The sequence below is a fragment of the Pararhizobium sp. P1_E7 genome (assembly GCF_056405855.1).
In genome coordinates, this window is the sequence record NZ_JBFUBH010000004.1 from 55,308 (window position 1) to 277,790 (window position 222,483).

The 222,483-nt window shown below is 60.7% G+C and carries 198 protein-coding genes, 1 tRNA gene and 2 pseudogenes (1 of these 201 cut by a window edge); 99 read left to right on the forward strand and 102 right to left on the reverse strand.

What is annotated here, in order from left to right; translation table 11 throughout:
• The 4 genes from AC1D17_RS06280 to typA form a co-directional block, all read left to right on the forward strand.
• Window positions 1–1,146 carry the 3' portion of a M3 family metallopeptidase gene (locus tag AC1D17_RS06280; protein ID WP_477564559.1) on the forward strand. The gene continues 915 nt to the left of window position 1, outside the view, so only the last 1,146 of its 2,061 coding nucleotides appear in the window; the start codon falls outside the window, past its left edge; it ends in the stop codon at window positions 1,144–1,146.
• 131 nt (window positions 1,147–1,277) lie between these two features.
• Window positions 1,278–2,858, forward strand: a complete 1,581-nt coding sequence (locus AC1D17_RS06285; RefSeq protein WP_477564560.1) for an alkaline phosphatase D family protein — start codon at window positions 1,278–1,280, stop codon at window positions 2,856–2,858.
• Between the two features lie 130 nt (window positions 2,859–2,988).
• Window positions 2,989–4,614 carry an alkaline phosphatase D family protein gene (locus AC1D17_RS06290; protein WP_477564561.1) on the forward strand — a complete coding sequence of 542 codons (1,626 nt, stop codon included), beginning with the start codon at window positions 2,989–2,991 and terminating at the stop codon, window positions 4,612–4,614.
• A 137-nt stretch (window positions 4,615–4,751) separates the two neighbouring features.
• Window positions 4,752–6,581 carry a translational GTPase TypA gene (gene typA, locus AC1D17_RS06295; RefSeq protein WP_477564562.1) on the forward strand — a complete coding sequence of 610 codons (1,830 nt, stop codon included), beginning with the start codon at window positions 4,752–4,754 and terminating at the stop codon, window positions 6,579–6,581.
• Between the two features lie 90 nt (window positions 6,582–6,671).
• On the opposite strand, the gene gfa is transcribed toward typA, so the two are convergent.
• The 7 genes from gfa to AC1D17_RS06330 form a co-directional block, all read right to left on the reverse strand.
• The gene (gfa, locus tag AC1D17_RS06300) at window positions 6,672–7,247 is read right to left on the reverse strand and encodes an S-(hydroxymethyl)glutathione synthase (RefSeq protein WP_477564563.1); all 576 of its coding nucleotides are present in this window, start codon (window positions 7,245–7,247) and stop codon (window positions 6,672–6,674) included.
• Between the two features lie 228 nt (window positions 7,248–7,475).
• Entirely contained in the window at window positions 7,476–8,045 is a 570-nt protein-coding gene (locus AC1D17_RS06305) for a CarD family transcriptional regulator (protein WP_264219797.1), read from the reverse strand.
• A gap of 413 nt (window positions 8,046–8,458) precedes the next feature.
• Window positions 8,459–8,797, reverse strand: coding sequence for a ferredoxin FdxA (fdxA, locus tag AC1D17_RS06310; protein WP_477564564.1), 339 nt, complete (start codon window positions 8,795–8,797; stop codon window positions 8,459–8,461).
• Window positions 8,798–9,013: 216 nt separating this feature from the next.
• Window positions 9,014–9,427, reverse strand: a complete 414-nt coding sequence (locus tag AC1D17_RS06315) for an RNA-binding S4 domain-containing protein (RefSeq protein ID WP_477564565.1) — start codon at window positions 9,425–9,427, stop codon at window positions 9,014–9,016.
• A 17-nt stretch (window positions 9,428–9,444) separates the two neighbouring features.
• On the reverse strand, window positions 9,445–12,537 hold the full coding sequence (locus AC1D17_RS06320; protein ID WP_477564737.1) for a helicase-related protein: 3,093 nt from the start codon (window positions 12,535–12,537) through the stop codon (window positions 9,445–9,447).
• 885 nt (window positions 12,538–13,422) lie between these two features.
• Entirely contained in the window at window positions 13,423–14,148 is a 726-nt protein-coding gene (gene phbB, locus AC1D17_RS06325; protein ID WP_477564566.1) for an acetoacetyl-CoA reductase, read from the reverse strand.
• A gap of 132 nt (window positions 14,149–14,280) precedes the next feature.
• Entirely contained in the window at window positions 14,281–15,462 is a 1,182-nt protein-coding gene (locus AC1D17_RS06330) for an acetyl-CoA C-acetyltransferase (RefSeq protein WP_477564567.1), read from the reverse strand.
• 222 nt (window positions 15,463–15,684) lie between these two features.
• Here AC1D17_RS06330 and phaR point away from each other — a divergent pair, with 222 nt between their 5' ends.
• Window positions 15,685–16,266 (forward strand): polyhydroxyalkanoate synthesis repressor PhaR, encoded by a 582-nt coding sequence (phaR, locus tag AC1D17_RS06335; protein ID WP_477564568.1) that lies wholly within the window; start codon window positions 15,685–15,687, stop codon window positions 16,264–16,266.
• A 53-nt stretch (window positions 16,267–16,319) separates the two neighbouring features.
• Here phaR and AC1D17_RS06340 read toward each other — a convergent pair whose 3' ends face one another.
• The 4 genes from AC1D17_RS06340 to mtgA form a co-directional block, all read right to left on the reverse strand.
• Entirely contained in the window at window positions 16,320–16,727 is a 408-nt protein-coding gene (locus AC1D17_RS06340) for a hypothetical protein (protein ID WP_477564569.1), read from the reverse strand.
• Window positions 16,728–16,921: 194 nt separating this feature from the next.
• Window positions 16,922–17,107 (reverse strand): 50S ribosomal protein L32, encoded by a 186-nt coding sequence (gene rpmF / locus AC1D17_RS06345; RefSeq protein WP_026203804.1) that lies wholly within the window; start codon window positions 17,105–17,107, stop codon window positions 16,922–16,924.
• A gap of 159 nt (window positions 17,108–17,266) precedes the next feature.
• The gene (locus tag AC1D17_RS06350) at window positions 17,267–17,914 is read right to left on the reverse strand and encodes a glutathione S-transferase family protein (RefSeq protein WP_477564570.1); all 648 of its coding nucleotides are present in this window, start codon (window positions 17,912–17,914) and stop codon (window positions 17,267–17,269) included.
• 78 nt (window positions 17,915–17,992) lie between these two features.
• On the reverse strand, window positions 17,993–18,742 hold the full coding sequence (mtgA, locus tag AC1D17_RS06355) for a monofunctional biosynthetic peptidoglycan transglycosylase (protein WP_477564738.1): 750 nt from the start codon (window positions 18,740–18,742) through the stop codon (window positions 17,993–17,995).
• A gap of 159 nt (window positions 18,743–18,901) precedes the next feature.
• Here mtgA and AC1D17_RS06360 point away from each other — a divergent pair, with 159 nt between their 5' ends.
• The 3 genes and pseudogenes from AC1D17_RS06360 to AC1D17_RS06370 all read left to right on the forward strand — a co-directional run bounded on the left by AC1D17_RS06360 (window position 18,902) and on the right by AC1D17_RS06370 (window position 20,672).
• Window positions 18,902–19,810 carry a polyprenyl synthetase family protein gene (locus AC1D17_RS06360; protein WP_477564571.1) on the forward strand — a complete coding sequence of 303 codons (909 nt, stop codon included), beginning with the start codon at window positions 18,902–18,904 and terminating at the stop codon, window positions 19,808–19,810.
• 4 nt (window positions 19,811–19,814) lie between these two features.
• Window positions 19,815–19,931 (forward strand): annotated as a pseudogene (locus AC1D17_RS06365) (histidinol-phosphate transaminase); the annotation flags it as partial.
• 102 nt (window positions 19,932–20,033) lie between these two features.
• Window positions 20,034–20,672: a LysE family translocator gene (locus AC1D17_RS06370; RefSeq protein WP_477564572.1), complete on the forward strand. Its 639-nt coding sequence runs from the start codon at window positions 20,034–20,036 to the stop codon at window positions 20,670–20,672.
• Window position 20,673: 1 nt separating this feature from the next.
• On the opposite strand, the gene ispG is transcribed toward AC1D17_RS06370, so the two are convergent.
• The 4 genes from ispG to AC1D17_RS06390 all read right to left on the reverse strand — a co-directional run bounded on the left by ispG (window position 20,674) and on the right by AC1D17_RS06390 (window position 24,433).
• Window positions 20,674–21,927 (reverse strand): flavodoxin-dependent (E)-4-hydroxy-3-methylbut-2-enyl-diphosphate synthase, encoded by a 1,254-nt coding sequence (gene ispG, locus AC1D17_RS06375; protein WP_477564573.1) that lies wholly within the window; start codon window positions 21,925–21,927, stop codon window positions 20,674–20,676.
• A 120-nt stretch (window positions 21,928–22,047) separates the two neighbouring features.
• The gene (locus AC1D17_RS06380) at window positions 22,048–23,241 is read right to left on the reverse strand and encodes an MFS transporter (RefSeq protein ID WP_477564574.1); all 1,194 of its coding nucleotides are present in this window, start codon (window positions 23,239–23,241) and stop codon (window positions 22,048–22,050) included.
• Window positions 23,242–23,270: 29 nt separating this feature from the next.
• Window positions 23,271–23,654 carry a VOC family protein gene (locus AC1D17_RS06385; RefSeq protein ID WP_477564575.1) on the reverse strand — a complete coding sequence of 128 codons (384 nt, stop codon included), beginning with the start codon at window positions 23,652–23,654 and terminating at the stop codon, window positions 23,271–23,273.
• Window positions 23,651–24,433 (reverse strand): DeoR/GlpR family DNA-binding transcription regulator, encoded by a 783-nt coding sequence (locus AC1D17_RS06390; RefSeq protein WP_477564576.1) that lies wholly within the window; start codon window positions 24,431–24,433, stop codon window positions 23,651–23,653. Before AC1D17_RS06390 ends, AC1D17_RS06385 begins: the two co-directional genes overlap by 4 nt.
• Window positions 24,434–24,739: 306 nt before the next feature.
• Between AC1D17_RS06390 and AC1D17_RS06395 the strand changes: the two genes are divergently transcribed.
• From AC1D17_RS06395 to AC1D17_RS06410, 4 genes are all read left to right on the forward strand, one after another.
• Window positions 24,740–25,516, forward strand: coding sequence for an amino acid ABC transporter substrate-binding protein (locus tag AC1D17_RS06395; protein WP_477564577.1), 777 nt, complete (start codon window positions 24,740–24,742; stop codon window positions 25,514–25,516).
• Window positions 25,517–25,624: 108 nt separating this feature from the next.
• Window positions 25,625–26,305 carry an amino acid ABC transporter permease gene (locus AC1D17_RS06400; RefSeq protein WP_477564578.1) on the forward strand — a complete coding sequence of 227 codons (681 nt, stop codon included), beginning with the start codon at window positions 25,625–25,627 and terminating at the stop codon, window positions 26,303–26,305.
• Window positions 26,302–27,063 carry an amino acid ABC transporter ATP-binding protein gene (locus AC1D17_RS06405; protein WP_477564579.1) on the forward strand — a complete coding sequence of 254 codons (762 nt, stop codon included), beginning with the start codon at window positions 26,302–26,304 and terminating at the stop codon, window positions 27,061–27,063. Before AC1D17_RS06400 ends, AC1D17_RS06405 begins: the two co-directional genes overlap by 4 nt.
• 575 nt (window positions 27,064–27,638) lie before the next feature.
• A complete protein-coding gene (locus AC1D17_RS06410; protein ID WP_477564580.1) occupies window positions 27,639–30,683 on the forward strand; it encodes a calcium-binding protein in 3,045 nt (1,014 codons plus the stop codon).
• 72 nt (window positions 30,684–30,755) lie between these two features.
• Here the strand turns inward: AC1D17_RS06410 and AC1D17_RS06415 are convergent, their stop codons facing one another.
• The 10 genes from AC1D17_RS06415 to obgE all read right to left on the reverse strand — a co-directional run bounded on the left by AC1D17_RS06415 (window position 30,756) and on the right by obgE (window position 40,964).
• A complete protein-coding gene (locus AC1D17_RS06415; protein WP_477564581.1) occupies window positions 30,756–31,301 on the reverse strand; it encodes an RNA pyrophosphohydrolase in 546 nt (181 codons plus the stop codon).
• A 66-nt stretch (window positions 31,302–31,367) separates the two neighbouring features.
• Window positions 31,368–32,567 (reverse strand): divergent polysaccharide deacetylase family protein, encoded by a 1,200-nt coding sequence (locus AC1D17_RS06420; RefSeq protein ID WP_477564582.1) that lies wholly within the window; start codon window positions 32,565–32,567, stop codon window positions 31,368–31,370.
• A 163-nt stretch (window positions 32,568–32,730) separates the two neighbouring features.
• On the reverse strand, window positions 32,731–34,053 hold the full coding sequence (locus AC1D17_RS06425; RefSeq protein WP_477564583.1) for a S41 family peptidase: 1,323 nt from the start codon (window positions 34,051–34,053) through the stop codon (window positions 32,731–32,733).
• A complete protein-coding gene (locus AC1D17_RS06430) occupies window positions 34,043–35,482 on the reverse strand; it encodes a murein hydrolase activator EnvC family protein (RefSeq protein ID WP_477564584.1) in 1,440 nt (479 codons plus the stop codon). The genes AC1D17_RS06425 and AC1D17_RS06430 overlap by 11 nt, the downstream gene beginning before the upstream one ends.
• A gap of 169 nt (window positions 35,483–35,651) precedes the next feature.
• Complete coding sequence (rlmH, locus tag AC1D17_RS06435) at window positions 35,652–36,134, reverse strand: 23S rRNA (pseudouridine(1915)-N(3))-methyltransferase RlmH (RefSeq protein ID WP_264219820.1); 483 nt, start codon at window positions 36,132–36,134, stop codon at window positions 35,652–35,654.
• Window positions 36,135–36,337: 203 nt separating this feature from the next.
• A complete protein-coding gene (gene rsfS, locus AC1D17_RS06440; protein WP_477564585.1) occupies window positions 36,338–36,784 on the reverse strand; it encodes a ribosome silencing factor in 447 nt (148 codons plus the stop codon).
• 106 nt (window positions 36,785–36,890) lie between these two features.
• The gene (locus AC1D17_RS06445; RefSeq protein ID WP_477564739.1) at window positions 36,891–37,472 is read right to left on the reverse strand and encodes a nicotinate-nucleotide adenylyltransferase; all 582 of its coding nucleotides are present in this window, start codon (window positions 37,470–37,472) and stop codon (window positions 36,891–36,893) included.
• Window positions 37,473–37,509: 37 nt separating this feature from the next.
• The gene (locus AC1D17_RS06450) at window positions 37,510–38,790 is read right to left on the reverse strand and encodes a glutamate-5-semialdehyde dehydrogenase (RefSeq protein WP_477564586.1); all 1,281 of its coding nucleotides are present in this window, start codon (window positions 38,788–38,790) and stop codon (window positions 37,510–37,512) included.
• On the reverse strand, window positions 38,783–39,952 hold the full coding sequence (gene proB, locus AC1D17_RS06455; protein ID WP_477564587.1) for a glutamate 5-kinase: 1,170 nt from the start codon (window positions 39,950–39,952) through the stop codon (window positions 38,783–38,785). The genes AC1D17_RS06450 and proB overlap by 8 nt, the downstream gene beginning before the upstream one ends.
• Window position 39,953: 1 nt before the next feature.
• Window positions 39,954–40,964 (reverse strand): GTPase ObgE, encoded by a 1,011-nt coding sequence (obgE, locus tag AC1D17_RS06460; protein ID WP_477564588.1) that lies wholly within the window; start codon window positions 40,962–40,964, stop codon window positions 39,954–39,956.
• An 82-nt stretch (window positions 40,965–41,046) separates the two neighbouring features.
• On the opposite strand from obgE, the gene AC1D17_RS06465 reads away from it, so the two are divergent.
• Window positions 41,047–41,907, forward strand: coding sequence for an endonuclease/exonuclease/phosphatase family protein (locus AC1D17_RS06465; protein WP_477564589.1), 861 nt, complete (start codon window positions 41,047–41,049; stop codon window positions 41,905–41,907).
• Window positions 41,908–41,955: 48 nt separating this feature from the next.
• On the opposite strand, the gene AC1D17_RS06470 is transcribed toward AC1D17_RS06465, so the two are convergent.
• The 4 genes and pseudogenes from AC1D17_RS06470 to rplU all read right to left on the reverse strand — a co-directional run.
• Entirely contained in the window at window positions 41,956–42,537 is a 582-nt protein-coding gene (locus AC1D17_RS06470; RefSeq protein WP_477564590.1) for a GNAT family N-acetyltransferase, read from the reverse strand.
• Window positions 42,534–43,190, reverse strand: coding sequence for a GNAT family N-acetyltransferase (locus tag AC1D17_RS06475; RefSeq protein ID WP_477564591.1), 657 nt, complete (start codon window positions 43,188–43,190; stop codon window positions 42,534–42,536). Before AC1D17_RS06475 ends, AC1D17_RS06470 begins: the two co-directional genes overlap by 4 nt.
• A 126-nt stretch (window positions 43,191–43,316) precedes the next feature.
• Window positions 43,317–43,586: a 50S ribosomal protein L27 gene (gene rpmA / locus AC1D17_RS06480; RefSeq protein WP_264219827.1), complete on the reverse strand. Its 270-nt coding sequence runs from the start codon at window positions 43,584–43,586 to the stop codon at window positions 43,317–43,319.
• Window positions 43,587–43,688: 102 nt separating this feature from the next.
• Window positions 43,689–43,997, reverse strand: a pseudogene (gene rplU / locus AC1D17_RS06485) (50S ribosomal protein L21); the annotation flags it as partial.
• Between the two features lie 289 nt (window positions 43,998–44,286).
• On the opposite strand from rplU, the gene AC1D17_RS06490 reads away from it, so the two are divergent.
• A tRNA-Ser gene (locus AC1D17_RS06490) sits at window positions 44,287–44,376 on the forward strand.
• A 213-nt stretch (window positions 44,377–44,589) separates the two neighbouring features.
• Here AC1D17_RS06490 and AC1D17_RS06495 read toward each other — a convergent pair.
• The 7 genes from AC1D17_RS06495 to melA (AC1D17_RS06525) form a co-directional block, all read right to left on the reverse strand.
• Window positions 44,590–44,982, reverse strand: coding sequence for a hypothetical protein (locus AC1D17_RS06495; protein ID WP_477564592.1), 393 nt, complete (start codon window positions 44,980–44,982; stop codon window positions 44,590–44,592).
• A gap of 341 nt (window positions 44,983–45,323) precedes the next feature.
• The gene (gene melA / locus AC1D17_RS06500) at window positions 45,324–46,694 is read right to left on the reverse strand and encodes an alpha-galactosidase (protein WP_477564593.1); all 1,371 of its coding nucleotides are present in this window, start codon (window positions 46,692–46,694) and stop codon (window positions 45,324–45,326) included.
• Between the two features lie 16 nt (window positions 46,695–46,710).
• Window positions 46,711–48,381: an ABC transporter ATP-binding protein gene (locus AC1D17_RS06505; RefSeq protein ID WP_477564594.1), complete on the reverse strand. Its 1,671-nt coding sequence runs from the start codon at window positions 48,379–48,381 to the stop codon at window positions 46,711–46,713.
• Window positions 48,382–48,392: 11 nt separating this feature from the next.
• The gene (locus AC1D17_RS06510; protein WP_477564595.1) at window positions 48,393–49,514 is read right to left on the reverse strand and encodes an ABC transporter permease; all 1,122 of its coding nucleotides are present in this window, start codon (window positions 49,512–49,514) and stop codon (window positions 48,393–48,395) included.
• The gene (locus AC1D17_RS06515) at window positions 49,511–50,524 is read right to left on the reverse strand and encodes an ABC transporter permease (protein ID WP_477564596.1); all 1,014 of its coding nucleotides are present in this window, start codon (window positions 50,522–50,524) and stop codon (window positions 49,511–49,513) included. Before AC1D17_RS06515 ends, AC1D17_RS06510 begins: the two co-directional genes overlap by 4 nt.
• 78 nt (window positions 50,525–50,602) lie before the next feature.
• A complete protein-coding gene (locus AC1D17_RS06520; RefSeq protein ID WP_477564597.1) occupies window positions 50,603–52,690 on the reverse strand; it encodes an ABC transporter substrate-binding protein in 2,088 nt (695 codons plus the stop codon).
• 176 nt (window positions 52,691–52,866) lie between these two features.
• On the reverse strand, window positions 52,867–54,339 hold the full coding sequence (gene melA / locus AC1D17_RS06525; RefSeq protein WP_477564598.1) for an alpha-galactosidase: 1,473 nt from the start codon (window positions 54,337–54,339) through the stop codon (window positions 52,867–52,869).
• Window positions 54,340–54,531: 192 nt separating this feature from the next.
• On the opposite strand from melA (AC1D17_RS06525), the gene AC1D17_RS06530 reads away from it, so the two are divergent.
• Window positions 54,532–55,455 (forward strand): AraC family transcriptional regulator, encoded by a 924-nt coding sequence (locus AC1D17_RS06530; RefSeq protein WP_477564599.1) that lies wholly within the window; start codon window positions 54,532–54,534, stop codon window positions 55,453–55,455.
• A gap of 12 nt (window positions 55,456–55,467) precedes the next feature.
• Here AC1D17_RS06530 and AC1D17_RS06535 read toward each other — a convergent pair whose 3' ends face one another.
• Window positions 55,468–55,644 (reverse strand): hypothetical protein, encoded by a 177-nt coding sequence (locus tag AC1D17_RS06535; RefSeq protein WP_477564600.1) that lies wholly within the window; start codon window positions 55,642–55,644, stop codon window positions 55,468–55,470.
• Between the two features lie 300 nt (window positions 55,645–55,944).
• Between AC1D17_RS06535 and AC1D17_RS06540 the strand changes: the two genes are divergently transcribed.
• Window positions 55,945–56,475: a flavin reductase family protein gene (locus tag AC1D17_RS06540; protein ID WP_477564601.1), complete on the forward strand. Its 531-nt coding sequence runs from the start codon at window positions 55,945–55,947 to the stop codon at window positions 56,473–56,475.
• Here the strand turns inward: AC1D17_RS06540 and AC1D17_RS06545 are convergent.
• The 3 genes from AC1D17_RS06545 to AC1D17_RS06555 all read right to left on the reverse strand — a co-directional run bounded on the left by AC1D17_RS06545 (window position 56,472) and on the right by AC1D17_RS06555 (window position 59,918).
• Complete coding sequence (locus AC1D17_RS06545) at window positions 56,472–57,599, reverse strand: NAD(P)/FAD-dependent oxidoreductase (RefSeq protein WP_477564602.1); 1,128 nt, start codon at window positions 57,597–57,599, stop codon at window positions 56,472–56,474. The two genes, AC1D17_RS06540 and AC1D17_RS06545, sit on opposite strands and share 4 nt — an antisense overlap.
• Before the next feature lie 102 nt (window positions 57,600–57,701).
• Window positions 57,702–58,658 (reverse strand): LysR family transcriptional regulator, encoded by a 957-nt coding sequence (locus AC1D17_RS06550; protein ID WP_477564603.1) that lies wholly within the window; start codon window positions 58,656–58,658, stop codon window positions 57,702–57,704.
• 12 nt (window positions 58,659–58,670) lie between these two features.
• Complete coding sequence (locus AC1D17_RS06555; RefSeq protein WP_477564604.1) at window positions 58,671–59,918, reverse strand: M24 family metallopeptidase; 1,248 nt, start codon at window positions 59,916–59,918, stop codon at window positions 58,671–58,673.
• A 139-nt stretch (window positions 59,919–60,057) separates the two neighbouring features.
• Here AC1D17_RS06555 and AC1D17_RS06560 point away from each other — a divergent pair, with 139 nt between their 5' ends.
• From AC1D17_RS06560 to AC1D17_RS06575, 4 genes are read left to right on the forward strand one after another with little or no spacing between them, the layout of a single operon-like run.
• The gene (locus AC1D17_RS06560) at window positions 60,058–61,245 is read left to right on the forward strand and encodes an acyl-CoA dehydrogenase (RefSeq protein ID WP_477564605.1); all 1,188 of its coding nucleotides are present in this window, start codon (window positions 60,058–60,060) and stop codon (window positions 61,243–61,245) included.
• An 8-nt stretch (window positions 61,246–61,253) separates the two neighbouring features.
• Window positions 61,254–62,438, forward strand: coding sequence for a CaiB/BaiF CoA transferase family protein (locus tag AC1D17_RS06565; RefSeq protein WP_477564606.1), 1,185 nt, complete (start codon window positions 61,254–61,256; stop codon window positions 62,436–62,438).
• Window positions 62,439–62,483: 45 nt separating this feature from the next.
• A complete protein-coding gene (locus AC1D17_RS06570) occupies window positions 62,484–62,678 on the forward strand; it encodes a type II toxin-antitoxin system VapB family antitoxin (RefSeq protein ID WP_264219844.1) in 195 nt (64 codons plus the stop codon).
• A gap of 6 nt (window positions 62,679–62,684) precedes the next feature.
• Entirely contained in the window at window positions 62,685–63,059 is a 375-nt protein-coding gene (locus AC1D17_RS06575; protein ID WP_477564607.1) for a type II toxin-antitoxin system VapC family toxin, read from the forward strand.
• Between the two features lie 16 nt (window positions 63,060–63,075).
• On the opposite strand, the gene AC1D17_RS06580 is transcribed toward AC1D17_RS06575, so the two are convergent.
• Both AC1D17_RS06580 and AC1D17_RS06585 read right to left on the reverse strand, forming a co-directional pair.
• Window positions 63,076–64,533: an NAD-dependent succinate-semialdehyde dehydrogenase gene (locus AC1D17_RS06580; RefSeq protein ID WP_477564608.1), complete on the reverse strand. Its 1,458-nt coding sequence runs from the start codon at window positions 64,531–64,533 to the stop codon at window positions 63,076–63,078.
• Window positions 64,534–64,680: 147 nt separating this feature from the next.
• Window positions 64,681–65,949, reverse strand: coding sequence for a 4-aminobutyrate--2-oxoglutarate transaminase (locus AC1D17_RS06585; RefSeq protein ID WP_477564609.1), 1,269 nt, complete (start codon window positions 65,947–65,949; stop codon window positions 64,681–64,683).
• A gap of 500 nt (window positions 65,950–66,449) precedes the next feature.
• Here AC1D17_RS06585 and AC1D17_RS06590 point away from each other — a divergent pair, with 500 nt between their 5' ends.
• Window positions 66,450–67,277: a MerR family transcriptional regulator gene (locus AC1D17_RS06590; RefSeq protein WP_477564610.1), complete on the forward strand. Its 828-nt coding sequence runs from the start codon at window positions 66,450–66,452 to the stop codon at window positions 67,275–67,277.
• A gap of 155 nt (window positions 67,278–67,432) precedes the next feature.
• Complete coding sequence (locus tag AC1D17_RS06595; RefSeq protein WP_477564740.1) at window positions 67,433–68,200, forward strand: ABC transporter substrate-binding protein; 768 nt, start codon at window positions 67,433–67,435, stop codon at window positions 68,198–68,200.
• 68 nt (window positions 68,201–68,268) lie between these two features.
• On the opposite strand, the gene AC1D17_RS06600 is transcribed toward AC1D17_RS06595, so the two are convergent.
• Together AC1D17_RS06600 and AC1D17_RS06605 are read right to left on the reverse strand one after the other, a co-directional pair.
• Complete coding sequence (locus AC1D17_RS06600) at window positions 68,269–68,703, reverse strand: DUF1801 domain-containing protein (protein WP_477564611.1); 435 nt, start codon at window positions 68,701–68,703, stop codon at window positions 68,269–68,271.
• 214 nt (window positions 68,704–68,917) lie between these two features.
• Complete coding sequence (locus AC1D17_RS06605) at window positions 68,918–70,210, reverse strand: calcium-binding protein (RefSeq protein ID WP_477564612.1); 1,293 nt, start codon at window positions 70,208–70,210, stop codon at window positions 68,918–68,920.
• Window positions 70,211–70,465: 255 nt separating this feature from the next.
• On the opposite strand from AC1D17_RS06605, the gene AC1D17_RS06610 reads away from it, so the two are divergent.
• Window positions 70,466–70,588: a hypothetical protein gene (locus AC1D17_RS06610; protein ID WP_264219851.1), complete on the forward strand. Its 123-nt coding sequence runs from the start codon at window positions 70,466–70,468 to the stop codon at window positions 70,586–70,588.
• A 34-nt stretch (window positions 70,589–70,622) separates the two neighbouring features.
• Here AC1D17_RS06610 and AC1D17_RS06615 read toward each other — a convergent pair whose 3' ends face one another.
• Entirely contained in the window at window positions 70,623–72,005 is a 1,383-nt protein-coding gene (locus tag AC1D17_RS06615; RefSeq protein ID WP_477564613.1) for a sensor histidine kinase, read from the reverse strand.
• Window positions 72,005–72,679: a response regulator gene (locus AC1D17_RS06620; RefSeq protein ID WP_477564614.1), complete on the reverse strand. Its 675-nt coding sequence runs from the start codon at window positions 72,677–72,679 to the stop codon at window positions 72,005–72,007. Before AC1D17_RS06620 ends, AC1D17_RS06615 begins: the two co-directional genes overlap by 1 nt.
• Window positions 72,680–72,757: 78 nt before the next feature.
• Here AC1D17_RS06620 and AC1D17_RS06625 point away from each other — a divergent pair, with 78 nt between their 5' ends.
• The 5 genes from AC1D17_RS06625 (at window position 72,758) to AC1D17_RS06645 (ending at window position 77,384) form a co-directional block, all read left to right on the forward strand.
• On the forward strand, window positions 72,758–73,825 hold the full coding sequence (locus AC1D17_RS06625) for an ABC transporter substrate-binding protein (RefSeq protein WP_477564615.1): 1,068 nt from the start codon (window positions 72,758–72,760) through the stop codon (window positions 73,823–73,825).
• A 262-nt stretch (window positions 73,826–74,087) separates the two neighbouring features.
• A complete protein-coding gene (locus AC1D17_RS06630; RefSeq protein ID WP_477564741.1) occupies window positions 74,088–75,032 on the forward strand; it encodes a Bug family tripartite tricarboxylate transporter substrate binding protein in 945 nt (314 codons plus the stop codon).
• Complete coding sequence (locus tag AC1D17_RS06635; RefSeq protein WP_477564616.1) at window positions 75,029–75,520, forward strand: tripartite tricarboxylate transporter TctB family protein; 492 nt, start codon at window positions 75,029–75,031, stop codon at window positions 75,518–75,520. The genes AC1D17_RS06630 and AC1D17_RS06635 overlap by 4 nt, the downstream gene beginning before the upstream one ends.
• A gap of 9 nt (window positions 75,521–75,529) precedes the next feature.
• Window positions 75,530–77,047 carry a tripartite tricarboxylate transporter permease gene (locus tag AC1D17_RS06640; RefSeq protein ID WP_477564617.1) on the forward strand — a complete coding sequence of 506 codons (1,518 nt, stop codon included), beginning with the start codon at window positions 75,530–75,532 and terminating at the stop codon, window positions 77,045–77,047.
• A gap of 169 nt (window positions 77,048–77,216) precedes the next feature.
• The gene (locus AC1D17_RS06645) at window positions 77,217–77,384 is read left to right on the forward strand and encodes a hypothetical protein (protein WP_477564618.1); all 168 of its coding nucleotides are present in this window, start codon (window positions 77,217–77,219) and stop codon (window positions 77,382–77,384) included.
• A gap of 111 nt (window positions 77,385–77,495) precedes the next feature.
• On the opposite strand, the gene AC1D17_RS06650 is transcribed toward AC1D17_RS06645, so the two are convergent.
• From AC1D17_RS06650 to AC1D17_RS06660, 3 genes are all read right to left on the reverse strand, one after another.
• On the reverse strand, window positions 77,496–78,569 hold the full coding sequence (locus AC1D17_RS06650; protein ID WP_477564619.1) for a DUF475 domain-containing protein: 1,074 nt from the start codon (window positions 78,567–78,569) through the stop codon (window positions 77,496–77,498).
• A gap of 265 nt (window positions 78,570–78,834) precedes the next feature.
• Entirely contained in the window at window positions 78,835–79,134 is a 300-nt protein-coding gene (locus tag AC1D17_RS06655) for a hypothetical protein (protein WP_477564620.1), read from the reverse strand.
• On the reverse strand, window positions 79,134–81,437 hold the full coding sequence (locus tag AC1D17_RS06660; RefSeq protein WP_477564621.1) for an FdhF/YdeP family oxidoreductase: 2,304 nt from the start codon (window positions 81,435–81,437) through the stop codon (window positions 79,134–79,136). Before AC1D17_RS06660 ends, AC1D17_RS06655 begins: the two co-directional genes overlap by 1 nt.
• 266 nt (window positions 81,438–81,703) lie before the next feature.
• Between AC1D17_RS06660 and AC1D17_RS06665 the strand changes: the two genes are divergently transcribed.
• Entirely contained in the window at window positions 81,704–82,618 is a 915-nt protein-coding gene (locus tag AC1D17_RS06665) for a DMT family transporter (RefSeq protein ID WP_477564622.1), read from the forward strand.
• Window positions 82,619–82,621: 3 nt separating this feature from the next.
• Here the strand turns inward: AC1D17_RS06665 and AC1D17_RS06670 are convergent, their stop codons facing one another.
• The 5 genes from AC1D17_RS06670 to AC1D17_RS06690 all read right to left on the reverse strand — a co-directional run bounded on the left by AC1D17_RS06670 (window position 82,622) and on the right by AC1D17_RS06690 (window position 88,983).
• The gene (locus AC1D17_RS06670; RefSeq protein ID WP_477564623.1) at window positions 82,622–83,533 is read right to left on the reverse strand and encodes an SMP-30/gluconolactonase/LRE family protein; all 912 of its coding nucleotides are present in this window, start codon (window positions 83,531–83,533) and stop codon (window positions 82,622–82,624) included.
• A gap of 149 nt (window positions 83,534–83,682) precedes the next feature.
• Window positions 83,683–85,284: an ABC transporter ATP-binding protein gene (locus AC1D17_RS06675; protein WP_477564624.1), complete on the reverse strand. Its 1,602-nt coding sequence runs from the start codon at window positions 85,282–85,284 to the stop codon at window positions 83,683–83,685.
• A 1-nt stretch (window position 85,285) separates the two neighbouring features.
• Window positions 85,286–86,413, reverse strand: coding sequence for an ABC transporter permease (locus tag AC1D17_RS06680; protein WP_477564625.1), 1,128 nt, complete (start codon window positions 86,411–86,413; stop codon window positions 85,286–85,288).
• Window positions 86,406–87,329 (reverse strand): oligopeptide ABC transporter permease OppB, encoded by a 924-nt coding sequence (gene oppB / locus AC1D17_RS06685; RefSeq protein WP_477564626.1) that lies wholly within the window; start codon window positions 87,327–87,329, stop codon window positions 86,406–86,408. Before oppB ends, AC1D17_RS06680 begins: the two co-directional genes overlap by 8 nt.
• A gap of 55 nt (window positions 87,330–87,384) precedes the next feature.
• Window positions 87,385–88,983 carry a peptide ABC transporter substrate-binding protein gene (locus AC1D17_RS06690; RefSeq protein ID WP_477564627.1) on the reverse strand — a complete coding sequence of 533 codons (1,599 nt, stop codon included), beginning with the start codon at window positions 88,981–88,983 and terminating at the stop codon, window positions 87,385–87,387.
• Between the two features lie 651 nt (window positions 88,984–89,634).
• On the opposite strand from AC1D17_RS06690, the gene fba reads away from it, so the two are divergent.
• The 4 genes from fba to AC1D17_RS06710 all read left to right on the forward strand — a co-directional run bounded on the left by fba (window position 89,635) and on the right by AC1D17_RS06710 (window position 92,959).
• Window positions 89,635–90,681 (forward strand): class II fructose-bisphosphate aldolase, encoded by a 1,047-nt coding sequence (gene fba, locus AC1D17_RS06695; protein WP_477564628.1) that lies wholly within the window; start codon window positions 89,635–89,637, stop codon window positions 90,679–90,681.
• A 54-nt stretch (window positions 90,682–90,735) separates the two neighbouring features.
• The gene (locus AC1D17_RS06700) at window positions 90,736–91,503 is read left to right on the forward strand and encodes an SDR family oxidoreductase (RefSeq protein WP_477564629.1); all 768 of its coding nucleotides are present in this window, start codon (window positions 90,736–90,738) and stop codon (window positions 91,501–91,503) included.
• Complete coding sequence (locus AC1D17_RS06705; RefSeq protein ID WP_477564630.1) at window positions 91,472–92,023, forward strand: gluconokinase; 552 nt, start codon at window positions 91,472–91,474, stop codon at window positions 92,021–92,023. The genes AC1D17_RS06700 and AC1D17_RS06705 overlap by 32 nt, the downstream gene beginning before the upstream one ends.
• Window positions 92,024–92,119: 96 nt before the next feature.
• Entirely contained in the window at window positions 92,120–92,959 is an 840-nt protein-coding gene (locus AC1D17_RS06710; RefSeq protein ID WP_477564631.1) for a fumarylacetoacetate hydrolase family protein, read from the forward strand.
• 57 nt (window positions 92,960–93,016) lie between these two features.
• Here the strand turns inward: AC1D17_RS06710 and phnF are convergent, their stop codons facing one another.
• Window positions 93,017–93,754: a phosphonate metabolism transcriptional regulator PhnF gene (phnF, locus tag AC1D17_RS06715; RefSeq protein ID WP_477564632.1), complete on the reverse strand. Its 738-nt coding sequence runs from the start codon at window positions 93,752–93,754 to the stop codon at window positions 93,017–93,019.
• An 85-nt stretch (window positions 93,755–93,839) separates the two neighbouring features.
• Between phnF and phnG the strand changes: the two genes are divergently transcribed.
• The 15 genes from phnG to phnN all read left to right on the forward strand — a co-directional run bounded on the left by phnG (window position 93,840) and on the right by phnN (window position 106,593).
• Entirely contained in the window at window positions 93,840–94,307 is a 468-nt protein-coding gene (gene phnG / locus AC1D17_RS06720) for a phosphonate C-P lyase system protein PhnG (RefSeq protein WP_477564633.1), read from the forward strand.
• The gene (phnH, locus tag AC1D17_RS06725; protein ID WP_477564634.1) at window positions 94,307–94,927 is read left to right on the forward strand and encodes a phosphonate C-P lyase system protein PhnH; all 621 of its coding nucleotides are present in this window, start codon (window positions 94,307–94,309) and stop codon (window positions 94,925–94,927) included. Before phnG ends, phnH begins: the two co-directional genes overlap by 1 nt.
• A gap of 3 nt (window positions 94,928–94,930) precedes the next feature.
• Entirely contained in the window at window positions 94,931–96,040 is a 1,110-nt protein-coding gene (locus AC1D17_RS06730) for a carbon-phosphorus lyase complex subunit (RefSeq protein WP_477564635.1), read from the forward strand.
• Window positions 96,037–96,456, forward strand: coding sequence for a FosX/FosE/FosI family fosfomycin resistance hydrolase (fosX, locus tag AC1D17_RS06735; RefSeq protein WP_477564636.1), 420 nt, complete (start codon window positions 96,037–96,039; stop codon window positions 96,454–96,456). The genes AC1D17_RS06730 and fosX overlap by 4 nt, the downstream gene beginning before the upstream one ends.
• The gene (locus AC1D17_RS06740; RefSeq protein ID WP_477564637.1) at window positions 96,453–97,331 is read left to right on the forward strand and encodes an alpha-D-ribose 1-methylphosphonate 5-phosphate C-P-lyase PhnJ; all 879 of its coding nucleotides are present in this window, start codon (window positions 96,453–96,455) and stop codon (window positions 97,329–97,331) included. Before fosX ends, AC1D17_RS06740 begins: the two co-directional genes overlap by 4 nt.
• Entirely contained in the window at window positions 97,328–98,104 is a 777-nt protein-coding gene (gene phnK / locus AC1D17_RS06745; protein WP_477564638.1) for a phosphonate C-P lyase system protein PhnK, read from the forward strand. Before AC1D17_RS06740 ends, phnK begins: the two co-directional genes overlap by 4 nt.
• A 64-nt stretch (window positions 98,105–98,168) precedes the next feature.
• Entirely contained in the window at window positions 98,169–98,876 is a 708-nt protein-coding gene (phnL, locus tag AC1D17_RS06750) for a phosphonate C-P lyase system protein PhnL (RefSeq protein WP_477564639.1), read from the forward strand.
• Window positions 98,873–99,490 carry a DapH/DapD/GlmU-related protein gene (locus tag AC1D17_RS06755; RefSeq protein WP_477564640.1) on the forward strand — a complete coding sequence of 206 codons (618 nt, stop codon included), beginning with the start codon at window positions 98,873–98,875 and terminating at the stop codon, window positions 99,488–99,490. The genes phnL and AC1D17_RS06755 overlap by 4 nt, the downstream gene beginning before the upstream one ends.
• Before the next feature lie 142 nt (window positions 99,491–99,632).
• Complete coding sequence (gene phnC, locus AC1D17_RS06760; protein WP_477564641.1) at window positions 99,633–100,469, forward strand: phosphonate ABC transporter ATP-binding protein; 837 nt, start codon at window positions 99,633–99,635, stop codon at window positions 100,467–100,469.
• Between the two features lie 90 nt (window positions 100,470–100,559).
• Window positions 100,560–101,465 carry a phosphonate ABC transporter substrate-binding protein gene (gene phnD, locus AC1D17_RS06765; protein WP_477564642.1) on the forward strand — a complete coding sequence of 302 codons (906 nt, stop codon included), beginning with the start codon at window positions 100,560–100,562 and terminating at the stop codon, window positions 101,463–101,465.
• 107 nt (window positions 101,466–101,572) lie between these two features.
• Entirely contained in the window at window positions 101,573–102,535 is a 963-nt protein-coding gene (phnE, locus tag AC1D17_RS06770) for a phosphonate ABC transporter, permease protein PhnE (protein ID WP_477564643.1), read from the forward strand.
• Window positions 102,536–102,544: 9 nt separating this feature from the next.
• The gene (phnE, locus tag AC1D17_RS06775; RefSeq protein ID WP_477564644.1) at window positions 102,545–104,053 is read left to right on the forward strand and encodes a phosphonate ABC transporter, permease protein PhnE; all 1,509 of its coding nucleotides are present in this window, start codon (window positions 102,545–102,547) and stop codon (window positions 104,051–104,053) included.
• A gap of 116 nt (window positions 104,054–104,169) precedes the next feature.
• The gene (locus AC1D17_RS06780) at window positions 104,170–104,877 is read left to right on the forward strand and encodes a DUF1045 domain-containing protein (RefSeq protein WP_477564645.1); all 708 of its coding nucleotides are present in this window, start codon (window positions 104,170–104,172) and stop codon (window positions 104,875–104,877) included.
• A 1-nt stretch (window position 104,878) separates the two neighbouring features.
• A complete protein-coding gene (locus AC1D17_RS06785; protein WP_477564646.1) occupies window positions 104,879–106,018 on the forward strand; it encodes an alpha-D-ribose 1-methylphosphonate 5-triphosphate diphosphatase in 1,140 nt (379 codons plus the stop codon).
• Complete coding sequence (gene phnN / locus AC1D17_RS06790) at window positions 106,018–106,593, forward strand: phosphonate metabolism protein/1,5-bisphosphokinase (PRPP-forming) PhnN (protein ID WP_477564647.1); 576 nt, start codon at window positions 106,018–106,020, stop codon at window positions 106,591–106,593. Before AC1D17_RS06785 ends, phnN begins: the two co-directional genes overlap by 1 nt.
• 2 nt (window positions 106,594–106,595) lie before the next feature.
• On the opposite strand, the gene AC1D17_RS06795 is transcribed toward phnN, so the two are convergent.
• The 6 genes from AC1D17_RS06795 to hglS form a co-directional block, all read right to left on the reverse strand.
• The gene (locus AC1D17_RS06795) at window positions 106,596–107,585 is read right to left on the reverse strand and encodes a lysophospholipid acyltransferase family protein (RefSeq protein WP_477564648.1); all 990 of its coding nucleotides are present in this window, start codon (window positions 107,583–107,585) and stop codon (window positions 106,596–106,598) included.
• Between the two features lie 6 nt (window positions 107,586–107,591).
• Complete coding sequence (locus AC1D17_RS06800; RefSeq protein ID WP_477564649.1) at window positions 107,592–109,010, reverse strand: cytochrome P450; 1,419 nt, start codon at window positions 109,008–109,010, stop codon at window positions 107,592–107,594.
• A 172-nt stretch (window positions 109,011–109,182) separates the two neighbouring features.
• The gene (locus AC1D17_RS06805; RefSeq protein WP_477564650.1) at window positions 109,183–110,415 is read right to left on the reverse strand and encodes a pyridoxal phosphate-dependent aminotransferase; all 1,233 of its coding nucleotides are present in this window, start codon (window positions 110,413–110,415) and stop codon (window positions 109,183–109,185) included.
• Between the two features lie 14 nt (window positions 110,416–110,429).
• Window positions 110,430–111,962, reverse strand: a complete 1,533-nt coding sequence (gene amaB, locus AC1D17_RS06810; RefSeq protein ID WP_477564651.1) for an L-piperidine-6-carboxylate dehydrogenase — start codon at window positions 111,960–111,962, stop codon at window positions 110,430–110,432.
• A gap of 33 nt (window positions 111,963–111,995) precedes the next feature.
• Window positions 111,996–113,417: an FAD-binding oxidoreductase gene (locus AC1D17_RS06815; protein ID WP_477564652.1), complete on the reverse strand. Its 1,422-nt coding sequence runs from the start codon at window positions 113,415–113,417 to the stop codon at window positions 111,996–111,998.
• Window positions 113,418–113,427: 10 nt separating this feature from the next.
• Entirely contained in the window at window positions 113,428–114,828 is a 1,401-nt protein-coding gene (gene hglS, locus AC1D17_RS06820; RefSeq protein WP_477564653.1) for a 2-oxoadipate dioxygenase/decarboxylase HglS, read from the reverse strand.
• Window positions 114,829–114,943: 115 nt separating this feature from the next.
• Here hglS and AC1D17_RS06825 point away from each other — a divergent pair, with 115 nt between their 5' ends.
• The 3 genes from AC1D17_RS06825 to AC1D17_RS06835 all read left to right on the forward strand — a co-directional run bounded on the left by AC1D17_RS06825 (window position 114,944) and on the right by AC1D17_RS06835 (window position 126,097).
• On the forward strand, window positions 114,944–115,837 hold the full coding sequence (locus tag AC1D17_RS06825) for a LysR family transcriptional regulator (RefSeq protein WP_477564654.1): 894 nt from the start codon (window positions 114,944–114,946) through the stop codon (window positions 115,835–115,837).
• 463 nt (window positions 115,838–116,300) lie between these two features.
• A complete protein-coding gene (locus AC1D17_RS06830; protein WP_477564655.1) occupies window positions 116,301–124,802 on the forward strand; it encodes a glycoside hydrolase family 94 protein in 8,502 nt (2,833 codons plus the stop codon).
• 131 nt (window positions 124,803–124,933) lie between these two features.
• Window positions 124,934–126,097, forward strand: a complete 1,164-nt coding sequence (locus AC1D17_RS06835) for an OpgC family protein (RefSeq protein ID WP_477564656.1) — start codon at window positions 124,934–124,936, stop codon at window positions 126,095–126,097.
• A 49-nt stretch (window positions 126,098–126,146) separates the two neighbouring features.
• Here AC1D17_RS06835 and AC1D17_RS06840 read toward each other — a convergent pair whose 3' ends face one another.
• The gene (locus tag AC1D17_RS06840) at window positions 126,147–127,904 is read right to left on the reverse strand and encodes a glucan ABC transporter ATP-binding protein/ permease (protein ID WP_477564657.1); all 1,758 of its coding nucleotides are present in this window, start codon (window positions 127,902–127,904) and stop codon (window positions 126,147–126,149) included.
• A gap of 72 nt (window positions 127,905–127,976) precedes the next feature.
• Here AC1D17_RS06840 and AC1D17_RS06845 point away from each other — a divergent pair, with 72 nt between their 5' ends.
• The 3 genes from AC1D17_RS06845 (at window position 127,977) to pyc (ending at window position 132,657) form a co-directional block, all read left to right on the forward strand.
• Window positions 127,977–128,144 (forward strand): hypothetical protein, encoded by a 168-nt coding sequence (locus AC1D17_RS06845; protein ID WP_477564658.1) that lies wholly within the window; start codon window positions 127,977–127,979, stop codon window positions 128,142–128,144.
• A 199-nt stretch (window positions 128,145–128,343) separates the two neighbouring features.
• Window positions 128,344–129,084 (forward strand): LuxR family transcriptional regulator, encoded by a 741-nt coding sequence (locus AC1D17_RS06850; RefSeq protein WP_477564659.1) that lies wholly within the window; start codon window positions 128,344–128,346, stop codon window positions 129,082–129,084.
• Window positions 129,085–129,198: 114 nt separating this feature from the next.
• Complete coding sequence (pyc, locus tag AC1D17_RS06855) at window positions 129,199–132,657, forward strand: pyruvate carboxylase (protein WP_477564660.1); 3,459 nt, start codon at window positions 129,199–129,201, stop codon at window positions 132,655–132,657.
• Window positions 132,658–132,722: 65 nt separating this feature from the next.
• On the opposite strand, the gene bfr is transcribed toward pyc, so the two are convergent.
• From bfr to AC1D17_RS06880, 5 genes are all read right to left on the reverse strand, one after another.
• Window positions 132,723–133,208 (reverse strand): bacterioferritin, encoded by a 486-nt coding sequence (gene bfr / locus AC1D17_RS06860; RefSeq protein WP_477564661.1) that lies wholly within the window; start codon window positions 133,206–133,208, stop codon window positions 132,723–132,725.
• A complete protein-coding gene (locus tag AC1D17_RS06865) occupies window positions 133,174–133,485 on the reverse strand; it encodes a (2Fe-2S)-binding protein (protein WP_477564742.1) in 312 nt (103 codons plus the stop codon). The genes bfr and AC1D17_RS06865 overlap by 35 nt, the downstream gene beginning before the upstream one ends.
• Before the next feature lie 320 nt (window positions 133,486–133,805).
• Window positions 133,806–137,255 (reverse strand): error-prone DNA polymerase, encoded by a 3,450-nt coding sequence (locus AC1D17_RS06870; protein ID WP_477564662.1) that lies wholly within the window; start codon window positions 137,253–137,255, stop codon window positions 133,806–133,808.
• Window positions 137,252–138,670 (reverse strand): Y-family DNA polymerase, encoded by a 1,419-nt coding sequence (locus AC1D17_RS06875; RefSeq protein WP_477564743.1) that lies wholly within the window; start codon window positions 138,668–138,670, stop codon window positions 137,252–137,254. Before AC1D17_RS06875 ends, AC1D17_RS06870 begins: the two co-directional genes overlap by 4 nt.
• A 40-nt stretch (window positions 138,671–138,710) precedes the next feature.
• A complete protein-coding gene (locus AC1D17_RS06880; protein ID WP_477564663.1) occupies window positions 138,711–139,640 on the reverse strand; it encodes an ImuA family protein in 930 nt (309 codons plus the stop codon).
• Window positions 139,641–139,810: 170 nt separating this feature from the next.
• Between AC1D17_RS06880 and AC1D17_RS06885 the strand changes: the two genes are divergently transcribed.
• On the forward strand, window positions 139,811–140,245 hold the full coding sequence (locus tag AC1D17_RS06885) for a metallopeptidase family protein (RefSeq protein WP_477564664.1): 435 nt from the start codon (window positions 139,811–139,813) through the stop codon (window positions 140,243–140,245).
• Between the two features lie 34 nt (window positions 140,246–140,279).
• Here the strand turns inward: AC1D17_RS06885 and AC1D17_RS06890 are convergent, their stop codons facing one another.
• Entirely contained in the window at window positions 140,280–140,486 is a 207-nt protein-coding gene (locus AC1D17_RS06890) for a DUF1737 domain-containing protein (protein ID WP_037163221.1), read from the reverse strand.
• On the reverse strand, window positions 140,483–141,391 hold the full coding sequence (locus AC1D17_RS06895) for an HpcH/HpaI aldolase/citrate lyase family protein (protein ID WP_477564665.1): 909 nt from the start codon (window positions 141,389–141,391) through the stop codon (window positions 140,483–140,485). The genes AC1D17_RS06890 and AC1D17_RS06895 overlap by 4 nt, the downstream gene beginning before the upstream one ends.
• Before the next feature lie 114 nt (window positions 141,392–141,505).
• Here AC1D17_RS06895 and AC1D17_RS06900 point away from each other — a divergent pair, with 114 nt between their 5' ends.
• The 3 genes from AC1D17_RS06900 (at window position 141,506) to AC1D17_RS06910 (ending at window position 142,872) form a co-directional block, all read left to right on the forward strand.
• Window positions 141,506–141,751, forward strand: coding sequence for a hypothetical protein (locus AC1D17_RS06900; protein WP_477564666.1), 246 nt, complete (start codon window positions 141,506–141,508; stop codon window positions 141,749–141,751).
• 118 nt (window positions 141,752–141,869) lie between these two features.
• The gene (leuD, locus tag AC1D17_RS06905; RefSeq protein WP_477564667.1) at window positions 141,870–142,478 is read left to right on the forward strand and encodes a 3-isopropylmalate dehydratase small subunit; all 609 of its coding nucleotides are present in this window, start codon (window positions 141,870–141,872) and stop codon (window positions 142,476–142,478) included.
• Window positions 142,479–142,485: 7 nt separating this feature from the next.
• Window positions 142,486–142,872, forward strand: a complete 387-nt coding sequence (locus tag AC1D17_RS06910; protein ID WP_477564668.1) for a RidA family protein — start codon at window positions 142,486–142,488, stop codon at window positions 142,870–142,872.
• Between the two features lie 5 nt (window positions 142,873–142,877).
• Here AC1D17_RS06910 and AC1D17_RS06915 read toward each other — a convergent pair whose 3' ends face one another.
• Window positions 142,878–143,093: a hypothetical protein gene (locus tag AC1D17_RS06915; protein ID WP_477564669.1), complete on the reverse strand. Its 216-nt coding sequence runs from the start codon at window positions 143,091–143,093 to the stop codon at window positions 142,878–142,880.
• A gap of 757 nt (window positions 143,094–143,850) precedes the next feature.
• Between AC1D17_RS06915 and AC1D17_RS06920 the strand changes: the two genes are divergently transcribed.
• Window positions 143,851–144,303: a DoxX family protein gene (locus AC1D17_RS06920; protein ID WP_477564670.1), complete on the forward strand. Its 453-nt coding sequence runs from the start codon at window positions 143,851–143,853 to the stop codon at window positions 144,301–144,303.
• Between the two features lie 121 nt (window positions 144,304–144,424).
• Window positions 144,425–145,255 (forward strand): alpha/beta fold hydrolase, encoded by an 831-nt coding sequence (locus AC1D17_RS06925; RefSeq protein ID WP_477564671.1) that lies wholly within the window; start codon window positions 144,425–144,427, stop codon window positions 145,253–145,255.
• 70 nt (window positions 145,256–145,325) lie between these two features.
• Here AC1D17_RS06925 and AC1D17_RS06930 read toward each other — a convergent pair whose 3' ends face one another.
• Entirely contained in the window at window positions 145,326–145,502 is a 177-nt protein-coding gene (locus AC1D17_RS06930) for a hypothetical protein (protein ID WP_477564672.1), read from the reverse strand.
• 134 nt (window positions 145,503–145,636) lie between these two features.
• On the opposite strand from AC1D17_RS06930, the gene AC1D17_RS06935 reads away from it, so the two are divergent.
• The 4 genes from AC1D17_RS06935 to AC1D17_RS06950 all read left to right on the forward strand — a co-directional run bounded on the left by AC1D17_RS06935 (window position 145,637) and on the right by AC1D17_RS06950 (window position 148,799).
• The gene (locus tag AC1D17_RS06935) at window positions 145,637–145,819 is read left to right on the forward strand and encodes a hypothetical protein (RefSeq protein ID WP_477564673.1); all 183 of its coding nucleotides are present in this window, start codon (window positions 145,637–145,639) and stop codon (window positions 145,817–145,819) included.
• Between the two features lie 65 nt (window positions 145,820–145,884).
• Window positions 145,885–146,997 carry a 3-isopropylmalate dehydrogenase gene (gene leuB, locus AC1D17_RS06940; RefSeq protein WP_477564674.1) on the forward strand — a complete coding sequence of 371 codons (1,113 nt, stop codon included), beginning with the start codon at window positions 145,885–145,887 and terminating at the stop codon, window positions 146,995–146,997.
• Between the two features lie 220 nt (window positions 146,998–147,217).
• Window positions 147,218–147,892: a phosphatase PAP2 family protein gene (locus AC1D17_RS06945; RefSeq protein WP_477564675.1), complete on the forward strand. Its 675-nt coding sequence runs from the start codon at window positions 147,218–147,220 to the stop codon at window positions 147,890–147,892.
• Between the two features lie 124 nt (window positions 147,893–148,016).
• On the forward strand, window positions 148,017–148,799 hold the full coding sequence (locus AC1D17_RS06950) for a phosphatase PAP2 family protein (RefSeq protein ID WP_477564676.1): 783 nt from the start codon (window positions 148,017–148,019) through the stop codon (window positions 148,797–148,799).
• 54 nt (window positions 148,800–148,853) lie between these two features.
• Here the strand turns inward: AC1D17_RS06950 and AC1D17_RS06955 are convergent, their stop codons facing one another.
• From AC1D17_RS06955 to AC1D17_RS06975, 5 genes are all read right to left on the reverse strand, one after another.
• On the reverse strand, window positions 148,854–150,740 hold the full coding sequence (locus AC1D17_RS06955; protein ID WP_477564677.1) for an MFS transporter: 1,887 nt from the start codon (window positions 150,738–150,740) through the stop codon (window positions 148,854–148,856).
• Window positions 150,741–150,901: 161 nt separating this feature from the next.
• Complete coding sequence (locus tag AC1D17_RS06960; RefSeq protein WP_477564678.1) at window positions 150,902–152,176, reverse strand: FtsX-like permease family protein; 1,275 nt, start codon at window positions 152,174–152,176, stop codon at window positions 150,902–150,904.
• Window positions 152,173–152,865: an ABC transporter ATP-binding protein gene (locus AC1D17_RS06965; RefSeq protein WP_477564679.1), complete on the reverse strand. Its 693-nt coding sequence runs from the start codon at window positions 152,863–152,865 to the stop codon at window positions 152,173–152,175. Before AC1D17_RS06965 ends, AC1D17_RS06960 begins: the two co-directional genes overlap by 4 nt.
• Window positions 152,866–152,867: 2 nt before the next feature.
• Complete coding sequence (locus AC1D17_RS06970; protein WP_477564680.1) at window positions 152,868–153,332, reverse strand: hypothetical protein; 465 nt, start codon at window positions 153,330–153,332, stop codon at window positions 152,868–152,870.
• Window positions 153,333–153,436: 104 nt separating this feature from the next.
• Window positions 153,437–155,194: an alkaline phosphatase gene (locus tag AC1D17_RS06975; RefSeq protein WP_477564681.1), complete on the reverse strand. Its 1,758-nt coding sequence runs from the start codon at window positions 155,192–155,194 to the stop codon at window positions 153,437–153,439.
• Window positions 155,195–155,352: 158 nt separating this feature from the next.
• On the opposite strand from AC1D17_RS06975, the gene AC1D17_RS06980 reads away from it, so the two are divergent.
• The 3 genes from AC1D17_RS06980 to AC1D17_RS06990 all read left to right on the forward strand — a co-directional run bounded on the left by AC1D17_RS06980 (window position 155,353) and on the right by AC1D17_RS06990 (window position 157,678).
• Window positions 155,353–155,499, forward strand: coding sequence for a hypothetical protein (locus tag AC1D17_RS06980; protein ID WP_477564682.1), 147 nt, complete (start codon window positions 155,353–155,355; stop codon window positions 155,497–155,499).
• Window positions 155,500–155,611: 112 nt separating this feature from the next.
• Window positions 155,612–156,646 (forward strand): aspartate-semialdehyde dehydrogenase, encoded by a 1,035-nt coding sequence (locus tag AC1D17_RS06985; RefSeq protein ID WP_264219918.1) that lies wholly within the window; start codon window positions 155,612–155,614, stop codon window positions 156,644–156,646.
• A gap of 210 nt (window positions 156,647–156,856) precedes the next feature.
• Window positions 156,857–157,678 (forward strand): lytic murein transglycosylase, encoded by an 822-nt coding sequence (locus AC1D17_RS06990; protein ID WP_477564683.1) that lies wholly within the window; start codon window positions 156,857–156,859, stop codon window positions 157,676–157,678.
• Between the two features lie 100 nt (window positions 157,679–157,778).
• Here AC1D17_RS06990 and AC1D17_RS06995 read toward each other — a convergent pair whose 3' ends face one another.
• Window positions 157,779–158,828: a saccharopine dehydrogenase family protein gene (locus AC1D17_RS06995; protein WP_477564684.1), complete on the reverse strand. Its 1,050-nt coding sequence runs from the start codon at window positions 158,826–158,828 to the stop codon at window positions 157,779–157,781.
• Window positions 158,829–158,946: 118 nt separating this feature from the next.
• Here AC1D17_RS06995 and AC1D17_RS07000 point away from each other — a divergent pair, with 118 nt between their 5' ends.
• Window positions 158,947–159,693, forward strand: coding sequence for a TetR/AcrR family transcriptional regulator (locus AC1D17_RS07000; RefSeq protein ID WP_477564685.1), 747 nt, complete (start codon window positions 158,947–158,949; stop codon window positions 159,691–159,693).
• A 36-nt stretch (window positions 159,694–159,729) separates the two neighbouring features.
• On the opposite strand, the gene AC1D17_RS07005 is transcribed toward AC1D17_RS07000, so the two are convergent.
• Window positions 159,730–160,371, reverse strand: coding sequence for a carbonic anhydrase (locus AC1D17_RS07005; protein WP_477564686.1), 642 nt, complete (start codon window positions 160,369–160,371; stop codon window positions 159,730–159,732).
• A 217-nt stretch (window positions 160,372–160,588) separates the two neighbouring features.
• On the reverse strand, window positions 160,589–161,464 hold the full coding sequence (gene pdxY / locus AC1D17_RS07010; RefSeq protein WP_477564687.1) for a pyridoxal kinase PdxY: 876 nt from the start codon (window positions 161,462–161,464) through the stop codon (window positions 160,589–160,591).
• Between the two features lie 284 nt (window positions 161,465–161,748).
• Here pdxY and AC1D17_RS07015 point away from each other — a divergent pair, with 284 nt between their 5' ends.
• Window positions 161,749–166,536, forward strand: a complete 4,788-nt coding sequence (locus tag AC1D17_RS07015) for an NAD-glutamate dehydrogenase (protein ID WP_477564688.1) — start codon at window positions 161,749–161,751, stop codon at window positions 166,534–166,536.
• A gap of 42 nt (window positions 166,537–166,578) precedes the next feature.
• Window positions 166,579–167,970: an MFS transporter gene (locus AC1D17_RS07020; protein ID WP_477564689.1), complete on the forward strand. Its 1,392-nt coding sequence runs from the start codon at window positions 166,579–166,581 to the stop codon at window positions 167,968–167,970.
• 89 nt (window positions 167,971–168,059) lie between these two features.
• Here the strand turns inward: AC1D17_RS07020 and purH are convergent, their stop codons facing one another.
• From purH to htpX, 4 genes are all read right to left on the reverse strand, one after another.
• A complete protein-coding gene (gene purH, locus AC1D17_RS07025) occupies window positions 168,060–169,673 on the reverse strand; it encodes a bifunctional phosphoribosylaminoimidazolecarboxamide formyltransferase/IMP cyclohydrolase (RefSeq protein WP_477564690.1) in 1,614 nt (537 codons plus the stop codon).
• Window positions 169,674–169,799: 126 nt separating this feature from the next.
• Window positions 169,800–171,485 (reverse strand): heparinase II/III family protein, encoded by a 1,686-nt coding sequence (locus tag AC1D17_RS07030; protein WP_477564691.1) that lies wholly within the window; start codon window positions 171,483–171,485, stop codon window positions 169,800–169,802.
• Between the two features lie 206 nt (window positions 171,486–171,691).
• The gene (locus AC1D17_RS07035; protein ID WP_477564692.1) at window positions 171,692–173,110 is read right to left on the reverse strand and encodes an RsmB/NOP family class I SAM-dependent RNA methyltransferase; all 1,419 of its coding nucleotides are present in this window, start codon (window positions 173,108–173,110) and stop codon (window positions 171,692–171,694) included.
• Complete coding sequence (htpX, locus tag AC1D17_RS07040; RefSeq protein ID WP_477564693.1) at window positions 173,107–174,066, reverse strand: zinc metalloprotease HtpX; 960 nt, start codon at window positions 174,064–174,066, stop codon at window positions 173,107–173,109. Before htpX ends, AC1D17_RS07035 begins: the two co-directional genes overlap by 4 nt.
• A gap of 69 nt (window positions 174,067–174,135) precedes the next feature.
• Here htpX and AC1D17_RS07045 point away from each other — a divergent pair, with 69 nt between their 5' ends.
• Both AC1D17_RS07045 and AC1D17_RS07050 read left to right on the forward strand, forming a co-directional pair.
• Window positions 174,136–174,384 carry a DUF1674 domain-containing protein gene (locus AC1D17_RS07045; protein ID WP_477564694.1) on the forward strand — a complete coding sequence of 83 codons (249 nt, stop codon included), beginning with the start codon at window positions 174,136–174,138 and terminating at the stop codon, window positions 174,382–174,384.
• Window positions 174,385–174,501: 117 nt separating this feature from the next.
• Complete coding sequence (locus AC1D17_RS07050; RefSeq protein WP_477564695.1) at window positions 174,502–174,678, forward strand: hypothetical protein; 177 nt, start codon at window positions 174,502–174,504, stop codon at window positions 174,676–174,678.
• Window positions 174,679–174,720: 42 nt separating this feature from the next.
• Here the strand turns inward: AC1D17_RS07050 and acs are convergent, their stop codons facing one another.
• Window positions 174,721–176,670 carry an acetate--CoA ligase gene (gene acs / locus AC1D17_RS07055; RefSeq protein ID WP_477564696.1) on the reverse strand — a complete coding sequence of 650 codons (1,950 nt, stop codon included), beginning with the start codon at window positions 176,668–176,670 and terminating at the stop codon, window positions 174,721–174,723.
• 236 nt (window positions 176,671–176,906) lie between these two features.
• On the opposite strand from acs, the gene AC1D17_RS07060 reads away from it, so the two are divergent.
• On the forward strand, window positions 176,907–177,608 hold the full coding sequence (locus tag AC1D17_RS07060) for a DUF1013 domain-containing protein (protein ID WP_264219931.1): 702 nt from the start codon (window positions 176,907–176,909) through the stop codon (window positions 177,606–177,608).
• 126 nt (window positions 177,609–177,734) lie between these two features.
• Here the strand turns inward: AC1D17_RS07060 and AC1D17_RS07065 are convergent, their stop codons facing one another.
• A complete protein-coding gene (locus tag AC1D17_RS07065) occupies window positions 177,735–179,642 on the reverse strand; it encodes a propionyl-CoA synthetase (protein WP_477564697.1) in 1,908 nt (635 codons plus the stop codon).
• Window positions 179,643–179,758: 116 nt separating this feature from the next.
• Window positions 179,759–180,418: a YggS family pyridoxal phosphate-dependent enzyme gene (locus AC1D17_RS07070; RefSeq protein WP_477564698.1), complete on the reverse strand. Its 660-nt coding sequence runs from the start codon at window positions 180,416–180,418 to the stop codon at window positions 179,759–179,761.
• Between the two features lie 213 nt (window positions 180,419–180,631).
• On the opposite strand from AC1D17_RS07070, the gene leuS reads away from it, so the two are divergent.
• From leuS to holA, 3 genes are read left to right on the forward strand one after another with little or no spacing between them, the layout of a single operon-like run.
• Complete coding sequence (leuS, locus tag AC1D17_RS07075) at window positions 180,632–183,262, forward strand: leucine--tRNA ligase (RefSeq protein ID WP_477564699.1); 2,631 nt, start codon at window positions 180,632–180,634, stop codon at window positions 183,260–183,262.
• The gene (gene lptE, locus AC1D17_RS07080) at window positions 183,249–183,782 is read left to right on the forward strand and encodes an LPS assembly lipoprotein LptE (protein WP_477564700.1); all 534 of its coding nucleotides are present in this window, start codon (window positions 183,249–183,251) and stop codon (window positions 183,780–183,782) included. Before leuS ends, lptE begins: the two co-directional genes overlap by 14 nt.
• A 24-nt stretch (window positions 183,783–183,806) precedes the next feature.
• On the forward strand, window positions 183,807–184,841 hold the full coding sequence (gene holA, locus AC1D17_RS07085) for a DNA polymerase III subunit delta (RefSeq protein WP_477564701.1): 1,035 nt from the start codon (window positions 183,807–183,809) through the stop codon (window positions 184,839–184,841).
• 57 nt (window positions 184,842–184,898) lie between these two features.
• On the opposite strand, the gene AC1D17_RS07090 is transcribed toward holA, so the two are convergent.
• From AC1D17_RS07090 to hemE, 8 genes are all read right to left on the reverse strand, one after another.
• Entirely contained in the window at window positions 184,899–185,786 is an 888-nt protein-coding gene (locus AC1D17_RS07090) for a ParB/RepB/Spo0J family partition protein (RefSeq protein ID WP_477564702.1), read from the reverse strand.
• 46 nt (window positions 185,787–185,832) lie between these two features.
• The gene (locus tag AC1D17_RS07095) at window positions 185,833–186,627 is read right to left on the reverse strand and encodes a ParA family protein (RefSeq protein ID WP_477564703.1); all 795 of its coding nucleotides are present in this window, start codon (window positions 186,625–186,627) and stop codon (window positions 185,833–185,835) included.
• Between the two features lie 18 nt (window positions 186,628–186,645).
• Window positions 186,646–187,281: a 16S rRNA (guanine(527)-N(7))-methyltransferase RsmG gene (gene rsmG, locus AC1D17_RS07100; RefSeq protein WP_477564704.1), complete on the reverse strand. Its 636-nt coding sequence runs from the start codon at window positions 187,279–187,281 to the stop codon at window positions 186,646–186,648.
• Window positions 187,278–189,161 carry a tRNA uridine-5-carboxymethylaminomethyl(34) synthesis enzyme MnmG gene (gene mnmG / locus AC1D17_RS07105; protein ID WP_477564705.1) on the reverse strand — a complete coding sequence of 628 codons (1,884 nt, stop codon included), beginning with the start codon at window positions 189,159–189,161 and terminating at the stop codon, window positions 187,278–187,280. Before mnmG ends, rsmG begins: the two co-directional genes overlap by 4 nt.
• 92 nt (window positions 189,162–189,253) lie before the next feature.
• Window positions 189,254–190,573 (reverse strand): tRNA uridine-5-carboxymethylaminomethyl(34) synthesis GTPase MnmE, encoded by a 1,320-nt coding sequence (gene mnmE / locus AC1D17_RS07110; protein ID WP_477564744.1) that lies wholly within the window; start codon window positions 190,571–190,573, stop codon window positions 189,254–189,256.
• A gap of 175 nt (window positions 190,574–190,748) precedes the next feature.
• Window positions 190,749–192,014: a transcription termination factor Rho gene (rho, locus tag AC1D17_RS07115; RefSeq protein ID WP_112408863.1), complete on the reverse strand. Its 1,266-nt coding sequence runs from the start codon at window positions 192,012–192,014 to the stop codon at window positions 190,749–190,751.
• A 194-nt stretch (window positions 192,015–192,208) separates the two neighbouring features.
• Window positions 192,209–192,748 carry a protoporphyrinogen oxidase HemJ gene (gene hemJ / locus AC1D17_RS07120; RefSeq protein ID WP_477564706.1) on the reverse strand — a complete coding sequence of 180 codons (540 nt, stop codon included), beginning with the start codon at window positions 192,746–192,748 and terminating at the stop codon, window positions 192,209–192,211.
• The gene (gene hemE / locus AC1D17_RS07125; protein WP_477564707.1) at window positions 192,745–193,779 is read right to left on the reverse strand and encodes a uroporphyrinogen decarboxylase; all 1,035 of its coding nucleotides are present in this window, start codon (window positions 193,777–193,779) and stop codon (window positions 192,745–192,747) included. Before hemE ends, hemJ begins: the two co-directional genes overlap by 4 nt.
• A 404-nt stretch (window positions 193,780–194,183) precedes the next feature.
• On the opposite strand from hemE, the gene AC1D17_RS07130 reads away from it, so the two are divergent.
• The 5 genes from AC1D17_RS07130 to dnaQ are packed head-to-tail and all read left to right on the forward strand — an operon-like array spanning window position 194,184 to window position 197,786.
• Window positions 194,184–195,008: a pyruvate, water dikinase regulatory protein gene (locus AC1D17_RS07130; protein WP_477564708.1), complete on the forward strand. Its 825-nt coding sequence runs from the start codon at window positions 194,184–194,186 to the stop codon at window positions 195,006–195,008.
• A 31-nt stretch (window positions 195,009–195,039) separates the two neighbouring features.
• Window positions 195,040–195,639 carry a Maf-like protein gene (locus tag AC1D17_RS07135; RefSeq protein WP_477564709.1) on the forward strand — a complete coding sequence of 200 codons (600 nt, stop codon included), beginning with the start codon at window positions 195,040–195,042 and terminating at the stop codon, window positions 195,637–195,639.
• Window positions 195,632–196,492, forward strand: a complete 861-nt coding sequence (locus tag AC1D17_RS07140; RefSeq protein ID WP_477564710.1) for a shikimate dehydrogenase — start codon at window positions 195,632–195,634, stop codon at window positions 196,490–196,492. Before AC1D17_RS07135 ends, AC1D17_RS07140 begins: the two co-directional genes overlap by 8 nt.
• The gene (coaE, locus tag AC1D17_RS07145) at window positions 196,489–197,082 is read left to right on the forward strand and encodes a dephospho-CoA kinase (protein WP_477564711.1); all 594 of its coding nucleotides are present in this window, start codon (window positions 196,489–196,491) and stop codon (window positions 197,080–197,082) included. The genes AC1D17_RS07140 and coaE overlap by 4 nt, the downstream gene beginning before the upstream one ends.
• The gene (gene dnaQ / locus AC1D17_RS07150) at window positions 197,082–197,786 is read left to right on the forward strand and encodes a DNA polymerase III subunit epsilon (protein WP_477564745.1); all 705 of its coding nucleotides are present in this window, start codon (window positions 197,082–197,084) and stop codon (window positions 197,784–197,786) included. Before coaE ends, dnaQ begins: the two co-directional genes overlap by 1 nt.
• 54 nt (window positions 197,787–197,840) lie before the next feature.
• Here the strand turns inward: dnaQ and secB are convergent, their stop codons facing one another.
• A complete protein-coding gene (gene secB, locus AC1D17_RS07155) occupies window positions 197,841–198,332 on the reverse strand; it encodes a protein-export chaperone SecB (RefSeq protein WP_477564712.1) in 492 nt (163 codons plus the stop codon).
• 78 nt (window positions 198,333–198,410) lie between these two features.
• Complete coding sequence (locus AC1D17_RS07160; RefSeq protein WP_477564713.1) at window positions 198,411–198,938, reverse strand: FxsA family protein; 528 nt, start codon at window positions 198,936–198,938, stop codon at window positions 198,411–198,413.
• Between the two features lie 139 nt (window positions 198,939–199,077).
• On the opposite strand from AC1D17_RS07160, the gene AC1D17_RS07165 reads away from it, so the two are divergent.
• The 5 genes from AC1D17_RS07165 (at window position 199,078) to gyrB (ending at window position 204,419) form a co-directional block, all read left to right on the forward strand.
• On the forward strand, window positions 199,078–199,776 hold the full coding sequence (locus tag AC1D17_RS07165) for a Tim44/TimA family putative adaptor protein (RefSeq protein ID WP_477564714.1): 699 nt from the start codon (window positions 199,078–199,080) through the stop codon (window positions 199,774–199,776).
• Between the two features lie 15 nt (window positions 199,777–199,791).
• Window positions 199,792–200,901: a murein transglycosylase A gene (gene mltA, locus AC1D17_RS07170; RefSeq protein WP_477564715.1), complete on the forward strand. Its 1,110-nt coding sequence runs from the start codon at window positions 199,792–199,794 to the stop codon at window positions 200,899–200,901.
• Window positions 200,894–201,463 (forward strand): Smr/MutS family protein, encoded by a 570-nt coding sequence (locus AC1D17_RS07175; protein WP_477564716.1) that lies wholly within the window; start codon window positions 200,894–200,896, stop codon window positions 201,461–201,463. The genes mltA and AC1D17_RS07175 overlap by 8 nt, the downstream gene beginning before the upstream one ends.
• On the forward strand, window positions 201,460–201,834 hold the full coding sequence (locus AC1D17_RS07180; protein ID WP_477564717.1) for a helix-turn-helix domain-containing protein: 375 nt from the start codon (window positions 201,460–201,462) through the stop codon (window positions 201,832–201,834). The genes AC1D17_RS07175 and AC1D17_RS07180 overlap by 4 nt, the downstream gene beginning before the upstream one ends.
• A gap of 149 nt (window positions 201,835–201,983) precedes the next feature.
• Window positions 201,984–204,419 (forward strand): DNA topoisomerase (ATP-hydrolyzing) subunit B, encoded by a 2,436-nt coding sequence (gene gyrB, locus AC1D17_RS07185; protein ID WP_477564718.1) that lies wholly within the window; start codon window positions 201,984–201,986, stop codon window positions 204,417–204,419.
• Between the two features lie 74 nt (window positions 204,420–204,493).
• Here gyrB and AC1D17_RS07190 read toward each other — a convergent pair whose 3' ends face one another.
• On the reverse strand, window positions 204,494–205,096 hold the full coding sequence (locus AC1D17_RS07190) for a nitroreductase family protein (protein WP_477564719.1): 603 nt from the start codon (window positions 205,094–205,096) through the stop codon (window positions 204,494–204,496).
• A gap of 260 nt (window positions 205,097–205,356) precedes the next feature.
• Here AC1D17_RS07190 and gabD point away from each other — a divergent pair, with 260 nt between their 5' ends.
• Together gabD and AC1D17_RS07200 are read left to right on the forward strand one after the other, a co-directional pair.
• Window positions 205,357–206,811, forward strand: a complete 1,455-nt coding sequence (gene gabD / locus AC1D17_RS07195) for an NADP-dependent succinate-semialdehyde dehydrogenase (protein WP_477564746.1) — start codon at window positions 205,357–205,359, stop codon at window positions 206,809–206,811.
• 113 nt (window positions 206,812–206,924) lie between these two features.
• Complete coding sequence (locus tag AC1D17_RS07200; protein WP_477564720.1) at window positions 206,925–207,728, forward strand: aldolase/citrate lyase family protein; 804 nt, start codon at window positions 206,925–206,927, stop codon at window positions 207,726–207,728.
• On the opposite strand, the gene AC1D17_RS07205 is transcribed toward AC1D17_RS07200, so the two are convergent.
• On the reverse strand, window positions 207,729–208,820 hold the full coding sequence (locus AC1D17_RS07205; RefSeq protein ID WP_477564721.1) for a mannitol dehydrogenase family protein: 1,092 nt from the start codon (window positions 208,818–208,820) through the stop codon (window positions 207,729–207,731).
• Between the two features lie 17 nt (window positions 208,821–208,837).
• A complete protein-coding gene (locus AC1D17_RS07210; protein ID WP_477564722.1) occupies window positions 208,838–209,716 on the reverse strand; it encodes a GntR family transcriptional regulator in 879 nt (292 codons plus the stop codon).
• A 271-nt stretch (window positions 209,717–209,987) separates the two neighbouring features.
• Between AC1D17_RS07210 and AC1D17_RS07215 the strand changes: the two genes are divergently transcribed.
• From AC1D17_RS07215 to AC1D17_RS07260, 10 genes are all read left to right on the forward strand, one after another.
• Window positions 209,988–211,493, forward strand: a complete 1,506-nt coding sequence (locus tag AC1D17_RS07215; protein ID WP_477564723.1) for a UxaA family hydrolase — start codon at window positions 209,988–209,990, stop codon at window positions 211,491–211,493.
• 31 nt (window positions 211,494–211,524) lie between these two features.
• A complete protein-coding gene (locus AC1D17_RS07220) occupies window positions 211,525–212,544 on the forward strand; it encodes an aldo/keto reductase (protein ID WP_477564724.1) in 1,020 nt (339 codons plus the stop codon).
• A 28-nt stretch (window positions 212,545–212,572) separates the two neighbouring features.
• Window positions 212,573–213,043 carry an RbsD/FucU family protein gene (locus AC1D17_RS07225; protein WP_477564725.1) on the forward strand — a complete coding sequence of 157 codons (471 nt, stop codon included), beginning with the start codon at window positions 212,573–212,575 and terminating at the stop codon, window positions 213,041–213,043.
• Between the two features lie 336 nt (window positions 213,044–213,379).
• A complete protein-coding gene (locus tag AC1D17_RS07230; RefSeq protein WP_477564726.1) occupies window positions 213,380–214,369 on the forward strand; it encodes a substrate-binding domain-containing protein in 990 nt (329 codons plus the stop codon).
• Between the two features lie 124 nt (window positions 214,370–214,493).
• The gene (locus AC1D17_RS07235; protein ID WP_477564727.1) at window positions 214,494–216,047 is read left to right on the forward strand and encodes a sugar ABC transporter ATP-binding protein; all 1,554 of its coding nucleotides are present in this window, start codon (window positions 214,494–214,496) and stop codon (window positions 216,045–216,047) included.
• Window positions 216,048–216,089: 42 nt separating this feature from the next.
• Complete coding sequence (locus AC1D17_RS07240) at window positions 216,090–217,064, forward strand: ABC transporter permease (protein ID WP_264219964.1); 975 nt, start codon at window positions 216,090–216,092, stop codon at window positions 217,062–217,064.
• A 95-nt stretch (window positions 217,065–217,159) separates the two neighbouring features.
• The gene (locus AC1D17_RS07245) at window positions 217,160–218,179 is read left to right on the forward strand and encodes a zinc-binding alcohol dehydrogenase family protein (protein ID WP_477564728.1); all 1,020 of its coding nucleotides are present in this window, start codon (window positions 217,160–217,162) and stop codon (window positions 218,177–218,179) included.
• 268 nt (window positions 218,180–218,447) lie between these two features.
• Complete coding sequence (phaZ, locus tag AC1D17_RS07250) at window positions 218,448–219,722, forward strand: polyhydroxyalkanoate depolymerase (protein ID WP_477564729.1); 1,275 nt, start codon at window positions 218,448–218,450, stop codon at window positions 219,720–219,722.
• A gap of 145 nt (window positions 219,723–219,867) precedes the next feature.
• A complete protein-coding gene (locus AC1D17_RS07255) occupies window positions 219,868–220,296 on the forward strand; it encodes a DUF2852 domain-containing protein (RefSeq protein ID WP_477564730.1) in 429 nt (142 codons plus the stop codon).
• A 120-nt stretch (window positions 220,297–220,416) separates the two neighbouring features.
• Entirely contained in the window at window positions 220,417–221,175 is a 759-nt protein-coding gene (locus AC1D17_RS07260; RefSeq protein ID WP_264219968.1) for a M48 family metallopeptidase, read from the forward strand.
• A gap of 11 nt (window positions 221,176–221,186) precedes the next feature.
• Here AC1D17_RS07260 and AC1D17_RS07265 read toward each other — a convergent pair whose 3' ends face one another.
• From AC1D17_RS07265 to AC1D17_RS07275, 3 genes are read right to left on the reverse strand one after another with little or no spacing between them, the layout of a single operon-like run.
• On the reverse strand, window positions 221,187–221,387 hold the full coding sequence (locus AC1D17_RS07265; RefSeq protein ID WP_264219969.1) for a YqaE/Pmp3 family membrane protein: 201 nt from the start codon (window positions 221,385–221,387) through the stop codon (window positions 221,187–221,189).
• 56 nt (window positions 221,388–221,443) lie between these two features.
• Window positions 221,444–221,809, reverse strand: coding sequence for a PIN domain-containing protein (locus AC1D17_RS07270; protein WP_477564731.1), 366 nt, complete (start codon window positions 221,807–221,809; stop codon window positions 221,444–221,446).
• A complete protein-coding gene (locus tag AC1D17_RS07275; RefSeq protein ID WP_477564732.1) occupies window positions 221,803–222,018 on the reverse strand; it encodes a CopG family transcriptional regulator in 216 nt (71 codons plus the stop codon). Before AC1D17_RS07275 ends, AC1D17_RS07270 begins: the two co-directional genes overlap by 7 nt.
• Before the next feature lie 127 nt (window positions 222,019–222,145).
• Between AC1D17_RS07275 and AC1D17_RS07280 the strand changes: the two genes are divergently transcribed.
• A partial coding sequence (locus AC1D17_RS07280; protein WP_477564733.1) for a phosphoribosylanthranilate isomerase occupies window positions 222,146–222,483 on the forward strand: 338 nt, incomplete at its 3' end.

Below are 222,483 nucleotides of genomic sequence, written 5' to 3' on the forward strand. Positions count from 1 at the left end.
GCAGTCTGGGAAAAAGCCGTGAAGCGCGCCCGCGAGGAAGAAGCCGATATCGCCGGGCTGATTGCTGAAGACGGCAAGAACCATGATGTGATGCCCTGGGACTGGCGCTTCTACTCCGAGCGCATCCGCGCCCGGAAGTTCAATTTCTCCGAAGCGGAACTGAAGCCCTACCTGCAGCTGGAAAAAATCATCGAGGCCTGCTTCGATGTCGCCAACCGGCTGTTCGGCATTCGCGCGGTCGAGAAGAAGGGCATCGTTGCCTATCATCCGGACGTGCGCGTCTTCGAGATCCGCGACGCTGAGAACAAGCTCGTCGCGCTTTTCCTCGGCGACTATTTCGCCCGCAGTTCGAAGCGGTCCGGCGCCTGGATGAGCGCATTCCAGTCCCAGCACAAGCTGCCGCTGAAAAACGGCAAAACAGGCGAAATGCCGATCATCTACAATGTCTGCAACTTCGCAAAGCCTGCAGACGGAAAACCGGCGCTGCTTTCGCTCGACGACGCCCGCACGCTGTTCCACGAATTCGGCCACGCGCTGCACGGCATGCTGTCGGACGTGACCTACCCCTCGGTCTCTGGCACGGCGGTTTCCCGCGATTTCGTCGAATTGCCATCACAGCTTTACGAACACTGGCTGACGGTGCCGGCGATCCTCAAGCAATATGCCGTGCATTTTGAGACCGGCGAGCCGATGCCGCAGGCCCTGCTCGACAAGGTTCTCGCTGCCCGCACCTTCAATGCCGGCTTCAATACGGTGGAATTCACCTCGTCGGCGATCGTCGACATGGAGTTCCATACCCGCGGCCCGATCGATGATCCGATGGCGGTCCAGGGCGAAATCCTTACTGAGCTCGGCATCCCGAAATCGCTGGTCATGCGTCACGCCTCGCCGCATTTCCAGCACATCTTCGCCGGCGGATATTCCGCCGGGTACTATTCCTACATGTGGTCGGAAGTGCTCGATGCCGACGCCTTCGCCGCCTTCGAGGAGACTGGGGATGCATTCGATACAGGGATGGCGAAGAAGCTGAAGGACCACATCTATTCCGTCGGCGGATCGATCGACCCGGAAGATGCCTACAAGACCTTCCGCGGCAAGCTGCCGAGCCCCGATGCGATGCTGGCCAAGAAAGGGCTGGCTGCCTGAAGCGCGGTTGAAAACCACGCGTCATAAAACGGAAATCGATCTGTCACCGCTCCTTCAGCGCGCCGACATGAATCCCTGCTTAATTCTGCGCCCGGGCGGCACGTTGCCCGGGTCTGGAACAGGAGATATGCATGTCGAATATACTGAAATCCGTCACCCGCCGGACGCTGCTTCAGGGCGTCGGCGCAACCGGTCTCGTCGCCGCTTCCGGCCTTGCGATGCCCTTCTACGCCCGCGCCGCCAATGCGCCGCAATTCACCCATGGCGTTCAATCGGGAGATGTCGATGCGTCCTCCGGCATGATCTGGACGCGCGTCGATCGTCCGTCCCGCATCCAGATGGAGATATCGACGGTCGAGAGCTTCAAGGACGCCGTCAAGCTGGCTCCGATGAACGCCCTGCCGGAAAGCGATTTCACCATGAAGCGGCTGATCGAAAACCTGCCGTCGGACCAGGATATCTTCTACCGCTTCGTTGCCGCCGACCTGCAGGATATCAATGTGGTCTCCGAGCCGATCGTCGGTCGTTTCCGCACCGGTCCGTCCTCGCGCCGCAGTGTCCGCTTCGCCTGGTCCGGCGACACGGCGGGCCAGGGTTTCGGTATCGATGAGAAGGGCATGTATACCTACGGCACGATGGCCAAGCATCAGCCCGACTTCTTCATCCATTCCGGCGACACGATCTATGCCGACGGCGCGCTCAAGGACAGTCTCGACCTGGCCGACGGCTCCAAGTGGATCAACAAGGTCGTGACCGAAGAGAAGCGCAAGGTTGCCGAAACGCTCGCCGAATATCGCGGCCAGTGGAAATACAATATGATGGACGAACACGTCCGTGCCCTGTCGGCCGTGTGTCCGACCTTCTTCCAGTGGGACGACCATGAGGTCCTCAACAACTGGTCGGATTCCAAGAACCTTATGGGCGACGACCGCTATACCGAAAAGTCCATCCACATGCTCTCGGCCCGCGCGGCCCGCGCCTTCCACGAGATGACGCCGATCCGCTACACGCCGGCCGAGCCCGGCCGTGTCTACCGCAAAATCTCCTATGGACCGATGCTGGACGTTTTCTTCATCGACCTCAGATCCTATCGCGGCCCCAATGGCGAGAGCAGGGAAACGGTGATCGACGACAACTCGCGTATTATCGGCGCCGAGCAGATCGCCTGGCTCAAGCGCGAACTCGCCAACTCGCGCGCCACCTGGAAGATCCTTGCCTGCGACATGCCGCTCGGTGTGATCGTCTGGGACAACTTCAAGGAGCTGAAGGGCGCGGAAGCCGTCGCCAACGGCGATAACGGCAAGGCCAGCGGCCGCGAACTCGAGATCGCCGACCTCCTGCGCTACATCAAGAATGCCGGCATCACCAACACCATCTGGCTGACCGCCGACGTGCACTACACGGCCGCCCATTATTACAATCCCGACAAGGCGCAATTCCAGGATTTCGCCCCGTTCTGGGAATTCGTCTCGGGTCCGCTGCATGCCGGCAGCTTTGGCCCGAACGACATGGACATGACCTTCGGCCCCGAAGTCAAGTTCGTCAGCGCGCCAACCAAGGAGCAGGGCCAGAACCTTCCGCCATCGGCCGGTCTGCAGTTCTTCGGCCTCGTCGATATTGACGGTGCAACCGAGCAGCTCACCGTTCGGCTGATGAACCGCGACGACCAGGAGCTGTGGAAGATCACCCTCGATCCTGCCCGCGCGGCCTGACGGGCACATACGCTGCGCGGTGAGACCGGATTTCCGGTCTCACCGCGCCTTTGGTGCTGCATTCGGGAGCGTGTAACAAAACTGTCGCCGAAGTTTCGGAAAACCGTCATTCCGCTTTCAAGAGGCTGACATGATCGGGCCGCTAGGCTGGCTCGGGTTTCACGTGATTCCCGAGACGGTACCGGAGGCCGATTTGGTCGATATTCAGGATACGCTGACCCGCCGCTCCTTTCTGCTTTCTGCAGGTGCTGCCGGGTTTGCCGCCACATCCGTTCTTGCCACGCCATTTTATGCCCGAAGCTACGGCAGGCCGTCTTTCACGCACGGCGTCCAGTCGGGCGATGTCGATACCAAGTCCGGCATGATCTGGACGCGGGCGGACCGGCCGTCGCGGATCGCGGTCGAATATTCGACAACCGAGAGCTTTTCCACCCCGGTGCGGCTGCCATCGATCGACGCGCTGCCCGGCAGCGACTTCACCGTGAAATGCGCTCTGAACCAGTTGCTGCCCGATCAGGACATTTTCTACCGCTTCACCGCGACCGATCTCTACGACAGCAACTCCGTTTCCGAACCGGTCACCGGCCGGTTTCGCACGGCGCCACTGCGCCGCCGCTCGGTTCGCTTCGTCTGGTCGGGCGATACCGCCGGACAGGGCTGGGGCATCGACGATACCGGCATGAAGACCTACTCGACCATGCAGCTGCACGAGCCGGATTTCTTCATCCATTCCGGCGATACGATCTATGCCGACAACCCGATCCCCGACGAAATTCCGCTGAGCGACGGCACGATCTGGAAGAACCGCATCGTCACGCCGGAAAAGCGCGAGGTTGCCCGCACGCTCGATGAATATAGGGGCCAGTGGAAATACAATCTGCTCGACGAGCACGTCCGCGCCCTGAATGCCACATGCCCGACCTTCTACCAGTGGGACGACCATGAGGTTTTGAACAACTGGTCGGCATCGACCGATCTGCGCGATGACCCGCGTTATCCGGACAAGGACGTCGCCGTCTACGCGAGCCGGGCCATGCAGGCCTTCCAGGAGATGACGCCGATCCGCGCCATTCCCGCCCAGCCAGGCCGCATCTTCCGCAAGGTCCCCTATGGCCGGCTGCTCGATGTCTTTTTCGTCGATCTGCGCTCCTATCGTGAAGCCAATCAGGGCGGCGGCAACGAGCTGTTCGGCTGGCGGCAGGCAGACTGGCTGAAACGGGAACTGGCCGCATCAAAGGCAACATGGAAGGTGATCGCCTGCGACATGCCCATCGGCCTCGTCGTCTGGGACGACTTTGCCAACAGGCGCGGCTCCGATGCAATCGCCAATGGCGACAATGGCAAGCCGGCCGGCCGCGAGACCGAATTTGCCGAAATCCTCACCTTCATCCGCGACAACGCCATCCAGAACATCGTCTGGCTGACGGCGGACGTGCACTACACCGCCGCCCATCACTACGATCCGGCCCGCGCCGCCTTCAAGGACTTCCTGCCGTTCTGGGAGTTCGTTTCCGGACCGCTGCACTCAGGCACGTATGGACCGAAGGAACTGGACATGACGTTCGGTCCCGATGTTCGTTTCATCAAGGCGGCAGGCACCGGCATCGACCAGAACCTGCCGCCGTCCGCCGGCCTGCAATTCTTCGGCCTTGTCGATATCAACGGCCAGACCGAACAGATGACGGTTCGGCTGATGGACCGGGACGACCGCGAACTCTGGCAGATCACGCTCGATCCGGCTGGAAATTCCGTATGAAACGGCGGCTGGATTCACCCTCTCTCAAGACTTTGCCGCCATCCCCCCTTTCGCAAATGCAAAAAAACCTGTATGAGCCGCGCAATTGAAGATGCGGCGTGCCTAAGATACGCCCCGAAACCTCCGAGTATTCACACATGAAAATGCGCAACATCGCGATCATCGCACACGTTGACCATGGGAAAACCACGCTTGTCGACGAACTTCTGAAGCAGTCGGGTTCGTTCCGCGACAACCAGCGCACGACAGAGCGCATGATGGATTCGAACGATCTCGAAAAAGAGCGCGGCATCACCATTCTTGCCAAGGCCACTTCGATCGAGTGGAAGGGTACCCGCATCAACATCGTCGACACCCCCGGCCACGCCGACTTCGGCGGTGAAGTCGAGCGTATCCTGTCGATGGTCGATGGCGCGATCGTTCTGGTCGACAGCTCGGAAGGTCCGATGCCGCAGACCAAGTTCGTGGTTTCCAAGGCGCTGAAGGTCGGCCTTCGCCCGATCGTCGCGATCAACAAGATCGACCGTCCGGACGGCCGCCACGAGGAAGTCATCAACGAAGTCTTCGACCTCTTTGCAAACCTTGACGCGACCGACGAGCAGCTCGACTTCCCGATCCTCTACGGTTCGGGCCGCAACGGCTGGATGAATCTCAATCCGGAAGGTCCGAAGGAAGAGGGCCTCGCGCCGCTTCTCGACCTCGTTCTCAAGCACGTTCCAGAGCCGAGCGTCGGCGACGAAGACGGCGCCTTCCGCATGATCGGCACGATCCTGGAAGCCAACCCCTTCCTCGGCCGCATCATCACCGGCCGCATCCACTCCGGTTCGATCAAGCCAAACCAGGCCGTCAAGGTTCTCGGCCAGGACGGCAAGCTGATTGAAAACGGCCGTATCTCCAAGATCCTCGCTTTCCGTGGCATCGAGCGTACACCGATCGACGAAGCGCATGCGGGCGACATCGTCGCGATCGCCGGCCTGTCCAAGGGTACGGTCGCCGACACATTCTGCGATCCCTCGGTCACCGAGGCGCTGCATGCCCAGCCGATCGACCCGCCAACGGTCACCATGTCCTTCATCGTCAACGACTCGCCGCTGGCCGGCACCGAAGGCGACAAGGTCACCTCGCGTGTCATCCGCGACCGCCTGTTCAAGGAAGCCGAAGGCAACGTCGCGCTGAAGATTGAAGAAGCCGAAGGCAAGGATTCGTTCTACGTCTCCGGCCGTGGCGAATTGCAGCTGGCCGTTCTGATCGAAACCATGCGCCGCGAAGGTTTTGAGCTTGCCGTATCGCGTCCGCGCGTCGTCATGCACAAGGACGAAGCCACCGGCCAGATGCTGGAGCCTGTCGAAGAAGTCGTCATCGACGTCGATGAGGAACATTCCGGCATCGTCGTCCAGAAGATGTCCGAGCGCAAAGCTGAAATGGCCGAGCTTCGCCCGTCCGGCGGCAACCGCGTTCGTCTGAAGTTCTTCGCACCGACCCGCGGCCTGATCGGCTACCAGTCGGAACTTTTGACCGACACGCGCGGCACCGCAATCATGAACCGCCTGTTCCACGAATATCAGCCTTACAAGGGCGATATTGGCGGCCGCGTTCAGGGCGTTCTGCTCTCCAACGACTCGGGCGAATCCGTTGCCTACGCCATGTTCAACCTGGAAGACCGCGGCCCGATGATCATCGACGCCGGCGAGAAGGTCTATGCCGGCATGATCATCGGCATCCACACGCGTGACAACGATCTGGAAGTGAACGTGTTGAAGGGCAAGAAGCTCACCAACATGCGCGCCTCCGGCAAGGACGAAGCCGTCAAGCTGACGCCGCCGATCCGCATGACGCTCGACCGCGCGCTGTCCTGGATCCAGGACGACGAGCTGGTCGAAGTGACGCCGAAGAACATCCGCCTGCGCAAGATGTACCTCGATAGCAACGACCGCAAGCGTTTCGAAAAGTCGCGCGGCGCGGCATAAGCAGACCGGTACCGGCGAAATATAAAAGGGCGCAGCGATATCGATCGCTGCGCCCTTTTTCGTTCCGGCCGGTGTATTCACCGGCTTACATCAGGATTTCAGAACACCGCTTTTCCTGGCTGTCCAGGTGGCGATGTAGTCCATCAGTGCATTGTTCAGGCAGTCGGACGGCGTCAGGCCGAGTTCGCTCAGACGGGCGCGGATGGCCGGCATATCGTCGGGATCCGTGCCGGATTCGATAATCGAGGAAACGAAGGCGGCGAAACCGGGTGGTGACCAGCCGTCTTCCTGGAAGCGTTCCGGGTGGATGAAATCCAGCCCCTGGAACGGATGCTCGCGCACCACCGGGCCGTACATATGAACGCCGCAGCCCTTACAGGCATGGCGCTGGATCAATGCCGTCTTGTCTACGACCTCAAGCTTGTCGCCGTTTTCGAGCACGGTAATCTTGTCATGCGGAACGACCGCGACGACCGAAAACGTCGCTCCGGCCGGTTTCCAGCATTTGGTGCAGCCGCAGGCGTGGTTATGGGCGACGTCGCCCTCGACTTTGACCCGCACAGGCCTGTCGGCGCACGCGCAGACCAGAACGCCGCCCGTGAAGCCGGACGCGCCCTTGAGCATACCCTTGTCGAGCAATGGATGTAGAGAAACGGTAGCAGGCATGTTCTCCTCCCGTGCCGGGTTTTGTGTATCCCGCCTCCCCCACGCCGGCAGATCGCAGCAAGGCGTCTCACGCGGCAGCATATCACGATGGCGGAAAGAGTCTTCCGGCATCCCAAGCACACCGGAAGCGGCATGTGCCTCCGGATCCCCGGTCCCCTGCGGCACGGCACAAAAAAACCCTGTCATCGCTGACAGGGTTTTTGAATGGAACCACCGTTTGACCGGTGCTTACGCTGCTTCTTCCTGCGCGTCGTCTTCTTCGATAGCCTTGCCGCGCTTCGGCCCCTTGTTCAGGTTCGTTTCGACAAGGCGAACAGCTTCCGTTTCCGACATCTTGTTCACGGCTGCGATTTCGCGCGCCATGCGATCAAGTGCGGCTTCGTAAAGCTGACGTTCGGAATAGGACTGTTCCGGCTGGTTTTCAGCCCGGTAGAGGTCGCGCACGACTTCGGCGATCGAGATCAGGTCCCCGGAATTGATCTTGGCATCATATTCCTGCGCACGGCGGGACCACATGGTCCGCTTGACGCGTGCCCTGCCCTGGACGACCTTCAATGCACGTTCGACGAAATCGGTCTCAGAGAGCTTACGCATGCCAATGGAGACGGCTTTTGCGACCGGCACCTTGAGGCGCATCTTGTCTTTTTCGAAATCGATGACAAACAGTTCGAGCGACATGCCCGCAACCACCTGGTCTTCAATTGCTACAATTTGTCCAACGCCATGTGCCGGGTAAACGATCGATTCACCGGTCTTGAAGCCATGGCGTGTTGAAGATTTTTTCTGCTGGGTCGTCATTCGTTTCAAAAACTCCCTGTTACGCTCCCGGCAACAGGCCGGGGGCCGGGTCAGTCAGGCCCGGGATGGACGGGGGCACCGTCGGGTGACTCCATGCTGATCCGTTCCAACGGTCGTCAAATCGATCTACTGTGAGGCGATCACACACAAGCAACTGCCGTTGCGTATTTGGGGTCAGCCGCGCAGTGGGATTCTTTTGCTTTCGTGATGGTTTCGGGCACACGTAAGTGCCACGGTGTGGATCAGTATTTTGACCCTATCATAAAAAACAGCGGAAATCAATAATTTGCTTTACAACGGCCATCAAGGCCAACCAGCCCGTCACGGACATAGTTAAGCCATGATTCCCCAAATTCCGCCATTTTTTGCAGCCGGGAAAACCAACCCGCGACCGGCTGCCCAAAGCCTATCGGTCAGTCGCCCTGACCGGGCTTCGACGAAAAGTATTTCTCGTACTTGCCTTCTTCGCCGTCCATTTCCTTGGCTTCCGGCATCTCATCACGCTTGACGGTGAGATTGGGCCATTGTGTGGCGAATTCGGCATTCAGCTTCAGCCACTTGTCGAGGCCCGGTTCGGTATCGGGCTTGATGGCCCCGGCCGGACATTCCGGTTCGCAGACGCCGCAATCAATGCACTCGTCAGGATGAATGACCAGAAAATTCTCACCTTCGTAGAAGCAGTCCACCGGGCACACTTCAACGCAATCGGTATATTTGCAGCGTATGCAATTGTCGGTCACGACATACGTCATGAGGTACTCCAGCGATTCTCACGTTTGACGGCAGACAGGAACCAGAAGAGAGGTCCGCTTATCCGCATCCGTTCGGGGATACCAGCCCGCCAACGTCTTTCGGGACGCAACATGGCTGCTCATTTACCCCGTGAGGTAAAGGCTTTGCAGGGGCTTTGCAAGAATAATCCATGCGCCAAACGGCCGCCCCGCGGGACAGTTTTCTAATCCTGTTTCCTATTCCTCATGCCAGCCCTGCTTGAGCCTGTCGACGTCGCGGCGTTCCTTCTTGGTCGGCCGGCCGCTGCCGCGCTCGCGGGTTGCCTGCTCAAAGGCATTCGGCTTTTCGCCGGGAACAACCGCCGGGGTCAGGTCTTCATAGAGAAGGCGGGCTTCCTCGTAAGGTCCGCGCCGGACGCCGGGAAGCAGAACGCGCACGGTGGTGTCGCGCCGGTCAAGAGAGACAACAACCACATCGCCGGCTTTCACCGCATGCGAGGGCTGGGTAATCCGGGCATCGTTCACACGGACATCGCCGGACTCGATCGCCTTCTGGGCGATCGAGCGGGACTTTTGCAGGCGCGTGAAGAACAGCCATTTGTCGAGACGCTGGCGGAGAACCGGCAGGGACTGAGGCTGTTTTCCACCCATCCTGTTACCTTGGGGCCTTATTTCTTCATCTGCTCCTTCAGGGCAGCGAGCTTGGCGAAAGGCGAATCCGGATCCATCGGCTTTTCCTTGCGCGGCGGGCGGGCCTCGAACTTGGCGGCCTGCGGCTTTCCGCCGCGGTCGTTGCGATCCGGACGATCCTGGCGGTCGCCCTTTTCATGCCGCTGGCCGCCCTGGGGCTTGCCGCCGTCACGGCCGCGATTGCGGTCAGGCCTGCCGCCGCCACCCGGCTTGCGATTGTCGTCGCCGCGCGCGTCACGGCGGCCTTCACCGTCACGGCGTGGCTCGCCGCCTTCACGGCGGGCTTCGCCCTGCGGTGCCCGGTTATTGCCGCCGCGGCGATCACCCTGAGGGCGTCCGCCCGAGCGCTGGTTGTCGTTGCGGCTACCCGGACGCCACAGAAGCACCGGCTTGGCTTCAACGGGCTCGGCCAGTTCGCCGGCCTGCCCCGCGATCACGGCCTGCTCAGCGGCTGCAGCCGCAGCGGCAACTGGAGCAGTCTCCGTTGCGGTTTCAGGCGCAGGCTCGGAAGCAGTGGCCTCTTCACCGGCTGCATCCGCATCATCATGATCGGCCGTTTCAGCCGGAGCTTCGGAATCCGCAGTATCCGCTGCCGGTGCGGCAGATCCGGACTGCGCGGCGAGGAATGCAGCGGCATCCTCCACCTTCACGGCATCGGCCCGGTAACCGAGACCCTTGAGGATCTCTTCCATATCGTCCGGCGTGGCACCGAGGATGGAAAGCATTGCCGTCGTCGCGGTAAAGCGGCGGCCGTCATAGGCACCGTCCGGACGCGCCGTCGTGCCCGGCTTCCACTGCAGGAGCGGACGGATCAGGTCAGCCAGGCGCTCGAGGATATCGATGCGGACGGCACGCTTTCCAAGGAAACGGAAACCGGCCAGCTTGTAGAAAGTGCGCTCGAAGGCCGGGTCTGTGACCACCGAGGTGCGGCCTGCGGCCAGCACCGGGATAAGATCGCCGTAGCCGGGCTTGTCGAGACCGTCGTTCTTCAACGCCCAGAGAAGGGTGATGAGTTCCGCCGGAGCCGGCTTCAGAAGCGCAGGCATGAAGATGTGATAGGCGCCGAAGCGGATGCCATGGCGGCGGATCGAGGCGCGGGCCTCCTGGTCCAGCGACTTGACGTCATCGGCGACATCGCGGCGGAACATGACGCCGAGATTTTCAACGAGCTGGAAAGCCAGCCCCTTGGCGAGACCTTCAAGATCTTCGGCGCGCGAGAGATCGTCGAGCGGCTTGAGGACCGTCGAGATATGATGATTGACGAAGCGCTCGATGCGGGCGAGCACATGCTCGCGGGCATTGCCCTGCAGCTGCTCGTCGGCGAGCAACAGCACGCGCGGACGCATCACATGGTCGCTGGCCGTCAGCCGCGCCACAGGGTCGCCGAGCCAGCGCACGAGACCATCCGACGACAAGGCCAGATCAGCATTGCCCGCGGCATGCAGCCTTGCCGCACGCGCTTCGAACTCGAGAGCCAGCGCCTTTTGCGCAGCCCCTTGCGCTGCACGCGCGTCGAGACCATCTGTCACTGTCGCCAGCGTGAAACGGAACCCGGCCAATTGTCCCACATGATGACCTTCAACGAAGACATCGCCATTTACACTGATTTCAGCTTCCAACATCGCATTCTCTCTCAGGCGCTTCATGAGCACAGATGTCCTGCGATCAACAAAGCGTTTCGTCAACCTTTCATGTAACGCGTCGGACAATCGATCCTCGATTTCCCGCGTCTTTTCTTGCCAGTGTGTCGGATCGGCAAGCCATCCCGGACGGTTGGACACATAGGTCCATGTCCTGATTTGTGCAATTCTCGCGGACAATGTGTCGATTTCACCATCCGTATGGTCCGCGCGGCGAACCTGTTCGGCCATGAAATCTTCGTTCACTGTGCCACGCCGGACGAGATCGGCATAGAGTGTCGAAATCAGATCGGCATGTTGCGCCGGCGTTATACGCCGGTAGTCGGGAAGTGCACAGGCCTCCCACAATTTTTCTACACGCTCAGGTGTCGTCGCGACACTTGTAACTTCCGGATAGCGCGAAAGATAGTCCAAAGCCTGCTGATCGACAGCCGGCAGGGCCCGCGTCAGCCCGTGCACGGCGGGTGGGGCATCCAGACTCTTTTTCAGGGCCTGGATAGACGCATAGTTGAGGGACTTCGACCGCCACTGCAGCACGCGCACCGGATCGAACTGATGCGATTCGATCCGGTGGACCAGTTCGTTGTCGAATGGCTCCACCCGCGAGGTGACACCGAATGTTCCGTCGCGCAGATGGCGGCCGGCGCGGCCGGCGATCTGCGCCAGTTCGCCTGGATTGAGATTGCGGAACTGGTAGCCGTCATATTTGCGGTCCTGGGCGAAGGCGACATGATCGACGTCAAGGTTCAAGCCCATGCCGATCGCGTCTGTCGCCACCAGATACTCGACATCGCCGGCCTGATAGAGCGCCACCTGCGCATTGCGCGTGCGGGGCGACAGGGCGCCGAGCACGACGGCGGCACCGCCGCGCTGACGGCGGATCAATTCGGCGATCGCATAGACTTCCTCGGCCGAAAACGCGACGATTGCGGTCCGTTGCGGCAGGCGCGTGATCTTCTTGGAGCCGGCATAGAGAAGCTGAGACAGCCGGGGGCGCTCGACGACGGTGATACCCGGCAGCAGATGTTCAAGGATCGGCCGCATGGTGGAAGCGCCGAGCAGCAGTGTCTCGACGCGGCCGCGCAGATGCATCAGCCGGTCGGTAAAGATATGGCCACGCTCCAGGTCGCCGGCGAGCTGCACCTCATCGATAGCGACGAAGGCAGCCTTGGTCTCGCGCGGCATCGCCTCGACGGTGCAGACCGAGAAGCGGGCCATATGCGGCGTAATTTTCTCCTCGCCGGTGATCAGCGCGACATTGTGGGCGCCGACCTTTTCGACCACACGCGTATAGACCTCGCGCGCCAGCAGGCGCAGGGGCAGGCCAATGACGCCAGACTCGTGTGCGACCATGCGCTCGATCGCATAATGCGTCTTGCCGGTATTCGTGGGGCCGAGCACCGCGATCACGCCGCGGCCGCTCAAGATCATCGGTTGGTCAGGCACTATATCGATCCTGCGCACTTTCAGTCTGCGAAGGCCATTTACGGCGTTTCAAGGCCGTTTTAACCGGCGCAGAACACATGCCCACGCAAAAGCACAAACGCAAGGGGCGCGGGGTCACGAAACGTGCAAATGGGGCATTCGGCCCATATTTCCACCCTCAATTTCCAGAATCCGGAACAGCGGTGGAACGAATCAGCGACGAAACGCAGACTCGACCGGATTCAGGTTTTGTTCACCGCTAGATGTTGACTTCCTAAGCCGGATTCGCACCAAATGCTGAATCGATGTTTTTGGCGTCAATTTGCTCAAAAAATGAACATTGCAAACCACGCGGCAAGCGTGACGATTTTGAGATTCAGAATCCAAATAGCTGAATACACAGGAAAAATTAACCATGCTTCCGCGGGAGCAAAATACCCCTCAAATATTAGTAATTTTTAAAGTATAAGCCAGAACAAAACGGGTACTCATCGTAGGAGCAACCGTTTTCGGCGCGATTTCCGCCCGTCCGGTGTTTCCACGGAGATGCACGTCCTTCGCCAGATTCAGATCGGAATTCAAACTGACAATTGTCCGCGCGGCCCCGATTGGGGCGAGGTAACGGCGGCCGCCCAAACAGCCGTCCAGGCTTATTTTCACCGCCCCGTTAACACCTCAACCAAAGCAGGAACGAATCGGCGACATATCACAGACGCAGCCTGTTTCCCGATTTGTTCACCGCAACATATGGTGTGAAATCAAATTATCAACCATATGAAACGGTGGATAAACCCAGATCCGGCTTCAAACCTGGCCCGGCGCGTTAAACTTTTCCGGCAAAGCAAAACGGCGCCCGTGAAGGCGCCGCTGGCTATAAATTGACAAGCTTGTTCAGACGAAGAACTGGCCGCCATTGGCCGAGATCGTCGATCCCGTGATAAATCCCGCATCATCCGAAGCCAGGAAGACCACGCAGCGTGCGATTTCCTCCGGCTCGCCGAGGCGGCCAACGGGTATCTGCGGGATGATGCGCTCGGTCAACACCTTCTCCGGGATGGCCCGCACCATTTCCGTGCCGATATAGCCCGGGCAAATGGCGTTGACGGTGATGCCCTTGGCAGCGCCCTCCTGCGCCAAAGCCTTGGTAAACCCGAGATCACCAGCCTTGGCCGCCGAATAATTGACCTGCCCCATCTGGCCTTTCTGGCCGTTGATCGAGGAAATATTGATCACCCGGCCGAAGTTGCGGTCACGCATGCCCGTCCAGATCGGATGGGTCATGTTGAAAAGGCCGGTGAGGTTGGTATTGATAACGGCGCCCCAGTTCTCCGGCGTCATCTTGTGGAACATGGCGTCGCGGGTGATGCCGGCATTGTTGACCAGCACCTCCACCGGGCCGAGTTCATCGACGACACGGGCTATGCCGGCGGTACAGGCCGCATAGTCGGACACATCCCATTTGTAAGTCGGAATACCGGTGGCTTCGGTAAAGGCCCGAGCCGTCTCGTCATTGCCGGCGTAATTTGCCGCGACCTTGTATCCTGCCGCCTTCAAGGCAATGGATATTGCCGCGCCGATACCGCGCGACCCGCCTGTGACCAATGCTACCCTGCTCATCCGGTTCTCTCCCCTGCTGCATCATTCTTGTTTAGACGCCGGCGCTCGACGGCGCAGAACAGTTCTTCCGGCTCTCGCCATGAAATTTTCTCCGGCCTCAAAAGGCCGGAGCAATCACCTCATCCTAGATTGTCACAGCCGCTCGACACACATGGCGACACCCATGCCGCCACCGATGCAGAGCGTCGCAAGCCCCTTGGACACGCCACGACGCTTCATCTCGAACAGAAGCGTATTGAGCACGCGCGCACCGGACGCACCGATCGGATGGCCGATGGCAATGGCGCCGCCATTGACGTTGACGATCGACGTATCCCAGCCGAGATCCTTGTTGACGGCGCAGGCCTGGGCCGCAAACGCCTCGTTGGCTTCGACAAGCTCGACATCGGCAACAGACCAGCCGGCCTTTTCCAGAGCCTTGCGGGAGGCCGGGATCGGGCCGGTTCCCATGATCTGCGGATCGACGCCGGCGGTTGCCCAGGAGACGATGCGGGCGAGCGGCTGAATGCCACGGCGTCCGGCTTCGGCCTCGGTCATCAGAAGCGTTGCAGCGGCACCGTCGTTCAGCCCCGAAGCGTTGGCGGCGGTGACTGTGCCTTCCTTGTCGAAGGCCGGACGAAGCTTCGTCATTGATTCGAGCGTCGCGCCATGGCGGATATACTCGTCCTGATCGACGGTGACGTCACCCTTGCGGCCTTTGACGATGAACGGAATGATCTCGTCGACAAAACGTCCGGCCTTCTGGGCAGCCTCGGCCTTGTTCTGTGACCCGAGCGCAAACACATCCTGGTCCTCGCGCGAAAGCTGCCATTTCTTGGCGACATTCTCAGCCGTCGTACCCATGTGATAACCGTAGAAAGCGTCGGTCAGGCCGTCCTTGATCATCGTATCGACCATCTTGAAATCACCCATCTTGACGCCACCGCGCAAGTGCGCGCAGTGCGGTGCCATCGACATGGATTCCATGCCGCCGGCAACGATGATCTTCGCATCGCCGGTTGCAATCTGCTGCATGCCGAGCGCGACTGCGCGCAAGCCCGAGCCGCAAAGCTGGTTCATGCCCCAGGCGGTCGCCTCCTGCGGAATGCCGGCTTTCATCGCCGCCTGGCGGGCCGGGTTCTGGCCTTCGCCGGCTGAGAGAACCTGACCCAGGATCACCTCGTCGACTTCGGCGGCCGCGACACCGGCGCGCTCGAGCACCCCTTTGATGACTGCGGCACCAAGTTCATGGGCGGGGGTATTGGCGAAGGAGCCGTTGAACGATCCAACCGCGGTGCGGCCCGCGCTGGCGATGACGATGGAGGGAGTGCTCATCAGATATTTCCTCGTTCTTTTTCGCAATTGCTGAAGACTGGCAAAGGTCATCGCTCAAGTCAAACGCCTTGATGCAGCGGCGRCAGTTTCGCATCGCAATCCGGGGCCGACGCGAAATTTTGCACCTGCGTCCACGCAACGCACAAAGAGATTGTCAGAACCGGTTTTTTGCGGATACTCTGAAAAACATAATAAAGACGGGAGCATGGGGAGGAGACCCAGATGGCTAAACACGACGGTCAGATCGTAATCAAGAAATACGCCAACCGGAGGCTCTACAATACCGGGACAAGCACCTATGTGACGCTCGACGATCTTGCCGTGATGGTGAAAAAGGGAGAGGAGTTCACCGTCCAGGACGCAAAATCGGGCGACGACATCACCCATTCAGTGCTCACCCAAATCATCTTCGAACAGGAATCCAAGACCGGCAACACGCTTTTGCCGATATCCTTCCTGCGCCAGCTGATCTCGTTCTACGGCGACCAGATGCAGATGGTGGTGCCGAGCTACCTCGAGCATTCGATGCAGGCCTTTACCGACCAGCAGGTGCAGATGCGCGAACAGATCAACAAGGCCTTCGGCGATACGCCGCTGGGCAAAAATCTGGCGGTGCCGCTGCAACTGGTGGAAGAACAGGTCAAGCGCAATACCGATCTTTTCCATCAGGCCATGCAGATGTTTTCGCCCTTTATGGCGGCAGCGCCAGCTGCCAAGGAACCGCGCAAGGCGGAAGCCAAGGATATTGATGAACTCAAGGAACAGCTGCGCGCCCTGCAGACGAAGCTGGAAAACCTAGGCTGACACGCCTTGTGCCGCGCCCGCTTCAAACGGCTGCGGCACACCTCAAGGCTCCATCAAAGCCCGATAGAGACGTCCCGCCCTGCCGTGCGCATCGACACGGAGAAGCCGGCAATGACATCGATAAAGCTGATCGTCATCAGGATGAAGAAGACGTGGGTCGCGGCATTGGCGACCAGCAGGAACTCGACCAGGAAGACGATGAACAGCACCATCGACAACAGATGATCCATCAGCGCCTTGGAACTGATGCGGGTTGCCTTGAGAATTTCAACGAAGAGCAGGGCAAGCGCGATAACGATCATCAGATCACCGGCACTCATCGTCCAGACGGCGCCGGACAGCATGGTCATCGAGAAAACCGTGTTTTCGAATACCGCGACACCGCCGCTTCCAAGCAGGCCCAGCATTCCCAGATTGTAGAGAATGAACGGCACGATCAGCAATGGAATGGCGGCAATCATCGGCAAAGGCTCCCAATGTCTCGTCTCAGCCTCCCGGCTAAGCGTTGAACGTTATGTGCCCCACGACGCAGCGAGCGTCAAGAAAATGGCCGCGGGAAGGCTACAGCAGCGCACGAGACTGCCGTGATGCAGGAAACAGAAAAAGGGCCGGCGAAAAGCCAGCCCTTCAAATGACAGCCTGACGGCGCCGCTGATTAAGCGGAAGCCTTCGGGGTCAGAACCTGACGGCCGCGGTACATGCCGGTCTTCAGGTCGATGTGGTGCGGACGGCGCAGTTCGCCGGAGTTCTTGTCTTCGACGTAGGTCGGAGCCTTCAGCGCGTCAGCGGAACGGCGCATACCGCGCTTGGACGGGCTTGTTTTTCTTTTAGGTACAGCCATTTCATACTCCACTTATCGGGCAAAACTCTGTTGATCGACCAGACCGTTGGCCGGGACAAACAGATGTCAATCTCGGAATTTGCCGGGCTTATACATGCCCAACAGGCGTTTGACCAGTCCCTGCAGGCATTTTTTCGCAAGGGTGGCGGCAGAAACGGATCAGGCCTCGTCCTCCGGCACGATCCAGGTTTCCTTCAGCGCCGCCTCCTGCCACTTGCGGAAGGCCGGGTGGGTCTTCACCGCGTCCATGTATTCCAGCGAGCCGGGATTGCGGGTGAGGTCGTAAATCTCAAAGCGGTTGACCACAGGCGCGAACATCGCGTCGGCCGCGGTAAAGCTGCCAAACAGGAACGGACCGCCGGATCGTGCAATCGCTTCGCGCCAGATCGTCTCGATCCGCTCGACATCGTCCATGACGCCATCCGGCAGGTCGATCGCCTTCTTCTCACGGCGGATGTTCATCGGGCAGGCATTACGAAGCGCCCGGAAGCCGGCGAGCATCTCCATCGAGTAGCTGCGGGCAACGGCGCGCTCGGCTGGATCCTTGGGCCAGAGCCCGGCGTCCGGAAAGAGCTCGGCGGCGTATTCGATGATCGCCAGCGATTCCCAGACACGGATATCGCCGTGATGCAGGACCGGGACGCGGCCGGTCGGCGAGATATCCTTGAACCGCGGATTTCCAGCCGGAAAATCGAACGGAATGACGACATCCTCGAACGGCACGCCGCAGGCTTCCAGCGCCAGCCAGGGCCGCAACGACCAGGAGGAATAGTTCTTGTTGCCGACATAGAGCGTAAGCTTGGTCACTGGTCTTCTCCGATCCTTATGAGACGAGGCCTGCTATAGATGACGCACCGGCTTCGCGGCCAATGAAAAGACCTGATCTCACTCATAAAGGCATTTGATATATTCACCGGACCGGCCGGCGCGGCGTTCGATCAGAGAGGCGAGACGCCTGAGACCCCGGCCGGGTTTACCGGCGTTACGCTCGAACGGGTTGGGCAGCGATACGGCAAGAAGTGCTGCCTGCCGCCGGGTGAGCTTTGCTGCCGAGACGCCGAAATGGTGTCTTGCCGCCGCTTCGGCACCGTAGATGCCGGGCCCCCATTCGGCGACATTGAGATAGAGCTCCATCATCCGCTGCTTGCTCCAGATGAAATCGGACACAAGCGCCAGCGGCAGCTCCATCCCCTTGCGAAGGAAGGAGCGGCCGTTCCACAAGAACAGGTTCTTGGCTGTCTGCATCGGGATCGTCGAAGCGCCACGGGTCGATTCCCCTTCCAGGGCATCATAAACGACGCCGCGCATCTGTATCCAGTCGACACCGTCGTGAATGCAGAACTGGCCGTCCTCCGACATCATCACCGATTGCACCAGATGGGGCGAGATATCCTCGAAGGACACCCACTGACGGTCATAGCCGCGGAAAAGCAGCAGATCGCGCAGCATCAGCGTCGAAATCGGATGGATAAAGCTTGGCGCGTAAAGGACGATCAGAACATAGGGCAACAGGATGATTGCGATCGCAATCAAGGCGATCTGCCGCCAGCGCCGCTGCAAGGCCTGACCCCATACTCGCGAACGGCTGGAAGACACGTCCTCTTCCTCCCCCCGAGTTTCCGGTACGATGTCCACGCCTGAAACGCCCGCCTGATAATCCATCCAATTTTCATAGAGCAAGCGCCGGTAAAATTGAACGGTTTTCTCGATAACGCACAGCAAGCCTGATGAGCGCCTGCCAATATGGTAAAATCCCGTTGCCAGCGGGCGCGCAGTCATGCCAAACACCGCCGCATGAGCGAGACATCCTTCGAAACCCGCCTGAAGACCAACGCAGCAGACATCGAGGCCTGCCTCGCCGGCATTCTCTGCGAACAATCACAGGCGGACGAAATCGCCCGCCCCGCCCCCCTGCTCGCCGCCATGCGCCACGGAGTGCTGAACGGCGGCAAGCGCCTGCGTCCATTCCTGGTGATGGAAAGCGCTGCCCTCCTGGGTGGCGACCGGCAGGCCGCCCTGCGCGTTGGCGCAGCTCTTGAATGCGTGCACAGCTACTCGCTTGTGCATGACGATCTTCCGGCCATGGACGACGATGACCTGAGGCGCGGCCAGCCGACGGTGCATATCGCCTATGGCGAGGCCAACGCGATCCTTGCCGGCGACAGCCTCTTGACGTTGGCGTTCGACATTGTCGCTGCGCCGGAAACGAACCTTACCGACCGGCAGAAGACCGAGCTGGTGCTGGCGCTGGCGCGCGCCTCCGGCATCGGCGGCATGGCCGGCGGCCAGGCGCTGGATCTGGCAGCGGAGACATCAGCACCCGGCGAAGCTGCAATCGTCACCCTGCAGGCGATGAAAACCGGCGCGCTGATCCGCTTTGCCTGCGAAGCGGGTGCGATCATCGCCGCAAGCAGCCCGGACGAACGGCGGCTGATGCGCAAATATGGCGAAACCATCGGCCTTGCCTTCCAGCTGGCCGACGATCTGCTTGACCTGACGGCGGACGCCCAGACGATGGGCAAGGCAACCGGCAAGGATGCGGCCCGGGGCAAGGGCACGCTGGTCTCGCTGCGCGGTCAGGCCTGGGCCGAGAAGGAGCTGGCGCGGCTGGCGGCAGAAGCAGAAACGCTCATGGCGCCGTTCGGCGACAAGGCTGACGTCCTTGTGCAAGCGGCCCGGTTCGTTGCCAATCGGAGCCACTAGCCCGCGAGCACGTTTTGGCCGCCACTTCGCCCGTCCGCGCATTGCCGGTTTCCTGCGGATCACCATCGGTACCCCGCAAGAGTGTAGCCGGCTCATTGAAGCAATCGATATTGTTCTCTGACGGTATATAGCGCCCGCAAATATTGTCACGGCGACAAGAATGCGGTTTCGAAAGCAGATAGAATCGGCATGCTGGCGCCCGAAAGCCGTTCGGGGACACCGCATGTCATACCTTCTACCCTATCTGCCGCACCTGATGGTCGCCTGGGGCGCATACATCATCGCCACAGCCTCGCCGGGACCTGCGGTCGTCGCCATCATCTCCACCGCAATCAGCCGCGGCCGCAACGCCGGACTGGCGCTTGCCTTCGGTGTTCTGACGGGCTCCTACACTTGGGCAATGCTGGCCGCTGCTGGGCTTTCGGCGCTGATCCGCACCTATGGAAACGCGCTCTTCATCCTGAAAATTGCCGGTGGGCTCTATCTGCTCTGGCTGGCGTTCAAGGCCCTGAAGGCGGCGATGCGGAAGGAGACCGAAGCCGCCTTGCCGCTCGACAAGCAGCCGCCATCGCTGCGCCGTCTTTACCTCAAGGGCCTCGGCATCCACCTGACCAACCCCAAGGCGATCTTCTCCTGGCTGACACTGGTTTCGCTCGGCACGCCGCAGGATGCACCGCATGTCATGCCTGTCCTCATCGGCGGCTGCATGGTGCTCGGCGTCATCATTTTCATGGGCTTTGCGCTGCTGTTTTCAATCGAGCCTGTGCACCGTGGCTACAAGAAAGCCCGCCGCTGGATCGAGGGCGCCATGGCCGGCTTTTTCGCCTTCGCCGGTCTCAAGCTGTTGACGGTGAAGCTGTAGCCTATTCGGCCGCGGCCTGCCCCTGGCCAAAGCGCTTCTCGATGTATTCGCCGACAAGCGTCTCGAAATCACCGGCGATGTTGGTGCCGCGAATGGTCAGCGCTTTCTTGCCGTCGATATAGACCGGGGCTACCGGAAGCTCGCCGGTGCCGGGCAGCGAAATGCCGATATCGGCATGCTTGCTTTCGCCGGGGCCATTGACGATGCAGCCCATGACGGCGACCTTCAGGCTTTCGACGCCCGGATACTTTTCGCGCCAGACCGGCATGTTGCGGCGGATGTCGCCTTCGATCTTCTGGGCCAGTTCCTGGAACACCGTCGAGGTAGTGCGGCCGCAGCCCGGACAGGCGGCAACGACCGGGATGAACTGGCGGAAACCCATCACCTGCAGCAGCTCCTGCGCCACCTGTACCTCGCGGGTGCGGTCGCCGCCGGGCTCCGGCGTCAGCGAAATACGGATCGTATCGCCGATACCCTGCTGCATCAGAATGCCGAGCGAGGCGGCCGACGAGACGATGCCCTTCGAGCCCATGCCGGCTTCAGTCAAGCCCAGATGCAAAGCATGGTTGGAGCGGGCCGACAGCATCGCATAGCAGGCGATCAAATCCTGCACGTTGGAAACCTTGGCCGACAGGATGATGCGATTGCGCGGCAGGCCGGTTTCTTCGGCCAGTTCCGCCGAGATCAGCGCCGACTGGACGATGGTTTCGCGCATCACTTGGCTCGCCGTCAGCGGAAAGCCCTTGGCCTGGTTGTCGTCCATCAGGCGGGTCAAAAGTTCCTGATCGAGAGAGCCCCAGTTGACGCCGATGCGCACCGGCTTGTCGAACTCGATGGCGCGTTCGATGATCTCGATGAACTGCTTGTCCTTCTTCGCCTTGAAGCCGACATTGCCGGGGTTGATGCGGTATTTCGCCAAAGCTTCAGCGCAGGCCGGATGATCCGCCAGCAGCTTGTGGCCGATATAATGGAAATCACCGATCAGCGGCACGTCAAGGCCGAGGCGATCGAGACGCTCACGGATCTTCGGCACGGCTGCGGCGCTTTCGTCGCGATCGACGGTGATGCGCACCAGTTCCGAGCCGGCCCGGTGAAGAGCGGCGATCTGCGCGACAGTGGCATCGACATCCGCGGTATCGGTGTTGGTCATCGACTGGACGACCACGGGCGCCGATCCCCCGACGATCACCCCGCCGACATCGACGGCAACGGAGGCCCTGCGGGGTTGCGGTTCGTAATCGAAGGCGGACGTCATGAAAGCCTCTTGCACGTGCTGTTGCGGCGACTTTCCCTGAGGTGGATGAGGAAAGCCGCCTTGTCAACGGCAACATTCATGGATTGACGGCGAATTGATGTCCGCGCCGTCCCGGCCGTCTCAGTCGTGGCCCTTCGGGTCGGCATGCACGGCATGATGCGACAGGGCGAGAACGACGAGGAACAGGCCCGGCACGCAGGTGAAGATGATCGAGAAACCGGTGTGCTCTGCAATGAACCCGATCAGCGAGGGTGCAAACAGCATGCCGGAATAGCCCATGAACGTGGCGACCGACAGCCCGATGCCCGGCGCCAGGCCCGGCATATTGCCGGCGGCGGAGAAAGCAATCGGCACCATGTTGGAAATGCCGACGCCGGCGAGCGCAAAGCCGAGGATGGCGAGCGGAGCATTGGGTGCCAGACCCGCGAGCACGAGGCCGACCAGCGCCGTCAGCGTGCAGACGCGCAGGGTTTTCACCCCACCGAACCGGTCGCGGACATGATCGCCGGCAAAGCGCATGATCGCCATCGTGGCCGAAAAGGCGGCAAAGCCGAAGCCGGACATCGCCACCGATGCTCCCAGCTCGTTGCGCAGGTAGAGCGCGCCCCAATCGAGCACCGTGCCTTCCGGCACCATGGAGAACAACGCTACCAGACCGATCAGCCAGGGCAGCGGCATCATCGGCAGGCGCAGCTTCTGCTTGGCGACATCCGGATGTGGCTGATCGGCAAGAATCATCGGCCAGGCAGCGGCCAGCACCGCAAGGCAGAACAGGGTCACGAGCACGGCGTGCACATAGACGCCGAAATGCGCCATGATCAGGCCGCCGCTCGCAGCGCCGATCAGGCCGCCGAGGCTCCAATAGGCATGGCAGGACGACATGATCGCCCGGCGCATCGATTTCTCGACCTCCACCGCATTGGCATTCATCGCCACGTCCATGGCGCCGACGAAGCCGCCAAGCAGGAACATGCCGATCGCGGCCGTCCAGACATTGGGAAGAAGCGTCAGGAGCAGAAGCAGCGGCGACAGGATAATTGCCGTCACCTTCACCACCTTCTGCGATCCCATCCGGGCGATGAAGCCGCCGGCAATCGGCATCAGCACCAGCGAACCGATGCCGAAGGCGAGGATCAGAAGACCGAGCACGCTTTCGCCGATGCCGAGCTTATCCTTGAACTCCGGAATCTTCGGCGCCCAGCTGCCGGTGACGAAACCGTTCATCAGGAACAGCAGGGAGACCGCGAGCCTTGTCTTGGGCATGTAACCCGACCGGGCCGCAACCCGTGGCTGGATGATGGTGTGTTGATCCATGATTTTTCCTGTGCGATCCGCTGCCGGATTCAAACCGTGATTTCGATAGGGTTGCCGTCGGGGTCCTTGAGAACCGCCTCATAGAAACCGTCGCCCGTCATGCGGGCGGGAGAAACGAGAGTGCCCGATGCTGCTGCTCGCGCCGCCATCGCATCGACGGCTTCGCGGCTGCCAAGCGACAGAGCGAGGTGCGCATAACCCTGGCGCTCGCCTTGCCCATCCTGAGGCGCAATCCACGGGCCTTGCATGATCTCGATCGATGGCCCGTCCTTCAGATACAGGAACCGCGAGGAGAAGCCGGGGCGCCTTGCGCTTTCGTAGAGATCGCCGGCGGTAGCGCCGAAGGTTTCGGCCCAGAAGTCGCAGAGGCGTTCAAGATCGGCGGTCCATAATGCAACATGGGCGATCCTCATGGCCTTGCTCCTCCGGCGTAAACGACGTCGACGCCTTGACCGCCGTAAAGGACGGCGGCGTTTCCGGCTGCGTCACGCTCGACGATCAGTGTCGCGCATTCCCGTGTGGCAATGACCGTATGCGGCGCCGATGTACCCAGCTTGTCGTTGGTCACGGCGGCGAGCACCGAGGCGCTGTTGCGGGCAACAAGCCGCTTGAACTCAGCATCCTCATATTCGAAAGCGGTCAGCCCCGCGTTCACATCGACACCACAGACCCCGAGAATGCACAGATCCGGCCGCAGCACGGAAACATCGCGCTGCGCCTTGGCGCCGACTGCGGCACCGACCTGCCGGTTGATCTTGCCGCCGATCAGGATGAGGTCGATGCCCGGCTTTTCCATCAGCACGGCCGCAATCAGCGGTGCATTGGTTACCGCCGTCAGCTCCACCCCGGCAGGAAGCGCTCGGGCGATCGCAAGATTGGTCGAACTGGCGTCGAAGAAAACCGTCATGCCGGGCTTGACGAAGGGGACGGCAGCCGCAGCAAGGGCCGCCTTGCGCTCAGGCGCTTCGCCGACACGCTGGGAGAGCGTCGTGCCGCCGGGGGCGATCGGCAGGGCACCGCCATAGACCCGCTCGCACAGACCGGCGGCCGCCAGTTCGCGCAGATCCCTGCGGATCGTGTCCTCGGAAACATTGAATTCGTGCGCGAGGTCAACCGCCAGAACCCGGCCGGACAGCCGCAACCGGTCCTGGATCAGGCTTTGTCTCTGTCGCAAAAGCAGCTCTGTCTGCATGGTAAAATCGAATCACGTACAAATGAGTGTAAATAGGCACAAACGTGCATACTCGCAGACGCCGTGAATTTCAATCGATTTATGTGATTTTCGCGAAAATGACGGAGGCTTTGCCGCAAAAATCGGCCCCCTCGCCTTGATTTTAGTCGCCAGGCGCCAAATTTGCGTTGAAACGGCATGAATTTGAGAAAAACCTTTCGCTGCTGCGGCGCACAATGAAGTTTTGTGCGCTGTCTTGCATCGGGCGGTATGCGATTGTCCCTTCACACCGGCAGACGGGCCGGATCAAAAAGATGGAAAAACAAAATGAAATGGGTTCCCACACTTCTCGCCGCTGCCGCTTTCGCCCAGCTGGTTTCGTTCGGCTCGGCTACCGCCGGTGAAAACCTCGAAGCCATCAAGTCGGCTGGCGCGCTGAAGATCGGCACGGAAGGCACCTACGCACCGTTCACCTACCATGACGAGAGCGGCAAGCTCGTCGGCTTCGACGTCGAGATCGGCGAAGCCGTCGCCAAGAAGCTGGGCGTCAAGGCCGAGTTCCTCGAAGGCAAGTGGGACGGCCTGATCGCCGGCCTCGATGCCAACCGCTACGACGCCGTGATCAACCAGGTCGGCATCACCGAAGAGCGCAAGAAGAAGTACGATTTCTCCGAGCCCTACATCGCCTCGAAGGCCGTTTTGATCGTCAAGGCCGACAATGCCGAGATCAAGGACTTTCCGGACCTGAAGGGCAAGAATGCCGCGCAGTCGCTGACCAGCAATTTCGGCAAGCTGGCACAGGCTTCCGGCGCTGAACTCGTCGGCACCGATGGCTTCGACCAGTCGATCCAGCTGGTTCTGACCGGCCGCGCCGACGCGACGATCAACGACAGCCTCTCCTTCCTCGACTTCAAGAAGAAGAAGCCCGATGCGCCGGTCAAGATCGCTGCCGAACAGGCGAATGCCGACTATTCCGGCATCATCGTGCGCAAGGGCGAGCCTGAACTTCTCGAAGCCATCAACAAGGCACTCGTCGAGATCAAGGCCGACGGCACCTACGACGCGATTTCGCAGAAATATTTCGGCGCAGACGTTTCGAAATAACCCTTGAAACGGCGCGGCCGGACAGGTTTCGCCGCGCCCTTGTCTGAACTATAAGTCATGATCCGTTCCGGCATCCGGGGCGGATCATGTCGTTTGAAAGGCCCGCTCGTGCCCCCTTGGCTACAACTGATGCTCGATTCGCTGCTGCCTTTGTTGCGGGCCGGGCTGATCTTCACAATTCCGCTGACACTGCTTTCCTTCACGCTGGGGTTGGCGCTTGGTCTCCTGACCGCCGTCGCGCGGCTGTTCGGCCCGCGGCCGCTGGTCGCGGTGGCGCGGTTCTATGTCTGGGTCATTCGCGGCACGCCGCTGCTCGTCCAGCTCTTCGTTATCTTCTACGGCCTGCCGAGCCTCGGCATCCTGCTCGATGCCTTCCCTGCGGCCCTGATCGGCTTCACGCTCAACATCGGCGCCTATACGTCCGAGATCATCCGCGCCGTCATCTCCTCGGTACCGCGCGGCCAGTGGGAGGCTGCCTATTCGATCGGCATGAGCTGGAGCCAGGCGATGCGCCGCACCATCCTGCCGCAGGCCGCGCGCGTCGCCGTGCCGCCTTTGTCCAACACCTTCATTTCGCTGGTGAAGGACACCTCGCTTGCCGCTGCCATCACCGTGCCGGAGCTGTTTCAGACCGCACAGCGCATCGTCGCCACCACTTACGAACCGCTGATCCTCTATATCGAGGCGGCCCTGCTCTATCTGGCCCTGAGCTCGGTTCTTTCCGCGCTGCAGGTGCGGCTGGAAACCCGCTTTGCCCGCTATGGCGGCTTCCTGGAGGCGCGCACATGATCGAGCTCACCCATATCGAAAAACGTTTCGGCGACACTGTCGTCCTGAAGGACATCAGCGTCACCATCGCCGAGGGCACGGTGACCGCGCTGGTCGGCCCGTCCGGCGGCGGCAAAAGCACGCTGCTGCGCTGTGTCAACCTCCTGGAAATCCCGACAGCCGGTACGATCAAGCTCGGCGACGAGCAGATCATTTTCGAACCCAACAGGAAGACCGGCTGGGACGCCATTCAGCGCCTGCGCCGCCAGACCGGCATGGTCTTCCAGAATTTCCAGCTGTTCCCGCACCAGACGGCCATCGAAAACGTCATGGAAGGACTGGTCACGGTGCTGAAATGGCCGAAGGAGAGGGCGAGAACACGGGCGCAGGAATTGCTCGAAAAAGTCGGCATGGCGCACAAGGCAGATGCCTGGCCAGCCACCCTTTCCGGCGGCCAGCAGCAGCGCGTCGCCATCGCCCGCGCGCTGGCCCCCTCGCCACGCGTGCTGCTCTGTGACGAGCCGACCTCCGCCCTGGATCCGGAACTGGCCGAAGAAGTCGTCGAAGTGCTGAACCGGCTGGCAGCCGAAGGCACGACGATGATCATGGCGACCCATGATCTGCGGCTTGCCTCCAAGGTCGCCGATCAGGTGCTTTTCCTCGACGGTGGCCTGATCGTCGAAAGCGGTGCACCGAAGAGCATCTTCCAGACGCCGGAGCGGGAGCGGACGAAGAAATTCATCTCGTCGCTGAGTGCAGGGAACAACTACGACATCTGAAGGGAGCGCCACGGCTCAAAAGCACCAGGGCCCCTGTTGCGCCAGAGCTCCGTCATCCTCGCCCTTGTTGTGGCGGGGATATTGCAGCCCTTTGGGGACACTCATCCTGCCGATGGCATCTGGGTGAGGTGACCGAAGGCGTTTTTCTGTCTGCGCCTTGCAGATGCCGCGGCCCTCGGCTCATGTGCATTCATGCAGCGCACGCGGCAAACGGTTTCCCGTCTCCTTCAAACGGACCTGCGGCTACGCTTCCAGCCCCGCTCTACCCGCTCCGCACCCTAAGCCATCCGTCTGTTTCCCCGGGAACACAATAGCTGCTGCGCCCTTGCCTATAACCGTCAGTGTCCGGCGTTGCCTAAAGCAATAGCAACGGACATTGGAGCAACGTCTGAACGTGTTGTTTATGGGATGGAGGCATCAGACAGATAAGCTATTCATAATTCAAAATATTATAATTTGTAACGTAACTATTGGCGAAAATTCACCCGACGGTTGAACAAATGGCCCAGCACCGCCCGCTACAGGGCGTGGCTTCAAATAGTTATTGACTTCAAATAGATCAATCGGAGACGAAAATGGCGACTATTATAGGAACAGCCGGCAATGACATATTGCTCGGCAACGATCTCGAAAATGATTTCATCATGGCCGATGCTGGAGCCGATAGTATCAACGGCGGCATGGGTGGCGATTTTATTATGGCCGGTGACGACAACGATACAGCAGATGGATCGTTTCAAGGGGATACTATTCAGGGCGAGGCTGGCGACGACACGCTGAACGGCAACAGTGGCAACGACTATATCGACGGCGGTACCGGCGCGGACAAGCTCAATGGTGGCAGTGGCCAGGACATGCTCGTTGCCGGAACGCTGGAAACGGCGGCAGGCGATGTTGCCGATGGCGGTTCCGGCACCGACCGGCTGATGGCCGACTATTCGTCATCGGCCGTCAAACTCGACATCGCGATCAAGGACTGGATCGCGCCGCAGACACTGACAGGCGGAATCCAGGCGACCAATGTCGAATCGTTCTGGATCACCGGCAGCGCATTCGATGACACGATCGCCGGCGGCAATTATTCCGACATGTTTGACGGGGGCGCGGGCAACGATACGCTGTCGGGCGGCCGTGGTTTTGACATTCTGCAGGGCGGGGACGGCAACGATGTCCTGCGCGGCGGCTATGGCTTTGACAACCTGTCAGGCGATGCCGGGAACGATATTCTGTACGGCGATCAAGGCTTTGACTTTCTTTCCGGCGGCACCGGAAATGACAGGCTCTATGGTGGTGACAGCTTCGATACGCTCTATGGCGGCGACGGCACGGACACTATTTTCGGTGGCACCGGCGACGATTCCATTGCGGGCGATGCCGGAGACGATACGCTCAAGGGCGACTCGGGCAATGATACGATCGACGGTGGCGCGGGCAACGACACGATCGATGGCGGCACCGGCAATGACGCGATCAGTTACGCCTATGGTGAGGGCACGGACACCATCACCGACGCCGGCGGCAGCGATCGCCTGATCCTGCGTAATTTCACCGGCAATTTCACCGCAAAGGCTGCAACCGAGGTCAATACGCTGGCCGGCGGAACGACCTTCAAGGGTATGGATCACTACACGATCTATGCAACCGGCACCGGTACCAACAAGATCACCACCGGCACCGGCAACGATACTGTCTTGTCGGGAGACGGTAATGACTGGATCAATGGCGCTGATGGAAACGACACGCTCGACGGCGGGCTCGGCAAGGATACGGTCTATGGCGGCAACGGCAACGACACCGTCAGCCTTGGCGATCTCGGCGCAGACATCGGCGATGGCGGTGCCGGGACCGACGAGGTCATCGTCGATCGCCGGTCATTGACCGCGGGCCAGACCTTCTCCGTCAGCGGAAACACGGCAACATTGACGGATGGCACCAGCCTGAAGAACTTCGAACACTACACGGTGTCGTTCGGAAAGGGCAACGACGTCGTCAAATCGGTCGGTACGGCACAGAGTGTTTCCTTCTATGGCTATGACGGCAGCGATACGCTGATCGGCACCAATGGCTCGGATAAGCTGGATGGCGGCAATGGCAATGATACGCTGACCTCCGGCGCCGGCTCGGACTGGATTTATGACAATGGCGGCACCAACGTCATCAAGTCCGGTGATGGGTCCGATACCGTCCGCGTGGGGGATGCCTATAGCGGCGGCGCCGTCGGCCACAATACCGTTGATATGGGAACCGGCGATGACAGCTTCTACCGCACCGCATCGACCGGAAAACTCTCGCTGGATGGCGGCACGGGCACGGACTTCGCCTCGATCGACTTCAGCAAATACACCGCCGGCATTACCTTCAAGCTGGCTGCCAGCGTGACGGCGACCAATGCTCCGGTAACGGTCAAGAATATCGAACGGGTGGCCCTTACCGGCGGCAGCGGCAATGATGTCTTCACCGGCGGCGGCCTGAACGACGACCTGCGCGGCGGCACCGGCAACGACGCGCTGACCGGCGGTGCAGGCAACGACACCATCGATGGCGGTCTCGGCAATGATACGCTGCAGGGCGGCATCGGCAACGACACGATCTATGGCGACGGTAAAACGCTGACCGGCGGCAAGGACACGATCTATGCCGAGGATGGCAACGACGCGGTCTATATCGGGATCAGTGACCGGGCACATGGTGGTGCAGGGACGGACCGGGTCTTCCTCAATGTCTCGGAACAGACCAAGGACATTGCCTTCACCTTCTCTACCGGCACGGTCAATGTCGACACCGCAACATCGTTCACTGCCTTCGAGGCACTCAACTACATCGGCAGCAAGGGCAAGGATACGGTAACAGGTGGCAGTCTCGACGACAGCCTCGATGGTCGCGGCGGTAACGATATCCTCAGGGGCGCAGGCGGCTCCGACACGCTGGAGGACGGCGCCGGGAACGACCAGCTCTTCGGCGATGCCGGAAACGATTGGCTCATCCGTTCGGATGCGACCAGTGCGGGTGCGGCCGGCAAGGACATCTTCGATGGCGGCACCGGCACCGACACGCTGTCGTTCCGGGAGGGCGCGACTTCGGTCGTCCTCGACCTGACGACCCAGGCCAAGAACAAGGGGCTTGCGCTCGACCTGACGGTCAAGAATATCGAGATCATCGAAGGCAGCGCCAAAGACGACGACATTCGCGGCGATGCCAATGCCAATACATTCTACGGCAACGGATCAGACGACGTGCTTGATGGTCGCGACGGCAACGATACGCTGGTTGGCGGCGCCGGCGACGACTGGCTGACGGGCGGCAAGGGCAACGACAAGTTCGTCTTCGACCTCGATGGACGCGACGGCGAGGGTGACGTCATCACCGACTTCACCCGTGGCCAGGACAAGCTGGTGATCGACAAGAGCGACTTCCAGGTCGCGGCCGGCGATACGGCGGTGACACTTGTCGTTGGCGCCGATCCGGTGGCAACCAGCACGAAGGGCAGCTTCCTGTTCGAAAGCGACAATGGGCGCCTTTGGTTCGATGCCGACGGCAAGGGCACGGAAGCCGACCTCCAACTCGTCGCCATCCTGAAGAACGTCAACACGCTATCGACGAGCGATTTCGCGTTCATTTGACAATCGAGTTGAGAGCTTGAAAAGCGCCCGCCCGAATTTTCGGGGCGGGCGCTGGTTGAACGTGGCGCGACTCTATCGCACCGGTGCTGCAACACCGGCCAAATGCCCGAACACCGAAACGACGTCCTCGTAAACTCCGCGTTTGAACGCCACGATCAGGTCCGGCAGCGTCTGCATCGGCTTCCAGGCCCATTCGTCGAATTCGGGCTCATGATCGCCGGGCGGCGGGTTGATGGCGATTTCGGATTCGTCGCCTTCAAAGCGGAAGGCAAACCAGCGCTGGGTCTGGCCGCGATATTTGCCCTTGAGGCCAATACCGATCAGGTGGGCAGGCAGGTCGTAATTGATCCAGTCCGGCGCTTCGGCGATCAGCGACACGCTCGTCATGCCGGTTTCCTCGTAAAGCTCGCGATAGGCCGCCTTCAACGGGTCCTCGCCTTTGTCGATACCGCCCTGCGGCATCTGCCAGAGCTGCGGCGAGCCGTCATACTCGGAATTGCCGATCGGAATGCGCCGTCCGGCCCAGACGAGTCCATCCCGGTTGAGCACCATGATACCGACACAGGGGCGATAAGGCAGGTCGTCGGCCTTTACCGGTTTCGATTTGTCCTTGCTCATGTGAATTGCCCTTTGCCCTTGCTTGTCTGCCTTGCGCGCCGGAACGACGAGATCCGCGCATAGACGTTATTGCTGTTGCGGATCCTTGACGAGCGCCGAAACGCCGACAAATTCGATACCGCGTGTGCTCGCCTCGTCCATCCACTGGGAAATGGCTTCGACGCTTTCATCGAAGGCAGAGGCAACGCCGATGGCGCCGCCGTTGCGTCTGGCGATGCGCTCCAATTCATCGAGTTTCTTCAGGATCGCCGTGCGGTCGATCTGGTCATCGACAATCATATCGGCAAATCCGTGCGGTACGCCGATCGTCCCGGCCAGCGTTCCGGTCAGCGTCTGCGCCGATGTCGCGTCGTCGAGGAAGAGCAGGCCGCGCCTGCCGATGTCGCGCATGACCGGCTCCAGAGCGTCCGCGTCCGAGAGAAAACGCCCACCGAGGAAATTCATGATGCCGGTATAGTTGGTAATCTGGGCCAGTGCGGTGTGCAGCTCCGCCAGGTTTTTCTTCGCATCCAGCCCGACGCGCAACGTGTGCGGGCCGGGGTTGTTATCCGGATAATCGAAGGGCTCGAACGGGACCTGCAGCAGGATTTCATGGCCGGCGCGGCGCGCCTCCTGCATCCAGCGCTGCAGGCTGTTGCCGGTCGCGGCAAAGGCCATTGTCACATCGGGGGAAAGCTGGCGCAGCGCATTTTGCGTGCCGGTTTGGCTGAGCCCGAGGCCACCGACCACCAAGGCGATGCGGATGCCGCGAGCGCCGGACCATGGCCGGGCATATTGATCCATCGGCCGCAGCCCATCCGGGCCGGTGATCGGCAGCCGTCCCTGCGGGCTATCTTCCAACAGGTCATCATTCGGGAAGGTTGCCAGGCGCGGGTCCTGACCCTTTGTCCGGCCGACTTCGATGAACGCAGGGCCTTCGCCGTCGCGCTGCTTGGGAGAGAATTTGGTGACGATCGAGCCGTTCTCGGTCAACGTCTCCTCGACATGGGCACCGGAGAGGGCACCGCTTGTCTTCTGCTGCTTGAGCTTGGTCTCGTTGGCGCCTGGTGTTGCCTTTTCGCCCGGCGGCGCAGCGTCCGCCACCGTCTGCGTTTCCGGCGGGACGATCAGGCCGGTCGGTTTCAGAACGGCCCAGGCAGAAATACCAATCAGCGCGAGGGCACCAAGTCCAAGGGACAGGCGGCCGAATGTCAGGCCCGATTTTTCAGTTTTGGAGGGGCGCGTCTTGCGGTTCTGACCAAGAGGAGCGTTGAGATCTGTTCCCAAGAGGGCCTCTGTCGATCTGAGTTGCGATGGCGAAGCCTTACTGCATAATTCCTTAAACCGGAATCGATTCAAGGAAATATTCTGCAGCTGTAAGAATCGAAACCGCCGCCCGGCCGGAGCCAGGCGGCGAACAGTGTCAGGCTATCCGCATTCTCAGCGGATGTTACTTCTTCAGCTCGGCCTTTTCCGGATTGGCCGGGAAGGCCGGATCGGTTTTCTTGCCGCGCAGAAGGTCGAGCGCATAGTTCAGCTGCAGGTCGTCCTTGGGCTCCGGCGGGACGTAGGCAACCGAGCCGGAGCCTTCGTCATTCTCGTTCTGGCCCTTGATATGGCCGCGCAGGCTGGATTCGCTCGTCGTTTCGACCTTGCCGAGCAGTTCCGGCGGCAGCGGCTGTTCGACCTTGATATCCGGTGAGATACCGGTGCCCTGGATCGACTTGCCCGATGGCGTGTAATAGAGCGCGGTGGTCAGACGCAACGCGCCGGCTTCGCCGAGCGGGATGATCGTCTGAACCGAGCCCTTGCCGAACGAGCGCGTACCGAGAACGGTGGCGCGCTTCAGGTCCTGCAGGGCGCCGGCAACGATCTCCGATGCCGAAGCCGAGCCGCCATTGACGAGCACGATCACCGGCTTGCCATCGGTCAGGTCGCCCGCCGTCGCATTGAAGCGGCGTGTCTCGTCGGGATTGCGGCCGCGGGTCGAAACCACTTCGCCACGTTCCAGGAAGGCGTCGGAGACGTTGATCGCCTGGTCGAGCAGACCGCCCGGGTTGAGGCGCAGGTCGAGCACGTAGCCCTTGAGCTTATCAGCCGGAACCTGGGCCTTGATCTTTTCGATCGCGTTTCTCAGATCGTCATAGGTCTTTTCCGTAAACGAGATGACGCGGACGTAGCCGACATCGCCTTCCGCGCGGAACTTGACGGCGCGCACGGCGATGATATCGCGAACGATCGTCAGTTCGATCGGCTTTTCAGCCCCCTTGCGCAGGATGGTCAGCTTGATCGGCTTGCCGACGGCGCCACGCATCTTGTCGACAGCTTCCTCAAGCTTGAGACCGCGCACATCGACGCCGTCGATCTTCGAAATGAAGTCGCCGGCAAGCACGCCTGCCTTGGCGGCAGGTGTGTCATCGATCGGGCTCGTCACCTTGACGAGATCGTCTTCCATGGTGACTTCGATGCCGAGACCGCCGAATTCACCCTTGGTCTGGGTGCGCATGTCTTCGGCGTCGGTGGAATTCATGTAGCTCGAATGCGGATCAAGCGAAGAGAGCATGCCGTTGATGGCATTCTCGATCAGCTTGTCGTCCTGCGGCGGCGTCACGTACTGGGCGCGAACGCGCTCGAACACATCGCCGAAGATCGACAATTCGCGATAGGTCGACGGGTTAGCCGCCACGGCCGGGACGATGGAGGAATATACAACGCCCGTGGCCGCTGCACCCATGAGTGCCCCGACCAGAACAAGTGACGTTCTACGAATCATTGCGTACCTTTCCGGTGTCTGCTGCGGTCCACCATGGTCGGGAATCAACCGGTTTTCCGTCTTTCCTGAATTCAATGTAAAGCGTCGGACGCTCGGTTTCCAGCGCCAATGCAGTGGCGCTCGCCACTCTTTTGTTACCCATCGTGCCGAGTGGCTCGCCGGCGACGACGAATTGGCCCTGCTGCACCGTAACGCCTTCCAAACCAGACAGGACGACATGATAGCCGTCGCCGGGATTGAGAATGATCATCTGGCCGTAGCTGCGAAACGTACCGGCAAAAACGATCCAGCCATCCGATGGCGCTGTCACCAAAGCCCCTGCATTGGTCTCGAGCATCATGCCCTGGAGCGAATGCCCCGTGCCGTCGGCATCGCCGAACTTGCGCAGGATCGATCCGGCAACCGGAAGCGCGAGCTTTTTCTGCAGGTCCGAAAACGCATATGCAGGCGCAATGCGGTTTTTGTCGGGCGTCGTGTTGTTTGCCAGTTCGCGGGCTTCAGCGCGCTGCGCTTCCGACATCAGCCGACGGTTTTCCTCTTCGGCCTTGACGGCCGCTGCCGCATCGCGCGCCGAGGCGATTTCGCTCTCGATCGAGCCGATCAGCCCTTCAAGGCTGGTTGCCTGGGCTGCAAGCTGTTCGGCCTTGCGCCGTTCGGAGGCGAGCTCAGTGGCGCTGCGCTGCTTCAGTTTCTGCTTTTCGACAATCAGCATGTTCATGCGCCGCTCTTCTTCGAGCCGCGCCGTCATGTCGTCGCCAAGCGCCTGTTTCTGGGCGATGATTTCCTTGCGAACACCGGCAAGCGCCTTGAGGTCGGCGGAAAGGTTTTCCGTCTCGTGACGGATGCCGGGGACAACGGCGCCGAGCAGGATGGCGCTGCGCACGGAGGCCAGCGCGTCTTCCGGCGTCACGAGCAGCGCCGGCGGGGGATTGCGCCCCATCCGCTGCAGCGCCGCCAGAACTTCGGCAAGCACCCCACGCCGCGCCCGTAGCGATGCGTGAACCGCATCCTCCTTCGTCCGCAAGGTGGCGAGCTTCTCCTCGCCATCGACGATCTCTTGCTCCAGCGCCTTGCGCTTTCCGGCCGAGTCGACCAGTGCGGCCCGCAGCGATTCGCTGGTTTTCTCCAGTTCCGCGATCCCGGCCTGCAATTGGGCGGCTCGATCGTTGGAAAGCGTGATGGTCTTCGACAGGGCTTCCAGTTCGCTGCGGGTGCTATCGCGCTTCACGGCAAGATCGGCTGTGGGATCCGGTTGCGCCGGAGCTTGTTCGGTCGCCCCTTGCGGATTTTGATCCGTCGCCTCTGCAGTCTGAGCCTGCGCGTCGGCGGCCAGAAGAAGCCCGCAAGCCAGCAGGCCCGCACGAAACCAGAGCCAACCGGTCTCTCCCGGCTGGCCTTTCCTCCTCCGCTTTGCCGCGTCTGTTGTCATTCCGTCATTCGCTGTCGGTACCCTGTCCAAGAAAACCCTACGCTGATTTGGCCATTGCCGCCAACAGCCATCCCCGGCAATTGCGGCATCGCCATGACAGTTTTAGCGGATTGTTTGGCCCACATGCCTCAAGGCTGGCGCCGGTTTCTGCGGAACGTGTCTTGGACGTTCAAACCCGATGATAGGGATGGCCTGAAAGGATGGTGACGGCGCGATACAGCTGTTCTGCGATCAGGATACGCACCAGTTGATGCGGCCACGTCATCTTGCCGAGGCAAATGACAGCATCGGCCTTGGCGTGAAGGGCGGGATCAAGCCCGTCGGCGCCGCCGATGGCAATTGTCAGGTCGCGCTTGCCGCTGTCCCGGAAGGACCCGATGAGGGACGCGAAACCCTCGGAATCCAGCGCCTTGCCGCGTTCGTCGAGCAGGATGAGAAGGCTGGCGTCGGGCAGGGATTTTTCGAGCTGGGCCGCCTCTTCGCGCTTGCGCGTGTCGGCGCTTGAACCACGGCTTTCAGGAACTTCGGCAATACGGGACAGCTCAAGGCCGATTGCGGGGCCAGCCTTGGCGAAACGGTCGAGATAACGGGCCGCAAGGTCCTTTTCCGGGCCAGCCTTGAGGCGCCCGACGGCAAAGAGGCCAACCCGCATGTCAGTTCCTTAATCCTTGTCGCGCCGATCGCAGCGTCGCCATCATATCCGCCGATGGCGGGCACATTCTTTCCAGCCCAGCGGGGCGCTGGTGCCGGACTTCATTCTGCAAATGGCCGCAATCGGATAACCCGTCCTGCACGGCCATTGCAGGATCCAAATGTGTCACTGCCGCTCAAGCACCCAACAAGGGCGCCGGATACTCAGTGCAATGTGCCGTCTTCCATGTCCGGCGCAGCCCACATCTTTTCGATGTTGTAGAACTCGCGGATTTCCGGGCGGAATACGTGGACGATGATGTCGCCGCCGTCGATCAGCACCCAATCGCCGGTCTCCAGACCTTCGACGCGGGCATTGCCCTGGCCACCATCCTTGAGGTCGGTGATCAGGTGATCGGCGATCGCCATGACATGCCTGCTCGACCGCCCCGAGACCACGACCATGTAGTCTCCCAGCGCTGATTTGCCGGCAATGTTGATGGTGACAATATCTTCTGCCTTCGAGTCCTCGAGACTGCCGAGAACCAGGTGAAGAGCACGGGTAGCGGCTTCGTCGCTACGTTCCGGGCTTTGCGGGAAAATGCGAGTGACATTTCCCTTCGCGTGTACTGTTGTCAGGGTTTTTCCTTTCCAGGTGAACAGAACAAGCATGGTGCGATTCGAATGTCGGTCGAACCGCACCCTAAATGTAGGCACCAATGCCTCAAGGTTTCAAGACGTGAGAAGTAAATGACGGTTATTCATTGCTTGCACGCCGTCATGATTTTGCCCGCAGCGCCGTGGAGCTCAGCGGTGAACGTGGTCCGTGAATGAAGGTCCAGGCGGGGGCCCTGCGCCAGGCGAGACTTGCCGCATGCGCTTCGTCGATGCGCGCATAGTCAAAGGTTTTTGCCATCTTCGAGGACAGATAGGACAGCGTGTCGCCGGGCCGGTCGATGACGGCAACGGGGAAGGTACGGGCGATTTTCTGCCAGTCCTGCCAAAGGTGGAAATTCTTCAGATTGTCGGCGCCCATGATCCAGACGAAGCGGATACTGCGGTTGCGCTCGCGGATCTTTTCCAGTGTGCGGGCCGTATAGCTTTGGCCGAGCGATTGCTCGAACGCCGTCACCTTGATACGCGGATCCTGGGTGATTTTCTCGCTGAGTGCAATCCGTTCAGCGAGCGGGGCAAGATGGTTACGGTTCTTCAGCGGATTGCCCGGTGTCACCATCCACCAGAGCTGGTCGAGGCAAAGCCGGCGCAGCGCGATATCGGCAACGAGCACATGGCCTTCATGCGGCGGATTGAAGGAGCCGCCGAACAGCCCGACGGTCATGCCGCGCGCGACATGGGGCATTTTCAGGTAGAACGGATCGACGTCGCCCGGCTGCACCTTACGGCCGGACCTGACCGGTGCCGCGCACCCTGTATTTGAAAGAGGTCAGCTGCTCGACGCCGACGGGCCCGCGTGCATGCATCTTGCCGGTGGCGATGCCGATCTCGCCGCCCATGCCGAATTCGCCGCCATCGGCAAACTGGGTCGAGGCATTGTGCAGGAGGATGGCTGAATCGACTTCGGCAAAGAAGCGCTCGACCACCGCCGGATCCTCGGCAATAACGGCTTCGGTATGGGCCGACGACCAAGAGGCAATGTGATCGATGGCCCCGCCGATCCCATCCACCAGCGTCACCGAAATGATCGCATCGAGATATTCCGTCGCCCAGTCCTCTTCGGTCGCCGCAATCAATCCCGGCACCATGGCGCGGATGTCTTCGCTTGCCCGAACCTCGCAGCCGGCATCGCGAAGGGCGGTAATCAGCGGCAGGACGAATGTGTCTTTCGCTTTGCGGTCGATCAGCAGCGTCTCGGCCGAACCGCAAATGCCGGTGCGGCGCATCTTGGCGTTGATCACGATCTTCTTCGCCATCTCCAGATCGGCAGACGCATCGACATAGACGTGGCAGAGACCTTCGAGATGGGCAAAGACCGGCACGCGCGCCTCGTTCTGGACGCGGGCGACAAGGCTCTTGCCGCCGCGCGGAACGATGACGTCGATTGTGCCGCCAAGACCGGTCAGCATGGCGCCGACAGCCGAACGGTCGGCGACGGGAACCATCTGGATCGCATGCTCTGGAAGCCCTGCATCCTTCAGACCCTGCACCATGCAGGCATGGATCGCCTGCGATGAATGCAGACTGTCCGATCCGCCGCGCAGGATGACGGTATTGCCTGCCTTGAGGCAGAGCGCGCCCGCGTCCGCCGTAACGTTCGGGCGGCTTTCATAGATGACGCCGATGACGCCGAGCGGCGTGCGCACGCGTTCGATATGCAGGCCGTTGGGACGATCCCATTCGGCGATGACATCGCCCACAGGGTCGGGCAGTTCGGCGATCGCACGGATGGCATTGGCCATGTCGAGCACGCGGTTTTCCGACAGGGTCAGGCGGTCGAGGAAGGAGGCGGCAACGCCGGTTTCGCGGGCGTTTTCCAGGTCAAGCGCATTGGCGGCGAGGATGTCGTCCTTGCGGGCGAGGATGTTGCTCGCCATGCTGATGAGGGCTGCATGCTTGCGCTCGGCAGACGCCGTGGCGAGCGGCCGGCTGGCGGCGCGGGCCTGGCGGCCGATCACCGCCATCAATTCCTGGATTTCTTTCTTTCGCGCATCGTCAAGCATGAGCGTCGCTCCTCACTGCATCCGTCTCCCGCTTGGCGGACGCGGTCATCACCATGTCGTCCCTATGCACCATGGCGGCGCGTCCGGCATAACCGAGAATAACGGCAATTTCCGCCGATTTCTTGCCGGCGATCTGACGGGCTTCGTCGGCATCATAACCGGCCAGTCCGCGGGCAATTTCGCGGCCTTCGGCGCCGATAATGGCAATTGTATCGCCGCGGCTGAACGATCCCGTAACCTGGCGGACGCCGGCCGGGAGCAGGCTCTTGCCGGACCGCAACGCGGTTTCAGCGCCGGTATCGATGCAGAGGCTGCCAGCCGGCAGCAACTGTCCGGCAATCCAGGTTTTTCGCGCGGTGACCGGCGAACCGGATGGCGCGAACCAGGAGGAGCGGGCGCCTTCACCGATCGCCGACAGCGGATGATCGACTTTTCCAGATGCGATGATCATGGCGCAGCCGGCACCGGTGGCGATCTTGCCGGCATCGATCTTGGTGCGCATGCCGCCGCGCGACAGTTCCGACGCGGCGCCCCCGGCCATCGCCTCGATCTCCGGGGTGATTTCCGCAATGGTCTCGAGGAAACGGGCATCGGGATTAAGATGCGGCGGGGCCGTGTAGAGCCCGTCGATATCGGAAAGAAGCACGAGCAGGTCGGCGCCGGTCATGGTGGCGACGCGGGCGGCGAGCCGGTCATTGTCGCCGTAGCGGATTTCGGTCGTGGCAACCGTGTCGTTCTCGTTGATGATCGGCACGGCGCCCATCTTCAGAAGCTGGCTGATGGTGGCGCGGGCGTTGAGATAACGGCGGCGCTCTTCAGTGTCGCCAAGCGTCAGCAGGATCTGGCCGGCAACGATCTCGTCCGCAGAAAGGCTTTCCGACCAGGCGCGGGCAAGCGCGATCTGACCGACGGCGGCAGCTGCCTGGCTTTCCTCCAGTTTCAGAGCGCCGGGGGCGAGATCCAGCACCGAACGCCCCAGCGCAATAGCGCCAGAGGAGACGACGAGAACATCGACGCCCTTGGCTCTGAGTGCTGCAATGTCGGCGCACATGGCGTTCAGCCATTGCTTCTTCAGGCCCGTCTTGCGATCCACAAGCAAGGCGGAGCCGATCTTGATCACAATCCGGCGGTATTTTTCCAGCGGTTTGCGTTGCGCCGTCATGTCAGTCTTCGTCCACCTGGGTCTGCGCGGCAACGATGATATCGCGCAATCCACGCAGCGTTTCGGTCATGCCCGTGCCAACGACAGCCGACAGCAGCAGCGGCGTCTGGCCGCTGGCCTTGGCCAGCGCTTTCTGCTTCTTCTTCAGTTCGGTGGGGTCGAGAACATCGATCTGCGACAGTGCAACGATTTCCGGCTTGTCGACGAGCTCACCGCCATAGGCCTCAAGCTCATGCTTGACTGTCTTGTAGGCCTTGGCGACATCTTCTTCCTGGGCGGAGACGAGATGCAGCAGCACGCGGGTGCGCTCGACATGGCCCAGGAACCGGTCGCCGAGGCCAACGCCGTCATGCGCGCCTTCGATCAGGCCGGGAATATCGGCAAGAATGAACTCGCGGCCATCGATCGTCGCCACGCCCAGGTTCGGGTGCAGCGTCGTGAAGGGATAGTTGGCGATCTTCGGACGCGCGCGCGTCGTCGTTGCAAGGAAGGTCGACTTGCCGGCATTCGGCAATCCGACCAGACCGGCATCGGCGATCAGCTTCAGCCGCAGCCAGATGGTCTTTTCCTCGCCTTCAAGGCCGGGATTGGCCCAGTTCGGCGCCTGATTGGTGGCGGATTTGAAATGCGTGTTGCCGAAGCCGCCATTGCCGCCTGCGGCCAGGCGGAAGCGCTGGCCCTCGGCGATCATGTCGACGATCATCGTCTCGGCATCTTCCTCGAAAATCTGCGTGCCGACCGGAACCTTCAGGGTGACATCGGCGCCACCGGCGCCCGTGCGGTTGCGGCCCATGCCATGAATGCCGGTGCCGCCCTTGAAGTGCTGCTGGAAGCGGAAGTCAATCAGGGTGTTGAGGCCGTTGACGGCCTCCACCCAGACATCACCGCCACGGCCGCCGTCGCCGCCGTCCGGCCCGCCGAACTCGATGAATTTCTCGCGCCGGAACGACACAGCGCCAGCTCCGCCGTCGCCGGACCGGATATAGACTTTTGTTTCGTCAAGAAATTTCATCGCACTGCCATCTGTTTGGTGTATTTGCCGCCACAATTGCCGCCATCGATATAGGCGCATGCCCCGGAGGTCAAAGAATATCGTGAAGTTTTTGAGCTATAACGTCCAGTACGGCGTCGGTCTCGACGGCCGTTTCGATCCTAAGCGCATCGCGAGAAGTCTTGAAGGCGCCGATGTGATCGCGCTGCAGGAAGTGACGCGGAATTTTCATCGAAACGGCCATGCCGACCTTGTCGCCATTTTCCGTGATCTGATGCCGCAATACTTTTCTGCCTTCTGGCCTGCCTGCGAGATCGATGCGGGATCGGCGATCGAGAACGGCCGCGCCGTCGAACGCCGCTTCCAGTTCGGCAACATGATCCTGTCGCGCTTTCCGATCGCTGCGACGCGCCTCATCCCGTTGCCGCGCACCCGGACGATTTCGCCGATGAACCTGCAGCGCGGCGCCACCGAAGCGCTGATCATCACCCCGTCCGGTCCGATACGGGTCTATTCGGTGCATCTCGACCATGTCTATCCGTCCGAGCGCCTCGCTCAGATCGGCTATCTGAAGGAAAAGGCGCTTTCCTACGGCCGTGAAGGCGGCGCAATGACCGGCGGTGCTGATTTCGGTTTTGCCGAGCTGCCGCATCCCGACGATTTCGTGCTGATGGGCGATTTCAACATGGAGCCGGAAGGGCCGGAATATTGCGCGATGACCGGCACGCGCGATGCCTATTACGGCCGCTCGCTGCGGCTCGAAAACCCGGTGGACGCACTTGCGCATCTCGGCCGGCTGACGCCTGAAAGCTACAGCTGGATCAATCCCGCCAATCATCAAAAGCGCATGCATCTCGACTATTGTTTCCTGAGTGCTGGCCTCGTGCCGCGACTGAGACAGGCCTGGATCGATACGGAGGCCGCAGGCTCGGACCACCTGCCCATAGGCTTCGAGCTGGAATAGCGCAAAGAAGAAAGGCCCGCGGGAATCCTTCCGCGGACCTTCATTCGTTTACGGCTTGCGCAGAACGCCTGCCGTGATCATCGTTTCGACATGACTGACCATGCCGTTGCGCGCCAGTGCATAGACCTGGGAGCAGCCGGTGATCTCGAAGCCGAGCTTCTTTTGCAGCTTCAGCGATCCCGCATTGTCGGCAAAGACGCCGGAATGCAGGACGGTGCCGGGCATGCGCCGGAAGAACCGCTCCATCGCCGCATAGGCCGCTTCACTGGCGTAGCCGCGGTTCCAGTAATAGCGGTTCAGCCAGTAGCCGAGGTTCCATTGACCGTGGCGAAGCTCGATGCCGACGCAGCCGATATGGACGTCGTCGCCGGTGGTGATCGCCAGTGTCCAGCCGGCGATCAGCCCCGAACCCTGCCGGATCAGCCAGTCGAGCGCATCCTGCCGGTGATAGGGCACGGACACCCGCGCCAGCATGCGCGAGACCTGGTAATCGCCAAGCGACTGAGCCACCGCATCCGCATCGGACAGCCGGTGCGGGCGCAAGGTCAGCCGCGCGGTTTCGATGACCGGGCAGGGGCCAGGATCGGGACGGGCCGCAACCCTCGGCCGTTCAACGAGATGGGCGGTCATCTCAGACCTCCCCAGCTGCGCAACGACATCCAGGTCTTGCGGTCGAGCCGGTACCATTCGACCGACATCATGCCGCCGAGCGCCAGGCTGCCGACCATGCCCGAACCCTGGAACTGGAACCCGCACTTCTGGATGACCCGCCGCGAGGCGACGTTCATGACCCGGCAGCGCGCATCGATCTGGTCGATGTCGCGGGTGCGGAAGGCCATGTCGGTCAGGGCCTGTGCTGCCTCGGTGGCATAACCCTTGTTCCAGTGCGGTTCGCCCAGCCAGTAGCCAAGCTCCGCCGTCTTGCCATCGGGATGCGGCTCGATACCGCAGCAACCCAAGAATGCGCCATTATCCGCTTTGGTAATCGCATAGACGCACTTGCCAATCGCGCCCGTCTTCGTACGGCGTACGAAATCCGCGGCATCGGCCACCGTGTACGGGTGCGGCATGCGCGAAACCATGGTGGCGATATTGGCGTTGTTGGCAAGATGGGCAAGGGCGTCGATATCGTCTTCATGGGGGGCGCGCAAAACGAGCCTGGGCGATAACAATATCGGGCAATCGGTCCTTGACCGCAAAGGCCTCGGCCTTTCCTGAGAAGATTCCAGGGAATCTTCCCGGGGAGACCGGGATTGGCTCTCCCTCAACAATTCGCTTTGCATGTTCAGTCCTCCAAGACGTGAAAAAGGGGAGATCGGGCATTGCCCCATCTCCCCTTTTGATCTTGGCCTGAACGGTAAGCGTCAGCCGGGTCGATGAGACGCCGGCTGTTTTAGAGCGCTACCGGCTTATTCCGCTGCTTCGGCTTTCGGCATTACAGACACGTATACGCGGCCATTGGCCTTTGTACGGTAGTCCACGTTGCCCGCCGTAAGTGCAAAAATGGTGTGGTCCTTGCCGAGGCCGACATTGGCGCCCGGATGCCACTGGGTTCCGCGCTGACGCAGAATGATGTTGCCCGCAACGACGACTTCGCCGCCGAACTTCTTCACGCCGAGGCGCTTGGACTGCGAATCGCGACCGTTGCGCGAGGAACCGCCAGCTTTTTTATGTGCCATGGGTGTTCTCCTTTAAACCTTGGATCCGTTGTCTCAGTTTGCAGCTTCAGCGGCAGCGTCTTCAGACTTCTTGGAAGCCTTCTTCGCCTTCGCGCCGGCAACAGCCGCGATGTCCAGAATACGGACGGTCGTGTTGTGCTGGCGGTGACCGCGGGTACGCTTCGAGTTCTGGCGGCGGCGCTTCTTGAAGGCGATGACCTTCTTGGCGCGGCCGTGTTCCACAACTTCGGCGCTGACAACGGCACCTTCGACAAACGGAGCACCGATGGTTGCATCGGCGCCGACGCCGACCATCAGGATCTCGGTGAATTCAATCTTGTCGCCTGCGGCGCCTTCCAATTTTTCAATCGTCAGAACGTCGTTGGCTGCCACGCGGTACTGCTTACCGCCGGTCTTGATGACTGCGAACATTTTTTATCCTTTCATGTTCGTTCCGGCTCTTCGCCCAAAGGCAAGGCCGTCTTTTTCTTCAGTCGGACGATGACAAAGCCTTCCAGCCTTGCCGGTGAACGGGCACAATAGAAACCCGGCGCGGTGAGGGCATGCCACACCACTTCGAGTTCGCGAATTACGTGAAGCCGGCAAAACTGTCAAGGCGAAAGACGCCGATGAGCTTGATTTTCCTTGATCCACCCTCTTGTCATCTGCAAAAACTGCCGCTATGAACCGCCTCGCGCTAACGGCGCCGACCAGCATATCCGGAGAGGTGGCAGAGTGGTCGAACGCACCGCACTCGAAATGCGGCATACCTGCAAGGGTATCGTGGGTTCAAATCCCACCCTCTCCGCCATTCTTTCCTATGAAATCGGTGTTCCGAGCTCCGGCTTGGAAAGGTTGATGCCCGTCCAGATACGAAGGAGCGCGCAATCGATCAGAGGGCCACGACCGGGGCCCTCCCACAGCGATCCTCAAGCTCACGACCGAGCGCATTGCGGGCCGCTGCGAAGCCTCGTATTGGGCCGAAGTCGCATTACTTGGGCTTCAATCGGCTGCCCGACGCAGTTCAGCCGAAGTTTTTGACCGCATTCTCTATCCCGGGGCGGGCCTTCTCCAGGTCATCACGGTTCATCACGGCTTTGATCTCAACAGCGGCATCAAAGGCGAGGAACCATGGCTCGGCAATGGCCGGTATCTCCGAGGTATCCTTCATGTCGAAGAAAATCAGGCCTGTTCTTTTCCCGTCGAATTCGGTGAAGTAGGCCGCTTCGGGTTTGAGTTCGGCCAGTATCGATTGAATCTTGGGGACGAGGCTGCCATCCTTGATTGCTGCGTTTGCCTTGTCAACGGGAAGCGAAACCTTGAGCATCATTCGCATTTCTATCCTCCTTTTCCTGCATAAGGGGGTTTGGCGGATGAAATCTAACGGCGCTGTCATGGCGACGAGCAGCGCGTCCATGGCTCGACGCCAACCCGCGGTATCGTTCGCTCGATCGTGATGCTGGCGGTCGTTTGAAACTCGACCATTCCCAAAAACAGTCGCATGACTCTGAACCTGAATTCGACAACAAACAAGTCCGATTGCTTCAAGGACGTTTGACAGCGTTATCGCTTGTGCCGGGATAAGGCTTGGCTCATCTCCTGAGGCATTCTACGCGCGATCATCAACGTTGATTGGAGATACGCATGGCCGCGATTCGGAAATCCGGAGGGCGCTGGCAAGCTCAGGTTCGCCGGCACAAAAGGAAAACCCCGGAATGTGTTGTTCCGGGGCTTCCTGTCACGCAACGGGGAGGGGCGTTACGCGGCTTGGACCTTCTTGGAGACGCGGGCCCATTCGGGAATCCAGGTTCCGTGGGCGGCAAGCAGGTCGTCGGTGAGCGACCAGATCTGGTCGAGATCGAGTTCGGCTGCCGTGTGCGGGTCCATCATCGCGGCGTGGTAGAGATGCTCGCGGTTCTGGGTCATCATCGCGGCAACCGTCAGTTCCTGCACGTTGATGTTGGTGCGGATCAGCGCCGTCAGCTGCGGCGGCAGGTCGCCGACGAAGGTCGGCTGGATACCGTTTTCATCGACCAGGCAGGGCACTTCGGCGGCGCAATTGTCCGGCAGCGAGGTGATGCAGCCATTGTTGCGCAGGTTGCCGTAGATGACCGAGGGTTCGCCGGTCCAGACCGAGTTCATGATCGAGGAGGCATATTCCTTCGACTGCGCGACCTCGATCTTGTCGGCCGAACGGAAAGCGGCGGCCTGGCCCTTCCACTTTTCGACCTGCTCGATGCAGCGCTTGGGATATTCGTCGAGCGGAATGCCGAACTTCTCGATCAGGTCCTCGCGGCCTTCCTTGATGAAATAGGGCGTGTATTCGGCAAAATGCTCCGAGCTTTCGGTGACGAAATAGCCAAGCCTCGTCAGCATTTCGTAGCGCACCTTGTTGGGGCAGCGCGGGTTCCAGGTCGGCTTCGGCGCCCGGCCTTCGCGGTAGCCGCGCACGAGATCCGGATAGAGATCGCGGTAAGAGCCATCCGGCTGGCGGTGCTCGAACTTCAGGAAGAAGGCCATATGGTTGATGCCGGCCGAGCGGTAGCGGATTTCCTCGTAGGGAATGTCGAGATCGTGGGCGAGCTCCATCGCCGTTCCCTGCACCGAGTGGCAAAGCCCGACCTGCTTGATTTTCGGATATTTTTCGGCGATCGCCCAGGTGTTGATCGCCATCGGGTTGACGTATTGAAGCAGGATCGCCTCGGGGCAGACCTGCATCATGTCCTCGCAGATCGACCAGAGATGCGGCACGGTGCGAAGCCCCCGCATGATGCCGCCGACACCGAGCGTATCGGCGATCGTCTGGCGCAATCCGTATTTCTTCGGCACTTCGAAATCGGTGACCGTGCAGGGCTCATAGCCGCCAATCTGGAAAGCGACGACGACGAAATTGGCGCCTTCGAGCGCCTTTTTCTGATTGGAATGCAGCTCGATGGTGGCCTTGGCGCCGAGCGTCGAGATCAGCTTGCTGACCACGACTTCGCTTTCTTCCAGGCGCTGCGGGTTGATGTCCATCAGCGCGATCTTCGCGCCGGACAAGGCCGGGCGCTGCAGCACATCGCCGATGATATTTTTCATAAACACGGTCGAGCCGGCGCCGATGAAGGTGATCTTGGGTTGTCTCGTCATGGATAGGCCTCTTTGCTTATGCGGCTACTTCGAAGGCGGCGCGGACGAGCCGTTCGGTGTAGGCGGTCTTGGGATGGGTGAGAACGTCTTCGACCGGGCCTTCTTCAACGATCTTGCCGTGCTGCATCACCACCACCCGGTGGCAGAGCGCGCGCACGACTTTGAGATCGTGGGAGATGAAGAGATAGCTCAGTCCTTTCTCGTCCTGCAGCTTGCGCAGCAGTTCGATGATCTGGGCCTGCACCGAGAGGTCGAGCGCCGAAGTGGGCTCGTCGAGCAGGATGAATTCCGGTTCCAGCGCAATGGCGCGGGCGATGGCGATGCGCTGGCGCTGGCCGCCGGAAAACTCGTGCGGGAAGCGCGACAGGATGTTGTTGGGCAGGCCGGCGCTGTTCAGCGCTTCCTTCACCCGCTCCAGCCGCTCGTTGCGGGTCGCGCCGAGCCTGTTGACGATCAGGCCTTCCTCGATGATCTGGCCGACCGACATGCGCGGGTTGAGCGAGGAGAAAGGATCCTGAAAGACGATCTGCATGCGTGAGCGCAAGGGGCGCATCTGGTCGCGGGTGTTCTTTTCGATCGACTGGCCATCAAACAGGATCTCGCCGCTTTCGGCCGCCAGCAGCTTGACCAGCGCCTGGCCGAAGGTGGTCTTTCCAGAGCCGGATTCACCGACGAGACCGAGCGTCTCATGACGGTGGAGCTTGATCGAGAGGCTGTCGACGGCGACCAGTTCCTTCAGCTGCGGCTTGAAGAAACCGCCAGCTTTCAGCATGAAAGACACCCGGACATTGCGGCCTTCGAGGATGGCGGCGGAATCCACCGGCATCGGATTGGCCATGCCCTTCGGCTCGGAATTGAGCAGGTGGCGGGTATAGGGATGCTGCGGGTTCTCAAATAGCGCCGGCGTGGTGTTGTGTTCCTTCACCTCGCCGTTCTGCATCACATAGACATAGTCGGAGAACTGGCGCACCACGGTGAGGTCGTGGGTGATCAGGATCACCGCCATGCCGAGCGTCTTCTGCAGATCGCGGATGAGGTTGAGGATCTGCGCCTGCACGGTGACGTCGAGCGCTGTCGTCGGCTCGTCGGCGATCAGAACGTCCGGGTTGTTGGCAAGCGCCATGGCGATCATGATGCGTTGGCGCTGGCCGCCGGAAAGCTGGTGCGGATACTGGTTGAGGCGGGCTTCCGGATCGGGGATCTGCACCTGGCGCAAAAGCTCCAATGTCCGCTCCATCGCTTGGCTGCGGCTCATCTTCTGGTGAACGCGGATCGCTTCGATGATCTGGGCGCCGATCGTATAGACCGGGTTAAGCGAACTCATCGGCTCCTGAAAGATCATCGAGATGCGATTGCCGCGCAGCGCCCGGCGCTGGCGGTCGGAGAATTTCAGGACGTTCTTGCCGTCATACGCGATGCTCGACCGTTCAGAGACGGTGGCGCGCTTGGTGAGCAGGCCCATGACGGTGCGGGCGGTGACCGATTTCCCCGAGCCGGATTCGCCGACGACTGCGATGGTTTCGCCGCGATAGAGCTGGAAGGAGACGTTCTTCACCGCATCGACCGATCCGCCCTCGACCTTGAAGGTCACGGCGACGTGCCGGGCGTCGATGATCGGCGCACCGACGGACGCGGCATGGTCGTGCCGTTGTTCGGGGGCAAGTGTGCTGATGTCCACGAGTGCCATGGGTCGTCTCCTCAGTATGGGTCGACAGCGTCGCGCAGGCCATCGCCCAGCGCATTGAACGCAAAGACGGTGATCAGCACGAAGGCCACGGGGGAAAGGATCCAGGGGTAGGATCCGATGACGGAATAGGTGGCGGTATCCTGCAGCATCAGCCCCCAGGACATCAGCGGCGGCTTGACCGCGAAGCCTAAGAAACCGAGGAAGGATTCGAGCAGAACGACACTCGGGATCGCCAGGGTCACCGAGACGATCACGTGGCTCATCACATTGGGGAAAATGTGCTGGAAGATGATGCGCCGGTCGGTGGCGCCGATCGCCATGGCTGCACGGACATAGTCGATCCGGGCGAGCGCCAGTGTCTTGCCGCGCACCTCGCGCGACATCTGCGCCCAGCCGAGCGCCGACATGACGAAGATGACGAATGCCAGGAAGACGTTGGTCGGTGCCGTCACCGGGATCAGCGAGGTCAGCGCCAGATAGAGCGGCAATTGCGGGAAGGCGAGAACCAGTTCGACGAAGCGCTGCATCCACGTATCGAAGCGGCCGCCGAAATAACCGGACACCATGCCGACCGTGGTGCCGACGACCGTCACGATGAACACGACCGTCAATGCGATCATCAGCGAGACACGGGAGCCGTAGAAGATGCGTGACAGCACGTCGCGCCCGAACTTGTCGGTGCCGAGGAAATTGACCGGCGTGCCGTCGGTGGCGCCGAAGAAATGCCGGTCGGTCGGGATCAGGCCGAGGAGCCGGTAGCCAAAACCCTTGACGAAGAAGCCGAGATTTTTCGGGTTGGCGTAGTCCGGTCCGACGATCGGCTGGAAGGTGATCGGGTCGAGTTCGGTGCCTTCGCCGACCTGATAGGTGCGTGGCCAGACGAGACTGCCCTCCTGATCGGTGATGCTGATTGCCTGCGGCGGTGCAAAGGCGACGCCGGTGAGCTTCGGATCGACGGGAGAAAAGAACTCGGCAAAGATCGTCATCAGCATCAGCAGGCAGACGAGGATGAGGCCTGCCATGCCGGTCCAGGAGCGCTTCAGGCGGCGCCAGACGAGCGCAAGGTAAGTCTCGCCGCCGTGATGAGGTGCCGGAACCGGCACGGTGACAGTTGTTTGAACATCGGCTTTCATGCGTGTGCTCCTCCGCCCAGACGGACACGTGGATCGAGCAGCGCCAAAAGCATGTCGGCGATGATGTTGCCGACGATCAGCGTTGCGGACAGGACCAGCATGAAGGTCGCGGTGACATAGACATCGCCAACCCACATCGAGCCGACAATGGCCGGGCCGACGGTTGGGAGCGCGAAGATGATCGCCGTTTCGATCTCGCCGGTCAGCATGTAGGGCAGGACGACGCCCTGATACATGACTAGCGGATGCAGCGCGTTCGGCACCGCATGGCGCATGATGACGGCCCGCTCGGAGAGACCCTTGGCGCGCGCGGTCTCGACATACTGGGCGTTCAGCGTATCGAGCAGATTGCCGCGCATGACCCGCATATTGTAGGCGAGGCCGCCGAAGGTGGCGATGGCGATGACCGGCCAGACATGTTTCAAAAGATCGACGAACTTGTCCCACGACCAGGGCGCGCCGCCATATTTGGCGGAGTGGAAGCTGTTGATCTCGGTGACGTTGAAATGGAACACCAGGATGTAGACGATGATCAGCGCCATCAGGAAGCGCGGCACGGTCATGCCGAGGAACGAGATACCGGATAGCAGGCTATCGACCCAGGTATATTGCCGGGTAGCGGCGAGAATGCCGAAGGTGATGCCGATCACCGATGCGAGAATATGGCAGACCAGCGCCAAAGCCAGCGTGCGCGGCAGCCGCTCGCCGACGACTTCGGAAACGGGCTTGTTGTAGAACAGGCTATGGCCGAAATCACCTCGGGTGACGATGCCGGTGATCCAGTTGACGTACTGGACGGCCATCGGCTTATCCAGCCCGTTGGCGACCCTGTAGGCCTGCGCCTGGGCGTCGGCTTCCTCGAAGGATGCGCCGCCCTGGTTGATCATCTGCGACCGGATGTAGTCGCTGTAGTCGCCCGGCGGTGCCTGGATGATCGCGAAGGTCACGACGCTGAGCACGAAAAGGACCGGTATGGCTGACGCGACGCGCACAAGCAGAAATCGGAACATGGCTGTTAGGTTCTCTTGTGTGTTTTGGGGTTCTCCCAGGCCGGGCTGCTGGCACGGCCTGGGAAACGAGGTTTCGGATCAGTTGATCGGGCCGTTTTCACCCGGCTTGCCCGGCAGTTGCTGCGGGAAGAGTTCGTAATCTCCCTGCTTGTCAGCCGCCACGTACATGCGTTCGCGGATCACTGTATCTTCCGCCCAGTTGAACATGAAGATCGGTGCGCCGACCGGAACGTTCGAGAAGCGCTTGTTGATGATCAGCGCGCCCGGATATTCGGTGAGGCCAACCGTATCGACATTCTCCGTTGCGACCTTCTGGTACTGCTTCATCAGTTCGGTGCGTTCGTCATTATCGTCCGAGGCGATGAACTTGCTGACGATATCAACGAGTTCCTTCTCATAGGGGAGAAGGTCGAGCGTGCCGTCCGTGCCGGCGCGATGATGCCAGCTTGTGCGGGGGCCCATCGGAGCGAGCTGGGTGGTGCTCTGCACCACGGATGTCAGTTCCGGATCGTTGCGGCGGATCGTCCAGTCGAACTGACCGGCATAGTGCGTGTTGTCCTTCTTGATGCCATCGAGCGCGTTAAGCGTCACCTTCAAACCGAGATTCTCCATCTGGCCGATCACGCCTTCCGCAAGGTTGCGGTCGGTGCCGTAGTCGCCATTGCTCAAGAGCACGATCTGAACGTCCTGACCGCCCGCCGTCCCGGCTGGGAAGTTCACGAAACCGTTGCCGTCCGTATCCTTCAGGCCGGCCTTTTCGAGAAGCGCCTTTGCGCCTTCGAGATCGAAGGGATAGTAGACCGTCGATTGGCGGTCGTAGAAACTCGTGCCCGACGACAGGCCGCCGGGATAGATCGCCGTGAACGGGCCCTTGACGAGCGATTCGCCGATCTTCTTGCGGTCGAGCGCCATGGTGACCGCTTTGCGGAAGTCCACGTTGCGATTGAGATCGCGCACGGCTTTGCCGCGGGCATCAGGGTCACCCCAGCCGTTTGCCGAGAGATTCATGCGCAGATTGTAGCCGATCAGGCGGGCGCCGAAGGCAAGGCGTGCCGGGGCTGTTTCGGACGCAGCGCGCTTGAGCGATTCAACGAAGTTTTCCGGTTGTTCGAGATTGGAGAAGTCGCCGGAACCGGCAATCGCCTGCACGTCGCGGTCGGCCCAGGTCGACAGCTTGTAGTGCAGTTCGTTGAGATAGGGCAGCTGGTTGCCGGCTTCGTCCACCTTCCAGTAGTAGGGATTGCGGCGCATCACGACGATGTCGTCCGGCCGGTACTCGACCGGAACCCAGGCGCCCATAATCGGTATGTTCATGAATTCCGGCGGGAAACCGTTCTTGTACTGGTCGTAGGTGAAGCCCTTGGCGTATTTCGGATGCTTGGTCTTGAGAATATGCGCAGGACCCGGGCAGAACGTGCCGTAGGCCATGGAATAGAGATACTGGCGCGGGAAGGCTTCCTTGAAGGTCCATTCGACGGTGTTGGCATCGATGGCCTTCAGTGTCGTGCCTTCGCCGAAGGTTTCGGGCGTTGCGCCATTGAGCGGCGAGACATTCGGATCGACGACATTGTCGTCCCAATAGAACATCACGTCTTCGGAGGAGAAGGGAACGCCATCCGACCATTTGGCGCCTTCGATCAGATGCATGGTCAGCTTGTGGCCATCCTTGGACCATTCCCAGCTCTTGGCCAGGTTCGGAAGCGGTTCAACGTCTTTCGCTTCGACCTGATAGAGCGGTGCCGTGCGCGTCAGGCATTCGGACATCTCGATATCGATGCCGCCCCAGCCTTGCGTCTGCCCGGCGGAATAGTTCCAGCCTTCTGGGCGGCCGCCGATGACATGGCGCATCGTATCGCCGTAAACACCAACGCCATCCGGCATGTTGCCGGTCTTGAAGACCAGCGGTTCCTTTGGCAGGCGCTCGGCAACCGGCGGCAGTTTGCCGGTCTTGACGAATTTCTCGGTGACCCAATCGGGCTCGTGATACTCCGGCAGTGCCTTGTATTCGAGGATGGAATCGCGCGGCACATAGGTGATCTTGCCCTGCGCCGGGAACGCCGGCTGCTCGGGCACGACGGCCGGCTCGGACGCCATGGCTGTCATGGCAAATGCCGACACGCCCAATAGCAGCGCGCTGGTCATTTTCAGATGGCGAAAGCTGTTCATTGTCGTTGTTTCTCCCTGATGCTTCAGACCGGCCCGGTATGGGCGGCTCTCCTCCTAAAAGCACCCGGCATGACGGCTCCTGCCATCTGCCGGAAGAGAGCGGACGACGGATCGCCCACTCCCAGACCTGCCTCCTCCTCAGGAAAACGGGTCGCGCATATCTGCAAACCAGGCGTTTAGCTGGCTGCCTTCAGCTTCTTTTCTTCCTTTTCGGCGCGCAGCTCGTCGATCGTGCGAACCTCGCGGCGGGCAACGCCCTTCCAGTCGCGCGTCTTGACGGTCGCCTTGCTCAAACGCTCCTTGGCCGCAGGTACGGCATGGGCATATTGCGGCAGCCATTCGGCCTGGGCGACAACCATCTCGTCGACCATCTGCCAGACCTCCTCCGGCGTGCAGATGGCACCGACCAGCGGATCGTGCAGAACGGCCAGCTTCAGGAGATCGATGTCGCCGGAAACGGCGGCATGAACCGACATGCGCTGGACGTTGATCGAGGACGTGCAGGTGGCGGCGCAGGCTTCCGGAAGCGTGATGCCAGCGACCATGTTGATACCGAAGCGATCGACGAAGCCGGGCGATTCGATGATCGCATCCGACGGCAGGTTGGTGATGACGCCGTTGTTCTTGACGTTGAAATGGCCGCGGTAGACGCGCCCCGTTTCCAGCGCCTCGAGAATGTGGCTGGCGTGCTCGTTGGAGCGACGGGCGGGATCGATCGGTTTGCCGGCATCTTCGAGGAACTGCGGAAACTCCGTCTCGAACCAGTTGCGGGTCTCGGTCGAGTAACGCAGATAACCGCCGGTTTCGCCGTGGATCCAATCGGACATATCGATCCAGCGGGTAATTTCCTCCGGCCGCTTGCGGTACCAGGGCAGGTATTCCGACAGATGGCCGTTGCTCTCGGTGGAGTAGACGCCGAAACGCTTCAGGACATCGATGCGCAGCTTCTCCTGCTGCGAGAAAACCGGATGCGCCTCGAAGGCTGCGACCAGCTCGTCCTTGCCTATTCTGCGGCCCTTGACACGCACATCGGTAAACCAGGTCTGATGGTTGATGCCCGAGCAGATGTAATCGAGCTCGCCATCCTTGGCGCCGAGGATTTCAGCGATCTGCTCGGCACCGTGCTGGACGCCGTGGCAAAGGCCGATCGTGTCGACCTTGCCGTATTCGATCGCAGCCCAGGTGTTCATCGCCATCGGGTTTGCATAGTTGAGGAATTTCGCGCCAGGCTCGGCCAGTTCGCGAATGTCCTTGCAGAAATCGAGGATGACCGGGATGTTGCGCTGGCCGTAAAGAATGCCGCCGGCGCAGATCGTATCGCCGACGCACTGATCGACGCCATATTTCAAGGGGATGCGGATGTCGTCTGCATAGGCGGCAAGACCGCCGACGCGCACGCAGCTGATGATGTAGCGTGCGCCTGCGATCGCCTCGCGGCGGTCGGTCGAGGCCGTGACCTTGGCCGGCAGGTTGTTGGATTGGACGATCTTGTCGAGGATCGACTTGATCATACCGAGATTGTGCTCGCTTATGTCGGTGAGCGCGAACTCGACGTCCCGGAATTCCGGCACGCAAAGAATATCGGTGAAGAGTTTCTTGGTGAAGCCGACGCTGCCGGCGCCGATTATGGCTATCTTGAAGCTACTCATGCTGTCCTCGTCTCTGGTCGTTTGGCCGGGAAAAACGGACAGGGTAAAATCAATGCGCGGAAAACAAGGCATTTCTCATGCCGCTCGCCTCCCTGCTCTCCCTGCCGACGCCGCTCCAACCCGGTCATCTTGCTTTGTTGACGGGTATTATGCGTATAATGTCGGGTACCGCCAGAGAGGTATTGTGCTTTCATGGGTAATTCTATGCTGAAACGACTGATCGAGAATGGACCGGTGATGCGGACGGTTTCCCTGCCGCGTGGACGCCACAGCCTGCACACCATGCCAACCAGCACGGGCTACGAGATCCGCACCGATTCGACCTATGACTGGGACGGCCGCAAGCGCGGCCAGACGCCGTTCACCGTGCTTCAGCACACGATCGGCGGCGCCGGCAACCTGCGCTACGAGAACCGCACCTACCGGGTACGCGAGGGTGAGACGTTGCTCGTGCTGGTGCCGCACAATCATCGTTACTGGCTGGAGCAGAATGGCCGATGGGAGTTCTTCTGGATTTCCATGAACGGCGAGGAGGCGCTGCGCGTCCACAAGGCCATTGTGGCGACGACCGGTCCGATCCTCAACCTGAAGCCGGAAACGATCGAGCGTCTTGCCGATTGCAGCCTGCGGCTGATTTCAGGCGGTGCCGATGCGCCGGGCAGCGCCTCTGCCATCGCATATGAGTCGGCGATGGTGCTTTATGACGATGTCTTCGGCTCACATCCGGTCTTCAGCCAGGAATACCGGACGATGCAGCATGTCATCGACCACATCATGGCGAATTTGCAGCATCCATTGCCGGTCGAGAAACTCGCGGATGTCTCCGGTCTCAGCCGGGCGCATTTTTCGCGGGTCTTTGCGGCCAGCGAAGGCATGCCACCGGCAGAATTCGTGCTGCGCAAGCGGCTGCAACGCGCAACCAAGCTCCTGACCAAGGCAGCACATCTGTCGGTGAAGGAAGTGGCTGTGATGTCCGGTTTCGAGGATCCGAACTATTTCGCCAAGGTGTTCCGCCGTTATTTCGGCGCCAGCCCGACGGAGTTCCGCACCACGGGCATGTATTCCAGCATTGCCACCAATGGCCGGGGTTCGGCAGCGGCTTCAACGCTTGAGTGAGTTCTGCCCCGATCAGTAGAAGAGATGCCAGGGCGTCATGAATGCGCGGCTCAGTTCCTGCTCGCGTTCCCGGTCAAGGTCCACCGGTTCTTCGCGGCCTTGCCTGACCGGCATCTCAACGCGGATGGGCTTTTCCTTCTTCGCGGGAGGCGTCAGGTAACCGAGGGTCATTCCACCGTGATAAAACATTCAGTTCTCCGCTGTTTGCGTGGACCCGTTAATGGCCTTGAACACAATCCTGACACAATTGGCCGCCCTGTCAATAGTCTATGATTTTGATGTCCTATTTCACAGTGCTGCTGTCTGGCAGTGCCCAAGCTTGCCAAAAACCATCTCCGTTTAGAAAATAATATAATCTATAAATTTTATGATGATTGAAAAATCGATCCGGCATTGCCGATAGCTAAGGGCGTTCTTTGCTTGAGACCGGGGCAACTTTAATGCGTAAATCAGGCACCATGAACGAGACGGCAAGAGAGTGGACCTGAGATGAACGTCGCCTTGAGAAATTCGCTCGACCGTACCGCCCCGCAGCATGTCGCGGATGAGGATGCCTTGAAATCGGCCATGCGGCGGATGTCGGGCGGTGTCTCCGTCATCACCGCCGGGGTCGGCGACGAGCGTACCGGAGCGACAGTGACCTCGGCCACGGCCTTGTCCGTCGATCCGCCGACAATGATCGTCAACATCAACCGCAGCTCCTCCAGCTGGCCGATCATCAGCCGCTACGGGCATTTCTGCGTCAATATCCTCAGCGCCGACCAGCAGGATGTGGCCGACCGGTTTGCCGGCAAGGGCGGACTGAAGGGGATCGACCGCTATGACGGTGCGGAATGGTTCACGCTCGCAAGTGGCGCGTCTGTTCTGCGCGGAGCGCTCGCCGGTATCGACTGTGAAGTGGATGAAGTGATCGAGCGGCATAGCCATGCGATCATCCTCGGCCGGGTCGTCTCCATCGTCGCTGGCGACGGGCACTCACTCGTCTATAGCAATGGCCGCTACGGCCGTTTTTCGCTCTAGGGTTTGAAGCGCAACGGGCTGAATTTCTCAGGATCAAGCGCCTGGGCCCTGAATCCCTCCGGCTGCGGCCGGCCGGTGAGCAGGCTTGCCGCCAAGGCTCCGAGCGCCGGAGAGGTCAAGATACCGTAGCCGCCCTGGCCCGCCAGCCAGAAGAAATCCGGATGATCTGGCGCAAAGCCGATCACCGGCAGCCGGTCGGAGGAAAAGCTGCGCATGCCGGCCCAGCTTTTGGCGACGCGACGGAGCGGAATGATGGTTGCCTCCTCGACATAGTGCGCCGCCCAGGCCACATCGAGCTCCTCCGGCTGGACATCGCCGGGCTCGCAAGGCGTGGCATCAGCCGGGCTGGCCAAAAGCCGGCCGGCATCAGGCTTCATGTAGAAAACCTCGTCGATCTCGTTGATCTCCGGCATATCGGAGATATCGATCCCTTCAGGAAGATCGACTGTGATGGCCGTGCGGCGATTCGGAACGATGCCGAGCGGCTTGACGCCGAAAATTTCCGCTGTTGGATCCGCCCAGCCGCCGGCGGCATTGACGACGGTTTTGGCACGCACAGGGCCCATCGATGTCTCGATGGCCCAGGCTTGACCGTCGTAGCTTGCGGAGAGAACCGCGTGACGCTCGCGGATGTCTGCGCCATTGCGCCGTGCTCCCTTTGCATACCCCTGCAAAAGACTTTCGACCTCGATATCCCAGAAGTTGGGATCGTAGAACGCGGCGGCGGCATAGCCCGGTTTCAGGATCGGCAGCCGCGCCAGCGCCTCCTCCTCGTCGAGCCGTTCGAGCTCCGGTGTGAAGGCAAGTTCGGTGCGGAACACCTCTTCCAGCCGGGAGACCTTGTCCGCAGTGGCGATCATCACCCCGCCCCGCCTCTTCAGAAGCGGAATATCCGAAAATCCGTCCGGCGGACCGTCGAAGAAATCCTTGGCGATCGCAGCCAGTCGGCAGACTTCTGGCGCGTTGTAGCGCAGCACGAATTCGGCGGCGGAGCGGCCGGTGCTGTGATAGCCGAGCGCCGTTTCCCGTTCGAGCACCACACAGGAGCGATGGGGCCCAAGGAAATAGGCGAGCGACAGACCGGCAATGCCGCCGCCGATGATCGCCACGTCGAATGTCTGCATGTCGGCCCAGCCCTTTACGGTATCCGCGCGATCTTCCGTCGCGCTGCTGGACCCTAGAGGCGGTCTTCCCAATGTTCAAATTTATAGTGACGAAGGTGACTATCAGGCAGATTGATGCCCTGTGCTGTGATCCAGCGGCTCCGTTTCTGCGACATGGCGCAGGAAGGCCGCTTCGGCGGGATTGAGGATCGCGTTGGGATTGCTGATGCGGAAAACATCCGTGGTCGGCAGGAGGTCATAGGGCGGCAGTTGCCAGAGATCGCCTGCGGCAAGGCCCGGTGCCGCCAGATGATCCGGCACCATGCCGATGCCGATATTGGCGGCGATCAGACGCAGCACTTCCTCGACATTGCAGGAGACGGCCCGCACCTGCTGGCCGAAGGAACCCATGGCGCGCACCGCGGTGATGGCATTCATGTGCTGGCCGCCGAGAACATCGGCGATGAAGGCAATATAGGGATCACCGCGCAGGTCGTTCAGCGCCGCACCAGTGATGCCGAACAGCCGGTGGCCGCGGCCGCAGTAGAGCCCATATTGCTCGCGGATATGGAAAGCCTTGGTCAGGGCATCGGGAATATTGCCGTCGCAGAGGCCGATGGTGGCAATGTTGCGTTCGACCGCGCTGATGACGCTGACGGTGGTTTCGATCGTGATGCTGATCGTCACCTTTGGATAGCGCTGAAAGAAGCTTTCGAGCTTGCGGTCCCAAGCCGGATTGTGCGCATGGCTGACCGAGTGGATGCTGACATGGCCCGTGACGTCGTCGCCGGCTGTCTCCAGCGCATTCGGCAGGCGCACCACCGCCGCGAAGATTTCGCGGCATTGCCGGTGCAGCTTTTCGCCGGCTTCCGTCAGATCGAAGCGGCCCGGGCGGCGGTCGATCAGTTTCTGGCCGACGGTCTGTTCCAGCCGCTTCAGTGCCATGCTGACGGCCGGCTGCTGCAACAAAAGCCGGTTGGCCGCCGCGGTGATGCTGCCCTCCTCGACGACGACCACAAAAGTTCGCAGCAGGTTCCAGTCGAGATTGTGGGCGAAGCGTTCGAGGCGATTGTCGGGCATGGGAAATCGCAATCAGAGGGAGACGAGGCCGGAGGGTAGCCGGTTCATGATCTCGTGGCCATCCTGCGTGATCAACAGCTGGTTCTCGATGATCATGCCGCCAACGCCATCGACATACCACGGGGTCTCGAACGCGAGCACCATTCCCGGCTCGATGATCACATCGGATTGCTGCGACAGGAACGGCCATTCCTCGCTGCCGAGGCTCGCCCCCAGCCCATGGCCGAAATGGCCGCGCGTATAGCCGGGGAAACCCGCTTTCCCCATCGCCCCGGTCGTCACCCGGTGCACCTCGCTCATGGCGGTGCCGGGCCCGAGAAGCGGCAGGCCTGCGTCATAGGCGGTTTGCAGGGCGGCGAACAGACGGGCCTGGAGCGCGGACGGGGTGCCGCAGACGAAGGTGCGGCCGGTGTCGGATGTATAGCCGGCAATCAAACAGCCGACGTCGACCTTGATCAGATCGCCACGCTCGACGACGCCGCCCTTGGTCCACGGGTTCTGGCCGACGGAGACATATTCCCAGAGGCCGGTGAGGTTCTGGACGTTGCGCCTTGCTGCTTCCGCCCGGACGCCCTTCTCCCAAGCGCTCGCAAGYTCGTCGCGGCTGACACCGGGATCGATGGTTTCGCGCAACGTGACAATTCCGGCTTCGGCCAGTTCGACGGCGGTGCGCAGGTGGCCGATCTCGGTGGCCGACTTGATCATCTTCAATCGCCGGACAAGGTCGGAGGCATCGATGAGTTCGGCTTGCGGCAAGGCCGCGGAAAGCAGCCGGAAATCGGTAACCGAGAGACCGTCGAATTCGACACCGATGCGGCCCGTGTCCAGCCCACGCTCTGCGAGAAGCCCTGCAGCAAGGCGGAAACCATTGGCGGCGTCAAATGTTTCGGGCCGATGAAAACCAGCGGAACGCCCTTGTCTTGCCCAGGCGGACTTTATCAGGTCTTCAGGCGAAAGTGCTGCAGCATCCATACCCCTTAAATCGCCGGTCTCGACCCAGATCGGATTGATACGGATATCGGTGATCGTGCTGGAGGCGCGGAAGGCGGCTTCGAACAGGTCGGTGACAACGGCTGCTTGCGGAAGTGCGGGAACGGCGGGGACGATGGCCGCCACGGCACCGGCGCGCCGCCACATGGTAGCGACCCCGGCGGGTGCACCCGTTGCGTAGGTGAAGCTTTCGGGCGAAAGCAGCAGCAGCGCATCGAGCCCGGCGAGTTCCATCCTCTGCGATGCGCGCGTTCTGTCGAGGTGAGCCATGCCGTTTCCCTGTCCTGTGGCTTCAGCGTCCTGCGGGCCGCCATTCCCGCAGCGCATGAGGCAGTGCCGCATTTTCGTTTGTATCGCCCTGCCCGGCTTGCCATAACGGGGACAAGAAGGAAAGTGACGGGAGGAAGACATGGCTGCAAGACAGGAATTCCAGTGGGACGATGCATTTCTGCTGGAGGATCAGCTTTCTGAAGACGAGCGAATGATCCGCGATACCGCCCGCGCCTATGCGCAGGACAGGCTGCAGCCACGGGTGATCGACGCCTACCGCAACGAGACGACCGATCCCTCGATCTTCCGCGAAATGGGCGAACTTGGCCTGCTCGGCGTCACGGTGCCGGATACCTATGGCGGCGTCGGTGCATCCTATGTGGCCTATGGCCTGGTTGCCCGCGAGGTCGAGCGCGTCGATAGCGGCTACCGTTCGATGATGAGCGTGCAGTCGTCGTTGGTGATTTACCCGATCCATGCTTACGGCTCCGAGGAGCAACGCCAGAAATACCTGCCGAAACTGATCAGCGGCGAATGGATCGGCTGCTTCGGCTTGACCGAGCCGGATGCCGGTTCCGATCCCGGCGGTATGAAGACGCGGGCGGTGAAGACCGATGGCGGCTACCGGCTGAGCGGCTCGAAGATGTGGATTTCCAACGCGCCGATCGCCGACGTCTTGGTCGTCTGGGCGAAATCCGAGGCGCATGGCAACGCCATTCGTGGCTTCGTGTTGGAAAAAGGCACCAAGGGCCTGTCGGCCCCGAAGATCGGCGGCAAGCTGTCGCTGCGCGCCTCGATCACCGGTGAAATCGTTCTCGACAATGTCGAAGTCGGCGAAGATGCATTGCTGCCGAACGTCGAAGGCCTGAAGGGTCCGTTCGGCTGCCTCAACCGCGCCCGCTATGGCATTTCCTGGGGCGTGCTCGGCTCGGCGGAATTCTGCTGGCATGCGGCCCGCCAATACGGGCTCGACCGCAAGCAGTTCGGTAAGCCGCTGGCGCAGACGCAGCTGTTCCAGAAGAAGCTTGCCGATATGCAGACGGAAATCACGCTCGGCCTGCAGGCGTCGCTGCGCGTCGGCCAGCTGATGGATGCCGGCCGCATGGCGCCGGAGATGATCTCCATCGTCAAGCGCAACAATTGCGGCAAGGCGCTGGATATTGCCCGCGCCGCCCGCGACATGCATGGCGGCAACGGCATTTCCGAGGATTACCAGGTGATGCGCCATATGGTGAACCTTGAAACGGTCAACACCTATGAGGGCACCCACGACGTGCACGCCCTCATCCTCGGCCGCGCCCAGACCGGGCTGCAGGCCTTCTTCTGAGCGCCGGCATGGAAACGCCGCTGAAGGGCCTGAAGGTTCTCGAACTCGCCCGCATCCTGGCGGGACCATGGATCGGCCAGACGCTGGCCGATCTGGGCGCCGACGTCATCAAGGTGGAAAGCCCGGCCGGAGACGACACCCGCACATGGGGGCCTCCCTTTATCGAGAGCGAGACCGGCGGCCATCTGGACGCCGCCTATTTCCACGCCTGCAACCGGGGAAAGCGTTCCGTCATTCTCGATTTCACCACGGAAGAAGGGCAGGAAGCGGTGCGCCGGCTGGCCGCCCAGTCGGACGTGCTCCTGGAAAACTTCAAGGTCGGCGGGCTGGCGAAATACGGGCTGGATTACGAAAGCCTGAAAAAGGTCAATCCGCGGCTGATCTATTGCTCGGTCACCGGTTTTGGCCAGGACGGCCCCTATGCCCATCGCGCCGGTTACGATTACATTATCCAGGGCATGAGCGGCATCATGGATCTGACCGGCGATCCGCAAGGCGAGCCGCAGAAGATCGGTGTCGCTTTTGCCGATATTTTCACCGGTCTTTACGGCGTCATCGCCATTCAGGCAGCACTTCGCATGCGCGAGCGGACCGGCGCCGGCCAACAGATCGACATGGCTTTGTTCGACAGCATGACGGGGGTTCTCGCCAACCAGGCACTGAATTTCCTCGTCTCCGGACAATCGCCGCGCCGTCTTGGCAATGCACACCCCAACATTGCGCCCTATCAGGTGTTTCCGGTCTCTGACGGCCACCTGATCGTCGCCGTCGGCAATGACCGCCAGTTCGTCAAGTTCTGCACCCTGCTCGGCCTCGACAATCTGGCGACGGACCCGCGCTACCTGACCAATGCGAGCCGGGTGAAAAACCGCGACACGCTGACCCCGGAACTGACGGCGCGGACGGTGAATTTTAATCGCGATACGTTGCTTGCCATGCTGGAAGCCGCCGGTGTGCCGGGCGGGCCGATCAATACGGTCGCCGATGTGTTCTCGGATCCGCAGATCATTCACCGCGGCATGCGGGTCGATACACCGCATACGGGCTCGGCTTCAGGCACGGCGCCGGGCGTGCGCACGCCCATCCAGTTTTCGGATGCCGAACTGGCGCTCGAGCGCGGCGCTCCAAGGCTTGGGGAGCATACGCAGGAGGTGTTGGCAGGGATCGGGATGAGACCGGGCGCATTGAAATGAGCATCAATCGATGATAGATTTGATGCGCATGTTGGAGTGAACACGATGCGCACCACGATAGTTCTCGATGATGAATTGCTCGCCCGGGCGCAGGAGTTGACCGGTATTGAGGAAAAGGGCGCTCTTATTCGCGAGGCCCTGAAATCCTTGATAGAGCGTGAAGCAGCGCGGCGACTAGCTTTGCTCGGCGGTAGCGAGCCCGATCTCGAATATATCCCACGTCGTCGATCCTCAAAGTAGACAGTCATGGTTCTCATCGACACATCGATTTGGATTGACCACCTACGATTGAACGAACCTGAAGTGACAGATCTGCTTTTGCAGCGCAGATTGCTGATGCATCCATATATCATCGGCGAAATCGCGCTTGGGACGCTTCGAAATCGATCCGCGATTTTAGGAATGCTGGCGGAACTTCCGACCAGTCGCCTTGCCTCGCCGTCAGAGGTTCTTCGACTTGTCGACCAAAATAAACTCTTTGGTTTGGGAATCGGCTATGTTGATGCCCATATCTTGGCCTCATTGCGTCTCACGGCCAGGAGTCAGCTTTGGACGCGTGACAAACGGCTGCATGCCGCTGCGATGAAGCTGGGTCTTGCCCGGCCTTCGGCGATGCACTGACGGACAATCCACTCCTTCAAATATTCCCCATGCAGAGATATTTCATCTCCAGATAGTCCTCGGCGCCGTGGCGCGAGCCTTCGCGGCCGATACCGGATTGTTTGAGGCCGCCGAAGGGGGCGGCTTCGGAGGACATGCGGCCGGTATTGATGCCGATCATGCCGTATTCCAGCGCTTCGGCGACCCGCCATACCTTCTTCAGTTCGGTCGCATAGAAATAGGCGGCCAGGCCATAGATCGTGTCGTTGGCCTGCAGGATGACGTCTTCCATCGTCTCGAAGCGGATGATCGGTGCGACGGGACCAAATGTTTCGTCGCAGGCGACCAGCATGCCTTTGCCGACATTGGACAGCACGGTCGGCTCGAAGAAGGCCCCGGATACGCGCTTGCCGCCACAGAGAAGCTTTGCACCCTTCCCGATCGCGTCGTTCACATGCGTCTCGACCTTTTCGATCGCCCGGTTGTCGATCAGCGGACCGATGGTGACGCCGGGAGAAAAGCCGTCGCCCACCGTCAGCTTCGCCACTTCGGCGGCAAGTTTGCTGGCAAATTCGTCGTGAACGCGGCTCTGCACGTAGATGCGGTTGGCCGAGGTGCAGGTCTGGCCGGCATTGCGGAACTTTGCCTGGATGGCACCATCGACGGCCGCGTCGATATCAGCGTCGTCGAAGACGATGAAGGGGGCGCTGCCGCCGAGTTCGAGGCTGACTTTCTTGATCTGGTCGGAACATTGGCGCATCAGGATGCGGCCCACTTCAGTGGAGCCGGTAAAGCTGATTTTGCGCACCCTGGAATTGGTGCAGAGTTCACGGCCGATTGCATCGCCTTGCGAGGCGAGGATGAGGTTGAAGACGCCTTTGGGAAAGCCGGCGCGGATGGCCAGCGCGTGCATCGCCAAAGCCACCAGCGGGGTCTGTTCGGCGGGTTTGAGGACAATGGTACAGCCGACTGCCAGCGCCGGCGAAATTTTTCGCGCCACCATCGATGCCGGGAAGTTCCAGGGCGTGATCGTGCCGACCACACCGACCGGCTGCTTGATCACCATCATCCGGCGATCCGTCGAGGGCGCGGGGATCGTCTCGCCGTACACGCGCTTGGCCTCTTCCGCGTACCATTCGATATAGGCGGCCGCGTGCTGGACCTCGGAGCGGGCTTCGCTGAGCGGCTTGCCCATTTCCGCGGTCAGGATTGCGGCGAGATCATCGATATGGGCGATGACGAGATCATGCCAGCGGCGCAGGATCGTGCTGCGATCGCCGGCCGGGCGCTCGGCCCATGGAAATTGCGCCGCATAGGCATCATCGATGGCAGTGCGCGTTTCTGCGACGCCCATATCCGGCAGGGTGGCGAGCAGGGCACCGTTCGATGGGTTATGGACGTCGAAGGTTTTCGTCGAAGGTGCCGCCGGCGCATTCACCAGCCCGAGCAGATGCGGATCCCTGAGATGGGCGATCAATGTCTCGGTAAAGATCATCGGAGATCCTTTCTGGCGATCCGCGCAGACGGCGCAGGGCGGCATATTTCGTCGCGGGGACAATGCCGATAGCCGATAAAAGCAGCCGGGTCCATCGGGCAGCGTGGCGCTGCTGCCCGATGGAACATGTCAGGCCAACGCCTGAAATCAGGCGCGGGCTTCCAGGATCGAGGCTTCCAGAATGTCCATCGCTTCGGCGAAGACTTCATCCTGGATGGTGATCGGTGCGAGGAAGCGGATGACGTTGCCGTGCACGCCGCAGGTGAGCAGGATCAGGCCCTTCTCCAATGCGATCAGGCGGACGCGGTTGGCGAAGTCGGCACTCGGCAGGTTGGTCTTCACGTCGTTGAACTCGACGGCGTTCATGAAGCCCTGGCCGCGGATATCGACGATTTCCGGCGCCTGCTCAGCGATCGCCGCGAGGCGCTGCTTGAGGCGGCCGCCCAGCTGTTCGGCGCGTTCGCACAGCTTCTCATCCTCGATGATGTCGAGAACGGCGTGGGCAGCGGCAACGCCCATCGGGTTGCCGGCATAGGTGCCGCCGAGGCCGCCGGGGCCCGGAGCGTCCATGACCTCGGCGCGACCGGTCACGGCTGCGATCGGGAAACCGCCGCCAAGCCCCTTGGCCATCGTCACGAGGTCTGCGGCGACGCCGTGATGTTCCATCGCAAAGAGCTTGCCGGTGCGGGCAAAGCCGGTCTGCACCTCGTCGGCGATGAGAAGAATGCCGTGCTGGTCGCAGATCTCGCGGATCGCCTTGATGAAGGAGGTCGGCACCGGATAGAAGCCGCCTTCGCCCTGCACAGGCTCGATGATGATGGCTGCAACGCGGTTCGGATCGACGTCAGCGGCAAAAAGACGCTTCAGGGCAGCCAGCGACTGTTCGGCGGAAACGCCCTGCAGTTCCACCGGGAAGGGCACGTGGAAAACGTCGGCCGGCATGGCGCCGAAACCGACCTTGTAGGGCACGACCTTACCGGTCAGTGCCATGCCCATGAACGTGCGGCCGTGAAAGCCGCCGCCGAAAGCGACGACCGCCTGGCGGCCGGTTGCGGCGCGGGCGATCTTCACTGCGTTCTCCACCGCTTCAGCACCCGTGGTAACGAAGATCGTCTTCTTGGCGAAGTCACCCGGCAATATGGCATTCAACCGCTCGGCGAGCTCGACATAGTTTTCGTAGGGCACGACCTGGTGGCAGGTATGGGTAAAGCGGTCGAGCTGCTTCTTGACGGCTTCGATGACGCGCGGATGGCGGTGACCGGTGTTGACGACGGCGATACCGGCGGCGAAATCGATATAACGATTGCCTTCCTTGTCCCAGATTTCGGAATTCTCGGCACGATCCGCATAGATCTGCGTGGTCATGCCCACACCGCGGGAAATGGCTGCGTTCTTGCGATCGGTCAAACTGGTCACGGGTGTCATCCTGATGTTGCGTGGAGCATTTTCGGTTGCAGATTTCTCGGAAATCCTATATTTTTTCTGTAGGTTTGCAAATCAAATTTTGTGATTTGATCAGCACTGCCGGGAATGGATTTCCGGCCGGTAGGGGTGTTAGCCGGGTTGATTTTTTGATGGCGGCACCGCCTGCCTTGTGCGCCGAGGCGGAAACAGCAAGCATGGATGGCTTGAAGATGTCACAGGACGGCTTATACCAAGTCTCGATGATAGAGACCTATAGGATGGCCCATGGCTGATCTCTGGCTAGGCGCGGTGCGCAGTGCGATGCCGCCGCATCGGGCAAGCGGCGCAACACCGCCAGAGACCAGCCATGGGCCACCTTCGGCAGGCTTCTCGGCTTTTCTGGCGGCGTCGAGATCCTTGACCGATGCATGGGCATCGCTCCGCGGACCTCTCCTAGCCAGAAAATCCGATCGAGCCTGTCCTATAGGTTTCTATCATCGAGACTTGGTATTATGAGTGATGCCATGAAAATACGCTACAAGGTTGCGGAAGCCGCACGGCTTGCCGGCGTCTCCGCATCGACCTTGCGTTTGTGGGAGACGCAAGGCCTCGTCGTGCCGGACCGCTCGGCCACCGGGCACCGGCAGTATAGCGAGGGCGACGTCGCTCAGCTGAAGCGGATCTCGTGGTTTCGCGCCGAGCGCGGGCTCAATCCGGCCGCGATCCGCGAAGCGCTGGAAATGGAAGCGGGCGAGCCCGACGACGCCGGCCAGCCCACCACCGGCGATGCAGCACCGCAATCACAGGTCGGGCGCAAACTCAGGAGCTTGCGCCACGCAGCCGGCAAGACGCTGGAGCAGGTGGCCGGCGATGTCGGTATCGCAGCTTCGGTCCTTTCGACGCTGGAGCGGACTTCGCAAGGCGTGTCGGTCGCCGTGCTGCACAATCTCGCCGAATATTTTGCAACGACGGTTTCGAGCCTTTCCGGCGAAGACGAGCCGGACGTTCGTGCCTTGGTGCGCTCGGGAGAATGGCGGACCTGGCCGCGCACGACGCCGGGTGTGACCGTTCAGCTGCTGGCGGAAGGCCGCAACCAGATGGACTGTCATCGTTTCGTGCTTGAGCCGGGCGCCTCCAGCGAGGGAGCCTACAAGCACGAGGGTGAGGAATTTGTCTATGTGCTCTCGGGCCGGGTCGAGTTCGTGCTGGATTCCGATCAGTTTCACGATCTGAACCCCGGCGATTCCCTGTATTTCAACAGCCGCCGCCATCACGCCTGGTCGAACCGCCATGATGGCGAGACCGTACTCCTGTGGATCAACACGCCGCCGACCTTCTAGCGCTGTCCTTCGCGAGCTGCCCTTTTGACGATCAAGCGTATTTATACTCGCTATTGTCCCTATCTATTTCGTTTATGTGGTTTTCGGGCCTAGAGTTTCCATCAAGCACCGGCAAACGGTGAGCCAAGAAGGGAACTGAACGCGTGAAAAAACATATGATCGCACTGGCTTTGGCCTGCGCCGCTGCCTTTTCCATGACGCCTGCCAACGCCGCCGAAAAGCTCAGGATCGGCAMCGAAGGCGCCTATCCTCCTTTCAACTTCATCGACCCGGCCGGCAAGATCGGCGGGTTCGATGTCGATATCGGTCTGGCACTGTGCGCCAAGATGCAGGTCGAATGCGAAGTTGTGGCGCAGGACTGGGATGGCATTATCCCGGGGCTGATCGCCAAGAAGTACGACATGATTATCGCCTCGATGTTTATCACCGAGGAACGCAAGAAGCAGGTTGCCTTCACCGATCCCTACTACCTCGCCGCCATGACCCATGTCGCGGCAAAGGGGGCGGGCCTTACCGAATTCACCAATGAGGCGCTAAAGGGCAAGGTCATCGGCGCGCAATCCGGCACGACGCAGGCGGAGTATATCGCAGCCGTCTATCCGGATGCCGAGATCAAACTCTACCCGACGCAGGACGAAGCCAATCTCGACATGGCCAATGGCCGCCTCGACATGGAGGTCGGCGACATGCTGCCGATGCTCGACTGGGTGACGAAGAACAATGACGGCAAATGCTGCGAGCTGATCGGCGAGCCGATTACCGACAAGAAGTTCGTCGGCGAAGGCGTCGGGATCGCCCTTCGCCAGGAGGACAACGATCTTCGCGAGAAGCTGAACAAGGCGCTGGCCGACATCCGCGCCGACGGCACCTACAAGACGATCAACGACAAGTACTTCACCATCGACGTCTACAAGATGAGATAGGATCCGAAGCCGGGTTTGCGGGAAACCATCGGCATGATCGCGTTCTGCCACCGAGGTGGCGAACGGGGTCATGCCGAGCGCGTGTCCTCGTCCGCCTTCTGCCGATGATAGGTCAGTGCGGCGCGCAGGCAGAGCGCCAGCGGTTCCCGGCATATATCACCTGTTGCCGGGATGAGGAGCGCGCGCCGGCCCTCAAAGGCAAAGTTATCGGCAAAATGAGTACGAAAGGTGTCGATCAGCGTGGTCTTGCAGTTGACGAACACCGCGCACTGGCCGGGAGCTGACCTGGACACGCCCAGCCGGATGGTCGTTCCGCTTTTGCTTGCTTCGGTCAGATAGGCGGGTTCGCCCCATTTGAGCGTTTCGGTCAGCGGGCCGACACCTTCGGTTTCCGCCGCAACGGCAAATATGAGATCACGGATCTGCAGCAGCCGTAGCTTAATCGGCTCGGGGTATCGTCCAAGCGCCTCGACGACAACTGCGGGAACAGGATGGCTCGTCATTGTGCGCTCCTGACAGGCAACTGCCCCAGTTCCTGCCGCGGCCTATTTCGTCACGTCGATGGCGACGCGCCGCTAACCTGCCCCGCAACGATCTCTTCCGCCAGTTGCGGCAGGCGCGACAGCGGCTCGCCCGTCGTCATCGCCGGCGAGCTGCCGGCGGTCGAGGCTTTCCGCCAGAGCCCCTGCCGCGCTCGGCATGCGGCCGGCTTTCCAGCTATACGATGAAAAAGTCCGCCGCAGTCAAAGACAAGCCGCCGTCAAGTTTGGCGAACAGCACTTTGGTCCCAGCGCCGCTGCCGTCCGGATCATAGTAAAGATTACCGGTATCGGTTTCATAGATGATCCGGTCGTCCGCTTGCGTTGCGCTGCCGTTGAGGTTCTTGGCGAACTGCGCAGCCGTTAACACTCCAGTGCCCACAAGCTTGGTGAAAACCGCATTCTCCAGCCTGATCGTGTCGTCCACAACGACAAAATCGTCGATGGTGTCCACATTGGTGGTGCCGTTCAGTGTAGAATTGAACAGGAATGTGTCTTTCCCGGCACCGCCGACAAGCAGGTCATTTCCGAGACCGCCGGCAAGCTGATCGTTGCCAGCGTCTCCTCGAAGTTCGTTATGGACCGAGCTGCCGGCCAGTTTGTCGGCCAACGCGGTTCCACGCACGGCTTCGATGCTTATAAGCGTGTCGGCCTTGCCGAAGCCGTCGATGGCCGTCCCCTTGCCGAGATCCACGGTTACGCCAGCGCCGCCGCCGAGGAAGTTGGCGTCCCTGTGATATCGCACGACGTCAAATCCACCGCCGCCATCAATCGTATCTTTTCCGCCAAGACCCATAAACTCTTCGGCACGCGTGCTGCCTTTGAATACGTCTGCAAACTGGGTGCCGCGAAAGCTTTCGAAGTTCTTGAAAGTCTCGCTGTTACCATAGGGGTCAATCACGGTTCCGGCCGTTGCGTCGAGCGAAATCCCGCGATAGGCATCGGCGTTGAAATAAGCGTCTCTGAAACTAAGCTGGTCAGAGATGCCGGTTCCGCCATCGTAGGTGTCCTTCCCCTCGCCCCCCTCGACGAAATCGTCGCCGCCGCCTGCGTTGATCACATCGTTACCGCCGTAGGCGAAAATATCGTCGCTGCCACTGGAGCCGGTAATCGTGTCGGCGCGGTTCAGCAGCCAGCTGTCCAGATTCTGACTGAAGGGATAGGCGTCCACAAAAGTCTGCATCGAAATGTTCAATGTCAGCTTCTGCAGCACTGCTTTTCCATCGGCGCTGAGAATTTCCAAGGATGTCAATGTTCCGGCATCCGTAAGGTCGCCGTTAGCGTCGGCGATAAAGCCGGTGCCCTTGGCCCGAAGTATCAGTCCGTTTTCGAGCCGCAACGTCGCCTGGGTCGATGTTGGAATTCCTATGTTCGTTGTTGCCCCGGTCCCAACCAGCTCCCCGAATCCAGGATTATAGTCGAGCCCAAGCGGATAAGTTGAATTGACATAGTAATAATTAAGTGTCGCCATATCTAATCTCCATGAAATGGTGACAAGTTAGCTATTTCATGGTTTTTGTAAATAGGCTTGGAGTTACACGCAAGGATCAGGACTCTGGTCAGCAGGCTATCCAGCATCCAGCGATCGTAAAACCACCTACAACAATGCACGCCTGCCCAATTGACCTGCCATGTTTGCCACGCAGGGCAGCTCTGACTCTATCGCCCTGGCGGAATAACTGGCGATCTGCTATCTGACGCTCGCAACAACCCTATGGAGCCTATCATGTTTTCGCAGCGCAAGCTGTCGAGCCCGTCTGATCGCGGTTTTGTCCAGAAGATCTGGAACGCGATCCTTCTCGTTCAGACCCGTGAAACGACCTCGCTTATGACAGGCCGCAACCGCTAGGCAGCGACCGGGCCGATCAATGCGGCCGGGCCAGCTATTGCGGCGGGAATGTCACCGAGGCTTTCAGCCCCTTGCCCTCCGGCCCTTCGCCCAGCTCAAGATGTCCGCCGAACAGTCCGGCGATTTCTTCGACGATCGGAAGTCCCAACCCCATCCCCGGTGCTTGCCCGCGTCCGCCGCGCGCAAAACGCTGGCGCACGACCTGCCGGTTCTCCGGCGGGATGCCCGGGCCGTTGTCTTCGACGTCGAGCCGGACTCCGTCCGCTTCGGTTTCGACCCGGACCGTAACCTCCGCCCCCTTGCCGGCATAGGCGATGGCGTTTTCGATCAGATTGCGCAGAAGCTCGCCGATCAGCAGCGGTTCCGCCCGGATCAGCGCCTTGCCATCCCCCTCGAAACCGAGATCGATGCCCGCCTCACCGGCACCGGGCACGCGGTCGCCGGTAATCTGCTGCGCCAGCGCTGTCAGGTCGATGATCTCGAGCGGTTGCGGTTCTGTTGAGCCGGCGGCATCGATCTTGGCCATCAGCAGCAGCTGCGCCAGGATGCGTTCGGCGTGGGCGACCGCTTCGTCGCCCTTGCGGGCGGCGGCCTGCGCCTCCTCCAGCGTCGTCGCGCGGGCCGACAGTGCAAGCTGGGTGCGGATGATCGCCAGCGGCGTGCGCAGCTGGTGACTGGCATTGCCGGAAAAGTGGCGCAGCGCGTCGAGCGCCGATTGCAGCCGCACCATGAAGGAATTGACCGTCTCGACCAGCCCTTCGACTTCGCTCGGTACCGATTGATCGATCGGATGCAGATCGTCGGGGCTGCGTTCGGCAATGGCATCGCCTAGGCGATAGAGCGGCCGCAGCGAAAAGGTCACCGCGATCCAGACGATGGCCGCGGCACCCAGGATCATCATCATCAGCCGCAACGCCGAGCGCAACAGGATGGCCTGCGTCAACTGCCGCCGGGCTATCGTCGTTTCCGCAACGGTCACGACGAAGGGAACGGAATTGATGCCGGTCGAGGCAGATCGTTCAAGGGCAGCGACCCGGATCGGCTCGCCACGAAACTGCGCATCGGTATAGACAGCCGACTGGCCGTTGAGATCGGCGACCGAGGGCAGGTTCTGGTAGCCGGTGATGAACTGGCCAGGTGGCCCATCGACCCGGTAAAAGACCCGGTCCTGTGCGGCCGAGGTCAGCATCTCGAGCGCCACATAGGGGATATCAACCTCAAGCGAACCATCTTCGGCGACCACGACCCTTTCGGCGATTGCCAGCGCCGAGCCGGCAAGAACCCGGTCGGAGACGATGTTTGCCGTCTTCACTGCCTCGCGATAGGTGTCGATCAGGGCAAGGGCACCGATGACGACGGTCGAGATCAACAGCCAGGCCAAAAGCCCGCGGCGCAGGGAATAGGCACGCCGTGCCATCAGGCGCCTGCCATCTTGTCGAGATAGTAACCGATGCCGCGCGCGGTGCGCACCGTCAGCCCGTGCGGCGCCAGACGCTTGCGCAACCGGCTGACATATTGCTCGATGGCATTGGCACTGAGATCATCGTCAAAGGCGGTGAGCGACTGAATGATCGCCTCCTTGGCGACCACCTTTCCAGCGCGCATGAACAGGATTTCCAGAAGCCCGAGTTCGCGGGCCGGGATATCCAGGGTGACGCCTCCGGCTGAAAATGTTCGCGAATTGAGATCGAACGATACGCCACCATAGCTGACAAGCGACGAGCGAAGTCCAGCCTGCCGGCGCAGGAGGACGCGCACACGGGCCTCGAATTCGCTGATATCGAACGGCTTGATCATGTAGTCGTCGGCACCGAGATCGAGCCCCTTGATCTTCTCCTCCTGCGTACCGCGCGCCGTCAGGATCAGCACCGCAGCCTTGTTCTGCCGCGCCCGCATCGAGCGCAAGACATCGAGGCCGTCCATTTCCGGCAGGTTGAGATCGAGGATGACGAGATCGAAGGTTTCCGTGGCGGTCACCGCGTTGGCCGAGGCGCCGTCATGAACGACATCGACCGCATAGCCGCTGCCGCGCAGAATGGTGCCGAGCCCTTCCGAAAGCGCCGTATTGTCCTCGACCAGTAGTATCCGCAAATCCGCTGTCTCCCTGATGCCACTCTATCGGGCGCGCTGACGCTTGTGAACGGGCGGAGGCTGCGGCAATATCGTTTTATGCGCGTCCTTCCCCTCCTCTGTCTTCTCTGTGGATTTTCAATACCGGCCGCCGCCCAGCCAACGCTGTTTCCAGCGCGTTCGGGCGATGCGGCAGCACCAACCGTCGTGGTCTATTCCTCGCTCGACGAACCCTTGGCGCGGCCGATGATCATCGGCTTCCAGACCGCCAATCCGGATGTGGCCGTGCGTTACGAGGACATGCTGACCGGCGAGATCTACGACCGGATCGTCAAGGAAACCGACGCCGGCGAAAAGACAGCGGATTTCGCCTTTTCCTCGGCGATGGACCTGCAGGTGAAGTTGAGCAATGACGGCTATGCCCAGCGCAGCGACCTGCCGATGAGCGGCCGCTGGCCGGCCTGGGCCAACTGGCGCAACACGGCCTATGCGCTCACCTTCGAGCCGGCTGTTTTCGTCTATCACAAGCCGAGCTTCACCAAGGAAAAGCCGCCATCGACGCGGGCCGAGTTCGTCGATTATCTGAAACGCCAGGGCAGCGCCGTATTCGGCAAGATCGGCACCTACGATATCGAGCGATCCGGCGTCGGCTTCCTGTTCATGGCCCGCGATCAGGAGCAGTTCGGCGATATCTGGTCGGTGATCCAGGCGATGGGCGCGGCCGGGGTCAAGCTCTATTCCACCAGCTCGGCCATCCTCGAGCGCGTCTCCGACGGCCGCTTCGTGCTCGGCTACAATATTCTCGGCTCCTACGCCGCCGATTGGGCCGCACGCCATCCGGATGTCGGCATCGTGCTGCCGCGCGACTATACCGTCGTCATGTCGCGCATCGGGCTGGTGCCGCAGGCCGCGGCAAGGCCGGACCTCGGCCGCCGTTACTTGGAATTCTTCATGTCGGAGGAAGGCCAGACGATCATGGCGCGCGAACTGCAGATCCCTGCCGTCAGCCCGGATGTGGCCGGGGTGAACACCGCCAACACGATGCGCGAAATGCTCGGTGGCCAGTTGAAGCCGGTTCCGGTCAGCCCCGGCCTGATGGTTTATCTCGATCAGGTCAAGCGAGCGCGGCTGATTGCCCGCTGGAACGAAGTTTTGCGGCTCCAGTAGACGACGACCCAAAATTAAGGGACATTAATGTGGCAAGGTCCCGCCCGATGTCAGGTAAATGTCAGCTTCATATGGTGCCTTGCAGTTCTTCATCGTCCGTGGAGGCGGGTGATCGAGGCGTATGGGAGGAGTATCACCAGACCCGGCGTACCGGCGAGCCTGAAAGGCTGCCGCAGTTGGCTCGACCCGTGAACCACCCCCGTCCGCAAAGATGAACAATATGCGCGCCACGCAACCGGTGCGCCTGACGGAGGACTATCCTTTGAAACAGTTTATTCTGGCATCCATTCTCGCCGGCGCACTCGCCTTGCCGGCTGTTGCCGCTGACTACACGATCATCGCGCCGGCCAATCCGGGCGGTGGCTGGGACCAGACGGCCCGCTCGATCCAGTCGGTGATGCAGCAGGAAGGCATTTCCGGCAACGTCCAGGTTCAGAACGTGCCTGGCGCCGGCGGCACGATCGGCCTTGCACAGTTCGCCAGCCAGTCGGCCGGCAATCCCAACGCGCTGATCGTCGGCGGCTACGTCATGGTTGGCGCCATCCTGACCAACAAGTCGCCGGTGACGCTCAACGACGTGACCCCGATCGCACGCCTCACCGGCGAATACGAAGCCATCGTCGTTCCGGCCGATTCGCCGCTGAAGACCATGGGCGACCTCGTCGAAGCGCTGAAGAAGGATCCGGGTTCGGTCTCCTGGGGCGGCGGTTCTGCGGGCGGCACCGACCATATCGCAGTCGGCCTGATTGCCAAGGCGGCCGGCGTCGATCCAACCAAGATCAACTACATTGCGTTCTCCGGTGGCGGTGAAGCGCTGGCCGCTATCCTCGGCAGCCAGGTAACGGCCGGCATTTCCGGTTACGGCGAATTCGAAAGCCAGGTGAAATCAGGCACGCTTCGTCTTCTCGCCGTATCGAGCGCCGAGCGTATCGCCGGCGTCGACGCACCGACCATCAAGGAAAGCGGCCTCGATGTCGTGGTTCAGAACTGGCGCATGGTTGCCGCTGCTCCCGGCCTGACCGACGAGCAGAAGACTGCGGTTTCGGCCGACATCGAGAAGCTGGTCAAGTCGGCCAGCTGGCAGGAAACCCTGAAGACCAAGGGCTGGCAGGATACCTATCTCGCCGGTGACGCCTTCAAGGAACAGCTTGCCAAGGACGTATCCGCAACCGAAACCGTCCTCAAGGACATTGGTCTGGTAAAATGAGCAAGGGCCACACCCCTTCGACGCAGACACGCCGCCCTGACAGGGCGGCGCTTGTCATTGCCGTCTTTCTGGCCGGTCTTGCCGGGCTGATCTTCTGGGACACGTCGCGGCTGGCAAATGCCACCGGCTATTCCGGCATCGGCCCTGCGACCATTCCTTTCGTCATTGCCGCAGTATTGCTGCTTTTGGCTGCCTGGACCGTCTTCGAAGCGCTTCGCGGCGATTTTCCGGCACGTGAGCGCCAGGAGTTCGGCCCGGTGATCTGGATCATCGGCGGTCTCGCCGCGCAGATGCTGACGTTGAAACCGCTGGGTTTCTCGATCGCCACCGGTCTGCTTTTTGCTGCGACCGCGGCCGGGTTCGGAAAGCGGAAGCTGTGGTTCACCATCCCGATCGGCATCGTCCTCTGTCTTGGCGTCTGGCTGGTCTTTGCCGGGCTGCTGCAACTCTCGTTGCCTGCTGGTCCGCTTGAACATCTGTTTTGGTAAGGCCCTGACATGAATACTTTCGAATTCCTGCTACAGGGGCTGCTTGTTGCCGCCCAGCCAATGAATCTCCTCTATGCGCTGATCGGCGTGACACTCGGCACGGCCGTCGGCGTCTTGCCGGGCATCGGCCCGGCGCTTACCGTCGCACTGCTGCTTCCCGTCACCTACCGTCTCGATCCCGGCGGTTCGCTGATCATGTTTGCCGGTATCTATTACGGCGGCATGTACGGCGGTTCGACCACGTCGATCCTTCTGAACACGCCCGGCGAAAGTTCATCGATCGTCACGGCGCTGGAGGGCAACAAGATGGCCCGGGCCGGACGCGGCGGGCCCGCGCTGGCAACCGCCGCCATCGGCTCGTTCGTCGCTGGCCTGATCGCAACCCTCGGTCTTGCCTTTATCGCGCCGTTCGTCGTCAAGCTGGCGCTGGTTTTCGGTCCGCGCGAATATTTTGCGCTGATGGTGCTTGCGTTCGTTACCGTGTCATCCGCCTTCGGCGATTCGACGCTGCGCGGTCTGACCTCGCTGTTCATCGGCTTTGCGCTTGCCATCATCGGCATCGACCAGTTGAGCGGCCAGGCGCGCATGAGCTTCGGCATTCCCGATCTGCTCGACGGCATCGAAGTGACGACGCTTGCCGTTGCCATGTTCGCCATCGGTGAATCGCTCTATATCGCCGCACAGGGCGATCAGGGGCCGGACAAGGTCGAGGCGGTCAAGGGATCCGTCTGGATGACCGGCCAGGACTGGGCACGCTCCTGGAAAGCATGGCTGCGCGGAACGGTCATCGGTTTCCCGATCGGCGCAATGCCGGCCGGCGGCGCCGAGATCGGCACGTTCCTGTCCTATGCGACTGAAAAGCGGCTGGCGAAGCATCCGGAAGAATTCGGCAAGGGTGCTATCGAAGGTGTTGCTGGTCCGGAAGCGGCCAACAACGCCTCTGCCGCCGGCACTCTCGTGCCATTGCTGACGCTCGGCCTGCCGACGACTGCAACGGCAGCGATCATGCTGGCCGGCTTCCAGCAATATGGCCTGCAGCCCGGTCCGCTGTTGTTTGCGACCAATCCGCAGCTCGTCTGGGGCCTGATTGCGTCCCTGCTGATCGCCAACTTCATGCTGCTCGTTCTCAACCTGCCGCTGGTGGGCCTATGGGTGAAGCTTCTGACGATCCCGAAGCCCTGGCTCTATGCCGGCATCCTGTTGTTTGCGACGCTCGGCACCATCGGCGCCAACCCGTCGGTGTTCGAACTCGGCATGCTGCTCGCCTTCGGTGTTCTCGGCTACGTCATGCGCATCTTCGGCTATCCGATCGCACCTGTCGTTGTTGGCCTCATTCTTGGACCCTTGGCCGAGCAGCAGCTTCGCCGCGCGCTGGCGATCAGCCAGGGCGATGTCACGGTGCTATTCACATCGCCGGTCGCAGCCGTCCTCCTGACGATTGCCGCTGCCGCCCTGATCGTTCCGCTGATCCTGCGGGCACGCGGCCGTGGTCAGGTGCTCTCACAACTGGCTGCCAGCGAAGATTGACGGTTCCTCCCAAGATCGTCACAGAAGAAGGCCCGGTTAGCTGATGTTAGCCGGGCCTTTTCTATTTGCATGGCTGGGATGAATTCCTGTGCGTTGTAAACAGGGGTTGAAAGCTTCATATTCCTGTCATCGAACAACACGATGAACAACTTAGGAAGTGAGTAAAGAGATGAGTGCCCGTAGATCTGCCCGAGGCTTTTTCGGTAATGCCATCGCCATCTTCGGCGCGGCCACGGCCGCTGCCGCAGCAGTAGAGGGCAACCGCCGTCCGCTGGACCGCGACCTCTATACGCTGGGCATCAACCCGGCGAACTTCAAGTCCGTCAAGCGCGGCTGAACGAAGTTGGGCGTGTCCTGAGCGACGCTGCCACGTGACCTTTCAGACCAACACATGAAAAAACCGCCAATCTTGCGATTGGCGGTTTTTTGTTTGGTCCGTACCGAAACGTTATCCGTTGGCCTGGATCTGTTCGGTGTGTGCGCGCCGGTTATGCCGGATCGACGACCAGAGTGAGATGCCGATCAGGGCAGCGCCGCCAAGACCGGTGATCACTTCCGGGATATGCACCAGCGTCTGGCAGTACATGATCACCGACAGGATCAGGATCGCATAGAAGGCGCCGTGTTCCAGGTAGCGGTATTCGGCAAGCGTGCCCCTCTCCACCAGCATGATGGTCATCGAACGCACATACATGGCGCCGATGCCAAGCCCGATGGCGATGACGAAGAGGTTCTGCGTCAAGGCGAAGGCGCCGATCACGCCGTCGAAGGAGAAGCTGGCATCCAGCACTTCCAGATAGATGAACGCACCAAGGCCGCCCTTTGCCGCAGCACTCATTGTCTGCTGCGATGCATCGAGCAGGCCGCCGACCACTTCGACCGCAAGGAAGGTCAGGAGACCGTAGATGGCGCAGTAGACAAAGGTCGTGGCTTCCTCGCCTTCGAGGAAAGAGGAAAACACCAGGATCAGCACAAGCACAAAGGCAATTTCGACACCCTTGATCGTCGCGAAGCGCGACATGCCGCTTTCCAGTGCCTTGATCCAGTGCACGTCCTTCTCATGGTCGAAGAAGAATTTCAGGCCGACCATCATCAGGAAGGTACCGCCGAACGCAGCGATCGGCAGATGTGCCTCGTTCATGATGCGGGCATATTCTTCCGGACGCGAGGCGGCCAGCACCAGCGCGTCGATCGGCCCGATATTGGCGGCGATGACGACGATCAGCAGCGGGAAGACGATGCGCATGCCGAACACGGCAATGATGATGCCCCAGGTGAGGAACCTTTGTTGCCAGACCGGTGTCATCTCCTTGAGCTTGTTGGCGTTGACGATGGCGTTGTCGAATGAAAGCGAAATTTCCAGCACGGCAAGAACCGTACAGACGAAGAAGACCGTGGCCATGCCGCCGATCGTTCCTGTGGTCGTCCAGCCGAGCCAGGCGCCGAGCGCAAGGCCTGCCGCCGTGACGATGAAGGCCCATTTGAAATAGCCGAGTGCCGAAGTCTGGGGAGCGGTGGTCATGGCCGCACCTCCGATCCGGTAAGGCTGGAGGACATGGCTGAACAGATGGAAAAATCCCGCATGCCACAATAGGCATGCGAAGAACGCATGAGGTGGAGTGTCATTGTGCTTATAGTCCGCCGGCTTATTTGCGGGTTGATACCGACATCACGAGAGCGCCGTAGATTCTCGCCAGAGGGGCCCGGTATCAGGTTTGCTCAGCAGGCGTGTTGAAAATGCCCTGCACTGCGGAGTCCATCCTTACTTAGCGATCCCGCGTCGAAGGTCAAGGGCGCAGGCGGCAAAGCGTCTCGCCTTTTACCGTAAGTTTGAAATGCGTTCTCTGCGTGCGGGTCTCGCGGTGCGTGATTTCGACCGGCGCGTCCGGTCCGGTGAGCTGGTTGATCTCGCGCAGGACGAGGGCATGGGCGATGCCGGACAACCTTGCGAAGGTGCGGCTGTCGGCGGCGATTCCTTGGTGAGCAGCGGCAACGATCCCGGCCGCCAGCGATGAAAGCGCCGGATTTTGCCTGCGTATAGCCTCAAGGCATGCAACGAATTCTGCCTCTGCAGGAAGCTCCGGCATCAGGCGGCATGTGCGGACGTGGGGCGGAACGATACCATGATCGATTTCGATGTCGGCGTGTCGCTCTCATCACCGGCGCTTGACAGGGGAACGAGCACGTTGAGTTCCGGATAGTAGCCGGCAACGCAGCCGCGCGGAATGTCGTAGGGCACCAGCCGGAAATCGCTGGCAACGCGGGAAACACCGTCGTCGTGCCTGCCGATCACGTCGGCACGGTCGCCGGCTTCCGCGCCGATTTCAGCCAGGTCGGCCGGGTTGATGAAGACGACGTTGCGCTCGCCGTAAACGCCGCGATATCGATCGTCCATACCGTAGATCGTCGTGTTGTACTGATCGTGCGAGCGGAACGTCTGGAGCACGAAGACACCGTCCTGATCGCGGGCGACCTGGTGCTCGACGGCGTCCGGAAGCTGACCGGCCCAGAAAGTCGCGTGACCCGCCGGTGTTTCCCATTCGCGGTGGGAAGCAGCATTGCGCAGGTGGAAGCCGCGCGGTTTGCGGACGCGTTCGTTGTAGTTTTCAAAGCCGGGGATGACATTGGCGATATGGTCGCGGATCAGGTCGTAATCGTCGGCAAGTGCTGCCCAATCGACCTTTGCCGAGCCGACGGTTGCAGCGGCAATGCCGGCGATGATCGCCACTTCCGAGCGCAATTCCGGTGACGCCGGTTTGTTGATGCCGCCGGAACCATGCACCATGCTCATTGAATCCTCGACGGTGACGATCTGGCTGACGCCTTTCGAGTTCCGGTCGATCTCGGTGCGGCCAAGGCAGGGCAGGATGAAGCTGGTTTCGCCCGGCATCAGATGCGAATGATTGAGCTTGGTGGCGATGTTGACCGTCAGCCTCTGCGTGGACAACGCTTTCGCGATGATCGGGCTGTCCGGCGTGGCGCGGGCGAAATTGCCGCCAAGGCCGATAAAGGCCTTTGCCGAGCCGTCCAGCATGGCGCCGATCGCAGCCAGCACATTGTGACCCTCCTTGCGCGGCGCCTCGAAATCGAATTCCTTTTCCAGCGCATCGAGAAAGGCCGCGGGCGGATTCTCGTTGATGCCGACGGTGCGGTCGCCCTGCACATTGGAATGGCCGCGCACCGGGCAGAGACCGGCGCCAGGCTTGCCGATATTGCCGCGCAGCATCATGAGGTTGGCGATCTCGCGGATGGTGATGACCGAATGCCGGTGTTGCGTCACACCCATCGCCCAGGTGCAGATCACCCGTTCGGCGCCGAGATAGGTAGCGGCCGCCCGTTCGATCTCCAGCCGCGTCAGGCCCGACTGGTCCTCGATCTCATCCCATGTGGTCGCATCGACGGCGGTGCGATAGGCTTCGAAGCCCACCGTGTGCTGGCGGAGAAATGCATGGTCGAGAACGGACGGCAGACCGGCTGCGAGGGCTGCGTCGTCGGCCGCGAAAACCGCTTTCGCCATGCCGCGCACCGCCGCCATGTCGCCGCCCAGCCGCGGCTGGAAATAGTCGCTGGCAATGTCGGTCGAGCCGCCACGCAGCATTTCCAGCTTGTCCTGCGGGTCGGCGAAGCGTTCCAGCCCGCGTTCGCGCACGGGATTGAACACCGCGATCTTCGCACCGCGTTCGGCGGCGCGGCGCAAATCGCCCAGCATGCGCGGATGGTTGGTGCCGGGATTCTGGCCAATGACGAAGATGGCATCGGCCTTCTCGAAATCTTCGAGCAGCACCGTGCCCTTGCCGACACCGACCGCCTGTTTCATGGCGATGCCGCTTGCCTCATGGCACATGTTGGAGCAATCGGGAAAATTGTTGGTGCCGTAGAGCCGCACGAAAAGCTGGTAGAGAAAGGCGGCTTCGTTCGAGGCGCGGCCAGACGTGTAGAATTCCGCCCGGTCCGGCGTGTCGAAGCTGTTGAGGATTTCACCGATCCCGGCAAAGGCGGCCTCCCAGCTGACGCGGACATAGGTGTCGCTCGCACGGTCGTAGCGCATGGGATGGGTGAGCCGGCCCTGCTGCTCCAGTTCGTAGTCGCTCCAGGCTTGAAGGGCGGTGACGGTATGGGCGGCGAAGAAGTCGGGCGGCGTGCGCTTCTCGGTCGCTTCCCAGGCAACGGCCTTGACGCCGTTTTCGCAGAATTCGAACGAGGACCCGTGCTCCGGATCGCCCCAGGCGCAACCGGGGCAGTCGAAGCCATCCGGCTGATTGGCTTTCAACAGGGCCCGGGCGCCCGAAAGCGGCGAGCCGCTTTCCAGAAGCCGTTTGCCGCAGCTCTTCAGCGCACCCCAGCCGCCTGCTGCTTTGGAGCGTTTGCCGATGAAAACAGTCTTGCCCATAAGTGTACAAATCCCCGGCCGCGGCCGATAGAAGAAACTGTCGTAAAAATCCGATTTTCGAAGGCTTTTTATGGAATTTCTCCATTCATTCAAGAGCCTCCCTCGCATGTGGCGATAGGAGATTTCTATCGTTGGGCAGGCAATGGAGCATCCGGAGCATGCGGCAGCTGCTGGCATTCCAATTGTTGATGGACCCATGCTATTTCGCGACTGGATCGCCCGGCCGGAATGTGCGACTGGCACGCATCTCCGCCGGAACCGATGCCATGGCTGCCGAAACAGCACTTATTACCCACCCGTCAAACGCCGCCCGCAATGGCGTCCTGATCATGCTGCTTGGCATGCTGATGTTTTCGCTGAACGACGTCATGGGCAAATGGCTGGTCTCGACCTATTCCGTCAGCCAGCTGATGACGATCCGCAGCATCGCGGCGCTGATCGTGCTGACGCCGTTTTTCATCAAGCGCGGCTGGCGCAGTCTGATCCAGGTCGACCGGCCGCGGCTGCATGCCCTGCGGTCCCTGCTGTTCGCCGTCGATGCGTCCGCCTTCTATTTCGCGGTTGCCTATATGCCGCTTGCCGACGCGATGACCTATTGGCTGGCGGCTCCGATCTATGTCGCGGCGGCCTCGCCGTTCCTCTTGGRCGAAAAGGTTGGCTGGCGGCGGTGGACGGCGATCCTGATCGGCTTTGCCGGGGTGATCGTCGCGCTTGAACCCTCATCCAAGAGTTTTTCCCTGCCGGCGTTGATTGCCCTGGTCGGCAGTGCCGCTTTCGCCTTTGCGCTTCTGCTTGGACGGACGCTGCGCGCAACGCCGGATACGACGCTGATCTTCTGGCAGTTGAGTGGCGCGCTGATCTTTTCGCTGGTTGGCGTCGGCGCCAATACGGCCGGCTGGGCGCCGCTGGACATGCAGGCGGTGCTCTGCCTCAGCCTGCTGGGCATCGTTGCCATGCTTGCGCATATCCTCGTCAGCCGGTCGCTGAAGCTTGCGGATGCGGCAACCGTCGTGCCGCTGCAATATACGCTTTTGTTCTGGGCGGTGGTGTTCGGCTGGATCTTCTTCGGCGATACGCCGCGCTGGACGGTGATCGTCGGCGCCGCCTTGATCGTCGCCTCCGGCCTGTTCATCTTCTTCCGCGAACAGCAGCTGAAGCGCCGGGGCGGGATCAAGGAGTAGTTTTTAGGGCCGCTGGACGCCGGTCGCCGTCACGTAGATCGAATAGACCGACTGAGTCGCAGTAATGAACAGCCGGTTGCGGCGCGGACCGCCGAAGGTGAGGTTCGAGACGCCCTGCGGGATGCGTATCTTGCCGAGCAGCGTGCCATCCGAGGAAAAACAATGCACCGCATGGCCGCCGCTGGTCCACAGATTGCCGTTCGTATCCAGGCGAAATCCGTCGGGGCGCCCCTCGTCGAGATGGCAGAAGACACCGGAGTTGGTCAGGCGCGCGCCTTCCACATCGTAGACGCGGATATGGGCAGGCGCCGTGTCATCCGGATTGGTGCCGCTGTCGGCGACGTAGAGCTTGGTTTCCCCGGGCGAGAAGGCAAGGCCGTTCGGCTGGAGGAAATCGCTGGCGGCGGCCGTCAGCTCCCCGGTCACAGGATCGAGCCGGTAGACGCTGCGCTTGGCCTGCTCGGGGGCTGACTTGTAACCCTCATAGTCCGACAGGATGCCGTAGGTCGGATCGCTGAACCAGATGCTGCCGTCGGAGCGCACGACGACGTCATTGGGCGAGTTCAGCCGCTTGCCCTCAAAGCTGTCGGCAAGAACGGTGATAGAGCCATCGGTTTCCGTGCGGGTGACACGGCGGGTGCCGTGTTCGCAGGAGATCAGCCGCCCCTGCCGGTCGCGCGTATGGCCATTGGCGAAGTTCGAGGGCGTGCGATAGACCGAGACGCCGCCGTCGGGCACCCAGCGCAACATGCGCTGGTTGGGAATATCGCTCCACAAAAGCTGCTGCGCATCGTCGAACCAGACCGGTCCCTCGGCCCAGCGGCAGCCGGAATGGAGCTCTTCGAGAACGGCGCTGCCGACAATCAGTGAGCGGAAGCGCGGATCATGGATTTCGTAAAGCGATGGACTGGGCATGGCGTGTCCCCGTGTTACCGATGGTGTTGTCGTTCATTCCACCGGCAATGCGGCGGCTCCTGGCTGCAAGCGTAGGATGCCGGGATTGAAACCACAAGGACATGCGGGCCCAACGATGCCCGGTCCTTCGGGACCGGGCATATCTAAGGTCATGCGGTGAAGGCTGCACTCATCAGGGTCTGGGTATAGCTTTCGCGCGGCGCCCCGAAGATCGCGTCGGTTTCGCCTTCCTCGACGATCTTGCCGTTCTTCATCACCACCACATAGTCCGACATTGCCTTGATCACCGACAGGTCGTGGCTGATGAAGATGTAGGACAGGCCGTTGGCCTTCTGCAGATCGCGCAGGAGATCGATAACCTGCCCCTGCACCGAGCGGTCGAGCGCCGAGGTCGGTTCGTCGAGAATGACGACCTTGGGCTTGAGGATGATAGCCCGGGCAATGGCGATGCGCTGGCGCTGGCCACCGGAGAATTCGTGCGGATAGCGATTGCGGGCGGCCGGGTCGAGCCGGACTTCCTTGAGCGCCTCGATGGCCCGCTTGTCGCGCTCGGCGCGGCTGAGCTGCGGTTCGTGGACGTAAAGCCCCTCGGTGATGATTTCACCCACCGTCTGGCGCGGCGACAGCGAACCGTAGGGATCCTGGAAGACCAGCTGCAACTGCCGGCGCAACGGCCGCATGGCGGAACGGCCGAAGTCGGAGATATTGGTTGCCCCGAACTGATAGCGGCCGGAGCTCGGCACAAGCCGCAGAAGGGCACGGCCGAGCGTCGACTTGCCTGAGCCCGATTCGCCGACGATGCCGATGGTCTGGCCTTCCTTCAGCCGGATAGTGACGCCGTCGACGGCGCGGAAGACGCCCGCCGAACTGCCGAACAGGCCGCCGCCGGTGGCATAATCAACGGCGACATTCGTACCTTCGAGAATGATGGGTGCCTTGTCGCCGGGCGATGCCTTGCGGCCATGTGGTTCGGCGGCCAACAGCATCTTGGTATAGTCGGCTTGCGGACGCTCAAAGATATCGGCCGTCGTTCCCGTCTCGACCACTTCGCCGCGGCGCATGACCGCGACCCGGCTGGCGAAATGGCGGACAATGCCAAGATCGTGCGTGATGAGCACGACCGCCATGCCGAATTTGGCCTGCAGCGAATTGAGCAGATCGAGGATCTGCGCCTGGATCGTCACGTCGAGCGCCGTCGTCGGTTCGTCGGCGATCAGGATGTCGGGATCGTTGGCGAGCGCCATGGCGATCATGACGCGCTGGCGCTGGCCACCCGACATTTCATGCGGATAGCTGTCGATCCGCCGCGCCGGGTCGGGAATGCCGACCAGCTCCAGAAGTTCCAGCACGCGGGCGCGGGCCTGCTTGAACGAACCGCCGCGGTGATGGACAATCGGCTCGGCAATCTGCCGGCCGATCGTGTAGAGCGGATCGAGCGAGGTCATCGGCTCCTGGAAGATCATGGTGATCTTGGCGCCGCGCACGTTGTTCAGCGCCTTCAGCGGCAGACCCACCAGTTCCTGGCCACGATACTTTGCCGAGCCGGAGACCGTGCCGTTGCCGGCAAGCAGGCCCATGATGCCCATCATCGTCTGGCTCTTGCCGGAGCCGGATTCGCCCACCACGGCCAGCGTCTCGCCGGCCTTGATGTCGAGGTCGATGCCCTTGACCGCTTCGACGGTTCCGTCCGGGGTCGAGAACGAAACCTTGAGGTTGCGGACGGCGAGAATTGTTTCCCGTTTATCGTTCATGTCAGCGGTCCTTCGGATCGAGCGCATCGCGCAGGCCGTCGCCGGCAAAGTTCAGCGAGAACAGGGTGAGGACGAAGAAGATCGCCGGGAAGATCAGAAGCCACGGCGCCGACTGGATGTTGTTGGCACCTTCGGCGATCAGGGCGCCCCAGCTCGTCAGCGGCGCCTGGACGCCAAGCCCGAGGAAAGACAGGAAGCTTTCCAGCAGGATCACCTTCGGCACCACGACGGTGACGAAGACGACGACCGGGCCGATGGTGTTGGGGATGATGTGGCGGCGGATGATCTGCCAGTCCGTCAGCCCGAGCGCTTGCGCCGCACCGATGAACTCGCGCCGTTTCAAGGCCAATGTCTGGCCACGGACGATGCGCGCCATGTCCAGCCATTCCACCGCGCCGATGACGAGGAAGATCAGGATGAACGAGCGGCCGAAGAACACGACGAGCACGACGACGAGAAAGACGAAGGGCAGCGAATAGAGGATTTCGACGAACCGCATCATGACATTGTCGATGCGGCCGCCGACATAGCCGGACGTTGCGCCATAGAGCACGCCGATCGAGAGCGAAACGAGGCTGGCGAGCAAGCCAACGGCGATCGAGATCTGGCCGCCCAGCATGACGCGGGCCATCAGGTCGCGGCCGTTCGAATCCGTGCCGAACAGGAAATATTCCCGCGAGACGCTACCGGTGAGCTTCAGCGTCTTGCCGTCGTCTTCGGTCGCCAGCACCTGCGTACCGTCGAATTCGTTGGCGCGGTCGAAATAGCGGGTGGTTCGCGGATCGATCGGTGTGTCGGATGTCACCGTGGCAGTGAAGGTCTGATCTTCGACGGAAAATTCCTTCAGATCGACGCGTGCCCGCCCGGCAACGCCTTCCATCACGTCCTTAAGGCTGGATGCATCCGGCCGTGGTTCCAGGCTCGGCGGCACCGACACATAGGACGGAAACACCTGGTCATAGGTGTGGCTGATGAAGTAGGGCCCGAGAAACGAAAACAGGGTGATCAGCACCAGGGTGACGCAGCCGGCCATGGCGGCACGGTTGCGGCGGAAGCGCATGGTGGCAAGTTGAAACAGACTGCGGCTTGCGGTTTCCGGCGGCAGTTCCGTGGTGACGATATCAGTCATGGCGAACCCTCGGATCGAGAAGGCCGTAGAGAATGTCGACCAGAAGATTGAAAACGATGACGAAGAGGGCGATCAGCACCACGGTTCCCATCACCAGCGTGTAGTCGCGATTGATGGCACCGAGCACGAAATAACGCCCGACGCCGGGAATGGTGAAGATCGTCTCGACAACGGCCGAGCCGGTCAAAAGTGCCGCTGCCGCGGGTGCCAGATAGGAGACGACCGGCAGCATGGCGGCGCGCATCGCATGGGTGATGACCACCGTGCGCGACGGCAGGCCGTAGGCGCGGGCTGTGCGGATATGGTCGGTGTGCAGCGCCTCGATCATAGAGCCGCGCGTCAGCCGCGCAAAGACCGCCAGCTGCGGCAGGGCGAGCGCGATCATCGGCAGGATCAGGAAGCGCAGCGAACCGTCGCCCCAGCTGCCGGCTGGAAGCCAGGCAAGCGTGATGGCAAAGATCAGCGTGAGGACCGGGCCGACCACGAAATTGGGCACCGTGACGCCGACCGTCGAGACCGACATGATCATGAAATCGAGGGCACTGTTTTGCCTGAGCGCCGCGATGGTGCCGGCAAGCACGCCGCCGACAAGAGCCAGCAAAAGCGCATAAAAGCCGAGCTCCATCGAATAGGGCAGACCCTTGCCGATCAGTTCGGCAACGGTGTTGTCCTTGTAGATGTAGCTGGGTCCGAAATCGCCGGTCACAGCATTGCTGATGTAGGTGAGGTACTGGTTCCAGAGCGGCTGGTCCAGATGATACGTCGCCATCAGGTTCGCCATTGTTTGCGGCGGCAGCGGACGTTCGAGATTGAAGGGGCCGCCGGGAGCGAACCGCATCAGGAAGAAGGAAATCGTGACGACGATAAACAACGTCGGCACGGCGCTCGCAAGGCGGCGCAGGACAAAGGAGATCATGGTTTTACTCTCTGACCGTGACGCGCGGCAGCGGGGCCGCCGCGCGTTCAATCCGTTATTCGGAAACGCTCAGGAAGCGGCTCAGATGCGCGTTGACGGCGTTATCCTGCCAACCCTTCACCCTGTCTGACACCAGCCACAGGTCGGCCTGCGTCAGGAACGGCGCAATCGGCTGTTCCTTCATCAAAAGCGCTTCGGCTTCATGAAGCAGCTTGGAGCGGACAGTCGGATCGATCTCCTCGTAAGACTTCTTCATCAGGGCGTCGAACTCGGGGTTCTCGAAGTGGCCGTAGTTGAAGGTCTTGTTTGCAGACAGGCTCAGCGCCAGGAAGTTCTCGGCGTCGGCATAGTCGGCAACCCAGCCGGCGCGGGCAACGTTGAACTTGCCGCCTTCCTGCAGGTAGGCATAGTGCGAGGAAACGTCGAGATTGACCAGCGACACCTTGGCGCCGAACGTGTTCTTCCACATGTCGGCAACGGCAGTTGCCACACGTTCATGGTTCGGATTGGTGTTGTAGCGGATCTCGATGTTGAGCGGCTTGCCGCCCTCGCCGTAGCCGGCTTCCTTCATCAGCTTGACTGCTTCGTCCTCGCGGTCGAGTTGCGACTTGTCGGCGAAATCTGCCTTGGACGGATCGCCGTAGCTTGCCATGCCCGGAGGCACCATCGAGTAGGACGGCAACTGCGAGCCCGAGTAGATTTCCTTGGCGAGGAAGTCGCGATCGACAGCCATGGAGAGTGCACGGCGAACGCGGACGTCGCTATAGGGCTCCTGGCGGGTGTCGAAGGCGTAGTAATAGGTCGCCAGCGTCGGCGAAACATGGACCTGGTCGCCATGGGCGGCGCGCAGGCGTTCCAGCTGGTCAGCCGAAAAATTGTACGCGAGGTCCATTTCCTTGGCCTCGAAACGGCGCACGGACGCTGCCTGGTCGTCGATCGGGTAGAAGATCACCTTGTCGATCTTGACGTTGGCGGCATCCCAGTAGGACGGGTTCTTTTCAGTCGTCAGGCTGTCGTTCGGCGTATGGGCGACGAGCTTGTAGGCACCGTTCGAGACCATGACGCCCGGCTTGACGAAATCGGCGCCGTTCTTTTCGACGCTTGCCTTAGAAACCGGCAGGGCCGTCTGGTGCGCGAGCAGTTCCAGGAAGAAGGGGGTCTGGCGTTCCAGGGTGATTTCAAGCGTCTTTTCGTCGATGGCCTTCAGGCCGAGCTGGTCGACAGGCAGTTCGCCCTTGTTGACCTTTTCAGCGTTCTTGATCGGGAAAAGAATGTTGGCATAGCCCGCAGCCGTCTTCGGATCTTCAACGCGCTGGAGGGAGAAGACGAAGTCCTCGGCGGTGACCGGCGATCCATCCGACCACTTGGCATCGGCGCGAAGCTTGAACGTGTAGACGAGACCGTCGTCTGAGAGGTCCCAGGTTTCGGCAGCTCCCGGCACGACCTTGCCGGCCGCATCATAGATGGTCAGGCCCTCATAAAGGTCCTTCAGAATGAACTCTTCGATGTTGATCGAGGTGTGGGCCTGGTCGAGCGTCTGCGGCTCGCCGGCATTGCCACGGTGCAGCACGGTTTCTGCGAGCGCGGGGCTCGCGCCAATGAGAATTGACCCAAGCAGCATCGCTGTACGGAGGTTGATTTTTGCCAATGTCATTTTTTGTTCTCCTTCCCCTCTTTTAGGTTGTGAAGCGGCGAGAGAATGCCAATTTTCCGGCAAAGGCAAGGCTATTTATGCCGTTCCAGACGCCGCGCTGTCGCTGATGGACAAGTATCTATAGCGCTTCGGTTGCATTTCAATCGCGTCGTTTTCTGACAGATTTGCGTCCCGTGAAATGCCATCCCGGCGGACCGGCGGGAACGATTGCGCAAGTTCGAGCATTATTTCCGGCAGTTTACGTAATATGTATTCTCCGGTTGCCGTTCTGTGGAAATGAACTTGCATCCGTCCTYCCTGCCGCTGCAAACGGGCCACGACGGCACGCCCTGGAACGTAACGGGTACGGCAGTCGAATTATCAACCCTTGATTGCAAATCGAAATTTGCCAAAAAATGCAGGATAATTTGTCCACAACGTCTCTCCTGTAACGTTTCCGGTCGCCCGGGGTTGTCATTTGCGGTGCGGTGCCCGGTTGCCAAACCCGGATCATCAATTATTGTGCAGGCAAATCCGCCCCCCGACATTCGCCAGGAGGCCTGGTTGCGATACCGGTTGGCTTTTGTAGGGAGCACTTCTGCTCAAGCGGAGAATAAGACGCGCCATCATGATCAGGACCGGTGGCGCCGAGACAACGGGAGACTTCTGACGATGGCATTGATCACCTTGCGGCAGCTTTTGGACCACGCCGCTGAAAACAACTACGCGCTACCCGCCTTCAATGTGAACAATCTGGAATATATTCAGGCTGTCATGCGCGCCGCCGATGCCACGGATTCTCCCGTCATCCTTCAGGCAAGCCGGGGTGCACGCGCCTATGCCGGCGATGCCTTCCTGCGTCATCTGATCCTCGGGGCCACGGAAGAATATCCGCATATCCCGGTCTGCCTGCATCTCGACCATGGCGACCAGCCCTCGACCTGCATTTCGGCGATCACCAACGGCTTTACCTCCGTCATGATGGACGGCTCTCTGCTGGCCGACGGCAAGTCGATTGCCTCCTATGAGTACAATGTCGGCGTCACCGCCGAAGTCGTAAAGATCGCCCACGCCGCCGGCGTTTCGGTCGAAGGCGAGCTCGGCTGTCTCGGCAACCTGGAAACGGGCGCGGGCGAAAAGGAAGACGGCCACGGCTTCGAAGGCAAGCTGTCGCGCGAGGAACTGCTGACCGACCCGGAACAGGCTTTCGATTTCGTCGAAAAGACCGGTGTCGATGCGCTGGCCGTCGCCATCGGTACGAGCCACGGCGCCTACAAGTTCACCCGCGCGCCGGATGGTGACATCCTCTCGATCGAAACCATCGCCAAGATCCACAAGCGCCTGCCGAACACCCACATGGTCATGCACGGATCATCGTCGGTGCCGCAGGACCTGCAGGAACTGTTCAACGAATTCGGCGGCAAGATGAAGCAGACCTGGGGTGTTCCCGTCCACGAAATCCAGAAGGCCATTCCGCTCGGCGTCCGCAAGGTCAATATCGATACGGACCTGCGGCTGGCCTTCACCGGCGAAATCCGCAAGCATCACCTGCAGAACCCCGACAATTTCGACCCGCGCAACTACCTGAAGCCGGCGACCGCCCGCATGGTCGAAGTCTGCAAGGAGCGCTTCATTGCCTTCAACGCAGCAGGCCAGGCATCGAAAATTCGCGTCAAGCGTCTGCCCGATATGGCAAAGGCCTATTCAAAGGCCGCCTGAGGACGCATTGTGGCGGGGAGATTTCCCGCCACATCCCGCTTCGAGGGCAATTGCATGAGCTTTCCACTGTTTGACCTGACCGGCCGACGCGCCCTGATCACCGGTTCAAGCCAGGGTATCGGTTTTGCCTTGGCGGAAGGCCTCGCTGCCCACGGCGCCGAGATCGTCGTCAACGGCCGTGATGTTGATAAGGTCGAGGCGGCCGTCACTGCCCTCAGGGACAGCGGCCATGTTGCCAATGCTGCGGCCTTCGATGTGACCCGCAGGGACGCTGCTGCCGAAGCTGTCGCCATCATCGAGAGCGAAATCGGCGCGATCGATATCCTGGTCAACAATGCCGGCATGCAGTTCCGTTCGCCGCTGGAAGATTTTCCGGCCGACAAATGGGAACAGCTGCTGGCAACGAATATCTCCAGCGTCTTCTATGTGAGCCAGGCCGTTGCCCGCTTCATGATCGGCCGGGGCCGGGGCAAAATCGTCAATATCGCCTCGGTCCAGAGCGAGCTCGCCCGCCCCGGCATCGCGCCCTACACGGCAACGAAGGGCGCGGTGCGCAATCTCACCCGTGGCATGTGCGCCGACTGGGCCCGGCACGGTTTGCAGATCAATGCGATCGCACCCGGCTATTTCAGGACGCCGCTCAATCAGGCGCTGATCGACAATCCGGAGTTTTCAGACTGGCTGGAAAAGCGTACACCCGCAGCACGCTGGGGAAATGTCGAGGAGCTGGTCGGTTCGGCGGTGTTTCTGGCAAGTAACGCTTCTTCCTTTGTGAACGGACACACGCTCTATGTCGATGGCGGCATCACAACCTCTCTTTGAAAATGCGGACCTGCCGGTGATCGTCATGGGCGTCAGCGGCTGCGGCAAGACCTCGGTCGGCGAACGGCTGTCGGAAGCGCTGAACTGCCGGTTCATCGAAGGCGACGGCCTGCATCCGCCTGCCAATATCGAGAAAATGTCGGCCGGCATCCCGCTGACCGACGACGACCGCTGGCCGTGGCTCGACATTATTGGCGGGCTGATCGGCGACGGCGTCGCTCGCGGCGAGCGGATCATCGTATCCTGCTCGGCATTGAAGAAAATCTATCGCAACCGGTTGCGGGCAGCGGCGGGCGGCCGCCTGGCCTTCATTTTCCTGGAAGGATCTCGCGCCGTCTTCGAGAAACGGATGCAGGCCCGCGCCGGCCATTTCATGCCGGCATCGCTGCTCGACAGCCAGTTCGCCGCGCTGGAGCCACCGGCAGGCGAGCCTGACGTGGTGACCGTCGATGTCGATCTCCCCCTTGCTTCCATCGTTGAGAAAGCCCTGGCCGGCCTCAAGGATTTACCTGCGCGCTGAGGTGCGGCTGCGGGCAAAAGCGCTTTACAACACTGCCTGCCTTTGATCTGTCAGACGGCGGGACTGAGGCAACCGGATTTCAAGGGAAGAGGAAACATGAAACTTTTGCGCTACGGGCCGTTCGGCTCTGAAAAGCCGGGCGTCCTCGACAGGGATGGCCAGATCAGAGACCTCAGCGGCGTCATCGCCGATGTCGGCGGCGACGCGATCAGCGACATGGACTGGGCTGATGGCCTCGACATCGGCAGCCTGCCCCTCGTCGGTGGCAGCCCGCGCCTCGGGGCCTGCGTTGCTGGCACCGGCAAATTCATCTGCATCGGCCTGAATTACGCCGACCACGCAGCCGAAACCGGCGCCGCGGTTCCACCGGAACCGGTCATCTTCATGAAGGCGACCTCGGCCATTGCCGGTCCGAACGATGACATTCTCATTCCGCGCGGGTCGGAAGCGACCGACTGGGAAGTCGAGCTGGGTGTGATCATCGGCAAGCAAGCCAAATATGTCTCGGAAGCGGACGCAATGGAGCATGTCGCTGGCTATTGCGTCATCAATGACGTTTCCGAGCGCGATTTCCAGACCAAGCGTTCCGGCCAGTGGACGAAGGGCAAGTCCTGCGACACCTTTGGCCCGACGGGCCCCTGGCTCGTGACCAGGGACGAAGTCGCCGACCCGCAGAACCTCAAGATGTGGCTGACGGTCAATGGCGTCAGCAAGCAGAACGGGTCATCGAAGACCATGGTCTATGGTGTGGCGCACGTCGTCAGCTATCTCAGCCAGTTCATGACCCTGCACCCCGGCGATATCATCTCCACGGGAACGCCGCCCGGCGTCGGCATGGGCTTCAAGCCGCCGCAATATCTCAAGGCCGGCGATGTCGTCGAACTCGGGATCGAGGGCCTGGGTACGCAGAAGCAGACCTTCGTCGCCGACGTTTGATGGCTGCGGTAAATTCATGGGGGTGCGGGCTTCGGTTCCGCGCCCTTTTTCATGTGCTCAGGTTTCGATCTTCAGCTTGACGCGATCGGCGGCAAAGCGGGTTCGCGAAAATTGCACCGGCACACCCTCCGGATCGGCATTGATGGCAATCGCCTCGATGACGATGGCGCCGGGCGAAAGCCGGAGCAATGCCAGTTCGCCGGCATCGGCATGGCGTGCGACAAGCTCTGTCGAGATACGCACATAATCCGCCAGACCCTGCGCTGCGAAGGCCTTGGTGATCGAGCGCAACTGTTCGAACTCTTCGGCCATGGCCGGAAACCGGCTTTGCGGGAAAAAGCTGGTGGAACAGGAAACGGGCCGTCCATCGGCGCTGCTCACCAGATCGAGCTGAATGCAGGGGGACCCGGGATCGATTTTCAATCCCTTTGCGACGTCGCCCGCAGCCGGCACTGTCGCCTTGGCCAGCAGCCTTGCCTCGGTCTCGCGGGCCTGATCTCCAAGCCCCTGTGAAAACCGTGTACGCCGTGAAATCGGAAAACTCAGCCGTTCCTTGCGCTGGATCATCGTGCCCCGGCCCTGGATCGCCTGGACCAGGCCTTCATCCGCCAGCGCGGCCAGGGCGCTGCGCACCGTGTGGCGATTGACACCGAATTGTTCGGCAAGCACGGTTTCCGGCGGTACCATGCCCGTTTGATCGTAGTCGCCATTGCTGATCGACAGCCGGATAAGATCAGCGATCTGCCGCCAGAGGGCGACGCCGGTTTGGCGCTCGACCGCTTTTTTCGCATTCATGTCACAAGCCCGTCATGTGGAGGTTTTAAAAGCTCAACATCAGATGTATAGTTGTCTACATTAATAGACATTTCGGACGGAAGCAATGGACGCGATCAAACAAAATACCGGCGCGGTGGAGAACGGCCGCAAGCGGGCGATGGGCCTGCTCGCACGCGCTTCGGCAGCTGAACTGCAGGCTGGCTGGCAGTCAATCGAGCCTAAGCCGGAGATTCATCTTGTGCGCGGCCCGGAGACCGGCCTTGTCATGGTGCGCGGCCGCATCGGCGGTGGCGGCGACCCGTTCAATCTCGGGGAAGCGACGGTCAGCCGGGCAACGGTGCGGCTCGGCTCCGGCGAAATCGGCCACGGCCAGCTGCTCGGCAATGACCGGGAGAAGGCACATCTCGCTGCCGTCTTCGATGCGCTTCACCAGCGGCCGGAGCATCGCTTTGCCGTCGATCAGCTGATCGGCGCGGTGGAAAGCCGCATCCATGCCGAAGACCGCAGACATGCCGAGCAGACCGCGGCGACACGGGTCGATTTCTTCACCATGGTCCGGGGAGACAACTGATGGGCGCTCACACCGAAATCCACGCCAGCACCTATGCCGGCGCTTTCACGGATCCCGTCTTTCAGTCGCAGTCGGTATTCCGCGCGCTGATGRATGCCATGGCCCGGCCCGGCACGATCATGCCGCTCGGCGCCTCCGCGACGCCGCCAGCACCGCTTGGCACCGGTGCCGGGGCGGTCGCGCTCACCCTTTGCGACGACGGCACGCCCGTGTGGCTGACGAACGCCCTCGTTCAGTCCTCCGTTCCCGCCTGGCTGTCCTTCCACACCGGCGCACCGGTGACGGAGATCAAGCCCGAGGCCCGCTTCGTTTTCATCGAGGCCGGCGGCATCGTCCCCGGTTTCGACCAGTTCGCGCTCGGTACCCAGGAATACCCTGACCGCTCGGCCACACTCGTGATCGAGATCGCTTCGCTGACCGGCGGACCTGAATTTGTTGCTAGAGGTCCGGGCATCAAGGATGAAACCACCATTTCGCCCAAAGGCCTGCCGGATATTTTCCTGACGCTCTGGACGGAAAACCGGGGCCTGTTTCCCCGTGGCGTCGATCTGATCCTGGTCGCCGGCATGGATGTCCTGTGCCTGCCGCGCACCACCAAGCTTCACCGCCGGGAGGTCTGATCCATGTATGTTGCAGTCAAGGGCGGCGAAGCCGCTATCGCCAATGCGCACCAGCTTCTCGCCGACCGCCGCCGCGGTGACCGGTCGTTGCCGGCCATTTCGATCGACCAGATCGTTGCCCAGCTCGGCCTGGCGGTCGATCGCGTCATGGCGGAAGCCTCGCTCTATGATCGTGAACTCGCAGCGCTTGCCGTGCGCCAGGCGCGCGGCGACATGATCGAGGCGATCTTCATCCTGCGCGCCTATCGCACCACCCTGCCGCGTTTCGGCATGTCGGTGCCGGTGGACACCGCTGCCATGAAAATCGAGCGCCGCATTTCGGCCACCTACAAGGATCTGCCGGGCGGCCAGCTGCTCGGCCCGACGTTCGACTATACCCACCGCCTGCTCGACCCGTCGCTCCTGACCGATGAGCCGGTTGCCGAACCCGCACGCCGGGCGGCAGACGAAAGCTCGATGATGCGGGTCTCCGACATCCTCGCCGGCGAAGGCCTGATCGAGGGCGACGGCCAGATGCCGGAGGATCATGTACCGGGTGACCTGACACGCGAGCCGCTGGAATTTCCGCTGAACCGCGACCTGCGCCTGCAGGCCCTGGCGCGCGGCGACGAAGGCTTTTTGCTGGCGCTCGCCTATTCCACCCAGCGCGGCTACGCCCGCACCCATCCCTTCGTCGGCGAAGTCCGTATCGGCGAGGTCGATGTGGAACTCGATATTCCGGAACTCGGTTTCGCCGTGTCGCTCGGCCCGATCCAGGTGACCGAATGCCAGATGGTCAACCAGTTCCAGGGTTCGGCCAAGAACCCGCCGCAGTTTACCCGCGGTTACGGCCTCGTCTTCGGCCAGAGCGAGCGCAAGGCAATGGCGATGTCGCTGGTCGATCGTGCCCTTCGCGCCGAGGAATTCGGCGAGGATATCGTCGCCCCGGCACAGGACGAGGAATTCGTCATCTCGCATTCCGACAACGTTCAGGCGACCGGTTTCGTCGAGCACCTGAAGCTGCCGCACTATGTCGATTTCCAGGCCGAGCTCGATCTCGTTCGCCGCATGCGCGCCGAATATGAGGCGAAGTCCGGCATCGACAAGGGCGCGCTCCGGGAGGCGGCCGAATGATCGAGGACCTCTCCCACATCACCTTCATTGTCAGCGATCTCGACCGGATGACGGAGATTCTGGAAACGGTTTTCGGCGCCAAGGAAGTCTATGCCAGCGGCGAAAAGCCGTTTTCACATTCGCCGGAGAAGTTTTTCACCATCGGGGAACTTTGGATCGCGATCATGCAGGGCAAGAGCCTGAGCGAGCGGACCTACAACCATGTCGCCTTCAAGATCCGCGACGAGGACGCCGATGTCTATCTGGAGCGCATTCGTTCGCTCGGACTGGACGTGATGCCGCCAAGGCCGCGTGTCGAAGGCGAGGGCCGGTCGATCTATTTCCACGACGCTGACCATCATCTGTTCGAGCTTCACACCGGCACGCTCGCCGAAAGGCTTGAAACATATTCCCGCTTGAAGGAGGCAGCCGAATGACTGACCTTGCCACATACAACTTCGCTTACCTCGACGAGCAAACCAAGCGGATGATCCGCCGGGCGATCCTCAAGGCGATTTCGATACCCGGCTATCAGGTTCCGTTCGCGTCGCGCGAAATGCCAATGCCCTATGGCTGGGGCACCGGCGGTGTTCAGGTGACCGCGGCAATCCTTGGACCATCCGACGTGCTGAAGGTGATCGACCAGGGGGCCGATGATACCACCAACGCCGTCTCCATCCGTGCCTTCTTCCAGAAGGTCGCCAATGTCGCGGTGACCACCAAGACCCGCGAGGCGACGATCATCCAGACGCGTCACCGCATTCCGGAGGAGACGCTGACGGCCGGTCAGACGCTGGTCTACCAGGTGCCGATCCCCGAGCCTCTGCGCTTCCTCGAACCGCGCGAGACCGAAACCCGCAAGATGCATGCGCTGGAAGAATACGGTCTCATGCATGTGAAGCTCTACGAGGATATCGCCCGCAACGGCCATATCGCCACGACCTATGCCTATCCGGTCAAGGTCGAGGGCCGCTACGTCATGGACCCTTCGCCGACGCCGAAGTTCGACAATCCGAAAATGCACATGTCGGAAGCGCTGCAGCTGTTCGGTGCCGGCCGCGAAAAGCGCATCTACGCGGTTCCGCCCCATACCGACGTCGTCAGCCTCGATTTCGAGGACCATCCCTTCGAGATCCAGCATTTCGACAAGCCTTGCGCCCTCTGCGGTGCCGAGCATGTCTATCTCGACGAGGTCGTTCTCGACGACAAGGGCGGCCGCATGTTCGTCTGCTCCGACACCGACCATTGCGAGGATCGCCGCGAGCATGGCCATGCCGGTCATCTTCTTGCCCAACAGGAGGCCGCCGAATGACCGCCGTCCCGCTTCTCAAAGTCAACGATGTCTCGAAATTCTACGGCGGCCGTATCGGGTGCCGCAATGTCTCCTTCGAGCTCTGGCCAGGCGAAGTTCTCGCCATTGTCGGCGAATCCGGTTCCGGCAAGACGACCTTGCTGTCCTGCCTTTCCACCCGGCTGATGCCCAGTTCCGGTATTGTCGAATACCATATGCGCGACGGCCATTACCGCGATCTTGCCCGCATGGGCGAGGCCGAGCGCCGCTTCCTGATGCGCACCGACTGGGGTTTCGTTCATCAGAACCCGGCCGATGGCCTGCGCATGACGGTATCTGCCGGCGCCAATGTCGGCGAGCGGCTGATGGCGGTGGGCGACCGGCACTACGGCAACATCCGCGCGACGGCGGCCGACTGGTTGCGCCGCGTCGAGATCGAGGAAGACCGCATCGACGATCAGCCGCGCGCCTTTTCCGGCGGCATGCGCCAGCGCCTGCAGATCGCCCGCAATCTCGTCACCTCCCCGCGCCTGGTGTTCATGGACGAGCCGACCGGCGGTCTCGATGTCTCGGTCCAGGCGCGCCTGCTCGATCTCGTGCGCGGTCTTGTCCATGACCTTGGCCTCTCGGCCATCATCGTCACCCACGACCTCGCCGTCGCCCGGCTCCTGTCGCACCGGATGATGGTGATGAAGGACGGGCTGGTGATCGAGCAGGGTCTTACAGACCGGGTGCTCGACGATCCGCGCGAGCCCTACACCCAGCTTCTCGTCTCCTCCATTCTGCAGGTCTGAGCATGGTTCCGAAAAATGGGAACCGGTTTTCGGACAAAACCATGCTCCAAAGGGAAAAATAGTCATGGCCACTCCGCTTGTTGTTTCCGAAGTCGCCAAGAGCTTCACCATGCACCTGCGTGACGGCATCACCCTGCCGGTCGTCTCGGGGGTGTCCTTCTCCGTCAGAAAGGGCGAATGCGTCGTGCTCGGCGGTCCGTCCGGTGTCGGCAAGAGTTCGATCCTGAAGATGCTCTACGGCAACTATGCCGTTGATGCCGGCCAGATCCTGATCGAACATCAGGGCCATCTGGTCGATCTCGCCCATGCCGCGCCCCGCGCGGTGCTGGAAGTCCGGCGCGATACGCTGGGTTATGTCAGCCAGTTCCTGCGCGTCGTTCCGCGCGTGCCGGCGCTCGATGTCGTCGCCGAGCCGCTTCTGGCGCGTGGCGTGGCGCAGAACGAGGCACGTGAAAAGGCGTCTGAGCTGCTGGCAAAACTCAATCTGCCGCGTGAACTCTGGCAATTGCCGCCTGCCACTTTCTCGGGCGGCGAACAGCAGCGCGTCAACATCGCCCGCGGCTTCATCACCGATCATGCGATCCTCCTGCTCGACGAGCCGACGGCTTCGCTGGACGCGAAGAACCGCCGCGTCGTCGTCGAGATGATCGCGGCCAAGAAGGCCGAAGGCGTGGCGCTGCTCGGCATCTTCCACGACGAGGAAGTGCGCGATGCCGTTGCCGACCGCATTCTCGACGTGTCGGCCTTTTCGCCGCGAAAGGCCGCGGCATGACCATCAAGCTGTCAGAAAAGCCGCTCATTCATGAGACGGCGCGGATCATCGATTGCACGATCGGCCGCTACACCGAAATCGCCGAGCGCTGCCGTATTTCTGAAACGGAAATCGGCGATTATTCCTACATCATGGAAGACGGGTCGGTCTGGTGCGCGATCATCGGCAAATTCGCCAATATCGCATCATCGGTGCGGATCAACGCCACCAACCATCCGGTCTGGCGGGCCACCCTGCACCATTTTACATACCGGGCTAAGGATTATTGGCCGGATGCGGATATGGACCAGGATTTCTTTGCCTGGCGCCGCGAGAACCGGGTCGTCATCGGCCATGATGTCTGGATCGGTCACGGGGCGACCGTGCTTCCCGGCGTCACCGTCGGCAATGGTGCGGTGATCGGCGCAGGCGCGGTCGTCTCCAAGGATGTGGCGCCCTACACCATCGTCGGCGGCGTTCCGGCAAAACTGATCCGCGAACGTTTCGGCCATGACATTGCCGGCCGCTTCGAGAGGCTTGCGTGGTGGGATTGGGATCACGGCAAGCTGCGCGATGCCCTGAACGACTTCAGGATGCTCGACGCGGATGCGTTCCTTGCCCGTCACAATGCCTGATTTTTAGCCCGCCAATCCCTGTCTGCGCAGGGATTGTGGACTGTAACAAAAGCTACATCAATCTGACATTCCCCCTTCATCAACCACCGTTATGGCAAAGGTCATACCGATGACCGGTACCACTGCCAAAGGATGCGTACCCATGTTTCAACTGAAGAATGTAACCCGGCAGTTCGGCAAGAAGATCGCCGTCAACTCGGTTACCTTCGACATCCCGCAAGGCCAGATGGTCGGCATCATCGGCCGGTCGGGCGCGGGCAAATCGACGCTTCTGCGAATGATAAACCGTCTGAACGACGTCTCGTCCGGCTCCATCCATTTCGGCGGTATGGAAGTGTCGTCGCTGCGGGGCGCCGCCCTTCGCAACTGGCAGCGCGATTGCGCCATGATCTTCCAGCAGTTCAATCTGGTGCCGCGTCTCGATGTTCTGACCAACGTGCTGCTCGGCCGTCTCAATCACCGCGCCACGGTTCTCAGCATCCTCAACATGTTCACCCGCGAGGAGCGCATCATGGCAATCGGCGCCCTCGAGCGGCTGGGTATCGAGCAGACGGCGCTGCAGCCGGCGGGCACCCTGTCCGGCGGGCAGCAGCAGCGCGTCGCCATCGCCCGCGCCCTGATGCAGCAGCCGAAGATGCTGCTTGCCGACGAGCCGATCGCCTCGCTCGATCCGCTGAACGCCAAGATCGTCATGGATGCGCTGCGCGACATCAACGAGCGGGACGGCATCACCGTCGTCACCAACCTTCACACGCTGGATACCGCGCGCAATTACTGCGAGCGCATCATCGGCATGGCGCATGGCCAGGTCGTTTTCGACGGCCAGCCACGCGAATTGACGGCAGCAGCCGTCGCCGAAATCTATGGCTCCGGCGCGGAACTCGATGAATCGATGACGTCGACCAGCATCAATATTCCTGCCGCGCAGGACAACACGAAATCCGCCGGCGTCAAGCCGCTGGCACTGGCCGGGCTTTAACCGGCCGCCGGGATCGACAGCCCGCGTCAAGGGCAGACCATTGCAACCGAATGTGAACCGGCGCCGCCGGGATAACAGGAGAAGACCCTTATGTTGAAGAAAGCACTCTTAAGCGCCGTTGCGCTCGTTGCCCTCGTCGGCCACGTTCAGGCTGAAGACCTCAAGGAATTCCGCGTCGGCATCATCGGCGGCGAAAACGAAGCTGACCGCCTGCGCAACTACCAGTGCCTCGGCGATCACCTGAAGTCGGCACTGAATGTCGAGAAGGTTTCCTTCTTCCCGGCCGCCGACTACGACGGCGTTATCCAGGGCCTGCTCGGCGGCACGCTCGACTATGCAGAGCTCGGCGCTTCCGGCTATGCCAAGATCTTCCTCGCCAAGGCTGACGCCGTCGAGCCGATCCTGACGACAGAACAGACCGACGGTTCGACCGGCTACTACTCGATCATGGTTGCCCGCAAGGACAAGGGCTATGCCAGCGTTACCGACCTGAAGGGCAAGAAGCTCGGCTTTGCCGATCCGGACTCCACCTCGGGCTACCTGATCCCGAGCGTTACCCTGCCGGAAACGATCGGCATGCCGGTCAAGGAATTCTTCGCTGAAACCGGTTTCGGCGGCGGTCACGAAAACCTCGTTCTCGAAGTGCTCAAGGGCACTTTCGACGCCGGCACGACCTTCGGTTCGGGTATCGGCGAGTTCAAGGACGGCTACACGTCCGGCAACCTGCACAAGATGGTCGAAAAGGGCGTTCTCGATATGAACGATCTGGTCGAACTGTGGCGCTCGCCGCTGATCCCGAACGGCCCGATCGTCGTTCGCACCTCGCTGAACGACGACATGAAGGCGAAGTTCAAGCAGTTCATGCTCGACCTGCCGAAGACCGATGCTGCCTGCTTTGCCGGCGTCATGGGCGGTGACTTCAAGGGCTTCGTCGAAGTCAATTCTGACTTCTACAAGCCGATCATCGAAGCCCGCAAGTCGACCATTGGCGGCTGATCCCGTCTGAATTCAAGCGCTGGCCGGTCATCCCGGCCAGCGTTTCCTTGCTTAAGCAGTCTCGGGGCATAATGCCCAGCGAGGCCTCGTGTTTTGCCGGAGACTTCATGGCCGCGTCAGCGCTTTCCACGACCTTGAGCGACAATGGCGCCGTGGTCGAACGCCACTGGCAGGAGCTTAATCTCCGCCGCCGCACCTACACCTTCCTTGGTCTCGCGCTGCTGGCGGTAGCCCTGTCGGGATCCCTCTGGTTTGCCAACGCGACCAATGCCGGCAAGTTTTTCGACCGCCTGCCCTATTTCTTCGATTTCGTCGGCGATCTCGTGCCGCGCGATGCCGCCGAAATCGGCCGGGCAATGTTCGACCTGCCCTCGCCCTATGACGACGGCAGCCTGAAATACAATTATCCGGAAGGCCGGATGTATCTCACAGATACGTTCTATGTGCCCGAATATTTCTACAAGATGCTGGAAACGCTGAACATTGCCATCTTCTCCACCATCTTCGGCATGTTCTTCGGCTTCATTCTCTGTTTCTTTGCAGCGCGCAACCTGATGCCCAATCCGTGGGTTCGCGGGTTAGCGCGGCGCATCATGGAAATTCTTCGGGCTTTTCCGGAAGTGGTGATCGCGGGGTTTTTCCTCGCAATCCTGTCCCTGGGGGCGATCCCGGCGATGATCGCCGTTTCGATCCATACGGTCGGCGCGCTTGGAAAGCTGTTCTTCGAAGTTGTTGAAAATGCCGACATGAAGCCGGATGAGGGTCTACGGGCCGTCGGCGGCAACTGGTTCGAGCGGGTCTGGTTCGGCATCGTGCCGCAGGTTCTGCCCAACTTCATGAGCTATTTCCTTTTGCGGTTGGAAATCAACGTGCGTGCCTCGACCATCATCGGTGCTGTCGGTGGTGGCGGTATCGGCGAGCCGTTGCGGCTGTCCATCAGCCAGGGTCATGAGGCCAAGACGCTGGCGATCATCATCCTGCTGTTCTCGACGATCATCGCCGTCGATCAGTTCTCCGCATGGCTGCGCCGCCGCCTCGTCGGCGATCATGCCTTCCAGCTCGCGCAATAGGAGCGGACCATGACCGCAAACACGATGATGAACGCCGCGCAGATGGAAGCGATCGCTGCCCGCCACCCGCACCTTCTCAAGGGTTCGACCAGCAAGCGCATCCGATCCGTCCTGATCTTTGCCGGCATCGCGCTCTACATGATCTACAGCTGGTGGTTTTTCTCGATCGGCCAGGTTCTGGTCAATGCCAACTGGGGCATTGCCGGCACCTATCTCGCCGACTGGGTTTCCTATGAAGTCCGGCCCGACATCAAGATCGCCACCGACGGTACGATGCAGGTTGTTTACCCGCGTTACTCGCCGCTCGGTCCCGATGCCAAGCCGGAATGGGTCAAGATCGAGACGAAGGCTGTAGATCGTACCATCGAAGTTCCGGCCGTGGCGCAGCAGGCCGCTCCGAAAAAGAGCTCAAGCTTCAGCTTCATGGCGCCGAATTCGGCTGTCGGCAGCAGTGCCGGGGCGGGTGCCCGCACGGAAACACGGACCGAGGAAGTTGTCAGCCGCGCGACGGTCAATTTCAATGCCACGACCAGCATTGATGTCGCCGGCGGCACGGTCACCGCCACGCATGCCGGAGAAACCCTGCTGATCGATCTCGATCATTCCACCGGCGTCACGCCGCAAGGCGCTTTGCCGGAATGGGCGACGCAAAAGCGCCCGGGCGAAAAGATCACGCTTGCCTTCGGCATGACCGGCTGGGCCGATGTCGATAAGGAAAAGATCAGCATCCATAACCGCTTTCCCGGCTGGGCCAATTTCATCTTTGACACCAACTCGCCGTTCTTCAACAAGTCCTTTCGCGAAGTGGCGAGCCTGATTGTCAGCGGCGAACGCCTCGATCCGGACCGCTCCAACCTGTCGCTCGCCTGGAACAATATCCTTTACAATTCCGAATGGCAGCATCTCGACGTCTGGACCAAGCTGCTGCAGACCATCGTCATGGCCTTCGTCGGCACGTTGTTTGCCTCGATCATCGCCTTCCCGCTGTGCTTCCTGGCCGCGCGCAACATCACCCGCAACGGCCTGCTCAACCAGGTGACCAAGCGGTTCTTCGATTTCCTGCGCTCCGTCGACATGCTGATCTGGGCGCTGTTCTTTACCCGCGCCTTCGGGCCTGGCCCGCTTGCCGGCATGTCGGCAATCTTCTTCACCGACACGGGGACGCTTGGAAAGCTCTATTCCGAGGCGCTGGAAAACATCGACGACAAGCAACGCGAAGGGGTCAAATCGGTCGGCGCCGCGCCCCTTGCCGTGCAACGTTTCGGCGTCCTGCCGCAGGTGCTGCCGGTCTTTGCCAGCCAGGCGCTGTATTTCTGGGAATCCAATACACGCTCGGCGACCATCATCGGCGCTGTCGGCGCCGGCGGCATCGGCCTGAAGCTCTGGGAGGCGATGCGGACGAATTCCGATTGGGAAAACGTCTGCTATATGGTTATCCTCATCCTCATCGTCGTGTTCATCTTCGACAGCGTCTCCAATCTGCTGCGTTCACGTCTCATGGGCCAGAAAACACACTGAACAGGGTGGCGGATTATCGCCACCCATCACGATAATGTCACGAACAGCGCGTAGCGACGGAGCCGAATTGGCCTGTCCGGTCGCTGCTCCCGTGACATCTCTGCAGGGAATGACCAGTGCGCTACGCATTCTATATCTCGCCTGATGAAGACGACCCGCTAAGCACCGCCGCGGCACGCTGGCTCGGAGCAAACCCGTTCACCGGTGACACCTGGGACCTGGAGCCTGCGGAGGATTTCAGCGCTGACGAACTGACCGCCTTGACCGCCGACCCGCGCCGCTACGGTTTTCATGGGACACTGAAGGCGCCCTTTGCGCTTGCGCCGGGCAAAACAGAGACCCACTTGCTGGATGCTTTCGATGCGTTTTCTGACGAATGCACACCGTTCGATATTCCGGAAATGACCCTGGGCCAGCTTGGGCCGTTCTTTGCATTGGTGCCGGCTACCGGCTGTTCCGAACTGCAGGAATTTGCCGACGAAACGGTGCGGCGGTTCTCCCCGTTCCGGGCGGCGCTGTCTAAGGCCGATATCGCCCGCCGCAAGCCTGAAACCCTCGGCGAGGTGATGCGAAACAACCTGCTTGAATGGGGATACCCTTACGTTTTCGAGAGTTTCCGGTTCCATATGACGCTGACCGGCCCGGTGCCGGTGGATCGTCAGCCCGCTATGAAGGCCCTGCTGGAGCAGCGCTTTGCCCCCTTCATTGGCAAACCCCTTGGCGTCACCTCGCTTGCGCTGTTTACCGAACCAGCACGCGGGGCGCCTTTTACAGTTCACTCGCTTTTGCCGCTCGGCGGCACGTCCAAACGAAAGATGGCATGACATGACCGTTGAAACCGTTCTCTCTAACGCCCGTATTGTCCTCGAGGACCGGATTCTCAACGGTTCTGTCCTGATCCGCGACGGCAAGATCGCCGACATCTCGGAAGACGCCAGCCGGAGTGGTGAGGATTTCGAAGGCGATTACCTGATTCCCGGCCTGGTCGAATTGCACACCGATCATCTCGAAGCGCATTACTCGCCCCGCCCCGGCGTTCGCTGGCTGAAAATGGCGGCGATCCAGGCGCATGATGCGCAAGTCGTCACATCGGGCATCACCACCGTCTTCGACTGCCTGCGGATGGGTTCCGACGAGGACGGCGGCTTCGAACAGGGCGAAATGCGCGATATGGCGGACGCTCTGGCGCAGGCCGCAAAGGAAAATCGCCTGCGCGCCGATCATCGCATCCATCTGCGCTGCGAAGTCTCGACCGACAACGTCCTCGCGCATTTCGAGGAATTCGAGAACGACCCGCAGGTCGGCCTCGTCTCGCTGATGGACCATGCGCCGGGCCAGCGCCAGTTCCAGACGATGGATCAGTACACGCTCTACCACAAAAACAAGCGCGGCCTTTCAGACGAGGCCTTCGCCGCGTTCTGCGCCCGGCAACAGGCGCTTTCAGCCCAGTATGCCGGTCCGCATCGCACCGAGATCGCCAAGGCCTGTGCCGAGCGCGGCATCACCATTGCCAGCCATGACGACGCCACTTTGGCCCATGTCGAGGAATCGGTCGGTTTCGGCATTCGCCTTGCGGAGTTCCCGACCAGCTTCGAGGCGGCTGAAGCCTCGCATGCGGCCGGTTTGAGCGTGCTCATGGGTGCGCCCAATATCGTGCGCGGCAAATCGCACTCCGGCAACATCGCCGCGCGCGACCTGGCCGAACGAGGTGTTCTGGATGTTCTTTCGTCGGATTATGTTCCGTTCAGTCTCATCCACGCTCCCTTCGTTCTCTCGGACGAGCTGGAAAGCGTCAGCCTGCCGAAGGCGCTCGCAATGGTCACCGCAACCCCTGCCCGCACGGTTGGTCTCAACGATCGCGGCCGCATCGCTCCGGGTCTGCGTGCCGATATCGTGCGTGTCCAGCGCCACGAAGGCATTCCGGTGGTTCGCTCCGTCTGGCGCGAAGGCAGGCGGGTCGCCTGATGCACGGGCAAGGTCAAACGGGCGCGATCATCGTCGTGGTCGGCCCCAGCGGCGCCGGCAAGGACAGCGTCATCGGTTTCGTGGCGCGGCACTTTGCCGATCGCCAGGATATCGACTTCGTCCGCCGGGTCATTACCCGGCCGTCGGATGCTGGCGGCGAGGATCATGAGAGCATTTCCGGCGAGGTCTTCGATAGCCGGCTTTCCGCCGGCGATTTCGCCGTTGCCTGGCAGGCGCACGGGTTGAAATACGGAATTCCCAGGGATGCGCTTGAAAAAGTACGGGCCGGCAGGATCCTGATCGCCAATGGCAGCCGGGCGGTGCTTGGTCAGTTCCGGCAGGCCTTTCCAAGAGTTGCGATCGTCAACATCACTGCGTCGCCGCAGGTGCTGGCAAGCCGGCTCGTGGCGCGCGGTCGCGAGAGCGAGCTGGATATTCTCAACCGGCTCAAGCGGCAGGTACCGGATATTTTCGACGAACCCGATGTCACGACGATCGACAATAGTGGTCCGCTTGAGATTGCGGGATCGCGATTTGCAGCGCTTGTCACTGAGTTGCAAAGCTCTGCCAACTGACGTCAAAGCGCGTTGTCGAGAAAATACCATTGGTCGAGATGGGCGCGGATGACCGGCTCGATGACCGAGTTGAGGCGTAAAACGTCATCGATCAGGCGCTCGCCGGGTTTGTTCTCCGGCGGCAGGATGACCGGTTCGAGCGCAAAACCTTCAAACGACGTGCCGCTGCGCCGCACTGCATAACACGGGCAGATCGTCGCCCCCGTTAAACGGGCAAGCCGGGCGACAACGGCGAGATTGCCTTCGAGATGTGGCGGCCTGCCGAAGAAGGGGCCGCGGATTTTTCCGGCGAAGCCTTCGTCGCAGAAGACCGAGATCGCGCCACCGTCTTTCAGGATGTTCAGCGCTGGCCGTATGCCGTCCTTGCCGGGTGGCAGCAATCCGTATCCGAGCTTCAACCGCACCCGTCTGGCGATCCATGCGCGCGCCCTGCCGGCGGGCGGCGTGTAGTTGGCGGACGGGGAGAGCCCGAGCTCCACCAGTTTGGGTGCGAATATCTCCCAGTTTCCGAGATGCATGCAAACGACGATCACCGGCCCCTTTGCATAGGCTTCGGTAAAGTGATGCAGATCGTGCCAGGTCGCGCGGCGCCACAGGCGCCCGATGATCGAAAACTCCGTCATGATGCGGCCCTGGTTTTGCCAGCTCCGCTTGAGAACCTGGTCGCGTTCCTCTTCGGTCGCGTCCGGCAGAAGCCGTTTCAGGTTCTTTTGCGTTTTCTTGACGGACGACGTGTGCCACCGCGGGATGACGAAGGTGCCAAGCCTTGCGCCTGCCGCCGAGCAAATGCTTGCCGGAACGGCTTTCAATCCGAAGTGTACGGCCAGGTCGAGAAGATTCTTGAGATTGCCGGTCACGTGATAGCGAAAGGCCGCTTTGCGCCTGTCGCCGCCTTTAAACAGGTCGCTCAATGGTGGCGCGGCGGGAGCGCGGTAAACCCAGGCGGACCGTTTTGCGGGTCCGCTTTTGGCGTTGTTTGCCGGTTTGGCCATGAGGCGTTAAACCTTTTCGCGCCGATGCAGCGTCACCGGCAGGCCGCCACGCGGCCGCAACGTCAGGCGGCATTGCGGCTCGACCTTGGCATTTTCGGCTACCCGCACCGTGAACCGCTGGGCAAGGATCGCCAGGCACAGGATCGCCTCCTGGAGACCGAATTGCAGGCCGGGGCAGACGCGCGGGCCGCTGGCGAAGGGAATGTAGCTATAGGGTATGGCCTTGCCGCCATTCATGAAGCGTTCCGGCTTGAACAGATGAGCATGCTTGAAGAAGGCTTCGGTCCGGTGCAGCAGCCAGGGCACGATCAGGACCAGCGAAGCCGGCTTGACGTCGATATCGCCGATCCGGTCGGCCTCCTTCGCCTGGCGGGCAAGGATCGGCACCGGCGGATAGAGCCTGAGCGTCTCCTCGATGACGGCGCGGCACCAGTCCAGTTGCGGAATGTCGTCGAGTGTCGGTACGCGGTTGCCGCAAACGCGGGCGATTTCCTCATGCAGGGATTTTTCGACCCATTGCGCCCGCGACAGCAGGTACCAGGCCCAGGTCAATGTCGCCGCCGTCGTCTCGTGGCCGGCCATGAAAATCGTGGCCGCTTCGTTGCGCAGCGCCACCACGTCGAGCTTCAGTTCCGGATTGCGCTTCTGCCGCCGGACCAACAACTCCACCATCGAATTGTCGTCGCCGCGCCCGGCCAGATGGTCCTCGACAACCTTGTCGATGATCTGGTGGATGCGGGAGACGGACCGGCGCAGTTTGGGCGTCCGCAACACGGGCAGCCCCTCGTCGAAGCCAAGGAAGTAGCCGATATTGACGGAATCGATCAGCGACTGATAGCTCTCGAACCCCTCGCTGACCGCCTTTGCTCCGTCTTCGCCGAGGTCGTTGCCAAACACGGCCCGGGAAATGATTTCCGCCGTCAGGCCGGCCATTTCGAACAGCGCGTTGACAGGCGCGCCGTCGGGAAGGGATTCCCAGCGATGCACCAGTTCGCTTGTCGTGTTTTCCATGATCTTGCCGAAAGCCGGCACGCGGTTCTTGTGGACGATATCGTTGACCAGCGGGCGGCGCTGCTTCCAGGTCTCGCCATCGGAGATGAACAGCCCGTCGCCCAAAAGGAATTCCAGCGCACGCCGCATCTGCGGCGTCTTGCGCTCGAAATTCTCATGACGCTTGGCAACGACATAGCGGATTGCATCCGGCGAATTGACCACGACGACCTGGCGCCCAAAGACCTTCATCGCGGTTACGCGATCGGTATAGTCGCCCTTGCGCCAGACCGAGAGAAAGTCATGCCGGGCCTTGAGAATGAGATTGAGCGGGCGGCCGGGCTTGCCGCGGTAATAGTCGGCATGGGCGGGCTCGAACGAATTCTTCCGGAGCTTTTCAATGATATCCGTCGATTGCCGAAAACTGGAGAACATGCTCCGGATGCCCCTGTCTGTGTCCGGTGACGGCACTGTGAGTCCTGATGGTCGCAACTACCGGATAGCAGCAATTTTGGGTGGCGCAAAATTCTTTCGACAAAGAAAACCCCGCCGTTGGAAACGGCAGGGCTGATCGTCCTTGGTGAGCGTGACGGCGGACGAGACGGTTCTAACCAAGAGCCGCGCAGGCTTTGGTGATCCGTTCCAGCGCTTCGCGCAGTTCCGCTTCCGAGGTTGCGTAGGAGATGCGGAAGAACGGCGACAGGCCAAAGGCGGAGCCCGGCACGACGGCGACGTGGGCATCGTCGAGCAGATAGGCGCAGAAGTCCGCATCCGTCTCGATCCGCTTGCCGCCGGGCGTGGTCTTCCCAAGCATGCCCGCACATCCGGAAAAGGTGTAAAAAGCGCCCTCGGGTGTGCGGCAATCGAGACCTTCGATGGCGTTGAGCGCCGTGACAACCAGATCGCGGCGGCGCTGGAAGCTGGCGGTGCGTTCTTTCAGGAAATCCTGCGGCCCGTTCAGCGCGGCCACCGAGGCAGCCTGGCTGATCGAGGAGGGGCAGGACGTCGCCTGGCTCTGCACCACGGCCATCGCCTTGATCAGATCGCGCGGGCCGCCGGCATAGCCGATACGCCAGCCGGTCATCGCATAGGCCTTGGAGACGCCGTTGACGGTCAGCGTCCGGTTTTTCAGCGCCGGTTCAAGGGCTGCCGGCGTGACGAACTTGAAGCCGTCATAGACAATGTGCTCGTACATGTCATCGACCAGCAGCCAGACATGCGGATGCTTCAACAGCACATCGAGCAGCGGGCGGTAATCTTGCGCGCTATAGGCGGCGCCTGACGGGTTCGAAGGCGAATTCAGCATCACCCAGCGGGTCTTCGGCGTGATTGCCGCTTCGAGCTGTGCAGCCTTCAGCCGGAATCCCGCCTCTGCGTCGCAGGCGATCAAGACAGGCTTGCCCTCGGCGATCTCGACGATGTCAGAGTAGGACGTCCAGTACGGCGTCGGGATGATCACTTCATCGCCGGGGTTCAGCGTCGCCATCATGGCGTTGAAGAGAATCTGCTTGGCGCCGGTTGCCACCGTGATCTCGTCAAGCGCGTAGGAAACGCCGTTTTCTCTGGCGAACTTGTCCCGGATCGCCTGCTTTAGTTCAGGCGTACCGTCGAGCGCGGTATATTTGGTCTTGCCGCTCTCAATGGCCTCGCAGGCTGCCTGCTTGACGTGATCGGGCGTATCGAAGTCCGGTTCGCCGGCGCCCAGAATGATTACCGGCTTGCCGTCGCGCTTCATGGCTTGAGCCCGGGCGCCGATCTTCAGGATCTGCGAAACGCCGATCGTGGAAATCCGCGAGGCGGGCGCAAAGCCCGCCTCTTCAACCTTGGTGTTGATGGTCATGACCGGTCCTTCAATTATTCGATGTCAAAGGAGACGCCCTGTGCCAGCGGCAGGGCCTTCGAATAGTTGATGGTGTTGGTGGCACGGCGCATGTAGGCGCGCCATGCGTCCGAGCCGGACTCGCGGCCGCCACCGGTTTCCTTTTCGCCGCCGAACGCGCCGCCGATTTCAGCACCGGACGTGCCGATGTTGACATTGGCGATGCCGCAGTCGGAGCCGTCAGGCGACAGGAACCGCTCGGCTTCCTGCAGGTCGAGCGTGAAGATCGACGAGGAGAGGCCGGCACCCACTGCGTTGTGATCGGCAACGGCGGCGTCGAAGTCGCTGTATTTCATCACGTAGAGGATCGGCGCAAAGGTTTCCTCGGTGACCGGGCCGGCCTGCTTCGGCATTTCGACGAGAGCCGGCTTCACGTAGTAGCTGTTGGCATGGCCGAGATCGACGCGTTCGCCGCCGGTGATCGAGCCGCCATGGGCCTTGGCTTCGGACAGCGCCTTCTGCATGTTGTCGAAGGCCGGCTTGTCGACCAGCGGACCGACGAGGGCGGTCGATTCCAGCGGGTTGCCGACCGAAACGCTCGAATAGGCCTTCTTCAGGCGCGGAACCAGCTGGTCGTAGACGCTTTCATGGACGAACAGGCGGCGCAGCGTCGTGCAACGCTGGCCGGCCGTGCCCATGGCACCGAAGGCGATGGCGCGCAGAGCCATGTCGAGATCGGCCGACGGGCAGACGATGCCGCCATTGTTGCCGCCGAGTTCGAGGATGGCGCGGGCAAAGCGCTTGGCAAGGCGCGGGCCGACATCGCGGCCCATGCGGGTCGAACCTGTGGCCGAAACCAGCGGAACCTTCGGGTGATCGACCATGACTTCGCCGATGGTGCGGTCGCCGATCAGGACCTGCGTCAGTCCATCAGGTGCATCGCCGAAGCGGGCAATGGCGCGATCAAGAATAGCCTGCGATGCAAGCGCGGTCAGCGGGGTCTTTTCCGACGGCTTCCAGACGACGGCATTGCCGCAGACGATAGCGAGTGCCGCGTTCCAGGCCCAGACGGCGACCGGGAAGTTGAAGGCGGAGATGACGCCGATGACGCCGAGCGGATGCCAGGTCTCCATCATGCGGTGGCCGGGGCGTTCAGTGGCGATGGTCAGGCCGTAGAGCTGGCGGGAGAGACCGACGGCGAAATCGCAGATGTCGATCATTTCCTGGACTTCGCCCAGACCTTCCGAGGTGATCTTGCCGGCCTCGATCGAGACCAGACGGCCAAGATCGGCCTTGCTGGCGCGCAGTTCTTCACCCAGCAGGCGGATCAGTTCGCCGCGCTTGGGCGCCGGCACCAGACGCCAGGCGCGAAACGCTGCATCGGCCTTTTCGATCTTGGCTGCGGCTTCAGCGGCCGAAACCGTTTTCAGGCTGGCGGTCTGTTCGCCCGTTACCGGCGAAAAGGAGGCCATGTCGCCGCCTGTGTAAAGGTTCTTGGAGACGCCAAGCTTCTCCAGAAGGGTGGCCGTTTCCTGAACGACGTTTACCGTCTTCGTTGCAATGTTCATGATGAGCTAACTCCCGTTTTCTTGGTCGAAGGACTATCCAAAGCGCACCGCACCGAGATCTCCCGGCGAGGTGATGACTTTGAGGCCTTGGGCCATGTCCTTGATCTTCTGTTGCGTATAGAGGTCGTAATAGGCTTGGTTTTTCCGGCCGATGGCATGTTCGGCACTGAAGCTGCCATGGAAGTCCTGAACGGCGATGGCAAACACCCAATCGCGCAGCCGCCGCTCGAAATCCGCATCCGATGCCGAAGCGCTGTCCTTCGGCACCACCAGATTGAAATGCACGCCGCCATCGCCGATATGGCCGAAATCGCAGATCGTTACCTCCGGAAAGGCTTGCGGCATATCGGCCTTCATGCGGTCGCAGAAGGCCATGATATCACCTCTGCGGAACGAAAGATCGAAGGCGATCAATTTTCCGGAATGCTTGACGCCCTCCGAAAGTGCATGCCGCAGCGACCACATTTCGTGGGCCGGACCGACGAAGGCGTCGGCGAGCGGCGCAGCGGCGCTTTCCCAGATCTCGGCGAGCACCGCCTCCAGCACCGCATCGAGCGACTGCTCGCCCTCGCGCGGCTCCCAGGTACGGGAAATTTCCGCAAGGATCACATAGTCGGGCACATTGCCGCCCTGAAAGGGGTTTTTCAGCGAGGGCACATGATCGAGTGCTGCTGTGATGGAGTTTTTCGAGATGCCCTCGAAAGCCGAGAGATAGGCGCCGAGCCTGTCTTCCATGGCCCGCAGCAGCGGCATGACGTGGGCGCCGCTTACCGGCACCAGATAGGCGGTCGCCACCTGCTTCGGCAGCGGCTCGAGGTTCACGACGCATTCGGTGATAATGCCGAAGGCGCCGGAAGTGCCGATGAAAACCTGCTTCCAGTCGATGCCGGTATTGTTCTTGCGCAGGTCCGAGGTCAGGTCGAGGATCGTGCCTTCCTCGTCGGCCAGCACCACCTTGATGCCGAGCGTGTTGCGGCGCACGTCGCCATATTTCAGAAAACGCGATCCGCCGGTGTTGGTGGCCAGCATGCCGCCGAGACACGGATCGGCGCCAAGGTCGATCGGGAAGAACAGGCCGTGTTTTTCGAGCTTCTGGTTGACATCGGACAGCCGGAAACCGGCATCGGCGCGCAGCGAGCGATTGTCGAGATCGAGATCGAAGCGCTTGGTCATCCGGTCGAGGCTCAGCACCGCCTGGGCTCCGGTCGAATCCGGCGTGGAGCCGGAAACAAGACCGGTATTGCCGGATTGCGGAATGAGAGCGATGCCGTTCCTGACGCAATAGGAAACGGCCGCGGAAACCTCTTTCGTGGTTTGCGGGCGCAGGACGATTGCGGCGCAGCCCTCATCGTAGCGTGCGCCGGTCTGGTAAGACGCCACATCGCTGCCTCCGGTGACAATGCCCTTGTCACCGAGAAGTGCGGTCAGTGCTGCGGCGTGGTTCTGATCGATCATCGCTTCAGCTTTACTCCGCTGCCTGCGCGAGCGAAAGCATCTGCCTGACATCGGCGATCGACGCCTGTTCGATGCCGGCATAATGTTCGAACTCGTTCAGCACCTTGGCGCCGAGATCCTGCTCGAAGCGCTGCTGATTTGGGCTCGCGACGAATTCCTGGGCGGCATCGTCGCCGAGATTGGACTGGAAGATGCCGGCGGCGCTGACGGGCAGGAAGTCTTCGTAGACGATCGGGTCGAACTGCACGAGACCGTCGGCAATCAGGCTTTCAAGGCCCTTCGAAACATCGGCCTTGGTCTTGCGGCCCTTGGCGGTCAGCGAATAAGCGAAATAGCCGAGACCTTCGGCGCGGATGCCGGCCCAGCTATCCGGGAACGGGATGAAGGCGTCGAAAAGTGCTTTTTCATACTCTGCCGCATTCGAACCGTCAGCCGCCGGGCGAACGACCTTGCGGGAAGCGTTGAGCAGCTCGTCGTAGAGGGCGCGCCCCTTCGGGGTCAGCGCAACGCCGCGTTGCTCGATCTCGCCGAAGCGGGCGGTGTGCGAGCCTTCATGCCAGCTGYCGTCCGCAGCCTGGAAGGACACCGGTTCCTCCAAGGCCTTGAACGATGTCTGACGCAGAAGGATGGCACACTTGCGGGTTGGAGGACCTTCGATCGTCGCCTTCGGGGCGATCTTGTAATCGGGCATGCGGGCCTGGACGGCATCGATATCGAGCGTGCGCGGCGTCAGGTGGTTGATGTGCGGGCCCTTGAACGAGACGACATCGGCGATCAGCCGGTGGGCATCGTGCAGCCGGTGGTACATTTCGGGGCTGACATTGGCCTTGTCGTGCCAGCGGAAGGTTTCCAGCACCTCGGCGACGAAGCGCTCGGCATCGGCCTTGTCCAGACCACCCTGCTTTTCCGCCTTCTCCGTCAGCGCGATGGCGCCGCCGGTAAAGATCTGCCGCTTTGACAGGATTTGTTCGGCTTCATCGCGCAAAGCTTCGTCTGCAATCAGATCGAGCCGCAGCAGCGAGGTGAAGACGCGAAAGGGGTTTTTCTTCAAGGCCGCATCGCCGACCGGACGAAAAGCCGTCGAATGAACCGGAACGCCGGCAGTCGACAGATCGTAGTAACCGACGGGCAGCATGCCCATGACGGCAAAGACGCGGCGCATCATCGACAGTTCGGCAGGCGTGCCGAGCCGGATCGCACCATGACGTTCCTCGGAGATGCGCTCCAGCGAATCCGTGTCTTCAAGACGGGCCTGCAATTCCGGATCGGCGGCGAGCGTTTCGGCGTTCACCTTGCCGACCAATTCCATCAGCGTGCCATAGGCTGGCACTTCCGTGCGGTACATGGTCGACATCGCCGCGGAAAAGGCCGAGCGGATAAGGTCGGTGGAAACGAAACTATTCTCTTTCACGGCAGCGCGCCTCGCAGTATGGAAGGGATAACGGTGATCATTCTCATTTCGTATGATATATGGGGCGAACGGGCATTGATTGCGACAGTTATGACTATGATCATGCGAGGCTGGAATGAAGTTGAGCAGAAGACTGGTCCCTGACGTCACCACGCTGCAGGCATTCGAATGCGCCGCGCGTCACGGCAGTTTCACGCAGGCCGCCGCCGAACTGAACCTGACCCAGAGCGCGGTCAGCCGCCAGATCAAGGATCTCGAAAGCCAGATCGGCGTGTTGCTGTTCGAGCGCGTCCGTCAGCGGGTCATTCTTTCCGATGCGGGACAGAAATTCCTGCCCGAGGTTCGCAGGCTGCTGACCCAGTCGGAGGAATTGATGGTCCGCGCCATGGCCTCGGCACGCTCGGAATCGACACTCTCCGTTGCGTCGCTACCGACCTTTGGCAGCCGTTGGCTGACGCCACGGCTGCCGGACTTTCTCAATCAGCACCCGGGCACGGTGATCAACATCGCCTCGCGGTCGCAGCCCTTCGATTTCGAGGAGCAGAATTTCGATCTCGCCATCCACTACGGCCAGCCGGTCTGGGCGCATGCCACCTGCAGCTACCTGTGCAGCGAGATCATCGTGCCGGTGGCAAGCCCGGCACTTCTTGCCCTCAATCCGATGAAGGAGCCAGGCGAACTGGAACACAAGCCGTTGCTGCATCTGGCCACGCGGCCGAAGATGTGGGCGCAATGGTTCGAGAACAATGGCGGCGAGATGAAGTCCGCCTATCGCGGCAATCGGTTCGACCAGTTTTCCATGGTGATCGAGGGTGCGGTCGCGGGCCTCGGCTTTGCGCTCGTGCCGCGATACCTGATCGAGCAGGAGCTTGCGGCCGACCGGTTGCGTGTCGTCTTCGACCGGCCGATGCAGACGGAAAACAGCTATTATCTGGTGGTGCCGGAGGGCAAGCTGGAAAATCCGGTTAGCGAGGCGTTCCGGGCCTGGATCGTCAAGCAGGTCGGGTGAATGCCAGATCTTCGCTGCCGCGAAATATAACAAGGTGGAACCTTCCGGCGCTCAGCGCGTTGCCGCCTGGATGAGCAGTGCCGAAAAGACAACCGTCAGGGGTTTGACGTCATTTGCCGGGAAGGATGGCCGCGACAACGGCCGTTCTTTAGTGTTGCGACATGGAATTCGTCCGCAGAATAGGCCCCGCTGCTTGCAACACATTGGCACTACGGCTAAAAAATGCCCAGTTCTTGCATCACGCATCCCTGACAGCGAAGCGACCGCCGCCTTCACGACCTTAAAGCCCTTCCGGGCCGCGCCAAAGTCAACGGTTTCTCGCCCGCGCGAGACCTTGCGGCTGATGGCAGAACACAGATGAGTGTTTAGGGTCGTGGCGGCGCCAAGCCAAACATCAGGGCTACAGCCCATCCGGCATGACGGCCGGACCCTTCAACACCCCCTGGACCCAGAACCCGTACCCATGAACTTTCAAAATACGCCTTCCACGCCGCAACGCGAAGCCGAGATCAAGCCGATCGACTATAATGATGCGATCCGCGCGACCTATTTCACCATCGATGAGCTTCGTGAATGCGGGGCAGCCCTTGCCCGCGATGGCGTTTCGACCCTGCCGGGGTTCTTTCCCTTCGAGTTCCGTCCACGCCACCGTGAGAACGAAAACGAGATTTTCCGGGTCTACAAGGTAACGGCAACCGATGTCGAAGCCGGGGCCTCGATTACTCCTGCTGCCGAATGGCTGCTCGACAACCACTATCTGGTCGAGGAGTCCATTCAGGAGGTGCGGCGCGACTTTCCGCGCAAATTCTACCGGCAGCTGCCGACAATTTCGGTTGCCGGTACGAGCATCCCGCGCACGATGGCCCTTGCCTGGCTGTATGTCGCCCACACTCACAGCACGGTCTCCCGTGAAAGCCTGACCGCCATGGTCGCCGGCTTCCAGGAAAACGAGACGTTCAAGATCGGCGAACTCTGGGCGCTGCCGTCCATTTTGCGTTTCGTGCTGATCGAAAACCTCAGGCGCATCGCGATCCGCGTCGATCGCTCTCGCAACATGCGCCTTAAGGCTAATGACGTCGCCGACCAGATCGTCCGCCTTGGCACGCCGGACAGGTTCCAGTCGGTGCTGGCCGAGGCCGAGCCGCTCTGTGGCGACAACACGTTCGTCGCGCAGCTGCTCTACCGCCTGCGGGACGGATCGCAGACATCGGGCTTTGTCATTACCTGGCTGGAAAGACAGCTGGAAAAGCGCGGCAGCGATGTCGAGGAGGCTCTGGTCGCCGAGCAAAACCGGCTGTCCTCCGGCAATGCGACGATGAGTAACATCATCCGCAGCCTGCGTGAAATCGACGACAACGACTGGGCTGTGTGGTTCGAAAGCGTCAGCAAGCTTGATGACGCCCTGCGCGATGCCTCCGACTATGCATCGCTCGATTTCGGCTCGCGCAACAAATACCGCAACACCATCGAGCGGCTGGCGCGGCGTTCGGGCTATAGCGAGCTCGAAGTCACGCAGATCGCGCTCGATATGGTCAAGGACCAGACCGGTGCCGGCGCCAACCCGGGCGATGTGCTGCATGAGCCGAATGTCGGCGGATTTCTCGTCGGCAAGCAGCGCCGCTTGCTGGAAGCCAGGATCGGCTATCGGCCGTCGATCCTCCAGACGATCATCCGGCTTGGCCGCAAGCTGGACTGGTTTGCGATCGCCGGTCCAAACATCCTGTTGACCATTCTTGCGATGATCGCCGTCTACATTTTCGTCAGCCCGATGGAAATTCCGACGGGAGCAAAACTGATCATGCTGTTGCTGTTTGCCCTTCCCGCTTCGGAAGGGGCGGCCGGCCTGTTCAACACGCTGGTCACACTCTCCGTCACACCGTCACGGCTGGTCGGATACGAATTCCTCGACGGGATTCCGCAGGACGCGCGTACACTCGTCGTCGTCCCCTGTCTGATTTCCAAGCGCGATCATGTCGATGAACTGGTGCGCAACCTCGAAGTCCATTATCTCGCCAATCCGAAGGGCGAGATCTACTTCGCGCTTGTCAGCGATTGGGTCGATAGTCAGGAGGAGGAAACCGCGGCCGATCTTGATGTGCTCGACTATGCCAAGGCCGAGATCGAAACGCTGAGCGCCCGCTATGCCCATGACGGCCGCACCCGCTTCTACCTGCTGCACCGCCGCCGCCTCTACAACGAAGCAGAAGGCGCCTGGATGGGCTGGGAGCGCAAGCGCGGCAAGCTGCATGAGCTGAACCTGCTTCTGCGCGGCGACAGCGATACCAGCTTCTTGGCCGGCGCCAACACCGTGCCGGAAAACGTCCAATATGTGATGACGCTCGATTCCGATACGCGCCTGATGCGCGATGCGGTGACCAAGCTCGTCGGCAAGCTCTACCACCCGATCAACCGTCCGGTCGTCGATCCGGTTACCCAGAAAGTAACAGCCGGTTACGGCATCCTGCAGCCGCGCGTCACTCCGTCTTTGACCACCGGCAGCGATGCCTCGGCGTTCCAGCGCATCTTCTCGGTCAACCGCGGTATCGACCCTTACGTCTTCACCGTGTCCGACGTCTATCAGGACATCGCCGGCGAAGGCACGTTTACCGGCAAGGGCCTCTATCACGTCGACGCCTTCGAAGCGGCCCTGAAGGGCAAGATCGAGGAGAACGCGGTTCTCAGCCACGATCTTCTGGAAGGTTCGCTGGCGCATTGCGCGCTGGTCAGCGATGTCGAGCTGGTCGAGGATTTCCCGATCCGCTACGAGGTCGAGATGTCGCGCCAGCATCGCTGGGCGCGCGGCGACTGGCAGCTTCTGCCGTACATGTTCAATCTGTCCAATGGCGTCAGCATGCTCGGCCGCTGGAAGATGTACGACAACCTGCGCCGTTCGCTGATCCCCATTGCCTGGCTGATCGCCTCGGTCATGGGCTGGTACTACATGGAGCCGACCCAGGCGCTGGTCTGGCAGTTCGTACTGATCTTCAGCCTGTTCGTCGCACCCACCCTATCCTTGATTTCCGGCCTGATGCCGCGCCGCAACGATATTGTTGCGCGCGCTCACCTGCATGCCGTTCTCTCCGAAATCCAGGCAGCCAATGCGCAGGTCGCGCTGCGGATTGTTTTCATCGCCCATTCGGCGGCGATGATGGCGGATGCCATCATCCGCTCGGTTTACCGCACCTTCGCCAGCGGCAAACTGATGCTGGAATGGCGCACGGCCGCACAGGTGCAGAGCTCGGCCAGTGGCAGCATCCTCGACTATTACCGTTCGATGTGGATCGCCCCGGTCCTGTCGGTGATTTCGCTCTTGCTTGCGGCGATTTCCGATACCGGCCTTCCTTTCATCGGTATTCCATTTGCCATGCTCTGGGCCCTGTCGCCGGGCATCGCATGGTTTGTCAGCCAATCCGCCGAGACGGAAGATCAGCTGGTCGTGCCGGACGAGGTCGTCGAGGAATTGCGCAAGATCGCGCGGCGGACCTGGCTCTATTTCGAACAGTTCGTCACCGCCGAGCAGCATTTCCTGCCGCCGGACAATTTCCAGGAAATTCCGCACCCGATCCTTGCCGAACGCACGTCGCCGACCAATATCGGCGTCTATCTCCTGTCCGTCATGTCCGCGCGTGATTTCGGCTGGATCGGTTTCGAGGAAACCATCCGGCGCCTGGAAGAAACGGTTTCCACCATCGACCGCATGCCGAAATACCGCGGCCATCTGTACAACTGGTACAAGACCGACACGCTGGAAACGATGGAGCCGAAATATGTCTCCGCCGTCGACAGCGGCAATCTTGCCGGCCATCTGATTGCCGTATCCTCGATGTGCCGCGACTGGGCCGAGGCCCCGTCCGCGCACGTCCAGGGCAATCTCGATGGTATTGGTGACGTCGCCTCCATCCTGTCCGAGGTTCTGACCGGGCTGCCGGACGACCGCAAGACCGTGCGGCCGCTGCGCCGACTGATGGAAGAGCGGATCACCGGCTTCCATCAGGCGCTCGCTGCCGTCAAACGCGAGCATGAATTCGCTTCCATCCGGGTGATCAACCTGGCCGTTTTGGCGCGCGACATTCACAAGCTCACGGTCAATCTCGATCACGAGGTGAAGAGTGCCGAAAGCGGCGAAGTGACGAAATGGGCGACCATGCTCGTCAATACCTGCGAGTCCCACATTGCCGACGGCGTTTTCGACCTCGGTGCCATCGAAGCGTTGCGTCAGCGCCTGATCGTCATCGGCGACCGGGCCCGCGATATCGCCTTCACGATGGATTTCAGCTTCCTGTTCCGCCCGGAGCGGCGCCTGCTGTCGATCGGCTACCGCGTCAATTCGAATGAACTTGACGAAGCTTGCTACGACCTTCTGGCATCCGAAGCCCGCCTCACCAGCCTGTTTGCCATCGCCAAGGGCGACCTGCCGACCGAGCACTGGTACAAGCTCGGGCGCCCGATCGTGCCGATCGGCGCGCGCGGTGCGCTGATTTCCTGGTCGGGCTCGATGTTCGAATACCTAATGCCGCCGCTGGTCATGCAGGAGCGTCAGGGCGGCATTCTCAACCAGACCAACAACCTGATCGTCAAGGAACAGATGAACCACGGCCGCCGCCTCGGCACGCCGTGGGGCATTTCGGAAGCGGCCTTCAATGCCCGCGACCACGAACTGACCTATCAGTACACCAACTTCGGCGTTCCGACGCTGGGCCTGAAGCGCGGTCTTGGCCAGAACGCCGTCATCGCGCCCTATGCCTCGATCCTTGCCAGCATGTACGATCCAAAGGCGGCCATCGCCAACCTGGAGCGTCTGCGCGCACTTGGCGCTCTGGGCGCCTACGGTTTCCACGACGCCGTCGATTTCACGCCGACCCGCGTACCGGAGGGCAAGACCTGCGCCGTCGTGCGCAATTATTATGCCCACCATCACGGCATGTCGATCGCGGCTGTTGCCAACGTTGTCTTCAACGGCCGCCTGCGCGAGTGGTTCCACGCCGATCCGGTCATCGAAGCCGCCGAACTGCTTTTGCAGGAAAAGGCGCCGCGCGACATTCCGATCATCAATACCAAGAAGGAACCGGAATCGCTCGGCAAGGGACAGGAAGATCTGCTGCGCCCCGAAGTCCGCGTTATCGTCAATCCGCTCGCCAAGGACCGCGAGACGGTGTTCCTCTCGAACGGTCATTATGCAGTCATGCTGACGGCAACCGGTTCCGGTTATTCCCGCTGGAACGGCCAGACAGTTGTTCGCTGGAAAGCCGATCCGGCCGAGGACCGCTCCGGCACATTCATCTTCCTGCGGGATACGACGAGCGGCGATTGGTGGTCGGCGACGGCGGAGCCGCGCCGTGCGGAAGGTGAAAAGGCCACAACCCGCTTCGGCGACGACAAGGCCGAATTCATCAAGACGGTCGGCAACCTCACCAGCGAAGTCGAATGCATCGTCGCCTCCGAGCACGATGCCGAAGGCCGCCGGGTGATCCTGCTCAATACGGGCACCGAGGACCGCTTCATCGAGGTGACCTCCTATGCGGAACCGGTGCTGACCACGGATGACACCGACAGCGCCCATCCGCTGTTTGCCAAGATGTTCCTGAAGACGGAAGTCGATCCGAAGGGCGACGCCATTCGCGTCACGCGCAACAAGCGCAGCCCTGGCGAACCCGACATGATGGTAGCACATCTGATCGTCGACAATGGCGCCAGTACCCGCCATACCGAGGCAGAAACGGATCGCCGCCGGTTCATCGGCACCGGCCGGACGCTCGCCGAGGCGCAAGCCTTCGATACCGACGCCAAGCTTTCCGGCTCGGACGGCTATACGCTCGATCCGATTGTCTCGTTGCGCCGTGTCGTGCGCGTGCCTGCAGGCAAGAAGGTCAGCGTCATCTTCTGGACAATCGCTGCGCCAAACCGTCAGGATATCGACAGGGCGATCGATCGTTACCGCCATCCTGACAGCTTCAACCACGAACTCATCCACGCCTGGACCCGTTCGCAGGTGCAGATGCGCCATGTCGGCGTCACCTCGCAGGAGGCCGCAAGCTTCCAGATGCTCGGCCGCTACCTGGTCTATCCGGACATGCAGCTGCGCGCCGATACCGCCACGGTGCAGGCCGGGCTTGCGTCGCAATCGGCGCTTTGGCCACTGTCGATCTCGGGCGACTTCCCGATCTTTGCCGTCCGCATCAACGACGACATCGATCTTGGCATCGCGCGGGAAGCCTTGCGGGCGCAGGAATACCTACGTTCGCGCGGTGTCACAGCCGATCTGGTGATCATCAACGAACGTGCCGCGTCCTACGCACAGGACATGCAGCACACGCTGGACGCCATGGCGGAAAACCTGCGTCTGCGCGGCCTGTCCGACGGCCCGCGCCAGCACATTTTTGCCGTTCGCCGCGATATCATGGAGCCCCAGACCTGGTCGGCGCTTCTATCCGCGTCCCGCGCCGTGTTCCATGCCCGCAACGGCAAGATTTCGGACCAGATTTCGCGCGCCGAAAATCTGCTGGCGAAGCCGTCGCCCAAGGACGACGTTGCCACAGCCCCGCTTCTGGCTGTCATCGGCGAGGAGAGCGGCGCCAAAAGCGTTGAGATCAACGGCGATGGGCTGGACTTCTGGAACGGTTATGGCGGCTTCTCCGCCGACGGCCGCGAGTACGTGACCCGGCTGCGCGGCGGCGAAGCGACCCCGCAACCGTGGATCAATGTGATTTCCAACGAAACCTTCGGTTTCCATGTGGCAGCCGAAGGAGCCGCTTTCACCTGGGGCCGCAATTCGCGCGACTATCAGCTGACGCCCTGGACCAACGATCCGGTTATCAACCGTCCCGGCGAAGCCATCTTCATCCGCGACATGAACAGCGGTGCGGTCCTGTCGCCGTATGCCGCTCTTTCCCGCCGCAAATCGGTCCAGTTCGAGACGCGGCACGGCCTGGGTTACTCGCTGTTCAGCAGCGTCCAGGACGGGTTGGAGATCGAAGTCGGCCAGGCCGTTCATCGCACATTGCCGGTGAAATACCTGCGGCTGCGGCTAAACAACCGGTCCGGCGAGACCCGTACCCTCAAGGTTTACGGCTACGCGGAATGGGTACTTGGCAACAACCGGGCAAAGACGGCGCCGTTCATCCTGTCGCATCAGGATGAGGTAAGCGGGGCCGTTCTGGCGACCAATCCGTACAGCATCGACTATTCCGGCCGCACCGCTTTCCTCGCGGCCAGCGAAACACCCGCCAGCTTTACCTCCAGCCGCCGCGAGTTCCTCGGTCAGGCGGGCAGCATCTATGCGCCGCAAGCGGTGCTGGACGGCGGTGTACTGTCGGGATCCGTCGAAGCCGATGGCGATCCCTGCGCGGCAATTGTCGTCGATGTTGTGCTTGAGGCGGGCGCGAGCCGCGAGCTGACGTTCTATATCGGCGATTCCGACAATGCCGGACAGGCGCTCGAGCACCTCGCAGAGGCGCGCAACAGCACGTTCGAAACGGTTCTTGAAGCCTCCAACAGCTACTGGCAGGCCTTTACCGGCGTTCTGCAGGTCGAAACGCCAAACAAGGCGTTCAACAACATGGTCAATGCCTGGCTTCCCTATCAGAGCCTCGGTTGCCGGATCCTTGCACGTTCGGCCTTCTATCAGGCCAGCGGCGCCTTCGGCTTCCGCGACCAGTTGCAGGATACGCTCGCCTTTATCGTGCATCGGCCTCAGCTTGCGAGGGCGCAGATCCTCAACGCTGCCGCACGGCAGTTTGTCGAAGGCGACGTGCTCCATTGGTGGCTGCCGAATACCGGCGCCGGTGTGCGCACGCTGATTTCCGACGATGTCGTCTGGCTCGGCCATGCTGTGCAGCATTATTGCTCGGTCACAGGAACCAAGGACATTCTCGACGAGCAGATCGCCTTCATCGAGGGTGCTGCTCTGGAGCCCGGCCAGCATGACAGCTTCTATCAACCGACCGTGTCGGAGCGGCGGGCCAGCCTCTATGAGCATTGCGCCTTGGCACTTGATCTCGCCATTGCCCGCAAGGGCGAGAACGGCCTGCCGCTGATCCTCGGCGGCGACTGGAACGACGGCATGAACCGTGTCGGCATCGAAGGACGCGGCACCAGCGTCTGGCTCGGTTGGTTCCTCGCAGCAACGTTGCGTTCCTTCCTCGGCATCGCCCGCGAGCGCGGCGATACCAAGCGGGTTTCCGCCTGGGAAGCGCATCTTGCGAGCCTCAAGAGGGCCCTCGAAACGGCCGGCTGGGATGGCGGACACTATCGTCGCGGCTATTATGACGACGGGACACCGCTGGGATCGGCCGAAAGCACCGAATGCCGGATCGATTCGATCGCCCAGTCGTGGAGCGTACTCTCCGGCGAAGGCGATGCTGCCCGCTCGGCTGAGGCCATGGATGCGGTTCTCGCCGAACTGGCTGACGGCGATCACCAGATCATCCGCCTGTTCACCCCGCCGTTGTCGGGGACTGCGCAGGACCCGGGCTATATCAAAGCCTATCCGCCCGGCGTTCGTGAAAATGGCGGGCAATATACCCATGCGGCAACCTGGGTGGTGCTGGCGCTGGCCGCACAGAACCGTACCGAAGACGCCTGGCGCGCTTTCGAGATGCTCAACCCGGTCAACCATTCGAAGGACCGCGAAAGCGCCGATCACTACCGGGTCGAACCCTACGTGGTCGCCGCCGATATCTATGGCGACGGCGGCCTGACGGGGCGCGGCGGCTGGACCTGGTACACAGGCTCGGCGGCCTGGCTCTATCGTGCTGCAGTCGAAGGCATTCTCGGCATTCGCCGCCAGGGAGACAAGCTGATCGTCCAGCCCGTCCTGCCGAAGGACTGGGATGGATTTTCGGCGACGCTGACGATCGACGGCAAGCCGCATGTAATTTCCGTGACCAAAAATGCGGAAAGCGGCGAGCCCATCGTCAACGTCAATAATACTGTCACAAAAAACGCGCATGAAGGCGTTTTGGTGTAGCTGCCGGCGATTGAATCAGACCTGAAACCGGCTTTGCTCCATCTGGCGCAAAGCCGGTTTTGTTTTGATCGCCTGCATCAATTTCGCGTCAATGGGGGCAGGGGCACTGAACTCGGACGAGAATATTCTGAATGCTTCAAAAGCTGCAATTCGACCCGTCTGCCAACGATGGGCAGATGGGGCAAACCCACACAGTCCCCTCCCAGCGTGACACCCGTCTCGACGTCTATCGCGCGCTTTGCCTGCTCACCATCTTCGTCAATCACGTACCCGGACAATATCTCGAATACCTGACGACGAAGAACTTCGGTTTCTCGGACTCTGCCGAAGCATTCGTGCTGATTTCCGGATTGTCCGCCGGACTTGCCTATGGACGCAAATTCAATCCCGGCAACCGCCTCGCGCTCAGCCTGAAAATCTGGCGCCGCGCGTTCACGCTCTACATCGCGCATATTATGACAAGCATCATCACGCTGGCGATATTTGCCGGCGGTGCGCTCTATTTCGGCCGCCAGGACCTGATCAGCGAGATCAACATCCGTCCGCTCGTCGATCATACCGAGCAGGGTTTTGTCGCCATGGTGCTGCTCGGGCATCAGCTGGGCTATAACAACATCCTGTCGATGTATGCCGTGGTCTTTTTGATGTTGCCGGCAATGCTGTGGCTGCACGGCCGTAGTCCCTTTCTGCTGTTCATGACATCCGCGGCACTCTGGCTCGCCGCCGGCATCTTCACCATCGTTCCCATCAATTTTCTCGATGAAGGCTATTGGTTCCTCAATCCCTGGTCCTGGCAATTCCTGTTCGTCATCGGGATGATCTGCATGATGCGATCGCGCGCCGGAAAAACGATTGTGCGTCACCCGGTACTGGTGGCGATGTCCGCCGGCTATGTGATGCTGTCGTTCTTCTGGGTGCTTTTGTCCTGGTGGAACCTTGATTTTTCCTATGGCCTGCCGTCGGTCCTGACGGGTTTCGACAAGACCTTCCTGTCGCTGACGCGGTTGTTGCACGTTCTGGCGCTTGGTTATCTGCTGGCGGTCTTTCCGGTGTTCAGCCGCATGACGCGCCTGCGCATCGATCACCCGCTCGTTCTGATCGGCCGGCATTCGCTTGCAGTGTTCATCTTCGGGACGATCCTGGCCATGGTCGGGCAGGTGCTTTTGTTCGTGACGGGGCGCAATCCGCTCTGGGGCACGCTGTTCGTGCTTGCCGGCATCGGGCTGCATTTCGCCTATGCCCGCTACCTCGACTGGATCGGCGGCCTCTCCCGGCCTCAAGTCATGAAGGCATAGAAAAGGCCCCGATCCGGGGCCTTTGGGTATTCCGTGACGACCTCGGCTTTCAGGCCGCGGCGTGGCTCTTGCGGACGTCTTCGTCCGTGAGGATGCCGCTTGCCCGCAGCAGGGAGGCAAACCGGCCATTGCTCTGGCTCAGTTCGTTGAAGCCGCCCATCTCGACGATCCGGCCGTGATCCATGAAGATCACCAGATCGGCCTCGCGCACCGTCGACAGGCGGTGGGCGATGATGAAGGTGGTGCGATCCTTGCGCAGGTTGTCGATTGCAGCCTTCACCCGGTTCTCGGTTTCGACGTCAAGCGCACTGGTCGCTTCGTCGAGCACGAGGATCGGCGCGTTCTTCAGGATTGCCCGGGCAATCGCGATCCGCTGGCGTTCGCCGCCGGACAGCCGGTTACCGCGTTCACCGACGCGGGTGTCATAACCGCCCTCACGGCCCTCGATGAAGTCGGCGGCAGCAGCGGCTTGCGCAGCTTCCATGACTTCGACAAGCGACGCATCTTCACGGCCAAGACGGATATTCTCGCAGATCGACCGGTTGAGCAGGCCCGCATCCTGGAACACGGTGGCGATCGAGCGGCGCAGCGACTTGCGGGTGACGGTCGAGATATCGACGCCATCGACAAGGATCTGGCCACGGGCCGGCTCATGGACGCGCTGCAGAAGATTGACCAGCGTCGTCTTGCCGGCGCCGGTCGGGCCGACGATGGCAATCGTCTGGCCAGCCTTGGCGGTGAACGACACGTCGCGCATGCCTTCGGTCGAATTGGCGAAGTTGAACGAGACATCGCGGAACTCGACTTCGCCGCGGACATTGTTCAGCTCGTCGGCATCGGCGGGCTCTTCGCGTTCACGGACCGAATCCTCCAGCACGAAGAAGTCTTCGAGCTTGGCGCGGGCTTCGAAAATCTGCGTCACAAAGGCCTTCATCTGGTCGAGGCGGCCGATCAGCAGGCCGGCAAAGCCGATGAAGGCAATGACGTCGCCGATGCCCAGTTCGCCCTTCTGCACCAGGAAGGTGCCGATGACGAGGATAGCCATCATCGAGATGGTCGAGGCCATGCGGTTCAGCGCGCTGGCAAGCGCCCACCAGTCGAGGACCGGCAGCTGGGCGGAGATCAGCTTCTGGGTAAAGTTCTTCAGTTCGCGGGTTTCGGCCTCAATGCGGTTATAGCTATGAACAACCGAAACGTTGCTGATCGAATCGGAGACATGCGAGAAAACCGTGTGGTAATGGTCCTCGACGGAAGCCTGGCCTTCCTTGGTGCGGGTCATGACGAACTTGCCGACAACGACGTAGAGCAGGCCGAGAACGACGAGGACGAGCGACAGGCGAACGTCCATGGCAAACGCCGTCGGGACGAGGAGCGTCAGCGCCACTGCGGTGGCCAGATGCTGGCGCATGAATTCGAGCCAGAGGCCGAACAGCGTTTCGCAGGCGCGCAACAGGGTGTGCAGCGCATTGGATGTGCCGCGCTGGGTATGCCAGGACAGGGGCATGGAGATGATCCGCCCGAAGGCTTCGGTGATCAGCGTCGAGCGGCGCGTATGCGCCAGCCGGTCAGCCTCGCGAGCAACAAGCACGAAGGCGACCGTATTGAAGACGCCGAGGCCTGCCCACATCAACAGCATGGGCGTGACGGTCTGCTTGGAAGATATCGCGTCGATGATGCGGCCGAACAGAATTGGCTCCGCAATCGTGATGACCGCCAGGACGATGTTGGCGATGACGATGGCGGATACGCGGAGCTTATGGACGGCAAGATACTGAAGCGCTCTTGCATAGACCTGGAACAATGACACTGTCTTATCCCTCTTGGGCAGTTGGTTTACGACGCAACGAAAAAGCAACACGGCATTTGCATCGCAGGGTTCTTGGAAAGAAAAGAACCGCTTGGAAAAATTACTCATTCCCCCATCTTTGATGGATGGAAAGTTCCCAAACCGAACGTCTTTTTCCTCGCTTTTGCCGTTCTCTTAACCCACCGCAAATCAGCTTTGGCTTCGCCGCCCAAACTTGATTATGATAAACCGGCGCGCTGAATGGAAAACCCAGGCACCTAAGTTGATCATCATAGTTTGCTATTTTTTGCGCCTTGCAGTTCGTTGACGATGCGGTGTTAGGTGGATTTCATGGCTGATGCGGGGATTATCGCGTTTGCAACATGAATGGGTGCTGAACGGCACATTCATGTTGCGACGCAACAGACCCGAGCGATAAAGAATTTTTGAAGGGGTTTTTATGAATATCACTTTGCTGGTGCAATTTTTGGCACTGATAGACGAGATGAGGAGCAGGGACGAGATCGTTCAGGAGTTCGAACGGGTTCTGGACCGCTATGGTTTCGACTATTACGGGATTATCCGCCAGCCTAAACCCCACGAGAATCCTCTCAGCCTGCTGCTTGCCGGACGCTGGCCGGACGGTTGGCCGCAGATTTATATCAAGAAGAAATACGTCATCATCGATCCGACCATCCGTTATCTCGGTCACGCGCAACACGGGTTCCGCTGGCGCGAGACGCTGGCAGCGTTCCGTTCCGACCCGCATCGCAAGCGTATGGAGCGCATGATGGTCGAAGCACGCGGCTATGGCCTTTATGATGGCTATATTTTCCCCGTTCACGGACGCCGCGGGCTGCTCGGCAATATGACATTGGGCGGCCGCGTTGTTGATCTCAGCCCGGTGGAAATGAGCATTTTCGACGGCATTGCCAAGAAGATATTCTGGCGCCTGCTCGAACTGACCGATCCCGCCATCCTCGCTGCCATGGTGTCCAGCGTCGATGTGCAGATGACCCGTCGCGAGATGGAAGCCCTGAACTATCTGGCGGATGGCATGACCTCGAACGAGATCAGCCGGATTCTCGATATCTCCACCCACACTGTCGACTGGTACATGAACGGTATCCAGGACAAGCTGAAGGCGAAAAACCGCCATCACGCCGTGGCGCTATCGTTCCGTCTGGGGCTGATTTCCTGATTGAAAATGAATCTCAGTTCCGCATCACTCTGAAATTGAACTTCAAGTCATGAAACGCTAATAATCCATTTCGCGGTGCAGCATTACCGTGTTTCAAGTCTTGAGGAGTCCGACTTGCCCATCTCGAAAATCCTTGTCGCCAACCGTTCTGAAATTGCCATTCGCGTCTTTCGCGCTGCAAACGAACTGGGAATAAAAACGGTTGCGATATGGGCGGAGGAGGACAAGCTGGCGCTCCACCGGTTCAAGGCGGACGAGAGCTATCAGGTCGGCCGCGGGCCGCATCTTGCCCGCGATCTCGGGCCGATCGAAAGCTACCTTTCAATCGAGGAGATCATCCGGGTCGCCAAGCTGTCGGGCGCCGATGCCATCCACCCCGGCTACGGTTTGCTGTCCGAAAGCCCGGAATTCGTCGATGCCTGCAAGGCGGCCGGCATCATCTTCATCGGGCCGACCGGCGATACGATGCGGCGCCTCGGCAACAAGGTGGCCGCCCGCAACCTCGCCATCGAAATCGGCGTTCCCGTCGTCCCGGCGACCGAACCGCTTCCGGACGACATGGCAGCAGTTGCTAAGATGGCCGAGGATATCGGCTATCCGGTCATGCTCAAGGCCTCCTGGGGCGGCGGCGGCCGCGGCATGCGGGCGATCCGCGATCCAAAGGATCTGGCGCGCGAAGTGACGGAAGCCAAGCGCGAGGCGATGGCCGCCTTCGGCAAGGACGAGGTCTATCTCGAAAAGCTGGTCGAGCGTGCCCGCCACGTCGAAAGCCAGGTTCTCGGCGATACCCATGGCAATGTCGTGCATCTGTTCGAGCGCGACTGTTCAGTCCAGCGCCGCAACCAGAAGGTCGTCGAGCGCGCCCCGGCTCCGTATCTGACGGAAGCCCAGCGCCAGGAACTGGCCGGCTACTCGACCCGCATCGCTGAGGCGACCAACTATGTCGGTGCCGGCACCGTCGAATATCTGATGGATATGGACAGCGGCAAGTTCTACTTCATCGAAGTCAATCCGCGCATCCAGGTCGAGCATACGGTCACCGAAGTCGTCACCGGCATCGATATCGTCAAGGCGCAGATCCACATCCTCGAAGGCTTCGCCATCGGCACGCCGGAATCGGGCGTCCCCAAGCAGGAAGATATTCGCCTCAACGGTCACGCGCTGCAGTGCCGCATCACCACGGAAGATCCCGAGCAGAACTTCATTCCCGACTACGGCCGCATCACCGGCTATCGCTCGGCCTCGGGTTTCGGTATCCGCCTGGATGGGGGAACGGCCTATCCTGGCGCCGTCATCACCCGCTATTACGATCCGCTACTGGTAAAGGTGACCGCCTGGTCGCCGAGCCCGCAGGAGACGATCGCACGCATGGACCGGGCGCTGCGCGAATTCCGTATCCGCGGCGTGGCGACCAATCTTACCTTTCTCGAGGCGATCATCAGCCATCCGAAGTTCAAGGACAATTCCTACACCACCCGCTTCATCGACACGACGCCCGAGCTCTTCCAGCAGGTCAAGCGCCAGGACCGCGCCACCAAGCTGCTGACCTATCTCGCCGATGTCACCGTCAACGGCCATCCCGAGGCCAAGGGCCGGCCGAAGCCGAGCGCCGATGCGGCAAAGCCGGTCATTCCGCGCATTCAGGGAGAAATCGTCGACGGCACCAAGCAGAAGCTGGATGCGCTCGGCCCGAAGAAATTCGCCGAATGGGTTCGCGCCGAAAAGCGCGTGTTGCTCACCGATACGACCATGCGCGACGGCCACCAGTCGCTGCTCGCCACCCGCGTGCGGACATATGACATCGCCCGCATCGCCGGCACCTATGCCCGTGCGCTGCCGAACCTGTTCTCGCTCGAATGCTGGGGCGGCGCGACATTCGACGTTTCGATGCGCTTCCTGACGGAAGACCCGTGGGAGCGCCTCGCCAAGGTGCGCGAGGATGCGCCGAACCTGCTTTTGCAGATGCTCCTGCGCGGGGCGAACGGCGTCGGCTACAAAAACTACCCCGACAATGTCGTCAAATACTTCGTCCGTCAGGCGGCCAGGGGTGGCATCGACGTTTTCCGTGTCTTCGACTGCCTCAACTGGGTCGACAATATGCGCGTCTCGATGGATGCGGTGGCGGAAGAGAACAGGATCTGCGAAGCGGCGATCTGCTATACCGGCGATATCCTCAACTCCGCCCGCCCGAAATACGACCTGAAATATTACACGGCCCTAGCTTCGGAGCTTGAAAAGGCTGGCGCCCATATGATCGCTTTGAAGGATATGGCCGGGCTGTTGAAGCCGGCCGCAGCGACTGTGCTGTTCAAGGCGCTGCGCGAGGCAACCGACCTGCCGATCCATTTCCACACCCACGACACATCGGGCATTTCCGCAGCCACCGTTCTGGCCGCTGTCGATGCCGGCGTCGATGTGGTCGATGCGGCGATGGATGCTTTTTCCGGCAATACCTCGCAGCCCTGCCTCGGTTCGATCGTCGAGGCTTTGCGCGGTTCCGAGCGTGATCCGGGCCTCGATCCGGAATGGATCCGCCGTATCTCGTTCTACTGGGAAGCCGTGCGCAACCAGTATGCCGCCTTCGAAAGCGACCTCAAGGGCCCGGCGTCCGAAGTCTATCTGCATGAAATGCCGGGCGGCCAGTTCACCAATCTGAAGGAGCAGGCCCGCTCGCTCGGGCTCGAAACCCGCTGGCACCAGGTGGCGCAGGCCTATGCCGATGCCAACCAGATGTTCGGCGATATCGTCAAGGTGACGCCGTCTTCCAAGGTGGTCGGCGACATGGCGCTGATGATGGTGTCCCAGGATCTGACGGTTGCCGATGTCAAGAACCCGGCCAAGGATGTGTCCTTCCCGGAATCGGTCGTGTCCATGCTGAAGGGCGACCTCGGCCAGCCTCCGGGCGGATGGCCGAAGGCGCTTCAGGAAAAGGCGCTGAAGGGCGAAAAGGCCTATACGGAGCGCCCGGGTTCACTGCTGGCCGATGCCGATCTCGATGCGGAGCGCAAGGCGATCGAGACCAAGCTGGAACGGAACCTCAGCGATTTCGAGTTTGCCTCGTACCTGATGTATCCGAAGGTCTTCACCGATTACGCCCTGGCCGCCGATACCTATGGTCCGGTCAGCGTGCTGCCGACACCAGCTTACTTCTATGGCCTTACCGCCGGCGAGGAACTGTTGCCGGAGCTTGAAAAGGGCGTCTCGCTGGTGGTTCAGCATCAGGCCATGAGCGAGCCGGACGAGCAGGCGATGGTCAAGGTGTTCTTCGAGATCAACGGCCAGCCGCGCCTGATCAAGGTTCCGGATCGCAACCGCGCAGCCTCCAGCACGGCGCGCCGCAAAGCCGATCTTAGTAACGCTGCCCATCTCGGCGCGCCGATGCCCGGTGTCATATCGACAGTGACGGTCACCGCCGGCCAGACGGTGAAGTCCGGCGACGTCCTGCTCTCCATCGAAGCGATGAAGATGGAAACGGCGCTACACGCGGAAAAGGACGGCACGATCGCCGAGGTTCTGGTCAAGACCGGCGACCAGATCGACACCAAGGACCTGCTGATCGTCTACGGGGCGTAAATGCATAAAAAATGCCCGCCGCGGAAGCCGGGGCGGGCATTTCTGCAGTCTGAAAACATGGCGCCCTATTCGGCTTCGTTGGCCGGGGCTGCGTTGAGCTGGCCGTATTTCTCGGCGCCGATCTTGTTGAAGAGATCGAGCTGGGTTTCGAGGAAGTCGATATGGCTTTCCTCATCCGACAGCAACTCTTCAAACAGCTTCATGGAAACATAATCGCCCGCGTCGTGGCAGATATCGCGGGATTTCTTGTAGGCCTTGCGGGCGTCGTATTCGCCGGCGAGATCGGCCTCCAGCACTTCCTTGACCGATTGGCCGATCCGAAGCGATGCCAGGGTCTGGAGATTGGGATGGCCTTCGAGGAAGATAATGCGCGAAACCAGCTTGTCAGCATGGTGCATTTCTTCGATGGATTCGGCCCGCTCCTTCTTGGCAAGAAGCGTGTAGCCCCAATCGTCAAGCAGGCGATAGTGAACCCAATATTGGTTGACGGCACCGAGTTCGAGATACAGCGCTTCGTTAAGCTGCTCGATGACTTTTTTGTCGCCTTTCAAGATCCGCTCTCCTGTTTTCTTCATGGAATTGTTTGAGGCGTGTCATGAAATCAAATATCTGGTCACCCGTCGAGGGGCGGCCGGCGTGATATTGCTCGGTGGTGCGAATGATGATGTCGACGACATTCGGGAAACAGCCGCAGCAACGGCCGCGTTTTTCCATCGCGTGATAGACTTTTGCAGGCACGATAAGCTGCCAACAGTCCTCATCGAGCATCTCGATGATGGTGTCCCGGATGTCCTTATCGGTGATAAAATTGCAGCTACAAACCAGCATTTCGTCTGCCCGTGATACGCAACGCACTGAATTCCATTCATAAAGCAAAAGCGGATATTTAGTGTCAAGAAAAAATGCGTTCGGCCATCGCGGCGAATTCATGGCTCCATATTAGAGTAATTCTAAACCTGATAAAAAGCATCGTGTTTTCATCGGCTTAGTATTTCAAATTTCAGAGCAACTATGCTTTTGAGCGAAATTCAAGATTTCTTGAATACGAAAAAGCGGGACAATTTTTGTTACATGGTGTGAAAAATCGGCTTCGACAGCGCTGTGCAGCGACGCTCACTCCGCAGCTCACGTCACCGTGCAATTCAACCTCAGCGAAAATTTCGCCCTTTCGGCATGACGGTTGCCGTCCCGGCGATATCGCTTCGTCCCGCTTGGTCTCCGGCCTGCTTGCCGAGTGAAAATCCATCCATCCCGCTTGACCGCCTCTTCTGCCGATGATCGGCTGTCGGGCGAAGGACCTCGTCTGCCCGCTCGCACGCGCCAAAACGGCGGGCCTCACGCTGAAGCAGGCCCAGCATTGGCGTCATATCCTCGATATGATCAGCGACGACATGGATCACCCCGCTCTCGCTCTGCAGCTTACCCCTGATTTTCACCAGCCGTGCATTCATGACGACAGACCGGTACCGGTTGAATGTCTTTTCCCAGACGATGGCATTGGCAACGCCGGTTTCGTCCTCCAGCGTCATGAAAATCACACCCTTGGCCGAACCCGGCCTTTGGCGCACCAGCACAAGCCCGGCAATGGTAACGAACTGCCCACTCGCCACACTCAAAAGCCCCCTGTTCTGCAGGATGCCGTCCGCCGTCAATGTATCGCGCAGGAACGAAACCGGATGCGCCTTCAAGGACAGGGACAGATAACGATAATCCTCGATCACTTGCTCGCCCGGCAGCATTTCCGGCAGGCGGGCTTCCGGCTCCACCTGAAGATCGGCCCGGTCCGCACGGTCGAACAAAGGCAGGCTTTCCGCCGCACTCTTCGCATCCAGCGCCCGCACCGCCCAAAGTGCTTCCCGCCGCGAAAGCCCGATGGAGCCAAAGGCATCGGCATCCGCCAGCCGCTCGATATCGGATTTTTGCAATCCCGACCGCAGCCAGAGATCACGCACGGAAGTGTAGCGCCGGCCGCGGTTGGCGACGAGTTTATTCATATCGGCCTCCGAAAGTCCCTTCACCTGCCGGAAGCCAAGCCGCACCGCTCTTTTCGTCTGGATGATACCCCGCATCGAAACATGCCGCTGGTCGATCCTGTCCGCGTCGAACCCGGCTTCTTCCAGCAGGCAATCCCACTCCGAAATATTGATATCAACCGGCCGCACCTCGACTCCATGCTCGCGCGCATCGCGAACCAGTTGTGATGGCGCATAAAATCCCATCGGCTGCGAATTCAGCAATGCCGCGCAGAAAACATCGGGATAATAGGCCTTGACCCAGGAGGACGCGTAGACGAGCAGGGCAAAGGAGGCGGCATGGCTTTCCGGAAAGCCGTATTCGCCGAACCCCTCGATCTGGCTGAAGCAGCGTTCGGCAAATTCGCGGGGATAGCCGTTCCCGACCATGCCGTCGATCATATCCTTCTTGAAGGAGTTGACCTGTCCCGATCGTTTGAACGTCGCCATCGAGCGCCGCAACCGATCAGCCTTTGCAGCTGGGAAGCCTGCAGCCGTAATGGCGATCTGCATTGCCTGTTCCTGAAAGAGCGGAACGCCCAGCGTTCTTTCCAGGACCGCTTTGAGTTCGGGCTTCTGGTAGTCGATGGGCCTGTTGTTGCGCACGTCTTCCCGCCGCTTGAGATAGGGATGCACCATGTTTCCCTGGATGGGGCCAGGACGGACGATCGCAACTTCGACGACAAGATCATAGAATCTTTCAGGCCTGAGCCGCGGCAGCATGCTCATCTGGGCGCGGCTTTCGATCTGGAAGACGCCGATCGTGTCCGCCCTGCAGATCATCGCGTAGACTGCTTTGTCCGTCATGTCGCCGAAGCCGCCAAGCGTGATCTCCCGGTCATAGTGCGTTTGCAGGAGATCGAAGGCCCTCCTCAGACAGGAGAGCATCCCGAGAGCGAGAATGTCGATCTTCAGAATGCCGATCGTATCCAGATCGTCCTTGTCCCATTCGACCATGTAGCGCTTGGGCATCGCCGTCGGCATGATCGGCATGACCTCGTCCAGCCGGTCCCGCGTGATGACGAAACCGCCGACATGCTGGGTCAGGTGCCGCGGAAAGCTCATCAGCTCGGTTGCATATTTGAGAACATTGGTCGTCGTCGGATCGGAGAGATCGAGCCCTGCCGCCTTTGCCTCCCGCTCGGACAGATCCTCCGCCGACCAGCCCCAGACCGTGCTGGCGAGGGCCGATTGCACATCTTCCGACAGACCAAACGCCTTGGCCACTTCACGGCCGGCGGAACGGGCGCGATAGCTTGTCACTGCGGCCGTCAAACCGGCATGTTCGATGCCGTATTTTTCATAGATATGCTGGATGACCTCTTCGCGGCGCTCATGCTCGAAATCGACGTCGATATCCGGCGGTTCATTGCGCTCCGTCGAGATGAACCGCTCGAACAGAAGCGTCGTTATGGTGGGATCGACTTCCGTGATGCCGAGGCAATAACAGATGACGGAATTGGCAGCGGACCCGCGTCCCTGACACAGGATTTTCAGCGTGTAGCGGGCGTGATGGACGATATTGCGCACCGTCAGAAAATAATGCTCGTATTGCATCCCCTTGATGAGATCGAGTTCATAGACGATCTGCGTCGACACCTTTTCAGGAACGTTTTCCGGATAACGTTTCCGGGCACCTTCCCAAGTCAAACGCTCAAGCGTCTCCGCAGGTGTTTCTCCCTTGACGCCTTCGTCCGGATAGTTGTGCTTCAACTCATCCAGCGAGAATGACAGGTTTTTGAAGAACTTTTCCGTGTTGGCGATCGCCTTTGGATAGGCGCGGAACAGGCGCGTCATCTCGCGCGTATCCTTAAGGTAACGCTCCGCATTGGGGGCGAACCGGAAGCCAGCCTCGGCAATCGTCACATGCTCGCGGATGGCGGTGACGATATCGGCCAGGGGGCGGCGAGCGCTGTTGTGATAAAGGGGCTGGTTGCTGGCGATCAACGGGACGCGGCTGCGGGCGGCGAGTGTGGCAAGCGTGGCGAAAACCTGAGCATCCCGGCCATCATAGAAGGGCGACAGGACCATATGGAATGCCTCGCCGAAGCGTTTTCTCAGGCGATCGAGGCATTCCTCCAACTTCTTTTGTTCGCGGGCATCGTCCGGTAATGATGGATTGGGAATGAGGGCGAGCATCATCTCGTCTCCCCATTCGATAAGGTCCGCTTCGCTCAGAAGGCACGACCCTTTTTGGGTTCTCAGATTTCCGGTGCTCAGCAGGCGGCAGAGATGGGCCCAGCCTTTTCTGGTTCGTGGGAAAGCGAGAATATCCGGTGTACCATCGCAAAAGACCAGTCTTGCGCCCGGTTGAAAGGGAACGGCTTCCAGAAGCTCCTTTTCCTCTTCTCCCTTCTCGCGAAGTCCTTGATTTTCTTTAATCGTCTTTTCGTATTCCTCCTTCATTGCCCTGATCTGCGCGTGGGCTCTGACCACGCCCGCGACGGAATTCCGGTCGGCGATGCCCAGCCCGGAGAGTTTCAGGCGGGCTGCCTGCACCACCATTTCCTCCGGTTTCGATGCCCCTTCGAGGAAGGAGAAATTCGTTCGGGCGCCGATCTCGAAAAAGGCGGGTGCGGTGCTCATGCGAAGACCCCGTGCATGAACCAGCGCGGCGGCGGCATCTGCCCATAGAGACCCTCGCGGTAAATCCAGAACCGGTGGCCGGTATCGTCTTCGACGCGGAAATAGTCCCGCGCCCGCGCATCGGAGCCATCAATCCACCACTCCATGGCGAGACGCTCCGGCCCCTGGCTGCGGGAGACACGATGCAGCATGCGCCGCCAGCGGAAGCTTTCGGGCGGTCCCTCGGGCACTTCAGCAGCGGATACATCCACTGGTTCCGGCCTCGGGAAAAGCCTGAGCGGCCGCTCGCTGCGGGACCAGGAGAAGCCACTTGCCTCCGGCCTCTTGGCTGATGAAACCGCGTCGACGGCCGGAGCCGAGGTCACCGCCCGTTCAGGCACGTGGCTCTCGCGCAGGTGAAAACTCTGCAGGCAATCGGCGCCGAGACGGGCTGAAACGCGATCGACAAACCCTGCGAGAGAAGCATCCTTTTGCCGGGCGCCGTCAAAATCCTCCTGCGGTGTATCAAAGGCTTCATGCCGCAGGACGTTCAGCCGAAGGATTTCGAAACCATAGCCGGCATCGAGGTCGTCATGAACCGCCTGAAGACGCTCGGAAAAGAGCGCCGCGATCCGCTTGGGATCCCGCAAAGGCTGCGAGGTTCCGGCCGCGATGCGAAAGACCCGGCCATCGACCCTAAACAGCATCAGTTCGAAAGCCCGCCCGCCTATGCCTTTTTCCTCCAGGCTGGCTTTCAGCGAAAGGGCGATCTGACCGGTCAGATAGAGGATATCCTCCTCGGCTTGAATGGGCTCGGCAAGGCGCCGTTCGGCGGAAAGGCTGGCGACGGGCCGGCGCGGAGATACGGGCTCCTCGTCACGGCCAAGCGCCTGATCGAGCCGCAGCAGCAGCTGTGTTCCGAAACGGCGCGCCAGGGGCGCCCGGGGCGCCATGACGAGATCGCCGATCTGTTTCAAACCGAGCTTCTGCAGCGCGGCGATCGTCTGCTGATCCAGCCGGAGGGACGCGACCGGCAGGGGCGCCAGCACCGTCTCCATGTCCTCGTCTGCGATAATGCCGCCCCGCCCGAAACGGGAAGCGGCCCAGGAGAGGCCCGGCGCCGACGATATGGCGCCGCGAGCGTCGAGCCCCATATGAAAGAGCCGCGCCAGGATATCCGCAAGCAGGGCCTTTTCACCGCCGAAGAGATGGGCACAGCCGGAAATATCGAGGAAAAGTCCGTCCCGGCCGTCGAGGGCGACAAGGGGCGTATAACGATCGCACCAGTCGGCGATGCCGTCGAGCAGGCGGCGATCGGCGGCCAGGTCTTCCTCGACAACATCGAGTTTCGGGCACATGGCCCGGGCTTCCGCCACGCCCTGGTTCTTCCTGAGGCCGATCGCTTCTGCCACTTCGTCGAGCGCCGTCAGTCGCATCGCATTGTTTTGCCGCGCCGAACAGACGATGGGAGGGGCATCAGGACGCCTGATCGAGCGCCAGGACAGCCCCCAGCTCCTGCGGGCGATCCGGTCGGTTGGCAGATGCGGAAAGGCGAGAGCCAGAATGCGCTGGGAGCCTGCCCGCAGGCCAAGCGCGCTCTGGTTCACGGGCGGGGAGAAACTGACGGTCATGGGGATTCCACTCCAGATAGAGGGAGACGGGAGCCGGATTCCGGCTTTTCTCGAGGGTGAGACGGAAAACCGGATTGCCGATGCTGCCGCCAAGCACCGATCGATCCGGCAAAAGCCGGCTTTTCGCCGGTGCGGGTTCAACCAGAAAACGAAAGGAAGCGCTGCTTGCCTCCTCCTCTCCGGACTGACGCAAAAGGAGGAGCGGGCGTCCTGCCGCCTTTGCCCGCAATCCCAGCCGCCGGCTTTCGGTCAGGCCGAAATGGGCTGGATTGCCCTTCACCTCCAATATGCTGGCCGAAAAGGCGCCACTTTCGACGGCGGTTTCAGCGAGCCAGAGCGCCTCTTCCAGCCTGCGCGGCGCCGCATGCAGGAAGCGCTCCGGCTTCAGCCCGAAATCTGCAAGCCCCAGCGCATAGGGAATGCCTGTTTCCATCGATGTGACCGTATCGCTGATCCACAGAACCGGCGCGTGATCCGCCTCCGGCTGCTGCTGGATCAAGACGGCAAGCGCCAATGCAAAGCCGGTTACGGCCGTTGCATCGCGCATCAGCTGCGAACGGATTTCGGACATGCCGTTGAGGGGCAAGCCGCCTTCCAAGGCATGATCGAGCGCCGGCACGCCCAGCGGCAAACGATGGTTTTCCTTTTTCCTCGCATGGCCGCTCTCGCCGGCCAAAGCTTCCCGCCGGGCGGCGGCCGCGCAATTGCCTTCCAGCCTTGCTATCTCTTCGCGGAGCGCAAAAAGCCGCTCGCGCGTCATGGGCGTCTGCACCATGACGTCACTCCAATTCAAATTGTTCCTGTTATGTTCCTATTGATTCCAGAGCTTCCCGGAAGAGTCAACGGGAATCTCTAAGAATTTATTCCTTGAACCCCCGCATTGAAATTCAACCCTCGAAAAACGCTGATGAAATAGCTATATCAGGAGGCAAGCAAGGAGTGCCCATGGCCCGCATAGACCAGAGCGACGATTGGCGGGAACGCCACGCGCCGACAATCAGCACATTCGAATCCCTGGCGCTGGAGGCTTACAGCCACCTGCCGGAGGAATTCCGGGCGCTGGCCACCGAGCTCACCATCGAGATCGACGACTTTCCGACCGAGGATGTTTTCGAGGACATGGCGCTGGAAACGCCGTTCGATCTGCTCGGGCTGTTCGAAGGACGCGGCATCGGCGAGCGCTTCACCATGGAAACCGGCGAGATGCCGAACCGGATCCTTCTCTATCGCCGTCCGATCCTCGACTACTGGGCGGAGAACGAGGAGACGCTGGGCGACATCATCACCCATGTGCTGATCCACGAGATCGGCCATCATTTCGGCCTGTCGGACGACGACATGGAGCGGATCGAGGCCAGCGTCGAGCATGTCGGCGGCTGAGACGGGTTGAACCGCCCCAGCCGGCCGTGAAGCGTCAGTGTTCGGACAGCTTGGTGTCGGGGGTGTATTCCTTGCCCTCGACATCCTTGACGACGGCCTGGCCGCACATCATCGCCCGCGTTTCCTGGTTCCAGGCGTAGGTCGGCGAACCGTATAGTTCCCAGCCCTTGTTGAGGGCCGCCGTGACCTTGTGGCAGAAGGTTGCGTCGTCGATGGCGGTCAGCAAGCGGTAGAGTTTCAAGGGGCTTTTCCTTTTTTGTTGATAGCGTCGGCCTTGGCGGCGAGCCGCAGGGCTTGATCGAGATGAAGACGCTCGACCATCAGGCCGTTGAGATTGATGACGGCCTTATCTGCATTTGCCGGCAGCGCAAAGGCATCGATGACCGACCGGGCCTCGGCAAGGGCGGCATCGGCAACACCGAAGGCGCCGTTCGCCGGACCGATCTGGGCCGGGTGAATCAGCATCTTGCCATCGAAGCCCATGTCGCGGCCCTGGGCACATTCCGCCGCAAACCCGGCTTCATCCCTGATATCGTTGAAGACGGCATCGATGATGTCGAGGCCGCAGCTGCGGGCAGCGAGCAGGATCTGCATCAGCCAGGCAATGAGGTAGGTCCGGCCGGGCAGGGCGGGCACGCCGGTGTCCTTGCGCAGGTCATTCAGCCCCGGCACGAAACAATCGAGCCTGCCGCCGCGGGTGCGGCCGGTTTCGGCAATCGCCGCCGCGTTGAGCACGCCGCGCGGGGTCTCGATCATCGCCCAGAGACGCAGGTTGTCCGGCGCATCGTTTTCCGACAGGACGTCCGCGACCGCCTGGATATCCTGCGGGCTTTCGACCTTGGGCAGCAGGATGGCATCGGGCAAAAGCGTCAAGGCGAAAGCCAGATCCTTTTCCCCGAAGGGCGTCCTCAGATCGTTGATCCGGACGATCACTTCGATGTCGCTGCGCCGCTCCCGCTTCAGATGAGCAGCCAGCGTCTGGCGGGCGGCGACCTTCTTGTCGATGGAAACGGCATCCTCGAGATCGTAGATCACCGCGTCACAGGCAAGGGTGGCGACCTTGGCAAGGGCGCGGGCGTTATCGGCGGGCACGCACAGCACGGAGCGGCGCAGGCGGGCGGGGTGACGGTCAATGGGCGAATTCATGCAGCTTTTGTGCCCGGCTTTCGCCATTTTCGCAAGGCAGACCTGTAATACGGAAGTAGGTCTTGCAACGCGGGGCGGGCGGGCCCACATTTCAGGCAACGAAAGGTGACGACAATGCAAAGCATACGCTCTCTCCTCCTGACAATCGCAGGCATCGCATTCACGCTGATGGCCTTCGTGTTTACCGCCTCGCTCGGATTGGCCCTCGTCGGCATCGTCTCGGTGGTCATGATCGGCACCACGATTGCGGCACGGTTTGCGCCCAAGCCGGTGCGCGCCACTGCCAACCGCAATTCCGGGCGCCAGCAGCGCGAACCGCGCATCTGGAACGACGGACGCGGCACGATCATCGACCTGTGAAACGCGTAAAGCCGCCTTTCAACCTCCCGGCATGCAGATTCTCCTTCATTTCGGCGTGAAATTGCTCTAAACGCTGGGCGGAAATTTTTCCGCCCCGTTGAAATCGAAGGCCATTGCCATGGACAAGTTCGTCAAGCTCACCGGCGTTGCCGCGCCGCTCCCCGTCGTCAACATCGACACGGACATGATCATTCCGAAGGATTACCTGAAGACGATCAAGCGCACCGGGCTCGGCACCGGACTTTTCGCCGAAGCCCGCTATCATGAAGACGGCTCGCTCAACGAGGATTTCGTCCTCAACAAGCCCGCCTACCAGAATGCCAAGATCCTGGTCGCCGGCGACAATTTCGGCTGCGGTTCGTCGCGCGAGCACGCTCCCTGGGCGCTGCTCGATTTCGGTATCCGCTGCGTCATCTCGACCTCGTTTGCCGATATCTTCTACAACAACTGTTTCAAGAACGGCATCCTGCCGGTCGTCGTTTCGCCTGAAGACCTGGAGAAGCTGATGGATGACGCCTCGCGCGGCTCCAACGCTATCCTGACGGTCGATCTTGAAAGCCAGGAGATCACCGGTCCGGACGGTGGCAAGATCACCTTCGAACTCGACGCGTTCCGCCGCCACTGCATGCTGAACGGCCTCGACGATATCGGCCTGACGCTGGAAAAGGCAACGGCCATCGACACGTTCGAAAAGGCCAATGCGGCTTCGCATCCCTGGGCAGCCTGAACCCCCGATGCCCAGTCCGCGAAAACTGATCTCTTCGGGCTCGCCGTTTGAAAAGACGGCGGGTTATTCGCGGGCCCTCGTGCAGGGTGACTGGTGCTTCGTTTCCGGTACGACCGGCTACGACTACCAGACGATGACCATGCCGCAGACGGTGGAAGAGCAGACCCGCAACTGCCTGAAGACGATCGAGGCGGCACTGACCGGCGCCGGTTTTTCGCTCAAGGATGCGGTGCGCAATCATTATTACGTAACCGACGCCGCCTTTGCCGATGTCGTCTTCCCGATCCTGGGCGAAGCCTTCGGCGATATCCGCCCGGCGGCGACGATGGTGGTCTGCGATCTGATCCGCCCGGAAATGCTGATCGAGATCGAAGTCACCGCCTTCAAGGGCTGAGCCGATCAGTCCTCAACGAAGGGCGGCCCCAAGGGCTCTTCCAACCCTGCCCTTGCCAATTCCCGGTGATAATAGAGAAACACGCGGCGCCGGAATGCGATCATCTCGCGCTCCTCATCCGTCTTTGCCTTTGCAAGACCCGCCGCGAACGCTTCCGGGGTGGCCAGCTCAACCGTATCAGTCACAAAATTCAGCATCTCCCTGGTTTCCTCGGTTTTCATGGGGCGGACACACAGAACTAAACCGCTTGCGGCCACCCTGCCGAGACAATGACCATCGCGACGGCAGCGGCGTACACGGCAGCGGAGATGATTGAGCCAGACCGTCGTGGCCACGCGCAGGAAGACAGCCGATGAGGGCGAGGGGGGCGGGGGTTTGATATAGGGCATAACGGTTCTTCCTCTTATCGGCTGATCGGGACGACAGCAGAAAACATCCCCGCGCGGTGTCCGCCGTGGTTTTCAAAATCGGTTCATTCGGACGGGGCACTGGAAACCGCCTCTAATGAGTTAATATAATTGACGCCTTCCAGCGCCCCGTTTGGCGTTCTCTCGGGAGCTTTCCTCCCTACAGACCCCGACTCTGGATTCTCTGACCCGGGACGATCGTCGCGACATAGGTTTCCGGTTCCGGCATTCAGCATCACGGTTCCGGTACGTCGCGCTTCCCATCCCGGCATGTGCACCACACAGATGCGCCCGCCCCAGAAGGACAGGGGGAATCCATTTTCCGGGGGCTCTCCTTCCGGTCCGCCTGACGTTCGCAGCCTCCTTGCGAAGACCACGAGGCTTTACGTGGAGCGCCAGCTCTGCCTCGCCGCAAACGTCTTGCGGTGCATCCGTGACAGAACGCCATGATCATGACACGGTTTTTCAGGGCGGGGATTTTGGGGGAAGAAAATTCCGATAAAACTGTTCGATATCAACGCAGAGACATGTAGCATCCCGTTTGAACATACACGCCAAAAAGGGAAAACCCATGCTTTTGAGAATGGAAGCAAAACTCGCCGGTGTCTGCACGCCGGTTTTCACCAGCCATCCGGTCCGCTGGCTGGGGCTCCTGGCACTCTGCTCGATTTATATCCTGAGTGGCGTGACCAAACTGCTGGATTTCGGCGCCGCCGTCGCCGAGATGGAACGATACCAACTTTTGCCGGCAAGGCCGATCGCCGCCGTGGTCATCCTTTTCCTGTTGAGCGCTTCGGCGATGGTCATCAGCGGCTTCTGCCGCTGGATCGGCGCGCTTTCCCTGGCGGTGTTTACGGTGCTTGCGACATTCATTGCCTTGCGCTTCTGGGAGCTGCCGCTGGGGCAGGAGCGTTTCATGACGATGAACTTCTTCTTTGAACATCTCGGGCTGGCCGGAGCCTTTCTTCTCGTCGCCTGGTACGATCTGCACAAATGGCGCCGGGGCGAGAAGGACTGGAGCTGATCTGCATACCCCTGTTCAATCGGCTTTGCTGCATGTGCCTTAATCGTGTTGCGGCCGACATGAACGGCAGGCATTCTGTTGTCTTGCCTTTCACCCCGTCCTCACAGAAGGAAACGCACGAATGAGCAGCATCACCACAAACGACGGAACGGAAATCTTCTACAAGGATTGGGGCCCGCGCGAGGCGCAGCCGATCGTCTTTCACCACGGCTGGCCGCTGAGCGCCGACGACTGGGACAACCAGATGCTGTATTTTCTGGCTCAGGGGTTCCGCGTCATCGCTCATGACCGCCGCGGCCACGGACGCTCGACGCAGACATCGGCCGGCCACGAAATGGACACCTACGCCGCTGATGTCGCGGCTCTCGCTGAGGCGCTGGACCTCAAGAATGCCTTTCATGTCGGCCACTCCACCGGCGGCGGCGAGGTTGTCCATTATGTGGCGCGTGCCAAGCCGGGCCGTGTCGGCAAAGCCGTCATCGTCGGTGCCGTTCCGCCGGTCATGGTGAAATCGGACAACAACCCTGGCGGGCTTCCGATCGATGTCTTTAACGGCCTGCGTAGCGCATTGCTTGCAAACCGTGCCCAGTTCTTCATCGATGTCCCGGCCGGTCCGTTCTACGGCTTCAATCGTCCGGGCGCCAAGGTTTCCCAAGGGCTGATCGACAATTGGTGGCGGCAGGGAATGATGGGGGGTGCAAACGCGCATTACGAATGCATCAAGGCCTTTTCCGAGACTGATTTCACCGAGGACCTCAAGACGATCGAGGTTCCGGTGCTGGTCTTGCACGGAACCGACGACCAGATCGTGCCCTATGAGGACTCCGCGCCGCTTTCGGCGAAGCTCCTCAAGAACGGAACGCTCAAGAGCTACGAAGGGCTTCCGCACGGCATGCTCTCGACGCATCCCGACATCCTCAACCCCGATATGCTCGCCTTCTTCAAGGCATAGCGCCTCGAGAACCGAAAACCCGGCTGCAGGGACAGCCGGGTTTTCGGGGAGAAAGTCAGGGCAGTGGAACTTATTCGCAGACGCGAATCTTCTTGACGATCAGGTTGCCGTCATAATCGTAGGTTCTGACCTTCTTGACGTAGCAATAGGGCTGGCAGTCGTCGTTGTAGTAACCGGCCTGCGAAGGCGCGGCGAAAGAAGCGGCGGCAATGATGGCAACGGCAGCGGTCAGAACGAACTTGCGCATGCGGGGTCTCTCCTTGAAATCGTGCGGACGAGCCTCCCTCATCCAGTGACCGGACAATCCCACAGACCGGGCATCGGCGCTGTTCCGGATGGAACAGGATTTCTTATCTTCGCGGTTTGCCCGCAAAGAGAAGCATGTCCAAAGTGGACCGCAAGATCGCGATCACCGAGCGGATGAGTTTACACATTGTTCGTTCCATCGGCAGGACCGGAAAAAATGCCGGTCGATGGAAGTTATTCACGTTCTGGCAGCCCCGCCCGTTCCGGCGGGAACTGACAGTGCGCGCACAATTCTTTCCGGAACTGCATTTTCCTTGAACGGAAGTTGCGTTAAGAACGCGCCAACATCTGACAAGCCCACCCTTCGATAAGAGGAATGCCCCATGACAGTGCGCAATCTTTTCCTTCTGCCCGGCGACGGCATCGGCCCGGAAGCCATGGCGGAAGTCCGCAAAATCATCGCCTATATGAACGCCGAAATGGCCGGCGGCTTTACGACCGACGAAGGCCTGGTCGGCGGCTCGGCCTATGACGCACACGGCGCGGCGATTTCCGATGCCGACATGGAAAAGGCGATGGCAGCGGACGCTGTTCTTTTCGGCGCCGTCGGCGGCCCGAAATGGGATGACGTTCCCTATGAAGTGCGTCCGGAAGCGGGCCTCTTGCGCCTGCGCAAGGACATGCAGCTGTTTGCCAACCTGCGCCCGGCGATCTGCTACCCGGCGCTTTCGGATGCCTCATCGCTGAAGCCCGAACTGGTGGAAGGCCTCGATATCCTGATCGTGCGCGAACTGACCGGGGGCGTCTATTTCGGCGAGCCCAAGGAAATCATCGATCTCGGCAACGGCCAGAAGCGCGGCATCGACACGCAGGTCTACGACACCTACGAGATCGAGCGCATCGCCGGCGTTGCCTTCGAACTGGCCCGCACTCGCAACAACCGCGTCTGCTCGATGGAAAAGCGCAATGTGATGAAGTCGGGTGTATTGTGGAACCAGGTGGTGACTGCGACGCACAAGGCGAAGTATTCCGACGTCGCACTCGACCACATGCTGGCCGATGCCGGCGGCATGCAGCTGGTTCGTGCGCCAAAACAGTTCGACGTGATCGTCACCGACAACCTGTTCGGCGACATGCTGTCGGACGTTGCCGCGATGCTCACCGGTTCGCTCGGCATGCTGCCGTCGGCTTCGCTGGGCGCACCCGATGCCAAGACCGGCAAGCGCAAGGCGCTTTATGAGCCCGTACACGGCTCGGCTCCCGACATCGCCGGCAAGGGCATTGCCAATCCGATCGCCATGATTGCCTCGTTCGCCATGTGCCTGCGCTACTCCTTCAACCTCGTCAAGGAAGCCGACAACCTGGAAAAGGCCATTGCCAACGTGCTCGACAAGGGCATCCGCACCGGCGACATCATGGCCGATGGTGCCCGCAAGGTCGGCACCGTCGAAATGGGCGATGCGATCCTTTCCGAATTCAAGGCGCTTTCGGCGTAAATTTCGCCGGATCGAACGTATTGGGCGGCATCCGGGTCATGGGTCCGGATGCCGTTTTTGTTTGCTGGACTTGATTGGTTGCCCACGAGGCAACAGATAGGTCTAACGGTTGCCATTCTCCCCGGTCATCCTCAGGCTTGACCCGAGGATGACGGAAAACGGGGGCCGGACAACGAAAAGCAGCGAAGGCCGGCGTAAAACAAGTCGAGAAACCGCCTCCATGAACCGACCGCTTTCCTCTTCCCTCTGGCTTTTGCTGGCGGCGGCCGTTCTGGTCGCTGCGCTGCTTCCCTTTGACGGTACGATTTCGCAGTGGGCGCAGGGGCTGCCGGGTGGGGTTGTCTCCTTCAACGAACGGATCACCGATTTCGGCACCTTCGCCTGGATGATCTATGGTTCCGGCTCGATGGTCATCATCGCCTATATCCTGCATCGTGTGGTGCGCAGCGACGGGTTTTCCTCAAAGATGAAGACCGCGTGGCGGTTGGCGCTGTATTTTTTCGTGACGATCGGCAGCGCCAGCGCTCTGGTTCATCTCCTGAAACTGGTCATCGGGCGAGCCCGACCGGAACTTTTCCTGGAGTATGGCGCCCATAGCCTGACGCCCTTTGCCAATGCATGGTTGTTCGAGAGCTTTCCGTCCGGTCATTCGGCCGCGGTCGGGTCGTTCTTCGGCGCCTTTGCGCTGCTGGCGCCGCGGCTGAGGATCGTCTTTGCGCTCGGCGCGCTGACAATCGGCATCACCCGGATCGTCGTTGGCGCGCATTATCCCAGCGACGTGGCGGCCGGGCTTCTGGTGGGTCTTTGGACGGCGCTGATGACGGCATTCTTCTTTGCCCGGCAGAACTGGCTGTTCCGGCTGGATGACGCCGGCTGGCCTCGAACAAAGGTGTAGCCCGCCCGCCACCGCAATCCCTTTTGCATATCTGTCAAACCGGCGTGATCTGGCTGTAACACAGCTAAATTAGACACTGTGCTGCGGCAGGCCAGGGGCAGCGAACGGGGCGCGGATCAGGATGATGGACACATTGCTCGCGGCTTGCGGGGTTAGGCCGAGATCGCCGGAAAGCCGGTGCCAGGCGCTTGTCAGCCCGCTCTATCATTTCTGCTGTCTCAATCTCATCTTCATTGCCTTTGCGCTGTTCGATACCTGTGTCGGCGCGGCTGCAGGTCGTTTTCCGGCGCTGACGATCGAATTCGGGCGAACCTTCACCGATGTCGGCAAATCCGGCTGGATCCTGCTCATTGCCGGCTATGTATTCCTTGCAGGCTTAGCCACGCTGAAGCAAAGCGCGGCAGGCAAGGCACCTGAGGCGGCCCGGTTGCTGACGGCAGCGGCAGCCTATGTCTTCGTCACGATCGCCCTGTCCGGCTTGACGGCCAATGTCCTGAAACGGGTGATCGGGCGGGCGCGGCCGCAATTCTTCGAAGAGCAAGGGATCTTCAGCTTTTCGCCGTTTGCCAACAGCGCCGCCTATGAAAGCTTCCCGTCCGGCCATGCCACGACCGCAGCCGCTCTTTTCGTCGCCTTGGGATTTCTGGTACCGCAGATGCGCGTACCGCTGCTGATCGCCGGTATCTGGATCGGGCTGGCACGGGTGATTGTTGGCGCCCACTATCCGAGCGATGTCATCGCCGGCCTGGCGCTCGGCGCCTGGTTCGCGCTCGCCGTCGCCGCGCAATTCGCCCGCTACGGCATTCTCTTCACCATCAATGGCGCCGGCTGGCCGGAACCGCGCTATCCGCACGCCACCATTCCGCAGGCGCAAGCCGCCGGAACATTGTCTACCGATCGGGCATGAAAAAACCCGGCACCAGGGGAAGTGCCGGGCTCAGTTTGCGGGAGAGGCCTTGGGCTATTCCATGGCGTGAATATCGCGATCCTTGGTCTCGGGCAGGAACAGCATGCCGATCACCAGCGTGATGCCGGCAAACACGATCGGGTACCAGAGGCCGTAGTAGATATCGCCCTGGGCAGCGCTCATGGCGAAGGCCGTTGCCGGAAGCAGACCGCCGAACCAGCCGTTGCCGATATGGTAGGGCAGGGACATGCCGGTATAGCGGATGCGGGTCGGGAAGAGTTCGACCAAAAGTGCGGCGATCGGGCCATAGACCATCGTCACATAGATGACGAGGACGGTCAGAACCGCGATGATGGTGATCCAGTTCACCCGGGCCGGATCGGCGACCATGGCGAACGCGCCGCCCTTGTCGATGGTGTAGACAGGCATTTCGGTGACACCGGTTGCTTCTTCAGCCGTCAAAAGCTTGGCCGCAACCAGCTGTTCGCCGGTCATGGCCGCCTTGTCGCCGCCGCGAACGGCCGCGGCATCGAGCGCCAGCTCCGGATTGGCGGCAACGAAGCCGTCCAGCTTGCTTTCCGGAACCTTCGCAGCGCCACGAACGAGCGGATAGCCGCTGTCATGGAGCGCCATGTTGATCTGCTTTTCGAAGGCGGCACCCGTTGCCTTGGCCTTGTCGCCGGCGGCAATCGCGTCATAGCCGGTGATCGTTGCTTCGCCGATCTTGACCGTTGCAGCCGAGCCGGCGGCGCCGGGAACGACGTCATATGGAACCGAATTGCGCGTCAGGAACGAGGTCGCGATATCGCAGGATGTCGTGAACTTTGCCGTGCCGGTCGGGTTGAACTGGAACTTGCAGTCGCCCGGGGCGGCGGTAACGGTTGCGCGGATGGTTTCCTGGGCTTGCGCCAGCGCCGGATTGCCGGCCCATGTCAGCGCCTTGAACAGCGGGAAGTAGGTAAGCATGGCAAGCAGCAGGCCGGCCATGATGATCGGCTTGCGGCCGATCTTGTCGGAGAGCCAGCCGAAGAAGACGAAGAAGCCGGTGCCGATGAGCAGCGAGCAGGCGACCATGATGTTTGCCGACTGCCCGTCAACCTTCAGGATGTTCTGCAGGAAGAACAGCGCATAGAACTGGCCGGAATACCAGACGACCGCCTGGCCGACGACGGCACCGAACAGAGCGAGAAGCGCTATCTTGGCGTTTCTCCACTGGCCAAAGGCTTCCGTCAGAGGCGCTTTGGAACCCTTGCCCTCTTCCTTCATCTTCTTGAAGGCCGGAGATTCATTCATCTTCAGACGGATCCACACGGAAACGCCAAGCAGAAGGCAGGAGAGCAGGAACGGGATGCGCCAGCCCCAGGCCGCAAAGGCTTCCTTGCCAAGCAGCATCTGCACCGAAACGATGACCACCAGCGACAGGAACAACCCGAGCGTCGCCGTCGTCTGGATCCACGAGGTGAAATAACCGCGTTTTCCCTGTGGCGCGTGTTCGGCGACATAGGTGGCAGCACCGCCATATTCGCCACCGAGCGCCAGACCCTGCAGCATGCGCAGGGCGATCAGAAGGATCGGTGCGGCAATACCGATCGAGGCGGCACCGGGCAGGACGCCGACGAGGAAGGTCGACAGGCCCATGATCACAATGGTGACGAGGAAGGTATATTTGCGGCCGACGAGATCGCCGAGCCGCCCGAAGACCAGGGCGCCGAACGGACGCACGAGGAAGCCTGCTGCAAAAGCGAGCAGGGCGAAGATGTTACGGGTGGTTTCCGGATATTGGGAAAAGAAGGTCGCGCCGATATAGACGGCCAGCGAACCGTAGAGATAGAAATCGTACCACTCGAAGATCGTGCCGAGCGAAGAGGCGAAAATCACCTTCTTCTGCTCGCCTGTCATCGGTGCACTCTTTGCACCGGGCGCTGCTGCGACATCTGCCATTTCGTTTGTCCTCCACTCAAAAACGGCTTTGTGCGCACCCTCAATTGCCTCCGAATCCTCCCTGATTCCGAAGCGGAATGCGCCATGAGACCAAAATGGCAGAAAACACCCCGAGGTGGCAGAGCGGCTTTGGGATTATGACTTTAGTCGAATGCCGCAGATCAGGCGCGAAGGGCAGCAGCCGGAGACTGGCGATAGGCCAGAAGTGCTGGCGCAAGCGCAAGAATGGCGGAGAACACGACGATGACGGCCAAGCTTTTCAGATCGTCGCGGATAAAGCCGACCGGCAGGAGAACGCCGCTTTCGCCTGAAAACATCATCGACAGCATCACCGCCGCGCCGTAGCCGATGGCAAAGCCCAGGGCAATGCCGAGCGCGATGAGAATGAAAAGTTCCAGCCAGACGACCGTCAGCACCGCCGATTGCGGCGCGCCGAAAGCCCTCAGCGCGCCGATCTGCCGGCGGCGCTGGCCGATATGCATGACGGTGACCATCAGGACGGCGGCGGCAACCAGGATCTGCGCACCGGCGGCGACCGCCGACAGGACGCGCTTGGCATCCCCGAGCGTCGCATAGAGATTGGTCAGGACTTCGCCGGGAAAGACAGCGAGCGTGCCGTTGCCGCGATAGTCCTGGCGCAGCTTATAGGCGTCGGCGATGGTTTTCGGCTTGACGAGGATCGCCGGAAGGCCGGGAGTTTTGGCCGTCCACCGTTCATCGAGTGGCGCATCGGGATCGATATGAGCGTGCTCGTGACCATCGTCGTGATCGTCATGCCCGGGCTCTTTCGCGTGATGAGCCCCGCCCGCGCCGGCTGCGTGATCATCCTCCTGCGCAGCCATTCCATGCAGGCTCCAGACCGACTGGATCGGCACCAGGATCGCCCGGTCCCAGGATGTGCCGGTAGACGCCATCCGGCCCGTGATGCGATAGGCGAGTTCGGTGTGGGTTTCGCCGCCAAGCATGGCGAGCCCATGCGCCGGCTTCACCGCGTAGCCGAGCGGCAGCGTCACGGCGGCACCGATGACGGCTTCGCCCGCCTTTGAGAACACCCGCCCCTCCGACATTTCTGCCAGATTGGCGGTGAGTGCTGTGGATGTGCCGACGATCGGATAGCCGGAGAAGGAATCGCCGAAGCCGACGGGTGCTGCCCAGGAGACGCGCGGATCGCCGGCAAGCTTGGCCAACACATCGCCCGGCATCAGGGGCAGGGGAGAGGGCTGCAGGAAGACCGAGGAGAGAAGCAGTTGCGTTTCGCTACCCGGTGCGCCGACCACCAGATCGAACCGGTCGGCTGCACGGGCGCTGCCGAGCCTGAGTGCCCGTTCCTGCAGCGTGACGGCGACGCCAAGCGCCGTGGCAAAGGCAATCAAAAGGACGACGACCAGCGAACCGGCCCACAGACGGCGCAGATCCGCGAGAATGAAGCGGGTCATGCCGCCATCTCCCGGTGCTCGCGATCCGAGGCGATCCGGCCGGACGACAGGGTGATGCGGCGATCGAGCCTATCGGTCAATCGCGGATCGTGCGAGACGACAATGAGCGTGCTTTCATTGCTGACGGACAGATCGATCAACAGACGGGCAACGGCATCGCCGCTGTCGCTGTCGAGGCTTGCCGTCGGCTCGTCGGCGATCAGCACGCCCGGCTTTCGAAGCAACGCCCGGGCAATCGCGACGCGCTGCATTTCGCCGCGCGACATGGTTTCGACCTTCTGCCCGGCGCGGCAAAGGCCGACGGCATAAAGCAGCATCAACGCCCGATCCGGATCGTCCGGCTGCATCGCGCGTGACAGGCGAGCGGGCAGAAGGATGTTATCGACCGCACTCAAGCCCGGGAAAAGATGGAAATCCTGCATGACGAGACCGATATGGGCGCCGCGCCAGCGATCGCGGCTGCGCTCGGACATCGCTGCGATATCCGTGCCGCTCCAGCGGATGGCGCCACCGGCTGCGCAGCGCTCCAGCCCGGTCAGGATATTGACCAGCGTGCTTTTGCCCGAGCCGGAAGCGCCGGTGACCGCGACCCGGCTACCGGCGACGATGGAAAGAGAGGGGATATCGAGGACCGGGGAGAGGAGGCCCGGGTAGGAAACGGAAATCCGGCTAAGGTCGAGTGACAGCATCGCTATACCGAAGCGTATTCGGCGTTGCGCAGCCGCAGCAGGCTGACAAAACCGGTTTCCGGATCGGTCCACGACCCGAACTCGAGAACGCCGCGCGCCTCGATCGCCTGCGACGGCTGCACGAACGTCTGCTTTTCACCGAGATAGACGACGACGATATTATCCGGCCAGTCGGCATCCGACGAGCAGAAGGGGCAGAGCGACATCGGAATTTCCGTGAGCACGAAGAAAGCGGCTTCGGCCTTGAGCGGCGGCGCCATGAAGCCCTTGATCGTTATCTCCTGACCGGCCAGCGACTTCACCTTTTCGGAGAACTCCAGCCCGAGAACGCCGAACTTGCTGTAGAGCTCATCGAACGACAGGGACGGAATGGCGGCCGCGGCCGACCGCGTCATCGCCAGAAGCGGCAAGCCTGCGAGCAATGACAGCACCGCGCGGCGGGTCGTTTGTGGGTCAAGACAGGTCATAGGGCGATCTCCTTGCGGAGCGGCCGCGGCTTAAAACCACGGCCTGAACCAGAAAAACAGAATCCGGCGGGCTGCTGTACAAGCCCGCCGGACGCGATCACAGATCAGTTGGTCTGTTTTACACCGAGCGCCAGGGTATCGGCGAGAACGCGGTAGATATCGCTTTCTTCCATATAGCCCTTGAAGCCTTCGGCACCCGGACCGGCTGCCTGAAGAACCACGTCATCGACGGAATGCACGCCGCTATCGCCGCTCTTCGGGATATTGCCCTGTACGAACACAGCACCAGGAACGTCCTTGTAGGCCTCGTTGGCGACGTATTCCTTCTTTTCGTTCTGGATCGCCGGAACGAAGGGGCCATCGAGCTTCGGGCGGAAAGTCTCGTAGTGGTCCGGGCCGTTATTGGCGCTCAGGAACAGGCGGCGCGTGACGTCGACCTTGTCCGGATAACCATCCTTGTTCTCGTCGGTATAGTTCGGGAATCCGGCTTCGGCGTAGGTCCCGACCTTTTCGCGCATTTCAGTGCCCGGCTTTTCGTCATCGACGGTGCCGATGATCGAAACGCCGTGCGCATGGTCGCCGGTGACGACGATCAGCGTGTCCGGATGGCTCGCGGCGAACTCGCGGGCAACGCCGACCGCCTTGTCGAACTCGATGGTTTCAACGAGCGCGCGATCCCAGTCCAGCGGGTGGGACATCTTGTCGATATTGGCGCCTTCAACCATCAGGAAGAAGCCTTCGTCATTCTTCGACAGTTCGCCGAGCGCAGCCTTGGTCATGTCAACCAGGCCCGGCTGGTTCGGAAACTTTTCGACCGTGCCCTTTTTCAGAAACTCGCGGTCGAGCGTCGTATCCATGTTGCCGGTGTGAAAGAGGCCAAGGATCTTGCCGGTGTTGGTGCCGGTTGCGGTCTGCAGCTCGGACTTGTCGGTTGCGAGCGTGTAGCCGGCTTCCTGGAACAGCTTGATATAGTCCTTGTCGTCCTTGCGCTTCGAGCCGGGGACATCCTTGCTGAGGAAATAGGCCGAGCCACCGCCGAGGATGACATCGGGCTTGACGTCGAACATCATGCCGACGATCTGTTCCTTTTCAGCGCGCTTGCGGGTGTGGGCAACGACGGCAGCCGGCGTCGCATCTTCGATCTCGGCGGTCGAGACGATGCCGATCGACTTTTTCGTCTGGCGGCGGATGGCTTCGGCAATGGTTTCAACCTTCGGATCATCGAAGCTGTCGGGCGTGCGGTCGCCATAGACGCCGAGCGCGTTGACGGCCGTCTTGTGGCCGGTCATGTAGGCCGACATGGTGTTGGCGCTGTCGGTGGCGATCGCTTCGGTCGACGAGGTGCCGACGAAAGCCATATGATCGAGGTCGTCCATGTTGAGGCGGCCGTTGGCCTTACCTTCGGTCATGCCCTTGGACATGATGCGGGCGCCGGTGCGATGGGCAACAGACAGGCCATCGCCGAGCAGGAAGATGATGTTCTTGGCCTTCTGGGTTTCGCCGGTGTTGTAGACGTCCCAGGTGACCGACTTCGATTCTGCGCCGGCGGTCACTTCGATCTTGTAGGCGCCTTCGGTCGGCAGGATGAGACCGCGAGCGATCAGGGCCGAGCCCAAGATCTTGTCTTCCTTGCCTTTTTCTTCGGCAACGAATTCGGCTTCCTTGCCCAGGACAGTCTTGTAGTCCTGACCGTTGACGGTGATCTTGACGTCTTCCGGCTTGACGACGGACTTGAACTCGACCTTGAAGTCGAACGGCGAACCGGCAAGAATCGTTGCACGATCGAGCGGATAGACGGTGGCGGCCTGCGCGGCCCCAGCGAGGAATGTCGTGGCGGCAAGCGCCGACAGAAGCATACGCATGGAAAACCCCTTGTGGTTTCGTTTCGAGCTGACGGCCCGCAATAGTCACCGCGGATGACATCGGCATGACGCTTCAGTAACGTTTTGAAGGCAGGGGTGCCGCACGCCTTCCTGCCGGGCGTTCTCAGCTTTCTGTTGACTCTACGTCAAAACCGCGTATGAGCAGCAGCGGAAAAGGAACCACCATGCACCGTTTTGGTTACGCCATCGCTGCGCTGATCGCCCCGGCATTCGCTGCCGGGCGGGTTCGTTCTTTCTCGATTTTTTCCAAAACAACGGCCAAAACGACGACGAAAACCGTCTGACGTCTCTGGCCACCGCTCTCTCCCCGGTACGGCCGGGGACCTGAAACCCGCGCCCCTGGCCGGCGGGTTTCTCCCCAAAGCCCCGCGGAGAGACAGAAAGAGAGCAAAGACAATGGGTTTCAAGATTGCCATCGTAGGTGCGACCGGAAACGTCGGCCGGGAAATGCTGAACATCCTGGAAGAGCGCGGCTTTCCGGCTGACGAAGTCGTGGCACTGGCCTCGGCCCGCAGCCAGGGCACTGAAGTTTCCTTCGGCGACAAGACGCTGAAGGTGAAGAACCTTGAGAATTACGACTTCTCCGACACCGACATCTGCCTGATGTCGGCCGGCGGTGCCGTATCGCTCAAGTGGTCGCCGAAGATCGGCGCGCAGGGCTGCGTCGTCATCGATAACTCGTCCGCCTGGCGCTACGACCAGGACGTGCCGTTGATCGTTCCGGAAGTAAACCCGGACGCCATCACCCAGTTTACCAAGCGCAACATCATCGCCAACCCGAATTGCTCGACCGCGCAGCTCGTGGTCGCGCTGAAGCCGCTGCATGATTTCGCCAAGATCAAGCGCGTCGTCGTTTCGACCTACCAGTCGGTTTCCGGCGCCGGCAAGGAAGGCATGGACGAGCTGTTCAACCAGACCCGCGCCGTCTTCGTCGCCGATCCGGTCGAATCGAAGAAGTTCACCAAGCGCATCGCCTTCAACGTCATCCCGCACATCGATGTGTTCATGGAGGACGGCTATACGAAGGAAGAGTGGAAGGTTCTGGCCGAGACCAAGAAGATGCTCGACCCGAAGATCAAGGTCACCTGCACCGCCGTGCGCGTTCCGGTCTTCATCGGCCATTCGGAATCGGTCAACATCGAATTCGAGAACGAGATCAGCGCCGACCAGGCCCGCGACATCCTGCGCGAAGCGCCGGGCTGCCTCGTCATCGACAAGCATGAGAACGGCGGCTACATCACGCCTTACGAGAGCGCTGGCGAAGACGCGACCTATATTTCGCGTATCCGCGAAGACGCAACTGTCGAGAACGGCCTGAACATCTGGGTCGTTTCCGACAACCTGCGCAAGGGCGCCGCCTTGAACGCCATCCAGATTGCCGAGCTTCTCGTCAATCGCGGCCTCATCAAGGCGAAGAAGCAGGCCGCCTGACATAAAGTCTAACGAATAAAAGCCTCGCATGATCCGTTAAACGGGGTGCGGGGCTTCTTTGTAAAAAGGCAACTGCGACGATTTTTCATAGTCAAAAGGAGGATTCACGTGAAACACGTCCTCCCGATACTGTGCCAGCGTCGTGACAGAGGCCGCAAAGACTGGCATTTTGCGGACACAAATTTGGATTCGGGCAATACGGGGTTTTTCATGCGCAAGGCAAAGTGCGTACTGGCAGGTTTCACGGCGATGATAGCGGCGGCAATTCTGCCTTCCGTTGCATCGGCCGCACAGTGCAGCAACACATCGGCAGGCTTCGACGCCTGGGTCGAGGACTTCAAGGGCGAAGCCGCGGGCCGCGGCATCAGCCCGGCTGCCCTCAACAAGGCCTTCGCCAACGTCACCTACAACAAGGCGACGATCCGCGCCGACCGTGGCCAGAAGAGCTTCAAGCTGTCGCTCAACCAGTTCATGCAGAAGCGTGGCGGCCAGACGATCATTTCGCGCGGCAAGAAGATGAAAGCGCAGAACGCTGCTCTCTTCGATTCGATCGAAAGCCGCTACGGCGTTCCGGCCGGCCCGATCATCGCAATCTGGGGCATGGAAACCGGTTTCGGCGGCTTCATGGGCAAGGAACATACGCTCTCGGCCGTTTCGACGCTGGCGTTTGACTGCCGCCGTTCCGACTATTTCACCGACCAGCTCTATGCGGCGCTGGCCCTCGTGCAGCGCGGCGACCTCAGCCCGGACGCGCGCGGTGCCGCCCACGGCGAAATCGGCCAGACACAGTTCCTGCCCGCCAACGTGCTGAAATTCGGTGTCGACGGCGACGGCAACGGCCATATCGACATGGTTCGCTCCAAGGCTGACGCGCTTGCCTCGACCGCCAACTTCCTGCGCGGCCACGGCTGGAGCGCCGGTGGCGGCTACCAGCCGGGCGAGGGCAATTTCGGTGCGATCCAGGGCTGGAACGCCGCCAGCGTCTATCAGCAGGCGATCGCCATCATCGGCGCCGAAATCGACGGCGGCTGATAGGCCACAGGGTTTCTGGAATGAGACCTATCCGCAGTCTGGGAAACCGGACTGCGGATTTTTTGTTTAAGGTGCCGGCGCAGGCGCGCAGACGATACCATCACACGGGTATGGCGGGCTTATAAGCCAGGTGTTGTGGCGCCAGGCTCTGCAGAAATTGTTCTGCATCGAAGAGTTCGCCGGGGGCAAAAACACCGCTCTTTTCACCTGGATCGCGAAGAAGCCGTTGGACGGCTTCGACGATCAGCGGAGCCGTGACCGCGTAGATGTCGCGTCCCGTCACGGAGGCGCGGCGAACCTCTCCCTCCCGTTGCGCGACAACCTCCATCAGGAAAACCTGGGCTGATCGCCCCGTTTCATCCGCAGCTTCGGGCGATGGCGTATTCACATCGCGCAGGTCACGAAGCGGCGTCAAGTTGAGATAGTTATGAAACGCGCCCACCGTCAGATGCCTGGAAATCAGGATCGTTTCCGAAAACGGCAGTTCGACCATGTCCTGACTGTCGAACGGCGCTGCAAAGCGCCAGGACGTGGTGGGCGCGGGGCTTGGCAGGGGCTGCAATTGTCCGCCGTTAATGACGAGGCGGTGGGCGGTGTTGCGTTCTCCGGTTCGCCGCGTGCCCTGCGTCGGCAACCAGCTGTCGAGTGCAATGGCAATGCGCAGATCGTCAACCGAGGTCCAGTCTCCGATTGCAGCCGTTGCCAGCAGATCGCCCAGGCCGCCATAGAACCCCATGGCCGGGACGATGGCGACCCCCGCCGCCTTGGCAGGCTCGGCAAAGCGCTCGAAGATGGACAGTACGGCCGGCTGCTCGGCCGTCATGTCGAGATAGGCAATACGCGCCCGCAGTGCAGCCGAGATTACCGGTTCGGCCGTATCAAGGAATGGCCCGGCGCAATTGATCACGACCGCCGCTCCTTCAAAGGCGCGATCAAGCGATGAAGGATCCTCGACGGCGGCCAGTCTGGCTTCGACGCTGCCGTTTCCCTCCGCAAGAGATGCCAACCTTTCCTGATCCCGGCCGATTGCGATGACACCGAACCCGCGCCGCAACAGTTCCGCGATCACGAAACGCCCGGTGTGCCCCGCGGCCCCGAAGACGGCCACTTTCTGTCCCTGCGTGTCTCCTGATGAATGATGATCGAGCATATGCGCCTCCCTGCAATATTGATCACACGATACAGACCTGTCTGTTCACAAGCGATACAAACAAGTCTGTAGCGTGTCAAGCGAGGATATGCCATATTGGCCGCAAGGAGATCAGCCGATGACGCTAGCCACCACGCCTGACGAGAAGGCGGAAACCAATCCCGAGGTCAGATTGCGGGTTCTGCAAACGGCCTCAGAGCTGTTTTATCGCCTGGGTGTGCGCGCCGTCGGGGTCGATATGATCGTGGCGGAAGCGGGGGTGGCGAAAACCAGCCTCTATCGGCATTTCCGAACCAAGGACGACCTCATTGCCGCATTCCTGCAGCGCGAGGACGACGATTTCTGGAGAGTGTGGGACGAGGTCGCGCAGCGTCACGCGGGCGATGCCGGAGGGCACGCGGGCGATGCCGGAGGGCACGCGGGCGATGCCGGAGGGCACGCGGGCGATGCCGGAGGGCACGCGGGCGATGCCGGGGGGCACGCAGGCGATGCCGGGGGGCACGCAGGCGATGCCGGGGGGCACGCAGGCGATGCCGAAGCCGAACTTGAAGCGCATATGGGCTGGATCGGCGAACGCGCCGGTCGTCCGAACTATCGCGGCTGCCCGCAGATCAATGTCGCGGCGGAGTTTCCCGATCCCGCGCACCCGGCACGCGCCGTGGCACGGATGCACAAGGAAGAACTGAGGCAGCGGCTGAAAGCGATAGCCGAGCGCCTGGGAGTCAAGCGCCCGGAGGAACTGGCCTTGCAGCTGGCGCTGGTCATCAACGGCGCCTTTGTCAGCGGCACGCTGTTTTCGGCGCAGAATGCGATCCCGACCTTGCTGGCCATGTCGCGCTCACTCGTGGCAACGGCGCGCATCTGAAGCACGCCGCCGCGCCAAAACGCCGCAAGCGAAAAATCACATGCCGGGCCGGGCGAAATCGCCGGTCTTCGGGTCCATCACCCAAAGCTCGCCGGTCGAGATGTCAAACCAGGAGCCATGCAGCTGCAGCTTGCCGCGCTGTTCGAGGATCTGGACGCAGGGGAAAGTGCGCAGATTGGCTATGGAATTGCGAATGGACACCCGCTCCAGCGCCCGCTGGCGTTCCGCCACGGTCATGATGTCATTGCTGTGAATCTGTTCGGCGGCGGGTTTAAGGAGATTCATCCAGCGGCCGATAAAATCGCCGGGCGACAACGGCTCCGCATCCAAATCGAGCGCCGCCTTGATGCCGCCGCAGCGGCCATGACCCATGACGACGATATCGCTCACCTTCAGAACCTGGACGGCGAACTCAAGAGCGGCCGACGTCGAGTGATAATGACCGTCCGGTTCGTAAGGGGGCATCATATTCGCCACGTTGCGCACCACAAACAATTCGCCGGGTCCGCTGTCGAAGATGGTTTCCGGCGCTGCCCGGCTGTCGCAACAGGCAATAACAAGCGTCTTCGGCTGCTGGCCGCTTTCGGCCAGGGCCTTGTAACGCTTCTGCTGCTCATTGAAGCGGCCGCTCATGAAGTTGTTGTAGCCGTTCAGCAAATGGTCCGGGAAACGCTGCATGGTGCTCGATCACTCCAACTATTTAAGACAATTGAGATGTACATTTGCATGTCAGCCGCACACGACATACCATCTTCCTGCGCCGCACACAGGCAAATTTACGGCAGCCCGCGCCGCCGGTAACATCCGTGGAATTTTTCGTATCGTTTTGCGTAGGGTGGAAACGGTTTATTCGCTCAAGGCATGGGCTGGCAAGGGGTAGATAGGCCGAACAGAATCACGACCGGCGTTTCTGCCCGGGATGCATCAGTCGTCGCATCTGAACCATGGCCATCGGCGTCGCAAGGCTGGACGCATCGCGCTCAAGCGTCAATTCGTCGGCACCGCGCTTGCCGGTGCGGGCGATGATCTCGAAGACGCTGGCAGTGGCCAGTTGCAAGGCCCGCTCCTCGTTCAGCCCTTCCAGAAGCCGGGCGACAAACAGCGCCGCCAGAAGATCGCCCGTCCCGTTGGGAGGATTGTCGATCAGCCGATGTTCGGCGAGCAACGCGTGATTGCCGGAGAGATAGAGATTGCCGGTGCTGCCCTGCATCATCGGGAAGGCCGAGGTAACGAGCATGCGAGGCGGCCCAAGCGACAGCGCGGCTTCGAGAATAGCGGCATTTGTGTCAAGATCTGCACCACAGAGCCAGGACAGTTCGAACCTGTTCGGCGTGGCAAGAGAGGCAAGCGGCAGCAACCGGTCGCGCATCGCAATTGCCGTCGCCTCCGGCACATAAAGCCCGCCGGCATCGCCCATCACCGGATCGCAGGCATAAAACAGATCGGGCTTTTTCTCCCGCAAGGCCTCGACCAGGCGCGCGACGCCTTCCGCCTGGTGGGCAGCACCAAGATAGCCGGAGAGGACAGCGCGGACTTCGCCCGTCCATGGGGCGCGGATCAGATCATCGATCAGCCTGCCGAAATCCTCTTCGCCGACCGTCACCCGCGTCGATGGACCATGGCCCGGATGCCATGGCAGGATGACCGTCGGCACGGCCCAGACCGGATAGCCCAACGTCTCAAGCGCAAAGACGGCCGCGCGATTGCCGACCGAGCCGCGAATCACATGGCTTGAAATGACGATGACGGCGCCGGGTGCAGGCTCGGACATATCTGATTTTCCGCTGTTTCGACCTGCCCAGATCGCCCGACAGTCATGCCGCTGTCAACTGCGGCTGACAAAAGATCAGAGGGCGCATTTCCGGCTCATTCATCAGAACAACGAAATATGCAAATACAACCGATTGAATTCGAAAATCGGCGAATCTTTGCCAAAAATTTCACAAAACCATTCCGATTTGGATCAATCTGGCCGAAAAATAGCCACAAAAACAATCGCCATGAGCAATTCTTCTGTTAGGTTCGGCCAAAATGGTGATTGCGGGGAGATACGTCATGGGCACCAAATACAATCCAAAAAAAGACCGTCATTTCGAAGCGGTGAGCGAAGCCGGCAAAGCGCTCGGGCTGAAATTGCTCGCTCCGGAGATCCTTTTTCGCCGCGCCAGCCATGACGATCTCGATGCCTATACGCCCGACATGCTGGCGCTGGCGGCAGCCCATGCGCTGACGGCCATCAGCCACAAGGAAAGCGACCGGCCGGTAATCAGCGTTGAGACGGTCGAGGGGATTGCACCCAATGGCGACGACGTATCAGTCCTGTCCGTAACTGACCGCAACATGCCGTTTCTCTACGATTCGATCATGGGCGAGGTGACGAGCACGCACCGCGACATTTACCTTGCCGTACACCCCATTCTGGTTATCGAGGCAGGCAAGCCGGCTAAAATTTTCGATCCTGAAGAGAAGAGCGATCCCGCCACCCGGATCAGTCACATCCAGATTCACCTGGCCAAGCTGACCGCGGCAGAAGCGGAAGACCTGAAGGAACGCGTCGCCAACGTGCTGTCGCAGGTTCACCAGGCCGTCGGCGACTGGAGCCAGATGACGGTGCTGCTCGATCAGGCGATGAATGAGCTGGAAAACCATGCACCGAGCCGCAAGAAGGGCGACCGCGACGAAGCGCTGGCGTTCCTGCGCTGGCTGCGCGGCAACAACTTCACATTCCTCGGCATGCGCGAATACACCTATTCCGGCAAGGGCGACGATGCCGTGGTCGAACGCGGCGAAGGCCGCGGTCTCGGCATCCTCTCCAATCCCGACGTGCGCGTGCTGCGTCAGGGCAAGGATGCCGTACTGACGACGCCGGAAATCCTTGCCTTCCTCAACGGTCCGGATTTTCTCATCGTCACCAAGGCGAACGTCAAATCGGTGGTGCACCGCCGCGCCTACATGGACTACATCGGCGTCAAGCGCTTCGACGAGGCGGGCAATGTCACCGGCGAACTGCGCATTGTCGGTCTGTTCACCTCGAGCGCCTATACGCGGCCGGCAGCGGACATTCCGCTTTTGCGCTTCAAGGTCGAAAAGATCGTCGATCATTTCGGCTTCGATCCGCAGAGCCATTCCGGCAAGATGCTGACCAATACACTGGAATCCTACCCGCGCGACGACCTGTTCCAGATCGATGTCAGCCTGCTGGCAAGCTTCTGCGAGCAGATCAACGAACTGGCCGACCGGCCGCGAATCCGGGTTCTGCCGCGCATCGACCATTTCGATCGTTTCGTTTCCGTTATCGTCTACGTGCCGCGCGAACAGTATGATTCCGATGTGCGCGAAAAGATCGGGCTCTATCTGAAGACCGTCTATGACGGCCGCGTTTCGGCCTATTACCCGGCTTTCCCGGAGGGCGGGTTGGCGCGGGTGCATTTCATTATCGGCCGTTCCGGCGGCAAGACGCCGCGTGTGGCGCAGGCGAAGCTTGAAGACGCGGTCCGCGACATCGTCACCCGCTGGATCGACCGGTTCAACCTGCTCGCCCGCCATGACGACGTGTCCATCGCCGTCAACGAAGCCTATCAGGCCGCCTTCACGCCAGCCGAGGCCCATGCCGATCTCGCTGATATCGCCGCCTGCTCGCCGGGCGACCCGATCCGCATCGCCTTCTACCAGAAGCGCGGCAAGGGACCGGAATCGCTGGAGCTGAAGATTTTTCACGCCGGCGAGCCGGTCTCGCTGTCGCATCGCGTTCCGCTGCTTGAAAACCTCGGCTTCCGGGTCATCAGCGAACAGACCCACGATATTGCCGTTTCCTGCGCAACGGCTGGCGAGCGCCTCGTTGTTCTGCACGATATGGAATTGGTCCATCGCGACGGGCATCTGCTCGATCTCAACAAGACCGGACCAATGCTGGAGGAGGCCTATCTGGCCGCCTGGAACGGCGTGATCGAGGACGACAGCTTCAACCGGCTGATCCTGCTGGCCGGGCTGACCGCGCGCGAAGTGACGGTTTTGCGCGCTTACGCGCGTTACTTGCGCCAGACCGGCATCACCTATTCCCAGGGTTATCTCGCTGACACGCTGAACAAATATCCGGCTATTGCTTCGGATATTTTCAAGCTTTTCGTCACTCGCATGGACCCTGTGCTCGAAGACAAGCCGAGAACGAAGCGCATTGCCGCGCTGAGCGCCGCCATCGAAGAGGCCCTGAACGCCGTTCCGAGCCTTGACGAGGACCAGATCCTGCGCCGGTACGTCAATGTCGTGCAATCGACCCTGCGCACCAACTATTTCCAGCGCGATGCAAGCGGAAATCCGAAGGTGATGCTGGCCTTCAAACTCGATCCTAAAACGCTGGAAGGACTACCGGAACCGCGCCCCTTCCGCGAAATCTTCGTTTACGGCACCGAGGTCGAAGGCGTTCACCTGCGCTTCGGCAAGGTGGCCCGTGGCGGACTTCGCTGGTCGGACCGGTCGCAGGATTACCGGACCGAGGTGCTCGGCCTCGTCAAGGCGCAGCAGGTCAAGAACGCCGTCATCGTCCCCGTCGGTGCCAAGGGCGGCTTCTATCCGAAGCAACTGCCGGCCGGCGGTACGCGCGATGACATCTTCAAGGCGGGCACCGAGGCCTACAAGACCTATATCCGCACCATGCTGTCGATCACCGACAACATTGTCGGCCAGGATATCGTACCCCCGGCGAATACGCTGCGGCTCGATGGCGACGATCCCTATTTCGTCGTTGCCGCCGACAAGGGCACGGCGACCTTCTCCGACACCGCCAACGGCCTGGCCCAGGAAGCCGGCTTCTGGCTGGACGACGCCTTTGCCTCCGGCGGTTCGGCCGGCTACGACCACAAGAAGATGGGCATCACCGCGCGCGGTGCCTGGGAAACGGTCAAACGGCATTTCCGCGAAATGGACATCGACATCCAGACGACGCCCTTCAGCGTCGTCGGCGTCGGCGACATGTCCGGCGACGTCTTTGGCAACGGCATGCTCCTGTCGGAGAAAATCCGCCTGATCGCCGCCTTCGACCATCGCGACATCTTCATTGATCCTGATCCGGATATCGAAAAATCCTTTGCCGAGCGCAAGCGCATGTTCAACCTGCCGCGTTCCAGCTGGCAGGACTACGACCGCTCGACGCTTTCGGCGGGCGCCATGATCATTCCACGCTCGGAAAAATCGGTGACGCTGACGCCGCAGGCGATGGCGGCAATCGGCCTTGAAAAGAGCCAGGCGACACCGTCCGAGATCATGACGGCGATCCTGAAGAGCCCGGCCGACCTGCTCTGGTTCGGCGGTATCGGCACTTACGTGCGCGGCCCAAGCGAAACCGATGCGGAAGTCGGCGACCGCGCCAACGACCCGATCCGCATCACCGCCGACGAGGTCGGTGCCAAGGTGATCGGCGAGGGCGCCAATCTCGGCGTCACCCAGCGCGGCCGCATCGGTTTCGGCCTCAAGGGCGGACGCTGCAACTCCGACGCCATCGATAACTCGGCCGGCGTCAACTCCTCCGACTTCGAGGTCAATATCAAGATCGCACTCGCTTCGGCGATGCGCGACGGCCGGCTGACGCGGGCCAAGCGCAACACGCTTTTGGCCTCGATGACCGACGAAGTGGCCTCCCTGGTGCTGCGCAACAACTACGAGCAGTCGCTGTCCATCTCGCTGACGGAAATGCTGGGTGCCGGCAACCGGACGCCTCTTGCCCGGCTTATGACCCGGTTGGAAGCCGAAGGCCATCTCAACCGCAAGGTCGAGGTGCTGCCGAACGATCTCGCGCTGAGCGAACGCTATCAGAACGGCAAGGCGCTGACACGCGCCGAGATCGGCGTGCTCTTGTCCTATGCCAAGATCGTGCTGTTCGACGAGATCGTCGCCAGCGACCTGCCCGACGACGCCTATCTGCTGACGACGCTGCGCGATTACTTCCCGGCCAAGATGCACAAGGCCCATGCCAGCGATATCAACGAGCACCGCCTGCGCCGCGAAATCATCGCGACGGTTCTGGCCAACGATGTCATCAACCGCGGCGGTCCGGCCTTTGTCTCGACGTTGATCGACCAGACGGGCTTCATGCCGGCGGATGTGGTGAAGGCCGCGGTGCTGACACGCGACGGCTACGACCTGAAGCGCATCTATGGCGAGATCGACGCGCTCGACAACGTCATCAGCGGCACTGTGCAGAACGAACTCTACCAGGAGGCGGCGCGCATCTTCGCCATCGTCACCGAACGGACACTGAGAACCAAGGCGATGCAAGCGCCGCTCGGCGAGGCGATCGGCGAGCTGCGCGAAGCATTGCAGAAACTGAAGTCCACCCTGCGAAGCTCGATTCCAGAGGACGCAACGGCGGACGTGCGGCGAAGGGCTGCCTATTTCATCGAGCGTGGCGTGCCGCCGGCGCTTGCCGAGGAGATCGCCGCTCTCGCCGTGATGACCTTCGTGCCGGAAATCATCCAGATCGCCGCCGATACCGGCGTGACGCTGGCACGCACGGCGCAGAGCTATTTTGGCGTGACGCAGAACCTGCGGATCGCCCGGCTCCTGGCGGCCGCCGAGCGCGTTTCGGCAACCGAGCAATACGAGGCCATGGCCCTGTCGCGCAGCATCAACGACATCGCGACCGCGCGCAAGGACATCACCATCGCAGCGCTCACCGACAAGAAGGACGAGCGCAATCCGGTCGGTGCCTGGCGGGACGGCGACCGTAGCCGGATTTCCCGGGTAACCGAACAGCTGACCCAGTTGACCGAAAAGGGCGAAACGACGCTCGCCAAGATCACCGTCGCGGCCGGGCTCCTCAGCGATCTTGCACAGAACAGGATGAGGTGACACTGTTCGCTCCAACAGGGCGGACAGGCAGTGGAGAATCAGGTGAGCAGCATCACGGCAGAGGCTGGCGACGAGCCAAGGGTATCGCGCGCCGGCCTTTTCGGCTGGATGCTGTTCGACTGGGCAGCACAGCCGTTCTTCACCGTGATCATCACCTTCATCTTCGGCCCCTATTTCGTTTCCCGGCTCACGGACGACCCGGCCTACGGGCAGGCAATGTGGGGCTATACGTTGACCATCTCCGGCATCGTCATCGCCGTGCTGTCGCCGGTGCTCGGTTCGATCGCCGACCAGACCGGCGCCCGCAAACCCTGGATCGCCTTTTTCGCCGTCATCAAGATCGTTTCGCTGGCGCTCCTTTGGTTTGCCGTGCCCGGGTCGTCGCTGATCTACCCGTTCATCTTCATCATCCTCGCATCGATCGCGGCCGAATTCTCGATTGTTTTCAATGACTCGATGATGCCACGGCTGGTCGGCGAAAAGCAGATCGGCAAGATCTCCAACATGGCCTGGGGGCTTGGCTATCTCGGCGGCATGATCGTGCTGATCGCGGTGGTGGCGCTGCTTGCCGGAAGCCCGGAATCCGGCAAAACAATTCTCGGAATGGACCCGCTGTTCGGGCTTGACCCGGCAACCGGCGCCGATGCGCGGGTCACCGGGCCGATCGCGGCCATCTGGTATCTTGTGTTCATCCTGCCGATGTTCCTGTATACACCCGACGCCGACAAGGGGGCCATGCCTGCCGGCGCTGCCGTACACGCCGGGATGGCAGAGCTGCGCCACACGATCGGCGAACTCCGGCACCGCTCCGGAATTTTGCGCTTTCTGATCGCCCGGATGATCTTTCAGGACGGGGTCAACGGCTTGCTGGCACTTGGCGGTACGTTTGCGGCCAGCATGTTTGCCTGGCAGACGGTCGAGCTTGGTGTCTACGGCATCATTCTCAATGTCGTGGCGATCGGCGGCTGCCTCTATGCCAGCCGGCTCGACGCAAAACTCGGCTCGAAGGTGATCGTTACCGCCAGCCTGATCTGCCTGACCATCGCAACGCTCGGTATCGTCTCGACCGGGCCGGGCTATACCTTGTTCGGGCTGCTCCAATTGCCGACAACCGATGCCGGCGGGCTTTTCGGCACCGCCGCGGAAAAGGCCTATATCGTCTTCGGCCTTCTGGTCGGGATTGCATTCGGCCCGGTACAGGCTTCCTCCCGCTCCTACATGGCGCGCAGTGTCAGTGCCGACGAGGCAGGGCGGTATTTCGGCATCTATGCCCTGTCGGGACGGGCGACGACCTTTCTGGCACCAGCCGCCGTTGCCACCGTTACCCTGATGACGGGATCGGCCCGCATCGGCATGATGGCACTGGTGGTCTTCCTGGCCGTCGGCCTGCTGATCCTGATCCGGACTCCTTACCCGGCGAACAGAGCAGGCTGAGCCGCAATCTCGCCAATGCTTCTGCCATCAAGATGGCAGAAGCTGGCTTGATGGCAGCCGATACATTTGCCCCCCGCAGTGCCGCTTTCTCAATGCCGGAAATGGCGCATGCCGGTAAACACCATCGCAACGCCGGCCTCGTCGGCGGCAGCGATGACTTCGGGATCGCGCATCGAGCCGCCGGGCTGGATGACGGCAGTCGCACCGGCAGCGATCATCGACAGGAGGCCATCGGCGAACGGCAGGAAGGCTTCCGAGGCAACGGCGGAACCGTGGGTGAGCGGCGCGGGAAGGCCGAGCGCCCTGGCGGCTTCTTCAGCCTTGAGGCCGGCGATGCGGGCGGAATCGACCCGGCTCATCTGGCCGGCGCCGATGCCGACGGTCTGGCCGTCCTTGGCGTAGACGACAGCATTGGATTTCACATGTTTCGCCACCTTGAAGGCGAATTTCATGTCCTCCAGCTCCTGCGCAGTCGGCGCCCGTTTGGTCACGACCTTCAGCTCCAGGTCCTCGACCATGCCATTGTCACGCGTCTGCACCAGCAGGCCGCCCGCAACCGTCTTTGCGGTCAGACCGGGGACGCGCGGATCGGGAAGGGCGCCGGTGACGAGAAGGCGCAGGTTCGGCTTGCCAGCAACAATGCTCCTGGCGGCATCGCTGACCGAAGGAGCGATGATCACCTCGGTGAACAGCTTGACGATTTCTTCCGCCGTGGCACCGTCAAGCTGCTGATTGAGCGCGATAATGCCGCCGAAAGCCGACGTGGAATCGCAGGCCAGCGCGCGCTCATAGGCTTCAAGCAAAGTGGATCCCGTGGCGACGCCACAAGGATTGGCATGCTTGATGATGGCAACGGCCGGCGATTTTTCAGCCGGGAATTCGGCGACGAGCTCAAAGGCGGCGTCGGTATCGTTGATATTGTTGTAGGAGAGCTGCTTGCCTTGCAGGAGGGTTGCGGTGGCAACGCCCGGGCGGTTCTCGCCGGTGATGTAGAATCCAGCCTTCTGATGGGGATTTTCGCCGTAGCGCATCTCTTCCTTCAGGACCCCGCCGACCGTGCGGTGAAGCGGCATCGGTGTATCAAGGACTTCGGCAAACCAGCCGGAAATCGCGGTGTCATAGGCAGCCGTGCGGGCATAGGCCTTGGCAGCCATCTTCTGACGGAAGCTGAAGGACGTAGCGGCACCCGTGCCAAGCTCGGCGAGAAGCGCTGAATAGTCGGACGCGTCGGTGATCACCGTGACATAGGCGTGGTTCTTGGCCGAAGCGCGGATCATCGCCGGGCCGCCGATATCGATATTCTCGACCGTCGTCGGATAATCGCCGCCCTTGGCGCGGACATCCTCGAACGGATAGAGATTGATGACGGCCAGATCGATGCCGGTAATGCCGTGTGTCGTCATTGCCTGGACATGGTCCTCATCGTCGCGGATCGCCAGAAGGCCGCCATGCACGCCCGGATGCAGCGTCTTCACCCGGCCATCCATCACTTCCGGAAAGCCGGTGAGCTCGGATACGTCGGTGACCGGCAGGCCGGCATCGGCAAGCGCCTTGTGCGTACCGCCGGTCGAAACCAGATGAACGCCCTTCTGATGCAGCGCGCGCGCCAGATCGACGATACCGCTCTTGTCGGAGACGGAGAGGAGGGCAGTGCGGACAGTGACCTGATCCGGGGCGGGAATCTTCTTGGAGGCGACAGCCATCATCAAGCTCCTTGGTAGGCGCCGGATATCGGGAGGGTCTTCCGGCAAATGTCCGCCTGCCGTTAACACAGCTTTCCGCGTGAAGAAACCGCAGTCACGGCGATGAGCGCCCTACCAACGAGATTGTCACGCTTCGCGCGAAAAAATCCACTGGATTTCGGGCTGCGAGCCCGCAGCAAAGGTCACGGACAGCTGTGACGTCTTGCGCACCCCCGACGGGTCGGCAAAGAAAATGTCTTCCTCGACCAGGACTTCGCCGTCGCGGCACGTAAACAGCCAGACCTCGCCATCCGGCGCGCTCAGGTAAACTTCATGGGCGCTGTGCTGACGGATATTGATCGACGGGTGAATATGAAACCGCGCGACGGCGACGGCGGTATTGGTTTGCGCCGGTTCCGCGCCATCCGGCTGAACCAGCCGGTCGCGCCCGCGGACAGCATTTCCCTGACCGTTGATGCCGATATCGCGCTCATGGACGAGGCCGAAGACCTGGGCATAGCCATCATGGCTGGCAATAACAGCATCCGGCTGGCCGGCACGTTCCTCGCGCCGAACAGCGACCTTCGAGACGCCGCCGGTGACAATGGGGCCGAGAAAACCCGACTGCGACAGACGTGATGACGAGCGATCGTTGATGGTTACCGTCGAATGCGCCGCCGTCAGGCGCGCCAACTGGCGAAACCGGTCGCCGGCAAACTTTGGCGAACCGGAATTGATGACGAAGCGGTGGCGTCCCGACGACATTTCGAACGACAGGCAGCCGGCATGCGCCGTTCGCGACAATTCCGCCGAAAGCGGCTTGCCGGTGTCCATAATGACAACGACGTTGTTGTGCGCCAGGCGTTCATACTGAAGATGCGGCAACGCCTTGAAAGGCGCACCGGCAGTCTCGTCATATCTCAGGACGGCCATGAGTTCATTGGCAAGCGTCGAGGTGGCGCCATTGAACAAGGCCAGCTCTCCACCTTCATGGCGAAAAAATCGCAGGGCCGGATACATCCGGTCGATGCAGGGGATCAGTCTGGCCGGCACATCATGGCCGAGATTGACATAGGTCTGGCGCAGCGGCAGCAGATCGATCAGCAATTCCAGGCCGGTGCGCGGATTGCGCGAGCTGTGGCCGCCATCCGGCAGGATCTGACGGTCCAGTTCCTGATCAAGATTGCGCGCCGCCTTGCGGATCGTCGATTCAGAGGCCGGCATGGCAACGGAGGCCATGGCAAGCGCAATGCGTGCCCGCAACCGCGCTTCGCCGTCCCAGGTGGTGTCGGTGATGTGGCGCAGATACCGCACCTGGAAGGCAAGACTCTTGAGGAAGCGGCGATAGAATGGATGCTCGGCATTGCGCAAAATGATCGGCGAATGCGACAGCCACGCAATCAGGCGCTGGGAGATGATGTCGGCTTCCCAGGCGATGCCGCCGATATAGCCGCCATGCGTGACAATCCAGTCGTTGACGATATGACGCAACCGGACGAAGGCTTCCTCCTCCTTGACCGAACGCATGTGGCGAACCCAGCCGAAAGAATGAAGCCGCACAGCGAATTCCTGCGATGGGAGATCCATCTCGAATGGAGATTCACCATCGGTTTCAAGCACGCGGCCAGCCAGCGGAAAGCGGCCCTGCAGGATTTCCTGCGCGACGAAAGGATCGACCGCCCTGAGATCGGTCGGCGCGACAATCAGCCGATCCGGCGTTGTCCCGGCAAAGCGCAGGGCGGAATTCCGGCCCAAGGCAAGACGGCGCGAGAAGCGGCGCCAGCCCTCACGCACATATAGATAAAGAAGCCTTTGCCGGTCTGAAATCTGCATTTTCGACGCCTGCGCGTCTCCTCACTCCCGGACTGGCCTCATCCGGCATTGAAAACCGGAATGACTGCAATCCGTACCAGATACTACCAGAACGACGATCGTGCCTGAAAAGTCGTTAAACTTTTATGGATCGTGCCTGTATTGTTTAGGCAAACGGACATGGAGCGTCAATTGACGCCCGTCATGTGCCTGTTGACAGGCTGTGGTTAAATCTTGCGACGAAGGACCACGGCATAAAAACCGTCAAGGCCGCCGGAGAAACCGTCCTGCGGCTCGATCATTGCCGGCGTGGTTCGAAATTCACCCAGCGGTGTCACTGCATTTTCCAGACCCGGCCAGTCTTTTGGCGCGATTGCCACCCGTTCGCTGTTGCCGTCGGCAAGCACACGTTGCGTTACCTCTTCACCTTCCCGCTTATCGAGCGAGCAGTTGGAAAAGACGACGAGACCGCCGGGCTTCACCAGCGTCAGCGCATGGCGCAGCAGCTTTTCCTGCAGGACGGCCAGTTTCTCGATATCCTCCGGTCCCTTGGTCCACAGGACGTCCGGATGGCGGCGGATCGTGCCGGTCGAGGAACACGGCGCATCGAGCAGCGCCGCGTCGAACAGGTCATCAGCACGGAAATCGGCCATGTTGATTTCCCGGGTGACCGCTTCCAGTCCCAGCCGGGCGAGATTGCCCTGAAGACGCTTGAGGCGGCTTGCCGACTGATCGAGTGCAGTGACCTCGGCTCCGGCAAGAATGAGCTGTGCCGTCTTGCCGCCGGGTGCAGCACAGAGGTCAACGACGCGCTTGCCGGCGAGCGAGCCGAAAAGCTTGGCGGGAAGGGCGGCGGCGGCATCCTGCACCCACCATTCGCCGTCATCGAAACCTTCAAGCGCCGGTACCGCGCCGGAAAAACCGGCAAGACGGACCGAACCGGTCGGGAGGAGGCGTCCGTTCAGACGTTCCGCCCAGCGTGGGGCATCCGACTTGACGGTCAGATCGATGGCTGCGGGCGTCAAAAGCGCGTCGGCGATGCGGGCGGCTTCATCGGCGCCGTAATAGGTGACCAGCCGTTTATGGAACCAGCCCGGAATCGCCGGGATTTTTTCACCGACATTTTCCAGCAGATCCTGCTTCTCGCGGGACATGCGGCGCAGCACAGCGTTAACGAGGCTGGCAAAGCGCTTGTTGCGCGGATCGATCTGCGCCTGCTCGACCGCGAGATCGACGGCGGAATGATCGGGAATATCGAGATAAAGGATCTGCGCGGCGGCCACCGTCAGCACGTGATCGAGCGCCCGGGCGCCTTCCGGCAGCGGATTCTGCAACAGCGAACCGATCATCGCCTCGATGCGCGGCAATTGCCGCAGCGCCGAGTTGAGGATAGCCCGAACCAGCGCGCGGTCGGCCTCGTTCAGTTCGCGATAGACCGGATTGCCGTTGCCGGCATCCAGCATGCCGTCCAGCGAGGTCTTGCGATCGACGACGGCGGCAAGCATCTTTGCAGCCGCCTGCCGGGCCCGGATTCCGGGCTTGTCGCTGCGTTCAAAGGCCGGATTCTCCGGAGCCTGGCCGCGCAAGCGGGCCGGGCGTTTGTTTCGTTTCGGATGCGAAGCGTTCTTATGATCGTCAGACGTCAAGACCAGGGACCTTTCGGTGGTTCGGAACCACCGCGACCCCAGCCTGTCGGCGGCACGGAGCGCGATTTGCGCACGGGATTATCAGCCCTGACCGGCGGCGTCGAGACCGACTGCATCTCTTGCGCCATCTGCTGCAATGCCGCGATGCGGTTTTCCGTGGCCGGATGGGTGGAGAACAGATTGTCCATGCGCTCGCCGGAGAGCGGATTGATAATAAACATGTGCGCGGTGGCCGGATTGCGCTCAGCCTCGGCGTTCGGCACCTGATGGGCGAAGTTCGAAATCTTGGCGAGCGCAGATGCCAGCGCCAGCGGCTTGCCGCAGATTTCCGCGCCGCGCCGGTCGGCCGAATATTCGCGCGTCCGGCTGATCGCCATCTGCACGATCGCAGCGGCCAACGGCGCGACGATCATCGCCACCAGGACGCCGATGAAGCCGAGCGGATTGTTGTTTTCGCGATTACCGCCGAAGAAGAAGGCGAAGTTTCCGAGCATGGAGATCGCACCCGCAAGCGTCGCGGTAAGCGTCATCGTCAGCGTGTCGCGGTTTTGCACGTGGGCGAGTTCATGCGCCATAACACCAGCGACTTCATCATAGGACAGCGCGTTCAAAAGCCCGGTGGACGCCGCCACCGCGGCATTTTCAGGATTGCGCCCCGTGGCAAAGGCATTCGGCTGCGGGTTGTCGATGACATAGACTTTCGGCATCGGCAGTCCGGCGTTCGCCGCAAGATCGCGGACAATGCCGTAATATTCCGGGGCCGAGCGCTCGTCGACCTCCTGCGCGCGGTACATGCGTAGCACCATGCTGTCGGAGTTCCAGTAGGAAAAGAAGTTCATGCCGGCGGCAATGACCAGAGCAATCATCATGCCACCCTTGCCGCCGATGAGAAAACCGACCGCCATGAACAATGCGGTCATGAAGGCCAGAAGCATCGCGGTGCGCACAAGGTTCATCAGTCGGTCTCCAACGTTTGCCGATGTTTCACGTGAATCACGGGTTTCGCTTGAACAAAGGTTTCCTATATGATGGGGACATTAGGCGCATTCTTCAACTTTTTCGCGGAAATTCACATGCAGAACGACAACGACAATTTGCCGGTGGAGCCGCGCAAACCTCTTTCGCCGGCCGCAAAGCGAGCGCTGGCCGAAGCTGAGGAACGCCGCAGGCTGCAAAAACCTGTCGAACTCCCGGAGGAACAGGGCGGACGTGGTGGTGCCGAACCGTCACGCTTCGGCGACTGGGAAATCAACGGCCGGGCGATCGATTTCTGAGGGAATTATTCCTTCGGATACCGCAATAGGAACGGTATATTTTCCTATCCATGATATTTCGCTTGATCCCTCTTCTCACTGCCGCTGTCACAGCGCTGTCGCTGGGCGCTCCCTCCCATGCTTCTGAATCCGGCAAACGTATCCGGGCCGGTGACCGCAGACGTCATCCGCGTCATTGATGGCGACACGATCAGCTTTCCCGACGGCCGGAATCCGGCTCAGGAAATGCTGTCGGCAGGCTACATCTCTCCCCAGGACGGCGGCCGCAAGTCGACGGCCTGCTCTTCCTGGTAGGCGTATCCGGGCCATTCGATGTCGAATGGCCCGGAGCTTGCGTCACTTCCTGTTTTGGCGATTGGCGATCAGGTCATCGACGACGGTCGGATCGGCGAGCGTCGAGGTATCGCCGAGCGAACCGAAATCGTCCTCGGCGATCTTGCGCAGGATGCGGCGCATGATCTTGCCGGAGCGGGTTTTCGGCAGGCCGGGCGCAAACTGGATCTTGTCCGGCGAAGCGATGGCGCCGATTTCCTTGCGGACATGGGTTATCAGCGCCTTGCGCAGATCGTCCGAACCGGTCTGGCCGACCATCAGCGTCACATAGCAGTAGATGCCCTGTCCCTTGATATCGTGCGGATAGCCGACAACGGCGGCTTCCGAGACCGAATCATGGCTGACAAGCGCCGATTCGACTTCGGCCGTGCCCATGCGATGGCCGGAGACATTCAGCACGTCATCGACGCGGCCGGTGATCCAGTAGTAGCCTTCCTCGTCGCGGCGGCAGCCGTCACCGGTGAAATACTTGCCCTTATAGGTCGCAAAATAGGTCTGGATGAAGCGTTCGTGGTCGCCATAGACGGTGCGCATCTGGCCGGGCCAGCTGTCGGTAATGCAGAGATTGCCGTCGGCCGCTCCCTCGATCACCTTGCCTTCGCCATCAACCAGCTGCGGCTGGACGCCAAAGAAGGGACGGGTGGCCGAACCCGGCTTCAATGCCGTAGCTCCGGGCAGGGGGGTAATCAGGATGCCGCCGGTCTCCGTCTGCCACCAGGTATCGACAACCGGGCAGCGGCCGTCGCCGACCACGTGATAGTACCATTCCCAGGCTTCCGGATTGATCGGCTCGCCGACGGAGCCGAGCGTGCGCAGCGATTGACGCTTGGAACGCGTCACGAAAGCGTCACCCTGGCCCATCAGTGCCCGGATCGCGGTCGGGGCGGTGTAGAAGATATTGACCTTGTGCTTGTCGACCACGTCCCAGAGACGGCCGGCGTCCGGATAGGTCGGGACGCCTTCGAACATCAGGGTCGTGGCGCCATTCGCCAGCGGGCCGTAGACGATATAGGAATGGCCCGTGACCCAGCCGACATCGGCGGTGCACCAGTAGATATCGCCGTCGTGATAATCGAAGACGTACTGATGCGTCATCGAGGCATAGACGAGATAGCCTCCGGTCGTGTGCAGAACGCCCTTCGGCTTGCCGGTCGATCCGGATGTGTAAAGGATGAACAACGGGTCTTCCGCGTTCATCTTCGCCGGCGGACAATCCGCTTCGACATTGGCAACAGCCTGATGGTACCAGATGTCGCGCTCGGAAAACCAGGCGATCTTGCCGGCCGTGCGGCGCACCACAATCACCGACTTGACGTCGACGCCGCCGCGGCCGGCGATCTCGATGGCCTGGTCGGTATTGGCCTTCAGCGGGATCGGCTTGCCGCCGCGCAGGCCTTCATCGGCGGTGATGACGATCGTGGATTCGCAATCGACGATGCGGCCGGCCAGCGCGTCGGGCGAGAACCCGCCGAAAACGATGGAATGCACAGCGCCGATGCGGGTGCAGGCCAGCATCGCATAGGCCGCTTCCGGGATCATCGGCATATAGATGGTGACGCGATCGCCTTTCTTGACGCCGTTTGCCTTCAGCACATTGGCGAGGCGGCAGACATGCTCGTGGAGTTCACGGTAGGTGATCTTCTTGTCGTCATAGGGATTATCGCCTTCCCAGATGATCGCCACCTGGTCGCCGCGCTTTTCCAGATGCCGGTCGATGCAATTGTAGGAGACGTTGGTGACACCATCCTCGAACCACTTGATCGAAACGTCGCCCTCGAAGGAGGTATTCTTGACCTTTGTATAGGGCGTAAACCAGTCGATACGCTTGCCATGTTCTCCCCAGAAGGCTTCAGGATCCGTGACGCTTTGCTCGTACCACGCCCGATAGGTCGTATCGTCGATAAGAGCACGTTTCCGGGCAGATTCCAGGATCGGATAGGTTTTGGCAGACATAGTGATTTCCTCCCTGCGCAGGCAGTTTCAGGCGGCACATCTCCTCGTGCGCACCCGTTTCGGGCGCCATACATATCAGGTCAAGACACGGCGTCCATTAGACAAAAGGTCATTTCTTCAAGAAGAATTGCATTTCTGAGAGGACGAGGGTATAGAGGCGCTAATTTCCCGGAAATTAAAGTGGTTACACCCCACGGCCCGCGACACCGGCGCGGACGGACAGAAGGACTATATCCATGGCTCAACAACTGCTTATGCCCAAAGCGACGGCCGTATGGCTTGTTGACAACACTGCTCTGTCGTTCGAACAGATCGCCACGTTCTGCAAGCTGCACCCGCTTGAAGTCAAGGCAATCGCCGACGGTGAATCCGCGCAGGGCATCAAGGGCCTCGACCCGATCGCCACCGGCCAGCTGTCGCGCGACGAGATCGCCCGCGCCGAAGGCAATCCGAACCACAAGCTGAAGATTTCCGAACCGAAGGTTCGCGTCCCCGACAGCAAGCGCAAGGGCCCGCGCTATACCCCGGTTTCCAAGCGCCAGGACCGCCCGAACGCCATTTTGTGGCTGGTGCGCAATCATCCCGAACTGAAGGACGCCCAGATTTCGCGTCTCGTCGGCACCACCAAGTCGACGATCGAGCAGATCCGCGAGCGCACCCACTGGAACTCGACCAACCTGACCGCGATGGACCCGGTGACGCTTGGCCTGTGCACGCAGATCGACCTCGACCTTGAAGTCGAACGCGCGTCGAAGGGCCGCCCGCTGCCAACCGCTGCCGAACTGGGCGCGACGCTGGAAGCCTCGAAGGAAACGGAAAAACTGCCATTTTCCTACGAGCGCGAAGAGGAAAAGGAAATCGACGCCGACGCCGTTTTCTCCAAGCTCAAGGCCCTCAAGTCCGACCGCAAGGACGAGGACGAGGACGACGCCTACTGATTGGAGCGCATCGCTCCCGACGAAAAACCCGGAGCGATCCGGGTTTTTTTGTGCCTTGAGAACTTCAGTGACGCGTTTCAGCTGTGACCTTGCTCAGACTCCGGCTAAGGATCGCCGGTCCTCAGCCTATACGCCGATACCTCGGGCATGCAGGGCGGCCGCGATTTCGTCAAGCACGGCCGGGTCGTCGATCGTTGCCGGCATCTTCCAGCTCTCACGATCGGCGATCTTCTGCATCGTACCGCGCAGGATTTTTCCCGATCGCGTCTTGGGCAGACGCTTGACGCAGATCACCGTCTTGAACGCGGCGACCGGTCCGATGCGCTCACGAACAAGGCCGACAACCTCCTTTTCGATGTCCGCTGTTTCACGGGAAACATTGGCATTGATGACCAGAAAGCCGGCGGGCACCTGTCCCTTGATCGGATCGGCAATGCCGATGACGGCACATTCGGCCACGTCGGCATGGCTGGCACASATTTCCTCCATCGCGCCGGTGGACAGGCGGTGGCCGGCGACATTGATGATGTCGTCGGTGCGCGACATGATAAAAATGTAACCGTCGTCATCGATATAGCCTGCGTCCGCCGTGCGGTAGTAGCCGGGAAATTCGGCAAGGCAGGTGTCACGAAACCGTTGATCGGCATTCCAGAATGTCGGCAGGCAGCCGGGCGGCATCGGCAGCTTGATGACGATATTGCCCAGCGTTCCGGAGCCCACGGCATGACCGGCATCATCCAGCACCTGAACATCATACCCCGGCAAGGGCATGGCGGCCGAACCGTATTTCACCGGCAGCAAACCGAGCCCGATCGGATTTCCGGCCACCGGCCAGCCCGTTTCCGTCTGCCACCAGTTATCGATGACGGGAACCTTCAGTTTTGCTTCCGCCCAGGCGACCGTGTCGGGGTCTGCGCGTTCGCCTGCCAGAAACAACGCCCTGAATTTCGCAAGATCGTGCCGGCGGATCAACTCGCCCTGCGGATCCTCCTTGYGGATGGCGCGAAAGGCTGTCGGCGCGGTAAACAGCGTGGTCACGCCGTGCTGCTCGATAACCCGCCAATAGGCGCCGGCGTCGGGCGTGCCCACCGGCTTTCCCTCATAGAGTATTGCCGTGCTGCCGTTCAACAGCGGTCCATAAACGATGTAGCAGTGACCGACGACCCAGCCGATATCGGACGCCGCCCAGAATACTTCGCCGGGCTTGATGCCGAAGAAGTGCTGCATCGACCATTTGAGCGCAACCATGTGGCCGCCATTGTCGCGCACAACGCCTTTCGGCTGGCCGGTCGTCCCTGATGTATAGAGGATATAGAGCGGATCGGTCGCCAGGACCGGCGTACACGAAACCTCGACGTGCCGCTGTTTTGCCGAGGCGACAACGGCGGCGAAATCGATGTCACGTTCAATCTGCAACTCGGCCTTCAACATTGTCCGTTGAAAGACGAGGCAGTGAGCCGGCTTGTGCCGGCTGATCTCGATGGCCGCGTCGAGCAACGGTTTGTAGGCGATCGTTTTTCCGGCCTCGATGCCGCAACTGGCCGACACCACCAGCTTGGCTTCGCTGTCGGTGATGCGCGTCGCCAATTCGCTCGCCGCGAAACCGCCGAAAACGACCGAGTGAACAGCGCCGATGCGGGCAGCCGCCAGCATGGCGAACACAGCCTGCGGGATCATCGGCATGTAGATAATGATCCGGTCGCCCTTGCCGATACCCAGATCCTGATAGACGGACGCGAGCGCGACGACCTCATCAAGCATCGCACCGTAGGTCCAGTGCTCCACCGTGCCGGTGACGGGGCTGTCATAGATCAAGGCATTCTGATCGGCCAGGCCCGCGGCAACCTGACGGTCCAGACAATTGAAGCAGGTATTGGTTTCTCCGCCGGGGAACCAGCGTCCGTAAACGCCCTGGCCAGGATCGAAAACCTGATCAAATGGCAGAAACCAGTCAATCTCCCGGGCCGCTTCAGCCCAGAAAGCTTGCGGATCCTGTTTCCACGCGCCGTAAACGTCGGCATAGCTGCTCGCCATCACCGTCTCCTCTACTCCCATACCGGAAAAGCCGGCCTCCGCAGGAGAGCATAGGAGATTGCCGGGACACGGAGAAGCCAGACGAAAGCCTTAGACCATTTTAACCGCTTGGCAGACTAACGCGTTCCGAAGATCGCCGAACCGACGCGCACGCTGGTCGCGCCAAATTGCACCGCGACATCAAAATCGCCGGACATGCCCATGGAGAGTTTTTCCAGGCCGCAGCGTTCGGCAAGCTTGGCAAGCAGCGCAAAATGCGGGCCGGGGTTTTCGTCCGCCGGCGGAATGCACATCAACCCTTCCACCGGAATGCCGATCGTTTCGCGGCACAGCGTGACGAAGGTCACGGTATCGTCCGGCGCGATACCCGCCTTCTGCGGCTCAAGTCCCGTATTGACCTGGACATACAGGCGAACGGGCTTGCCTTGCAGGGCGATTTCAGCGGCGACGGCACGTGCGATCTTCTCACGGTCTATGGTCTCGATGACATCGAACAAGGACACGGCATCTGCCGCCTTGTTGGATTGCAGCGGGCCGATCAGATGAAGCTCGATACCGGCGTTTTCCGCCTTCAACTCAGGCCACTTGCCCTGCGCCTCCTGCACCCGGTTTTCGCCGAAAATCCGCTGCCCCGCCGCAATCACGGGACGGACCGCATCGGCATCAAAGGTCTTGGAGACTGCAACGAGCGATGCGGCGCCCAAAGGGCGATTGGCGCCGTCCTCTGCATCGCGAATCCGGCTCAAGACATCGTTCAACCGTTCTTCCACGCTCATCACCATCGTCTCCATCACGTTCCGGTCCGCCTGGCGCAATAGTCAAACTGAATGCGACTGCCAAGCCGTAATCGCCGAATGCCGGCCAAATGCCGCAAAGTTTAGCCTCAAAGCCTTCCAAAACTTGACGCTACGCTTGTTTCATGGTGAAGGTCACGCCAAATATCCAGGGGACTGATTTCCCCTCGCCCAAATTTCCGGAACATCGATCATATGGCTACCGAACGTTACAATCCGCGCGATTCTGAACCCCGCTGGCAACAGGAATGGGAGCAGAAGAACGTCTTCACCACAGACAACGACGACCCGCGCGAAAAATATTACGTGCTTGAGATGTTCCCCTATCCGTCGGGCCGGATCCACATGGGCCATGTCCGCAACTACGCCATGGGGGACGTTGTCGCGCGCTACAAGCGGGCGCGGGGTTACAATGTGCTGCATCCGATGGGCTGGGACGCTTTCGGCATGCCGGCCGAAAATGCCGCCATGGAGCGCGGCGTGCACCCGGCGGCCTGGACCTATCAGAACATTGCCTCGATGAAGGCGCAGCTCAAGGTGATGGGCCTGTCGCTCGACTGGTCGCGCGAGTTCGCCACCTGCGATGTTGAATACTACCAGCACCAGCAGCACCTGTTCGTGGATTTCCTGGAAAAGGGCCTCGTCTACCGCAAACAGTCGAAGGTAAACTGGGACCCGGTCGACAACACGGTTTTGGCCAACGAGCAGGTGATCGACGGGCGCGGCTGGCGCTCCGGCGCCCTGGTCGAACAGCGCGAACTCACCCAGTGGTTCTTCCGCATCACCGATTTCAACCAGGACCTGCTCGATTCGCTCGACACGCTGGACCAGTGGCCGGAAAAGGTCCGGCTGATGCAAAAGAACTGGATCGGCCGCTCCGAAGGCCTGACCATCCGTTGGGAAATTGTACCGGGCACCGGTGCGACGGACGAAACCGAGGTCACTGTTTACACGACCCGTCCCGACACGCTGTTTGGCGCCTCCTTCCTGGCGATTGCCGCCGATCACCCGCTGGCACGGCAGGCGGCAGCGGGAAACCCGGAGATCGAGGCTTTCTGCGAGGAAACCCGTCGCGCCGGCACGTCGTTGGCGGCACTGGAGACGGCTGAGAAAAAGGGCATCGACACCGGCATTCGCGTGAAGCATCCGCTCGACCCGAGCTGGGAACTGCCGGTTTACGTCGCCAATTTCGTGCTGATGGACTACGGCACTGGCGCAATTTTCGGCTGCCCCTCGGGCGACCAGCGCGACCTCGATTTCGCCCACAAGTACGGCCTCCCGGTCCTGGCCGTGGTGATGCCGAAAGACGGCGACGCGGCAAGCTTTGCCATTGGCAACGAAGCCTATGGCGGCGACGGCGTCATGATCAATTCGCGCTTTCTGAATGGCCTGACGATCGAGGACGCCTTTGAAAAGGTAGCCTCGACGCTGGAGCAGGCCTCGATCGGCAATGCGCCCCAGGCCGAGCGCAAGGTCAATTTTCGCCTGCGTGACTGGGGTATCTCCCGGCAGCGCTACTGGGGTTGCCCGATCCCGGTCATCCATTGCGACGACTGCGGCGTCATTCCGGTGCCGAAGGCCGATCTGCCGGTGAAACTGCCTGATGACGTGACATTCGACAAGCCGGGCAATCCGCTCGACCGACACCCGACCTGGCGCCACGTTTCCTGCCCGCAATGCGGCAAGGACGCACGTCGCGAGACCGACACGATGGATACGTTTGTCGATTCGTCCTGGTATTTCGCCCGTTTCACCGCACCCTGGGAAAGCAAGCCGACCAATCCGGCCGCCGTCGACCACTGGCTGCCCGTTGATCAATACATCGGCGGCATTGAGCACGCGATCCTCCACCTGCTCTATTCGCGGTTCTTTACCCGGGCAATGAAAGCCACGGGCCATGCCGGCCTCGACGAGCCCTTCAAGGGCCTGTTCACGCAGGGCATGGTCGTGCATGAAACCTATAGCCGCGGGCAGGGCGCCCAGCGCGAATGGGTGACGCCGGCCGAAATCATCATCGTGGAGACCGACGGTAAGCGGCAGGCCAGCCTGATCGAAACCGGCGAACCCATTACCATCGGCTCGATCGAGAAAATGTCGAAGTCGAAAAAGAACGTTGTCGACCCCGACGATATCATTGCCTCCTATGGCGCTGATACCGCGCGCTTCTTCGTACTCTCCGACTCGCCGCCTGATCGCGATGTGATCTGGTCGGAGGCCGGCGTCGAAGGCGCGCACCGGTTCGTCCAGCGCCTGTGGCGGCTGATTTCGGAAGCATCCGATGCGCTGAAGACGACCGAAGCAAAGCCTGCATCCGGCGGTCCGGCTCTTGCGGTCTCGCAGTTGACCCACAAGACGCTGAAGGCCGTTCAGGCGGACTATGACAAGCTGGCCTTCAACAAGGCCGTGGCGCGGCTCTATGAGCTCGTCAACGCCCTTGCCAGCCCGCTGACGCAGGTTGCGGCAGGAACGGCAGATGAAGCGACGACCGCGGCCGTCAAGGACGCCGTCTCCATCCTGATCAGCCTGGTGGCTCCGATGATGCCGCATCTGGCCGAGCAGTGCTGGCAGGAAATCGGCGGAACGGGTCTGATTGCCCAGACCGCATGGCCGGTTTACAGCGAAACGCTGGTCGCAGAAAACGACGTGACCATGCCGGTGCAGATCAACGGCAAGAAGCGCGCCGATTTGACAATTGCGCGCGATGCAGATCAGACTGCAATCGAGAACGCCGTTCTGGCGCTCGACCCCGTCAAGACTGCATTGAACGGACAAAGCCCGAAGAAGATCATCGTCGTGCCGCAGAGGATCGTGAATGTCGTTGTCTGAAAAAGCTCAAAGATACGCGCAGCTTCTGGCTTTCGGCACACTCGCGGTCCTGGCAGGTTGCCAGGTCAAGCCGCTCTATTCGGACGGGCCCCAGGGAAAACCCGCCCAGGCGCTCGCATCGATCGAGATCTCCGACGCTGACGACCGGGTCGAGCAGGAAGTGCGCAATGCGCTGATCTTCCTGACATCTGGCGGCGCAGGCGAACCGGCGAACCCGCAATACAAGCTGGCTCTGAACGTCACCAGCGAGATCCAGGGCGTTCTGTTTGATCAGAACACCACCGACGACAATACCGATACCGCCGGCGCCGGCCGCGTCGTCGTCATGGCCGATTATAACCTGACACGCGCCGATACGGGCGAAACCGTCCGCTCCGGCAATCGCAGCGCCGTCTCGCTGGTCGACTTTCCAAATCAGGAATTTGCCAAGGTTCGTGCCAGACGCGATGGCGAAAAGCGGGCTGCCAAGGAACTGGCCGAAATCATCCGCGCCGATCTTGCAGCGGCGCTCGGGCGCTGAGCGATCAGCCCATAAGGTGGCGGTATGACCGAGATCAAATCGCACGAATTCGAGCAGTTCCTGCAGCGTCCGCTGCGGGATGACCGCATCTACCTGATCTACGGTCCCGACCGCGGCCTGGTTTCAGAGCGTGCCACCCAGATTGCAGCCAAAAGCGGCGTCGCTCTTAACGACCCGTTTTCGCTGATCCGGCTTGATGGGTCCGATCTGCAGCAAAACCCGGGTCGCCTGCTGGACGAGGTCAATACGATCGGCCTCTTCGGCGGCGAAAAACTCGTCTGGATTCGCGCGTCGGGGACGGAGAAAGCGCTGGTCGATAGCCTCACCGTGCTCTCAAAGGAACCGCCGGAGGCCAGTTATGTCATCATCGAAGCCGGTGATCTCAAGAAGGGAACCGGTGTTCGCAAGATCGGCGAAACCAGCCGGTCGGTGATATCGATCGCCTGCTACAGCGACGACGCCCGGGCGCTGAACGGCCTGATCGATCAGGAACTCGGGCTGGAAGGCCTGCGCATTTCGCCTGCAGCGCGCGAGCGGCTGAATGAAGCCCTTGGCGGCGACCGGATCGCCTCGCGCAACGAGATCCGCAAACTGGCGCTCTATTGCCGGGGCATGGCCTTGATCGAGGAAGAACATGTGCTGGAGATCGTCGGCGACGCCAGTGCCGTTTCTGTCGACGACGCCATAGATGCAGTTCTCAAGGGTGACACGGACGGCCTTCAGCACGCCATCCGCAAGATCGTCGCATCGAAGACGGCGATCTTTCTGGTACTGCAGGCCTGTCTTAAGCAGTTTCAACTGCTCGATCTGATGCGGGCGGAAATGGACGACAAACGGCAACAGCCCACCCAGGTCGTGGCCACGCTTGGCCGCCATTTGCATTTCCGCCGCAAGCCACTGATCGAAGCCGCCTTGAAGACCTGGACCCTGCCGGCCATCCGGCGGGAACTCGGCCGGCTGCAGACTGCGATCTTTCAAAGCCGCACACGACAGAGCCTGGAAGACAGCATCGCCATGCAGACATTGCTGGCGATTACACTGCAATCGGCGCGCAGATAGAATAATATCTATCTGATATTGTTATATATTGTATATTATTTCGGATCCGAACCGGTCTCAGCGCCGCTCGAGAAGCCGGCAGATCTCTTCAAGTTGGTCGAGCGTTTTATAGGAAATCCGCAGCTGCCCGCCTGACGCCTTGTGATTGACCGTAACGTCAAGCCCCAGGCTGTCGGACAATGTGCGCTCGAGCGCCAGCGTGTCGGCATCCTTTTCCTCCTTGGGGGAGGGCTTGCCATAGGTCGGATCGTTCTGGGCACGGATATCGTTCTGCGCCAGCCGCTCGGTATCACGCACGGACAGACCCTTGGCGACGATCGAACGGGCCAAAGTCACCGGATCGGACGTCGGAATAAGCGCGCGCGCATGGCCGGCGGACAGCGTGCCGGAAGACAGCATGTCACGGACCGGCTCCGGCAGCTTCAGGAGCCGCAGGCTATTGGCCACATGACTCCGGCTCTTGCCGATGATTTCACCGAGATCGTTCTGCGTATACCCATGCTCCGCGATCAACTGATCATAACCAAGCGCCTCTTCGAGCGGATTAAGGTCGGATCGCTGAACGTTCTCGACAATGGCGATCTCAAGCGCCGTGCGGTCGTCCACATCGCGAACGATAACGGGAATATCGGTAAATCCGGCCAACTGAGCGGCGCGCCAACGGCGCTCGCCTGCAATAATCTCGTAACGTTCGTCAGCGATGGTGCGAACGACGACGGGCTGCACGATGCCATGCTGGCGAATGGAGCTTGCCAGGTCCTGCAATTCGGCTTCGTCAAAGGTCCGCCGCGGATTGCGCGGATTGCGGGCGACAAACTCGATCGGAATGCGTCTGTCGGCGTTGACGGGAGCCACAGGGCTGCTCGCCTGCAAGGGCTGGTCCATCTCGCCGATCAGGGCCGCGAGGCCACGGCCAAGTCTTCTTCTCGAATTATCGTCATTCATCGTCTGCACTCACACTTATTCGTTTCGATCTCGAATCGATTGTTGCTCAGGCTGCCTTCCGCAGCCGTTCGCGCTGGATTACTTCGGACGCCAGCTGAAGGTAGGCCTGGCTACCGGCGCATTTGAGATCATACAGGATCGCCGGCTTACCGTAGGAGGGAGCCTCGGACACACGCACATTGCGCGGGATCAACGTATGGTAGACCTTTTCGCCAAGATGGGTGCGCACATCATTGACCACCTGTTGCGCCAGATTGTTGCGCGAATCAAACATGGTCAGGACGATGCCCTGAATATCAAGCGTCGGATTGACCGTCCGGCGTACCTGATCGACGGTTTCGAGCAGCTGGCTGAGCCCTTCCAGAGCGAAGAACTCGCATTGCAATGGCACCAGGACCGAATGGGCCGCTGCCATCGCGTTCATCGTCAGAAGATTGAATGAAGGCGGGCAATCAACGAGGACATAGGAATAGGCAAGCGCCTCGGGGGAGGCGAGGGCCTTGCGCAGACGGAACACCCGGTCGCTGGCAGCAGAAATCTCCATCTCGACGCCGAGAAGGTCCATGGTCGATGGCACGATCGAGAGATTGGGGACAACCGTATCCTGAACGATATCGGCTATACTGTGGGAGCCGACCATCAGTTCATAGGAGGAGAGCTTGCGATCGCGCCGCTGAATGCCGAGACCGGTGCTTGCATTGCCCTGTGGATCCAGATCGACGATCAGGACCTTTTCGCCGATAGCGGCCAAAGCGGTTGCAAGATTGATGGCCGTGGTGGTTTTTCCAACACCGCCCTTCTGATTAGCAATCGTGATGATCCGGTTTTTTTTGCCTATCATACCGCATTCCGCCCGTAATTAGATTTTCCGCGAAAGGTTTGCGATTTCGAGAACCACGGAGTCCGGCTCGACGACGCTCTGATGTTTTACCAGATCAAATTGAAAGCGGCTAACGGCTTTATCGACCTCCAGCTGATAATCCCGGCCTTTATGAAAGAATGCACGCGGTTTGTTGTCTGCGGTCATCCAGGGCGCGCAGTAATCGAGGAGCTGGCGGAGATCAGCCAACGCTCGTGCGGAGACAGCATCGCATTGCGGGATCACGCTCACCGCATCCTCGATCCGAATCGGGTGAACCGAGCCGCGCGCACCCGTTTCGTTCAACGCCACGCGCAGGAACGCCGCCTTCTTATTGTTGCTCTCGACAAGATGAACCCAGCCGTCGCCCAGTTCAGCCAGAAAAATTGCGGTGATGATCCCAGGGAATCCCCCGCCGCTGCCGAGATCCACCCATCGCTTCGGGCCTGGAAACAGCTGAAATATTTGCGCGCTGTCGGATATGTGGCGCTGCCATAAATCTGACAGCGTCGATGGCGCAACCAGGTTGATCGACTTGGCCCATTTCTGAAAGAGGCTGGCAAAATGTTCGAGTCTGTCTGACGTTTCACGTGAAACACGCAATCCGTTTAGCTCACGGGAAGGACTCGCAATCATTGAATCGCCTGCTTGGAATACGCTGTTGAAGTGTGATTTGCCTTGCGGATATGCGCCAGGATCAGGGATATAGCGGACGGTGTGATCCCGTCGACCTTCATGGCTTGCGCCAAATTGCGCGGTTTTGCCGCTTTTAGCTTTTGCTTCAACTCATTCGACAGACCGGACAGCGAATCGAAATCGAAGTCATCCGGGATGAGGCGGCCTTCTTCGCTGCGGACACCGGCAATATCCGACGCCTGCCGGTCCATGTAGACCGCATAGGTCGCATCAATCTCCAGAGCCTCGGCGAGCTTGCTGTCAATCGCTGCCAGTTCCGGCCACACAGCGCTCAGCGATTGAATGGAATGGTCGGCATAGGATAGGAGCTCGAATGCCGATCGGCGCTGACCATCCAGGTTCAGCTTCAATCCATATGTCCGCCCTTCGGTTGGCGTCACGGTCAGAGATTTCAACAACTGCCTGTTGCTATCAATATCGGCAACCCATTTGCTGAACTTCGCCGTCCGGTCAGCAGAAACGCAACCGAGCGACATTGCCTCAGGAGTGAGGCGGATATCCGCATTGTCAGCCCGCAGCGACAGACGATATTCGGCACGCGAGGTAAACATCCGGTAGGGCTCGGCAACGCCGCGCGACGTCAGGTCGTCGATCATCACACCGATATAGGAGTTGGTGCGGCTGAACACGTGCGGTGCATTTCCGGCGCAAAGCAGGGCCGCATTCAAACCGGCGACCAGACCTTGTGCGCCGGCTTCCTCGTAGCCTGTGGTGCCGTTGATTTGCCCGGCAAGAAACAACCCCGGAATTTTGCGGACTTCCAAGGACAAAGAAAGCTCGCGCGGATCAACATGGTCATACTCGATGGCGTAGCCTGGCTGCAGGATAGAGACCCGTTCCAACCCGGGAATTGTCTGAATGAAAGCCTGCTGAACATCCTCCGGCAGTGATGTCGAAATTCCGTTGGGGTAGACCGTATCGTCATCGAGGCCTTCCGGCTCCAGAAAAATCTGGTGACCGTCCCGTTCACCGAACTTAACGATCTTGTCTTCAATCGACGGACAGTATCGCGGGCCAACACCCTCGATCTGGCCCGAATACATTGCGGATTTGCCCAGGTTGTCAGAGATGATTTTGTGCGTCGCATCGGTCGTCCGCGTAACACCGCATTCGATCTGCCGGTTGACGATTGTCTCTGTCATAAAGGAGAACGGAACAGGGTCTTCATCGGCACCCTGCCGGCCGACAGATTGCCAATCGATGGTCCTGCCATCCAGCCGGGCGGGCGTGCCTGTTTTCAGACGGCCGAGACGCAGGCCGCAACGCTCCAGCGTTCCGGATAGCCCAAGCGACGGGTCTTCCCCAACGCGGCCGGCGGGGATTTTGCGATTGCCGATATGAATAAGGCCGCGCAGAAAGGTTCCCGTGGTCAGCACGGCCGCACCGCAGGAAATATGCCGTCCGCTCGCGAGAATAATTCCGCTGACGCGGCCATTTTGCAGCTGCAGGTCAAACGCATCGCCTTCGATAACATCGAGGTTTTCGATCGCTTGAATTTCCGCCTGCATCGCTTGGCGATAAAGTTTCCGGTCCGCCTGGGTACGGGGGCCACGCACTGCCGGACCCTTCCGGCGGTTCAGCAACCGAAACTGGATTCCCGCAGCATCAGCGACGCGCCCCATCAGACCATCCATGGCGTCGATCTCACGAACAAGATGACCTTTTCCCAAGCCGCCGATAGCGGGGTTGCAGGACATGATCCCGATCGTGTCGCGCTTATGCGTCACCAGGGCAGTTTTTGCGCCCATCCGGGCCGCTGCACCTGCCGCCTCGCAGCCGGCATGACCACCGCCGATAACAATGACATCATAATCGTCCATCTTAGACCGTCTCCATCACGGTATTACGGAAGCGAATCGTTTCACGTGAAACGTCCAATTAGACTCGCCAGCGTTGCATATGGGATTGCATCTTATTTTCCGATGCAAAACTCCGAAAAGATCACGCCAAGCAGATCCTCGACATCAACCCGTCCGGTGATCCGTCCGAGGGCGTCTCCCGCCTGCCGTAGATACTCGGCCTGAATGTCAAGTCCGCGATTTGATTGCGTCAAACTCATATCGATCGCTGAACGGGCCTGCTGCAAGCAACTCACATGCCTCTTGCGGGTCGGTAAAGACAGCGCGTTCCGACCGGACAAATCAGGCAGAAAAGCCGTGACGACCTCTATAAGCCGTTCAATGCCTTCGCCGGTGACTGTCGAAATCAGCACGTCGGCGCTGGCCTTATCCCACAAAAGAGATGCCCGATCAATCTTGGTCCCGACACGAACGATGGGCTTGGCCTGATCAAATCCCGCCAGCTGCGCGAAACCTTCGGGCGTATCCGCCAGCAGCAGGATCACGTCCGCCTGATCCATTGTCAGGCGAGCACGGCGAATCCCTTCCTGCTCGATCCTGTCATCGGTCTCCCGGAGGCCCGCGGTATCGAACAATTGAACGCTGAATCCGGCTAAGGATAGGTCGACCGACAGGACATCCCTTGTCGTGCCAGCAATATCGGTAACGATGGCCACATCGCGGCGGGCCAAATGATTGAGAAGACTGGATTTTCCAGCATTCGGTTCACCGGCGATGACAATCTTCAAGCCGTCCCGGATAATTTCGGCGATGCCGGCACCTTCCAGGTGGTCAGCGATCTCTGCCTTAAGATTGCGGATATCGTCCCAGATCTTCGCGGCGACAGAGCCGGGTACGTCGTCCTCATCGGCGAAATCCAGTTCTGCCTCGATCATCGCCCTGGCATGCGTCAGCCTGCGGGCCCATCCCTCGTAGATCGCCGAGAGATGACCGCTGGAATGCTCCTGTGCCAGGCGCCGCTGCATTTCCGTCTCGGCCGAAATCAAATCGGCCAGACCCTCGACCTCGACAAGATCGAGTTTGTCGTTGTGGAACGCGCGGCGAGCGAACTCACCGGCTTCCGCGTGTCTGAGCCCCGGAAGAGCCTCCAGTTCCGAAAGGATGGCATTGACCACCGCACGGCCGCCGTGAACCTGCAGTTCCGCGCAGTCTTCACCGGTAAAGGATGCCGGCGCTGCGAAATAGAGAACAAGCCCCTGGTCGAGGACATCACCGTTTCGATTGCGAATCGATCGCAGAACGGCTTGCCGGGGTGATGGCAACACTCCGCACAGCCCGGCAACGACCTTGGCCGTGCGCGGACCACTGATACGAACGACGGCCAGTCCCGCCGGCAAGGCGCCGGATGACAGGGCATAGATCGTATCAGACATGGTCTGTTGCTGTTGGTTCAACGTTAAAAATCCTTGTTTGACCATATCCGCTGAAGCCGCGGAATTCTTTCTCGAATGGTTTGAATCCGGCAAAGGAATCCGGCTACGCAGATTTTCTGCAGAAACACAAAAGCCCAGGATAAACCTGGGCTTCGTGCAAAAATATGACCGTCGGTCAGGTATTCATCGAATCGAAGAAATCGCCATTGGTCTTGGTCTGCTTCAGCTTGTCGATCAGGAACTCGATTGCATCGGTTGTTCCCATCGGTGCAAGGATCCGGCGCAGCACAAAGATCTTCTGCAGATCCTGCCGCGGTACCAAAAGGTCTTCCTTACGGGTCCCAGACTTGAGGATATCCATCGACGGGAAGATACGCTTGTCGGCAACCTTGCGATCAAGCACGATTTCCGAGTTGCCGGTGCCCTTGAACTCTTCGAAGATGACTTCGTCCATGCGGCTGCCGGTATCGATCAGGGCCGTCGCGATGATCGTCAGCGAGCCGCCTTCCTCGATATTACGGGCGGCGCCGAAAAAGCGCTTCGGACGCTGCAGGGCGTTGGCATCAACACCACCGGTCAACACCTTGCCCGATGACGGAACAACGGTGTTGTAAGCGCGGCCGAGGCGGGTGATCGAATCGAGCAGGATAACGACGTCGCGACCATGTTCGACCAGCCGCTTGGCCTTCTCGATGACCATTTCGGCAACCTGGACGTGGCGGGTGGCCGGCTCGTCGAAGGTCGACGAAACGACTTCGCCCTTCACCGAGCGCTGCATGTCCGTCACTTCTTCCGGCCGCTCGTCGATCAGGAGAACGATCAGGTAGCATTCCGGATGATTGGCGGTGATCGAATGGGCGATGTTCTGCAGGAGAACGGTCTTACCGGTGCGTGGCGGCGCGACGATCAGGCCACGCTGGCCCTTGCCGAGCGGAGCGATCAGATCGATGACGCGGGCGGAAAGGTCCTTCGAAGTCGGAACCTCAAGTTCCATCTTGAAGCGCTCATTCGGATAGAGCGGCGTCAGGTTGTCGAAATGGACCTTGTGACGGATCTTCTCTGGGTCTTCGAAATTGATCGTGTTGACCTTGAGAAGCGCGAAATAACGTTCGCCTTCCTTGGGACCGCGGATCGGGCCTTCGACGGTATCGCCGGTTTTCAGCGAGAAGCGGCGGATCTGCGACGGCGAGATATAGATGTCGTCAGGACCTGGCAGGTAGTTGGCGTTGGCCGAGCGCAAGAAGCCGAAGCCGTCCTGCAGCACCTCGACGACGCCTTCGCCGATGATCTCGACGTCCTGGCTTGCCAGCATTTTCAGGATCGCAAACATCAGTTCCTGCTTGCGCATGACACTGGCGTTTTCGACCTCGACCGACTCGGCAAATGCCAGCAGATCGGTTGCACTTTTGTTTTTGAGTTCTTGTAGCTTCATTTCAGCCATGAAGGGGACCACACTTGKAAATCGGAAAGGAAAGTCGGCGTGCTTGATGTAAGGGGAGCTGCAGCGGAAGGGGCAGGCTCGTAACGTTTACACATGCCACGAAAGAGGAGATGGCGGGAAAATAGCGATTCACTCGTTGCGCCGCAAGGGGGCAACGGAAATTCCCGAAAGTTTCCTGAAAGAACCTTTCATGCTCAGAAAGGCTTCACCACAGCCATGATGACGATGAGGATCATCAGCAGTGTCGGCGCTTCGTTCATCAGCCGCCAATAACGGGCGCTGCGGGTGTTTTCATCCCGCGCAAAGGCCCTGACAGCCCGGCTGAACATCACGTGGACACCGGTCAAAAGAACGACAAGCAACAGCTTGATATGCAGCCAACCGCCCTGAAAGCCGTAGACGCTCCAGGCCAGATAGAGCCCCAACACCCAGGTGATCATCATCGCCGGGTTCATGATGACCTTCAAAAGCCGCTGTTCCATCATCTTGAAGGTTTCCGACTGCGCCGAGCCCGGCGCTGCGTCGGTGTGGTAGATGAACAATCGCGGCATGTAGAGCAGGGCGGCCATCCAGGACATCACGGCAATGATGTGCAGCGCCTTGATCCACAGGTAGAGATTGTCCGGCTGCCAGACAAACAACCCGGCAAGCAGGGCCACGAACAAGGCAATCGCGACAAATGCACGGGTGCGGGCCTTTTTCCCCGGCAGCATATCCGTCTGGCGCTCGATCATTGGCCGGTCCCACGGACACGGGCAACCAACTGCGAAACATGGGCCGGATCGGCCTGCGGCGTAATTCCGTGGCCCAGGTTGAAGATCAGCGGTCCATTCCCAAGCGTCTGCAGAATCGCGTCGATACCGTCATCAAGCGATTGCCCACCCGCCACGACGCGCATCGGATCGAGATTGCCCTGCACCGGGCCCTCTTTCTGAAGCTCTGCGGCAAAGGACAAGGGAACCGACCAGTCGAGACCGATCGCATCGGCGTCGGTGGCCTGCCGGTAATCCTTCAACAGGATTCCGGCGCCCTTGGCAAAAGCAATGATCTTCGCGTTTGGCCGGCGGGCACGGACGTTGTCGATCATCCGGCGCACCGGCTTGACGGCATAGCGGCGGAATTCCTCCTCGCCCAAAACACCCGCCCAGGAATCGAATATCTGCACCGCATCGGCGCCGGCATCGATCTGCTCGACCAGATAGTCCGCAGAAACCTCAGCAAGCAGCGCCAGCAGCCGATCGAAAGCTTCGGGGTTCTGGTAGCCGAAAAGCCGTGCCGGTGCCTGGTCCGGCGTTCCGTGCCCAGCAATCATGTAGGTGGCCACCGTCCAGGGCGCACCGCAAAAGCCGAGCAGTGTCGTTTCTTCCGGCAGTTCGCGGCGCAGACGGCGAACAGTTTCTATGACGGGCTGCAAATGGCCGGATACCGGCCGAACGTCGAGCTTGTCGATCTCTGAAACGGCAATCGGATCCATCCGTGGTCCATGCCCTTCCTCAAAGCGAACATTGCGCTTCAGGGCATCGGGTATGACGAGGATATCTGAAAACAGGATGGCTGCGTCAAAGGCATATCGCCGGATCGGCTGCAGCGTCACTTCCACAGCCATGTCGGGCGAATAACAGAGATCCAGAAAGCTGCCTGCCTTCGCACGGGTCTGCCGGTATTCCGGAAGATATCGACCAGCCTGCCGCATCAGCCAGATTGGGGGAGGTGAGAGGGTTTCACCGTTCAACACCTGTAGCACCTTGCGGCTTTGCGCAGTCACCGGACACGTTCTCCCACTATAAAAGATATCTATATCTAAGGATTCTATTTCTTAGAGTCTGTGACTATCAAGGATTAAAGGCCATCCGACTCTTTTCCACATGCTCGTCCGTTCAATAGAATCCCTTGAGCAATTTTGCCATGCGACAGATAGGAGCGGGGAACATTTCGAAAAATTGTGAAGAGTCATACGCTTCGTTCGTTGTTTGATGCGATGCCGGTATGTGGACAGCATGTGGATAACACCAAGCCTTCGCAACACGATGAGTCTTCTCCACATGGCCCCCGAATCCCGGTCCCCGGAATCCGGATTGTGAATAACTCGCCGGTTTTCCCCTTGCCTTTGAACCCCCGCGGTCCTTAGCTATTGCTGTCCCGCATTATCAACAGCCCTCGGAGAATAGCGTGGAGAATCAGAAAAACTATTTCCACCTGCACTTGATCTCCGATTCGACCGGCGAAACGCTGATCGCCGCGGGCAGGGCTGCGGCGTCCCAATTCCAGTCGGCGCATGCGCTCGAACATGTCTATCCGCTGATCCGCAACCGCAAGCAGCTGATGCAAGTGATGGAGGCGGTGGATGGTGCGCCCGGGATCGTGCTCTATACGATCGTCGATCGCGAGCTTGCCGACATTATCAACGTAACCTGCAAGGAGATGGGCCTGCCTTGCGTTTCGGTGCTGGAACCGATCATCGACCTCTTCCAGTCCTATCTGGGCGCAACGTCGCGGCGGCGCTCAGGCGCGCAGCATGTAATGGACGCCGATTATTTCGCGCGCATCGATGCGCTGAACTTCACGATGGATCATGACGACGGGCAATTGCCGGCCGATTTCAACGACGCGGATGTCGTGCTGATCGGTATCAGCCGGACCTCGAAAACGCCGACAAGCATCTATCTTGCCAATCGCGGCATCAAGACCGCCAACATCCCGATCGTGCCGGGCGTCTCCCTGCCGGACCGGCTGATGCAGGCAACCAGGCCGCTGATAGTCGGCCTGATCGCCACGGCGGACCGCATTTCACAGGTCCGTCAGAACCGCGTTCTGGGCACGGCATCGCATAGTTATCATGCGGAGGAATATGTCGACCGTGCCTCGATTGCGGAGGAACTGAAATATGCACGATCGCTTTGTGCGCGTAACAACTGGCCGATGATCGATGTGACGCGCCGCTCGATCGAGGAAACGGCAGCCGCAATCGTTGCCCTGAGGCCCCGGCTGCGCTAAGGCGATCCTGTTCAATTAGGTTAGGACGACAATGGCAGGCACTCTTGTCCTCGCGTCAGCGAGCCCGTTCCGGCGCATGCTTTTGGAAAATGCCGGTATCTCTTTTCAGGCGAGGGCCGCCGAAATCGACGAACGGGCGATCGAAAGTCAGGCCGAGCAGCAGGGTGTGGCTCCGGAAGAGGTCGCGCTCATTCTTGCCGAAGCCAAGGCCAGGAATGTCGGAACTGCATTCCCGGCCGATATTATCATCGGCTCGGACCAGACCATGTCACTCGGCGCGCGGGTTTATCACAAGCCGCGGAACATGGACGAGGCGCGTGACCATCTGCTGTCGCTGTCCGGGCAGGTTCATCAACTGAACAGCGGCATTGTTCTGACGCGGGGCGATGCGGTGCTTTGGCGGCATGTGTCTTCGGCCCGGATGTCGGTCAGAACCTTGAGCGCCGCGTTTATCGAGGCTCATCTCTTGCGGGTCGGGACAAAGGCCCTATCGAGCGTCGGCGCCTACCAGCTGGAGGGCGAGGGGATCCAGCTGTTCGAGAAAATCGACGGCGATTATTTCACGATCCTCGGACTTCCGATGCTGCCGCTGCTTGCAAAACTCAGGGAACTGAAGGTGATCGATGCGTGATTCACGTGAAACATTTGTTAACCACGCCTTCGTCACGGGCTATCCGATCAAGCATTCACGCTCGCCGCTGATCCACGGATACTGGCTGAAACAGCTGGGTCTGGAGGGAAGCTACCGCGCAATGGAGGTTTCCCCGGAGGCTTTTCCCGATTTCATCGCTTCACTCAAAAGCGGACAATCGGGTTTTACGGGCGGCAATGTGACGATACCGCATAAGGAACTCGCTTTCGCATTGTCCGACCGGCCGGACCGGTTGAGCACCGAACTCGGTGCAGCCAACACCCTGTGGGTGGAGAATGGCCTGGTGCATGCGACCAACACGGACGGCCATGGCTTCACTGCCAATCTCGATGAACGGGCACCCGGTTGGGACAATTGTCAGACCGCGATTGTGCTTGGTGCCGGCGGCGCCAGCCGCGCGGTGATCCAGGCAGTCCGCGATCGCGGCGTCAAGACGATCCATGTCGTCAACCGCACGGCCGCTCGCGCCCAGGAACTGGCCGACCGCTTCGGCCCGGCAGTCCACGCGCAGCCGATGGAGGCACTGCCGGAGGTAATGAAAGACGCCGGGCTCTTTATCAATACGACGTCGCTCGGAATGGACGGGTCAGCGGTACCGGAGATTGACTTCACCGTCATGGCGTCCGGCAGCACCGTGACGGACATTGTTTATGTACCGTTGAAAACACCGATCCTAGCGCAAGCCGAAGCGCAGGGTTTTGCTACGGTTGACGGCCTTGGAATGTTGTTGCACCAGGCAGCACCCGGTTTTGAAAAATGGTTCGGCAAAAGGCCGACTGTCGACGCGGTTTTGCGCCAGATCATCATCGACGAAATGGCGAGCCACGCATGATCATCCTTGGGCTCACCGGATCGATCGGCATGGGCAAATCGACCACCGCCAAGATGTTTGCGGAGATGGGCGTACCGGTGAACGATGCCGATGCGGCCGTGCACGCGCTCTATCAAGGCGAAGCCGTGGCACCGATCGAAGCGGCGTTTCCGGGGACGACGAAGACGGGCAGCGTCGACAGGGCGGAACTCTCCCGGCAACTGGCCAACGATCCGTCCTTGTTCAAGACGCTTGAGGCCATCGTCCATCCGCTGGTGCGCGAAAAGGAGCGGGTGTTTCTTCAGCGCAATCGTGATGCAGGCGCACCGCTTGTCGTGCTCGATATCCCGCTTCTGTTCGAGACAAAGGCTGAGGGCCGGGTCGATGCGGTCGCCGTCGTCACCTGCGATCCGGAGATACAAAAGGAGCGGGTGCTGAAAAGGCCGGGGATGACGGAGGAAAAATTCGCCCTCATCCTCTCCCGCCAGGTTCCCGATCAGGAAAAACGTGCGAAAGCGAACTACATCATCGATACGAGCCACGCGCTTGATTCGACCCGCAGCCAAGTCGCGGCGATCGTCCAGACGCTCACCAGCCAGAAGAGGCCATGATGCGCGAAATCATCTTCGATACGGAAACGACAGGTCTCGATAACAAGCTGGACCGGGTCATCGAAATCGGTGGTATCGAACTCGACAATCATTTCCCGACTGGACGGTCGTTCCATGTCTACATCAACCCCGGCGACCGCAAGGTTCATCCGGACGCTCTGGCGGTCCATGGCATCTCGGATGAGTCGCTGAAGGACAAGCCGAACTTTGCCGGCATCGTCGATGAGTTGCTCGCATTTTTCGGCGACGCCCGATGGGTGGCGCACAACGCCACCTTCGATATGGGCTTCATGAACGCCGAGTTTGCCCGGCTCGGCCTGCCGGCGATCACCAATGATCTCGTCACGGATACGCTGGCTCTCGCTCGCCGCAAACACCCGATGGGTCCGAACTCGCTCGACGCGCTTTGCCGGCGCTACGGCGTCGACAATTCGCACCGCACGAAGCACGGCGCGCTGCTCGACTCCGAACTTTTGGCGGAAGTCTATATCGAGCTGATCGGCGGCCGGCAGACGACGTTCGGTCTGCACTCCAGCGACAATCGCGGTCAGGCATCGGAGGTGGATGATGTCATCGTGGTGAGCGGTCAAAGGCCGCATCCGCTTGGCTCCCGCTTGACCGCGGAAGAAGAGGCAGCCCACACGGCGCTTGTCGTCAAGATGGGCGCGAAAGCCATCTGGGCCAGATACGACGCCATCAAATGAAAATGCCCGGTCAGGGACCGGGCATTGAAACAATCACATCCAGGCTAATCCGGATCAGTTCGCGGTCGTCGAAACCTGCGAGCGAACCTTTTCCTCAGCCATGCGCTGGGTGAACATCTGGGCGAAATCGATCGGATCGATCATCAGCGGCGGGAAGCCACCGTTGCGCGTCGCGTCGGAAACGATCTGGCGGGCAAACGGGAAGAGCAGGCGCGGGCACTCGATGAAGAGCAGCGGCAGCATGTGTTCCTGCGGGAAGCCGGTGACGCGGAAGACGCCGCCATAGGACAGCTCGACATTGAACAGCATCTTGTCGCCGTCCTTGGCCTCTGCGTTCAGCGTCAGGATGACGTCGAATTCCGAATCCGACAGCGGATTGGCGTTGACGTTGACATTGATGTTGATTGCCGGAGCCTTTTCGCGCGCCTGAAGCGAACGCGGCGCACCCGGATTTTCAAACGAAAGGTCCTTGATGTACTGGGCCAGGATGTTCAGGGACGGGCTTTCGGCAGCGCCGCCGTTTGTCGGGGATGCGGTATCGGTCATAAGGGCATTTCCTTCGGACATGAAATTTGGTCAGGCATCTAGCATTTCGCATCCGGGCTTACAACCCGGTGCCGCCGTTCACTTGAGGCGATCGCGCTCGTTCGGATCGGTACGGCCCCGGCCATCGGTGCGGGAAAACTCGTCCTCATCAAGGTCGATCACCTGAGGACCGGCGCTGCGATCTGCGTTGCGGTCCGGCTCAGGCCTGCGAGAAAAGCCACGCCCACCGGTGGCCATGCCGGTCGTGACAATCGTCAGGCGATTCTTGACGAAGGACCAGCCGAGATCCCTGACAGCCGGTATGAAGAGCAGCAGTCCTATGATGTCGCTGATGAACCCTGGAATGATCAACAGGAAGGCGGCAATCACGATCATGACGCCATGCACCAGCTGCCGCCCGGGATCGGTGCCGGCTTGCGAAGCCTGTTGAATCTTCCGCAGGACGCCCAACCCCTGGATACGCAGCAGCACCGCGCCGGCAATCGCACTGGCGAGAACCAGAAGCAGCGTCATGCCGACACCGATTTCGCGGCCCACGAAAATGAAGGCTGCAATCTCTGCAAGCGGCATCAGAAGGAAGAGGATCGGTATAATCAGGGAACGCATTGTGCTGACTCAAAGGTAAGATGCGCCAGTTCCAGGCGAACCGGCAATTGCAAAGAAGTGATATAGCCATTTGAATGATCGTGCCATGCAGACTATATGGGATGATCGCACGGCATATTAACAGCGGTTCTGGGTGGAAATGGGCTCTTTCGACTTCATCACATTGTTTTTCCTGGTCGCCGCGGTGATCATATTCCTCCAATTGCGCAGTGTCCTGGGCAAGCGGACGGGCAACGAGCGTCCGCCGGTCGATCCCTATTCGCCACGCGAAACGGTCGAAGGTCCTGAAGCGTCCGGCAAGGTGGTGCAATTGCCACGCCGCGATGGCGCCGGCGAAGATATGTCCCGCTATGCCGAAATCGATGCCTTCACCAAGGCCGGCACGCCGCTGAACGACGCGCTGCGCCGGATGGCCGACGCCGACCCGGCCTTCGATCCGAAGGAATTCGTCAATGGCGCCAAGATGGCCTACGAGATGATCGTCATGGCTTTCGCCGACGGCGACCGCAAGACGCTCAAGGGTCTTTTGTCCCGCGAGGTTTATGAAGGCTTCGACGCCGCCATTTCCGAGCGCGAAAGCAAGGGCGAAGTCGTCAAGTCGACCTTCGTCGGCATCGAGAAGGCCGACATGGTGCATGCCGAGATCAAGGACAGCGAAGCCAACATTACGCTGCGCATCATCAGCCAGCTGATTTCGGCGACCTACGACAAGGCCGGCGCGATCGTCGATGGCGATGCCGAAGCGGTCTCCGAGGTCAATGATCTCTGGACGTTCTCGCGCGATACCCGTTCCCGCGATCCGAACTGGAAGCTGATCGCGACGGAATCGGAAAACTGATCGGGACTGGCGGCGATGGATTTCGATGTGCAACGGGTCGATTTTTCCGACCTTCCCGGTTGGCAGGCCGACGATCCATCATCGCTTTTGCCGGCGCTTGAGCGCTGCCGCCGCCAGGTTAGCGACGTCAAGCCGCACAAGACGGCGTCACTTGGCATTTCCACCGCCGACCTGATGCCCGCCTATGAGGCGGCCAGAGAGACCCGGCCGCAGGGTGCCGGCAATGCGCGCGCCTTCTTCGAAGACCATTTCGTTCCGTTCAAGATCGTCCGCAACGATGGCAAACCGGGTTTTGTCACCGCTTTTTTCGAGCCGGAGGTTCTTGTCAGCGCGATAAAGGATGAGACCTTCAGGTTTCCCTTCTATCGCCGCCCCGACGATCTCGTCGATATCGATGACAGCAACCGTCCCCAGGGCATGGATCCCTATTTTGCCTTTGCTCAGCAAAAGGACGGCACGATCAGCGAATATCCGGACCGCAAGGCCATCGAGCAGGGCTATCTTGCCGGCCGCGGGCTGGAGATCGCCTATGCCCAATCGAAGACCGATGTGTTCTTCGCCCATGTTCAAGGCGCTGCCCGGCTGGTCTTTCCCGATGGTTCGATGAAGCGGGTGACCTATGCAGCCAAGACCGGTCATTATTTTTCCGCCACCGGCAAGCTTCTGATCGAACGCGGCAAGATCGATGCAGCGACAGTGTCGATGCAGACGATCAAGCAATGGCTTGACGATCATCCGGACGAAGCCGACGAAGTGCTGTGGCACAATCGGTCGTTTATTTTTTTCCGCGAGGCCGATGTCGGTGATATCGGGCTTGGACCGGTCGCAGCCGCAAAAGTTGCGCTGGAACCCGGCCGATCGCTTGCGGTCGACCGGCTCATCCACACGTTCGGCGTTCCCTTTTTCATATCGAGTGACAGCCTGACCTCCATTGAGGGCGGCCGTCCCTTCCGCCGGCTGATGCTGGCGCTCGATACCGGCTCGGCCATCGTTGGCCCGGCGCGCGGCGATATCTTTACCGGGTCCGGCGACGAGGCCGGACGGCTGGCTGGTGCCGTGCGCAACGAGGCCGACTTTTTCATTTTCATCCCGAAGGCCGCGGCGGCAAGATACGGCCATGGTTAAGGCAAAGAAGCTCACCAGCGAAGACCGGATCCTTTGGGGCAAGGTCGCCCGCACCACCCGCCCGCTGCCGGGACGCATGGACGAGCTTGCGGAATTTGAAGAGCCCAAACCCGAGCCGGAGCCGGAAAAACGGCCGGTACCGGTGATCAAGGAGGGCAAGTCGCTCACTGAGGCCTTCGGCAGCGCTCCGCCGGAAGCCGCAAAACGGCCTGCCCGTATCCATCATCCGCTGGAAAAACCGGTGAAGCGCAAGCTCGCGAAAGGCCATCTGGCGATCGAGGCGCGGATCGATCTGCATGGCATGATCCAGAGCGAGGCGCATGGCCTGCTGTTGCATTTCCTGATGCGGGCTTATGACCGGGGTTTGCGGCATGTGTTGGTCATCACCGGCAAGGGAACGTCGCTTGGCAGCGACGGTGCCCTCAAGCGGGCAGTGCCGATGTGGTTTTCGCTGCCGGAATTCCGCATGCTGATTTCGTCCTACGAGCCTGCCGCCCGCAATCACGGCGGCGAAGGTGCGCTTTACGTCCGGCTATCACGGCCAAAGGGCATGGCGCCATGACTCCGTTGGGAGAGGCGATGCGCCAGCTGCGGCAGAAAAAGGGTGTCTCGCAGAAACAGATGGCGGCGGCGATCGGCGTATCGCCTGCCTATCTCTCGGCCCTGGAGCACGGAAAACGCGGTGCTCCGAGCTTTGAATTCCTGCAAAGGGTCGCCGGATATTTCAATGTCATCTGGGACGATGCCGACGAACTGTTCGGCTTGGCAGCCCTTTCGGATCCCAAAGTGGTGCTGGATACATCCGGTCTGCCGTCGACGCACACGGCCTTTGCCAATCGCCTTGCGGGCCGTATTCGCACCTTATCCGGCGAAACCATCCGTATCCTGGAAGATGTTTTGGAAAAAGCCCGCTTTCCTGATAAGGAACTCTGACGATCCCCTGATTTCTGCCGCTTTCAGGCTGCATGGGATTTGGAACTATGGACAAAATCCCTATATTCGGGGAGCGCCATCGAGGGGTGATTCGCACGGAATCCGATCCCGAAGACATGGCATCGTAACCTGGAAAGACCTATAGCCGAATGACCGATTTGCCTGAAACCGAAGCCGGCGCAAGCGCCGAATATGGTGCCGATTCCATTAAGGTTCTGAAGGGCCTTGATGCCGTCCGCAAGCGGCCGGGCATGTATATCGGCGACACTGACGATGGCTCGGGCCTGCATCACATGGTCTACGAAGTCGTCGACAATGCGATCGACGAAGCGCTGGCTGGCCATGCCGACATCGTCACCGTGTCATTGAACCCCGACGGTTCGGTGACGGTCACCGACAACGGCCGCGGCATTCCGACCGACATTCACACCGGCGAAGGCATCTCGGCTGCCGAAGTGATCATGACGCAGCTGCATGCCGGCGGAAAATTCGACCAGAATTCCTACAAGGTTTCCGGTGGTCTGCACGGCGTCGGCGTTTCGGTCGTCAACGCGCTATCGGTCAAGCTGAAGCTCAAGATCAAGCGTCAGGGCAAGATTCACGAGATCAACTTCACCCATGGCGTTGCGGATGCGCCGCTCGCCGTCATCGGCGACAGCAATGGCGAGACCGGCACGGAAGTGACCTTCCTGCCGAGCACCGAAACCTTCACGATGATCGACTTCGACTACGGAACGCTGGAGCATCGCCTGCGCGAACTCGCCTTCCTCAATTCGGGCGTTCGCATCCTTCTCACCGACAAGCGGCATTCCGATATTCGCGAAACCGAGATGATCTATGACGGCGGCCTCGAAGCCTTCGTCGCCTATCTCGACCGCGCCAAGAAGCCGCTGGTTTCCAAGCCGGTTGCGATCCGCGGCGAAAAGGACGGCATCACCGTCGAAGTCGCGATGTGGTGGAACGACAGCTATCACGAGAACGTCCTCTGCTTCACCAACAACATCCCGCAGCGCGATGGCGGCACGCATATGGCCGGCTTCCGCGGGGCGCTGACCCGCCAGATCATTTCGTATGGCGACAGCTCCGGCATCATGAAGAAGGAAAAGGTTTCGCTGACCGGCGAGGATTGCCGCGAAGGCTTGACGGCGGTGCTTTCGGTCAAGGTACCGGATCCGAAATTTTCCTCGCAGACCAAGGACAAGCTGGTCTCCTCGGAAGTCCGCCCGGTCGTCGAAAGCCTCGTTAACGAAGCCCTGAGTGTCTGGCTCGAAGAACATCCGGGCGACGCGAAAATCCTCGTCGGAAAGGTCGTGGAAGCGGCCGCTGCCCGCGAAGCCGCCCGCAAGGCACGCGAACTGACCCGCCGCAAGGGCGCGCTCGACATTTCCTCGCTGCCCGGCAAGCTTGCCGACTGCTCCGAGCGCGATCCGGCAAAATCCGAGCTCTTCCTGGTGGAAGGGGATTCCGCCGGCGGTTCGGCCAAGCAGGGCCGTTCCCGCGAAAATCAGGCGATCCTGCCGCTGCGCGGTAAAATTCTGAACGTCGAGCGCGCGCGTTTCGACAAGATGCTGTCCAGCCAGGAAATCGGTACGCTGATCACGGCACTCGGCACATCGATCGGCAAGGACGAGTTCAATCCGGAAAAGCTGCGCTATCACAAGATCATCATCATGACCGATGCTGACGTCGATGGTGCCCATATTCGCACGCTGCTTTTGACGTTCTTCTTCCGCCAGATGCCGGAACTGATCGAGCGCGGCCATCTCTATATTGCCCAGCCGCCGCTCTACAAGGTAGCGCGCGGCAAGTCTGCGCAATATCTGAAGGACGAAAAGGCACTGGAAGAGTACCTGATCTCCATGGGTCTCGAAGATGCCGCCCTTGAACTCGGCTCCGGCGAAGTCCGGGTCGGCCAGGATCTGCGCGAAGTCATCCTCGATGCGCTGCGTCTGCGTTCGCTGGTCGAGGGGCTGCATTCGCGCTACAGCCGTTCGGTCGTCGAGCAGGCAGCGATTGCCGGTGCGCTCAATCCGGAACTCAATAACCATCAGGCCCAGTCCGAAGCAACGGCAGCCGAAGTCGCCAAGCGGCTCGACCTGATCGCCGAGGAAACCGAGCGTGGCTGGATTGCGGTCGTTGCCGGCGACGGCGGCCTGCGCTTTGAGCGCATGGTTCGCGGCGTCAAGGAAGTGGCCTCGCTGGACATGGCCCTGATCGGGTCGTCCGATGCCCGCCATATCGATCAGCTGACGCCGCGTCTGAAAGAAATCTACGGCATTCCGCCGGTCCTGCGGCGCAAGGACAGCACGCTGGAAATCAGCGGTCCGCGCGCCCTTCTCGACGCCATCTTCGCCAGCGGCCGCAAGGGCCTGACGATGCAGCGTTACAAGGGGCTGGGCGAGATGAATGCCGAACAGCTCTGGGAAACGACGCTCGATCCGAACGTCCGCTCGCTGCTGCAGGTGAGGGTGCATGACGCCACCGATGCGGATGGTCTGTTCTCGCGCCTGATGGGTGACGAGGTCGAGCCGCGGCGCGATTTCATCCAGGAAAACGCGCTCAGCGTCGCCAACCTGGATATCTGAAACAGGCGGCACGGCCGCGTCTTCATTGAAAACCGCGCCTTCCATCTGGAAGGCGCGGTTTTCTTTTTATCTGCTCAATCGGCGATGAAGGTGCCGTTGAAGGCAATTTCGGCAAGCGGGCGGCGCGGGCTTGGCGTTTCGCGCGCCTGCAGGAAGTCCGGCAGTTGGGTTTTGTCGCCCAGACGGCCGATGGCCGCTGCCGCCTCGACGCGGTAGCCATCGGGAATGCCGAGTATTTCAATGGCCTTGTCGAAATGAAGACCGGTCATGCCGTGGGCCTGGAAGCCAAGCAGCTGTGCCTGATGGGCAAGCGAGCCCCAGGCGGCGCCAGTATCGAAGCTATGACTATAGGACGGCTTTTCCTCGGTGGTGCCCGGTGCTGCAAAATGGGTCTTCGAAATCATGATGACGAGCGCAGAGGCGGATTTTGCCCAGCCCTGGTTGAATTCGTTGAGGATTGGGAAGATCCTGTCCCATTGCTCGGTGCCACGCAGCGCATAGACGAAGCGCCATGGCTGCGAATTGTAAGCCGAAGGCGCCCAGCGGCCGGCTTCGAGGATCGTCAGCAGTTCGGTTTCGGAAATGGTCTCACCCGTGAAGGCGCGCGGAGACCAGCGATTGAGAAAGCTCGGCTCGATGGGATAGTCTGCCTGGCGGTAGTTGCTGGAGGTTGCCATTGGTAAATTCCTGTCTCGGAGGTCCGGAGTTTGGGAGGTCGTTGAAACGGACACAGTCCGTATATGGCGATCGCGTACACGTCGGATAGGCGGCGAATTGGCGACGGAATGTCTCCAAAATGAAGACGACGATCCGGCCGACACGATCATGTGGCTGATACCGACGATAAAACCGCGCGTGGGGTTATTGTCGAACGCCAGAAAAAAGTTGTATAAGTTCTGTAGATTTTTTCGAAGCAAAGGATTTGCTGCTGATGACCGTGACCTTGAAAGACCCTTCGCTGTTTCGCCAGGCCGCGCTCGTCGGCGGAAACTGGATCGAGGCCGATCCGAAAAACGCCATCGACGTGAACAATCCGGCGACTGGCGAAATCATCGGCCGCGTGCCGAAGCTCGGCGCGCCTGAGACCAAGGCAGCCATCGAGGCGGCACGGATCGCGCAGAAGGGCTGGGCGGCAAAGACCGCCAAGGAGCGCTGCGGCGTGCTGCGCAAATGGTACGACCTGATGATCGAGAACAAGGACGATCTCGGCCGCATCCTGACGCTCGAGCAGGGCAAGCCGCTGGCAGAAGCGACCGGCGAAATCGTCTATGGCGCCAGCTTCATCGAATGGTTTGCCGAGGAAGGCCGCCGCATCTACGGCGACATGATCCCCGGTCACCAGCCGGACAAGCGCATCATGGTGATGAAACAGCCGATCGGCGTCGTCGCGGCAATCACGCCGTGGAACTTCCCGAACGCGATGATTACCCGCAAGGCCGGCCCGGCCTTTGCTGCCGGTTGCGCCATGGTTTTGAAGCCGGCTTCGCAGACGCCGTTCTCGGCCATCGCGATCGCCGTTCTGGCCGAGCGCGCCGGCCTGCCGAAGGGGCTGTTCAGCGTCATCACCGGGTCGGCCGTGGCCATCGGCGGCGAAATGACCTCCAACCCGACCGTGCGCAAGCTGACCTTTACCGGTTCGACGGAAATCGGCACCGAACTGTACAAGCAGAGCGCACCGACCATCAAGAAACTCGGTCTGGAACTCGGCGGCAACGCACCCTTCATCGTTTTCGATGACGCCGATCTCGACGCCGCCGTCGAAGGCGCACTGATCGCCAAATACCGCAATAACGGCCAGACCTGCGTCTGCGCCAACCGCATCTACGTTCAGGACGGGGTCTACGACGCCTTCGCCGAAAAGCTGGCAACGGCTGTCGGCAAGCTCAAGACCGGCAACGGTTTCGACGAAGGTGTGATCCTTGGCCCGCTGATCGACAAGGCAGCGCTGAACAAGGTTGAGGAACACATTGCCGACGCCGTGAAGAAGGGTGCGCGCATCCTGCAGGGCGGCAAGCCGCATCCGCTCGGCGGCACTTTCTTCGAAGCGACGATCCTGGCCGATGTCACCAAGGACATGGCGGTCGCCCGCGAAGAAACCTTCGGCCCGCTGGCCCCGCTGTTCCGCTTCAAAAGCGAATCGGATGTCATCGAACAGGCCAACGATACCGAGTTCGGTCTCGCATCCTATTTTTACGCCAAGGATCTATCGCGCGTCTTCCGGGTTGCCGAAGCGTTGGAATACGGCATGGTCGGCGTCAATACCGGCCTGATTTCAACAGCCGAAGCGCCGTTTGGCGGCGTCAAGCTGTCCGGGCTTGGGCGCGAGGGCTCGAAATACGGCATCGAGGAATTCACCGAGATCAAGTATGTCTGCCTCGGCGGCATTGCCTGACGTGCAAGTCGGGGCTGGTCTTCCGGCCGGGTTTTGAACAGAACCGGCCGGATAAGCTCTGGCCGGTTTTTTCGTTTGCCGGTACAAACCAGTAAAGACAGCAGGAGACAGCCATGCCCGCCTTGAAAAATACCTTCAAAGCCGCGATCCGCGAGGATCGTTTTCAGCTGGGTCTCTGGGTCGCGTTGGCAAGCCCCTATGCGGCGGAAATCGTCTCGGGCAGCGGTTATGACTGGCTGCTGATCGATGGTGAGCATGGGCCCAACGATATCCCGCTTCTGTCGGCACAGATCCAGGCCGTGGCCCGCTCCGGCAGCCATCCGATGGTCCGGCTGCCCGTCGGCGAAACCTGGCTGATCAAGCAAATCCTCGATACCGGCGCCCAGACGCTGTTGATCCCGATGGTGGAAAGTGTCGAGGAGGCACAGGCTCTGGTGCGCGCCGTGCGTTATCCGCCGCATGGCGTGCGCGGCGTCGGTGCTGCACTCGGACGCGCGTCCCAATTTAGCCGGATCACCGACTATCTCGAAACGGCCAACGACGAAATCTGCCTGATCGTGCAGATCGAGAGCCGTGCCGGTTTGGCGGCCCTGGATGATATTGCAGCGCTTGAAGGGATCGATGGGCTGTTCATTGGTCCGTCCGATCTGGCAGCAGATATGGGATATCTTGGCCAGCCGGGGCATCCGGAGGTCACGGCGGCGATCAAGGATGCGTTCGATCGCATCGGCAAGGCTGGAAAGGCGCGCGGCATCATGACGCTGAACCTTGATCAGGCTCATATGTACCGTAAGATGGGCGCGACGTTCATGGCAATCGGCACGGATGTGACGCTTCTTGTCAGCGCCACGACCCGGTTGCGGGACGATTTCCTGTCCGGTGGGAAAAACGACGCCAAGCCGGTTTCCGGCTACTGATCATCGGTTCTCGATGATCGCCGCAAGCTTCGGCATGGCGACATCCGGGCTCCAGGCTCTGAAATCGGCAAGCCGCCGGGTGATTTTTTCGGCATGATGATTGGCGATATCGCGAATGCGGTGGTCCAGAAATGGATTGCCGAACCGGTCGAGCGTCAGCGCCACGTAGCTCTTGGCTTCGCTACCGAGGTTCCTTGCAGCAAAGCCGGGAAGGACCTCGGTTTCATAGATATCCATCAGCTTTGCGAGAATGTCGCGATCTTTCAGGATGGCTTTGACGGTTTCATCCTGCGGCCGTCCGGCTTTCAGCCAGAGATCGGCAAGCACAGTGTGGCCGAGATTGAGGATATGCAGCTTGAGTTTCTCATAAGGGGAGAGATCATCGACCAGCAGAATGGATGGATGGGTGCACGGAAGTTTTAGCCCGGGCTGCGCCTCGATCGCCCAGAGGGCATAGGGTTCCGCCACCGCTCCGGCCGGTTGCAGCGGCTCGGAGACGATCCGGTCCACCAGAGTGTTACCCCAGATGACCCGGGTCGACAGCCATTCGCCGAAATCCTGATCGGCGATCCGTTCTGCTTGAAGGTCAAGCATGGCCCCCTTCAGCGTATCTCCGTTGCGCGTAACAAGCTCGCAGGGCAGGATCGTCAGGGGCCTGCCGCCAGCGCGGTAGCGTCCGTGCAGAAGGATCAGCAGTTTGCCGGGAAACGAGGCCGGAATTTCCGTCACGAGATCGTCAGGGCCGACTGCATAGCCGGTATCGCCGGTGTTGGAGATCAGCACCTCCGCTTCCGTCGCCACAATCCGCTTCACCTCATCCCAGTCGCCCGCCGCCGATAGGGCCCGGGCGACGCTGGTCACCTGTTGCGCACGATCGATTTCGGCACCCTCTACGAGACCGCGGGTGATGACCGGAAAACCCTCCGGCGCCGCCAGCGCCGTCAGGCGTCCGGCGCGCTCCGCCGAGCCCGTGGTCTGAACGATGGTGATCTTGCCGATGGCCTCGCCCTTCTCCAGGGCCTCGCTGACAAAGAGATCGGCATGAGCCTGCAGGAAACGGCTGGTTCCAAATTGGACGATGGGCGTGATCATGATGCTTATGAATCCGGCTATTGAATGGATTGGAGCAGGGTTTCGCGTGCCGACTTTAAATGGCGGCGGCAGGCGGCCTCGACGCGTGCTGGATCGCGGGAGCGAAGGGCTGAGATGTAATCGAGATGTTCCTCGAGCGCGCGGGCGTTGCGCTCGCGCGCGTTCGTCTTGTTCCACTGGTAGTGATAGTGGAAGACGATGGTGATGATGTCGTAGAAATCGACGATGAACCGGTTGCTGGACGACGTGTGCACCAGAAGATGGAAGCGTTCGTCGAGTTCGGAGAATTCCTTGTAGCGATTGTCGATATCGGCCAGGATTTCGTGGTGCAGGGCCTCAATCCGGTCGAGATCGGTCCAGGCCGGATGATCGGGCGCAAGTGCCGCAAAGCTCGCGGCCGAGCGCAACTCGAACATTTCACGCACTTCCGTCAGCTCCAGTGCAAATTCACGGGTAAAACCCTTTAGAATCCAGTGGCTGTTCGGCCGTTTCTCGATCAGGCCGAACCGGCTGAAGCGTATGAGGAATTCGCGCACGCTGGTCGTGCCGGTGCCGATGTCGCGCGCCAGTTCCAGCTCGTTGATCTGCATGCCGGGCTCGGCACCGCCGGCCAGAATCCGGCGCATGAAACTGCGCTCGATAATGTCGGACAGCGAATCGGTTTCCTCCGGCGGGTAATAGTCTTCCGGTTTCGGCTGGCGCAAAACCACCTTTGTCCGCTTGTCCCAGGCAAGCAGCTGCAGCTCTTCCATGCGTGTCAGGATGGCGCGGATGGTGGTGCGGCTGACGCCGAGCGTCGTGCCAAGCTCCGGCTCCGAAGGCAGGCTCGAGGTTTCCGCAAGCAGCTTGAGGCAGCGGTTGAAGGCGTCCTTGAAGACGGTATTCTGTTTCGCCATGATGTAACCGACCGGATGAGGGTTTCTATGGGCCCGACGAGCGGGCAAGGTTTTGCCGGTGCTCTATCCCGTCCACCCGCTCTTGTCTCTGGCTTTGCTTTGCAGTTCCATGGTTGTTTCGTTCCTGAATTTATTTTGGCGCGGCCGCGGCCTTTTCGCTGCACACCACAAGCGCATAATACCCATTGACGGCAAACTGTCTATTGTGGATAAAAGACAAAATGAATGAGAAGGCTCATTCGGATAAAAATTGTCCAGGGAGATTACAAGGGTGACCGCACCTTCCTTCATCGTTTTGTCGCCGGACGACAATGTCGCCGTCGCGTCGCTCGCTATCGGGCCTGGCGGTGAGCTACCGGGCGGTGTTCGCGCCGCAGCCAGAATTGAGCCGGGTCACAAGGTGGCGATTCATCCGGTCCATATCGGCGAACCGGTGGTGAAATACGGCCAGGCGATCGGCCGCGCGACGGCGGAGATCGCTCCGGGCGATCATGTTCATTCGCACAATCTGGCCTTCGATCAGGACCGACTGTCGATCGGTGCGCCGGTGCCGCCGGAAGCGGCAAGCGTTGCCGACAAGGCCCGCACTTTCCTGGGCTATCGCCGCGCCGATGGCCGCGCCGCGACCCGAAATTTCATCGGCATCATTGCCAGCGTCAACTGTTCCACCACCGTTTGCCGGGCGATCGCCGAGGAGGCCAACAAGGTCATCCTGCCGCGCTACGACGGTATCGACGGTTTCGTGCCGATCGTTCACGATCAGGGCTGCGGCATGAGTTCGACCGGCGACGGCATGAAGAACCTGCACCGGACGCTCGCCGGCTACACGCGCCATGTGAATTTCGGCGGCGTTCTGATGGTCGGTCTTGGCTGCGAGGTCAACCAGCTGACGCTTTATGGCCAATCGGGTGCTGGTGCCGGAAAACGCCATTTCAACATTCAGGACGCCGGCGGTTCACGCCGTGCGGTGGCCCGGGCGCTCGGCGTGCTCGAGGAGATCGCGCAAGAAGTTGGAACGGCCAAGCGCATCCCGATTTCGGTCAGCGAAATTATCGTCGGGCTGCAATGCGGCGGTTCGGATGGACTTTCCGGTATCACGGCCAATCCGGCTCTGGGCGTCGCTGTCGATATTCTCGCCGGTGCCGGCGGCACGGCCATCCTGTCGGAAACCTCGGAAATCTATGGTGCTGAGCATCTGCTGCGCAGCCGGGCCGTCGACGATAGCGTTGCTGAAAAGCTCGACGGGCTGATTTCCTGGTGGGAAGACTATGTTGCCATGCATGGTGCCTCGCTCGACAACAATCCTTCGCCGGGCAACAAGCGCGGCGGTCTGACGACCATCCTTGAAAAGTCGCTCGGTGCCGTCGCCAAGGGCGGCCGGTCACCGCTGACGGCGGTCTATCATTATGCCGAGCGGGTGACGGAACACGGCCTCGTGTTCATGGACACGCCCGGTTACGACCCGGTCTCGGCGACGGGGCAGGTCGCGGGTGGCGCCAATGTCATCACGTTTACGACCGGCCGCGGCAGCTGTTTCGGCTCGCGTCCGTGCCCGTCGATCAAGCTGACGAGCAACACGGCGCTCTACCGCGCCATGGAAGAGGACATGGACATCGATTGCGGCGTGATTGCCACGGGCGATGCAACGATCGCCGGAATGGGGCGCGCGATCTTCGATCTGATCATCGATACGGCGTCCGGCAAGAAAACCAAAAGCGAGCTGTTCGGCTACGGTGACAATGAATTCGTGCCCTGGCACCTGGGCGCGACGCTCTGACGGGCGGCCGTTGGAGCGAAGGAGAGAGTTGATGCGACTAAGAAAAATCGGCGCGACGGATCTGTCCGTTACCGAATACAGTTTTGGCACGGCGGCAATTGGCGGCATGTATCGGGCTTGCCCACGCGAGACGGCAATGGAAACGCTGGAGGCTGCCTGGACTGCCGGCCTGCGGTTCTTCGATACGGCCCCCTGGTACGGCTTCGGTCTTGCCGAACGGCGGGTCGGCGATTTCCTGCGCGAAAAGCCATCCGGCAGTTACGTTCTCTCCACCAAGGTCGGCCGGCTGCAGCGCCCGGTCCCCGGCGACAAGGTGCCGAGCTATGGCTTCGTCGATCCGCTGCCGTTCGACACGGATTACGACTATTCCTATGACGGCATCATGCGGTCGGTGGATTTCAGCTATGCGCGCCTTGGCCTCAACCGGATCGATATGCTCTTCGTCCATGATATCGGCGTCTATACACATGGCGCCGAGCGCAATGCCGTCTATCTTCGCCAGCTGCTGGATGGCGGGTTGAAAGCGCTGGAGCAGCTGAAGTCGAGCGGCGCCATTGCCGCCTACGGACTGGGTGTCAACGAGGTGCCGGTCTGCCTCGATGTCATGGCTGAGGCGGATATCGACTGCATCCTTCTGGCCGGGCGATATACGCTGCTTGATCGCACCGCCACTGCCGACTTGCTGCCGCTTTGCGAGAAAAAGAAAACCTCCCTTGTGGTTGGCGGCGTTTTCAATTCGGGTATTCTGGCTACCGGTCCGGTGGAAGGATCACACTTCGATTATATGCCGGCGACCGCGGAGGTTCTCGACAAGGTAAGGGCGATGGAAGCGATTGCGCGGTCGCAAGGGTTGCCGCTGGCCGCACCCGCCATCCAGTTTCCGTTGCAGAGCCCGGCGGTTGCCTCGGTTCTTCTGGGAACGGCCAAGCCGTCGAGCCTGATGCGCAATATGGAATTGACGGAGCGGCGCCTGCAGCCGGACGATTTCAAGGCCTATGACGTCCATACGCTGGTGGCACCCGAACTGGGAACGGACGCCGTCCGGGTTTAGCCGGCTTCAAGGGACAAAGGAAAACGGAATGCTCAAAGGAATACATCCATTGCTCGGCCCGGATCTGCTGCATGCGATCCGCACCATGGGGCATGGGGACGAGATCGTCATCGCCGACGCCAATTTTCCGGCCAGCACCATGGGTCCAAAGGTCGTTCGCGCCGATGGGGTCGATGCGCTGGGCATTGCCGAGGCAATCCTTGCGCATATGCCGCTCGACACCTTCGTGGATGAATCTGCCTGGCGCATGGAAGTGGTCGGCGATCCGCAGGCGGTACCGGAGGTCTGCGTCGAATTCCAGAATCTGGTCAACACGCTTGCCGGTGATTTCAAGGTCGTGCCGATCGAGCGCTTTGCCTTTTATGATCGCTCACGCAAGGCGGCCTATATCGTCGCCACGTCCGAATTCCGGCTTTACGGCAATCTTATCCTGAAGAAAGGCGTCGTGCAGCCTACGGAATTGTTCACGATCGACAGCCTGACAAAAACCACGAAATAGACTGAACATTCCATATAGTAACAATCCGGAATAGAAATATCATTTTTCTGTTGCGTTTGAAATGTCTCTGAACTAGCATCTGGGCATAGGGAGGAGTGTCCCCGTATGCTGCCGGCTGTCCAAGCTCATGGAGGTGAGAGGAAATTCAATGATTTCCGATGCTTGGCGGTCAGCACCGATTATCGAAAAGTAGTTTTACCCCGCTTGCATTTTCGAAAACGCTGAGATAGCTTGCCAGAGCTAAATGTTTTTTATCGATAAAAGATCGAGCTGTTAACGTCTTGCAGTCCGGTCTGGAGAGAACTCAACAAGACGTTGTTGGAGGAGAACAACACCATGACACTTATGAAGAACATCCTGTCCCGCCGCGCCTTCACCAGCCTGGCCGGTGCCGCCGTTTTCGCAACCATGATGCCGATGAGCTCGTTTGCGGCCGACGTCACAATCCCGATCATCGTCAAGGACACGACATCGTTCTACTGGCAGATCGTTCTGGCCGGTGCCCGCGCCGCCGGCAAGGATCTCGGCGTCAACGTGCCGGAGCTCGGTGCCCAGTCGGAATCCGACATCAACGGCCAGATCACCATCCTGGAAAATGCCGTCGCCGGCGCACCGGCCGCCGTCGTCATTTCGCCGACGGAATTTAAGGCGCTCGGCAAGCCGATCGACGAAGCTGCAAAGTCCGTACCGGTCATTGGTATCGACTCGGGCGCCGACTCGAAGGCATTTACCTCGTTCCTGACCACCGACAACGTCCAGGGCGGACGTATCGCTGCTGACGGCTTGGCTGCTGCCATCAAGGAAGCAACGGGCAAGGAAGAGGGCGAAATCGCCATCATCACCAGCCTGCCGGGCGTCGGCTCGCTCGATCAGCGCCATGAAGGCTTCGTCGAAGTTATCTCCGCGAAGTACCCGGGCCTCAAGGTCGTTGCCGACAAGTATGCCGACGGCCAGGCAACCACCGGCCTGAACATGATGACCGATCTGATCACCGCAAACCCGAACCTCGTCGGCGTGTTCGCATCCAACCTGATCATGGCGCAGGGCGTTGGCCAGGCGATCGCTGAAAACAAGCTCGGCGACAAGATCAAGGTCATCGGCTTCGATAGCGACGAAAAGACGGTCGGCTTCCTCAAGGAAGGCGTTCTCGCCGGCCTCGTCGTGCAGGATCCTTATCGCATGGGCTATGACGGCATCAAAACGGCTCTGGCTGCTTCGAAGAAGGAAAAGGTCGAAGCCAATGTCGATACGGGCGCCAACCTGGTGACCAAGGCCAACATGGCCGATCCGAAGATCGATGCCCTCCTGAACCCGAAGGTCAACTGATCCAAACAAGGCGGCAGGACGCTCCCCGCGGGGAAACGGCCTGCCGCTTGTGCTACAATATGAATTCAGACCTGTTTCAGCCGTTGGGTTGAGACAGGCTTGGGTCCGGGGGAGGAAAACCGCCATGACAGGACTTTACGATGTCAGCCACCGGCACGAGGAGGGTGCGGCGACGATTGCCAAACACCCCGTTCCAAAGGGCCAGCCGATCCTGGAACTGCGCGGACTGCAGAAGAAATACGGTGCCGTCGAGGCCCTGAAGCCGGCAAATATCACCTTCCTCTCAGGCGAAGTCCACGCGATCGTCGGCGAAAACGGTGCGGGAAAGTCGACACTGATCAAGCTTTTGACCGGCGTTATCCGGCGAACCTCGGGCGAGGTCTTCTGGTGCGGTGAAGCCGTGCAGCTTGCCAATCCGAATGATGCGATTTCGCGCGGCATCAATGCCGTGCATCAGGAAGTCGTGCTGTGCCGGCACCTGACGGTCGCCGCCAACATGTTCCTCGGCGACGAGATGAACAAGAACGGCCTGATGCGCAAGCGTGCGATGACGGACGCGGCCCAGGCCGTGCTCAACGATCTCGGCTTTAATCTTCCCGCCGGCGCCCTTCTCGGCGACCTGACGATCGGCCAGCAGCAGCTGGTGGCGACGGCGCGCGCGGCAATGCGCGGCACCCAGTTCCTGATTTTCGACGAGCCGACCGCCTACCTGACTCGCCAGGAATCGGCGCAGCTCTTCCGGCTCATTCGCCGGCTGCAGGGCGAAGGCGTGACGATCGTCTATATCAGCCACCGGATGGAGGAGGTTTTCGAGCTTGCCGACCGGGTTTCGGTGCTGCGCGACGGCACCCATATCGGGACGCGCAATATCGGCGAGACCAATGATGCCGAGCTGATCGCGATGATGATCAACCGCACCATCGAGCAGATTTATCACAAGGAAACGCTACCGATTGGCGCGACAATTGTCGAGACGCGCGGTCTCTCGGGCCCGGGTTTCGAGGATGTTTCACTGTCCGTCCGGGCTGGCGAGATCGTTGGCCTTTACGGGCTGATCGGTGCCGGGCGCAGCGAATTTGCGCTGGGGCTTTATGGCCGCCAACCGGTTTCGTCCGGCGAAGTCTTCTGGCAGGGCAACAAGGTTCACATCCGTAACGAGCGGGTGGCCATGGACCTCGGCATTGCGCTGGCGCCCGAGAGCCGCCGCGACCAGGGACTCTGCCTCAACCTGCCGATCGGCCTCAACATCAACCTACCGGTCTTCGACCGGCTATCGCGGGGCCTCACGATCAACCGTCGCAGCGAAATCGAGAATGCCGACCGGCTGATCAAGGACCTGAAGATCAAGACGCCGACGCGGCGGGTGCTGGCGTCGGCCATGTCCGGCGGCAACCAGCAGAAGATCGTCATCGGCAAATGGCTGAGCCACGGTGCCAAGCTGTTCATTTTCGACGAGCCGACGGTCGGCGTCGATGTCGGTACCAAGGCGGAAATCTACCGTTTGTTTGCCCGGCTACTGGAGCAGGGGGCCGGCATCATCCTGATCTCGTCCTATCTGCCGGAGGTCTACGAGCTTTCCGACCGGCTGCATGTGTTCCGGCAGGGCAAGCTCGTCGCCAGCCATACCTATCGCAGTGCCTCACATGAGGAAGTGCTGACCCAGGCGATCGGCGTCTAGCACCATGAAAAGACCGAATAAGAAAAAGCGTGGAGAAAAATCATGAGCGTAGAGACCGCAACCGAAGCCGCACCGGTGCCGAAGAAAGGCATGAACATCCTGTTCGGCCTGACCCTTTTCGGGTTGTTGCTGTTCCTCTGGCTGCTTCTCGGGTTTTCCACCAGCAGCTTCTGGACCCCCAACAATATCAGCAACCTGCTGCGTCAGGGCGCGATGACCGCGATCCTCGCGGTGGGACAGACATTCGTCATCATCACCGCCGGTATCGATCTTTCCGTCGGCGCGGTGGTTGGCTTCTCCAGCGTTACGGTTGCCTGGCTGTTGCAGCATGGCGTACCGCTTTGGCCGGCCATGGGCATCACGCTTCTGGTCGGTGTGCTGATCGGCACGTTCCATGCCTTCGGCATTGTTCGCATGGGGCTTCCAGCCTTCATCATCACTTTGGCGACGCTGACCTCGCTGCGCGGTATCGGCCTTTTGGTCACCAACGGCTCGACGATCTCCATCAGCGACGAGTCCTTCACCAACTTCTCGCGGGCCGATTTTCTCGGCATTCCCAGCCTGTTCTGGATGGTTATCGTTGTTGCAATACCGGCCTACATCTTCCTGCACCTGAGCCGCTGGGGCCGCTATCTCTTCGCGGTGGGGTCGAACAGCGAAGCGGCGCGTCTGTCCGGCGTCAACGTCAACCGGACGATCTATCTCGCCTACATCCTGTCTTCCACATGCGCCGCCTTCGTCGGTCTGCTGCTCGCTTCGCGTATCGGCATCGGCAATGCCACTCAGGCGGAAGGCTGGGAATTGCAGGCGATCGCCTCCTCCGTCATCGGCGGCACCAGCCTGTTCGGCGCGGTCGGGTCGGTGCACGGGCCGTTGCTCGGCGCCTTCATCCTGGCGACCATCAACAACGGCGCCAATCTGCTCAACGTCAACGCGTTCGTGCAGCGGATCATTACCGGCGTGCTGATCATCGTCATCGTCTATTTCGACCAGCTGCGCCGCCGCGGTTCGCGCTGATCATTACGGACATCCGGCCGGTTCCCTTCCGGCCGGATGCCGTTGACACCACTAGCCACCCATTTGTGAATTGAGACCGCAAGGAGCTGCCTGCCATGAAAGCGGCTATCTGCCCGGAGCCCGGGCGCCTGGATATCATCGACAGACCTGCGCCGGGTTCGCCGCCGAAGGGCTGGGCACGGCTGGCGGTCAGCCATGTCGGCATCTGCGGCACCGATTATCATATTTTCGAGGGCAAACATCCCTATCTCGAATATCCGCGGGTCATGGGTCACGAGATTTCGGCAACGGTGATCGAATCCGGCGAAGGAGTATCCTTGGCGCCGGGTACGCCGGTCATCGTCAACCCGTATCTTTCCTGCGGAACCTGCGTTGCCTGCCTCAAGGGCAAGCCGAACTGCTGCACCGCAATCAAGGTTCTGGGCGTTCATACCGACGGCGCGCTTTGCGAAGAAATTCTCGTACCCGAAATAAACCTCTACCCGGCCGGTGACCTTTCGCTCGAGGCTGCGGCAACGGTGGAGTTCCTGGCGATCGGCGCCCATGCGGTACGCCGTTCGCTTGCGCCAGCCGGATCGCGGGCGCTGGTCATCGGCGCCGGGCCGATCGGCCTTGGAACAGCACTCTTCTCCCGCATCGCCGGACATCAGGTGACGCTGCTCGATGCCAGCGCCGAACGTTTGGACATGGCCGCCGAACGGCTGGGTTTTGCGGAAGGCATATTGGCTGGGGATGGCGCTTTGGAAGCCGTGCTGGCGGCGACGGGCGGCGACGGTTTCGATGTGGTCTTCGACGCCACCGGCTTTGGCGGGTCGATGGAGAAATCCTTCTCCTTCGTCGCGCATGGCGGCTGCCTGGTCTTCGTCAGCGTGGTGAAGGACGACATCCGCTTCTCCGATCCGGAATTCCACAAGCGCGAAATGATGCTGGTCGGCAGCCGCAATGCGACGCGGCAGGACTTCGAGCATGTGGCGGCATCCATCCGCGCTGGCGATGTCCCGGTAGCCTCCCTCGTCACGCATCGCACCACACTGGATGATATCGTGACGGACCTTCCGCGCTGGGCGCATGAAAAAACCGGTTTGATCAAGGCTGTGGTGAGGGTTTCGCGGTAACTCATGCGGTCGAACCCAAGGCTTTGCCCAGGATTTCTCCGGCAGCGACACCCGAAAGCAGCCTCGGGCAAGCCTCTTTACCGAGTATCAAACCCGCTGCGACAACACTTGTGACGGTCTCATCACCGAGGGATCGCGGCATATTTATTGCGTCGCACAAGAAAAGTGCTAGTGTCTGCCTCGCTTGCGGACACAAACAACAAGAATGCAAGGTTGCGTCCGGTTGGGAGCGGCGTTGTCGTTTACGGTAACAAGGAGAACGCTTCCGATGTTCTACCAGCTTTACGAACTCAATCATGCGATGATGGCCCCCTGGCGCGCGGCAGCCGATGCCATGCGGCTCGCCTACGCCAATCCACTCAACCCATTTTCACACACCTATATGGGCAGGGCCGTCGCTGCCGGCCTTGAAGTCTTTGAGCGCACAACGCGCCGTTACGGCAAGCCGGAGTTCGGCCTGCCCGAAACCATTGTCGATGGCGTGCCGGTCGCGGTGCGGGAGCGGATCGTCTGGCGCGAGCCGTTCTGCAATCTCATCCATTTCGAACGCGCCCTGCCGAAGGGCAAGGCTTCCGACCCGAAGGTTCTGATCGTCGCGCCGATGTCCGGCCATTATGCGACGCTGCTGCGCGGCACAGTCGAAGCGCTATTGCCGCAGTCGGATATCTATATCACCGACTGGATCGATGCCCGCACGGTGCCGTTGACCGAAGGCACGTTCGACCTTGATGACTATATCGACTACGTCGTCCAGATGCTGCATTTCCTCGGCCCAGACACGCATGTCATCGCCGTCTGTCAGCCGGCGGTACCGGTTCTGGCCGCCGTCGCCCTGATGGAAGCAAACGACGATCCGCTGTCGCCGTCCTCCATGACGCTGATGGGCGGGCCGATCGATACGCGCATCAATCCGACGGCGGTCAACCAGCTGGCCAAGGATAAGCCGATCAAATGGTTCCGCGACAATGTCGTGATGCCGGTTCCGTTTCCGCAGACGGGTTTCATGCGTCCGGTCTATCCGGGCTTCCTGCAGCTGTCCGGATTCATGTCGATGAACCTTGACCGCCACCTGACGGCGACCAAGGATTTCTTCGAACATCTCGTCAAGAACGACGGCGATGCTGCCGAAAAGCACCGTGATTTCTACGATGAATATATGGCGGTGATGGACCTGACGGCGGAATTCTACCTGCAGACCGTCGAGACAGTCTTCATGCACCACGCGCTTCCGAAGGGCGAGATGATGCACCGCGGACAGCGTGTCGATACGACGGCGATCCGCAAGGTCGCTCTTCTGACGGTGGAAGGCGAGAACGACGATATTTCGGGCGTCGGCCAGACGAAGGCGGCGCAGACCATCTGCACCAACATTCCGGAAAACATGCGCATGCACTACATGCAGCCGGATGTCGGCCATTACGGTGTTTTCAACGGTTCCCGTTTCCGCCGTGAAATTGCGCCGCGCATCACTGCGTTCCATCGCGAGCATGCCCGCGCTGCCAAGCCGGTGCGCCAGGTGATCAAGGGCGGCAAGTCCGCCTGATCATCGCGATATATCGATTTCATCGATCGATATCAGGGGCTTGCCGGAATCTGCGGACAATTGTCTTGCAGACCGGTGAGCCTCTTCCCATCTCGTTATAAGCGGGCCCGAAGGAGAGGCCCACTTTTAGCAAGGACTTCTGAACATGAACCAATCTGCATTGATCCGTCCTGACTGGACGCCAGCGACCATTGCCATGATGGTGCTCGGTTTTGTAGTTTTCTGGCCGCTTGGGCTTGCCATGCTTGCCTATATCCTGTTCGGCGAACGGCTGAAGGGCTTCAAGAAGGACGCCAACAATAGCGTTGACGGCTTTTGCTCGTCCTTCAAGCGAAAAAGCCAGCGTTATGGCCGCCCAAGCTTCGGCACCGGTAATGTTGCCTTTGACGACTGGCGCGATGCCGAACTGGCTCGCCTCGACGAGGAACGCCGCAAGCTCGATGAGATGCGCGAACAGTTCGACGAATATGTCCGCGAGCTTCGCCGCGCCAAGGACCAGGAAGATTTCGACCGTTTCATGCGCGATCGCAATCCCGGCGGTTCCGGCTCGGTCCCGGGCTTTCCGGCCAACTGATCCGGCCATCAGCCAGACAAACAGAACCGGCATCTCCAAAGGTGCCGGTTTTTCTTTTTGATACGGTCCCGTTTGGTCGGGATCATGCGTCCTTCAAACGAATCGGTTATGAAGACACTCATGTTCTCCCTGCTTCGAAAGTCGCGTCAGCCCAAATCTCCGCCGCCACCGGTGACGCGGACGATTGATGTTGCGGGCAAGGTCATGCCGCTGACCATTCGGCAGAATGCCCGCGCCACGCGGATGACGCTGCGTATCGAACCGGGCGGCCGTGCCCTGAAGATGACCATTCCGGCCGGATTGCCCGAGCGCGAAATCAACGCCTTTCTCGATCGTCATCAGGGCTGGCTGATGACCAAGCTCGCCCGGTTTTCCGGCGAGAGTGTCCTGGAGGAGGGGGGCACGATCCTTCTGCGCGGCGTCGCGCACCGGATCGAGCGCACCGGCAAGCTGCGCGGCCTGACGGAGGCGGTGATTGTCGATGACGAACCGGTGTTGCTGGTCAGCGGTGCCGAGGAACATCTGCGCCGCCGGATCGCGGATTTTCTGAAGAAGGAAGCCCGCAAGGACTTAGAACGCCTGGTGTCGATCTACGCGCGCATGGTCGGCCGCAAGGTGAAATCGCTCAGTTTCAAGGACACCCGCAGCCGTTGGGGCTCCTGTGCTGCCGATGGCGCCTTGAGTTTTTCCTGGCGCATCGTCATGGCGCCGCCGAAAGTGATCGACTATCTCGCCGCCCATGAGGTCTCGCATCTGCGCGAAATGAACCACGGGCCGGATTTCTGGGATCTATGTGAAGAGCTTTGCCCGGCGATGGACGACGCCAAGCGGTGGCTGAAGCGCAACGGTACCATGCTGCACGCAATCGATTTCGATTGAATGCAGCCGGCTCAGCGCCGGGACTGGTTGCCCAGGGCTTCCCTGATCTTTTCGTCCGTCTTGTACTGGCTGAGCGCATAGACCGACCAGATTGCTGCCGGAATCCAGCCGATCAGCGTCACCTGCAGGATAAGGCAGACAATGCCGGCAATCGGCCGGCCGATGGTGAAAAACTGAAGCCAGGGCAGGATGATGGCAAGCAGAAGGCGCATGATGTTCTCCGTGTATCTGTCCCGGATATAGGAAGCCTCGCCTGCCTTGCAACGGGCTAAAGCGTATAGGGTACGCGCACGAAGGGGGAACCGGCTGCAAAATCCTTGGTATTGCGCGTGATGAGCAACATATCGTGGGCTGATGCTGAAGCCTCTATGATGGCATCTGGTAGCTTGATACGCCGCTTTCGGCGCAGCGCCACGGCAAGATCGGCAATTGGAGCCGTCAGCCCGATCAGGGCAAAGCCGTTGAGAAAGGCGCGTGTTCCGGGTTGAGCCTCTTCGCTGGCGCCGGCCATGACTTCCATCCACGAAATGATGCTGATGGCGCTGTCTTCATAAAGAGCGAGTTCATCGCGTGCCTGTGGAATACCATTGAGATAATCGATCAGGATGTTGGTATCGAACAGCGCCTTTACCATTCGCTGCGGACTTTCTCCTGGTATGACAGCCCATCTATTCCGCCTTCGCCCCAGAGCCCGAAGGCGTCGTCGATTTCAACCCGGCGTCGACGCTGGACGTAATCGTCGATCGCCGCCCGGATCACAGCCGCCCGCGACAGCTTTTCGGCTTTTGCGATATCTTCGAGTGCCTGAACTTGAAGTTCGGTGATGTCGATCAAAGTTCTCATAGCCGATCCCTCATATATCGATATACGATATCATTTTAGGACGACCTTGTCATCTGAGTGTTCTGGAAGCCCGCATTTGTCGGTTTTAAGCTCGACTCGGACGACATTTCATGTCAGTTCGCTGTGCATGAAAACGGAAGTCAAAATTTGCGGGCTGAAGACCGCCGAGGCCGTGGACAGGGCGGTGGCGCTCGGTGCGCGCTATACGGGTTTCATCTTCTTTCCGAAGAGCCCGCGCAATATCGAGCCCGACGATGCCGGCCGGTTGGCCGATCGCATTCGCGGCAAGGCGAAGATCGTCGCTGTCACCGTCGACGCCAGCAATGATGATCTCGACGAGATCGTCTCGGCGCTGTCGCCGGACATTCTCCAGCTCCACGGCAATGAGAGCCCCGAGCGTGTTTTGACGGTGAAGGCCGTCTATGGGCTGCCCGTCATCAAGGTGCTGTCCATTCGCGAGGCCGA

Coding starts and splice junctions, on each gene's coding strand:
- AC1D17_RS06285 (WP_477564560.1), top strand. CDS start 1,278: ATGTCGAATATACTGAAATCCGTCACCCGCCGGACGCTGCTTCAGGGC.
- AC1D17_RS06290 (WP_477564561.1), top strand. CDS start 2,989: ATGATCGGGCCGCTAGGCTGGCTCGGGTTTCACGTGATTCCCGAGACG.
- typA (WP_477564562.1), top strand. CDS start 4,752: ATGAAAATGCGCAACATCGCGATCATCGCACACGTTGACCATGGGAAA.
- gfa (WP_477564563.1), bottom strand. CDS start 7,247: ATGCCTGCTACCGTTTCTCTACATCCATTGCTCGACAAGGGTATGCTC.
- AC1D17_RS06305 (WP_264219797.1), bottom strand. CDS start 8,045: ATGACGACCCAGCAGAAAAAATCTTCAACACGCCATGGCTTCAAGACC.
- fdxA (WP_477564564.1), bottom strand. CDS start 8,797: ATGACGTATGTCGTGACCGACAATTGCATACGCTGCAAATATACCGAT.
- AC1D17_RS06315 (WP_477564565.1), bottom strand. CDS start 9,427: ATGGGTGGAAAACAGCCTCAGTCCCTGCCGGTTCTCCGCCAGCGTCTC.
- AC1D17_RS06320 (WP_477564737.1), bottom strand. CDS start 12,537: ATGATCTTGAGCGGCCGCGGCGTGATCGCGGTGCTCGGCCCCACGAAT.
- phbB (WP_477564566.1), bottom strand. CDS start 14,148: ATGAGCAGGGTAGCATTGGTCACAGGCGGGTCGCGCGGTATCGGCGCG.
- AC1D17_RS06330 (WP_477564567.1), bottom strand. CDS start 15,462: ATGAGCACTCCCTCCATCGTCATCGCCAGCGCGGGCCGCACCGCGGTT.
- phaR (WP_477564568.1), top strand. CDS start 15,685: ATGGCTAAACACGACGGTCAGATCGTAATCAAGAAATACGCCAACCGG.
- AC1D17_RS06340 (WP_477564569.1), bottom strand. CDS start 16,727: ATGATTGCCGCCATTCCATTGCTGATCGTGCCGTTCATTCTCTACAAT.
- rpmF (WP_026203804.1), bottom strand. CDS start 17,107: ATGGCTGTACCTAAAAGAAAAACAAGCCCGTCCAAGCGCGGTATGCGC.
- AC1D17_RS06360 (WP_477564571.1), top strand. CDS start 18,902: ATGAGCGAGACATCCTTCGAAACCCGCCTGAAGACCAACGCAGCAGAC.
- AC1D17_RS06370 (WP_477564572.1), top strand. CDS start 20,034: ATGTCATACCTTCTACCCTATCTGCCGCACCTGATGGTCGCCTGGGGC.
- ispG (WP_477564573.1), bottom strand. CDS start 21,927: ATGACGTCCGCCTTCGATTACGAACCGCAACCCCGCAGGGCCTCCGTT.
- AC1D17_RS06380 (WP_477564574.1), bottom strand. CDS start 23,241: ATGGATCAACACACCATCATCCAGCCACGGGTTGCGGCCCGGTCGGGT.
- AC1D17_RS06385 (WP_477564575.1), bottom strand. CDS start 23,654: ATGAGGATCGCCCATGTTGCATTATGGACCGCCGATCTTGAACGCCTC.
- AC1D17_RS06390 (WP_477564576.1), bottom strand. CDS start 24,433: ATGCAGACAGAGCTGCTTTTGCGACAGAGACAAAGCCTGATCCAGGAC.
- AC1D17_RS06395 (WP_477564577.1), top strand. CDS start 24,740: ATGAAATGGGTTCCCACACTTCTCGCCGCTGCCGCTTTCGCCCAGCTG.
- AC1D17_RS06405 (WP_477564579.1), top strand. CDS start 26,302: ATGATCGAGCTCACCCATATCGAAAAACGTTTCGGCGACACTGTCGTC.
- AC1D17_RS06410 (WP_477564580.1), top strand. CDS start 27,639: ATGGCGACTATTATAGGAACAGCCGGCAATGACATATTGCTCGGCAAC.
- AC1D17_RS06415 (WP_477564581.1), bottom strand. CDS start 31,301: ATGAGCAAGGACAAATCGAAACCGGTAAAGGCCGACGACCTGCCTTAT.
- AC1D17_RS06425 (WP_477564583.1), bottom strand. CDS start 34,053: ATGATTCGTAGAACGTCACTTGTTCTGGTCGGGGCACTCATGGGTGCA.
- AC1D17_RS06430 (WP_477564584.1), bottom strand. CDS start 35,482: ATGACAACAGACGCGGCAAAGCGGAGGAGGAAAGGCCAGCCGGGAGAG.
- rlmH (WP_264219820.1), bottom strand. CDS start 36,134: ATGCGGGTTGGCCTCTTTGCCGTCGGGCGCCTCAAGGCTGGCCCGGAA.
- rsfS (WP_477564585.1), bottom strand. CDS start 36,784: ATGCTTGTTCTGTTCACCTGGAAAGGAAAAACCCTGACAACAGTACAC.
- AC1D17_RS06445 (WP_477564739.1), bottom strand. CDS start 37,472: ATGCCCCATGTCGCGCGCGGCATGACCGTCGGGCTGTTCGGCGGCTCC.
- AC1D17_RS06450 (WP_477564586.1), bottom strand. CDS start 38,790: ATGCTTGACGATGCGCGAAAGAAAGAAATCCAGGAATTGATGGCGGTG.
- proB (WP_477564587.1), bottom strand. CDS start 39,952: ATGACGGCGCAACGCAAACCGCTGGAAAAATACCGCCGGATTGTGATC.
- obgE (WP_477564588.1), bottom strand. CDS start 40,964: ATGAAATTTCTTGACGAAACAAAAGTCTATATCCGGTCCGGCGACGGC.
- AC1D17_RS06470 (WP_477564590.1), bottom strand. CDS start 42,537: ATGACCGCCCATCTCGTTGAACGGCCGAGGGTTGCGGCCCGTCCCGAT.
- AC1D17_RS06475 (WP_477564591.1), bottom strand. CDS start 43,190: ATGCAAAGCGAATTGTTGAGGGAGAGCCAATCCCGGTCTCCCCGGGAA.
- rpmA (WP_264219827.1), bottom strand. CDS start 43,586: ATGGCACATAAAAAAGCTGGCGGTTCCTCGCGCAACGGTCGCGATTCG.
- AC1D17_RS06495 (WP_477564592.1), bottom strand. CDS start 44,982: ATGGACGCGCTGCTCGTCGCCATGACAGCGCCGTTAGATTTCATCCGC.
- melA (WP_477564593.1), bottom strand. CDS start 46,694: ATGACGAGACAACCCAAGATCACCTTCATCGGCGCCGGCTCGACCGTG.
- AC1D17_RS06505 (WP_477564594.1), bottom strand. CDS start 48,381: ATGGCACTCGTGGACATCAGCACACTTGCCCCCGAACAACGGCACGAC.
- AC1D17_RS06510 (WP_477564595.1), bottom strand. CDS start 49,514: ATGAAAGCCGATGTTCAAACAACTGTCACCGTGCCGGTTCCGGCACCT.
- AC1D17_RS06515 (WP_477564596.1), bottom strand. CDS start 50,524: ATGTTCCGATTTCTGCTTGTGCGCGTCGCGTCAGCCATACCGGTCCTT.
- AC1D17_RS06520 (WP_477564597.1), bottom strand. CDS start 52,690: ATGAACAGCTTTCGCCATCTGAAAATGACCAGCGCGCTGCTATTGGGC.
- melA (WP_477564598.1), bottom strand. CDS start 54,339: ATGAGTAGCTTCAAGATAGCCATAATCGGCGCCGGCAGCGTCGGCTTC.
- AC1D17_RS06530 (WP_477564599.1), top strand. CDS start 54,532: ATGGGTAATTCTATGCTGAAACGACTGATCGAGAATGGACCGGTGATG.
- AC1D17_RS06535 (WP_477564600.1), bottom strand. CDS start 55,644: ATGTTTTATCACGGTGGAATGACCCTCGGTTACCTGACGCCTCCCGCG.
- AC1D17_RS06540 (WP_477564601.1), top strand. CDS start 55,945: ATGAACGTCGCCTTGAGAAATTCGCTCGACCGTACCGCCCCGCAGCAT.
- AC1D17_RS06545 (WP_477564602.1), bottom strand. CDS start 57,599: ATGCAGACATTCGACGTGGCGATCATCGGCGGCGGCATTGCCGGTCTG.
- AC1D17_RS06550 (WP_477564603.1), bottom strand. CDS start 58,658: ATGCCCGACAATCGCCTCGAACGCTTCGCCCACAATCTCGACTGGAAC.
- AC1D17_RS06560 (WP_477564605.1), top strand. CDS start 60,058: ATGGCTGCAAGACAGGAATTCCAGTGGGACGATGCATTTCTGCTGGAG.
- AC1D17_RS06565 (WP_477564606.1), top strand. CDS start 61,254: ATGGAAACGCCGCTGAAGGGCCTGAAGGTTCTCGAACTCGCCCGCATC.
- AC1D17_RS06570 (WP_264219844.1), top strand. CDS start 62,484: ATGCGCACCACGATAGTTCTCGATGATGAATTGCTCGCCCGGGCGCAG.
- AC1D17_RS06575 (WP_477564607.1), top strand. CDS start 62,685: ATGGTTCTCATCGACACATCGATTTGGATTGACCACCTACGATTGAAC.
- AC1D17_RS06580 (WP_477564608.1), bottom strand. CDS start 64,533: ATGATCTTTACCGAGACATTGATCGCCCATCTCAGGGATCCGCATCTG.
- AC1D17_RS06590 (WP_477564610.1), top strand. CDS start 66,450: ATGAGTGATGCCATGAAAATACGCTACAAGGTTGCGGAAGCCGCACGG.
- AC1D17_RS06600 (WP_477564611.1), bottom strand. CDS start 68,703: ATGACGAGCCATCCTGTTCCCGCAGTTGTCGTCGAGGCGCTTGGACGA.
- AC1D17_RS06605 (WP_477564612.1), bottom strand. CDS start 70,210: ATGGCGACACTTAATTATTACTATGTCAATTCAACTTATCCGCTTGGG.
- AC1D17_RS06610 (WP_264219851.1), top strand. CDS start 70,466: ATGTTTTCGCAGCGCAAGCTGTCGAGCCCGTCTGATCGCGGTTTTGTC.
- AC1D17_RS06615 (WP_477564613.1), bottom strand. CDS start 72,005: ATGGCACGGCGTGCCTATTCCCTGCGCCGCGGGCTTTTGGCCTGGCTG.
- AC1D17_RS06625 (WP_477564615.1), top strand. CDS start 72,758: ATGCGCGTCCTTCCCCTCCTCTGTCTTCTCTGTGGATTTTCAATACCG.
- AC1D17_RS06635 (WP_477564616.1), top strand. CDS start 75,029: ATGAGCAAGGGCCACACCCCTTCGACGCAGACACGCCGCCCTGACAGG.
- AC1D17_RS06640 (WP_477564617.1), top strand. CDS start 75,530: ATGAATACTTTCGAATTCCTGCTACAGGGGCTGCTTGTTGCCGCCCAG.
- AC1D17_RS06645 (WP_477564618.1), top strand. CDS start 77,217: ATGAGTGCCCGTAGATCTGCCCGAGGCTTTTTCGGTAATGCCATCGCC.
- AC1D17_RS06650 (WP_477564619.1), bottom strand. CDS start 78,569: ATGACCACCGCTCCCCAGACTTCGGCACTCGGCTATTTCAAATGGGCC.
- AC1D17_RS06655 (WP_477564620.1), bottom strand. CDS start 79,134: ATGCCGGAGCTTCCTGCAGAGGCAGAATTCGTTGCATGCCTTGAGGCT.
- AC1D17_RS06660 (WP_477564621.1), bottom strand. CDS start 81,437: ATGGGCAAGACTGTTTTCATCGGCAAACGCTCCAAAGCAGCAGGCGGC.
- AC1D17_RS06670 (WP_477564623.1), bottom strand. CDS start 83,533: ATGCCCAGTCCATCGCTTTACGAAATCCATGATCCGCGCTTCCGCTCA.
- AC1D17_RS06675 (WP_477564624.1), bottom strand. CDS start 85,284: ATGAACGATAAACGGGAAACAATTCTCGCCGTCCGCAACCTCAAGGTT.
- AC1D17_RS06680 (WP_477564625.1), bottom strand. CDS start 86,413: ATGACTGATATCGTCACCACGGAACTGCCGCCGGAAACCGCAAGCCGC.
- oppB (WP_477564626.1), bottom strand. CDS start 87,329: ATGATCTCCTTTGTCCTGCGCCGCCTTGCGAGCGCCGTGCCGACGTTG.
- AC1D17_RS06690 (WP_477564627.1), bottom strand. CDS start 88,983: ATGACATTGGCAAAAATCAACCTCCGTACAGCGATGCTGCTTGGGTCA.
- fba (WP_477564628.1), top strand. CDS start 89,635: ATGGCATTGATCACCTTGCGGCAGCTTTTGGACCACGCCGCTGAAAAC.
- AC1D17_RS06700 (WP_477564629.1), top strand. CDS start 90,736: ATGAGCTTTCCACTGTTTGACCTGACCGGCCGACGCGCCCTGATCACC.
- AC1D17_RS06705 (WP_477564630.1), top strand. CDS start 91,472: ATGTCGATGGCGGCATCACAACCTCTCTTTGAAAATGCGGACCTGCCG.
- AC1D17_RS06710 (WP_477564631.1), top strand. CDS start 92,120: ATGAAACTTTTGCGCTACGGGCCGTTCGGCTCTGAAAAGCCGGGCGTC.
- phnF (WP_477564632.1), bottom strand. CDS start 93,754: ATGAATGCGAAAAAAGCGGTCGAGCGCCAAACCGGCGTCGCCCTCTGG.
- phnG (WP_477564633.1), top strand. CDS start 93,840: ATGGACGCGATCAAACAAAATACCGGCGCGGTGGAGAACGGCCGCAAG.
- AC1D17_RS06730 (WP_477564635.1), top strand. CDS start 94,931: ATGTATGTTGCAGTCAAGGGCGGCGAAGCCGCTATCGCCAATGCGCAC.
- fosX (WP_477564636.1), top strand. CDS start 96,037: ATGATCGAGGACCTCTCCCACATCACCTTCATTGTCAGCGATCTCGAC.
- AC1D17_RS06740 (WP_477564637.1), top strand. CDS start 96,453: ATGACTGACCTTGCCACATACAACTTCGCTTACCTCGACGAGCAAACC.
- phnK (WP_477564638.1), top strand. CDS start 97,328: ATGACCGCCGTCCCGCTTCTCAAAGTCAACGATGTCTCGAAATTCTAC.
- phnL (WP_477564639.1), top strand. CDS start 98,169: ATGGCCACTCCGCTTGTTGTTTCCGAAGTCGCCAAGAGCTTCACCATG.
- AC1D17_RS06755 (WP_477564640.1), top strand. CDS start 98,873: ATGACCATCAAGCTGTCAGAAAAGCCGCTCATTCATGAGACGGCGCGG.
- phnC (WP_477564641.1), top strand. CDS start 99,633: ATGTTTCAACTGAAGAATGTAACCCGGCAGTTCGGCAAGAAGATCGCC.
- phnD (WP_477564642.1), top strand. CDS start 100,560: ATGTTGAAGAAAGCACTCTTAAGCGCCGTTGCGCTCGTTGCCCTCGTC.
- phnE (WP_477564643.1), top strand. CDS start 101,573: ATGGCCGCGTCAGCGCTTTCCACGACCTTGAGCGACAATGGCGCCGTG.
- phnE (WP_477564644.1), top strand. CDS start 102,545: ATGACCGCAAACACGATGATGAACGCCGCGCAGATGGAAGCGATCGCT.
- AC1D17_RS06785 (WP_477564646.1), top strand. CDS start 104,879: ATGACCGTTGAAACCGTTCTCTCTAACGCCCGTATTGTCCTCGAGGAC.
- phnN (WP_477564647.1), top strand. CDS start 106,018: ATGCACGGGCAAGGTCAAACGGGCGCGATCATCGTCGTGGTCGGCCCC.
- AC1D17_RS06795 (WP_477564648.1), bottom strand. CDS start 107,585: ATGGCCAAACCGGCAAACAACGCCAAAAGCGGACCCGCAAAACGGTCC.
- AC1D17_RS06800 (WP_477564649.1), bottom strand. CDS start 109,010: ATGTTCTCCAGTTTTCGGCAATCGACGGATATCATTGAAAAGCTCCGG.
- AC1D17_RS06805 (WP_477564650.1), bottom strand. CDS start 110,415: ATGACCATCAACACCAAGGTTGAAGAGGCGGGCTTTGCGCCCGCCTCG.
- amaB (WP_477564651.1), bottom strand. CDS start 111,962: ATGAACATTGCAACGAAGACGGTAAACGTCGTTCAGGAAACGGCCACC.
- AC1D17_RS06815 (WP_477564652.1), bottom strand. CDS start 113,417: ATGATCGATCAGAACCACGCCGCAGCACTGACCGCACTTCTCGGTGAC.
- AC1D17_RS06825 (WP_477564654.1), top strand. CDS start 114,944: ATGAAGTTGAGCAGAAGACTGGTCCCTGACGTCACCACGCTGCAGGCA.
- AC1D17_RS06830 (WP_477564655.1), top strand. CDS start 116,301: ATGAACTTTCAAAATACGCCTTCCACGCCGCAACGCGAAGCCGAGATC.
- AC1D17_RS06835 (WP_477564656.1), top strand. CDS start 124,934: ATGCTTCAAAAGCTGCAATTCGACCCGTCTGCCAACGATGGGCAGATG.
- AC1D17_RS06850 (WP_477564659.1), top strand. CDS start 128,344: ATGAATATCACTTTGCTGGTGCAATTTTTGGCACTGATAGACGAGATG.
- AC1D17_RS06865 (WP_477564742.1), bottom strand. CDS start 133,485: ATGCTGGTTTGTAGCTGCAATTTTATCACCGATAAGGACATCCGGGAC.
- AC1D17_RS06870 (WP_477564662.1), bottom strand. CDS start 137,255: ATGAGCACCGCACCCGCCTTTTTCGAGATCGGCGCCCGAACGAATTTC.
- AC1D17_RS06875 (WP_477564743.1), bottom strand. CDS start 138,670: ATGCGACTGACGGCGCTCGACGAAGTGGCAGAAGCGATCGGCCTCAGG.
- AC1D17_RS06880 (WP_477564663.1), bottom strand. CDS start 139,640: ATGGTGCAGACGCCCATGACGCGCGAGCGGCTTTTTGCGCTCCGCGAA.
- AC1D17_RS06885 (WP_477564664.1), top strand. CDS start 139,811: ATGGCCCGCATAGACCAGAGCGACGATTGGCGGGAACGCCACGCGCCG.
- AC1D17_RS06895 (WP_477564665.1), bottom strand. CDS start 141,391: ATGAATTCGCCCATTGACCGTCACCCCGCCCGCCTGCGCCGCTCCGTG.
- AC1D17_RS06900 (WP_477564666.1), top strand. CDS start 141,506: ATGCAAAGCATACGCTCTCTCCTCCTGACAATCGCAGGCATCGCATTC.
- leuD (WP_477564667.1), top strand. CDS start 141,870: ATGGACAAGTTCGTCAAGCTCACCGGCGTTGCCGCGCCGCTCCCCGTC.
- AC1D17_RS06910 (WP_477564668.1), top strand. CDS start 142,486: ATGCCCAGTCCGCGAAAACTGATCTCTTCGGGCTCGCCGTTTGAAAAG.
- AC1D17_RS06915 (WP_477564669.1), bottom strand. CDS start 143,093: ATGAAAACCGAGGAAACCAGGGAGATGCTGAATTTTGTGACTGATACG.
- AC1D17_RS06920 (WP_477564670.1), top strand. CDS start 143,851: ATGCTTTTGAGAATGGAAGCAAAACTCGCCGGTGTCTGCACGCCGGTT.
- AC1D17_RS06925 (WP_477564671.1), top strand. CDS start 144,425: ATGAGCAGCATCACCACAAACGACGGAACGGAAATCTTCTACAAGGAT.
- AC1D17_RS06930 (WP_477564672.1), bottom strand. CDS start 145,502: ATGCGCAAGTTCGTTCTGACCGCTGCCGTTGCCATCATTGCCGCCGCT.
- AC1D17_RS06935 (WP_477564673.1), top strand. CDS start 145,637: ATGTCCAAAGTGGACCGCAAGATCGCGATCACCGAGCGGATGAGTTTA.
- leuB (WP_477564674.1), top strand. CDS start 145,885: ATGACAGTGCGCAATCTTTTCCTTCTGCCCGGCGACGGCATCGGCCCG.
- AC1D17_RS06945 (WP_477564675.1), top strand. CDS start 147,218: ATGAACCGACCGCTTTCCTCTTCCCTCTGGCTTTTGCTGGCGGCGGCC.
- AC1D17_RS06950 (WP_477564676.1), top strand. CDS start 148,017: ATGGACACATTGCTCGCGGCTTGCGGGGTTAGGCCGAGATCGCCGGAA.
- AC1D17_RS06955 (WP_477564677.1), bottom strand. CDS start 150,740: ATGGCAGATGTCGCAGCAGCGCCCGGTGCAAAGAGTGCACCGATGACA.
- AC1D17_RS06960 (WP_477564678.1), bottom strand. CDS start 152,176: ATGACCCGCTTCATTCTCGCGGATCTGCGCCGTCTGTGGGCCGGTTCG.
- AC1D17_RS06965 (WP_477564679.1), bottom strand. CDS start 152,865: ATGCTGTCACTCGACCTTAGCCGGATTTCCGTTTCCTACCCGGGCCTC.
- AC1D17_RS06970 (WP_477564680.1), bottom strand. CDS start 153,332: ATGACCTGTCTTGACCCACAAACGACCCGCCGCGCGGTGCTGTCATTG.
- AC1D17_RS06975 (WP_477564681.1), bottom strand. CDS start 155,194: ATGCGTATGCTTCTGTCGGCGCTTGCCGCCACGACATTCCTCGCTGGG.
- AC1D17_RS06980 (WP_477564682.1), top strand. CDS start 155,353: ATGAGCAGCAGCGGAAAAGGAACCACCATGCACCGTTTTGGTTACGCC.
- AC1D17_RS06985 (WP_264219918.1), top strand. CDS start 155,612: ATGGGTTTCAAGATTGCCATCGTAGGTGCGACCGGAAACGTCGGCCGG.
- AC1D17_RS06990 (WP_477564683.1), top strand. CDS start 156,857: ATGCGCAAGGCAAAGTGCGTACTGGCAGGTTTCACGGCGATGATAGCG.
- AC1D17_RS06995 (WP_477564684.1), bottom strand. CDS start 158,828: ATGCTCGATCATCATTCATCAGGAGACACGCAGGGACAGAAAGTGGCC.
- AC1D17_RS07000 (WP_477564685.1), top strand. CDS start 158,947: ATGACGCTAGCCACCACGCCTGACGAGAAGGCGGAAACCAATCCCGAG.
- AC1D17_RS07005 (WP_477564686.1), bottom strand. CDS start 160,371: ATGCAGCGTTTCCCGGACCATTTGCTGAACGGCTACAACAACTTCATG.
- pdxY (WP_477564687.1), bottom strand. CDS start 161,464: ATGTCCGAGCCTGCACCCGGCGCCGTCATCGTCATTTCAAGCCATGTG.
- AC1D17_RS07015 (WP_477564688.1), top strand. CDS start 161,749: ATGGGCACCAAATACAATCCAAAAAAAGACCGTCATTTCGAAGCGGTG.
- purH (WP_477564690.1), bottom strand. CDS start 169,673: ATGGCTGTCGCCTCCAAGAAGATTCCCGCCCCGGATCAGGTCACTGTC.
- AC1D17_RS07030 (WP_477564691.1), bottom strand. CDS start 171,485: ATGCAGATTTCAGACCGGCAAAGGCTTCTTTATCTATATGTGCGTGAG.
- htpX (WP_477564693.1), bottom strand. CDS start 174,066: ATGAACCTTGTGCGCACCGCGATGCTTCTGGCCTTCATGACCGCATTG.
- AC1D17_RS07045 (WP_477564694.1), top strand. CDS start 174,136: ATGATGGGGACATTAGGCGCATTCTTCAACTTTTTCGCGGAAATTCAC.
- AC1D17_RS07050 (WP_477564695.1), top strand. CDS start 174,502: ATGCTTCTGAATCCGGCAAACGTATCCGGGCCGGTGACCGCAGACGTC.
- acs (WP_477564696.1), bottom strand. CDS start 176,670: ATGTCTGCCAAAACCTATCCGATCCTGGAATCTGCCCGGAAACGTGCT.
- AC1D17_RS07060 (WP_264219931.1), top strand. CDS start 176,907: ATGGCTCAACAACTGCTTATGCCCAAAGCGACGGCCGTATGGCTTGTT.
- AC1D17_RS07070 (WP_477564698.1), bottom strand. CDS start 180,418: ATGAGCGTGGAAGAACGGTTGAACGATGTCTTGAGCCGGATTCGCGAT.
- leuS (WP_477564699.1), top strand. CDS start 180,632: ATGGCTACCGAACGTTACAATCCGCGCGATTCTGAACCCCGCTGGCAA.
- lptE (WP_477564700.1), top strand. CDS start 183,249: ATGTCGTTGTCTGAAAAAGCTCAAAGATACGCGCAGCTTCTGGCTTTC.
- holA (WP_477564701.1), top strand. CDS start 183,807: ATGACCGAGATCAAATCGCACGAATTCGAGCAGTTCCTGCAGCGTCCG.
- AC1D17_RS07090 (WP_477564702.1), bottom strand. CDS start 185,786: ATGAATGACGATAATTCGAGAAGAAGACTTGGCCGTGGCCTCGCGGCC.
- AC1D17_RS07095 (WP_477564703.1), bottom strand. CDS start 186,627: ATGATAGGCAAAAAAAACCGGATCATCACGATTGCTAATCAGAAGGGC.
- rsmG (WP_477564704.1), bottom strand. CDS start 187,281: ATGATTGCGAGTCCTTCCCGTGAGCTAAACGGATTGCGTGTTTCACGT.
- mnmG (WP_477564705.1), bottom strand. CDS start 189,161: ATGGACGATTATGATGTCATTGTTATCGGCGGTGGTCATGCCGGCTGC.
- mnmE (WP_477564744.1), bottom strand. CDS start 190,573: ATGTCTGATACGATCTATGCCCTGTCATCCGGCGCCTTGCCGGCGGGA.
- rho (WP_112408863.1), bottom strand. CDS start 192,014: ATGGCTGAAATGAAGCTACAAGAACTCAAAAACAAAAGTGCAACCGAT.
- hemJ (WP_477564706.1), bottom strand. CDS start 192,748: ATGATCGAGCGCCAGACGGATATGCTGCCGGGGAAAAAGGCCCGCACC.
- AC1D17_RS07135 (WP_477564709.1), top strand. CDS start 195,040: ATGGCAGGCACTCTTGTCCTCGCGTCAGCGAGCCCGTTCCGGCGCATG.
- AC1D17_RS07140 (WP_477564710.1), top strand. CDS start 195,632: ATGCGTGATTCACGTGAAACATTTGTTAACCACGCCTTCGTCACGGGC.
- coaE (WP_477564711.1), top strand. CDS start 196,489: ATGATCATCCTTGGGCTCACCGGATCGATCGGCATGGGCAAATCGACC.
- dnaQ (WP_477564745.1), top strand. CDS start 197,082: ATGCGCGAAATCATCTTCGATACGGAAACGACAGGTCTCGATAACAAG.
- secB (WP_477564712.1), bottom strand. CDS start 198,332: ATGACCGATACCGCATCCCCGACAAACGGCGGCGCTGCCGAAAGCCCG.
- AC1D17_RS07160 (WP_477564713.1), bottom strand. CDS start 198,938: ATGCGTTCCCTGATTATACCGATCCTCTTCCTTCTGATGCCGCTTGCA.
- AC1D17_RS07165 (WP_477564714.1), top strand. CDS start 199,078: ATGGGCTCTTTCGACTTCATCACATTGTTTTTCCTGGTCGCCGCGGTG.
- mltA (WP_477564715.1), top strand. CDS start 199,792: ATGGATTTCGATGTGCAACGGGTCGATTTTTCCGACCTTCCCGGTTGG.
- AC1D17_RS07175 (WP_477564716.1), top strand. CDS start 200,894: ATGGTTAAGGCAAAGAAGCTCACCAGCGAAGACCGGATCCTTTGGGGC.
- AC1D17_RS07180 (WP_477564717.1), top strand. CDS start 201,460: ATGACTCCGTTGGGAGAGGCGATGCGCCAGCTGCGGCAGAAAAAGGGT.
- gyrB (WP_477564718.1), top strand. CDS start 201,984: ATGACCGATTTGCCTGAAACCGAAGCCGGCGCAAGCGCCGAATATGGT.
- AC1D17_RS07190 (WP_477564719.1), bottom strand. CDS start 205,096: ATGGCAACCTCCAGCAACTACCGCCAGGCAGACTATCCCATCGAGCCG.
- AC1D17_RS07200 (WP_477564720.1), top strand. CDS start 206,925: ATGCCCGCCTTGAAAAATACCTTCAAAGCCGCGATCCGCGAGGATCGT.
- AC1D17_RS07205 (WP_477564721.1), bottom strand. CDS start 208,820: ATGATCACGCCCATCGTCCAATTTGGAACCAGCCGTTTCCTGCAGGCT.
- AC1D17_RS07210 (WP_477564722.1), bottom strand. CDS start 209,716: ATGGCGAAACAGAATACCGTCTTCAAGGACGCCTTCAACCGCTGCCTC.
- AC1D17_RS07220 (WP_477564724.1), top strand. CDS start 211,525: ATGCGACTAAGAAAAATCGGCGCGACGGATCTGTCCGTTACCGAATAC.
- AC1D17_RS07225 (WP_477564725.1), top strand. CDS start 212,573: ATGCTCAAAGGAATACATCCATTGCTCGGCCCGGATCTGCTGCATGCG.
- AC1D17_RS07230 (WP_477564726.1), top strand. CDS start 213,380: ATGACACTTATGAAGAACATCCTGTCCCGCCGCGCCTTCACCAGCCTG.
- AC1D17_RS07235 (WP_477564727.1), top strand. CDS start 214,494: ATGACAGGACTTTACGATGTCAGCCACCGGCACGAGGAGGGTGCGGCG.
- AC1D17_RS07240 (WP_264219964.1), top strand. CDS start 216,090: ATGAGCGTAGAGACCGCAACCGAAGCCGCACCGGTGCCGAAGAAAGGC.
- AC1D17_RS07245 (WP_477564728.1), top strand. CDS start 217,160: ATGAAAGCGGCTATCTGCCCGGAGCCCGGGCGCCTGGATATCATCGAC.
- phaZ (WP_477564729.1), top strand. CDS start 218,448: ATGTTCTACCAGCTTTACGAACTCAATCATGCGATGATGGCCCCCTGG.
- AC1D17_RS07255 (WP_477564730.1), top strand. CDS start 219,868: ATGAACCAATCTGCATTGATCCGTCCTGACTGGACGCCAGCGACCATT.
- AC1D17_RS07260 (WP_264219968.1), top strand. CDS start 220,417: ATGTTCTCCCTGCTTCGAAAGTCGCGTCAGCCCAAATCTCCGCCGCCA.
- AC1D17_RS07265 (WP_264219969.1), bottom strand. CDS start 221,387: ATGCGCCTTCTGCTTGCCATCATCCTGCCCTGGCTTCAGTTTTTCACC.
- AC1D17_RS07270 (WP_477564731.1), bottom strand. CDS start 221,809: ATGGTAAAGGCGCTGTTCGATACCAACATCCTGATCGATTATCTCAAT.
- AC1D17_RS07275 (WP_477564732.1), bottom strand. CDS start 222,018: ATGAGAACTTTGATCGACATCACCGAACTTCAAGTTCAGGCACTCGAA.